Annotated in this window: 225 protein-coding genes and 2 tRNA genes (2 of these 227 only partly in view); 91 read left to right on the top strand and 136 right to left on the bottom strand. The window is 62.8% G+C overall.

Translation table 11 applies throughout. From position 1 onward, the window contains the following. A protein-coding gene (locus tag VT84_RS37350) for an alpha/beta hydrolase (RefSeq protein ID WP_082843127.1) crosses the window boundary here: on the top strand, positions 1-333 show its end. 837 nt of this gene lie to the left of the window's left edge; only the last 333 of its 1,170 coding nucleotides appear in the window; its start codon lies beyond the left edge, outside the window; it ends in the stop codon at positions 331-333. 141 nt (positions 334-474) lie between these two features. On the opposite strand, the gene VT84_RS37345 is transcribed toward VT84_RS37350, so the two are convergent. Continuing rightward, positions 475-2,469 carry a hypothetical protein gene (locus VT84_RS37345; RefSeq protein ID WP_082843126.1) on the bottom strand — a complete coding sequence of 665 codons (1,995 nt, stop codon included), beginning with the start codon at positions 2,467-2,469 and terminating at the stop codon, positions 475-477. A 174-nt stretch (positions 2,470-2,643) separates the two neighbouring features. Between VT84_RS37345 and VT84_RS37340 the strand changes: the two genes are divergently transcribed. After that, positions 2,644-4,431 carry a hypothetical protein gene (locus VT84_RS37340; RefSeq protein WP_052549548.1) on the top strand — a complete coding sequence of 596 codons (1,788 nt, stop codon included), beginning with the start codon at positions 2,644-2,646 and terminating at the stop codon, positions 4,429-4,431. A gap of 450 nt (positions 4,432-4,881) precedes the next feature. Here the strand turns inward: VT84_RS37340 and VT84_RS37335 are convergent, their stop codons facing one another. Then, positions 4,882-5,994 (bottom strand): hypothetical protein, encoded by a 1,113-nt coding sequence (locus tag VT84_RS37335; protein WP_082843125.1) that lies wholly within the window; start codon positions 5,992-5,994, stop codon positions 4,882-4,884. A gap of 480 nt (positions 5,995-6,474) precedes the next feature. Here VT84_RS37335 and VT84_RS37330 point away from each other — a divergent pair, with 480 nt between their 5' ends. Beyond that, positions 6,475-8,352, top strand: coding sequence for an L-lactate permease (locus VT84_RS37330; RefSeq protein ID WP_082843124.1), 1,878 nt, complete (start codon positions 6,475-6,477; stop codon positions 8,350-8,352). Here VT84_RS37330 and VT84_RS37325 read toward each other — a convergent pair. Together VT84_RS37325 and VT84_RS37320 are read right to left on the bottom strand one after the other, a co-directional pair. Next, entirely contained in the window at positions 8,330-8,944 is a 615-nt protein-coding gene (locus VT84_RS37325; protein ID WP_162271970.1) for a dual specificity protein phosphatase family protein, read from the bottom strand. The two genes, VT84_RS37330 and VT84_RS37325, sit on opposite strands and share 23 nt — an antisense overlap. Positions 8,945-9,048: 104 nt before the next feature. Next, positions 9,049-10,071: a PmoA family protein gene (locus tag VT84_RS37320; protein ID WP_082843122.1), complete on the bottom strand. Its 1,023-nt coding sequence runs from the start codon at positions 10,069-10,071 to the stop codon at positions 9,049-9,051. 111 nt (positions 10,072-10,182) lie between these two features. Between VT84_RS37320 and rsgA the strand changes: the two genes are divergently transcribed. Beyond that, entirely contained in the window at positions 10,183-11,418 is a 1,236-nt protein-coding gene (rsgA, locus tag VT84_RS37315) for a ribosome small subunit-dependent GTPase A (RefSeq protein ID WP_082843121.1), read from the top strand. A gap of 203 nt (positions 11,419-11,621) precedes the next feature. Beyond that, positions 11,622-12,053, top strand: a complete 432-nt coding sequence (locus VT84_RS37310) for a hypothetical protein (protein WP_082843120.1) — start codon at positions 11,622-11,624, stop codon at positions 12,051-12,053. Positions 12,054-12,164: 111 nt separating this feature from the next. Here the strand turns inward: VT84_RS37310 and VT84_RS37305 are convergent, their stop codons facing one another. The 6 genes from VT84_RS37305 to VT84_RS37280 all read right to left on the bottom strand — a co-directional run bounded on the left by VT84_RS37305 (position 12,165) and on the right by VT84_RS37280 (position 17,374). After that, a complete protein-coding gene (locus tag VT84_RS37305; protein WP_204249688.1) occupies positions 12,165-12,881 on the bottom strand; it encodes a hypothetical protein in 717 nt (238 codons plus the stop codon). Between the two features lie 63 nt (positions 12,882-12,944). Next, entirely contained in the window at positions 12,945-14,978 is a 2,034-nt protein-coding gene (locus VT84_RS37300; RefSeq protein WP_162271969.1) for a tetratricopeptide repeat protein, read from the bottom strand. A gap of 107 nt (positions 14,979-15,085) precedes the next feature. Further along, on the bottom strand, positions 15,086-15,313 hold the full coding sequence (rpsR, locus tag VT84_RS37295) for a 30S ribosomal protein S18 (RefSeq protein WP_255359587.1): 228 nt from the start codon (positions 15,311-15,313) through the stop codon (positions 15,086-15,088). Positions 15,314-15,565: 252 nt separating this feature from the next. Then, a complete protein-coding gene (locus VT84_RS37290; protein ID WP_052549569.1) occupies positions 15,566-15,994 on the bottom strand; it encodes a hypothetical protein in 429 nt (142 codons plus the stop codon). A 168-nt stretch (positions 15,995-16,162) separates the two neighbouring features. Beyond that, positions 16,163-16,573 carry a helix-turn-helix domain-containing protein gene (locus VT84_RS37285; RefSeq protein WP_052549571.1) on the bottom strand — a complete coding sequence of 137 codons (411 nt, stop codon included), beginning with the start codon at positions 16,571-16,573 and terminating at the stop codon, positions 16,163-16,165. Between the two features lie 129 nt (positions 16,574-16,702). Further along, the gene (locus tag VT84_RS37280; protein ID WP_052549573.1) at positions 16,703-17,374 is read right to left on the bottom strand and encodes a HEAT repeat domain-containing protein; all 672 of its coding nucleotides are present in this window, start codon (positions 17,372-17,374) and stop codon (positions 16,703-16,705) included. 164 nt (positions 17,375-17,538) lie between these two features. Between VT84_RS37280 and VT84_RS37275 the strand changes: the two genes are divergently transcribed. Next, a complete protein-coding gene (locus VT84_RS37275) occupies positions 17,539-18,498 on the top strand; it encodes a hypothetical protein (RefSeq protein ID WP_082843117.1) in 960 nt (319 codons plus the stop codon). Between the two features lie 65 nt (positions 18,499-18,563). Here the strand turns inward: VT84_RS37275 and VT84_RS37270 are convergent, their stop codons facing one another. Next, on the bottom strand, positions 18,564-19,124 hold the full coding sequence (locus tag VT84_RS37270) for a peroxiredoxin (protein ID WP_052549578.1): 561 nt from the start codon (positions 19,122-19,124) through the stop codon (positions 18,564-18,566). 348 nt (positions 19,125-19,472) lie between these two features. Here VT84_RS37270 and infC point away from each other — a divergent pair, with 348 nt between their 5' ends. Beyond that, positions 19,473-20,117, top strand: a complete 645-nt coding sequence (infC, locus tag VT84_RS37265) for a translation initiation factor IF-3 (protein ID WP_052549580.1) — start codon at positions 19,473-19,475, stop codon at positions 20,115-20,117. Between the two features lie 76 nt (positions 20,118-20,193). Here infC and VT84_RS37260 read toward each other — a convergent pair whose 3' ends face one another. Next, positions 20,194-21,660, bottom strand: coding sequence for a WD40 repeat domain-containing protein (locus VT84_RS37260; protein ID WP_052549583.1), 1,467 nt, complete (start codon positions 21,658-21,660; stop codon positions 20,194-20,196). Positions 21,661-21,861: 201 nt separating this feature from the next. Between VT84_RS37260 and VT84_RS37255 the strand changes: the two genes are divergently transcribed. After that, the gene (locus VT84_RS37255; protein ID WP_052549586.1) at positions 21,862-22,833 is read left to right on the top strand and encodes a sodium:calcium antiporter; all 972 of its coding nucleotides are present in this window, start codon (positions 21,862-21,864) and stop codon (positions 22,831-22,833) included. On the opposite strand, the gene VT84_RS37250 is transcribed toward VT84_RS37255, so the two are convergent. The 3 genes from VT84_RS37250 to VT84_RS37240 all read right to left on the bottom strand — a co-directional run bounded on the left by VT84_RS37250 (position 22,820) and on the right by VT84_RS37240 (position 26,433). Continuing rightward, a complete protein-coding gene (locus tag VT84_RS37250) occupies positions 22,820-24,394 on the bottom strand; it encodes a spinster family MFS transporter (protein WP_052549588.1) in 1,575 nt (524 codons plus the stop codon). The two genes, VT84_RS37255 and VT84_RS37250, sit on opposite strands and share 14 nt — an antisense overlap. A gap of 132 nt (positions 24,395-24,526) precedes the next feature. Then, the gene (locus VT84_RS37245; RefSeq protein WP_052549590.1) at positions 24,527-25,303 is read right to left on the bottom strand and encodes a hypothetical protein; all 777 of its coding nucleotides are present in this window, start codon (positions 25,301-25,303) and stop codon (positions 24,527-24,529) included. 194 nt (positions 25,304-25,497) lie between these two features. Continuing rightward, entirely contained in the window at positions 25,498-26,433 is a 936-nt protein-coding gene (locus VT84_RS37240; protein WP_052549591.1) for an MBL fold metallo-hydrolase, read from the bottom strand. A gap of 544 nt (positions 26,434-26,977) precedes the next feature. Between VT84_RS37240 and VT84_RS37235 the strand changes: the two genes are divergently transcribed. From VT84_RS37235 to VT84_RS37205, 7 genes are all read left to right on the top strand, one after another. Next, a complete protein-coding gene (locus VT84_RS37235; RefSeq protein WP_082843116.1) occupies positions 26,978-27,622 on the top strand; it encodes a metallophosphoesterase in 645 nt (214 codons plus the stop codon). A 183-nt stretch (positions 27,623-27,805) separates the two neighbouring features. After that, complete coding sequence (locus VT84_RS37230) at positions 27,806-28,273, top strand: hypothetical protein (protein WP_082843115.1); 468 nt, start codon at positions 27,806-27,808, stop codon at positions 28,271-28,273. A gap of 208 nt (positions 28,274-28,481) precedes the next feature. Continuing rightward, on the top strand, positions 28,482-29,642 hold the full coding sequence (locus tag VT84_RS37225; RefSeq protein WP_082843114.1) for a prenyltransferase/squalene oxidase repeat-containing protein: 1,161 nt from the start codon (positions 28,482-28,484) through the stop codon (positions 29,640-29,642). 164 nt (positions 29,643-29,806) lie between these two features. Then, positions 29,807-30,916: a DUF1559 domain-containing protein gene (locus VT84_RS37220; protein WP_052549596.1), complete on the top strand. Its 1,110-nt coding sequence runs from the start codon at positions 29,807-29,809 to the stop codon at positions 30,914-30,916. Next, entirely contained in the window at positions 30,906-31,325 is a 420-nt protein-coding gene (locus tag VT84_RS37215) for a hypothetical protein (protein WP_082843113.1), read from the top strand. Before VT84_RS37220 ends, VT84_RS37215 begins: the two co-directional genes overlap by 11 nt. A gap of 8 nt (positions 31,326-31,333) precedes the next feature. Next, positions 31,334-31,858: a hypothetical protein gene (locus tag VT84_RS37210; protein ID WP_082843112.1), complete on the top strand. Its 525-nt coding sequence runs from the start codon at positions 31,334-31,336 to the stop codon at positions 31,856-31,858. Between the two features lie 202 nt (positions 31,859-32,060). Continuing rightward, entirely contained in the window at positions 32,061-33,353 is a 1,293-nt protein-coding gene (locus tag VT84_RS37205; RefSeq protein WP_082843111.1) for a DUF1501 domain-containing protein, read from the top strand. A 65-nt stretch (positions 33,354-33,418) separates the two neighbouring features. Here VT84_RS37205 and queA read toward each other — a convergent pair whose 3' ends face one another. The 6 genes from queA to uppP form a co-directional block, all read right to left on the bottom strand. After that, the gene (gene queA / locus VT84_RS37200) at positions 33,419-34,447 is read right to left on the bottom strand and encodes a tRNA preQ1(34) S-adenosylmethionine ribosyltransferase-isomerase QueA (protein WP_204249687.1); all 1,029 of its coding nucleotides are present in this window, start codon (positions 34,445-34,447) and stop codon (positions 33,419-33,421) included. Positions 34,448-34,514: 67 nt separating this feature from the next. Beyond that, positions 34,515-35,048: a hypothetical protein gene (locus tag VT84_RS37195; protein WP_239465600.1), complete on the bottom strand. Its 534-nt coding sequence runs from the start codon at positions 35,046-35,048 to the stop codon at positions 34,515-34,517. 62 nt (positions 35,049-35,110) lie between these two features. Further along, the gene (locus VT84_RS37190) at positions 35,111-35,572 is read right to left on the bottom strand and encodes a hypothetical protein (RefSeq protein ID WP_157470284.1); all 462 of its coding nucleotides are present in this window, start codon (positions 35,570-35,572) and stop codon (positions 35,111-35,113) included. Between the two features lie 68 nt (positions 35,573-35,640). Then, complete coding sequence (locus tag VT84_RS37185; RefSeq protein ID WP_082843108.1) at positions 35,641-36,678, bottom strand: biotin-dependent carboxyltransferase family protein; 1,038 nt, start codon at positions 36,676-36,678, stop codon at positions 35,641-35,643. 78 nt (positions 36,679-36,756) lie between these two features. Continuing rightward, entirely contained in the window at positions 36,757-37,452 is a 696-nt protein-coding gene (locus tag VT84_RS37180; protein ID WP_082843107.1) for a 5-oxoprolinase subunit PxpA, read from the bottom strand. A gap of 12 nt (positions 37,453-37,464) precedes the next feature. Further along, positions 37,465-38,307: an undecaprenyl-diphosphatase UppP gene (gene uppP, locus VT84_RS37175; RefSeq protein ID WP_082843106.1), complete on the bottom strand. Its 843-nt coding sequence runs from the start codon at positions 38,305-38,307 to the stop codon at positions 37,465-37,467. A 133-nt stretch (positions 38,308-38,440) separates the two neighbouring features. On the opposite strand from uppP, the gene VT84_RS37170 reads away from it, so the two are divergent. Together VT84_RS37170 and VT84_RS37165 are read left to right on the top strand one after the other, a co-directional pair. After that, positions 38,441-38,809, top strand: coding sequence for a carboxypeptidase-like regulatory domain-containing protein (locus VT84_RS37170; RefSeq protein ID WP_157470281.1), 369 nt, complete (start codon positions 38,441-38,443; stop codon positions 38,807-38,809). A 30-nt stretch (positions 38,810-38,839) separates the two neighbouring features. Continuing rightward, entirely contained in the window at positions 38,840-42,205 is a 3,366-nt protein-coding gene (locus VT84_RS37165; protein ID WP_082843104.1) for a WD40 repeat domain-containing serine/threonine protein kinase, read from the top strand. A gap of 6 nt (positions 42,206-42,211) precedes the next feature. Here VT84_RS37165 and VT84_RS37160 read toward each other — a convergent pair whose 3' ends face one another. Together VT84_RS37160 and VT84_RS37155 are read right to left on the bottom strand one after the other, a co-directional pair. Continuing rightward, a complete protein-coding gene (locus tag VT84_RS37160; protein ID WP_082843103.1) occupies positions 42,212-42,547 on the bottom strand; it encodes a hypothetical protein in 336 nt (111 codons plus the stop codon). Beyond that, positions 42,544-43,023 carry a GNAT family N-acetyltransferase gene (locus VT84_RS37155; RefSeq protein ID WP_082843102.1) on the bottom strand — a complete coding sequence of 160 codons (480 nt, stop codon included), beginning with the start codon at positions 43,021-43,023 and terminating at the stop codon, positions 42,544-42,546. The genes VT84_RS37160 and VT84_RS37155 overlap by 4 nt, the downstream gene beginning before the upstream one ends. 93 nt (positions 43,024-43,116) lie before the next feature. Between VT84_RS37155 and VT84_RS37150 the strand changes: the two genes are divergently transcribed. The 5 genes from VT84_RS37150 to VT84_RS37125 all read left to right on the top strand — a co-directional run bounded on the left by VT84_RS37150 (position 43,117) and on the right by VT84_RS37125 (position 46,690). Beyond that, positions 43,117-43,629: an adenine phosphoribosyltransferase gene (locus tag VT84_RS37150; protein ID WP_082843101.1), complete on the top strand. Its 513-nt coding sequence runs from the start codon at positions 43,117-43,119 to the stop codon at positions 43,627-43,629. Between the two features lie 23 nt (positions 43,630-43,652). Then, the gene (locus tag VT84_RS37145) at positions 43,653-44,231 is read left to right on the top strand and encodes a DUF1542 domain-containing protein (RefSeq protein ID WP_082843100.1); all 579 of its coding nucleotides are present in this window, start codon (positions 43,653-43,655) and stop codon (positions 44,229-44,231) included. A 19-nt stretch (positions 44,232-44,250) separates the two neighbouring features. Continuing rightward, a complete protein-coding gene (locus VT84_RS39360) occupies positions 44,251-44,916 on the top strand; it encodes a hypothetical protein (protein WP_157470278.1) in 666 nt (221 codons plus the stop codon). A gap of 76 nt (positions 44,917-44,992) precedes the next feature. Further along, positions 44,993-45,373, top strand: a complete 381-nt coding sequence (hisI, locus tag VT84_RS37130; protein ID WP_052549629.1) for a phosphoribosyl-AMP cyclohydrolase — start codon at positions 44,993-44,995, stop codon at positions 45,371-45,373. Between the two features lie 216 nt (positions 45,374-45,589). Further along, complete coding sequence (locus tag VT84_RS37125; protein ID WP_082843098.1) at positions 45,590-46,690, top strand: DUF1571 domain-containing protein; 1,101 nt, start codon at positions 45,590-45,592, stop codon at positions 46,688-46,690. Here the strand turns inward: VT84_RS37125 and VT84_RS37120 are convergent. Continuing rightward, positions 46,662-47,213, bottom strand: coding sequence for a hypothetical protein (locus VT84_RS37120; RefSeq protein ID WP_082843097.1), 552 nt, complete (start codon positions 47,211-47,213; stop codon positions 46,662-46,664). The genes VT84_RS37125 and VT84_RS37120 overlap by 29 nt on opposite strands. A gap of 340 nt (positions 47,214-47,553) precedes the next feature. Between VT84_RS37120 and VT84_RS37115 the strand changes: the two genes are divergently transcribed. From VT84_RS37115 to VT84_RS37090, 6 genes are all read left to right on the top strand, one after another. Beyond that, positions 47,554-48,045, top strand: coding sequence for a response regulator (locus VT84_RS37115; RefSeq protein ID WP_082843096.1), 492 nt, complete (start codon positions 47,554-47,556; stop codon positions 48,043-48,045). A gap of 28 nt (positions 48,046-48,073) precedes the next feature. Next, positions 48,074-48,370, top strand: coding sequence for a co-chaperone GroES (gene groES, locus VT84_RS37110; protein ID WP_204249686.1), 297 nt, complete (start codon positions 48,074-48,076; stop codon positions 48,368-48,370). A 264-nt stretch (positions 48,371-48,634) separates the two neighbouring features. Next, positions 48,635-49,033 (top strand): RNA recognition motif domain-containing protein, encoded by a 399-nt coding sequence (locus tag VT84_RS37105; protein ID WP_082843095.1) that lies wholly within the window; start codon positions 48,635-48,637, stop codon positions 49,031-49,033. 166 nt (positions 49,034-49,199) lie between these two features. Continuing rightward, positions 49,200-49,421, top strand: coding sequence for a translation initiation factor IF-1 (gene infA / locus VT84_RS37100; RefSeq protein WP_052549638.1), 222 nt, complete (start codon positions 49,200-49,202; stop codon positions 49,419-49,421). Positions 49,422-49,590: 169 nt separating this feature from the next. Then, entirely contained in the window at positions 49,591-49,863 is a 273-nt protein-coding gene (locus VT84_RS37095; protein WP_052549640.1) for a hypothetical protein, read from the top strand. 431 nt (positions 49,864-50,294) lie between these two features. Then, positions 50,295-51,041 carry a hypothetical protein gene (locus VT84_RS37090; protein WP_052549642.1) on the top strand — a complete coding sequence of 249 codons (747 nt, stop codon included), beginning with the start codon at positions 50,295-50,297 and terminating at the stop codon, positions 51,039-51,041. A gap of 173 nt (positions 51,042-51,214) precedes the next feature. On the opposite strand, the gene VT84_RS37085 is transcribed toward VT84_RS37090, so the two are convergent. After that, the gene (locus VT84_RS37085) at positions 51,215-51,721 is read right to left on the bottom strand and encodes a hypothetical protein (RefSeq protein ID WP_052549644.1); all 507 of its coding nucleotides are present in this window, start codon (positions 51,719-51,721) and stop codon (positions 51,215-51,217) included. Positions 51,722-51,885: 164 nt separating this feature from the next. On the opposite strand from VT84_RS37085, the gene VT84_RS37080 reads away from it, so the two are divergent. After that, entirely contained in the window at positions 51,886-53,142 is a 1,257-nt protein-coding gene (locus tag VT84_RS37080; protein ID WP_052549645.1) for a pyridoxal phosphate-dependent aminotransferase, read from the top strand. A gap of 2 nt (positions 53,143-53,144) precedes the next feature. Here the strand turns inward: VT84_RS37080 and VT84_RS37075 are convergent, their stop codons facing one another. Further along, a complete protein-coding gene (locus tag VT84_RS37075) occupies positions 53,145-53,846 on the bottom strand; it encodes a DedA family protein (protein ID WP_082843094.1) in 702 nt (233 codons plus the stop codon). A gap of 131 nt (positions 53,847-53,977) precedes the next feature. Between VT84_RS37075 and VT84_RS37070 the strand changes: the two genes are divergently transcribed. Then, positions 53,978-54,475, top strand: coding sequence for a hypothetical protein (locus tag VT84_RS37070; RefSeq protein ID WP_052549649.1), 498 nt, complete (start codon positions 53,978-53,980; stop codon positions 54,473-54,475). A 42-nt stretch (positions 54,476-54,517) separates the two neighbouring features. Here VT84_RS37070 and polX read toward each other — a convergent pair whose 3' ends face one another. The 3 genes from polX to VT84_RS37055 form a co-directional block, all read right to left on the bottom strand. Further along, positions 54,518-56,269, bottom strand: a complete 1,752-nt coding sequence (gene polX, locus VT84_RS37065) for a DNA polymerase/3'-5' exonuclease PolX (protein WP_082843093.1) — start codon at positions 56,267-56,269, stop codon at positions 54,518-54,520. 220 nt (positions 56,270-56,489) lie between these two features. Next, positions 56,490-57,050 carry a hypothetical protein gene (locus tag VT84_RS37060; RefSeq protein ID WP_082843092.1) on the bottom strand — a complete coding sequence of 187 codons (561 nt, stop codon included), beginning with the start codon at positions 57,048-57,050 and terminating at the stop codon, positions 56,490-56,492. Between the two features lie 104 nt (positions 57,051-57,154). After that, entirely contained in the window at positions 57,155-58,258 is a 1,104-nt protein-coding gene (locus VT84_RS37055; protein WP_052549654.1) for a PseG/SpsG family protein, read from the bottom strand. A 631-nt stretch (positions 58,259-58,889) separates the two neighbouring features. Here VT84_RS37055 and VT84_RS37050 point away from each other — a divergent pair. The 9 genes from VT84_RS37050 to VT84_RS37010 all read left to right on the top strand — a co-directional run bounded on the left by VT84_RS37050 (position 58,890) and on the right by VT84_RS37010 (position 65,794). After that, positions 58,890-59,780: a ParB/RepB/Spo0J family partition protein gene (locus VT84_RS37050; protein ID WP_052549656.1), complete on the top strand. Its 891-nt coding sequence runs from the start codon at positions 58,890-58,892 to the stop codon at positions 59,778-59,780. A gap of 212 nt (positions 59,781-59,992) precedes the next feature. Next, on the top strand, positions 59,993-61,096 hold the full coding sequence (locus VT84_RS37045) for a WD40 repeat domain-containing protein (protein ID WP_082843091.1): 1,104 nt from the start codon (positions 59,993-59,995) through the stop codon (positions 61,094-61,096). Between the two features lie 150 nt (positions 61,097-61,246). Then, complete coding sequence (locus tag VT84_RS37040) at positions 61,247-61,768, top strand: hypothetical protein (RefSeq protein ID WP_082843090.1); 522 nt, start codon at positions 61,247-61,249, stop codon at positions 61,766-61,768. Positions 61,769-61,779: 11 nt separating this feature from the next. After that, on the top strand, positions 61,780-62,304 hold the full coding sequence (locus tag VT84_RS37035) for a hypothetical protein (RefSeq protein WP_082843089.1): 525 nt from the start codon (positions 61,780-61,782) through the stop codon (positions 62,302-62,304). Positions 62,305-62,320: 16 nt separating this feature from the next. Continuing rightward, a complete protein-coding gene (locus VT84_RS37030) occupies positions 62,321-62,833 on the top strand; it encodes a hypothetical protein (RefSeq protein ID WP_052549663.1) in 513 nt (170 codons plus the stop codon). Positions 62,834-62,900: 67 nt separating this feature from the next. After that, a tRNA-Pro gene (locus VT84_RS37025) sits at positions 62,901-62,975 on the top strand. A gap of 291 nt (positions 62,976-63,266) precedes the next feature. Continuing rightward, the gene (locus VT84_RS37020; protein ID WP_157470275.1) at positions 63,267-64,196 is read left to right on the top strand and encodes a hypothetical protein; all 930 of its coding nucleotides are present in this window, start codon (positions 63,267-63,269) and stop codon (positions 64,194-64,196) included. Between the two features lie 168 nt (positions 64,197-64,364). Further along, positions 64,365-65,192 carry a metallophosphoesterase gene (locus VT84_RS37015; protein ID WP_082843087.1) on the top strand — a complete coding sequence of 276 codons (828 nt, stop codon included), beginning with the start codon at positions 64,365-64,367 and terminating at the stop codon, positions 65,190-65,192. Positions 65,193-65,362: 170 nt separating this feature from the next. After that, positions 65,363-65,794 carry a TIGR03067 domain-containing protein gene (locus VT84_RS37010; protein WP_082843086.1) on the top strand — a complete coding sequence of 144 codons (432 nt, stop codon included), beginning with the start codon at positions 65,363-65,365 and terminating at the stop codon, positions 65,792-65,794. A gap of 112 nt (positions 65,795-65,906) precedes the next feature. Here the strand turns inward: VT84_RS37010 and VT84_RS37005 are convergent, their stop codons facing one another. From VT84_RS37005 to VT84_RS36990, 3 genes are all read right to left on the bottom strand, one after another. Next, on the bottom strand, positions 65,907-69,374 hold the full coding sequence (locus VT84_RS37005) for a PVC-type heme-binding CxxCH protein (protein ID WP_082843085.1): 3,468 nt from the start codon (positions 69,372-69,374) through the stop codon (positions 65,907-65,909). Positions 69,375-69,922: 548 nt separating this feature from the next. Continuing rightward, a complete protein-coding gene (locus VT84_RS36995; RefSeq protein ID WP_082843516.1) occupies positions 69,923-70,906 on the bottom strand; it encodes a DUF1559 domain-containing protein in 984 nt (327 codons plus the stop codon). Positions 70,907-71,172: 266 nt separating this feature from the next. Next, positions 71,173-72,972: an acyl-CoA dehydrogenase family protein gene (locus tag VT84_RS36990; protein ID WP_082843084.1), complete on the bottom strand. Its 1,800-nt coding sequence runs from the start codon at positions 72,970-72,972 to the stop codon at positions 71,173-71,175. A gap of 235 nt (positions 72,973-73,207) precedes the next feature. On the opposite strand from VT84_RS36990, the gene folE reads away from it, so the two are divergent. From folE to ruvB, 14 genes are all read left to right on the top strand, one after another. Further along, on the top strand, positions 73,208-73,780 hold the full coding sequence (gene folE / locus VT84_RS36985) for a GTP cyclohydrolase I FolE (protein ID WP_082843083.1): 573 nt from the start codon (positions 73,208-73,210) through the stop codon (positions 73,778-73,780). An 84-nt stretch (positions 73,781-73,864) separates the two neighbouring features. Continuing rightward, a complete protein-coding gene (locus VT84_RS36980) occupies positions 73,865-76,981 on the top strand; it encodes an FAD-binding and (Fe-S)-binding domain-containing protein (protein ID WP_082843082.1) in 3,117 nt (1,038 codons plus the stop codon). A 1-nt stretch (position 76,982) separates the two neighbouring features. Beyond that, the gene (gene moaD / locus VT84_RS36975; RefSeq protein ID WP_082843081.1) at positions 76,983-77,228 is read left to right on the top strand and encodes a molybdopterin converting factor subunit 1; all 246 of its coding nucleotides are present in this window, start codon (positions 76,983-76,985) and stop codon (positions 77,226-77,228) included. 16 nt (positions 77,229-77,244) lie between these two features. Further along, positions 77,245-77,673, top strand: coding sequence for a molybdenum cofactor biosynthesis protein MoaE (locus VT84_RS36970; protein ID WP_082843080.1), 429 nt, complete (start codon positions 77,245-77,247; stop codon positions 77,671-77,673). Further along, the gene (locus VT84_RS36965) at positions 77,670-78,242 is read left to right on the top strand and encodes a histidine phosphatase family protein (protein ID WP_052549691.1); all 573 of its coding nucleotides are present in this window, start codon (positions 77,670-77,672) and stop codon (positions 78,240-78,242) included. Before VT84_RS36970 ends, VT84_RS36965 begins: the two co-directional genes overlap by 4 nt. Before the next feature lie 67 nt (positions 78,243-78,309). Continuing rightward, complete coding sequence (moaA, locus tag VT84_RS36960; protein WP_082843515.1) at positions 78,310-79,320, top strand: GTP 3',8-cyclase MoaA; 1,011 nt, start codon at positions 78,310-78,312, stop codon at positions 79,318-79,320. A 19-nt stretch (positions 79,321-79,339) separates the two neighbouring features. Beyond that, positions 79,340-79,648, top strand: coding sequence for a hypothetical protein (locus VT84_RS36955; RefSeq protein WP_082843079.1), 309 nt, complete (start codon positions 79,340-79,342; stop codon positions 79,646-79,648). An 85-nt stretch (positions 79,649-79,733) separates the two neighbouring features. Beyond that, positions 79,734-80,213, top strand: coding sequence for a 2-C-methyl-D-erythritol 2,4-cyclodiphosphate synthase (gene ispF, locus VT84_RS36950; protein ID WP_082843078.1), 480 nt, complete (start codon positions 79,734-79,736; stop codon positions 80,211-80,213). Positions 80,214-80,347: 134 nt separating this feature from the next. Then, positions 80,348-82,051, top strand: coding sequence for a cysteine--tRNA ligase (gene cysS, locus VT84_RS36945; RefSeq protein WP_082843077.1), 1,704 nt, complete (start codon positions 80,348-80,350; stop codon positions 82,049-82,051). Positions 82,052-82,141: 90 nt separating this feature from the next. Next, entirely contained in the window at positions 82,142-82,789 is a 648-nt protein-coding gene (gene ruvC / locus VT84_RS36940; protein ID WP_082843076.1) for a crossover junction endodeoxyribonuclease RuvC, read from the top strand. Beyond that, on the top strand, positions 82,786-83,505 hold the full coding sequence (gene ruvA / locus VT84_RS36935) for a Holliday junction branch migration protein RuvA (RefSeq protein ID WP_082843075.1): 720 nt from the start codon (positions 82,786-82,788) through the stop codon (positions 83,503-83,505). The genes ruvC and ruvA overlap by 4 nt, the downstream gene beginning before the upstream one ends. 4 nt (positions 83,506-83,509) lie before the next feature. Continuing rightward, entirely contained in the window at positions 83,510-83,944 is a 435-nt protein-coding gene (locus VT84_RS36930; protein ID WP_082843074.1) for a hypothetical protein, read from the top strand. A gap of 3 nt (positions 83,945-83,947) precedes the next feature. Beyond that, on the top strand, positions 83,948-84,376 hold the full coding sequence (locus VT84_RS36925) for a TIGR03067 domain-containing protein (protein WP_082843073.1): 429 nt from the start codon (positions 83,948-83,950) through the stop codon (positions 84,374-84,376). Positions 84,377-84,430: 54 nt separating this feature from the next. After that, a complete protein-coding gene (gene ruvB / locus VT84_RS36920) occupies positions 84,431-85,474 on the top strand; it encodes a Holliday junction branch migration DNA helicase RuvB (RefSeq protein ID WP_082843072.1) in 1,044 nt (347 codons plus the stop codon). Between the two features lie 6 nt (positions 85,475-85,480). Here the strand turns inward: ruvB and VT84_RS36915 are convergent, their stop codons facing one another. After that, entirely contained in the window at positions 85,481-86,041 is a 561-nt protein-coding gene (locus tag VT84_RS36915; RefSeq protein ID WP_082843071.1) for a low affinity iron permease family protein, read from the bottom strand. A 572-nt stretch (positions 86,042-86,613) separates the two neighbouring features. On the opposite strand from VT84_RS36915, the gene VT84_RS36910 reads away from it, so the two are divergent. From VT84_RS36910 to VT84_RS36900, 3 genes are all read left to right on the top strand, one after another. Next, entirely contained in the window at positions 86,614-87,645 is a 1,032-nt protein-coding gene (locus VT84_RS36910) for a DUF1559 domain-containing protein (protein WP_082843070.1), read from the top strand. A gap of 245 nt (positions 87,646-87,890) precedes the next feature. Next, entirely contained in the window at positions 87,891-88,760 is an 870-nt protein-coding gene (locus VT84_RS36905; RefSeq protein WP_082843069.1) for an RNA polymerase sigma factor, read from the top strand. An 80-nt stretch (positions 88,761-88,840) separates the two neighbouring features. Then, the gene (locus tag VT84_RS36900; protein WP_082843068.1) at positions 88,841-89,740 is read left to right on the top strand and encodes a TolB family protein; all 900 of its coding nucleotides are present in this window, start codon (positions 88,841-88,843) and stop codon (positions 89,738-89,740) included. A 2-nt stretch (positions 89,741-89,742) separates the two neighbouring features. Here VT84_RS36900 and VT84_RS36895 read toward each other — a convergent pair whose 3' ends face one another. Beyond that, on the bottom strand, positions 89,743-90,150 hold the full coding sequence (locus tag VT84_RS36895; protein WP_239465597.1) for a YbaN family protein: 408 nt from the start codon (positions 90,148-90,150) through the stop codon (positions 89,743-89,745). A 210-nt stretch (positions 90,151-90,360) separates the two neighbouring features. Between VT84_RS36895 and VT84_RS36890 the strand changes: the two genes are divergently transcribed. Then, entirely contained in the window at positions 90,361-92,658 is a 2,298-nt protein-coding gene (locus tag VT84_RS36890; RefSeq protein WP_052549717.1) for a HEAT repeat domain-containing protein, read from the top strand. Positions 92,659-92,833: 175 nt separating this feature from the next. On the opposite strand, the gene VT84_RS36885 is transcribed toward VT84_RS36890, so the two are convergent. Next, positions 92,834-93,481, bottom strand: a complete 648-nt coding sequence (locus tag VT84_RS36885) for a hypothetical protein (RefSeq protein WP_052549719.1) — start codon at positions 93,479-93,481, stop codon at positions 92,834-92,836. A 191-nt stretch (positions 93,482-93,672) separates the two neighbouring features. On the opposite strand from VT84_RS36885, the gene VT84_RS36880 reads away from it, so the two are divergent. From VT84_RS36880 to VT84_RS36865, 4 genes are all read left to right on the top strand, one after another. Beyond that, positions 93,673-94,737, top strand: a complete 1,065-nt coding sequence (locus tag VT84_RS36880) for a tartrate dehydrogenase (RefSeq protein ID WP_082843066.1) — start codon at positions 93,673-93,675, stop codon at positions 94,735-94,737. Between the two features lie 226 nt (positions 94,738-94,963). Next, on the top strand, positions 94,964-95,350 hold the full coding sequence (locus VT84_RS36875) for a hypothetical protein (RefSeq protein ID WP_082843065.1): 387 nt from the start codon (positions 94,964-94,966) through the stop codon (positions 95,348-95,350). Positions 95,351-95,358: 8 nt separating this feature from the next. Beyond that, positions 95,359-96,108: an SMC-Scp complex subunit ScpB gene (scpB, locus tag VT84_RS36870; RefSeq protein ID WP_082843064.1), complete on the top strand. Its 750-nt coding sequence runs from the start codon at positions 95,359-95,361 to the stop codon at positions 96,106-96,108. A gap of 12 nt (positions 96,109-96,120) precedes the next feature. Then, a complete protein-coding gene (locus VT84_RS36865; protein ID WP_315850292.1) occupies positions 96,121-96,969 on the top strand; it encodes a bestrophin family protein in 849 nt (282 codons plus the stop codon). A gap of 3 nt (positions 96,970-96,972) precedes the next feature. Here VT84_RS36865 and VT84_RS36860 read toward each other — a convergent pair whose 3' ends face one another. The 5 genes from VT84_RS36860 to nadA all read right to left on the bottom strand — a co-directional run bounded on the left by VT84_RS36860 (position 96,973) and on the right by nadA (position 100,895). Further along, positions 96,973-97,731: an endonuclease gene (locus VT84_RS36860; protein ID WP_082843062.1), complete on the bottom strand. Its 759-nt coding sequence runs from the start codon at positions 97,729-97,731 to the stop codon at positions 96,973-96,975. A 516-nt stretch (positions 97,732-98,247) separates the two neighbouring features. Then, positions 98,248-98,913, bottom strand: coding sequence for a hypothetical protein (locus VT84_RS36850; protein WP_082843060.1), 666 nt, complete (start codon positions 98,911-98,913; stop codon positions 98,248-98,250). Positions 98,914-99,044: 131 nt separating this feature from the next. Continuing rightward, positions 99,045-99,464: a type II toxin-antitoxin system VapC family toxin gene (locus tag VT84_RS36845; protein WP_082843059.1), complete on the bottom strand. Its 420-nt coding sequence runs from the start codon at positions 99,462-99,464 to the stop codon at positions 99,045-99,047. A gap of 6 nt (positions 99,465-99,470) precedes the next feature. Next, positions 99,471-99,863: a helix-turn-helix domain-containing protein gene (locus VT84_RS36840; RefSeq protein ID WP_157470272.1), complete on the bottom strand. Its 393-nt coding sequence runs from the start codon at positions 99,861-99,863 to the stop codon at positions 99,471-99,473. A gap of 3 nt (positions 99,864-99,866) precedes the next feature. Beyond that, entirely contained in the window at positions 99,867-100,895 is a 1,029-nt protein-coding gene (nadA, locus tag VT84_RS36835) for a quinolinate synthase NadA (protein ID WP_082843057.1), read from the bottom strand. A 171-nt stretch (positions 100,896-101,066) separates the two neighbouring features. Between nadA and VT84_RS36830 the strand changes: the two genes are divergently transcribed. The 6 genes from VT84_RS36830 to VT84_RS36800 all read left to right on the top strand — a co-directional run bounded on the left by VT84_RS36830 (position 101,067) and on the right by VT84_RS36800 (position 109,979). Beyond that, a complete protein-coding gene (locus VT84_RS36830; protein WP_082843056.1) occupies positions 101,067-103,733 on the top strand; it encodes a serine/threonine-protein kinase in 2,667 nt (888 codons plus the stop codon). A 30-nt stretch (positions 103,734-103,763) separates the two neighbouring features. Next, positions 103,764-104,270, top strand: coding sequence for a hypothetical protein (locus tag VT84_RS36825; RefSeq protein ID WP_082843055.1), 507 nt, complete (start codon positions 103,764-103,766; stop codon positions 104,268-104,270). A 414-nt stretch (positions 104,271-104,684) separates the two neighbouring features. Then, on the top strand, positions 104,685-106,127 hold the full coding sequence (sthA, locus tag VT84_RS36820; protein WP_082843054.1) for a Si-specific NAD(P)(+) transhydrogenase: 1,443 nt from the start codon (positions 104,685-104,687) through the stop codon (positions 106,125-106,127). A gap of 113 nt (positions 106,128-106,240) precedes the next feature. Further along, entirely contained in the window at positions 106,241-107,128 is an 888-nt protein-coding gene (gene rsmH / locus VT84_RS36815; RefSeq protein ID WP_082843053.1) for a 16S rRNA (cytosine(1402)-N(4))-methyltransferase RsmH, read from the top strand. A 1,360-nt stretch (positions 107,129-108,488) separates the two neighbouring features. Continuing rightward, a complete protein-coding gene (locus tag VT84_RS39355; protein WP_157470269.1) occupies positions 108,489-109,499 on the top strand; it encodes a hypothetical protein in 1,011 nt (336 codons plus the stop codon). A gap of 117 nt (positions 109,500-109,616) precedes the next feature. Beyond that, positions 109,617-109,979 (top strand): hypothetical protein, encoded by a 363-nt coding sequence (locus tag VT84_RS36800; protein ID WP_082843050.1) that lies wholly within the window; start codon positions 109,617-109,619, stop codon positions 109,977-109,979. A gap of 78 nt (positions 109,980-110,057) precedes the next feature. Here VT84_RS36800 and VT84_RS36795 read toward each other — a convergent pair whose 3' ends face one another. From VT84_RS36795 to VT84_RS36755, 9 genes are all read right to left on the bottom strand, one after another. Further along, a complete protein-coding gene (locus VT84_RS36795; protein WP_082843049.1) occupies positions 110,058-112,529 on the bottom strand; it encodes a DNA gyrase subunit B in 2,472 nt (823 codons plus the stop codon). A gap of 37 nt (positions 112,530-112,566) precedes the next feature. Continuing rightward, complete coding sequence (locus VT84_RS36790; protein WP_052549753.1) at positions 112,567-112,878, bottom strand: DciA family protein; 312 nt, start codon at positions 112,876-112,878, stop codon at positions 112,567-112,569. An 82-nt stretch (positions 112,879-112,960) separates the two neighbouring features. Continuing rightward, entirely contained in the window at positions 112,961-114,088 is a 1,128-nt protein-coding gene (gene dnaN / locus VT84_RS36785) for a DNA polymerase III subunit beta (protein WP_082843048.1), read from the bottom strand. Between the two features lie 331 nt (positions 114,089-114,419). Further along, complete coding sequence (locus VT84_RS36780) at positions 114,420-115,415, bottom strand: helix-turn-helix domain-containing protein (protein WP_162271968.1); 996 nt, start codon at positions 115,413-115,415, stop codon at positions 114,420-114,422. A 307-nt stretch (positions 115,416-115,722) separates the two neighbouring features. Beyond that, positions 115,723-117,312 (bottom strand): prenyltransferase/squalene oxidase repeat-containing protein, encoded by a 1,590-nt coding sequence (locus VT84_RS36775; RefSeq protein WP_082843046.1) that lies wholly within the window; start codon positions 117,310-117,312, stop codon positions 115,723-115,725. Positions 117,313-117,625: 313 nt separating this feature from the next. Next, positions 117,626-119,119: a hypothetical protein gene (locus tag VT84_RS36770; RefSeq protein WP_082843045.1), complete on the bottom strand. Its 1,494-nt coding sequence runs from the start codon at positions 119,117-119,119 to the stop codon at positions 117,626-117,628. A gap of 189 nt (positions 119,120-119,308) precedes the next feature. Beyond that, a complete protein-coding gene (locus tag VT84_RS36765) occupies positions 119,309-119,851 on the bottom strand; it encodes an ExbD/TolR family protein (RefSeq protein ID WP_082843044.1) in 543 nt (180 codons plus the stop codon). 121 nt (positions 119,852-119,972) lie between these two features. Then, positions 119,973-120,467 carry an ExbD/TolR family protein gene (locus VT84_RS36760; protein ID WP_052549768.1) on the bottom strand — a complete coding sequence of 165 codons (495 nt, stop codon included), beginning with the start codon at positions 120,465-120,467 and terminating at the stop codon, positions 119,973-119,975. Positions 120,468-120,578: 111 nt separating this feature from the next. Continuing rightward, positions 120,579-121,415, bottom strand: coding sequence for a MotA/TolQ/ExbB proton channel family protein (locus VT84_RS36755; RefSeq protein WP_052549770.1), 837 nt, complete (start codon positions 121,413-121,415; stop codon positions 120,579-120,581). Positions 121,416-121,764: 349 nt separating this feature from the next. Between VT84_RS36755 and VT84_RS36750 the strand changes: the two genes are divergently transcribed. Continuing rightward, complete coding sequence (locus VT84_RS36750; protein ID WP_082843043.1) at positions 121,765-123,186, top strand: DUF1501 domain-containing protein; 1,422 nt, start codon at positions 121,765-121,767, stop codon at positions 123,184-123,186. A gap of 175 nt (positions 123,187-123,361) precedes the next feature. Here the strand turns inward: VT84_RS36750 and VT84_RS36745 are convergent, their stop codons facing one another. Both VT84_RS36745 and aroF read right to left on the bottom strand, forming a co-directional pair. Beyond that, on the bottom strand, positions 123,362-124,132 hold the full coding sequence (locus VT84_RS36745) for a DUF1080 domain-containing protein (protein ID WP_082843042.1): 771 nt from the start codon (positions 124,130-124,132) through the stop codon (positions 123,362-123,364). Between the two features lie 169 nt (positions 124,133-124,301). Next, complete coding sequence (aroF, locus tag VT84_RS36740) at positions 124,302-125,315, bottom strand: 3-deoxy-7-phosphoheptulonate synthase (protein WP_082843041.1); 1,014 nt, start codon at positions 125,313-125,315, stop codon at positions 124,302-124,304. A gap of 150 nt (positions 125,316-125,465) precedes the next feature. On the opposite strand from aroF, the gene VT84_RS36735 reads away from it, so the two are divergent. From VT84_RS36735 to VT84_RS36725, 3 genes are all read left to right on the top strand, one after another. After that, positions 125,466-126,338: a DUF6585 family protein gene (locus tag VT84_RS36735; protein WP_052549778.1), complete on the top strand. Its 873-nt coding sequence runs from the start codon at positions 125,466-125,468 to the stop codon at positions 126,336-126,338. A 23-nt stretch (positions 126,339-126,361) separates the two neighbouring features. Beyond that, positions 126,362-127,354, top strand: a complete 993-nt coding sequence (locus VT84_RS36730; RefSeq protein ID WP_052549780.1) for an alpha/beta hydrolase family protein — start codon at positions 126,362-126,364, stop codon at positions 127,352-127,354. 91 nt (positions 127,355-127,445) lie between these two features. Next, on the top strand, positions 127,446-127,859 hold the full coding sequence (locus tag VT84_RS36725; RefSeq protein WP_082843040.1) for a hypothetical protein: 414 nt from the start codon (positions 127,446-127,448) through the stop codon (positions 127,857-127,859). Between the two features lie 157 nt (positions 127,860-128,016). Here VT84_RS36725 and VT84_RS36720 read toward each other — a convergent pair whose 3' ends face one another. Next, positions 128,017-129,072 (bottom strand): hypothetical protein, encoded by a 1,056-nt coding sequence (locus tag VT84_RS36720; protein ID WP_082843039.1) that lies wholly within the window; start codon positions 129,070-129,072, stop codon positions 128,017-128,019. Between the two features lie 489 nt (positions 129,073-129,561). On the opposite strand from VT84_RS36720, the gene VT84_RS36715 reads away from it, so the two are divergent. The 3 genes from VT84_RS36715 to VT84_RS36705 all read left to right on the top strand — a co-directional run bounded on the left by VT84_RS36715 (position 129,562) and on the right by VT84_RS36705 (position 131,832). Beyond that, complete coding sequence (locus tag VT84_RS36715) at positions 129,562-130,809, top strand: TIGR02996 domain-containing protein (protein ID WP_082843038.1); 1,248 nt, start codon at positions 129,562-129,564, stop codon at positions 130,807-130,809. Positions 130,810-130,959: 150 nt separating this feature from the next. Continuing rightward, a complete protein-coding gene (locus VT84_RS36710; protein WP_052551729.1) occupies positions 130,960-131,274 on the top strand; it encodes an FKBP-type peptidyl-prolyl cis-trans isomerase in 315 nt (104 codons plus the stop codon). A 198-nt stretch (positions 131,275-131,472) separates the two neighbouring features. After that, a complete protein-coding gene (locus tag VT84_RS36705; RefSeq protein ID WP_052551731.1) occupies positions 131,473-131,832 on the top strand; it encodes an FKBP-type peptidyl-prolyl cis-trans isomerase in 360 nt (119 codons plus the stop codon). A 16-nt stretch (positions 131,833-131,848) separates the two neighbouring features. Here VT84_RS36705 and VT84_RS42050 read toward each other — a convergent pair whose 3' ends face one another. The 4 genes from VT84_RS42050 to VT84_RS36680 all read right to left on the bottom strand — a co-directional run bounded on the left by VT84_RS42050 (position 131,849) and on the right by VT84_RS36680 (position 135,531). Next, positions 131,849-132,274, bottom strand: a complete 426-nt coding sequence (locus VT84_RS42050) for a type II toxin-antitoxin system VapC family toxin (RefSeq protein WP_052549786.1) — start codon at positions 132,272-132,274, stop codon at positions 131,849-131,851. A gap of 251 nt (positions 132,275-132,525) precedes the next feature. After that, positions 132,526-134,049: an Asp-tRNA(Asn)/Glu-tRNA(Gln) amidotransferase subunit GatB gene (gatB, locus tag VT84_RS36690; RefSeq protein WP_082843036.1), complete on the bottom strand. Its 1,524-nt coding sequence runs from the start codon at positions 134,047-134,049 to the stop codon at positions 132,526-132,528. A 174-nt stretch (positions 134,050-134,223) separates the two neighbouring features. Then, positions 134,224-134,580, bottom strand: coding sequence for a hypothetical protein (locus VT84_RS36685; protein WP_082843035.1), 357 nt, complete (start codon positions 134,578-134,580; stop codon positions 134,224-134,226). A gap of 21 nt (positions 134,581-134,601) precedes the next feature. Further along, positions 134,602-135,531, bottom strand: coding sequence for a pseudouridine-5'-phosphate glycosidase (locus tag VT84_RS36680; protein WP_239465596.1), 930 nt, complete (start codon positions 135,529-135,531; stop codon positions 134,602-134,604). 122 nt (positions 135,532-135,653) lie between these two features. On the opposite strand from VT84_RS36680, the gene VT84_RS36675 reads away from it, so the two are divergent. Continuing rightward, positions 135,654-137,303, top strand: coding sequence for a rhomboid family intramembrane serine protease (locus VT84_RS36675; RefSeq protein ID WP_052549791.1), 1,650 nt, complete (start codon positions 135,654-135,656; stop codon positions 137,301-137,303). Positions 137,304-137,343: 40 nt separating this feature from the next. Here VT84_RS36675 and VT84_RS36670 read toward each other — a convergent pair whose 3' ends face one another. The 3 genes from VT84_RS36670 to VT84_RS36660 form a co-directional block, all read right to left on the bottom strand. Next, the gene (locus VT84_RS36670; protein ID WP_162271967.1) at positions 137,344-137,934 is read right to left on the bottom strand and encodes a DUF1559 domain-containing protein; all 591 of its coding nucleotides are present in this window, start codon (positions 137,932-137,934) and stop codon (positions 137,344-137,346) included. Positions 137,935-138,321: 387 nt separating this feature from the next. After that, positions 138,322-139,296, bottom strand: coding sequence for a serine/threonine-protein kinase (locus tag VT84_RS36665; RefSeq protein ID WP_052549794.1), 975 nt, complete (start codon positions 139,294-139,296; stop codon positions 138,322-138,324). Positions 139,297-139,482: 186 nt separating this feature from the next. Beyond that, positions 139,483-141,000, bottom strand: a complete 1,518-nt coding sequence (locus tag VT84_RS36660; RefSeq protein WP_052549796.1) for a carboxypeptidase M32 — start codon at positions 140,998-141,000, stop codon at positions 139,483-139,485. An 81-nt stretch (positions 141,001-141,081) separates the two neighbouring features. On the opposite strand from VT84_RS36660, the gene VT84_RS36655 reads away from it, so the two are divergent. Next, a complete protein-coding gene (locus tag VT84_RS36655; RefSeq protein WP_052549798.1) occupies positions 141,082-141,693 on the top strand; it encodes a putative signal transducing protein in 612 nt (203 codons plus the stop codon). Further along, positions 141,690-143,294 carry a tRNA modification GTPase gene (locus tag VT84_RS41920; protein ID WP_157470263.1) on the top strand — a complete coding sequence of 535 codons (1,605 nt, stop codon included), beginning with the start codon at positions 141,690-141,692 and terminating at the stop codon, positions 143,292-143,294. The genes VT84_RS36655 and VT84_RS41920 overlap by 4 nt, the downstream gene beginning before the upstream one ends. Positions 143,295-143,340: 46 nt before the next feature. Here the strand turns inward: VT84_RS41920 and VT84_RS36645 are convergent, their stop codons facing one another. The 10 genes from VT84_RS36645 to VT84_RS36600 form a co-directional block, all read right to left on the bottom strand. Beyond that, positions 143,341-144,174: an SRPBCC family protein gene (locus VT84_RS36645; protein WP_052549801.1), complete on the bottom strand. Its 834-nt coding sequence runs from the start codon at positions 144,172-144,174 to the stop codon at positions 143,341-143,343. After that, positions 144,171-144,773, bottom strand: coding sequence for a winged helix-turn-helix domain-containing protein (locus VT84_RS36640; protein WP_052549803.1), 603 nt, complete (start codon positions 144,771-144,773; stop codon positions 144,171-144,173). The genes VT84_RS36645 and VT84_RS36640 overlap by 4 nt, the downstream gene beginning before the upstream one ends. 361 nt (positions 144,774-145,134) lie before the next feature. Further along, positions 145,135-145,890, bottom strand: a complete 756-nt coding sequence (locus tag VT84_RS36635) for an SDR family oxidoreductase (protein WP_082843031.1) — start codon at positions 145,888-145,890, stop codon at positions 145,135-145,137. Positions 145,891-146,033: 143 nt separating this feature from the next. Then, positions 146,034-146,477 carry a GNAT family N-acetyltransferase gene (locus VT84_RS36630; protein WP_082843030.1) on the bottom strand — a complete coding sequence of 148 codons (444 nt, stop codon included), beginning with the start codon at positions 146,475-146,477 and terminating at the stop codon, positions 146,034-146,036. Between the two features lie 30 nt (positions 146,478-146,507). Next, the gene (locus VT84_RS36625) at positions 146,508-146,933 is read right to left on the bottom strand and encodes a cupin domain-containing protein (RefSeq protein ID WP_082843029.1); all 426 of its coding nucleotides are present in this window, start codon (positions 146,931-146,933) and stop codon (positions 146,508-146,510) included. 829 nt (positions 146,934-147,762) lie between these two features. Then, complete coding sequence (locus VT84_RS36620; RefSeq protein ID WP_082843028.1) at positions 147,763-149,085, bottom strand: PQQ-binding-like beta-propeller repeat protein; 1,323 nt, start codon at positions 149,083-149,085, stop codon at positions 147,763-147,765. 318 nt (positions 149,086-149,403) lie between these two features. Continuing rightward, on the bottom strand, positions 149,404-150,414 hold the full coding sequence (locus tag VT84_RS36615; RefSeq protein ID WP_162271966.1) for a PQQ-binding-like beta-propeller repeat protein: 1,011 nt from the start codon (positions 150,412-150,414) through the stop codon (positions 149,404-149,406). Between the two features lie 155 nt (positions 150,415-150,569). After that, complete coding sequence (locus VT84_RS36610) at positions 150,570-151,460, bottom strand: PhnD/SsuA/transferrin family substrate-binding protein (protein ID WP_082843026.1); 891 nt, start codon at positions 151,458-151,460, stop codon at positions 150,570-150,572. A gap of 77 nt (positions 151,461-151,537) precedes the next feature. Continuing rightward, positions 151,538-152,785 (bottom strand): hypothetical protein, encoded by a 1,248-nt coding sequence (locus VT84_RS36605; protein WP_082843025.1) that lies wholly within the window; start codon positions 152,783-152,785, stop codon positions 151,538-151,540. Between the two features lie 341 nt (positions 152,786-153,126). Then, positions 153,127-153,717 carry a class I SAM-dependent methyltransferase gene (locus tag VT84_RS36600; protein ID WP_082843024.1) on the bottom strand — a complete coding sequence of 197 codons (591 nt, stop codon included), beginning with the start codon at positions 153,715-153,717 and terminating at the stop codon, positions 153,127-153,129. 558 nt (positions 153,718-154,275) lie between these two features. Here VT84_RS36600 and VT84_RS36595 point away from each other — a divergent pair. Beyond that, positions 154,276-155,295 (top strand): hypothetical protein, encoded by a 1,020-nt coding sequence (locus VT84_RS36595; RefSeq protein WP_082843023.1) that lies wholly within the window; start codon positions 154,276-154,278, stop codon positions 155,293-155,295. A 59-nt stretch (positions 155,296-155,354) separates the two neighbouring features. Here VT84_RS36595 and VT84_RS39350 read toward each other — a convergent pair whose 3' ends face one another. Next, a complete protein-coding gene (locus tag VT84_RS39350) occupies positions 155,355-155,528 on the bottom strand; it encodes a hypothetical protein (RefSeq protein ID WP_204249685.1) in 174 nt (57 codons plus the stop codon). Between the two features lie 88 nt (positions 155,529-155,616). Here VT84_RS39350 and VT84_RS36590 point away from each other — a divergent pair, with 88 nt between their 5' ends. Further along, positions 155,617-156,462, top strand: coding sequence for an IS5 family transposase (locus tag VT84_RS36590; RefSeq protein ID WP_239465478.1), 846 nt, complete (start codon positions 155,617-155,619; stop codon positions 156,460-156,462). Here VT84_RS36590 and VT84_RS41915 read toward each other — a convergent pair. The 3 genes from VT84_RS41915 to VT84_RS36575 are packed head-to-tail and all read right to left on the bottom strand — an operon-like array spanning position 156,427 to position 158,107. Continuing rightward, positions 156,427-156,651 (bottom strand): hypothetical protein, encoded by a 225-nt coding sequence (locus VT84_RS41915; RefSeq protein ID WP_410000413.1) that lies wholly within the window; start codon positions 156,649-156,651, stop codon positions 156,427-156,429. The genes VT84_RS36590 and VT84_RS41915 overlap by 36 nt on opposite strands. A 32-nt stretch (positions 156,652-156,683) precedes the next feature. Then, complete coding sequence (locus VT84_RS36580) at positions 156,684-157,364, bottom strand: MIP/aquaporin family protein (protein ID WP_204249684.1); 681 nt, start codon at positions 157,362-157,364, stop codon at positions 156,684-156,686. Then, positions 157,361-158,107: a hypothetical protein gene (locus VT84_RS36575; protein WP_052549826.1), complete on the bottom strand. Its 747-nt coding sequence runs from the start codon at positions 158,105-158,107 to the stop codon at positions 157,361-157,363. Before VT84_RS36575 ends, VT84_RS36580 begins: the two co-directional genes overlap by 4 nt. Positions 158,108-158,437: 330 nt before the next feature. Here VT84_RS36575 and VT84_RS36570 point away from each other — a divergent pair, with 330 nt between their 5' ends. After that, positions 158,438-159,037, top strand: coding sequence for a hypothetical protein (locus VT84_RS36570; protein ID WP_157470260.1), 600 nt, complete (start codon positions 158,438-158,440; stop codon positions 159,035-159,037). A 73-nt stretch (positions 159,038-159,110) separates the two neighbouring features. Here VT84_RS36570 and VT84_RS36565 read toward each other — a convergent pair whose 3' ends face one another. The 33 genes from VT84_RS36565 to VT84_RS36415 form a co-directional block, all read right to left on the bottom strand. Further along, positions 159,111-159,305, bottom strand: a complete 195-nt coding sequence (locus VT84_RS36565; RefSeq protein ID WP_082843021.1) for a hypothetical protein — start codon at positions 159,303-159,305, stop codon at positions 159,111-159,113. A gap of 104 nt (positions 159,306-159,409) precedes the next feature. Then, positions 159,410-160,420, bottom strand: coding sequence for a serine protease (locus VT84_RS36560; RefSeq protein WP_082843020.1), 1,011 nt, complete (start codon positions 160,418-160,420; stop codon positions 159,410-159,412). Further along, positions 160,414-161,580 carry a hypothetical protein gene (locus tag VT84_RS36555; RefSeq protein ID WP_082843019.1) on the bottom strand — a complete coding sequence of 389 codons (1,167 nt, stop codon included), beginning with the start codon at positions 161,578-161,580 and terminating at the stop codon, positions 160,414-160,416. Before VT84_RS36555 ends, VT84_RS36560 begins: the two co-directional genes overlap by 7 nt. 56 nt (positions 161,581-161,636) lie before the next feature. Further along, positions 161,637-161,765 carry a hypothetical protein gene (locus VT84_RS41910; RefSeq protein WP_255359528.1) on the bottom strand — a complete coding sequence of 43 codons (129 nt, stop codon included), beginning with the start codon at positions 161,763-161,765 and terminating at the stop codon, positions 161,637-161,639. After that, a complete protein-coding gene (locus VT84_RS39345; RefSeq protein ID WP_157470257.1) occupies positions 161,762-161,917 on the bottom strand; it encodes a hypothetical protein in 156 nt (51 codons plus the stop codon). The genes VT84_RS41910 and VT84_RS39345 overlap by 4 nt, the downstream gene beginning before the upstream one ends. Positions 161,918-161,920: 3 nt before the next feature. Continuing rightward, positions 161,921-162,583 carry a hypothetical protein gene (locus VT84_RS36550; RefSeq protein WP_082843018.1) on the bottom strand — a complete coding sequence of 221 codons (663 nt, stop codon included), beginning with the start codon at positions 162,581-162,583 and terminating at the stop codon, positions 161,921-161,923. A 142-nt stretch (positions 162,584-162,725) separates the two neighbouring features. After that, positions 162,726-163,316 (bottom strand): glycosyltransferase family 2 protein, encoded by a 591-nt coding sequence (locus VT84_RS36545; RefSeq protein WP_082843017.1) that lies wholly within the window; start codon positions 163,314-163,316, stop codon positions 162,726-162,728. Positions 163,317-163,326: 10 nt separating this feature from the next. Then, entirely contained in the window at positions 163,327-164,082 is a 756-nt protein-coding gene (locus tag VT84_RS36540) for a DNA-methyltransferase (protein WP_082843016.1), read from the bottom strand. Further along, positions 164,060-164,239, bottom strand: a complete 180-nt coding sequence (locus VT84_RS39340; RefSeq protein WP_157470254.1) for a hypothetical protein — start codon at positions 164,237-164,239, stop codon at positions 164,060-164,062. The genes VT84_RS36540 and VT84_RS39340 overlap by 23 nt, the downstream gene beginning before the upstream one ends. Positions 164,240-164,262: 23 nt before the next feature. Further along, the gene (locus VT84_RS36535) at positions 164,263-165,348 is read right to left on the bottom strand and encodes a hypothetical protein (protein WP_082843015.1); all 1,086 of its coding nucleotides are present in this window, start codon (positions 165,346-165,348) and stop codon (positions 164,263-164,265) included. Further along, positions 165,345-166,769 (bottom strand): hypothetical protein, encoded by a 1,425-nt coding sequence (locus VT84_RS36530; protein ID WP_082843014.1) that lies wholly within the window; start codon positions 166,767-166,769, stop codon positions 165,345-165,347. Before VT84_RS36530 ends, VT84_RS36535 begins: the two co-directional genes overlap by 4 nt. Beyond that, positions 166,769-167,653, bottom strand: a complete 885-nt coding sequence (locus VT84_RS36525; protein ID WP_082843013.1) for a hypothetical protein — start codon at positions 167,651-167,653, stop codon at positions 166,769-166,771. Before VT84_RS36525 ends, VT84_RS36530 begins: the two co-directional genes overlap by 1 nt. A 9-nt stretch (positions 167,654-167,662) precedes the next feature. Beyond that, positions 167,663-168,958 carry a hypothetical protein gene (locus tag VT84_RS36520; RefSeq protein ID WP_082843012.1) on the bottom strand — a complete coding sequence of 432 codons (1,296 nt, stop codon included), beginning with the start codon at positions 168,956-168,958 and terminating at the stop codon, positions 167,663-167,665. 376 nt (positions 168,959-169,334) lie between these two features. After that, positions 169,335-169,862 carry a hypothetical protein gene (locus tag VT84_RS39335; RefSeq protein ID WP_157470251.1) on the bottom strand — a complete coding sequence of 176 codons (528 nt, stop codon included), beginning with the start codon at positions 169,860-169,862 and terminating at the stop codon, positions 169,335-169,337. 1 nt (position 169,863) lies between these two features. After that, positions 169,864-170,088: a hypothetical protein gene (locus VT84_RS36505; protein WP_082843009.1), complete on the bottom strand. Its 225-nt coding sequence runs from the start codon at positions 170,086-170,088 to the stop codon at positions 169,864-169,866. Positions 170,089-170,108: 20 nt separating this feature from the next. After that, positions 170,109-170,594, bottom strand: a complete 486-nt coding sequence (locus VT84_RS36500) for a hypothetical protein (RefSeq protein WP_082843008.1) — start codon at positions 170,592-170,594, stop codon at positions 170,109-170,111. Positions 170,595-170,602: 8 nt separating this feature from the next. Further along, entirely contained in the window at positions 170,603-170,878 is a 276-nt protein-coding gene (locus VT84_RS36495; protein WP_082843007.1) for a hypothetical protein, read from the bottom strand. 61 nt (positions 170,879-170,939) lie between these two features. Further along, positions 170,940-171,551, bottom strand: coding sequence for a hypothetical protein (locus VT84_RS36490; protein WP_082843006.1), 612 nt, complete (start codon positions 171,549-171,551; stop codon positions 170,940-170,942). Positions 171,552-171,555: 4 nt separating this feature from the next. Beyond that, a complete protein-coding gene (locus tag VT84_RS36485) occupies positions 171,556-172,014 on the bottom strand; it encodes a hypothetical protein (RefSeq protein ID WP_082843005.1) in 459 nt (152 codons plus the stop codon). A gap of 3 nt (positions 172,015-172,017) precedes the next feature. Beyond that, on the bottom strand, positions 172,018-173,388 hold the full coding sequence (locus VT84_RS36480) for a hypothetical protein (protein ID WP_082843004.1): 1,371 nt from the start codon (positions 173,386-173,388) through the stop codon (positions 172,018-172,020). Positions 173,389-173,391: 3 nt separating this feature from the next. Beyond that, positions 173,392-173,766 (bottom strand): hypothetical protein, encoded by a 375-nt coding sequence (locus VT84_RS36475; RefSeq protein WP_082843003.1) that lies wholly within the window; start codon positions 173,764-173,766, stop codon positions 173,392-173,394. A gap of 10 nt (positions 173,767-173,776) precedes the next feature. After that, a complete protein-coding gene (locus tag VT84_RS36470; protein ID WP_082843002.1) occupies positions 173,777-174,277 on the bottom strand; it encodes a hypothetical protein in 501 nt (166 codons plus the stop codon). A 10-nt stretch (positions 174,278-174,287) separates the two neighbouring features. After that, positions 174,288-174,773 carry a hypothetical protein gene (locus VT84_RS36465; RefSeq protein ID WP_082843001.1) on the bottom strand — a complete coding sequence of 162 codons (486 nt, stop codon included), beginning with the start codon at positions 174,771-174,773 and terminating at the stop codon, positions 174,288-174,290. Between the two features lies 1 nt (position 174,774). Beyond that, positions 174,775-175,248, bottom strand: coding sequence for a hypothetical protein (locus tag VT84_RS36460; protein ID WP_082843000.1), 474 nt, complete (start codon positions 175,246-175,248; stop codon positions 174,775-174,777). Between the two features lies 1 nt (position 175,249). Further along, positions 175,250-175,627 carry a hypothetical protein gene (locus tag VT84_RS36455; protein WP_082842999.1) on the bottom strand — a complete coding sequence of 126 codons (378 nt, stop codon included), beginning with the start codon at positions 175,625-175,627 and terminating at the stop codon, positions 175,250-175,252. Then, on the bottom strand, positions 175,624-176,058 hold the full coding sequence (locus VT84_RS36450) for a hypothetical protein (RefSeq protein ID WP_082842998.1): 435 nt from the start codon (positions 176,056-176,058) through the stop codon (positions 175,624-175,626). The genes VT84_RS36455 and VT84_RS36450 overlap by 4 nt, the downstream gene beginning before the upstream one ends. Positions 176,059-176,133: 75 nt before the next feature. Further along, on the bottom strand, positions 176,134-176,475 hold the full coding sequence (locus VT84_RS36445; RefSeq protein WP_082842997.1) for a DUF2190 family protein: 342 nt from the start codon (positions 176,473-176,475) through the stop codon (positions 176,134-176,136). 123 nt (positions 176,476-176,598) lie between these two features. Then, positions 176,599-176,835: a hypothetical protein gene (locus VT84_RS36440; RefSeq protein WP_082842996.1), complete on the bottom strand. Its 237-nt coding sequence runs from the start codon at positions 176,833-176,835 to the stop codon at positions 176,599-176,601. A 50-nt stretch (positions 176,836-176,885) separates the two neighbouring features. After that, positions 176,886-179,333: a S49 family peptidase gene (locus VT84_RS36435; RefSeq protein WP_082842995.1), complete on the bottom strand. Its 2,448-nt coding sequence runs from the start codon at positions 179,331-179,333 to the stop codon at positions 176,886-176,888. Further along, complete coding sequence (locus VT84_RS36430) at positions 179,323-180,852, bottom strand: phage portal protein (protein WP_082842994.1); 1,530 nt, start codon at positions 180,850-180,852, stop codon at positions 179,323-179,325. Before VT84_RS36430 ends, VT84_RS36435 begins: the two co-directional genes overlap by 11 nt. After that, positions 180,849-181,085: a hypothetical protein gene (locus tag VT84_RS36425; protein ID WP_082842993.1), complete on the bottom strand. Its 237-nt coding sequence runs from the start codon at positions 181,083-181,085 to the stop codon at positions 180,849-180,851. The genes VT84_RS36430 and VT84_RS36425 overlap by 4 nt, the downstream gene beginning before the upstream one ends. A gap of 218 nt (positions 181,086-181,303) precedes the next feature. After that, positions 181,304-184,621, bottom strand: a complete 3,318-nt coding sequence (locus tag VT84_RS36420) for a protein kinase domain-containing protein (protein WP_162271965.1) — start codon at positions 184,619-184,621, stop codon at positions 181,304-181,306. 647 nt (positions 184,622-185,268) lie between these two features. Then, a complete protein-coding gene (locus tag VT84_RS36415; protein ID WP_082842991.1) occupies positions 185,269-187,608 on the bottom strand; it encodes a terminase gpA endonuclease subunit in 2,340 nt (779 codons plus the stop codon). A gap of 469 nt (positions 187,609-188,077) precedes the next feature. Here VT84_RS36415 and VT84_RS36410 point away from each other — a divergent pair, with 469 nt between their 5' ends. Further along, on the top strand, positions 188,078-188,767 hold the full coding sequence (locus tag VT84_RS36410) for a hypothetical protein (protein WP_082842990.1): 690 nt from the start codon (positions 188,078-188,080) through the stop codon (positions 188,765-188,767). Positions 188,768-189,227: 460 nt separating this feature from the next. Then, positions 189,228-189,680, top strand: a complete 453-nt coding sequence (locus VT84_RS36400) for a hypothetical protein (RefSeq protein ID WP_082842988.1) — start codon at positions 189,228-189,230, stop codon at positions 189,678-189,680. 478 nt (positions 189,681-190,158) lie between these two features. Here the strand turns inward: VT84_RS36400 and VT84_RS36395 are convergent, their stop codons facing one another. The 14 genes from VT84_RS36395 to VT84_RS36340 form a co-directional block, all read right to left on the bottom strand. Then, complete coding sequence (locus tag VT84_RS36395; protein WP_082842987.1) at positions 190,159-192,189, bottom strand: methyl-accepting chemotaxis protein; 2,031 nt, start codon at positions 192,187-192,189, stop codon at positions 190,159-190,161. A gap of 152 nt (positions 192,190-192,341) precedes the next feature. Further along, the gene (locus VT84_RS36390) at positions 192,342-192,749 is read right to left on the bottom strand and encodes a hypothetical protein (RefSeq protein WP_157470247.1); all 408 of its coding nucleotides are present in this window, start codon (positions 192,747-192,749) and stop codon (positions 192,342-192,344) included. Positions 192,750-193,472: 723 nt separating this feature from the next. Next, positions 193,473-193,712 carry a hypothetical protein gene (locus VT84_RS36385; protein ID WP_082842986.1) on the bottom strand — a complete coding sequence of 80 codons (240 nt, stop codon included), beginning with the start codon at positions 193,710-193,712 and terminating at the stop codon, positions 193,473-193,475. Between the two features lie 286 nt (positions 193,713-193,998). After that, positions 193,999-196,089 (bottom strand): phage/plasmid primase, P4 family, encoded by a 2,091-nt coding sequence (locus VT84_RS36380; RefSeq protein WP_239465593.1) that lies wholly within the window; start codon positions 196,087-196,089, stop codon positions 193,999-194,001. Beyond that, positions 196,026-196,718, bottom strand: coding sequence for a hypothetical protein (locus VT84_RS41560; RefSeq protein ID WP_239465592.1), 693 nt, complete (start codon positions 196,716-196,718; stop codon positions 196,026-196,028). The genes VT84_RS36380 and VT84_RS41560 overlap by 64 nt, the downstream gene beginning before the upstream one ends. Further along, positions 196,715-197,020 carry a hypothetical protein gene (locus VT84_RS36375; RefSeq protein WP_082842985.1) on the bottom strand — a complete coding sequence of 102 codons (306 nt, stop codon included), beginning with the start codon at positions 197,018-197,020 and terminating at the stop codon, positions 196,715-196,717. The genes VT84_RS41560 and VT84_RS36375 overlap by 4 nt, the downstream gene beginning before the upstream one ends. A 168-nt stretch (positions 197,021-197,188) precedes the next feature. Continuing rightward, positions 197,189-197,506, bottom strand: a complete 318-nt coding sequence (locus VT84_RS36370) for a hypothetical protein (RefSeq protein WP_082842984.1) — start codon at positions 197,504-197,506, stop codon at positions 197,189-197,191. After that, a complete protein-coding gene (locus VT84_RS36365; protein ID WP_082842983.1) occupies positions 197,506-198,045 on the bottom strand; it encodes a hypothetical protein in 540 nt (179 codons plus the stop codon). Before VT84_RS36365 ends, VT84_RS36370 begins: the two co-directional genes overlap by 1 nt. Further along, positions 198,042-198,848, bottom strand: a complete 807-nt coding sequence (locus VT84_RS36360) for a hypothetical protein (protein WP_082842982.1) — start codon at positions 198,846-198,848, stop codon at positions 198,042-198,044. Before VT84_RS36360 ends, VT84_RS36365 begins: the two co-directional genes overlap by 4 nt. Before the next feature lie 34 nt (positions 198,849-198,882). Continuing rightward, positions 198,883-199,341 (bottom strand): ribonuclease HI family protein, encoded by a 459-nt coding sequence (locus VT84_RS36355; protein ID WP_082842981.1) that lies wholly within the window; start codon positions 199,339-199,341, stop codon positions 198,883-198,885. A gap of 38 nt (positions 199,342-199,379) precedes the next feature. Continuing rightward, the gene (locus tag VT84_RS41905) at positions 199,380-199,511 is read right to left on the bottom strand and encodes a hypothetical protein (protein WP_255359527.1); all 132 of its coding nucleotides are present in this window, start codon (positions 199,509-199,511) and stop codon (positions 199,380-199,382) included. Between the two features lie 210 nt (positions 199,512-199,721). Further along, positions 199,722-200,021, bottom strand: a complete 300-nt coding sequence (locus VT84_RS36350; protein ID WP_082842980.1) for a hypothetical protein — start codon at positions 200,019-200,021, stop codon at positions 199,722-199,724. A gap of 38 nt (positions 200,022-200,059) precedes the next feature. Continuing rightward, positions 200,060-200,386: a DUF1580 domain-containing protein gene (locus VT84_RS36345; protein WP_082842979.1), complete on the bottom strand. Its 327-nt coding sequence runs from the start codon at positions 200,384-200,386 to the stop codon at positions 200,060-200,062. A 3-nt stretch (positions 200,387-200,389) separates the two neighbouring features. Beyond that, positions 200,390-200,620 (bottom strand): hypothetical protein, encoded by a 231-nt coding sequence (locus VT84_RS36340; protein WP_082842978.1) that lies wholly within the window; start codon positions 200,618-200,620, stop codon positions 200,390-200,392. A gap of 185 nt (positions 200,621-200,805) precedes the next feature. On the opposite strand from VT84_RS36340, the gene VT84_RS36335 reads away from it, so the two are divergent. The 3 genes from VT84_RS36335 to VT84_RS36325 all read left to right on the top strand — a co-directional run bounded on the left by VT84_RS36335 (position 200,806) and on the right by VT84_RS36325 (position 202,525). Continuing rightward, positions 200,806-201,060 (top strand): hypothetical protein, encoded by a 255-nt coding sequence (locus VT84_RS36335; RefSeq protein ID WP_157470244.1) that lies wholly within the window; start codon positions 200,806-200,808, stop codon positions 201,058-201,060. Between the two features lie 630 nt (positions 201,061-201,690). Further along, the gene (gene lexA, locus VT84_RS36330; RefSeq protein WP_082842976.1) at positions 201,691-202,281 is read left to right on the top strand and encodes a transcriptional repressor LexA; all 591 of its coding nucleotides are present in this window, start codon (positions 201,691-201,693) and stop codon (positions 202,279-202,281) included. Position 202,282: 1 nt separating this feature from the next. Further along, positions 202,283-202,525: a hypothetical protein gene (locus VT84_RS36325; protein WP_082842975.1), complete on the top strand. Its 243-nt coding sequence runs from the start codon at positions 202,283-202,285 to the stop codon at positions 202,523-202,525. 2 nt (positions 202,526-202,527) lie between these two features. On the opposite strand, the gene VT84_RS36320 is transcribed toward VT84_RS36325, so the two are convergent. Together VT84_RS36320 and VT84_RS36315 are read right to left on the bottom strand one after the other, a co-directional pair. After that, a complete protein-coding gene (locus VT84_RS36320) occupies positions 202,528-203,739 on the bottom strand; it encodes a tyrosine-type recombinase/integrase (RefSeq protein ID WP_082842974.1) in 1,212 nt (403 codons plus the stop codon). 110 nt (positions 203,740-203,849) lie between these two features. Then, positions 203,850-203,923, bottom strand: a tRNA-Arg gene (locus tag VT84_RS36315). A 307-nt stretch (positions 203,924-204,230) separates the two neighbouring features. On the opposite strand from VT84_RS36315, the gene VT84_RS36310 reads away from it, so the two are divergent. The 4 genes from VT84_RS36310 (at position 204,231) to VT84_RS36295 (ending at position 210,164) form a co-directional block, all read left to right on the top strand. After that, entirely contained in the window at positions 204,231-205,304 is a 1,074-nt protein-coding gene (locus VT84_RS36310; RefSeq protein WP_082842973.1) for a hypothetical protein, read from the top strand. A gap of 145 nt (positions 205,305-205,449) precedes the next feature. Further along, a complete protein-coding gene (locus VT84_RS36305; protein ID WP_082842972.1) occupies positions 205,450-208,572 on the top strand; it encodes a PVC-type heme-binding CxxCH protein in 3,123 nt (1,040 codons plus the stop codon). Positions 208,573-208,741: 169 nt separating this feature from the next. Then, on the top strand, positions 208,742-209,674 hold the full coding sequence (locus VT84_RS36300; protein WP_082842971.1) for a DUF1559 domain-containing protein: 933 nt from the start codon (positions 208,742-208,744) through the stop codon (positions 209,672-209,674). Between the two features lie 88 nt (positions 209,675-209,762). After that, positions 209,763-210,164: a hypothetical protein gene (locus VT84_RS36295; RefSeq protein ID WP_052549997.1), complete on the top strand. Its 402-nt coding sequence runs from the start codon at positions 209,763-209,765 to the stop codon at positions 210,162-210,164. Here VT84_RS36295 and VT84_RS36290 read toward each other — a convergent pair. Together VT84_RS36290 and VT84_RS36285 are read right to left on the bottom strand one after the other, a co-directional pair. After that, on the bottom strand, positions 210,157-211,506 hold the full coding sequence (locus VT84_RS36290) for an MFS transporter (protein ID WP_082842970.1): 1,350 nt from the start codon (positions 211,504-211,506) through the stop codon (positions 210,157-210,159). The two genes, VT84_RS36295 and VT84_RS36290, sit on opposite strands and share 8 nt — an antisense overlap. Positions 211,507-211,554: 48 nt before the next feature. Continuing rightward, positions 211,555-212,316 (bottom strand): creatininase family protein, encoded by a 762-nt coding sequence (locus VT84_RS36285; protein WP_052550001.1) that lies wholly within the window; start codon positions 212,314-212,316, stop codon positions 211,555-211,557. Between VT84_RS36285 and VT84_RS41555 the strand changes: the two genes are divergently transcribed. Next, the gene (locus VT84_RS41555) at positions 212,218-212,637 is read left to right on the top strand and encodes a type II toxin-antitoxin system HicB family antitoxin (protein ID WP_239465957.1); all 420 of its coding nucleotides are present in this window, start codon (positions 212,218-212,220) and stop codon (positions 212,635-212,637) included. The genes VT84_RS36285 and VT84_RS41555 overlap by 99 nt on opposite strands. Positions 212,638-212,651: 14 nt before the next feature. Here VT84_RS41555 and VT84_RS36275 read toward each other — a convergent pair whose 3' ends face one another. The 11 genes from VT84_RS36275 to cysK form a co-directional block, all read right to left on the bottom strand. After that, the gene (locus tag VT84_RS36275) at positions 212,652-213,980 is read right to left on the bottom strand and encodes a Gfo/Idh/MocA family protein (protein ID WP_082842969.1); all 1,329 of its coding nucleotides are present in this window, start codon (positions 213,978-213,980) and stop codon (positions 212,652-212,654) included. 79 nt (positions 213,981-214,059) lie between these two features. Beyond that, positions 214,060-214,521, bottom strand: coding sequence for a hypothetical protein (locus VT84_RS36270; RefSeq protein WP_052550003.1), 462 nt, complete (start codon positions 214,519-214,521; stop codon positions 214,060-214,062). A 31-nt stretch (positions 214,522-214,552) separates the two neighbouring features. Next, positions 214,553-215,248, bottom strand: a complete 696-nt coding sequence (locus tag VT84_RS36265; RefSeq protein WP_082842968.1) for a hypothetical protein — start codon at positions 215,246-215,248, stop codon at positions 214,553-214,555. An 11-nt stretch (positions 215,249-215,259) separates the two neighbouring features. Next, on the bottom strand, positions 215,260-215,502 hold the full coding sequence (locus tag VT84_RS36260) for a hypothetical protein (protein WP_052550007.1): 243 nt from the start codon (positions 215,500-215,502) through the stop codon (positions 215,260-215,262). Positions 215,503-215,522: 20 nt separating this feature from the next. Beyond that, complete coding sequence (speA, locus tag VT84_RS36255; protein ID WP_052550009.1) at positions 215,523-217,472, bottom strand: biosynthetic arginine decarboxylase; 1,950 nt, start codon at positions 217,470-217,472, stop codon at positions 215,523-215,525. Positions 217,473-217,620: 148 nt separating this feature from the next. Next, complete coding sequence (locus tag VT84_RS36250; protein WP_082842967.1) at positions 217,621-218,061, bottom strand: hypothetical protein; 441 nt, start codon at positions 218,059-218,061, stop codon at positions 217,621-217,623. Positions 218,062-218,195: 134 nt separating this feature from the next. Then, on the bottom strand, positions 218,196-219,248 hold the full coding sequence (locus tag VT84_RS36245; RefSeq protein ID WP_082843510.1) for a DUF1559 domain-containing protein: 1,053 nt from the start codon (positions 219,246-219,248) through the stop codon (positions 218,196-218,198). Between the two features lie 164 nt (positions 219,249-219,412). Then, complete coding sequence (locus VT84_RS36240; protein ID WP_052550014.1) at positions 219,413-221,659, bottom strand: protein kinase domain-containing protein; 2,247 nt, start codon at positions 221,657-221,659, stop codon at positions 219,413-219,415. Between the two features lie 418 nt (positions 221,660-222,077). Continuing rightward, positions 222,078-222,767 (bottom strand): DUF4058 family protein, encoded by a 690-nt coding sequence (locus VT84_RS36235; RefSeq protein WP_052550016.1) that lies wholly within the window; start codon positions 222,765-222,767, stop codon positions 222,078-222,080. A 147-nt stretch (positions 222,768-222,914) separates the two neighbouring features. After that, a complete protein-coding gene (locus tag VT84_RS36230; protein ID WP_082842965.1) occupies positions 222,915-224,165 on the bottom strand; it encodes a TIGR02996 domain-containing protein in 1,251 nt (416 codons plus the stop codon). Positions 224,166-224,248: 83 nt separating this feature from the next. Beyond that, positions 224,249-225,241 carry a cysteine synthase A gene (gene cysK, locus VT84_RS36225; RefSeq protein WP_052550020.1) on the bottom strand — a complete coding sequence of 331 codons (993 nt, stop codon included), beginning with the start codon at positions 225,239-225,241 and terminating at the stop codon, positions 224,249-224,251. A 226-nt stretch (positions 225,242-225,467) separates the two neighbouring features. Here cysK and VT84_RS36220 point away from each other — a divergent pair, with 226 nt between their 5' ends. Then, positions 225,468-226,223, top strand: a complete 756-nt coding sequence (locus VT84_RS36220) for a TraR/DksA family transcriptional regulator (protein WP_052550021.1) — start codon at positions 225,468-225,470, stop codon at positions 226,221-226,223. Positions 226,224-226,256: 33 nt separating this feature from the next. On the opposite strand, the gene VT84_RS41550 is transcribed toward VT84_RS36220, so the two are convergent. After that, on the bottom strand, positions 226,257-227,783 hold the 3' portion of the coding sequence (locus tag VT84_RS41550; protein WP_082842964.1) for a PAS domain S-box protein. 2,337 nt of this gene lie beyond the right edge of the window; only the last 1,527 of its 3,864 coding nucleotides appear in the window; the start codon falls outside the window, past its right edge; its stop codon occupies positions 226,257-226,259.

Genomic DNA, 227,783 nt, shown 5'->3' with positions numbered 1-227,783 from the left:
CCGATGCTGTTCCTCTACGCCGACAAGGACGCGGCGGGGAAGAAGCAGAGCGAGTTCTTCTACAACGAGGTGCTCGTGGGCGACCCGCGGCGGGCCAAAGCGTTCAACCTCGCCCCGATTTCGGACACGTTCATCAAGGAAGTGAAGGGCGGGAGCACTCTGAACGGCGTAAAGTTGCTCGACAACAACGCCGAGCTGAAGGTACAGGACACCATTATTCAGTTCATGGCAGCGATCCAGAAGGAGCGGGCCAAGTTGCCGTCGAAGAACCGCAACTACAGCACCCCGTACTTCATCAACGCCCAGAGCTTCGGCTTCGCTGCCACCCCGTGACCCCGCCACAGGGGGCGGAAGAGCAGTTCTCAGCCCCGTTAGGGGCGTAGGCGCGTAGCCAGGGGGTGAAGCTTACGCTTCACCCCCTGGCTACGCGCCTACGCCCCTAACGGGGCTTCAGAAGCAATACACCCACCGTGCTCACCCCTCGACGAACTTGCGGAGTTCCTGTTCGAGTGCCGCCATCACCTTGCCGACGCTCTCCGCGGTCTTGGCGAGTTTGCGGTCGGCTTCGCTCGCCGGGTCGAGCGGGGCGACCAGTTCGTTGAGCTTAACGACCGCGCCCTCGAAGACGATGAGCAGTTTGCGGATCGTCAACTTGTCCCCGTGCTTCTTGCACACGTCCACCGCGTTGCGAATGGTCTTGAGGCTCTCGTCGAAGTCCGGGATCGTTGCGATCGTGGGCCACGTTTTGAGCAGGTAGTCGCGGGCCTTCTGGTGGGCCTCGTCCTTCACCTTCCACTCGGCCGCGAGTTCGTTCTTCCGTTTCTTGATTTCGGCATCGTCGGGCACGAGTTCGGACAGTTGGGTGTAGGCCGCGAGTGCCTCGTCCACGTCGCCACGGGCCAGTAAAAGCGCGATCCGCGCGTTGATCGCTTGCGCCTGTACCTCGCGCGCGGCAGCGGCGGGATCGTTCTCGCGCTTCACGATCTCTTCGAGTGACTTGAGGTGCTTGGAGAGCTGCTCGTTGTACGCCTTCAGTAGGGCCACGTTCTGTCCCATTTTGGTGAGGATCCCGTCCACACTTTCGGCCTTTTGCACCGCTTTGCCTTGCTCTTTGAGCCGCGTCAGTTCGTCCGAGAGGGTCTTGTCGGCCGAGTCCGCGGCCGTAAACCCGCTTTGCGCCCGGGCGAGGGCTTCGGCGTTCTTCTGTTTTTTGATGAGGTCCGCGACCGCCTCGAAGCACACCGACTGTGCGAGTCGGGCGTCGGCCGCGGCGTTCGCGGCGGCGAGCACCGAGCGCTCGAACGCGGCCCGCTCTTCCTTCGCCGGGTCGATGTCAAACGGGATCGTGATCGGTTCGTCGTTGAGGATCGGCACCGGAAACTGCTTCGCCTGCGACGGCCCGAGCGCGACCGTGACGCACGCGATGCCCGAAAGCGCGCGGTCCGAGCGGAACTGCGCCGTCTGCGAGTGGAACTTGCACACGTCCTTTTGGTCGCCCGCGCCGGCCACCACGAAGCCGTTGTCACTCGCACGCACGTTCACCGCCGACGCGGTCTTGTACACCGTACCTTCGCTACTCATCAGGCGCACCGCGACGGGCGCCTTCACCGTACCGAGCTTCATGGCGCGGTAGCCGATCACGCCCCCGGTGGTGGGCATCGCGTTCTGGTAGCGCGTCAGGATCGTGCACCGACACGTGCCGTCCGCGCCCACGTCGGTCACTTTCAGCAAGGTGAAGTCGCGCGGGGTCGATGTGAGTCCGGGCGGCGGAACCGAACCCGGCGGCGGGTTGATGATTTTGCCCGTCGCGGTGCGAACCGGCGGCGGGGCCGGGCGGTTCGTCTTGCGGACCGCGGCGACGGCGAATACGTCCCCGGTTTGTACGAGATCCTTCACCGGGCCGAGGCCCGATCCGCGGATCAGCACCTTCGCCTCGTCCGACTTCCCGCCGATGGCTTCGACCGTGCCCACCAGTCCGAAGTCGCGGTCGAGCATCAGCCCGGCGGTGCGGCCTGCGAGTTCCGGTGCCCGTGTCGATTGCGTGCGCACGACCGGGGACGACAGCCCCGTGAACCCGTCGTACTGCCGCGACTCCATGTGGACCTTGCCGTCGCGGTACTCGATTTTGAGGAAGTGCGTTTTCGCGCCGGTGAGGTCGCGCGGGGCGTCCAGGGCCGTGAACCCCTTTTCGCTGAACTGCTGCCACAGCGGTTCCTTGGTCGCGTCGCGCGCGAGGTCGGCGAGATCGATCACCTCGACCGTACCCAGGTTCCCCAACCCGGGCTGGAGCGCGGCCAGGAGGTCGCGCTTCAAGCGGTCGCGGAAGTCCTGCGTGAGCAGCGGGTGCGGCTTGACCGAGATCACGACCCGCCACAGGTACTGCTGCTTCGGTTCGGGGTCGAGTTGGGCGAACGCGGGCGCACCCGCCAAGAGCGCAACGGCAACAACGGCGACCAAGCGGCGGACCATACAGAACCTCCGACGAACGGTGTTGTGAGTGTACCAGATTTCGCGGGCGTCTGCGCGCTCGTGGGAGACCGCACTCTATGCTTTGGCGCCGGGCCGATTGCTCCCCCGTGCGCGCACGGGTACACTGACCAAACTGAAATTCAAATCGAAATTAGTGCTCCGGAGTGACTGCGTATGCGCTTTGTGCCCGTTTTACTCGCGCTCGCGAGTTGCGCCTGGCTCACCTCCAGCGCCCAAGAACCGAAATCCCAGCCGAAACCGGGCGAGAAGGCGGCGAAGGCCGACAAGAACGAACCGGTCGCCGGGCGCAAGACGAAGAAAATCGAGGGCTTCACGTTCCTCCTCAGCGAAGAAGCCCTCAACGCGGACGCCTCGAAGTACGAGCGCCCGCCGCTGGAAGTGCTGGACTACGAGTGCAAGCTGCTCATCAAGATGCTTTCGCCGAAGGCGGTCGACTTGCTCCGCCGGTTGACGGTTTTCGTGGACTGGGACGAGAAGATCACGCTCTCTAACGGCCGGGACGGGGTCGCGCTCGCGTCGTACTACGGCGGCGGGGCGCAACAGATGGTGAAGGAGGGGCGGCACCCGCTCCAGGCGAAAACGGTCACCATCCACACGCTCAAGTCGCTGACCGAGCAGCGCCAGCCGAAAAACGATAGTCGCGTGTCGTGCTTGTTGCTCCACGAGTTCGCGCACGCGGTCCACGACCAGTTATTCGGCTTCGACCACGCGGGCATCAAGGCCGCTTACGAGCAGGCGATGGAGCGGAAGCTCTACGAGAAGGATTTCTACGCCGCGACCAACCCGCGCGAGTTCTTCGCCGAGCTGAGCTGCACGTACCTCGACCGGTTGCACTACTACCCCCACAACCGCGACGAGTTAAAGAAGCACGATCCGGTCACGTTCAAGACGATGGAGTCCGTTTGGACGGGCGCGACCGCGAGCAAGGTGGCGAAAGTCCCTCCGCCCCACGCGGAGAAGGGGAATTTGGATCTGTCCCTCTCCACCGATGTGAAGTTCGGGCCGGTTGTGAACGGCCCCGATGCCGCTGTGGATAAACTCGCCGGGAAAGTCGTTTTGATCGGGTATTGGGGCGGGCTGCACGCGAACGTGCTGGACCGGCTCGACCGGCTCCAGGCCGAACTGGGGACTTACGGGCTGGTAGTCGTGTGCCCGAACACTCTCGTCCGTGAAGACGATCTGATCAAAGCGGACGCGGAGAAGCGCGGCGGGTCGGTTACGATCCTCCGAAACGCCTTCGTGAAAGAGGGGAGCGGACCGGAATTCAAATCCCAACTCGGTGGCCACGCGCTGGTGTTCGATTCGACCGGAAAGTGCGTCCACCGCGGATCGGCCTACGACATCGAGGGGCCGGTTCGTGCGGCCGTTGGCAAACTGCTCCTGACGACCGCGTGCGGACCGGACGAGGCGCCGAAAGCGTTCAAACCGGTCGCGGATGCGTTCGCCGCCGGAGGAAGCCCGGTGTCTGTTGTCTCCAAGGTGGCCCCGCTGACGACGTCTGCGGATGAAGACGTCAAAACCAAGGCCAAGAAGCTTCAAGACCTTATCCTCGCGCCGGGGCAGAAGGCATTGGCCGAGACCCAAGCGAACGTGAAGACCGATCCGGTGAGTGCGTTCATCGGCGCGGAGAAACTTGCAGTGAGCTTCAAAAACACGTCCATCGGCACGAAGGCCGCGACCATCGTGTCGACTTTGCGCATCGATAAGGCCGTTGTCGCGGAACTGAAGGCGCGAACCCAGGCAGCCGAAATCGAGAAGCTCGCTGGCAAACTTCGCGGGCAAGAGGGGAGCATCAAACCCGCGGAGGCGAGCTTCCAGTCCAAGCACCAGCAAGCGCTGGCCCAAATGAAGACGCTGCTCGATCAGTTGCGGAAGCAGCACCCCACCGCGCGAGCGACCGCGGAGGCCGAGAAAGCTGCGCGCGAGTTCTCGGTACCTTGACAGTCGCAGGTCGAAAGGTCGCAAGTCGTAAAGCCGGTTGAAGATCGCAAGCCACGAGTTGATGTGTTGGGGCCTTGCAAACGGCCCAGTGTCAGTCCGCCGGTGCCTTTTAGTCCCGTTCCCGCTTCCTTGTAATGAACCGCAAGGGAGCGGGAGGCGCTCCCGTTGGTGATTACGGTTCAACGCACGGGAAGTCCCGCTCCCTTGCGGTCGCTCCGTGAATCTCGAAACGAGACTGCTATTACCGGCGGGTTGACGTCGCGCCGCTTGCTTGCACCCAGATTTCAACACAGCCGTCAAAAGTCGTAAGGCCGAAGACACCCATTCAGGATGCCTTCGGCCTTACGACTTTTGACAAATAAAAAGCCCCGCCCAGGTGAGGGAGCCTGGGCGGGGGTGACTCAACCGGGCGAACGGGTTGCCCGGTCAGTCGTGCTCGTTGTTAGCGGCTTAGTGGCAGCAGCCGGCGACGGCGCCTTGGGCCACAGGAGCGCACCCGCAGTCGCTGCTCTTCTTGCAAAGCTTGCCCTTCAGCCCGCCGAGGCCGGCCTTGAGGCGGTCCAGCAGCCCGGCGCGGGCCGGGGCGCAGCCGGTGTCGCAACCGGTGTTGCACACCGCGACTTCCTTCTCGACTTCCTTGGCCACCAGCTTCGTGACCTTGACCTTCTCCTGGACCGGTTCGCACACGGTCACTTGGCGGGTTGCTTGGTAGGCCACGCACTTGCGCACGTTGACCGTCTTGGTGACGGTTTCAACGGTCGGGACGCACTTGGTCTTGCACACGGTCGTCGGGACCACCTTGGTCACGCACTCGTAGGTGCAGATGGTCTTCTGGACCGGGCGGCACTCGTAGGTGCAGACCGTCTTCGTCACCGGCACGCACTCGGCGACCTTCTTGCACACGGTGACCGGTTCGCACACGGTTTCGCAGTGCTTTTCGGTCTTGCAGCCCGACACGGTGCGGGGGCACGGCGTGTAGCACGGGTCGCAGATCTTGTGCAGGCGGTCGGACAGCGACGGGGGCAGTTCCTTGCAGTACGGCACCGAGACCTTGTGGGTCACGGTCTTCGACTTCATCTCCGTCACCATCACCGTCTTCCAGCGCGTTTCGTTCACGGTGATCGTCTTCTGCACCGGGACGCGCTCGTTGACGGTGATGGTCTTCTGAACCGGAACGCGCTCGGTAACACAGCGGTTCTCGGTGACGTTCTCGGTGACCAGCTTGTTGACCGTGACCTGGCAGGTCACGGTTTCCGGGACGCACTCCCACTTGTGCGCCGTGTAGGTTTCCGTCTTGGTGACCGGCTTCAGCACCGTCACGGTCTCTTCAACGACCGTGGGCACCCACTCGGTGACCTTGACCTTCTGTGTGACCGGTGCGGGCGCCGGGGCCGGCGTCACGGGGCCGCACGGACTCGGGCACGGGTTCGCGCACGGGTCGGCACAGGGATCCTTCTTGCTGAACAACTTGCCGCAGAACGCGTGTGCGTCCCCGGCCGCCAAACCGATCAGGCCCGCACATGCGGCGGTCATGATCCACGCCTTGATACGCAGAACGCTCATGGTGACCCTCTTTACTGCTCCGGGTTTCAGCACTCGCCACACCGTCGCGACCATCCATTCGCCGCTGATTACGGTTGTGGGTCTCAATGTGCCTGCGATAGATATGACAGCGCCGAGTAATTTGGGAAAGCAAACCAAGGTCGGTAAGGCACGGAAAATCGCGAAACTGCGTGGTAATCTGCCGTCTAATGAGACATGCGCAATTGTACCAATTCTGCCTATCAGCGAATCTCACGCGATCATATGGAATTGAGGCCGTCATGGATGTGGTCGTGGCGGCTAACATTTCTCCCAATTGATACAACCAGTTCCGGTTGAGACTGAGCGGGCGCTTCCGTTCCCGGGGCGCGGTACGGGACAAAATCTGACCCGCCGCTCGCGACCCCCGAACCCGGCCCGTTGGAAACTTGAAACTTGGCACGTCGTGCGAAGGACGGTAGCATCGCGGACTGATTTTCACGCAGCCCAAGGTCTCTCCCAATGCCGTTCGCTTACGTGCAGGATCTCAATCCGTTGCCGGTCGGGGGGTACGCGCTCCTCTCGACCGTCGTCGCGGCTCTCCCCGTATTGGTCCTCTTCTATCTCCTCGTGGCGCGGCGCTGGCTCGCGAGCTGGGCCGGGGCTGCGGGGGCCGTTCTCGCGATCGCACTCGCGTGGCTCGCGTATGGGATGCCGTTGGGCATGGCTTGCGCGTCGTTCGTGTACGGGGCCGCGTTCGGGTTGATGCCGATCGGCTGGACCGTGTTCGCTGCGATGATGCTCTACAACGTGACCGTGGAGACGGGGCAGTTCACGGTCATCCGGCGCTCGATCGGCGGTCTCAGTCAGGACGCCCGCGTGCAGGCGGTGTTGATCGGGTTCGCGTTCGGGGCGTTCATGGAAGGCGCAGCCGGGGCCGGTTCGCCGGTCGCGATTTGCGGTGCGATGTTAGTGGGCCTGGGTGTGCCGCCGTTTCGTGCCGCAGTGATTTGTTTGATCGCCAACACGTCGCCGGTTTGTTATGGCGGCCTGGGTGTGCCGATTATCACACTTGAAACATCAAGCGGAGTGCCCGCCGATAAAATTAGTATCATGTGTGGGCATCAACTCCCGTTCCTATCGTGCTTGATCCCGTTCTACATGGTGAAGTGCATGTGCTCGTGGCGAGAGACGCTCGCCATTTGGCCTGCGCTGGTTGTGGGGGGCGGGTCGTTCGCGGCGTTCCAGTTTTTCTTCGCGACCGCCCACGCTTATGGGCTTCCTCCAATCTGGCAACTCACCGACATCGGCGGCGGATTGTTCTCGCTCGTTACACTCGCGCTATTTCTCAAATTCGTCTGGAAGCCACGCGAAGAGTGGCGGTTCCCCGAAGAATCACAAAAGATGGACCCGAGAGCGAAGAATACGAGTGACCCGCACGACCCGCAGTCCGAGCACGCGAAGGAAGAAGTGGAGCAGCTCCTCGGTTCCGCGCTCCCCGCTTCGGGTTCCCCGCTAACAGAGCCACCGCTGACCTTCGGTTCGGTCTCGCTCGCGTGGATGCCGTGGATCTTGATGGCGCTGTGTTTGGTCGGCAGCGGGTATGTCAAGTATTTGGAAACCGACCCCGTTACGAAGAAATCCCATCCGCTCGATCTGTTCGGCTTACAGACCTATTACGACGTCGAAATTCCCGGGTTGCACAAGCAGGTCGTGCGTGCTGAGAAGTTGATTCCTGAGGGCACGCCGGACGAGAAGAAGCTCGAATCGGCTGTCTTTCGGTTCAACTGGCTGACCGCCCCGGGAACGCCGGTGCTTATCGCCGCGTTGCTTTCAATGGTGTTATTGAGAGTGTCGTTGATGCAGGCCCGAGCGGTGGTGGCGAAAACGGTCTACCAGATGCGGATACCGATCCCCACGATCGCGTTCATGCTTGGATTGAGTTACGTCACCAAGTATGCGGGCATGGACGCGACCCTCGGCGTCGCGTTCGCTGAGACCGGCGTGCTGTACCCATTCTTTGCTGCGATGTTGGGCTGGCTCGGCGTATTCCTGACGGGCACGGACGCGGGAAGTAACGCACTATTCGGCGGGCTTCAGAAAATCACTGCTACGGAAGTGTGGAACGTCCACGGCCTTGAAGGGACGGGGGCGATGGCTCTGACTCTGGATCAGGCGCAAACGCTGATTTGCACTGCCAACAGCACCGGTGGCGTGATGGGTAAAATGATCGACGCCCAAAGTATTTGCGTGGCCACAGCGGGTACGAATCAGGTGGGTCGGGAGGCCGATATCTTCAAGGCCGTTATCGGGCACAGTATCCTGCTCGCGAGCATCGTCGGTGTGCTCACCGCGTTGCAAGCGTTCGTGCCCCCATTCACGTTGATGGTTCCGAAGTGATGCGAATTTCCTCCGCGAACCGGTCCAGTAACTGGCGCTGTGCCCGACTCGGGCGCACGCCGGGTCGGAGTTCGCGGAGCGTTCTCAACGCGGTCCTTACATCTGGTGCCAGACCTGCCGCAAGTAAGTACGCTGCAACGACGGTCGCGCTCCGGCTGTGTCCGAGGGCACAGTGAACGTACACCGGACCGATTGCCGCGAACTGTGCCACCCACGCGACCGAGTCACGAAGTTGAGCGAGGCTCATCGCGGTCGCGTCGAGAACCAACAGCGACCGGTAGTTGCCAAGCGACCGCAGGGGCCACGGTTCAGGCATTTCCGCGACCAGATCCAGTACCGCGTGCCAGTTCACCCGGGTCTGATTTGCCTCGAATCTCGTGAGTCGCCGGCCCAAATACACGTTTGGCGCCACGCAGACGAACGCACTTTCGCGGCCGAATAGCACCGCGAGCCAGTACGAGAACGCGGTGAGAGCAAAGTACGGCCAGTGAACACCCCATACCCATGCGACCCGCCGGCCGTCGGTGCGTTTAAAAAGCAGACGCGGTCCCGCACCGAAGTACGCGACCGCGACGAGCAGGAACGAAAACACGCACGCGATACCGGCTCCGCGAAGTGGCCATGACGGAGCCGATATCGCCACAAGTGCTGCGACTGACGCAAGAACGGTAAACACGAAGCCGTAAGCAATCGACATTACTTCTTGAACGCGGAGTACGCTTCAGCGACCTTACCCGCTTTGACGTCGCCCGTGTGAGCGTACACCGCGTATTTCAGTTTCATCTCGCCGCCTTTTGCGATCTTCAGCAGCTCCGTGTTGTCCTTCTGAGAGGGGAACCCGCTTGCTTTGCGCCCGAACGGATTGGCCGCGTTGAGGCCGTAGGCGCGAACGTGCCAGTTGGACTTCGGATTGGCTGGGTGGTCAAACACCGCGATGCCCACTTCTTTGCCGCCGAGCGTGCCCGAGTAGTCGATCCACTCGGTCGGGTGCCCCCAAATCGGCAAGTTGTCTTTGGCCGGCGGGTTCACCGTCGTGCCCTCGGCGGTGGTCACGACCGCGCCGGTTTTTTCGCTCGGCCGCAGCCCGTCGTGAACCCGGATGCCGAACGACCCCTCCTTTGTGTCGCCGAACGTGATCGGGCACACGCTCGCTTTCAGTGTGATCTCGAACGCGAACGTGCGCCCCTCCTTACCGTCGACCAGGTGAATCACGCGAACTTCGTCCATGATCTTCACGCCGTCCGGGGTGCGCCACTCGTTGTGCGTTTCGACGCTCGCGTGGTTCTTCGCGTGCTGTTTCGGTTCGGCTACCTTCACGCACGCGATCTTCCCGTGCCGCGGACCGGTGCCGTCCTTCGCCTCGCTCCAGAAATCCACGCCTTTACCCCCTTTCTCGGTCGTTTTAATCTTCAGTTCGATACCCTCGGGGATCACGTCGCCGTGACAGAACCACACGGACTTCTGGTGAACGTGGTCTTTGGTCGCCTCGCCCGGCGTGTCCTTTTCAACGGGCCAGGGGCGCGTGACGCCGACCCCGTTCGGCGCGAGTACCGGGTACAGGTAGGGCTTGGCGACCGAATCCGCGATCGCGTACTTCGCGACCACGGTCGACCCCGCTTTGAACTCGATCGCGTCCTTACCAACGGTAATGGAAACGTCGTCGGCCAGTGTAACGGCAGGTGCTACGGCGACGGCAAGAAGGGGGAGCAGGCAGCGCATGAGATCGGCTCCGAACGGCAGGAGAGCAACGCGGGGTGTAGTGTCCGCGGGCGGGCCGCGCGTGTCAAGGATCGCGCCGCCCACCGGCGCCCGAACGGGTAGAATCACCACATGAGCAAGAAGAAGAAAGTCCGCGTCGAGTTGCGGAAGAACCGTGAGAAGCCGCCGCGGGAGAACGACATCACCCGCGACTACCAGGAGGGCGACGGGCGCGCGGACGACGCGCGGTCCAGCGAGCGGGTGCGCGCGAAGGGGAACCTCTCCCGCTACCGCACCGTCGTGCAGGACGAGTCCGCCGACGGTTCAACAATGCCGGCCGTGAACGCGGAAACGTGTATCCGCGGGCGCGTGTTGCGTGTTCACGGCCTCGCGTCGGTCGTGGAAACCGATGACGGCCGCGTCTTCCGCTGTGCCGTCCGTCGGTTGCTCAAAAGCCTCGCCACCGACGAGCGCAGCGTGGTGACCACGGGGGACGTGGTTTGGATTCGCTTGGTGGGGACTGGAAGCCGGGATCAAGGGGCAGGGGGCGGAGAAGAACAACTTCCCGCGGAACCCGCGACCGAGCCGACCGAGGATTCGGCACCAAACCCCGAATCTCGAACACCGACCATTGCTCAAGAGGGCGTCATCGAGCGCGTCGAACCGCGTCACGGTGTTCTTACGCGCGCGAGTCGGCGCCGGGAACACGTGTTGGTTGCGAACGTCGACCAACTCGTCATCGTCATGTCGCTGGTCGAGCCGAATCTGAAACCGCACCTCATCGACCGCTACCTTGCTGCTGCACAACAAGGCGATTTGAAGCCCGTACTGTGCCTGAATAAGTCCGACCTCGCGGACGCAGTCGAACTCCAATCCCTGATCGGGCTGTACGCACAACTCGGGGTGCCGGTGTTCCTGTGTAGCGCCCGCACGGGCGCCGGCGTGGACCGACTGCGCGAACAACTCCGCGGACGCTCGACGGTGTTTTCGGGGCAGTCTGGGGTGGGTAAATCCTCGCTCCTGAACGCGGTCCAACCGGACCTGGCGCTTGCGGTGAAGTCTGTGAGTGAAGTGAACCAGAAGGGGCGCCACACAACGACCTACTCGCAGCTCATCAAACTGGACTTCGGCGGCTGGGTGGTGGACACCCCCGGCGTGAGGCAGCTCTCTCTCTGGCAAGCGCGCCCGGAAGAGATGGAGGGCTACTTCCCGGAGTTCCGACCGTTCGTTCCCCTGTGCGGCTTCCCGGACTGTACCCATACGCATGAAACGAGCTGTGCCGTTAAAGACGCGGTCGCCCGCCGGTTCATCACAAGTCGCCGGTACCACAGCTATTTAGGTCTTTTCAACGGTACGATGGAGGAGTAATTGCATCGCATCTCGCACAATCTGCGCCACCGCTAATTCCGTGCTCTGGGGTGACTTTGCCGGTCTGGAAACGGGGTGAGTTTGCGTGAAGAGGGTAGTCGGCGGGTGCCGAAACAAAGTGAGTCGCTGACACAAGCCAGTCAAAATTTCCCGATTATTCCGGGCGCCTCCCAGCCGCGACCCGGTTTCAGGAGAACTCACTCATGGCGCGTTCACACAAAGTGCTCGGCTTCCTGCTCGTGACGATCCTCGGCGTCTACGGGTGCGCGAAGGCGCCGAGTTCGGCCTCGACCGAAAGCAACGCCGCGAGTGCCAAGGTCCAGAAGCTCGAAGAGGAATACCGCGGCGCGATCGCGGCCCGCGACCAACTTCGCCAGAAGCTCGCCGCGAGTGAGGAACTGGCCGCGAAGACCAAGAAGGAACTGGAGCAAACTCAGGCCGCCGCTGCCACCGAGCGCGACGCACTGAAGACCGAAGTGAAGGCCCGCACCGGCGAACGCGACGCGCTGCAAACGCAGTTCGAGTCGTTCCGCAAGACACTGCGTGACATGCTCGGCAGCGCGGACACTGCCGTGAGCAAACTGAACCTGCCCGCCACGCAACCGGTCATGACCTCGCTCGGCGCCCGAAACTAATAACGAACGGATCTGACGAAACGCGAGTGGGGTGGCGAAGCCAATGTGCTTCGCCACCCCACTCGCGTTTCTGCGACGAACTCACTCAACAAGTGCCAACGAGGGTGGTTCTCACACCGCAGGGTCTTTGCCGTTCAACCAAGGGCCGGCGAGCGATTGGTGCGGGGGCGGTTGCACCACCCCGCCGTCACCGCCGCTCCAACCGAAGACCTGATTCGGCTTTGCGCCTTGTTTGCTGCGCTTCTCCCATCGCTCGGCCCACGTCGAATCTGCGGTCGTAACCGCTCGCTTCTCGCGGTCCCAGAAGAGCGCCTTACCCGTGCGGTAGCTTTGCACCGCCATTGCCGCGGTCGTAACGGCCACGGCCCCCAGGTCCGGCGGGCTGAACGTGCTCTGGCGCTTGGCTCGAACGCATTCCAGGAAGTTTTCCCACAATGCTTCGGTATCGTTTCGCGGTGGTTCCACGCTCTCGAACGAGGCCGGTTCGGGTGCTTGTTCCATCCGGGCCGGGAAGCTCGCGCCGCGAGTTGGGTCGTCGCGGAACAGGTGGAACCCGCCCTTCACGAACTTGATCGCACCCAGGCGCCCGCGAATGACGTCTTCAATCGGGTAGCCGCTCAGGGTCGTTGCGGTCACGACGAGCTGACAGCCCTCTTCGTAGTCTGCGACCACGGTTCCCACGTCGGGCACGTCGCGCCCGTCGTATTCGAGGTACAGCCCGCCGCCGGCCGTCACGCGGGCCGGGAACCGCACCCCCATTGCTGCGCTCATGCGCGTGACGTGGTGCGTGAGCATGTCAGTGAACGGCCCACCGCTGAACGGCCACAAGCACCGCCACTGCGCGAACGCGGCCGCCGCTGAAACGCAAAGTCACGTTCACTAATCGCGGCGTTACGCGCTCTGGTACGCGGCTTCGAGGTGCTTCACGTAAGTCGCAGCGTCCGTAAGCGGCGAGTTCGACACCATGTCCCGGAGGCTGCCGCGGAGGTCGGCGAGGGCGTCGCGCTGGTCGGCCCACGTCGCGGCCAGCGTCACGAGTTGCTCGGGGGTGTCGGCGATGAACTCCGGCAGCCCAAGGGCGTTCAGTAAGCTCATGCCCTGTCGACCGCGTGCGTCGCGCCCCACAGCCGTCAGCACCGGGACGCCCATCCACAGCGAATCGCACGTCGTTACCGCGCCACCGTATGGGAACGGGTCGAGCGTCACGTCGAACGGTTGATATGCCTCGAAGTAATCGTTCCCCGAGAGCCGGTACACGAGTTCCAAGCGGTCCGGAACGACGCCGCGCTGCGTGAACCGGGCGGCGATGTCGGCCGACGAGTTGACCGACTGTCCCACGAGCAGCACCAAACGCGACTTCGGTACGGACTTCAGGATTTCGGCCCACGCATCCACACAGGCATCGGACAACTTTCCGGGGTGGTTCAGGCACCCGAACGTAAACGCGCGCCGGCTCGCGGGCGGCGGGGTCGGAGCGGGGGCGTTGGCCGGCGGGACGTACAGCCAACTGAGATCGGGCAGTCGCAGGAGCTTCTCGGTGTACAGCGTCTCCGCGCCGGGCGGATCAATCTGCGAATCGGTGACGCGGAAGTCCATCGCCCGCATCCCCGTTGTCGCGGGGTAACCGAAGAGGTTGATTTGAACCGGTGCCGGGCCACGTGCGAACACGAGCAGGCGGTTCCCCGGCCCGTGCCCGTTCAGGTCCACGAGAACGTCGATTTCGTCCGAACGAATGAGCGACGCCGCGCGGTCGTCCGGGAGGTGTACGATCGGCTTCCACGAATCCGCGAGCCGGCGCAGGCGGTCGTATTCCTCGCCCTGGCGCCCCGTGTTCGGGTACGCGGTGATGTGGAACTGCGTGCGGTCGTGGTGCGTGAGAAGCGATTCCAGAAACGCGCGCGAGGCACGTGACCGAAACTCACCGAACACGTACCCAATGCGAATCCGACCGGGAGTGTCTTGGTCGCGCTTGTGCGGGCGCTCCGCGAGTGCAAGCGGGTCCGCGAACGCGGTGGCCCAAGCCACGTGCTCGTCGCGCAACTGTTCCGGTGTGAGCGTCGAGGAGTACAGCAGGTTACTGAGCAGCGAGCTTTGTGCGATCGGGTTGGGGGCCAGTTCGAGTGCCCGGCGCAGAGCTTCAACCGCTTCTGTTGTGCGGCCGTGTTCACCGAGGCTCGTCCCCAAATTCGCCCACGCATCCACGAACGCGGGCCGGAGGCGCACGGCATTCTGATATGCGGCCTGAGCGTCGTCCGTGCGACCAGCGGTTTCGTAAGCCACGCCCAGAGCGTTGTGTGCTTCGGGGTAGTCCGCGCGAAGCGCGACGGCGCGCTCCAAGATCTCGATCGCTTCGTCCGTTTGCCCCGCGGCGGCGAGGTGAAGCCCCAAGTTGCAGTACCCGCGCGGCGCGTCCGGGAACCGCGAAACGACCTCCCGGAACGCGGCAATCGCCTCGTCCCGGCGCCCGCACCGGGCGAGCGCGTCGCCGAGCAGGTTCAGCCCGTCGGCCACGTCGGGGGTCACGTTGACGGCGCGCGAAAAGCACTCCACCGCGCGCGGCCAGTCCCCGTCGTCGCTTACCGCCAGCCCCAAGTTAACGAGCACCAGCGGGGCGTTAGGCGATATGCGCAGCGCGTCCTCGTACAGCGGCACCGCACGAGCCGAACGTCCGGTGCGCCGGTACAGGTTCCCGAGATTAAAGAGCGTGTTGAGCTGACTGGGATCGGACGCGATCGATTCGAGGTAGAGGCGCTCGGCCTCTTCGGTTTCGCCGCGGTGGGCGAGGATCGAACCGAGATTGGTCAGGCACGCGGGGTGCCCGGGCAGCGCCTCGAGGAGCTGCCGGTACCCCTGTTCGGCTTCGTCGAGGGCGCCGCTCTGGTGAGCGGCAACGGTGCGCTGGAACAGGTCTTCCGCTGTGGCCACTGCTCCCTCCGGGAGCTGGGAAAAGGGCGAGCGGAGAGCCGCGGGCGCGAATGGTCGCCCCGCCCCGTGCTTGTTCCGCGTCACCCTTCTCTGTCCTTATTTGCCAACTATTCCGCGACGTAAGGCAACAGCCCCATGAACCGCGCCCGCTTCACGGCGGTCCCGACCTCGCGCTGGAACGCGGCGCACACCCCGCTCCGCTTGCGGCCGAGCAATTTACCCTGCCCGCTCAGCATTTTCTTGAGGCCGCTCACGTCCTTATAGTCAACGAACACGGGGCGCGGGCTCCCTTCCTTAGTACAGAACCGGCACTGCCCCTTGCGCGAACAAACCATCTTCTTCCGATTCATTCCACTCCACCCGCCCGTGTGAAACTGTGCCAACAATTCTGGTATTTCGGAAGGAGTCAGGTTAGATGGGAGGCCGGCAACTGTCAACGGAACTCTAAAGAACGTTGCTCACGCTTCGGAGCAAATCAACAACGCTCGTTATCGGACGTGAAAATGCACCCGGGGACGTGAACAGATTATTCACATCCCCGTTATCGTGAGAATCGCGCGGTGCTTAGATTAAGGAAGAGCACTCGATCACACACCCAAATCGCGCTTCAAAGAAGAGTACCAGTCACTGAACCAACCGGTGCGCACCTTGTTGTTCCCGGTGGACTCCATGACCTGCACCACCATCTTCTTCAGCTCGCGGTCGGTCTTCTTGCCTTGGGCCGCGCGCTTGACGTTCCCGAAGATGAGGTCGAATTCCTGCTGGTCGATCTTTCCGTCGTTCGCCGCAGCGGTCGCGAGTTGGTCCTCGATCTGCTTGAGGATGCGCGACTCCAGCACGTAACTGAACTCGTCGCACACCTGCCCCAGCGCGACCAGCGCGCTCTCGACGGTGACGCCCAGCTCGATGGCGATGCGGACGATCTCGCGCTCCTCGTTCCGATCGATGTACTTGTCGTCGTAAGCGCGGGCCTTGATCTCGTTGACGATCCGCTTCTTGGTGTCGTCGGGTGACATGGTGGGTCTCCTGCGTCGGCCGGCCGGGGTTCGGGCGGGGCTACGACCCGCGTACCTGATGTTCGTTGCACCGCGCGCGATCTTGGCGCGTGTGCGTGCCCGAATTTTAGCCGCCCGCGTGCGACCCGCAATCACGGATTTCGCCGAACCAACGCATCCCACGAACCGTCACGACTTCTTCTTTTTCTTCTTCCGTTCCGGCTTGTCGGTACCCCCCGCGACGGTAACTGGTACGTCGGCCGTGGGCGGCTCGCCGTTCTCGGACGCCTCGGTTGTCAAAGCACCCTCAAGAGCCGCTTCCAAGAGTTTCTTTTTCTTCTTGCCCTTCTTCCCCTTCTTGGGCGGGAACGTGCCTTCCGGCGGTGGGGTCAGGTCTTCGATGAGTTGACCGGGCTTCACACCCAGCGCCCCCGCTAGAGCTAGGATCGTGCTCGCACGCGGGTCGGCCTTCCGCCCTTGCTCCATCTTCGTAATCAGCGACAGACTCAGATCGGCCCGGTCCGCGACCTGCTGTTGCGATAAACTCGCTGCCGCCCGCAAGGTTTGCAACCGGTACGCGATATTCTTAGACAACCCCATAACGGAGCCTCTGGAAATTGTGTAGGAATTGTGTAGGCGCAGAAATGATAGCAACATCACAGGTGGCACTCAAGTGCCACTTGTGATTTTTGCCACGCGCGAATTAATCGAACCCAGATACCTAAGTCACTATTCCCCAAGTGATTCGAGCGCCCGGACGGTTTCGTGCAGGTCGAGATTGGGGTTAATTTCGAGCGCTTGGCGGAAGGCACGGAGGGCCGCGCGGGGGCGATTCAGCTTCAAATGGCACTGCCCCATTCCAGCCGCAGCGCCAAAGTGGTGCGGGTTCAAGCGCAGAACTGTTTCACAGTCCTCAATGGCCCGTGCGAACTCCCCACGTTTGAAGAACCAGATCGCGCGCTGGTTGTGGACCTCGGCGAACTTCGGGGCCTCTTGCAGAAGGCTCTCCAGTTCCGCACGGGCCTTCGCCGGGTCGGATTCGCGAACGGCATCTTGGAGGCGCTGAGTTTGTTCTTCGGTCCCCTCGCGGAACCAGAGTTCCCAGAGCGAATCCGTGGCGAAGTGCCGCACGAGCGGGTCTTCGTCCCGCAAGGCGGTCGCCGCTGTCGGGACCGACTCGGACGTGCCGATCAGCCCGATCGCACGCGCCGCGGCCCGGCGCGCGTTCACCGCACCCGTCATCAGAAGGCGCTGGAGCGTGCCCTCGGTGTAGTGCTCGCGGGCGGCATCGCGGAACTCACGCAGCGCCCCCTGAGCACCCGCCGTCCACAAGTCCTCGTCGTCTCCCAGGCGAAATTCCGGCAACCGATCGTACAGTTCCACCAAAAACGGAACGGACACGGCGCAGCCCTCGCACACACGGACCTCAAGCCACTCTAGTGTACGCGGGGTGTGAACCACAACGTCCCCTGCCGTGAATTGCGAGTCGGCGATTGACGGGCTGGCCGTATTACGGTTAACTGACAAAGCGAATATCCCCTCTCCGACCCAACTCGCACCCAACCATGACACCCGACCCCGTCGCACCTAGTCCGCAGCGCAAGAAGCGCAAATGGCTCATCGCGGGTCTCCTGATTCTCGCGCTGAGTGGCTGGGCCGTAGCCCTCTTCGTGTATGTGCGTGCGCCGAGGCCGGCGCCCGAAGGCCCCGGGGCCACGGTCGTGTTCCACATCAGCCGCACTCCACCCGCCGTTCTTCCGGGACAGGTCGTATCCGACCCGAACGAATTCGAGTCCTACCGCCAAGCTCAAGCAGCCATGATCCGCCGGCGCCTGACCCTGAATCAGGTTCTAAAAGACGAAAAGGTCGCGAACCTTTCTGTGGTCAGAAAGCAGAATGACCCCTTGGCTTGGCTCCACGACAACCTCCGCGTGTCGTTCGATTTGTCCCCGGAGTACATGCGCGTAGAACTGGACGGCGAAGACGCAGGCGAACACAGAGTTCTACTCGATGTTCTTGCGAAGGCCTATTTGCAGGACATCGACGAGCGCTACCAGGGAGCGCAGCGAGCGCGCCTGAACAAGCTGGAGGAAGTACACCGGAGCTACAGGAGCGAGACGGAGAAAAATCACCGCCGGCTCGACACAATTGCGTCGGCACTCGGAACAAAGGATGGAGCAACTTTGGCCGTTCTCGATTCCTTGCACCGGGACGAGCTGCGAACCGCGACGCGCGATTTGCAAGTCCTTCAAGAGCAACTCACACTTCTTCCGGCGGACTCCCCCGAAGCCAAGAACGTACACACACGGCTCGAAGTCGCAAAAACGCGATTAGAATCTGTCCGCAATCAAATTAGCAGATCCAACGATTACCGAACGGAATTAGAGATCATCCAGCGCGCGACTCAGAGCGTGGAACGTCTCACGGAAAAGATCGTAGACGAAATCGAAAAGATCAAAATCAACCTTGGTGCCCCCCCGCGCGTTACGCTAACAGAAGAAGCGTTCATTCGCCCGCGCCGGTAGCCGCTTCAAAACACCAGCGGCCGAGGTTCCCCGGCCGCTGGTGCGTTACCTGATGTCTCGCCCGCTTATTTCAGCGTCTTCACGAACTCCAGCACTTCTTGCGGGTGGTCCTTCGGGGTCACCTTCTCGTAGATCTTGGCGATCTTCCCGGCCTTGTCGACCACGAACGTGATCCGCTTCGGGGTCGTTCCGCCGGCCTTACCGAGGACTCCGAGTTCCTTGATGAGCTTCAGGTCGGTGTCGGCCAGGAGCGGCATCGGCAGCTTTTCCTTGTCGATGAACTCCTGCTGCTTCGCCACGGTGTCACCGCTCGCGCCGAGGAGCACCACGTTCTCCGGGAGCTTGTTCTCCTTCATCAGGTCGCGGAACCCGCACGATTCGACCGTGCACCCCGGGGTCAGGGCCTTCGGGTAGAAGAAGACGACGACCGTCTTACCCTTCAGGTCGGCGATGGAAACGGTCTTCGCGTCCTTCTTCACCTTGTCGATCTGGGCCGCGGCCAGCGGCACATCGGGGAACTGGTCTCCGACCTTCACCTTCAGAGTGGTGTCGTCAGCGCTCATAGCGGGTACAGCCATTAGACAGACGATCGCCGCAGCGACGATCTTGGTAGCGAAACGCGACATAGTGCCTCCGGGTCGGATCGAAACGGGGGGACGGGCGTTCGGCGGGACCGCGCCATTCTCGACACCCTCCCAGTTGGCGGCAAGGGGCGGGTTCCGGTTTCGGGTCCGTGGCGCGACAATTCGCCCGAACCCTTTCCCGAACGGGAAGGCTCTATTACCAAAGAGTTATCGCGAAATCGGAAACCCCGTTGACGACGTTAAGACCACGGGTTAAGAGTTATGTGTTAAGGGTTATGCGGAACGGACCGCAAGTGCGGCCCTCGCGGAACCCCGCCACTGGTAACAGGAGTTACGGCAATCCCACCATTCGATCGTAGTAATGCTCCCCGCGGCCCCGCCGGCCCGCGCATGAACGAACAAATCCGCATTACCCCCATTCGCCTCATCGGTGCCGAGGGCGAGGCGCACGGCATCGTGCCCACCGCGCAGGCCCTCGAAATGGCCCGCGAAGCCGGCTTGGACCTCGTCGAAGTGGCCGACAAGGAGCGGCCGCCGGTGTGCAAGATCATGGACTACGGGAAGTTCAAATACGCCCAGTCCAAGAAGAGCCACCAGAAGACGCACCAACAGAAGCTCAAAGAGATTCGCGTTCGCCCCAAGACCGGCGACCACGACATCCAAACGAAGATCAACCAGGCCCGTCAGTTCCTCGAGCACAACGACAAAGTGCAAGTGAACGTGCTGTTCCGCGGGCGCGAGATGCAGCACATCGAGGAAGGTCAGCGGGTAATGAACCAGGTGCTCGAAGCGCTGCAAAACGACTGCAAGCTCGAGACGCCGGCGAAGATGGAAGGCAAGCGCATGGTCGCGCTCCTGGCCCCCAAGAGCAGCGGGCCGGAAAAGGGCGGCAACCAGGGCGCGCCCAAGCCCAAACCGAAGCCCGCACCGGCCCAGGCCGTTGGAGCCGCCGCCCCCGCGCCCAAGCCCCAGGCGCCCGCGGCAGTTACCAGCGCAGCACCCGCCGCGAAGCCGCCGGTCCCGCCTAAAGCATGAATTCGGCCGCCCGCGTCCGATCGCATCGTAAAGCGTAGTTCCGGGTGGTCCCGGCCCCCGGAACTGTGTCCCCAAATCACTTCTGTCCCGCAACACGCAGCGTTTCCGGCCACGGCCAAACCGCGATCGTAGTACCGTGCTCCGAGCGGCCGGTGTTGTACGCTACCGCCAGCGCCTCACCACCGGGCGAGAACTCGATCTGACCGCCGCGCCATGACAGATCTTCCAACACCGCCCGCACGAACCCCAGCGATTTCCCGTTCGAGACGTCCCAGAACCCGATCCACCCGTGTTCCGCCTCGGCCGTGATCGCGTACAGCCCATCCGGACTGTACGCCAGATTCGTCGGTTGGTGCCAGTCAGGGATTTTCAGATCGACCGTCGGCCCGCCCGCCAACGGCACGTGTCGCACCAGGACGCGGGACGGATAGTACGATTGGCGCCGAACCAACACGGCCGTCCCGTCGGGCGTAATCGCGAATTCCGTTGTTGCGTTGAACCCGCTCGGGAACCCGTCAAAGGCATCGCGCCGGACCGCGTCCGAAGTTCCGCGCTCCACGTTCAGAACCTTCAGCTCACCGTTATACTTCATTCCTAACAGGCGCGAGCCGTCCGAGTTGTACCGGAGCGACGCGAAATCCTCGAACGCCGTCCGCCGCGTGTACTGCGGGTGTGCCGCGGTGAGGTCCGCGGTGTACGCTTGCTGATACGCAAGTAGCGTGAGGCGCGCCCCATTGGGGGCGAGAGCCCCGCGCCCCCAAATGTTCCGACTGTTAAGCACGATGTCGAGGTCACGGGCACCGGGCTGCCATCGATATACAGCGCCGTTGTGGAGTACGATCACCGCACCGGTCGCGGTCGTCGCCATCCCGATCACGAGATTGCCGAGCTTCCGCTTCCCGACTTCTTCCGTTCCGTCGGCCCGATTCACGGCGCGGAACGCGCCGGACAGGTGCTGCCCGATCAGTTGGCTCCCGTCCGGGCTGAACCCGAACTGTGACAGGTGCGACGACCACTCGCTGAACTGCCCGAACCCGCCGAGCGCGGTGCCACCGTCCGCGCGCCGGTCGAAGCACGGCCCGCAGGTGTCACCCATCCACCCGAGCGATTCCGGGCTGCCGACCGCACCGCACCGGCACACCGCAATGTACCGCTCCCCGTCGTTCTTTTCGCGCACGCCGAGCACGGCCTCCGGGTACACGTGCCACCACGGGGGCAGCGAGCGCAGTTCGACCTCGCGGCGCATGCGCGCGAACCGGTGCCGCGTGCGCCCGATGACCCGAACGTGCTTGCGCCCGGCCGGGTCGGTCCACCACGCGGCGATCACCTCCGGCACCGCGCGCCCGCCCCGGCACGACCGGCGCCGGCCCTCCGGCCCGCTCCGGAGCACGTCTTGCGCGAACCGACCCCAGAACTGAGCGTCGCGCTCGATCAGGTTGGTTTGGGTTCGGTTCTCGCGATTCGCGGCTTTCATCGCCTTGCCGAGTACACCCGTCAGTGTGTCCTCGTCGGGATCGATGATCCGCTTGTCGAAAATCGCCATCAAACGTCCTCGTTCGCCGCATTCTAACTGCGCCAATGATAGCCGCGCGTGGCAGAATCACTGCGCCGGTTGCTTCACAATGTGGGCTTTTCCAGCCATTTTTGACGCCGTGCGCGAACTGAGAGGTCAAGCGGTGCCCGTGCGAGTGGCACCTTGTAGTTTCAAACTCGTTGAGCGGTTCCGCTTTGGCCGGGGTGACGAATGTCGGCACACGTGGCGTTGTACGCGGTCGGGTTGCTGCTACTCGCGCTGGGCGCGGTGGGGCTTGTGATCGGCGCGGCCCGCCTCGACCGGGCCACCGGGCGCAGCGCGTTTGCGATCGGGATTATCGCGATAGGCTTCGGACCATGTGTTGCGGGACTCGCGTTCGACCTCGCCGCGGTGCTCCACAAACTCCCGCCCCCGGCCAAAGTGATTGGCCTCCCGCGGCTCGCGATGGGTCACGTGATCGGCGGGAACATCGCGAGTATCGGACTCGTGCTCAGTGTCGCGGCGCTCGTGCGCCCCATCGCAGGAACGGCGAAGTTATTCGCGACCGCGATCCCACTTGCCATCGTCGCGGCGCTTCTGTTTTGGTTCTTAGCACGCGACAACACCATCAACCGCGTTGAAGCCGGCGTGCTGTTGGTTGCAGGTTTGGGAGCACTCGCACTGCTTGTTCGCCAAGCGCGACGCGAACCGGACGCAGTTAAAGCGGAATTCGCGGCGTGGGTACCGAATCGACTGCCGATGTGGGCCGCCGTAGGACTGGTGCTGTCTGGCTTGGGTGGTCTGATCGGCGGTGCGATGCTGATCGCAACTCACGCGAACGCGACCGTCCGCGTCGTGCCACTCGATTCGCACCGGCTCGGACTGGTATCGGCCGCTGTCCTTGCACTACCAACACTAGTTGCAGCGATCTGCGCGGCCCGACGCGGTCGGTCGGACCTCGTTCTGGGACTCGTCGTGGGACCGATTCTGTTCAATCTGCTGTTGGTCGTTGGCGTGGTCGCAGTGGTGCGCCCCCTCCTTGTGATCGAGGGGGCAATTCTGCACGAAGTGCCGGTGATGGCTCTGTTTACGCTGTTGCTTGTTCCCCCGTTGGCGAACGGCTTCCGGGTGTCGCGCTGGGAGGGGGCGATTCTCCTCACCGCGTTTGCCGGGTTCTTCGTGTGGCAGATCACGAAGAAGTAGCTGCCCCTTCCGCCTTCGCGGTGTCTTCGTCGAGGTACTTGGCACCCCAAATCCAAAGCACACCGCTGACCGGAATGAACAGCGACACACCCACGAAAGCCGTGTGCAAGCTCGATAGGTCGGACACGAAGCCGATGATGAGCGGCGAGATCGCGTCGCCCAGTGCGTGAATGATGAGAATGTTGATCGCGAACGCCGTGGCGCGGATCTCCGACCGGGTGACGTTGGCCAAAATGGTGTTGGCCGGTCCGGTGTTGAAGAATAGGAAGAAGACGGCCACGAACAAAAGCACCCACGCCAGCGGGAACGAAACGAACAGCATTCCCAAAAAGAACGGGAACGCGATCACCATCCCCCACCCGGCAACCTTGAAGTACGCGCCCTTCACACCGCGGTTCCGCAAATAGTCACCGCATGTGCCGCCCAAGAGTGTCGCGATCAACCCGCCGATCACCACGATGCCACCGATGTAAGTGCCAATGGCTCCGTTCGTCAGGTACCCTTCGGCCGGACTCGCGTCCAGGACATCACCCTGGTAGTTGGTGACTTCCGCCTCGGTCAACAGCCCGGGTGTGCCCGGGGCTCCTTTCAAGCGCGTTTCCACTTGAGCAAGGGTCAGCACGTCCGAACCGGCGGCGGCTTCGAGCTTCTTGATGACCGCTTCCGGCACGAGCAAACTGCCGTCGGAACGGCGGTACCGGTCTTCGGTCCGGAGTCGATCGATGGCCTTCGTATCGAGCGTGAACCGCGCCTCGCGCTCGAACACATAGAGCTGCATAACGGTCGCGACACCACCCAGCACAAACGTGGACGCGGTCATCCCCGCACAGCACAGCACGAACGAGCGGTTCAGCTTCAGTTCTCGCAACACCGCCCAGTAACTCGGAGCATGAACGTCGCTCCCTTCGCGCCGAGCGAGTGCTTCATGCGCCACGTGCCGCGGAGTTTCCTTCATGAAGAAGCACATGATCCCCAGCAGAAGTCCTGGGATCACGGCGAGGTAAAAGGCCCCGCGCCAACCGAGCGAGGTTTCCGCCACCTGCGAACCGATCACGAACCCCAGCGCGCTACCGACGGGAATGGCCACATAGAACCACGCCATCACCCGACCGCGGTGATCCACAGGGTACATGTCGGACAACATCGCGGGCGCGACCGGACCGTAAGCGGCCTCGCCGATCCCGACCAAACATCGTGTAAGGAACAAGATCAAGTATCCGGTCGCCAGGCCGGTGCCACCCGTCGCGAGGCTCCAACCGATCACCGCGACACCGACTAGGAGCCACCGCGACAACTTGTCCCCGAGCCGCCCGAACACCGGCGACAGACACATGTACGCGACCATGAACGCGGTCGTGAGAGCGCCGAGCTTGGTATTCACCCACTGAGAGTCGGGCGGGAAGATCGTCGCGTCCCGTTTGATCTTGGGCAGAGTAGCCGAAAGGATCTGGCGGTCGATGTAGTTGAACAGGTTGATGCCGATGAGCAGTGCAAGTGCCCACCCCGCGCCCGGTAGTGCTTTGCTCGGCCCGGCCGAATTGGTTGCGGTTCCGGTGTGCATCGGTGGGCTTCTCCGAGCCGAGGTCGAGTGTGGATAAAAACGCGAACTCCTCGCGCTTGCGGCGCGAGGAGTTCAAAATAGAAGCTCGTGCGGCGGCCGAACACCGTATCACTTCACGGCGTTCGGCGTCAATTACTTCTGGTTAGACCGGTACCCGGTGGTCATGATCGGCCCTTGTGCGGGCTGCTGAGCAGCCCGGTAATCCGGCTGGGTGTAGCGGTACCCCGCGAGGGCCGGATCACTCGGCGTGGAGACCACACGACCCTGCCACGTCGGTTGAACCGCAGCGCCTTGCGTTCCGCGTGCCGGCATCATGACTGCCCCCGCGCCTGCTCCGGGCTGCATCGGTTGCGGCTGTTGCAGCGGTACGGGCGCGTTGTACGTCGGCTGAACCGGTGAGTTGTAACCGCCCGCGTAAGTCGCACCGCAGCCGGTTGCGCACCCACCACCGGACGTGCAACTGAACAGTCCCTGGATCGGCCCGACATACGGGGCCGGGCGCATCTTGGGCAGTTCGGTCGGCGTGAGTTGGAAGCACAGCCACGACTTCATCCGCTCCCAGCACGGGCGCTCGCGCTCACAACCGACCGGCCCACACGCCACCGGTCCGCAGGCACTGTAGCCCGCACCGACACCCGGCGGGAGCGGCGGTACCGCGTACCCCGGTGCGGCGGAGATAGGAGCACTCGAATAACCCGCGACCACCGGACTGCGGACCGGCGACCACGTGGTGCGCGAGAACATGCGTGATCCGCCACCCCATGCACCGCCCGCCGGCGCGACCAAGTTCCCGTTTTGCAGCGCAGGAGGCGGAACGACCGGGGAGGTAGGCGCGAGCCAGCCGTCTTGGGCGCCCACCGGTGCGACGCAACACACCCCAGCCACCGCCGCGATGTAAAACCGTTTCATAGTTCCGCCTCCGTGCGGACGAGGTGATTCGACACTCCCAAACTCGACCACCCGGAGCCGGAAAGTGCAGTGCGAGAGGTTGTAGGGAAGGTGAACAAGTTGCGCACGATCGGCGCAACCGGCACAGATTACCAAACGGGCCGATTCAGACGAATGGTGGGTGAAAGTCGGAAGGCGCACGCAGTTGGTCGGTATCACCAATCCGAATCGTCGAAGAGAGAGGGTTGAACCGTTCGGCGCTTCGGTGCGGGGCGGTTCACACGAGCAACGGCACGGTTCGCGGAGTTGGGGCGCCGCACGAGGGTGATCGCTTTCGCCGCCACATCTTGCCGAGCGGTAATGACTTCCGTTGCCGGATTCAGAGCAACGAGTGCCTCGCGCCCGGCCACCGCCGCGAGTTCCGGTTTATTACAATCTTTGCTCAAGTGTAGTTGAACGAGGTGCGAAGGGAATCCTTCGCCCGAGCGCCCCGCGATGGTCGCGGTCAGTTCCGCGGCCTGTTTGTTCGAGAGGTGCCCCATATCGCCGAGCACGCGGTCCACGAGGAATTTGGGCCGCGGACTAGCTCGCTCCATGAGTTCGTCGTGGTTGTATTCCAGAGCGAGCACATCCACACCCGCGAACTCGGAAATCAGCTCCGGCGAACTGCACCCGAGGTCGGCCGCGTAGCCGATCGACCACGCGGGCGACGGCTGTTGGTCGTCGAGGCCGTCGATACGGAAGGCGTAAGTGGGTACGGAATCGTGTGACACGCGGATCGGTAGACAGGTGAGACCTTTGGTGAGTTCGACGAGGCGGCCGTCGGAGTATTCCCGCGCCAATCCCGCTGCGTTGAAGGTGGCGAACGACGAAGCGACGCGCTCCATGTGCTCGAAGTGCCTGGGGTGGGCGTACATCGGGATGCGGCGAGAGCGCAGGTCCGCGAGCGTGGCGTCTTTCCAGTGATCAGTGTGCGTGTGCGTGAGGACTACGGCCGACACGCGCTCCCACGACGCACCGATCGACTGGAGCCGCGCGGTGAGGAGTTTTGGGTGCAACCCGCAATCGATGAGTAGGCCGAACCCGTCGAATTCGAGCAAACTGGCGTTCCCGCCGCTACCACTCGCCAGCACTGTGAACCGGGCCGTCATCGGATGGCCTTCCCCCGGTAACTTCAACTACCGCGTCGAGCGGGACATAAGTCGAAGAAAGTATGAAGGTAAGTTTTACCCGCGCGCGAACTGCATTGAAAGGGCGGTAGGTTTTGTGCGTCGTTCCGGCTGCTTCGCTTCTGAGGAACGAATCACTCGCTCGTCACCGTGCACCGGAGACTTGGCGGACCGCGCCCCCGCGGCGCGGGTGAAATTATCGGCACAAAATCGACACGCGATCACTATTTCATGGTATAATGTACAAAAATACAGAATTCCACACTGCAAGCGTTGATGAAATGCGTTCAACGCGAGCACAGAAAGGCCAACACGATGCGAAACGCCATTTCTCCACAAACAACTATTAACAAAGCAATTACGACGAATTACCGGTACTAGCCGGCCCCGGAAAGGTTAGCAAATGTTAGCCGCACTCTGTGCGAGCCGTTGAGAGACTGAAGCACCCACGAAGTGAACCGCGTGCGTGTCTCACGTGTCGCTTCAGCAAAGCGAAACACGACTCGAACGTTGAGGCTCTGAGGTCATGCAATTCTGGTTCACAGCGGACACGCATTTCGGCCACGGCAACATCATCAAATATTGCCAGCGGCCGTTCATGTCGCGTGAGGAAAAAAATGCGACGCGGAACGATTCGCGTGCGAAGCTCCGTCTCTCCGACGAAACGGTCAAGCGCCACGACGACGCGATTCTGGACGCGATCAACTCCCGCGTTGCGCCCGACGACACGCTCTGGATCTTGGGCGACTTCTGTTGGGGCGGGTTCGCCGAAGCCCGGCACTACCGCGACCGCATCCGGTGCGAGAACGTGTTCCTCGTGTGGGGCAACCACGACCGCGGCGATATCGCGCCCGTATTCAGCGACACCATCGAACAGGGAATGATCCGCGCCGAGGGCCAAGAGATTTGGCTGAACCACTACCCGATGCGGAGCTGGAACAAGGCGTTCCACGGGAGCTGGCACCTCTACGGCCACGTCCACGGGCGGCTCCAACGCGAAGACGACGCGAACCTCGCCACGTTGGTCAAAGATGTAGGTGTCGATGCGTGCGAGTACCGGCCGATTAGCCTCGCTGAGCTACGCGACTACATGGCACCGCGAATCGATCGCTTCAACCGCAACAAGGCCGCGTTCGTAGCGGGCCAAGATGATACCGCAATTCCAATGTGAACAAACAAACTGCCGAATTTGATAATTCAAGCTTGTGCCACATCTGCGACCACTTCTGGATACGTTTTAGCCAGAACACCGCATCAAGATTAAATTTTTATGCGAGTATCCATTTTGGCGTATCGCTTGCACTCAATATTCTTTCTGGTAACAATGTAGCCATCGAAGAATTGAGGGTCGGCTATGCTCCGCGTGTTTGGCGCCGTCGCGGCTTTTCTCGTGTGCTTACACACCAACGCGGCTCCTCCCGTCGCGAGCCAAGCGGAAGCGTCCGCGGACAAGGCTCAGGCGATTGACGGCAAGGTTATGCCGCTCGCGGACGCGCTGAAGAAGCTCGGTGTGAAGGCCGACACAGACACTGCGGGCGTGGCACTCGTGACCGCTGATGGTGCCATCTACACACTCGTAAAAGACGAGAAAACACGCCTTTTGTTCCTCGATCCGCAACTCCATAATCGCGACGTGCGCCTCACCGCGAAGGTGCTTCCCGACACGCGCGTTCTGCATGTTGAGCGCGTGCAAACGGTCAAGAACGGGAAAGCTTTCAACGTGGATTATTGGTGCGAACAGTGTCAGCTCGACGCGACCGAACCAGGGCCGTGCAAGTGCTGCGGCGGTGAAACTGCACTACGCGAACTCCCGGCCAAGTAAGCTCCGCGGTCCTTCGATTTCGCATCCCAATCGGCCGTCCGGTTGGGGTCTTTCATTTCCCACGCGCGATCAAATCGCGACCCTATCTGGCTACATTTTGATCGCAACTCATTAAGTTCAGGCTAAACAAGAACCCGGCACGTTCCTTGCTATTGGTCCAACGCTACCCAACTCTTTGCACCCGTTACGTTACCCCAGGAGTGACCCGATGAAGTTCGGGCGACAGGCCGCGCTTGCGGCCATGATGATGGTTATTGGAATGTCCGCCGTTACCATCGGTGGCGCGCAGGAGAAGAAGGAGCAGCCCAAGGAGAAGCAAAAGGGCGGCGCCAAGCAGAAGACTTGGGACGAAGTCGCGGACGCGGGTGTCGCGTACCTCAAGACCACGCAGGCCGAAGACGGGACATGGAGCAAGACGAGTCACCCCGGTATCACCGCCGTCGTGCTGACGGGCCTGTTCAAGAGCGGGAAGGCGACCGCGGACGATGCGTTCGCGGCGAAGGGGCTGAAGTTCGTCGAGACGCTCGTGGACGAGAAAGAGGGCCACATCGCGGCCGGCGAGAACCTGCGCCACAAGTTCTACACGACCAGCGTGAACCTCCAGGCGCTCAAAGCCTCCGGCTCCAAGAAGTACGACAAGGTGATCGCGGATGCGGTCACGTACTTCAAGAAGGGCCAGGTCGGTTCGGCCGACGGTAAGAAGGAAGATGACTCAAACTACGGCGGCTTCGGGTACGGCCCGGGTACGCGCGGCGACATGTCCAACACACACTTTGTTCTCGATTCGCTCGTCGCGGCCGGCGTTCCGAAGGACGACGAGGTTTACAAAAAGACGCTCGTGTTCGTGAGCCGGTCCCAGAACCTCGAAAGCGAAGCCAACAAGTTGCCGTGGGCCGGGAAGATCAACGACGGCAGCTTCATCTACGTCAACGGCTCGGCGCCGGGTGGGACCACCGCCGCGGACGCCGCGCGCCCGGGCTACGGCAGCATGACGTATGCCGGGCTCAAGAGCCTCGCGATCTGCGGTGTGAGCAAGGATGACCCGCGCCACAAGAAGGCGCTGGAATGGGTGGCCAAGAACTACTCCGTGGACCTCAACCCGGGTCGGGCGGAAGGGGCCGGCGGACAGGGCTACTACTACTACCTCGTCGCGATGGCCCGGTGCTTCCACACGCTCGGCGTCGACGAAGTGGTGGACGCGGCCGGAAAGAAGCACGACTGGCGCGCCGAAATCACCCGCGCGCTCACGTTCCGTCAGCGCAAGGACGGGAGCTGGGGTAACGACTTCACCACCTGGATGGAAGGCGACCCGAACCTCGATACGGCCTTCGCGCTGATTGCGCTGAGTTACACCAAGCCCAAAAAGTAACTGCCTCGGTTATCAATCTGTAATGCGGTCGTCTTGTCAGCCAGTACAAACGGTTGGCGGGACGACCGCATCACCCCAAAGCTCTCACGCCCCACAAAGCGCGAACCGTTTATCTGCCAAACTGCTCGCAACGCGCTGCGGATTATCTTTCTTGGAGACGCCCCATGCCCGCGAAGAAGAGGATCGGCTTCACGCTGATCGAATTGCTAGTTGTTATCGCCATCATCGCTATTCTCATCGGCCTGTTGTTGCCCGCGGTTCAGAAGGTGCGAGAAGCTGCCGCGCGCATGAAGTGCCAAAACAACCTCAAACAGATCGGCCTCGCCATTCACATGTACGACCAGACCCAAGGGGTGCTGCCGAACATGAGCTTTTGCGGCGGCGGCTGCGAGGATACCAACCCGGGTATGCAAAACATCTTTTTCCGCTTTCGCCACTACCCGGTGGCCTTCGAGCTACTGCCCTACGTCGAACAGGACAATCTCTACAAGCAGTTCAACCTCAACAAATCCGGGACCGACAACACGACCCCCGGGATCGCCGGTGGCCTGACTAACCTCCAGTTGTCTTCCCAGCCCTTGAGCGTCTTCCTTTGCCCGTCCATGCCGGCCCCGGTCAACCCCGTGTTCGCCGGCTACGCGAGCTACGGATGGAACCGCGGCAACAGCGACGTCCGCTCCCCCGCTCAGTCGGGCGACATCTTCAAAACGGGGCAAGCATACGGGTTCACGCCCTCCGACGGGGTGTTCATCTCGGCGATGGACGCCGGCCTGAGTTACGACGGCGGTGTGGCGCTGGCAGCCAAGCACACCGCCGACCCGACCTGGTGGCAGCCCCCCAACACGTACAAGATCAAGCTCCAGAGCGTCACCGACGGGCTATCCAACACGATCGCCGCGGGCGACATGCACAACATCCTCAAGGGATACACCACGACGACCGTGAACAGCGTGTCCATTGGCACCACGGCTGTGGAGTCGGGCGGCCCGATCGCCTGGGGAGCTAGCGGCGGCGACTACTACAGCGAGGGCCGGACCACGGTGCCGATGAACACGCTCAGCGGCCCGTACTACAGCCGGAGCATCACGGACCCGGCCGCCCTGCACGACATCCTCTTCAGCAGCCCGATCTATTCGTTCCGCAGTACGCACACCGGCGGGTGCAACTTCCTGCTCTGCGACGGCTCAGCGAAGTTCATCCGTCAGTCCATCGACATGACCACCTACAAGGCGCTGGGCAGCCGCAATGGAGGTGAGGTGATCGGTGACTACTAGTCGCACACTGGTCGCCTTGGTCTGCGCGGCGGTGGCCGGGTGCGGCGGGGGGCTATCGGTCCCTGCCACCGCCCCGGTGTCCGGTACGGTGCAGTTTAGGGGCAAGCCGGTTGCCGGGGTGAAGGTGACGTTCCACCCCAAGTTCGACATGGGGGCCGTCAAGTTCACACCGAACGGGCTGACCGACAAGGACGGCCGGTTCGCCCTGAACACCGCCGCCCCGGGCGACGGCGCGCCGCCGGGCGAGTACGCGGTGACGTTCGAGTTGCCCCGCGTGACCGCGGACCAGCGCGGATTGGACACCGAGGTGGACGTGTGGAAGGGGAAGTACTCCGACCCGGGGAAGAGTACCTTCAAGGTGACCGTCCAGAAGGGTGATAACGCCCTCGAAACCTTCAAACTCGACTGACGCCCGCCATGCGCCTCGTCCTGTTGTTTGTCCTCGTAGCTCTCGCCGGGTGCGGTCAACTGACCGCGCCCGCGATCTCCGTGTATCCGGTAGAAGGGCAGTTGATCGTCAGTGGCATTCCGGCAGTAAACGCACAGGTCGCGTTCCACCCGATCGGTGAACCAACATCAAGTTATCACCCGGTCGGCACAACCGGCGCAGACGGGCGGTTCCGCCTCACAACGCGCACGACCGGGGATGGTGCGCCGGCCGGGGAGTACGCTGTCACGGTCATCTGGACCAACCACGAATTGTTCGGCGGTGACTGCCCGTGTGGTGCCGACCCGACACAGCACGACCGCCTCTGTGGGGCTTACGCCGATCCCGCAACTTCGCGACTCCGTGCAACGATTCGAGCGCAACACAACGAGATCACACTCGAAACAACGGTGGGTGGCGGAGGACGCGGGTGGAACTTACCTCGGTTGCAAGACGTAGGGAGGAAAACCGACCGAGTTACACCGACCGAACGTGACCGCGAGCAGCAGAAATGAGATCGTAAACGAAGACTTCGCGCACCGTCCAATCACGTCATTCGCGAACACAATGCTCAATCGGACAGTCGGACCATTCCGAACTTTCCGATTGCGAGCTTCGTGCGCACAAGCTAATATCTTGAGTTAGCTACAAACCACACTGCCTGCATTCTCACACCTGCCTCTCTCCCACCGGTCTGTTCTCCTATCGGAGCCTCTCATGTTGACCTTCTGGGGCGATCGTCAGAGGTACTGCGACAACATCAGCCGGCGCAACTTCCTGCGGATCGGCGCGTTCGGGGCCGGTCTCACACTCGCCGACGTGCTCCGACTCCGAGCGGCACAAAACCCCGTCACCCCAGCGAAGCCCACGCCGCAAAAAGCGGCGATCATGATCTACCTGCCGGGCGGCCCGTCGCACATCGACATGTACGACCTGAAGCCCGAAGCTCCGAAGGAGTTCCGCGGGGAGTTCAAGCCCATCCAGACGAACGTCCCCGGGGTGCAAATCTGCGAGCACATGCCGCTCCAGGCCCGCATGTGGGACAAGCTCGCCTGCGTCCGTTCGCTCATTTCCACTGAGGAACACAGCGACTCGCTCGTGAGCACCGGTTACAGCGAGGTCGCGAACCGTATCTCGTCGCACCCGGCCTTCGGGTCCGTGATCTCGAAGTTGCGCGGGGATAGCGGCAACGACGTTCCGCCGTTCGTCAGTCTTCGTGGAGGCGGGAGCCCGGGCACCGAGCCGGGCTACCTCGGCGTCGGGCACAGACCGTTCACGCCCAGCGGTGCCGGGGTCGAGAACCTCCGGCTCGCTAACGGCGTGAACACGAGCCGGATGGACGACCGCAAAGACCTCCTCGGCAAATTCGACACCGCGCGCCGGGAGATCGACGCGAGCGGCACCATGAAGGGCATGGACTCGTTCGCCGGTCGCGCGTTCGACATGATCGCGTCCGGGATCGTCCGGAAGGCCCTCGATCTGAAGAACGAAGACCCCAAGACACGCGACCGGTACAAGGGCGTTGAACAATTCCTTACCGCGCGACGGCTTGTTGAAGCAGGGGTCGGCTGCGTAACGTTGAGCTACGGCGGGTGGGACACGCACACGAGCAACTTCAAAGAACTGAAGCGGATGCTCCCGGAACTGGACCGCGGGATCGCGAACTTGGTTCAAGACCTGCACGATCGCGGGATGCAGGACGACGTGATCACCGTAGTGTGGGGCGAGTTCGGACGCACCCCGAAGATCAACAGTTCGGACGCGGGCCGCGATCACTGGGCGCCTGTAATGAGCGCACTGATTGCCGGTGGTGGGCTCAAGATGGGCCAGATGATCGGGAGCACTTCTGCGAAGGGCGAGTACCCAAAGGAGCGGCCTTACAAGGTGCCGCACCTGTTGAGCACGATCTACAGCGCGATGGGCATCGACCCGAGCTACACGTTCCCGAACGGGGCCGGCCGACCGATGTACATCCTCGACGACCGCGACAAGGTCGAAGAACTGCTCTGAGCGAACCACCAAGCCAAGTAACGAAACCGGGAGCCACAAAGCTCCCGGTTTTCATTTGATCTGCGTCACAACACCAGCATCGCGTCGCCGTAACTGAAGAACCGGTATTCGTTCGCGACGGCTTCGGCGTAAGCCCGTTGAAGCAACTCGCTGCCAGTGAAGGCGCCAACGAGCAGCAAGAGCGTCGTTCGCGGAAGGTGGAAGTTCGTCACGAGAGCGCTAATCGCGCGGAACTCGAACGGCTCGTGGATGAACAGGTTCGTTTCGCCACAAAATGGCTGAGGCGTTCCGGACCGCGCTGCCGTTTCCAGCGTGCGGGTCGTGGTGGTGCCAACCGCGACTACACGCCCCCCGCGCTCCTTTGTCGCGCGAATGGCATCCACCACATCCTGCGTCACCGCGCACCACTCGCTGTGAATCACGTGCTTCGTCGGGTCTTCTTCTTTCACGGGCGCGAACGTGCCCAAGCCGACGTGCAGGGTAACGCGAGCCGTGCCGATTCCTTTGGCCGCAAGCCGGTCGAATAGTGCCGGGGTGAAATGCAATCCCGCTGTTGGTGCCGCGACCGAGCCGGCCGCGTTCCCACTGGCGTAAACGGTCTGGTAGCGCTCGCGGTCCGCGGTCTCTTCGCGGCCCTTGCGGATGTACGGCGGGAGCGGGATGTGCCCGTAGCGCCCGAGTAATTCCGGCGGCGTGCCCTCTTCGTCGGGTCGCATGAGCCAGTGGCGCTCGGCTGTTCGTCCGCAAAGCACGAGGCGCAAGTTCGTGTCCGTCACGAACGCGGTGCCGATTTCGGGGTACCCGCGTGTCTGTGCGAGCATCTCCCACGAGCCGTCTTCGGTTGTGCGGAGGAACAAGCCCTCCCACTTCCCGCCGGTCTGTTCGCGCCGGCCCACCACGCGCGCGGGAAGTACCCGCGTGTCGTTGAGCACGACGAGATCACCAGGGCTAAGAAGATCGGGTAGATCGCGGAACGTGTGGTGCGTGATCGAATTCTCAGAGCGACGCACGACGAGCAGCCGGGCGGAGTCACGCTCCGCAGCCGGGTGTTGCGCGATCAGATGTTCGGGCAGGTAGTAGTCGAAGAAATGCACGAAATGTTCCGGAGCGGGGTTCCGAGTTTCTGTGGTTGAAGCGAACTCGGAACCCGGCATTGGGGACTTACTTGAAGTTCTTCAGCCACTCGTCGAACTCTTTCTTGTGCTTCTCGACGGTCTTCGCCGGCCCGAGGAGGGTGAGCGAGTACACCGCGTCCTTCCCCTCGAAAATGACGTAGATCTGGCGGTAGTTTTCGACCTTCGTGACCTTCGCGTTCGGATCGAACGGCGGGAACTTCTTCAGGAACGTGCCGCTGATGTCCTGATAAGTGGCGTCTTCTTTACCAATCTTGATCTTGGACACGGCCGGCTTCTTGTCCGCGGCCAGCTCGAACTTCTTCACTTGGCGGTCGAGGTTCGCTTCGACCGTTCCGCCCCCGGGCGAGGCAAAGAGGGCCAGTTCCGCGTCCTCGGGGTCACCCGCTTCCTTGGCCAATTTGAATTGGGCCAATCGCATCTTGTTCGATGGGGTTTCTTCCTTCCACCCGGTTGGCGTGGTGGATTTTAGCCCGCCCCACTCGACCGCGACGCCCTTATCGGCAGCGCCCACGGCGCTCGCGAAGACCGCAGTCAATACGGAAGCGAACAGCATACGCATGGAGATGACCCTTCGGAAGGAACAGACGAGTTCCGACACCGGGGACATTCTACACCCGTCGTTCAGAAGTAGAACCCCATCGCCCGTATCTGCTGATACTGTTGAGTGAGAGCTTCGTTAAGTTGGCGAGGGATGAGTAAAGAACCGTACCACGCGGCCCGGTGTGAGTCGAGAGTGGGGCGAACACCGACTGCTCGCGGCATCGGTGCCACTTCCGCGGTGTCCGGTTCGTTCTCGTCTTCGTCCGCGGCAGGCGGGATGGGCTTCGCCGGGGTGGGAACGGTGAACTCGTTCGGTTCGGTCGTGTCGAATGGAACTCCAGTCACTTTGCTTGGGGCCGGATCGAGTAGCGCATCGGTGTCGGTCACTTCAACGACGTTCGCCAGCACCACCGACTCCGCGGGCGCTTGAACCGTGGTCGTTTCTGGTTCTGTGGCCGGTGTCGGCTTCGCGAAGAACGCAAAGTGAACGATCGCGTACCCCAGGACGGCGCTCGTTGCGCTAATTGCCACGACCATTCGCATGGCGGCTCCTTGATTGCCGGGAAACGACAAGCGCGGAGCAATAGCGGTGCGCGGGAGTTGGGGCAAGCTCAACCGATCACGGGTTGTCGTTCGGTGATACGTAGTCGAGTGACCCACTCGCTCAAGAATGCCGCCCTTGCCCGGGCCGCGTGGTCAGCCTCGTCGGGTGAAACACACACAAATTGCACCCGGTCGTTTGGGCGGAGCTGAGCGAGTAGATCGAGGTCGGCGCGGATGAGGTGTGCGACCTTTGGGTACCCACCAATCGTTTGACCGTCGACCCCGAGAACAATCGGCAGCCCGTCGTTCGTCACCTGCACGGCTCCCGGGGCCACGGCTTCTGACACGAGTTCGCCGGGCACACGCGAAAGTGGCGCCCCTTTCAAGCGAAGCCCCATACGATTGCTCGCGGCCGATACTTCGTAGGTCTGGGTGAAGAATGTGTCGTCGGTGAACCAGTCGCGTTGGGGACCGTTGAGCACGCGGAGTGGGTGGGCAGAACCTACCCCCCCGTCCCCCCTCCCTGAAGGGAAGGGGGAGCAGGTATGCTCACCCGCGGTGTTTGAGGCAATGTTTGCGGACAATTCTTTCTCCCCCTTCCCTTCAGGGAGGGGGGACGGGGGGGTAGGTCTTGCCTCACAGAACGGCAAGCTACGCGACTCTGTGCGGCTTACAGCACACTGGAGCGTGTCCCCGGCCCGAATCGGCTCCAGTGCCGAACGGCTACCGAGTATCTCTTCTGCGTGAAAGCCCCCTGCGACGCACAGATATGCTCGTGCGCCGGTGCGCGTACCGCCCACACGCAGTATGTCACCGGGTTCGAGTGTGAATGTAGTGCCCGTTGGCAGCGGGTTCCCGTTTAGCGTGCTCTGAAACGGCGCACCGAAGATGACGCACGCGACCGGATGATGAGCCTCAAGTGTTGGTCCTGCAAATGCGACTTCCAGCGCGACCGCGTGGGGCGGATTGCCGACAAGTGCGTTGCCCAAAGTGAGTGCGGCGCGGTCGGCGGCGCCGCCAACGGATATGCCGAGCGCCCGGCTGCGCTCACGCCCGAAATCGACGAGTAGCGATTGCAACCCGGGTTCACGAACAGTCAGGCTCATAATCCTGGGATCGCGGGCGTCTCGCCCGCTTTTGGAATGAGGGGGAAGCGGGCAAGATGCCCGCGGTCCCGGGGAAACTCATACGAACGCCTTGAGCGTGAACCCGCGTTCCAGAAGCGACGCACGAACGGCTTTCGTGAACGCGACCGCGTCCGGGTTGTCGCCGTGAACGCAGATCGTCCGCACGCCCTTTTCGCGCACCAGCCATTCGATTTGCTTCACGGCCTCAGCCGGTTCGTGTATGAACGCATCCGGTTCGCTGCGTGGCACCAGTGACCCATCTGGGCGGTAGCGGCGGTCCGCGAACCCTTCCGCAAAGAACGGAACACGGTCCGTAGCCTCGGCTCCGAGCCAGGATTGAGGGAGTCCAATTACAGGTAGTTCAAACACTTTGGCAGCGTCGATGACACCAACGGCGATGTCCTCGTCACGACACGCTTGGTTGTAGAGTGCGCCGTGTGGTTTGATGTACTTCACACCAACACCATACGCTTTGGCTAGCGCTACCAGCGCCCCAACTTGGTACAGGCACTCGTGCGCGATCTCGCGCGGAGTCAGGTTGAGTTCGCGCCGACCGAAGTTCTCGCGATCTGGGTAGCCGGGGTGAGCACCGATCGTAACGCCGAACTGTTTCGTGAGCGCCAGCGTGGACGCGATCTCATTCGGTCCGCCCGCGTGCGCGCCGCAGCACACGTTCGCGGAGGTGATGAACGGCATCAACTCGGCGTCGAAGCCCGCCCCCTCGCCGAGATCCGCGTTCAGATCGATTTCCATCGGGTGGTCTCGTTACTTCAGCAAGCCCTTTGCAATCAGTCCGAAAATGACCCCGGCCAAGAGCAGTCGATACACGACGAACGTGGCCGTGCTGTTCCGCTTGAGGAAGCTCAACAGAAACGCGATTGCCAAGTACCCAACGACTGCCGACACGAGCAACCCGACACCCAGTGCTGCGATCTGATCACTCGCGAACAGCGTGGCTCGCTCGTCGTACATCTCCTTCATCCCGGCACCCAGAATGGCGGGGAGGGAGAGCAAGAATGAAAACCGCGCCGCGACCGGACGCGCGAAGCCTGCGAACAGCCCAGCGGTGATTGTTGTTCCGGACCGTGAGCCGCCCGGCATCAGCGCGAGGGCCTGAAACAACCCGACCCACAGCGCATCGAGCCAGTTGATGTTCCCTTCTTCACGCGGGGGCAGTCCGCGATTCGTCCGCCTCGTGACCCACCATTCGGAGGCCGCCATTAGCAGTGCGAACACAATCGCCACAACAGCGATTGGCGCGGGGTGAAAGAAGTTCGCCTTCAGCCACTTCTTGAGAGTGAACCCGATCACCATCACGGGCACGGTCCCGAGCACAATGAGCCAGCCGATTCGCGAATCGGGTGTGCTCGCGAGTCGTCGGGCGCGGATGTCCGCCCAAAGCCCGTTCAGCATCCGAATAATGTCCGCGCGGAAGTACACAAACACGGCCGCGAGTGTACCGAGCTGGATGACAACGGTGAAAGCGTCTTCGGGGTTCTCGTGCCCGAGTAGTTGTCGCGCAATGAGCAAGTGGGCCGTGCTACTGATCGGGAGGAATTCGGTCAGTCCTTGAATGAGGCCGAGTAACGCGGCTTCCCAGATGGGCATTCGCCCTCCCCAATCGGTATGATGACTCGACTGTTATTCGGAGCGTTCCATGCACGTTTTGCGTTCTACCGTTCTAGCGATCTCGGTAACCGCCGGCGCTCTGTTCGCGCCGAGTTCCGCTCGCGCACACGACATGAACGCGACGGTCAAAGTCGAACCGACATCGGTGCGCGTGGAAGTGTTCTTTGAGGACGATCTGCCCGCCGAATTAGCCAAAGCAACCGTCACTAATTCTGCAGGCGCGGAAGTTGCTGTTGGTACGACCGACGAGCGCGGCGTGTGGACGTTCCCAACACCCGCACCGGGCGAATACACACTCACGGCCAAGTGCATCGGCCACACCGCAACGGTGCAATTTTCGGTTGCGGGTAGCCCAGAGGAGCCTCCCGTTTCTTACACCGGCGAGCGACTGAATAAGACTGTTGGCTTGACTATTGGTGTGGGTGGATTGTTGGGTATCTCCGCGGTGTTTTGGCTGTTACGCCGCCGACACCGCGAGTAAAATGCCCGTGCCCGTCTCCGGAGTGTTTTCATGTCGCCCGAAAACCAGATTTCGACGGATACCCCCAACGAACTCACCATCGGTCACACGGCCGATGTCCCGATGGCGGACGGCGCCACGTCGGGAGCCGAGTCGCTACTCAATCACCTCAAACAAGCCTCCAAGTTTGTTCCTCGACCCGCCCCCGGTGCGCCCCAAATTCCGGACTACGAGATCCTCGAAGAACTCGGGCACGGGGGAATGGGAATCGTTTTTAAGGCGCGGCACCTGCCACTGAATCGCGTTGTTGCGCTCAAAATGGTCCTCACGTCCGATCAGCTCTCGCCCAGCGAGATCGCGCGGTTCCGAGGGGAAGCCGAAGCGGTCGCGGCGATCAAGCATACGAACGTGGTCCGTGTGTATGAACTCAGTCCGTTCGAGTCGGAGCGGCCGTACTTCACAATGGAGTTTGTGGAAAACGGGAGTTTGGCCAAGTTCCTGAAAGAGCACAAGCGACTTGATCCTTACCAGGCGGCCGAACTCATTGCGCGCGTCGCCGACGGTCTGCAAGCCGCACACGACGCGGACGTCGTTCATCGCGATATCAAACCCGCCAACATTCTGCTGAGTGCGGAACCCAAGTCTAACGGCTCGTCTCCGACGTCGCGGTTCCCGTTCCTTCCACAGGTATCCGACTTCGGTCTCGCCAAGCGCCTCGCCACGGACGTCACGCGCACACAAGGGCCGGCCGGAACTCCGGCGTACATGGCCCCGGAACAAGCCGGCGGTAAGGCCAAGTTCGTTGGCCCCGCAGCAGACGTATACGCACTGGGAGTCGTTCTCTACGAGTGCCTCACCGAGAAACCACCGTTCGATGACCAGAACCAGTGGGTCACGGTGCAGCAAGTCCTCGACGCCACGCCTGTTTCACCGCGGGTGGCGGTCCCGAGCCTGCCGCGCGACCTGGAACTGATCTGCCTCAAGTGTCTGGAAAAAGAGCCGCACCATCGCTATCCGAGTGCCGCGGCGCTGGCCGACGATCTGCGGCGATTCCTTGCTGGGTTGCCGGTGAGTGTCCGCCCGATCGGTCCCGTCACGCGCGTTCTGCGATGGGCGCGCCGTCGCCCGACGGCCGCGGCGCTGGTAGCCCTGTGCGCGGGTCTTTTATTCGCGGTGCCACCGCTGGCTGTTTGGGAACAGGGGCGTCTCGATCAGCGCGGTGCCGATGCCGCCGCCGCGCAAGAAGCCGCGCGCCTGGCTAAACTCGCGGAAGACCGAGAAAAAGAGGCGCACGCCGCTACTGCCAAGTCCGTGGTCGCGGCACTGAAACTTGCTGATGCGCAAGAACTGTTCGCGATCCAAAACAAGCTCCGGACTCGCGCCGCGGATCGCCCTCTGTCTTGGACGCTCGCCAATCACGCGGACTTGTCCAAAGCAGTGAAACTGGTCACAAACGACTCGGCCGCGGTGACCGATCTTCGCTCCGCGGCTGCGGTTGCCCTTCTCAATGCGGACCTGCAAGAACTTTCGCCAGTCGTTAAAGGCTTCAGCGCGTCGGCTGCGGCAACCGATCCGAAAACGGGAATGGTTGCCATCGGGCAGTACCTCATTTGGGCTTCGTTACCGGTGAGGGTACACCTGATCGAACCATCCACCGGAACAATTACTCGTGAATTGACTTTCACCGCGGGTTTGGTTCGCGATCCGGCGGCAAACATTAAGAGAGCCCCGGACTACGTGTCTTCCCTCGTTTTCAGTTCCGATGGGAAGCGCCTTTATGTCGGAACGAGAAGTTCCCAGGTGATCCGATTCGACCTGGATAAGCCCGGGAAAGAACCTGCCAAAGTGTGGAAAGCCTCGATAACTGCGCTCGAGCAAATTGCTCTCAGCCCAGACGGTAAAACGCTCTACGGTCTCTGTCGGCCCGAGAAAGCGGTGCATGCGTGGTCGACCGATACCGGTAAGTTGCTCGGCAAACTGGAACCCGCAGGGGAAGCTCCGATCACATCGTTTGCGGTACTCGCGAACGGTGAGGTGCTTACATGCGATGCCGCTCAAATTCGGCGATGGGGACCGAACCGACGTATGACGCAAGCGGTTACGAACCCCGGCGCGTGGCGCCTCGCGGTCACTTCGACGAACTGCTTGCTCGTCGGCGATAGGCGCAACCTCGATACATACGACCGACAGGCACTCACCCCGCTCGAACGATTCGAGACGCCCGAGCTGCGGCGCGGAATTCACGAAGACTACGTCAGAACAATTGTGGAACACCCGTCGGGCGCGTACATCGCAACCTCGTCCGGTGACTCTGACCGCACCGTGCGCGTGTGGGAACTGGCGTCTGGCAAGCTCGTGGGGACCGTTTCAGTAACGGGTACGGGACCGATCGCGCTTGCGTGGTCCGGTGACGGGAAGACGCTGTTTGCGACGGCCTACGACCAACTGGCGCGGTGGTCGTTCCGGGCACCAGATGCACAGCAGTTCGCGTGTGTTGACGGGTCAACGATTGCCGCTGCCGCGTTCGGTTCGAGTGACCGAATCGCGGCGCTCACCGATCAAATTGGTGTCAACCGCGAGTTCCTGATGGGACCGGTTGGTACGACCAAGAATTCAACTCAGATTTCGGACCGTGGCGGGAACGGGCGCGCGGGGGTTGCAGCAGCCCCTGATGGTAAGTTGGCGGTCACTCCCGCGGTGCCGGGGCTCATCGGGTGGTCGTCCGGCACTCCGATTCCTTCTCCCGCGTTCACAACAAAAATCACCTGGTGCCCGCGCTTCGACCCGAGCGGGAATACGCTTTGGGCACTTGTGGATGCCACCGAACTAATGGCATTCGACCCAGCAACGAAAGCGGTGCGCGCGACCTGGAGTAACGCCGCGAGTACCGTCGCGAGCGGCGTGGCGAGTCTGGATGCACTCGCTGTGGGGCGCGCGGTAGTCGCTGTGGGCAGCCGCAACGGTTCGGTTTACTGGTTGAAACCCGAGACGTGTGAACTCGTCACTTCGTTTCCGAACTTCGGTGATCCGGTCCAGTCTGTTGCGATCACCCCGGACGAATCACTTATCGTCGCGGGTACGCAGAATGGGAAACTGCGCGTTATTCGCACCGCGGATCAGAAAGAACAGGCTGCCGCTACTGCTCACACCGGAGGGACGACTGCGATCTCCGTAAGTCGTGACGGATTGCTGCTCGCGACCGGGGGACGCGACCGCGTGGTGCGTTTGTGGAAGCGTGACGGTGATCGGTTCGAGCCACTCTTCGCGGTGTCCGATCTCAGTGGTCCGGTGCGCGAACTTCAGTTCCATTCTGCGGATAACCGCCTGCTGGTGCTGGTAGCTCAGGAACACGCGGTTCGTGTGTGGGACGTGGACGCGCTGAAAGCACAGCTCGGCCAGTTTCAGCTCGCGTGGTGAAGTGCGCTATAATCCCGTAATTTTCCGCACGGCGGGGCGATTGCTCTGTGCGGCAGTGATTCGCACGTCCGAGGGACAAGTGCGCTGTAAGAGCACGTGGCACATCATCGCAGTGCCGAGGTTCTGGTCCGGATCGGCCTCACCCAGCGCATAAGCCGTTCGGCACTCGTCCGATGTGAGCCGCTCGCGTTCCTCGGACCAGTCGCGGAACGCGGCCCAGAGCCAGTGACGCGCCGGATGGTTCGGCGAAGTTTGCGCATATCGCGCGAAATCACTCGCGCTTTCCGGGGTTACGATTCCGGTCGCGAACCAACTGATCGGGAACAGTGTGGGTGGGTTCATCCAACGTGTGTGTCGCGCCCCGGTAGCGGGTACACTTCCATCATACCATATGTGGTGTCACTCATACCGAGTGCACGGTAGGTGGACTGGGCGCGTGAGTTCTCCAGGTCGAAGTAGAGCCGCAGTCCGATTACGTTGGGATCGGCCGCAGCTCGTTGTTCGATCGCACGATAGAGCACACGGAATACCCCCCCGCGGCGCGCGTCTTCGCGCACGTACACGCTCTGTATCCACCAGAACCAGCCGTTCCGCCAGTCACTCCACTCGAATGTGACCATCATCTGCCCGACGACTTCCTCGTCGCGCTCGGCCACGGTGTAGAACCCGCGCGCGGGATCGGCGAGAACCGCGCGGACGCCGGCCGTGAGTACGACAGGGTCGAGTCGCTTGTGTTCTGTCTCCCATGCGATCGCAGTGTTGAACGCGACGAGCACCGCTTCGTCGGCCGGTGTCGCGGGGCGAATGGACAGATTCATATCACGCTCCACTAACAGAGTGCGGTTCTTCCCGTTTCGGCGCGGTACGCTAAGACAAGCCCCCAGAGTCCCGAGTTCCGCCAGGAGCCGACAGTGGATCTCAGATCGTACATTCGCGACGTGCCGGACTTTCCCAAGCCCGGCGTTCTGTTCAAAGACATCATGCCGCTACTCGGCAGCCCAGAGGCGTTCGCGGCCGCGGTCGCTCAACTCGCAGGCCACTATCCGGTTAACAGTATCGATGTTATCGCCGCGGCCGAGGCCCGCGGGTTCCTGTTCGCCGCGCCGATGGCGCTCGCGCTCAAGAAGCCGCTCGTGCCGCTCCGCAAGCCGGGTAAACTGCCGGGGGCGACCCACAGTCTCAAATACAACCTCGAATACGGCTCGGCCGAACTGCACGTCCACGCGGACGCGATCCGTCCCGGCGCACAGGTGTTGGTCGTGGACGATGTGCTGGCGACCGGCGGTACGATGGCCGCTGCGTGCAAGCTCATCGAGCACGCCGGGGGTACGGTTGTTGGGTGCGCGTTCCTCCTCGAACTGGCGTTCCTGAACGGCCGCGCGCCGTTAACCGGTTACGACGTTTTCAGCCTCCTGACCTACTGACCTCTTTCACATCTGAGGCGCTCATGTCCCGCGACCCACGCGACGATTACTACGACAACGATCCGGACCGCGCCGAACGCGAGCGCGATTTCGATGACGATCAAAGTGAGCGCGACGAGGCCGTTATTCAGCGCGCGAAGGGCAAGGTCATGGCGCCCGCGATCGGGCTGATAGTGGTGGCTGCGTTCGGGTTGGTCTCGCTCGTTTGGGGTGCGGTCCGGTATTCGGCACTGGACGCTCAATTTGACGAAAACATTAAGCAAATCGAAGACAATCCAGGTATACCCAAGAATCAAAAACAAGATCAAATTCAACTGGTCAACCAGATCCGCGACGTGACGAAAGCCGCTTGGTTCCCGTGTTACGGCCTGATTGTGGTTCTCTCGGCGGTGATACTTGTTGGTGCGGTGAAGCTGATGACTTTAGGTGGTACCTTCTGGCCAATGACTGCGTCCATTCTTTCGATCATCCCATGTACGAATGGGTGCTGCTTTATCGGCATTGTGTTTGGTATCTGGACACTGGTAGTTCTCGGTCAGCCGGACGTGAAGGCCGGGTTCGCCGCGCGCCGTCGGGCCGCGTATTCCCCCGATCGGTACTAAACGCCGACAGGACACCTGAATGCCCACGGTTAGTTGCCCGTCGTGTGCCCGCGCGCTAGAAGTGGACGACGATTACCGCGACTGGACGGTTCGGTGCCCGCATTGCGCCACCGAGTTCGTTCCGGCCGAAGTCGCCCCGGCCCCGTTCGAGCGCGAGCCGCGTCGTCGGCGCGACGACCGGGGCAGTGACGAGAACGACGACTACGATCGCCCGCGCCGACGGCGGCGCGAGCGCGACGAATGGGAGTTTCAGGAAGCAACCCGCTTGGCCCACGGTCCGGGCACGTGGTTGGAGGTTTGTGGTTGGATCGGTGGGCTTCTGTTGGCTGGGGGTGCGGTCTATTGGTTCATCGTCGCCGCGGACATGGCGAACGGCAACGACGATGGGGCGGGTGCTGTCCTGTTCGGGATGTTCTCGGCCCTGTGTGTGGTGCCGTACACAATTGTGATGGTCGTCGGCGGCCGGAAACTGCGTTCATTGTCCAGTTACGGTTGGGCAATGACCGCGTCCGTTGTGGGGATCGTGTCTTTCTTCCTGCCGTGCTTCATGTGCTTTTGTGCGTTCATCCCTGTCGGGTTTGGCATTTGGGGCATGGTCACGCTGAATAACCCCGTCGTCAGTCGCGCCATCGACAGAAACAGTAACAGGCGCGCTCGTGAGTATTCCCGTGGGTGGGACGATTGATTCTCGCTGATTCAGCGACCGTTCTGTGTAGAATCACAGGAACGTCACCATACGAATTAGCAGAATCAACGAACCGATGAACACCACACTCGATTTTGACAAGGCCGGCGGACTGGTTCCCGCAGTTGCACAGGACGCAGACACGGGCGAAGTGCTGATGCTCGCGTGGATGAACCGCGAAGCGTTCGACGAAACGGTGCGCACCGGTCGCGCCGTGTACTTCAGTCGGAGCCGCAACAAACTGTGGCGCAAGGGGGAAGAGAGCGGGCACTTCCAGGAAGTGCGAGGCGTGTTCGTTGATTGTGACGCCGACACCGTGCTCCTGAAGGTCAAGCAGATCGGTGGTGCGGCGTGTCACGAGGGGTACAAGAGTTGCTTCTTCCGCCAACTCAACGAAGGGGAACTGAAGGTTGTTGCGGAACGCATCTTCGACCCGAAAGCTGTGTACAAGAAATAAGGTCCGCAAATCGTAAAGAACAGAGAGGAAAGGTAACAAGGGCGCTCATCCGCCCTGTTTTCCCACTCTCTCTTCTTGGCTTTCTGTTCAATTCGCCCTGTCTTTCCCAGCTTCCGGCTCGACGCCCAACCCCTCATCTTCTCATCTTGCCTGCGGACACTTGCTCACGGTATTGTGCCGGGTGGAGGTTGCCTCGACTTCGCACGGACGCACATCATGATGATCCGCACGTTGGCGTTCTGTTCGCTCGTCGCTCTTCTCGCGGGCTGTACGCGGTACCACTCGCGTGCTCAGGGACCGTTCGCGAAATCCGAGTCACCGACACTTCCTGGGGCGAACGTACCTAAGCCTCTCGGGAATCAACCCTCGTTGGGGATAGCTGCGGCTGATACCCCGCGTGCGGCTGCGACCGACGAACGACAACTCGTTCCCCCGCGAACCGATAATCTCGCACCGGTTGGTGCGTCGACTCCGTCCGAAGGTGATGCGGACGCGAGTGCGTTCCCGCCGTTCCGCAAGCGACCTGATCCGAAGTCGATGCCTTCACCGTTCGCGCCGAAACAACCCAATACAGAGATAGCGCCTAGTACCCCAACTCCGGCAGCGAAATCTCTTGCTGAACTGAAGGCGGTCGTCACAACGGCGAACACCGCGTGGAAGGCAGTAGACACGTTCGAGGCCACGGTGACGCGCAGGGAGATCAACCCTCAAGGCGCCCAAACCAGTGAACTCGTGCTGTTCCAGTTCCGCCGCGAACCGATGAGCGTGTTCACGCGCACGATCGGTGAGAACGGTAAGGGGCGCGAGATGCTGTACAACCCCAAGAAGCACGACGACAAGCTGTACCTGATGCTCGGCCAAGGGGACCACAAGCTGTTCAAGGCCGGGTTCATTGTGCCGCCCGTTTCGCCCGATGATCCGCGCGTGAAAGAAAAGGCCCGAAACAGTATCCGCGACGCCGGGTTCGAGAAAGCTCTCACTAGGCTCGCGGACACGGTTACGAAGATCGAAGCGGGTAAAGTGCCGGCCGATGCTCTTGTCCTTCACGGACCGGTCAAGCGCGACGAATACCCGTACCCGCTTACAGCCGTCACGCAGCAATTCCGCGCGGGTGACGATCCCTTGTTCCCGAAGGGGGGGAATCGCACGTACTTCTTCGACTTGAAGGAGAAGTCACCCTCGTATGGGCTGCCGGTGCTGATTGTCGCGGCCGACTCGATGGGGAAAGAAGCGGAATACTACCTGCTCGAAAAGGTGAAGCTCCCGGCCAATCTCACGGACGCGGACTTCAACCCGGATCGGTTGGGGAAGAAATAGTCAGAGTTGCTGGAGGTTCGGCCGATACCGTTGGCCGGACTGTTTCGAGCGTGCGGTACGGCGTCTCGATGACGTACCGCCGTGTAAAGACTTTCTCGACTAACTGGGGAAGTTGCAGCGACGGGTCTTGAAACCCGAGCCAAACTGTTGCTGCGTTCTCGTAGAGAAGCGGAATCACTTCACGCGACACCGACGTCCACCCACCTTCGACCGCGGTCATCACGTCTAAGTGCGGTATCGCGAAGATCACGCCCTCGGCTTCCGTCGCGCGAACGGCCCAGCGCATTTGGGCCACGGCCGCGAGCATGACTCCGCCTTCACCGTTCGTGGTCGCGTCCTTGACACGGCCATCTAAATAGCCGCACTTTGCGTTCGCTGCGTGGAGCCGTTCCTTCAAGCCAACGTAAAGCGGAAGCGTCCACCCTTTGTCACACACCACGAGACAACACGATCCGCGGCGCAAGTCCGTCGCGAGGTCGGCGAGTGCCTCGGCGAACGGAGCAATATTCGGAGGAGCGGGCATCGGTCCCTTCGGGTTAAGGGCGCACTACGACGATTTCGCCTGAACCAGCGCGAGACTATTACCGCATACTAAACGAGTGAATGAAGCCGGTCAAATCCAACACCCTGTCATCGTGTCAGCGGGAATGATGGACGTGGCAGCCGAATGGTTCGGAGAATGGTCCGGACCGACTTGACGTGATATCCGCATCTAACGTATCTTGCAGGGGTTAGTGCTGTCCCGCAATCCTCTCAGCGGCCTTCGGCACCCCGTTTGCTCCAACCTGTTTCCCAGACTCCTTCCACGCGATGTTGCCCAGTCGGTCCTTCCCGATAGGTCGCGCGTCCGGGGAGGTTAAACGATGATTCCTGTGCCGCGCCCCGCAGAGGGCGAACCAACAAACGCTGCTCCCGCGAACGCCCCCTGGCGGTTCTCGATTCTCATTGCTGACGACGATCGCGGAACGCGCGAGACGCTCGGTGAGATGCTGGACGCCCGCGGGTTCCGGACCGTGTTGGCCGCGGACGGGAGCGAGGCTGTTGAACTGGTTCAGGTGGACCTCGTTCACCTCGTACTGTTCGACATGCACATGCCCCGGCTCACGGGTCTGGAAGCGTTCGCGGTGATCCGCCAAACGCTCGACCGCATTCTGCCGGCCGTACTCATGACCGCGGACGCGAACAACGACCTGATCCGCCAGGCGTTCGCGGCGCAAGTGTATAGTGTGATTCCGAAGCCGGTGAACGGGAACGTCGTATTACACACCCTGGAACGGGCGCTCGCGAGGGTGTACGGCCCGCGCCCGGAACCACAAGACAAGGTCGAGGCGCCGCGCCCGCCGACCGACGAGTAACTAATTGATTCCCCAGGAGAGTTGACTCATGGCAGCGTTGAAGATCGTCCCGCTGAACGACAAGATCGTGGTCGAGCGCCTCGAGGCCGACGACAAGACGGTGGGCGGGATCATCCTCCCGGACAGCGCGAAGGAAAAGCCGAAGCAGGGCAAAGTGCTCGCGGTCGGTGAGGGCAAGCCGCTGGACGACGGCAAGCGCGCCCCGTTCCAGGTGAAGGTCGGCGACCGCGTGCTGTTCACGAGCTACGCGGGCAGCGAAGTCACCATCGACAACAAGGAATACCTCATCGTGACCGAGGACGACCTCCTCGCCGTTGTAGATTAAGCGCGATTCAAACGCGGAATGCAAAACGCGGCCGTTGAAAGGTTCGGACATTGATCCGAGTCCTCTCAACGGCCGCGTTTCGTATTTCTTCACTGATTGTGCGAAAATTTCTTGCGGTGGGATTTGCGCCGATTATAGTGTGACGAATATTCCGGCATGGGCCGGGTGTTTGCGTGTTGGTCTCCCTCACGACATGTACTCGCTCCGTGTGTGAGCGAGGTCGGAGGTGTCCCCGGCACGGGCGCACGGTGGCTGCGGTTCCGCATGGCTACGAACATTTACGTCGGTAACTTGCCTTGGTCCACTACGGACGAAGAACTGTCCGCAATGTTCCAACAATTCGGCGCGGTAACCCGCGCCCAAGTGGTCATGGATCGCGAAACCGGCCGCTCGCGCGGGTTCGGGTTCGTGGAGATGGCCAATGAAAACGAGGCCCAGGCTGCCATCGCCGCGCTCAATAACCAAGCGATCAACGGCCGCCCGCTTACTGTGAACATCGCGAAGCCGCGTGAGGGTGGCGGCGGGCGCGGTGGGTATGGCGGCGGTGGCGGTGGTGGCCGACGCGGAGGCGGCGGTGGCGGCGGATACGGTGGTGGAGGAGGCGGGTACGGCGGTGGATACGGTGGTGGAGGTGGCGGCGGATACGGCGGCGACCGTTACTAAGCTGCTTTCCTACTCCCGTTTATTTGCATTGCGCGTATATTAACCAACGCGCCCGACTTATGAGGTTACAACAAACCTCAGTCGGGTGCGTATTTGTTTCATTTTATGCTGCGGCCATTCCGGACTGGAAGCCACGAACGACCACAGCCCTTTAACCGGAGTCCCTATGGCAAAAGAAGAAGCCATTGAAGTCGAAGGTCGGGTCAAAGAAGCCCTTGCGAACACGCAGTTCCGCGTGGAACTGGACATCGGCGGCGAAGTTATCGCCCACGTTTCGGGCAAGATGCGCAAGAACTTCATCCGCATCATCCCGGGGGACCGGGTGAAGGTGGAAATCTCTCCTTACGATCTTACCCGCGGGCGAATCACGTTCCGTGTTCGGGGTTGAGCGCCCCCCATTTCACACTCGTCGTATCGCGATTCAGATCTCGGACTTGAGGCAAAGTTTACATATTGAGCACTTTTTCCTTGACCTCAAACCCTCCAATTGTCAAGTTATCTGCACGTCGCTCGATGGATCAGCGACGCCCATCACTCAAGCCAGGGAGGGTCACACCATGCTCATTACCACCGAATCCAAGGCTCAAGGTTGGCGCGCGGTTGCGGTTTTCGATGACCGCGCCGATGCACTCGTTTTCGTTGGTCGTTCGTCTACTCAGGTCCGCCAGCAGTACGCCGAAGCGTTCGCTGAAGTCCTCGACGACGAAGAACGCGAACACGTCACCACCGTCCAACTCCAACAGTGGAGCGGCGCCCCGGACGCGGGCCGCTGGACGCTGAAGGGCACGCTGAAGGTTCCGGCTCCGGTCAAGCTCCGCCTCGTTGCCTGATTGGTGCTCGACGAATTTCGATAGTAGCAGTCAACACAGAATGTGATCCGTACCCGGCCGCTCTCGCCTCGTGGAACCTACCGCGACCCGAGAGCGGCCGAGTTCACTTCCGTCTCGGTTCCGACTCTCACTGTGGTCACGGCACACACCGGGACCGCCCGTCGATCTCGAAGCAGCCGTTCTAATCCGAATGCGTTCTAGTGTTTTGCGACGGCCGATTCGTTTCTCGCGCCCGAACCCCGCTTCTTGTCCCTGCGTCACTTGGGATTGCCCCGTTCGCGCGGTCGGTGCGGTCGACACAATCTGGCTCACTTACCGGGCTTGCAACCGGACATCCCGCGTCGAACAATAGAGCAGTCACCTTGTCGGTTGCGCCCTGATTAACGCAGGAGCCCTCTCCCGCGCGCCGGCCCAGACGAGAGGAACCGTAGATGAACTCTTACGCTTCGCTGTGCGACGACTTCGGTGTCTCGACCTACGTTCACGGCAAACTCGAAATGCCGACGGGTCGCGAAACCGTGTTGCACTTCTTCGAGGCCGTCCAAAAGGTGGCCCCGAAGATGACCGAATTCGAGAAGCGCAGTGATACCGAATACATGCTCGAAGAGGATCGCGAGTCGGGCAGCTACCGCTGGACCTCGCTGGACCACCGCCGGCTGAGTGCCGGCTTCGTGAACCCGCCGACGCTCGAAGACGCGGACCAGCACAACGAGCGCGTCCTCGAAATCGCGCCGTACCACCTCGACCTGAACGGGATGCAAACCGAGTCGATGGACGTGCTGTACTACTTCGACTTCCTCTACCAAGGGAACCACGACGAAGTGGTGGCCGAAGCGCTCACCAGCGGGACGCCGCTCGAAGGGTTGGTCCAGGTGCCCGCCGCCCGAGTGCTCCACTACCAACCGACCATGATGCTGGCCCTTGATGACGCTTGTCAGCTTCAGGCGCGGCTGAGCATCGAGACGCGCACCAACGCTTACCAAGTGCGAACGAACAGTTTCTCGGAATCACCCGTGACCGTGTACTTCACGGTTCGACAGTTCTGGGGGAAGCAGCCGTTCAAGTCGTTCGCGGAGAGTTACCACAACCAGCGCCGCGTGCTCGACGAACTGGTGAGCACCTACGTTGTTCCGCAGGTTATCAACCCGCTCGCAAAGGCCATTAGCGCGAAGCAGTGATCGAGAAGTGTGAAGTCGGAAGGGTGGCGCCCACAAGCTCTGATCCCATCACGGGCGCCATCTTTCAAAGCGTTGTGACGAAACACGCATCTCTGTCAGTTAACCAGCAACAACAAGCAACGCATTTTCTCGAGCTGTCACAGCAGCCCGCGACACCCTTATGTTAAGGGCAGTTACTCACTGCTTGTCGTCCCCTTGAAGATTGCGCCCAACCCGATGACGAACAGGATCGGTGGGTAGAAGTAAAGTGTATCGTTCGCCAGACCAGCAAAGAACCAAATGACCGCGACCACCATCGCGAGAAGGCCACCCCAGAAGCCACTGTTGAACACCCGTCCTTCCAGACTCTGCTCGGTGCCCTCTGCGTTCTCTGATTGTGGTGCACGCTTCTTTTTCTTCTTCGCAAGAGAGTCCGTGTTGTACTCGTCCGGTTTGAGATACTTCGCAGTGGCGAGCACCATCTGACCACCCGACGATGATTCGCTAGTTTCTACTTCCGCGGATGGCTTCGCATCGAACCGACCCGGAAGTGCCGGGATCTTTTTGGGAACTTTGGGTTCGAGCTCGCCCGAGATCGGCTCGCCTGTTTCGAGTTCTTCCTGCACCAGTTGAGACGTCTCACCCGACACGTCCTCGTGCCCCCATTCCCCTTCGTTGGCACGTTCCGTGTCACAATTCATGGCGCACCTGATTTCGAGTGTCGAGCGCAGCTTGGGACGTTGTCTCGAATCTAGTTCACAAATCGAGTCACGGACGGGGTTGAGTGGACGACGAATGGCGGCGTTCGTTTGATGAGCGTATCACCTCTCACCATGATAATTCGACCACAACGAGTACTACCCCGATGAGTACCAGCGCTCCCGCTTTGTCTTCTTTTGCCAGTGGCCTGACCACCGAAACCGCGTTCGACGTGCTTGCAGTTGCGCGGAAACTGATGACCGGCGGGAAAGACGTGATCGCGCTTCAGATCGGTGATTCGCCGTTCCCGACGACAGCCAGTGCGATCAAAGCAGCGCACGCGGCCATTGATGCGGGCCTCACGCGGTACTGCCCGTCAGCCGGGTTACTCGAGTTTCGTGAAACTATCGCTCGCACGGTGAAGGCTGAATTCAACATCCCTGCGACCGCAGACAACGTGGTTGTTGGTCCCGGTGCGAAAGTGTTCGAGACGTACTTCTGCGAAGCGTTCCTCGAACCGGGCGACGCGGTCCTCGTGTTCCAGCCGGCGTTCCCGACCTTCGAGCCGAACATTCTCCGGCGCGGGGCGAAGCCGGTGTACGTCCCGCTCAAACAAGAGAATCAGTTCCGCCCCGATGTGGCGGCTATCGAAAAGTTCGTGAAGACCGAACCGCGTGCCCGCGCGCTGTTCCTCAACTTCCCCCACAACCCGACCGGCGGCGTCGCGACCCCGGAGGACCTGAAAGCGATCGCGAACATCGTCCGCGGAACGAACATCGCGGTGTTCAGCGACGAACCGTATTGCCACATGGTTTGGGGGGGCAAACACAGTAGCATTTTGGCCGAACCGGGAATGCTGGATCAGTGCGTGGGGTCGTACACGTTCTCGAAGAGCTACAGCATGAGTGGGTGGCGCTGCGGGTACATGATCGCGGCACCTTCGATCGCGCAGATCGTGAGCAAGATGATTAACACTTCGCTCTCGTGCGTGCCGCCTATTGTGCAAATGGCGGGTAAGGCGGCGCTCGAACACGATGCGGCCGAGCGCGACGAGGTGATGAAGAAGTTCCACGCGAAGGTCGAGTTGCTCGTCAACGAACTGCGGAAGGTGCCCGACGTAACTGTGCTGATGCCGGAAGGCACGTTCTACGTGTTTCCGCAAGTCGCCCCAATCTGCCAGCGACTTGGGATCACATCACACGGTCTCGCGATGTACCTGCTCGAAGGTGCGGACGACAAGCGCGGGGTCGCGTGCCTCGGTGGGGAATGTTTCGGCGCGGCCGGGCAAGGGTTCCTGCGCTTCAGTTGCGCAGAACCAGATGACCGGCTCGTGCAAGCGGTCGCGTTCTTCGCTGATGCCATCACTCGCACCGACCGCGTGAAGACATACCTGGACGCGAACCCGAAGTACCGCGCCAAGTAACCTCACCCTTCGAGTACGGTTCGCGCTTCTCGTTGCGCGGCTACTGCAGCGGCCGGATTCATTGCTGGCTCACCCGGGGGCACCGATCCTTCTGGTCCTTGAAGGACGGAGATCGGTGCCTCGGACGCGCCTCTCAGTTCGCGGCGTCGCAGCAAGCGGTAATACATGTACAGACCGTAGGCCACCACGAGCAGCGCACCAACAACCAGCGCGGTGCTCTCGAACCGGTGAATGAGAGCGAGAATCCACGTCCCGCAAAAGAAGAACAGTCCCACGCCCACAACCGCATAGACCAAATCGGCGATCAGGAACTTCAGGAACGAGTACCGCGTTGCCCCTGCGATGAGGAACACACCCGTTCTTAAAGGGGGGAGAAAGCGCGCCAGGATGAGCAACTTCATCCCGTGCTGTGTGAAGTGACCTTCAAGTCTCTGGCGCCGTTCGTTGCTTAGAACCTTCTGCACCCAACGATACTCGAACAGCTTCGCTCCCCACCTCCATCCGACGCCGTAAAGCACGCAGTCCGCGGCGATGATCCCGAGACCACACGAAGCCCAAGCTAGCGACCACCACACTTCCGAGTGGAGTGCGTTCACGCTCGCGGCGTATAGGATGCCGGCTTCCTCGGGCGCGGGTGGGATGCCGATGCCGGTGAGAAACAGCCAGAAGAAAATCGAAACGTACCAGTAAATGGCGTCGGTCATGTGCCGGCTCCTGTGCGCGGTGAACCGCTTCGCACAAGGAATGCACTTCCCGTTCCAATTGGTATTCAGCCGGGCTGGAAGCAGACGCTGGTGCGCCAGTAAACTGCGACGCCCACCAATTCGGAGGCGTCATGATGAGCGCGGATACAACCACTGCCAACTCAGACAGCGATGGGAAACTAAGGACCAACGACACTCTTCAATGGAACTGGATGGTCAAGATCCTCGGCGAGCTGCGCGAGTTGTTCGCCGGCCAACAGGTATTCGTTGCCGGTGATTTGTTGTGGTACCCGGTGCAGGGCGATCCCAAGATGCGCCAACAATGGGAAAGCGACGCCTTTGCTCCACAGGTCGTGTTTTGGGTGCGTTCGGCTCTGCGAACAGCAAGCGCACTGCGCGAAGAAACCACTGAGATGGTGAGGTTCTGCGACCAGCAGAAAGTTGAAGAACTTTACTGTGTTGAACCACGTCGGAACCGCGTGGTCGCCCTCGTTCGTAATGACAGCCAACTTAAAGTAGTCTACCCGCTCGAAGGCTACATCAGCCCACGCCTCGGTATCGGTTTTGGAGAAGACTTCTCGCAAAGGCTCTTTGATTGGAAGCCGGACCTTGTGGTTACGATCACGTGATGTGTGCCATCAGCCCCAAAGATCCGGTTCCGGGTGACTACCTCAAGTTATCGGGTTCTGCTTTCGGCGCGCGAGTTCCTTCATCACATCGGCCAACCCGCGTGTGTTGAACACATCGTCCTTTGTAAGCCACCCGCGGCGCGCGACTTGAACTCCGAACGTGTAAAGCGCCAGTTCGCCGGTGCTGTGAGCGTCCGGGTTTATGACGATCGGAATACCCATCGCCTTGGCCTGCTTCACGTACTTCCAGTCGAGATCGAGGCGCGACGGCTGAGCGTTGATCTCGATCATCTTGCCGTGCTTCGCGGCGACCTTCAGCACTTCGTCGAGGTTGATCTTGTACCCCTCGCGCTTGAGCAGCAGGCGCCCGGTCGCGTGGCCCAACATTGTCACCGCAGGGTGTGAAAGCGCCTTACACACGCGGGCTGTCATTTCGGCTTCCGTCATCCCGAAGTGTGAGTGAACGCTCGCGACGACGTACTCAAAACCCGCAAGCAACTCGTCGGTGTAGTCGAGCGATCCGTCTTCGAGGATGTCCACCTCGCTGCCTTTCAGGATGCGCACGCCATCTAGCTTCGCGTTCACGCGATCAATCTCGGCCCACTGCTTTCGCACCACATTCGACGGAAGCCCCCGCGCGATCGTGAGCGACTGCGAGTGGTCACCGACACCGAAATACTCGAAGCCGAGTTTCTTCGCCGCGAGCGCCATCTCTTCGAGGGACGCGGTGCCGTCGCTGTAGGTGGTATGGTTGTGAAACACGCCGCGGATGTCGGAGTCCACAACCAGCGCGGGGAGCTTCTTCAGTTCGCCGGCCTCGATCTCTCCGGTGTCTTCTCGCAATTCGGGCTGAATGTACGGCAGGTCGAGTGCAGCGAAGATGTCCGCTTCATCCTTGCACGGCACCAAGCGCGTTTCGTTCGCGAGTGCATATTCGTTGAGCGAAAGGCCGCGGTCAATGGCGCGCTGGCGCATCCGAATGTTGTGCTCTTTGCTCCCGGTGAAGTAGTGGAGCGCGAACGGGTATTGGGTGTCTTCCACTACACGGAGATCGGCCTGGAGCGTGACCTTCGTGCCGTGAACGTGCAGCCCGGCGATCACGCTCGATTTGGTCGGCCCCTGCCCCAAGACCTGAACCACTTCGGGAATCTTGACGAACGCATCCATGATGGGCTGGGCATTCGCGCTACTCACCAGGATGTCGAGATCCGCGACCGTCTCTTTCCGCCGACGAAGGCTCCCGCACAACTCAGCGCGAATGACTCCCGGGAATGTGCGGATCTGCTCTAACAGCGCCGTACCAAGTGGCAGCGCGAGATCGATCCGCACGCGGTGCCCGACTTGGTCGATGTATGCGATCCCTTCGAGAATCCGAGTCTGCGTCTTCGCGCCGAACCCTTTTTGCTTCGCGACCTCACCCGACTCGCACGCGGCTTTCAGTTTCTCGATCGAGTCGATGTTCAGCAGGTCGTGGAGCGCCTTGACCTTCTTCGGCCCGAGTCCCGGCAGCCGGAGCATCTTCACTAGCCCCGCCGGAATCGAAGCGCGCAGGTCTTCGAGGTACGGTAAATTCCCGGTCGTTACGAGCGTGGTGATCTTCAGCGCGAGCGCTTCACCGATGCCGCGCACCTCGGCCAGTTTCCCGTCCGCGACCATCTGCGCCAGGTCGCCGGGCAACTGCTGAACGAGCCGTGCCGCGTTGTGGTAGGCGTTCGTGCGGAACGTGTTCTCGCCCTTGAGTTCGAGAAGGGTGCCGATCTCGTCGAGGGCGTCGGCAACGTCGTCTTTGGTCACGGTTCGGTTCCTCACTAAAGGTGGTGTGAGGATACCAAAAGAGAGGATCCGAGGGGATGTTGGAGGTGGCAAGGCATACCTACCCCCCAACCCCCTCCCTAAAGGGAAGGGGAGCCGGCGCGCGAAATCTCTGTGATTGGGAACGCACTCGGTGAGTGGTTTTCCTCCCCTTCCCTTTAGGGAGGGGGTTGGGGGGTAGGTATGCCTTGCTCAGTGCGAATTATTCGTAATCCTCGTCGTCATCATCGTCGGGGTACGGAACCATTCGCGCGAGTCGGTCCTGGCGATCCTTGCCGACGTAGGCTTTGATGTAAATGTAAGGCTCTTCCAACCGGCGCGCGGGGAGCCATTTGCACTGAACATCGACGGTCGAGGTGTACGCGACGAGCCGGCCGGTGATCCGCTTCGGGATTCGTAAGGGCCAGCTGTATCCGTACTCCGTTCGCACCACTTGGCCGATGATCCGCTCGTCATCGTCCTCCTCGTCTTCCGTTTCAAACTCGCGGATCTCTTCCGCCAAGTCTTCCAGCACGTCGTCCAAATTCCGGACGTCCTCGACGAGTGTGAACACCACCTGGGCCGGCCAGAAATTGTCCCGCGCGTTTTTCTTGTAGAGGTTGTCGTTGGCGAACACGATCCACGCCTTCACGACGCGGCCCCTCCGTTTCAACTTCTCTTCCCGCGCCGCCTCCTGGCGCATGAACCACACATAGTAGCCGACCGCCAGCCCAACGAGGATCAACGGGATTCCGATACAAAGGCTGCCGAGGAGCCACCACATCGCGCCTTCAGGGGTTATCAGGAAACGAAACGTCCCGGTCCGCTCTCGACAGAGCCTACAGGACCGGGACACGCGGAACAAGTTTCAAGGCACCACACTCGGCGTCACGCGGCGATCTTCAGCCCGTGTGTCGGAGCGAACGAAGCGGCCCGCTTGCGCGTCGGGCCGTGGAGCATGATCTCCAGACCGTTCACGATGCGATCCGGCCCGCGCCCGTCGAACGTGTTCCGCGCGCAGCGGGTCATGCTCTTCCGTTCCATCGAGTCGTCGTGGAACAGGTCGACCGCTTCACGCAGTTGGTCGAAGGTCACGTCCGCCGCGTTGCCCAAGTAAGTCGCGACACCGTCCTCGTCGAGCTTCTTCCCGTTGCCCGCGTGCCGCTTGGTCTGGCTCAGGATCAGTTGCGGGATACCCACCACGCACAACTCCGGCGACCACCCGTCGCCGCTCGTCAGCGCGAAGTGAGCGCGGACGAGGCGCGTCATCAGCTCCTTGGTTTCGGTGATGACTTCGACCTTCCCGCCGCTGTCGTCGGCGAGGGCCAGCAGGTCGTCGTAACGCGGGTGATGCGTGCGGGCCGAGATCGTGATCTTCGCGACCTTCGGCATCTCCATGAGCTGCTGCGTGCGGGTCAGCGCTTCGCCCGCGAGGTCGTCGTCGCCCATCGCGACTAGGGCGCGGAACGGCATCGGCGGCTCGGTCGCGCGGATCGTGCGCTGCCGACGGAACACCCCACGGCAGAGCGCGAAGCGGGTGCCGAGCAGGAGCTGGCAGCCCGGCTCCACGCGGTACGTCTTCCGCGTCGGGAACAGGAGCGGGTTCACCACGAGGTCGGCCGGGAACCGCATGTCCGCGGTCGAGTCAAACACCATCACCAGCGCGCCGGTCTTCTTCAGCTCGCGGAGGTAGTCGGCCGAGTAGCCCTCACCCGCGACGACGATGGCGGCAGCGTTCATCTTCCGTGCGGCGGCGATGGTGGCTTCGAGGTCACCGTCGTCACCGATCTTGCGTTCGGCGGGCACCCAGTCGTTGTTGCCGCGGTTCACGACGGTCGCCAGCGAGAGCGGATCGAGGTAGCTGAGGAAGTTCGTTCCCCGGCGCCGGCGCTGGAGCGCCGCGGCGAGCGAGAGGCACTGGTAGAACGGCTCCCAGCCGTGCTCGCTTGTGCCGTCGCAGCGAAACAGAATCGGGCCACGAGTCGCATCCATGCGCAACGCTCCTGAGCAACCAGCGATTGAAAAGGTGCGCGAACGAGACACCACGAGCGCCCGCGGAGATCCACTCGCGGTCGTTGGGCCATAGCGTTCGCGCGTTCCGGTTGGTGTGGAGTGTGCTTCCGCTGCGGACGAGCGAGCGTCCATGCGCGAGCGAGACGCGCGGCGGGGAGCCAACTTCGACACCTCTTCTCCGGCCGGGTCATTGCTGACCCGAACGACTCACCACTGGGTTCCGGTCCGGTGGTGCGTCGTGCTCGGCCTTCGGGTTCCGGTCCGTTGGCCGAGCGGGGCGGATGGTAATTCAGTTTTCTCACAACCGACAAGGCCACTTTCTTCGCCCTCGATCACAATCCAAATTCCGAGTGTTGCGCGCCGATTTTTCGTGGTCCGGACGGCATCATTTGGGGCAAAAATACCGCTTACGCGGACCGTTCCGATTGCGCAGAACGTTCCACGTGGAACACTGTCAAAGACCCGAATTTCATGGCAGTTGCGATTCGTCCTCACGTTTGCGGCGTTCCACGTGGAACCCCTCTCGGACCACGTCACTTTGATTCCACTTCTCACAACCGCAGAGGTTGCTATGAGTCGGTCCAGATTGATTGACCCCGGAGACCTTCGCATGGAAGCGACCGTCAAAGCCCCGCCCCGTTTGGCCCGCGGACTCAACGCCCTCCTCGGCGACATCTCGGCCCCGCAATCCGCGGACACACCCGTGTCTCGGCTCGCGGTCGAGAAGATCGGGTTCAACCCGTACCAGCCGCGCAAGCAGTTCGACAACGACGAACTCGCCTCGCTCACCGCGAGCGTGAAGAACCACGGCATCCTCCAACCGCTCGTGGTGCGAGCCGTGGGGGACAGCTACCAACTCATCGCCGGCGAGCGCCGGCTCCGCGCGGCCAAGGACGCCGGGCTGATCGAGGTGCCCGTTCACGTGGTGACCTTCGACGACCAACAGGTCTTCGAGGCTGCCCTCGTCGAGAACATCCAGCGCACCGACCTGAACCCCATTGAGAAGGCCCAGGGGTTCAAGGAGTACATGGACAAGTTCCGGATGACGCAGGACCAACTCGGCGGGCGCCTCGGGCTGGACCGTTCGACCGTGAGCAACCTGCTCGGTCTCCTGAACCTGCACCCCGAAGTGCAGACCGCAGTTCGCAACGGTCAGCTCACGATGGGCCACGCAAAGGTGCTGAAGGGTGTAACAGACTTGGAGCAGCAGGTCGCGTTCTCGAAGGACGCGATTATGAAGAACTACTCTGTTCACGCACTGGAGCTGCTCGTCAAGCAACACAAGCTCGCGGCGGCGGGAGCCGAAGTCGCGGCCGAGGCAGTCGCCCGCAAAGAGCCGGTTGAGAAGACGGCCCACGTGAAGGGGCTGGAAGACGATCTCCGCCAGCGGCTCGCGGTGAAGATCGAGATCAAGGTGAAGGCGAAGGATAAGGGCCAAATCGTGATCGGATTCGACTCCAACGACGACTTCGAGCGGATCGTCCAGGCTCTTCAGAAGTGAGCACCTGACCCGAACGCGATCGAAACAAACAGGGGGCTGATGCCCCCTGTTTGCGTTTAAATGCCTCTCGCAAACCACGGAAGCGATTTCATTTCGAGTAACGGCTCACCCCTCCGGTTAAGCTAACATCCGCTGAAATGACCAGGATCGGGTAACGTTGACACCGCGTTCCGCTGTCTACGATTCGTGGAGAAGTCCACGCCGAGGGTCTGATGAAAGTTCGTACCCGCTGGATCTTTCTCCTGATCGCCATCGCCCTCGTAGTGGTGGGTACAGTTGGCGCGACGGCTGTTTGGTGGCACATCGACCGAAACCGGCTCGACCCGCCGAAGGCCACGCTCTTGGCTCCCGAAGGCACCGTCAGCACAATCGCGTTCAGTCCCGATGGTCGCTGCCTGGCTGCTGGTAGCGGCCATGCAATCGTGGTGTGGGACCGGGCGACGCAACAACCCGTCCGGACCCTCAATCACCCCGCGACTGCTGCCGTGGTGTCTGTGGCGTATTCCCCAGACGGGAAACGGCTGGCTTCGGGATGCATAGACGGGCACTTGGCGGTGTGGGGCGTTGAACGAGGCGAGAAGCAACTGACACTTCAGGAAGGCGGATACGGGCCGCCCCCAAACAGAGAAACTGAGAGGTGCGTTGCAGCGGTACGCTTTTCACCGGACGGTCGAAACGTGGCGGCGGCTCACCACCCTTCATCGGGCGACGCCGTACCTAGCGAAGCCCGCGTGTGGGACGCTGTGAATGGGAAGGAAAAGCTGGTCCTGAACGGGCACCGTGGCCGGGTGAAGGCGGTCGCGTACTCACCCGACGGGATGTATCTCGTTTCCGGCGACGACAAGGGCGACGTGAAGCTATGGGATTCTGTAGACGGGAGCCTCCGCCGGAATCTCCCTCAACGGCATAATATTTTGGCCCTGTCGTTCGTCCCCAAGTGCGGGATGGTAGCCTACGGCGGCGGGTGGTCAGAGGCGACGGACGTCGTCACTATGTGCGACACGGTGACTGGGTCGGAAACCCGATTCCCGGGCTTGCCCCCGAACAGTATTGGCACCTACGTGATGTGCCTCGCGTTCTCTCCGGACAGCCGGACAATGGCGACAGGAGAGGTACTCAAAGACGGGAAGCATCCACACTGCGTGCGGCTGTGGGACGTGCCCACCGGCCGACTGATCCGAGTTTTCCGGTGTCCCTACTCGGTGAATGCCGTGGCCTTCTCCCCCGACGGAACCGAACTGGCAGCCGGGTGTACTGACAACGTGTCGGCAGGAGTGAGTGAAATTCGCGTCTGGGACGTTCCCCCGAAGCCCTGAGCGGATACGGCCGATCGCAGTTCGCCTTTGGTGAAAGTCACGTAAACCGAGAGCGCGGGCGCTCCGCACTCTCGAAGCGATCACTTCTCTTGCCTGACTCGACGCGCTTCGGCTACGCTCTCCGTGTTCGATTCCTCACGGAGATCACCCATGCGGGCACGGACGTTCGCGCTGGTTGCGCTTTTAGCAGCTTCACCACTCGTTGCTCACGCGCAGGATTTCAAGCAGTACGCCTCGGCGGACGGGAAGTACAAGGTGCTGTTCCCAGGCGCGGTGAAGACCGAAACGACCGACGTCCAGGCGGGCAAGGACACACTGAAGCTGACGATCGACTCGGTGGAACTGAAGGGCGACACCACATTCGTCGTGAGCTACATCGACGCCTCGGACGAGGTCGCGAAGAAGCCCGCCGGCCCGCGTCTCGAAAAGGTTCGCGACGGGAACAAGGGTGAAAAAGGGACGGTACTCGACGACAAGGAAATCACCATCGCAGTAGGCGACGAGAAGTTCTCCGGGCGCGACGTGTTGATCGAAACCCCCACCGGTTTTATTCGCAATAGAATGGTGATCGTCGGGAAGCGGCTCTACCAGGTGGTGGTGCAGGGGTCGAAGGAAGTCGTGACCTCGTCTTCCGCCGACAAGTTCATCACCTCGTTTGAAATCACCAAGTGACCGGAGGCGGCATGCGCACGGCCGTTATACTCGGGGTGGCGATCCTCTGCGTTACGGCGCCAGCCGCGGCGCAGCGCCAAAAGGACACCTACACCTCGACCGAAGGCAAGTACGCGATCAAGTTCCCGAACCAGCCAAAGACCTCGCGCCAGACCGCGAAGAGCGCGCTGGGCGACCTGGAAGTCAACATCGCGACCTTCGCCACTTCGGACGGGAACGTGTATGTGATGAGCTACACCGACTACCCGGTTGAAGCGACAAAGGCCGAAAACCACAAGACCCTGTTCAGCGGAATTCAGGACGGCGTCAAGGGAAGTAAAGGCGAGATCGTCAGTGAAAAGGCGCTCGAGTTCGGCCCGGAAAAGTTGCCCGGTCGCGAACTCATCGTAGATAGAGACAAGGGGAAGCAGCGAACAAAGTTCCGCGCGATACTCCGCGAGAACCGGCTTTACCAAGTGGCCGTTATTGGGACGGCTGAATTCGTGTCCGGCAAGGACGCGACTGCCTTCCTTGATTCGCTCGAACTGACCAAGTAACGAGGAGACGGTTCACATGCGAACGATGTTCACAGTAGCCGCGTTGATGGTGTTCGTTGGCACGGTTGGCGCCGACGACAAGAAGTTCGAGTCGAAGGAAGGCAAGTTCAGTGTAAAGTTCCCCGGCGATGAGAAGCCGAAGGCACTAACTCCGAAAGCCGGCGGTCTGGACCTGAACATCACGATCGTGGAGAAGGGCAAGAACGGCTTCGCGGTGATCTACTCGGACATGCCCGCGGACGTCATCAAAGGGGCCACGCCGCCCAAGTTGCTCGAAGGTGGTGAGAAGGGCCTCGTCGACATCTTCAAGGCGAAGGTCAACAAGTCGGCCGAAACGAAATTCAAAGCGAACGGGAAAGAGTTCCCGGCGCGCGAAATCTTCGCGGAGAAAGATAGCCTGAACCTGCGCGTGACACTCGTGCTGGTAGAAAACCGGCTGTACCAAGTGTTCGTCGTGTCCGAAGCGAAGGACGTTGTGACGGGGAAAGAAGCGGAGGATTTCGTGAAGTCGTTCGAGCTGGCAAAGTGAACCTGGCCTACCGCGGCCGTGTCCGAATCGATAACATGAGTGCGGGTCGGTTGTCACCCGCACGAATCGGGGCGTAGCGCAGTCTGGCTAGCGCGCCTGCCTTGGGAGCAGGAGGCCGTGGGTTCAAATCCCGCCGCCCCGACTTTTGACCGAGTACGAACGCTGTGAGGCTCGCGCGAACGGATTCACCGATCGCGCGAGCCTCACAGCGTTCTATACTCGCACAATGACCCCGAATCCCACGCCACGGTTCCTACCCCTATTCCTGATTGCGCTCGCGGTCCGAATTTGTACGGTTGCACTTGGTCTAGTGCTCGCGACACTTCCCCCCGATCCCTACTCCCACAACGAAACTCCCACGCACATTCGCGACGCCTGCAGTCTCAGCTCCGCGCGCCACATCGAACCGTGGTACCGGTGGGACGCAGTGTGGATGGCTGAAATCGCGGAGAAGGGGTTCGCCAATAGCACCCGCCCGGATGGTCAAAGTGGGGTCGCGTTTCAGCCCGCGATGCCCGCGAGCATGGCCCTCGCGAACCTGCTCGGCCTGAACATGTTTTGGGCCGGAGTGATAATCGCGAACCTCATTGGGGCAGCGGGTGCGGCGGTATTCGGGCGCGTCGCCTCGCACCTCCTCAACGATCCCGGTACGGCCTGGCGAACACTGGCGCTCCTGCTCACGTTCCCTACCGCGTTCTTTTTTTCCGCGGCCTACAACGAATCGTTTGGCCTGTTCTTCACCGCACTCGCACTTACGGCTTGGCTCCGGCACCGACCCATCACGGCCGGGCTCGCCTCACTCGGTGGATCACTCGCGCGATTAACAGGTGTCGCGCTCGGGGTCGCAGCCGCTTGTGATTGGGTCGCCAAGCGCGACCGAAAAGAACTCCCGCGCACTCTGGCTCTCGTGATCGGTAGCGCTGGCGGCATCGCGCTCTTCTGGGGCTTTCTGTGGTGGATCACGGACGACCCGTTCGCGAGCCTAAAAGCGCACTCGAAATGGGGACGGGCGCCACTATCGTGGAAGAACCCGTTCAGCACTATCGAATCTATCTACGATCCCACTTTGCCACATTGGGGTGAAGCATTTCTCGTGCTGGGTGTAACAGTTCTCGGAATTCGCGCGTGGCACAAGCGCGGAGCATTCTGGGGCGCGCTCACGTTGGTACCCGTGGCCCAGATGTTCGCATCTGGTACACTTCTGAGTGGCCACCGCGTTGTGCTCGCATCGCTACCCGCGTTCATCGAACTCGCCGACCTGCTCCGCTCCCGAAGGTTACTGTTCGCTGTGACATTAATTGGGTTCACCTTCGCGCAACTCGTTTTGCTGAATCGTTTCATCCACTGGCAGTTCGCGGGGTAGGGCGGTGCAATTGCGCTAATTCTGCTTTGCGCTCCAATTGTCGCGCCAGTGATTCGGACAATTCCATTTCGCTTTCCTTGCACTCTCCAGAACACGCACTAGTATTTCGACCCCCTCTTTACCTATCTTGGTCACTGGCGAGTTCGGTTCCTTCATCGAGTGCCCGCGATGAATCGTCGGATCTTTCTGAAAGCGGCTCTTGCTTCGGTCGTGCCGGGGTTGGGGTGTGGTGTTGCGTATGGACTGTTCGAGTCGGGTTGGGTTCAGGTTACGCGGCCCACGATCGCGCTCCCGCACCTGCCAAAAGAATTCGACGGTACGACGGTCGCTCTCCTCACCGACATTCACCACGGCCCGTTCACCTCGCTCGATTACGTCAACGCGGTGGTGCGAACCACTCTCGCCCTGCGCCCCGACCTGATCGTTCTGGGCGGCGACTACTCCCTCAAGGAAGAGAAATACATTCGCCCGTGCTTTCATGCGATGGCCGCACTTGACGCTCCGCTGGGCGTGTTCGGTGTTCTCGGGAATCACGATTACTGGCACGGGCTGGATGCAACTCGGGCCGGCTTTCGAGAAGCGGAAATAGGCGAGTTGACGAACCGCGGTGTCTGGATCGAGCGCAACGGTAGCCGGTTCCGTTTGGCAGGTGTCGATGATTTGTGGATGGGTAAGGTCGACGTGAAGGCCGCACTCGGCGATGCCACGATCGAAGATGCGTGTTTGCTCCTGAGCCACAACCCGGACGTCGCGGAGAAAATGCGCGACCCGCGCGTCGGCCTGATCTTGAGCGGTCACACGCATGGTGGTCAGGTCGTGTTTCCGACCGGTGACGCACCGTTCGTTCCCAGCCACTACGGGACCAAGTACCTGAAGGGACTCGTTCAAGCTCCGAACACGCAGGTATACATCTCGCGCGGCCTCGGTACCACGAGCGCGCCGTTCCGCGTCGGGAGCCGCCCCGAGTTGACGTTCATGACGCTGCGAAGTGCATAGTTCTACCACCGCGCTCGTGTGGCAAAAACAAAGCCACCGAGTACGAACCACGCAAGTAGCCTGAAAGCGCCGCGGCGCGGCAGTTTTCCACCTCCTGCCGCTTTACCAACTCCCGCTATACCATTCCCGGCCCGCGCTTCCGCGGGCGAATAGCACTTAAAGGAGTGACCATGCGCACGCTGCTCGCACTGGGATTAGTGGCCACGGTGTTCGGGGCTTATGCTGTTGCCGACGACAAGAAAGACCCGACGACCGGTAAGTGGGTGATCGAATCCGTCACCCGCGACGGAAAGCCGAACAACGCGCTCAAGGGAGCAACCCGCGAACACACCGACGGCAAGTACACGCTCACACCGGTGAAGGACTCGAAGGCCGCCCCCACGACCGGCACCTACACGCTCGACACCACCAAGTCGCCGGTCACCATCGACATCAAACCAAAAGGCGGCACCTACGACGGCAAGACGCTCCTCGGCATCGCGAAACTCGATGGCGACACTCTGACGGTCGCGTTCGCCGAACCGGGTAAGGACCGGCCGACGAAGTTCGAGAGCGCTGAAGGCAGTGGGATCGTGGTCGCAGTCCACAAGAAGGCGAAGTAGTCGCGTAAATGCAAAGGGCCGGTGTGAGCCGACCGGTGAAACTCCACATCGTACTGTGTGGAAGTCTCACCAGTCGGCTCGCACCGGCCCCTCGCCAAGCGGAGTAAGCAGTTTACTTCTTCAGCGACTCTTTCAAACTCGATAAGAACTCGACCAAGTCTCGCAGTTCGCGCCGCGACAACTTCTTGTGCAAGTCGTCCGGCATCGCGCTCGGCCCGGTCCGACGCGCGACAATGTCTTCCGTCGGGATCGTCAGTTCCTTCGCCTCCGCGGTGACGAGTTTCACCTGCTTCTTGTCCTCGGCCTTAATGATGCCGGTCACGACGCGGTCGTCGGCCAGCGTCAACACCGCAGTCTCGTAACCCTTCGCGATCTTCGCGTTCGGGAGTGCGATCGCTTCGAGCAGGTAGCGCCGGTCTTTTTGCACATCAGCCGCGATCCCGTTCAGCGCGGGACCAACGTCACCACCCTGACCGTCGAGCCGGTGGCACCGCTGACAGTAAACCGCGGAGTTATTCAGGAAGATGTTGCGACCCTTCTCGATGTCGCCGCCTTCGAGCGATTCGAGGAACGGTGCGAGCTTGTTACCGTTCGCCTCGTTCGCAATCTTGTTTTGACCCGAGCGGTACTTCTCCACCTTCGGCTTGAGCTGTGTGTACAGCTTCAGCTTGGATGTGTTAGCCCGCTGTTCGGCTGCATCGAGCACGTCGAGTACCAGTGCGGCGGGAACCTTGCCGCTACCCACCCGATCGAGCCACTCGGACAGCAGTTTATCTGTCTCCTCCGAAGCCTTCTGAGTCGCGAGAATCGCGAAAGCGCCCTGCTTCTCAGCGAGCGAAGTCTTCTCATCTTCAAGTAAGGCGGGCAGTGCTTTCAAAACGGTACTCGCATCAAAGTGCGACTGCACGGTTCGCCCCGCAGCGCGAAGGCGCGGTTCGTCACTCGATAGTGCGTAAGCCGCGAGTTCCTTCATGCCCGCGTCCTTGAGGGCCTCCACCGCAAACAGCGCTTCCACTCGGGTACCAACTGGGTTCTTCGCGTCCTTCACGAGCGCGGCCATCGCCGGACCGAACTCCTTGAGGTTCAACTTCGCAGCGACTTGAGCAGCTTCTTTGCGAACGGTGTCCGAACCCGCGAACACACCGACACCCGCCTTCTTGAGCGCGTTGACGGCAATGCTCGAGTCGCGCGGAGCGATGTCGAGCGTCAGCCCGGTGATCGGATCGCGGCGCAGCGGCTTCGTCCAGTCGCCGAGTAACTTGAGCGCGAACGCGCGAACGTAATCCGGTTCACTTTGACGTGCGGCGAAGGTCGCAACACGACCAGCGGCTTCGGGGGTGCCCAGGCAGTAGTTCGCAGCCAGCGCGCGGAAAGCAATCGCATCCGGCTGACCGGCCTTATCCGCGAACTTCGCCAGTGCCTCGCCATTACCAATGCGCTCGTCGTAGATCGCCCGCGCCGCTTCGGTGACGATCCCGGTATCAGCGTCTGCGAGGAACTCGGCGACCTTGTCACTCTTGTGCTTCCGCAGCGCGAGCACAACGCCCAGGCGCACTGCGGGCACGTCGTACTTATCTTTCGCCTGCTCCTTCGCAACCTTCAACGCATTCACCAGATCCACGGGATTACGAGCCGCGTGAACCAATCCCATTACGGCTGCGTGCCGGAGGTACGGATCTTTGTTGTTGTTTGCCTTGAGCAAATCAAAGAGAGGAGCAAACTGTGTCATCTCCGACGCGGGGTAGGTCGGCAAAGCGAATCCTGGACCAGCACTCTTGCCAAACGCGACTGCAGCGGCGGCCTTCACGCGATCATCCGGGTCGACAAACGTTTTCAGGATCGCTACCCGAATATCATTTATCTCTGACACATTCCTGCCGGAGTGGACTACTACCCGGCCCAGTTGCTCAATTGCCGCACGCTTCACCTCAGTATTTTCGTTCGTCACGAGAGCGAGCAACGCCCCCCAAGCAGACTCGGTCTTCCGAGCAATTTGGCCGAATCCCCACACCGCGTGCAGCCGGGCGAGTTGGCTCTTCGAGTTTTTCAGCACACCGGTGAACGCCATCGTCGCGTCTTCTACCTTCCGCGAAGCTAACTCAAACTGGGCCTCCTGGCGAACTTGCTGGTGCGGGAATTCGAGCAGCTTGGCCAGTTCCGCAACGCTCTTCTTCTCGAAGCCCTCCGCGAGCAACTTCTGGGCCTCGGCCACCTGCGGATTCTTTATCGCCACCGGGTCAGTAACGCGGAAAATGCGCCCACGGTTCTGCGGCGCCCACCCGCCAACCCAGTCGGACCAGTAGAACGCGCCGTCCGGTCCGAACTCGCAGTCGGTCGGAACCAGCCCGCGCACGAACGGTTCAGGCTTACTGATCTCGAAACCCGCGCCCTTCGGCTTCACGGCCAGCGACCAGATCACACTGTTGCTGGCGCTCGAAGTGAAGTCGCACGCGAAGAAGTGGTCCTTGTACTTGTCGTTCAGCCCGAGCCCCGGGTAGTGCGTGATGCCCGCGGGTCCGTTCCCGAAGTTTGCCAGAGGCGGGACGATCCACGCCGGTTGCCCATCGTGCTGCGGCAGCCACAACTTCTCCGTGTTCCATGCGCCACGATTACCCTGTGGCACCGCCGGCGTGTGGTAACCGGTGCTGTACTGGAAGCCCCCGCGCCACCCGCTGTCGCCACCCTCAACAATGTGAACCCACCGCGCCCGGTCGCCGCTGTCACAGTTGTTATCAAAAGTGAACAGGTTGCCGAAGTCATCGAACGCGATCTCCTGCGGGTTCCGCAACCCGGAGTGAACGACTTCGAGGTTCCTCCCGTCCGGGTCGCACCGCAGCACCGCACCGGTGTTCGGGTATTCGAGTTTCTTTCCTTCCTTAGTGGTCACCGTGAACCCGCGGTCGCCGATGCTGAAGTACAGCTTCCCGTCCGGTCCCATACGGAGGCCGTGCAGGTCGTGACCGAGGAACTGCACCGTCGGCCCGAACCCGGTGAACAGCGACTTCTTTTCGTCGGCCTTGTTCGTCCCCTTCGTGTCCTTCAGAACGTACAGGTCGGGGATACACGTGAAGTACACCTGCCCCTTGCGGGCGAGCACGCCGGCCGCGAGTCCGTCCTGGGGCCGGTTGTAACCGCCCGAAAACACTTCACTCTTGTCCGCCTTACCGCTCCCGGTACTGTCCCACACCACCCGCAGTTGGTCCTCGTACTTCTCGTAGCCCTTGAAGTTGTGCTTCCGGTACATCGCGAGCAGGTCGTCGATGCTCCGGTTCGCAAGGTCTTCGTCGAGCCAGTACATGTGCGCGCGAGTGTCGGGCACGCCATGCTCGAAGCGCGTCGTCTCCGCAACGAACGCGCGGCCCTTCTCATCAAAGCAAAAACTCACGGGATTCATCATCAGTGGGGCCGCGGCCCACACGTCTACCTTCAACCCCTTCTCAGCGGGTTGAACCTGGGCCAGTGCGTCCTCGTCGCCGGACTTTCCCTTCGCGGGTTGAGCGCCCGCAGTCGGCGTACTGTTGGGCGAAATTGTGAAAAGTAACGCGACCAACGGCGGTAGCGCAACGAAATAGCGAGACATAGAGGAGATGCTCCGGGGCGGGAATTCAGCGGATGTATTGAGGCTACCGCAGACGGGTAAATGCGGCAACCGCGGGAAGTGGGTCCGGCGGCAATCAATTAAAACACCGACCCGGGTATCGGCGCCAGATTATTCTGACACCAAAACCCGGGTCGGCATATTGTTTCAAATTTAACAAACCACAGAATCAGGGGCCTTTCTTCGGCATTTTGAGGCCTGTGGGGTCACCCGATCCCTTTTGCAAAGGAGTCATCGTCCCGATCGTCTTGTTCGGGTCAGACGTGTCAACAGCGCCGCTCGGGAACTTCTTGTCTTCGCACCCGACAGCCGTCAAGAACACACCGGCAACAAGGAGAGAAAAGCACTTCTTCATCGGAGTTTGGCCTCGATTCGATGGAACGGGTCCGTGCCGGGGAGTTGGCGACAGACCGGAGAGAATTTAACGTGTTTCAACGGAACGGGCCGCGGGGCGACGGGGATGAATCCCGGTCCCGCGGCCCAGCAAACCGGGCCAGTCACCGCCTCATCCGCAGAGGCGGACACGGGCGTCACTCGCTCACGACGGAGCCGTCACCGACACCGTTTACCGCGACCCAAATCGGCCAGGACATACTGGTGCTAATACTGCCGACCGAACCGTCCGCACGGGCCACGTTGACCGAACTCCCGTGCATCGAACTGGCGCCCGGCCACTCACAGTTAATGCCCCACGCGGTCAGGTAGGTCGGCGGGAAGCTATACGGCGCGGTGAGCCCGCTGAGCCATTGTCCGTCCACGCTCGGAGTGGCGGAACCGTCCGGACCCATGAACGGAGGGAACTTCGAGGTGCCAGCGTACCCGGTGAAGACAAACGCCGCGCGGAACACCGATTCGCCGCCACGGGCCCGGCGAATGCCGCCGCCCTGCGCGTTAAACGGACCGTTCTTGAAGCCGTAGCTCGTGACTTCAGCGACGGCCACGACGTTCGACGTACCGTCGGTGACGTCGGCGAACTTGAACGTCCGGTTGACCGTGAACAACCCAGAATAGTCACCCGTCGTGCCCGTGCCCGGGTTAAAAACAGCGGTCGTCCACCAGTGATAACCTTCGCTACCGGCGTAGTTCGTAACGGCGAGGTTGTGCGTTTCGTCAGACTTGCCGAAGCCGCCGTCGGACGGACAACGCAAGAGCCCCACGTCGGTCGCGGTGATCGCTTGCCCCCACGCGGGAGCGTTGATGTTCGTCTGCTTGAACAGATTGTCTTGCTCCACGAACGGTAGCAAGTGCGTCAGCCAGGTGTGGTGATTGGGCGGAGCATTCGTGGCCGGCACCGGCTTGGCCACCGTGAGTACACCAGCCGCCGGGAACTTCCCGTTGGAGTCGTGGAAGTTGTGCAGCGCCAACCCGATCTGCTTGAGGTTGTTCTGACACTTCATCCGGGCCGCGGCCTCACGGACCTTTTGGACCGCGGGAAGCAGCAGCCCAATCAGGATCGCGATGATCGCAATGACGACCAACAACTCGATTAGCGTAAATCCCCTACGCGAACGCATAAAACACCGTTGGGAGAGAGAAAAAATGACAGCGGGAACGGCTCCGAGCAAAGAACGGCTTGAGCAAAAAAGAGAATTGGAAGCAGAAACCACCTCGGTTTCGACTCATCAACTACATGATCCTAAACCGACCTGATAATTATCGCCAGCAAAAAATTCATAAGAGCGGGCGGTGCCTTCTCATAGTTCAGTACAATAGTGCGTCGAAATCCCGGCCGCCCGCTTGCGAGCGCGAATCCACCTCTCATTCGTAACACGTTCCCGTCTCAGAACTTCGCGATCGTGCTTTTCGCACTCTCGAACAAATTAACATCGTCGTTGTCATCAAGGGCCGCGAAGCGGTCACGGATGCGGCGGAACGCAAGCTTCAGGAAGTATTTGCCGGACACGGTGTCTGCGTAAGGATCGGCCCCGATCGATTTGCCGTTACCGCCCTTGCCCGCGAGCAAGTGATCGAGGCGTGCTAGTACACACGAACTCACATACAGGTCAATCGCAATGTCCGCGATGCGTTCGTGAACCAGTTCGGCCTGCGCGAACGTCGCTTCGTCCTTCAGCGCCATGAACACGTGCGGTAACTTCAGCCCGAACTCGCGAACCAGGCGCGCCAGCGTGTAGCCGTCTTCAGTGAGTTCACTCGATTGAACCGGCACGGTCGGCGCGCTGGTCGTCAGCCACGGGGCCGCGAGCTTACCGACCACTCCCAACGACTGACCGATCTTGCGCAGGCTCCAGCGCCCGCCGAGCATGTCGTCTTGCAGGCCTTTCAGGTACATCCCCGGTCCGCGGCACCCCACGACCGCGATGAATGCCTTCAAGACGTCGTTCGCGCCCTCACCGATCGTGTTGATGCGGGCGTCGCGCATCCAGCGCTCGATCGGCTGATCGCAGAAGTACCCCTTCCCGCCGTAGACCTGGAGCGTGTCGTTCACGATCGTCCACAGGTGCTCCGTCGCGAACACCTTCAGAATGGCCGTTTCGAGCATATAGTCCGGCGCACCCCGGTCGATGAATGCGGCGCACTCTGCGGTCGCGGCCTCCATCGCGAAACAGTGCGCCGCGGCGAACGCGATCTTCTTCTGAACGAGGTGGAACTCACTGAGCGGCTGCTGGAACTGCACACGCTTCTTGGCGTGCTCGGTCATCGCTTTAATGCACGCTTTCGCATGACCAGTACACGTCGCACCGAATGTCACCCGCCCGTAGTTGAGTACCGTGAGCGCGGCCTGAAGCCCGCGCCCGATCTGCCCCAGAATGTTTTCTTTTGGCACGCGCATGTTGGTGAACCGCATCTTGCCTGTTGCGGTTCCCCGAATGCCGCACTTCTCCGCGCGTGCCTCAATGACCTCGAACCCCGGCATGTCGGGAGTCACGAGAAACGCCGTCACCTTCCCCTTCGGGTTGGACGGGTCCGGTGTACGGGCCATGACGGTGAGGATGTGCGCGATCCCACCATTCGTGATGTAGTGCTTCGTACCGTTGAGAATGTAAGCCGAACCGTCTTCTGTCGGCGTTGCGACCGACTGCACGTTCCCCGCGTCCGAGCCCGCTTCCGGCTCCGTGAGGGCGAAAGCACACAACTTCGAGCCGTCGTACAACCCCGGCAGCCACTTGGCTTGTTGTTCCTTGCTGCCGAACAGACACAGTGCCCGAACGCCAATGCTGTGGTGCGCGTTCACGAACACAGCGACACTTGCGTCGTGCCCGCCGAGAATCTCCATCGTCTTGAGGTACTGCTGTTGGCCGAAGCCCAGGCCACCGTATTCGGGCGGGATCGTCAGTTTGTACATGCCGATGTCGGCCAGTCCCTGAACCACGCTGTCCGGGATGCGGGCCTCGCGGTCGATCTTCATGTGGTCGATGTGCGCGTCCGCAAAGTTCCTCACCTTCGCGGCCATCTCGTCCGCGGCGGCCTGCTTGTCGGCGGGGAGAGTGGGGTACGGGTAAAGCAGTTCGCCCTTGAACTTGCCGAAGAACAGCGCTTTCGCGAAGCCGACGTCCGGCCCCGCGATGAGTTCTTCGACTTCCTTGCGCTGTTCGTCGATTTGCTGCGCAGTGAGAGCCATTGGCGCACCCCTTAGTGCCGGCACGAGAGAGGAAAAAGCGGCCGAGCTGTAATGCAGTATTATACCGCACTCAGCAAAGGTGAATCGTGTCCGCCCGCGTGCCCCCGGATTTCCGAAACCGCGTACAATATCACAACGAACGCCAGGATTCGCTCTCCCGGAGCCACAGTTGAGTAAGACGACCCATAGCGCCGTTCCCTGCGAAGCCGACGAAGCCCCGCGCCCACCGAACCACATGCCTGCACTGACAGTGGATCACGAACGGTTACGGCACGCGGTGCGCGAAATCCTGATTGCCGTGGGTGAGAACCCGGACCGCGAGGGACTGCTGGAAACACCAGACCGCGTCGCGCGCATGTACGCGGAGATCTTCTCGGGGCTGCGCACCGACCCGGCAATCTACCTCCAGAAGACGTTCACGCAAAAGCACGATGAGATGGTGCTTGTGAAGGACATCGAGTTCTCGTCGTGCTGCGAACACCACCTGCTCCCGTTCCTCGGGAAAGCCCACATCGCGTACCTGCCGAACGGCCAAATCGTCGGCCTCTCAAAGCTCGCTCGTGTGGTGGAAGCCGTTGCGAAGCGCCCCCAAGTTCAGGAGCGCATGACGGAAGAGATCGCCGACCTCATCATGACGCACCTCAAGGCCCGCGGGGTTGGCGTGGTGATCGAAGCGAGCCACTCGTGCATGACCATTCGCGGCGTGCGCAAACCCGGGGCAATGACCATTACGAGTTCCATGCGCGGCGGGTTCCTCGACAACCCCGCCACCCGCGCCGAAATGATGGCGCTCGTTTTCGGGCGCTAGCCAAATGAACGAGTTTCGGGGAGAAACAGCGCTACCCTGCCTGTATTCTGGACGCCTTCGCCCGAATCCCGGACCCCGAATCCCGTGCTAGACGAGAAGCAAATCACCGACGACCTCCGCGGCCAGTTCCGCGGGCGGTTGCACTTCGACCGGCTCACGCGCGGGCTGTTCGCCACCGATGCCAGCCCGTTCCAGATCGATCCCCACGCGGTCGCGGTTCCCGAAGACACCGAAAGTATCGCGGCTCTCGTTCGCTACTGCCACGAACACACCATTCCCCTCACTCCACGCGGCGCGGGAACCGGCCTCGCCGGGGAGTCTCTGAACTCCGGCATCGTGTTGGATCTGAGCGTTCATTTCCGCCGCGTGCTCGCTGTGGGGGCGGATACGGTAACGGTTCAACCCGGTGTAGTGCTAAACGAACTCAATGCGGCGCTCGCAAAAGTGGGCCGGCGCTTCGCACCGAACCCGGCCAGTTCCGCGACCTGCACCATCGGCGGGATGATCGCGACGAACGCCTCTGGCGGAAATTCCTTCCACTATGGCTACACGCGCGATTACGTCGCGGGGCTGGAAGTCGTGTGGGACAACGGAGAAGTAAGAAACGTAGGAAGCGGGAGACCTACCCCCCCGTCCCTAGCAGAGCAGGTGTCCGCTGAGTCTCCTCCCCCTTCCTTCTTAGGGAAGGGGGTTGGGGGGTTAGGTTCTGTCTCTAACCCCTCCCCAACCACGCCCCTAAACGGAGAGGGGCTTAAAACAACACGCCACGACACACTCACCCAAGAAGTCACCAAGCTCCTGAACTTCAACGCCGAACGCATCGCGATCACGCGCACGCGGACGCCGTTTGATCGGTGTGCGTACCAGCTCCACGGCGTCCTCAATGGAGATGTAGTTGACCTCGCAAAGCTGCTCGTCGGGTCCGAAGGCACGCTCGGGGTTATTACCGAGGCCACTCTGCGCGCAATCCCGCTCCCCGGTGGAACGTGTCTCGCGCTGATCGGTTTCCCCACACTCGACGCGGCCGTGCGCGCGGGGCTCGCACTGCGACGATACGGCCCGGTCGCGTGTGATCTGCTCGACCGCCGGCTGCTCTCACTCACACGCGGAACGGGCATTCCGGACGTAGGCGCGGCGCTCATGGTTGTATTCGAGGCCGACACCGAGCGCGAAGCGACCGAGCGCGCATGGGGCGCGATCGAATCGCTGCAACGGGAGCACATTCTGCGCGTGCTCGCCGAACCGACCTGCGACCCCGAGGGCATCGCGCACATTCGCGGTATTCGCGCGGCCGCGGTATCGGGCCTATACGCACAAAACGGTCAGCGCCCGGTCGCGTTCGTCGAAGACATCGGGGTACCGGCCGATTCGCTCCCCGAGTTCCTCACCAAAGCACAGGACATTCTGAAGCAGTTCGAGACGAGCGGCACGTTCCTCGTTCACGCTCTCACCGGCCAAGTTCACACGCGCCCGCTGCTCGACCTCAACGAACCCACTGACCGCGCCAAGCTGTGGCCGCTCGCGGAAGCCATCCACGGACTGGCACTCGCGCTCCACGGAACCGTTAGCACACAGCACGGTACCGGCCTCGCCCGCACACCGTGGGTCGAGCGACAGTACGGTCCGCTCGTTCCCGTCTTCCGCGAGCTAAAGCGGATCTTCGACCCGAAAGGCATTCTGAACCCTGGGAAGATCGTCGGCCCCGATCCGAGTCGCGAAGCGTGGCCCCTGCGCCCAGCGTTCCGAAATCAGGAACCCGAGACAACCGCCACCGAAAAAGAGAATAAAGAGCACGGCAACGAACCAGCCGAGCCGTCCGTTCGACCATCTTCTGCTACCCCGCTACTCGTGTGGTCTTCGTCTTCCCCGGAAGCGGAAGTGCGCCGGTGCAACGGGTGCGGCGACTGCCGAACTCGCACCGCACCAGACCGAATGTGCCCATCTTTCCGAGCGACCGGAAACGAAGCCGCCACTCCGCGTGCGATGGCGAACACGCTCCGCGTGCTGGCCGACCCGACGGCCGCGACCCCAGAAGAAGTGCGCGCGGTGGCCGAGTTGTGTGTGAACTGCAAGATGTGCCGCGACGATTGCAACGCGAAGGTCAACGTCCCCAAACTCATGCTCGAAGCCAAAGCCCAGCGCTTCGCAGAGCACGGCCTGGAGCGCGGCGACTGGATTCTAGCCCGCGCGGAGGGATTGGCGTCGATCGGGAGTAACTTCGCGCCCATCGTGAACGCGATGCTCGGTCGGCGCTCAGTGCGCTGGCTCATGGAGAAATTCGTTGGCATCTCGCGCCAGCGCCGGCTTCCCGCGTTCTCGCTCCGCACCTTCTTCCGGCGCGCACGCGGACTCGGCCTAACGCGCCGAAAACGACGGACCGGAGATCAAAGAACAAACCACGCGCTCCCGTCCCTAGTGCCTCACACATCGGACCGCGTTGCGCTCTTCGTGGATGTGTTCGCGGCGTACAACGACCCGCTCATCGGAATGGCCGCGGTCGCGGTGTTACAGCACCACGGAATCGAAGTGTTCGTTCCACCGCGACAGGTCGGCAGCGGCATCGCACCGTTCGCAAAAGGAGACCTCGAATCCGCCCGCGAATCAGCCCTGCGCAACGTGCGCGTGTTCGCGGACCTCACGCGCGAGGGCTATCGCATCGTCTGCCTCGAACCGACGTCCGCTCTCATGCTGACGCAGGACTACCTGGACATTCTCCCGGACCCCGACACCGCGGCCGTCGCTGCGAACACGGTCGAACTCACCGCGTACCTCAACGAACTTCACACAGCCGGTCGCCTCCGCACGGACTTCCGCAAGCTCGATGTGACCCTCGGGCACCACGTTCCCTGTCACATGAAAGCCCTGCGCCGCACCGCACCGGCCCTCACACTGCTCCAACTCATTCCCGGTCTGCGGGTGCATACAATTGACGCGGGTTGCTCGGGCATGGCGGGCACGTGGGGCTTGAAATCCGAGAACTACGCGACGTCACTCGCGGCCGGTGCGGGAATGCTCGCAGAACTAAATCGCCCGCGCGTGCTGTTCGGTTCAACCGAGTGCAGTGCGTGCCGGATGCAGATGGAAGAAGGCAGTGGGAAGCGCACGCTCCACCCTGTGCAGTACCTCGCTTACGCTTACGGCCTGCTCCCCGAACTCGAACCGCGGTTCCACAAGCCCCTCGGCGACCTCGTGAGCGACTGACATGACCTTTACCGTGAAACTCTTCGCCGCAATGCGCGACCTGGCCGGGTCCGACACGGTCGAAGTCGAACTCCCGGACGGCACAACCGTGGGCGACTTACGACGCGAGATCGCCAAACAAATCCCGCTCGCACGCACGCTGCTACTGCGTTCAAATATTGCAGTGAACCACGAAGCTGCGGAGAACGAGCAACCACTCCAAACCGCCGACGAAGTCGCAGTGATTCCCCCCGTTAGCGGCGGTTAAGCGGTATACTGACGATATGTTCCGGCTCACGCACGACGTCATCGACCACGCGAACCTCCTGGAAACGGCGCGTTCCCCGCATTGTGGGGCAGTCGTGCTGTTCCTCGGCACCGTGCGCGACCTGACCGGCGAACAAGTTACGGTATTCCTCGAATACGAAGCCTACGCGCCGATGGCGGAAAAGAAACTCGCGGAGATCGAAGCCGACGCGCGCCGGCGCTGGCCGATCGGCGAAATCGCGATCGCTCACCGCTTGGGCCGGCTCGAAGTGGGTGAAGTCAGTGTCGCGGTCGCAGTCAGTTGCCCGCACCGCGCTGATGCGTTCGAGGCGTGCCGCTACGTCATCGACACGCTGAAAGAACTCGTGCCAATTTGGAAGAAGGAGAACGCCCCGGACGGAACCGGAGAGTGGGTCCACCAATCCGCGAAACCCGGAGCACCATGAGCGCCCTCCCGACTGTGTACCTCGCGCGTCACGGCGAAACCGAGTGGTCGAAGTCCGGACAACACACCGGACGCACGGACCTCCCGCTCACCCCGGATGGCGAAGATTCGGCCCGAAAACTCGGCGAACGACTCGTCGGGCTGAAGTTCGAGTACCTGTTCACGAGTCCGCTGTCGCGTGCGCGCCGAACGGCGGAACTCGCCGGGTTTTCGCCTGTCGTGGACCCGGATTTGCTCGAATGGAACTACGGTGACTTCGAGGGGCTTAAAAGCGCGGAAATCAAAGTCCGAAAACCGGGCTGGAACCTGTTCCGCGACGGCGCCCCGGGCGGTGAATCACCGGACGAAGTCACGGCGCGAGTGGATCGCCTCGTGGCGAAGCTAAAGGGACTGACCGGAAACGTGATCTGTTTCGCACACGGTCACATCCTCCGCGTCATTGCTGCACGATGGATCGAGCAGCCGGTGACACTCGCAACCTCCATGCTGCTCAGCACCGCGACACTAAGCGTCCTGAGTTTCAACCACCACAACCTCGCCGAACCCGCCATCAAAGTGTGGAACAGCTAAACGAAGACGGAACGAAGGCGTGAGCGCGCGACACCCATTACGATTGGCCTCGGATCGAGTCTCGGTTCTGCATCCCGAGTCCCAGACACCAGGTTCCGCGCTCGTGGATTCCTTTGGTCGGGTTCACAACAACCTGCGCATTTCGGTCACGGATCGGTGTAACCTCCGCTGCACGTACTGCATGCCCGAGGATGTGACGTTCCTCGATCGCGGTGAACTTCTCACGTTCGAGGAAATCGCGTCCTTCGTCCGCGTGGCGGCAAATCTCGGGGTGAACAAGATACGGCTCACCGGCGGCGAGCCGCTGATGCGGCGAGATCTGCACAAGCTCGTGCGCATGATCGTGAGCGTGTCCGGCATCACGGACATCGGCCTCACCACGAACGGCATCCTACTTGCAGAACAGGCCGCCCAGTTATTCGACGCGGGACTGCGGCGCCTAAACGTCTCGCTCGACACACTCGACCCCGACCGCTTTCGTGCTCTTGCACGGCGTGGTGGTGTCGAGAAGGTTCTCGCGGGTTTAAATGCAGCCAAACGTGCGGGGTTCGACCCAATCAAAATTAACGCTGTTGCAATACGCGGGTTCGCGGAGCATGATGTTGTACCGCTCGCACAGTATTGCAAGGATAACAGCTTCGAGTTGCGCTTCATCGAGTACATGCCCATTGGGGCAGATTCGTGGGAGCGCGAGAAGGTCTTCTTCGCGGCGGAAATCCTGGAGCTGATTGGTAACGAAGTCGGGCCACTGGTACCAGCACCCGCGGACCCGTCCGCACCCGCACTCGACTACGCCTACCGGGACGGGAGCGGGACCGTGGGGGTGATTGCGTCCGTGTCGCGGCCGTTCTGTCGGTCGTGTAACCGCATCCGCCTCACCGCGGACGGGAAATTGAGAAACTGCCTGTTCGCTCTCGACGAAACCGATGTGAAAGGATTGCTCCGCTCTCTGCCTATTAATGATGAGACGATCCGAAACGCGCTGAGACAAAGCGTGTGGGCCAAATGGGAAGGCCACGAAATCAACGCCGCGACCTTTGTGAAACCAGACCGTACCATGCACGCCATCGGCGGCTAGCGCCCCGGAGCACACCCCCATGAGCCGGTTCGACGACGAGTACGAGAGCGACCGCGACGACTTCGACAGCCCCGAGAAAACCGACTCCGTCATTCGCGAACTCCGAACCGAAATCATTCGGCTCGAAGCGCAACTGGACCAACTCACCGCCAGCGTCCGCGAACAGTCCGAAGAATCGGCCATCATCGTCGCACGGCTCGCAGAACTGGAACGGGCCGTCGACCGACTCCGAGCACGCCAGCGCCACGACAGCAAACTCCTCGTGATCGCGTGGATGATGGTCGTCGCCTCCCTGCTGATGTCATTTTTCACGTATTTCGCATCGTAACCACGTCACTTCTATTGGCGTTGTCGCACCGGGCGGCCCACAAGTACAATTCCCGCAACTCACTACACTGCGGGAGTTTCACAAGGTGACTGTTCGCGTCGGCAGCGGCCACGATACCCACCGATTGGCGGAAAACCGCCCCCTCATCCTCGGCGGGGTCGAAATCTCGCACACAAAAGGACTCGTCGGCCATTCCGACGCGGATGCGGTGCTGCACGCAGTTACCGACGCCCTTCTTGGCGCTGCGGCACTCGGCGACATTGGCGACGCCTACCCGGACACCGACCCGAAGTGGAAGGACGCGGACTCGCGGCTTTTCCTGCGGGAAGCACTCGCCAACCTGAACCAGATGGGCTGGAAACCGGTCAATCTGGACGTGACCATCTTCGCGCAGGAGCCGAAACTCGGCCCCGTGAAGACCGCGATCAAGAACAACTTGGCAAACTTGCTCGGTTTGGGTACGGACTGCGTGAACGTGAAGGCCAAGACCGGTGAAAAGGTCGGGCACATCGGCCGCAGTGAAGCCATCGGCTGCCACGCGGTCGTTTTAATCGAGAAAGCGTAGATCGGGCGGTGCTCGACACAGACGGCAAAGAGTCGGGTAACAAGAAACCGTAGGTCGGGCTGTGCCCGACGTAAGTAGCTAATTGAGAAGCGAAGAGTCGGGCACAGCCCGACCTACAAGAAGGATTTCCGGTTATGGCGCTTCAGGTGTACTCGACGCTCACTCGCAAGAAGGAGCCGTTCCACAAGAAACCGGGCGACACGGTCACGATGTACGTCTGCGGGCCGACGGTCTACAAGCCGAGCCACATCGGGCACATGGTCGGCCCGGTCATCTTCGACACCGTGAAGCGCTACCTCACGTACCTCGGTTACAAGGTGAAGTGGATCGTCAACATCACGGACGTAGACGACAAGCTCATCAACCGTGCGAAGGAACTGAACACCACGGTGCCGGAACTGTCCGCGAAGATGACGGAAGACTACTTCGCGTGCCTCAAATCGCTGAACGTCACGGGCATCGATCACTTCCCGAAAGCGACCGACCACATCGGCGGGATGATCGAGGTCATTCAGGCGCTCATCAAAAAGGACTATGCCTACGAGGTGGACGACGGCGTTTACTTCGACGTGGCGAAAGACGCCGACTACGGCAAGCTCTCGAACCGCGACCCAGAGCAAATGGAAGCGGGCGCGCGCCTCGAACCGAACCCCAAGAAGCGCAACCCCGGCGACTTCGCGCTCTGGAAGTCGAAGCCTGGCGAGCCGAAGGAAGTGCAGTTCGAGAGCCCGTTCAAGTGCGGTCGCGGGCGCCCGGGATGGCACATCGAGTGCACCTGCATGGCGATCAAGGAACTCGGCGAAACGCTCGACATTCACGGCGGCGGGCTGGACCTCCAGTTCCCGCACCACGAGAACGAACTGGCTCAGAGCGAAAGCTGGACCGACAAACCCTTTGCGCACATCTGGATGCACAATGGACTGCTGAAGCTAAAGGACAAGGACGGCAAAGAAGCAAAAATGGCTGGGTCACTTGGCAACGTACTAAACGTGGCCAAGGCAATCGAACATATGTCCGGCGACGCGCTACGGTACTTCATGCTGAAGACGCACTACCGTTCGCCAATCGACCTCGGCATATGGGATTGGAATAACCCAGCAACACCTCTTCCCGAAGGAATGGTAGAAACGCGAACGGCACATGAAACCTTTCTGAGATTTGCGGAGAGTGTACAACGGGTAACTGGAAAATCTTTCGCCGACTACCCGGCACCAACGAGAGCAGAGCCAGAGCGCAAATTCACGTACACTTTCTTTAACGATTTATACAGTAGATTTAGAGAACATTTAGATAATGATTTTAATACAAGCGGTGCAGTTGGCGTTCTGTTTGATCTTGTAAAAATTCTCAACGGACTCTGCTCCGTAATTGAACAAGGTGACCCGTCCACTTGGAAACGTGAGAACCTTACCCTAGGGATGGAAACTATTCGTCGCCTTGTGGGTGAGAATTCCGACACTCCTGATGCTCCGCTGGAACCTTCTACCACCTTGACTCCTGGCCAAGCGTTCGATGAAGAAATCCGGCGCGGTCAAGCAACAGCAAAAGCTCAACTTGAAGAGGGTATCCCCCTCCTCAAAGAAATTGCTCAAGTTCTTGGCCTCACGTTTACCGCGGAAGCCAAAGCACTAGGTGGGGGTGACGCGCTCGTTTCTGGCCTTATGCAGTTGCTCCTCGATTTGCGGAACAATCTGCGCGCGACCGCGAAGGATGCCGCAAAAGACAATCCGCTGAAGAAGCCGCTGTTCGACCAAACGGACCTGATTCGGAAGCGGCTCGGCGAACTCGGCGTCACCCTCGAAGACCGGCCCGGCGGTACGACGTGGCGCGTCGGATAACGCGACCGCGCGGAAAGGATCGCTCTGACATTCCGGGAAATCGCATTCTCGGCTATTTGCGGGGCATCCTTCCGCGCTAAGGCCGTTCCCATGACCACGCCTTCCACCCCCGTTCCACCCGTCCCGCGCCGTATCCTCGGCCTCGATCCGGGCTTACAAACGACCGGCTACGGCGTCCTCGAAGTGACCGATCGCGGTCCGCGTGTCGTCGATGCCGGTGTTATCCGTTCTGCCGAAGGGCGCGATACTTCCGACATGGCACGGCGCGTCAAAGCCCTTTACGATGGGTTGTGTGAGGTACTCGACGAGTGGAAGCCGTCCGGAATGGCCGTTGAGCAGCTCTACGCCCACTACGAACACCCGCGAACCGCAATCCTCATGGCCCACGCCCGAGGGGTGTACTTCCTCGCAGGCGCCCAGCGAAACATCCCCGTGACGAGCTACGCGGCCACCAAGGTGAAAAAACTCGTGACGGGTAGCGGGCGCGCGAGCAAAGAGCAGATGCAGTACGCGGTCGCACGCGAACTCAACCTCGCCGGTCCGCCCGAACCGCACGACGTGGCCGACGCGCTCGGTATCGCCCTCTGCCACTACTTCGCGACCGGTAGCGGAATCATGGGCGGCGCACGCGGGGCCACCTTCACCGGCGTTAACATGCAAGCTCTACTCGGTAACGACCCCGACGAAGACCTGGAACCGAGCAGCGAAGCCTCACTGATCGAGGACGAACCGCAATGATTACCAAAATGACGGGCGTACTGACGCGCGTTCTCGACGAAGAAGCCCGGCTGCAAATCGGCGCGTTCGAGTATCAGGTAATGGTGTCCGAAGCGGTTCGTCGGCAGATTCAGATGCGGGTCGGTCAGGAGATCACGTTCCACGTCACGGAATACCTGGAAGGCAACTCCGTCGGGAGCCGGTTCGTTCCGCGGCGCATCGGGTTCATCAGCGAAGCGGAACTGGACTTCTTTGACCTGTTTTGCACCGTCGAAAAAATCGGCGTAAAAAAGGCGCTCAAGGCGATGGCGTTCCCCATCAAAACCATCGCCGACGCGATCAGCCGCCAGGACGCAAAATGGCTCTCGTCGCTCCCCGGCATCGGCCCGACGACCGCGGAGCAGATCGTCACCACCCTGAAGCGTAAAGTGACCAAGTTCGCGGTGATGAACTCACCCACTCCGGCCCCTGAAACAGCAGTGCCGGACGCGGTCGTCGAAAAGAAGGGCAAAACAACCAAGAAGGCCAGTGCCCCCGCCGCGGAAGCACCTGTAACGGAACCACTCGTGACCGCGGCCGACGGCCAGCTCATTGAGGACATCTACCTCGCGCTAATGGGCTTGGGGCTCAACCCAATCGAAGCGCGCGCGAAGCTCGACGATCTCCTGATGTCCGGCAAGTCGTTCCGTTCACTGCAAGACGCATTCGCCATCATCTTCGCGCAGCAGAAGGGCTGAAATAATGCGCGACCCTAACCGCATCGACAGGATCACCGAACAACTCCGTGCGGTCTGGCACACTTCGCCGGACATGCGGTTAGGTCAACTGTTGGTAAACGCAATCAAGCCGAGTCAACCGTGCCCGCAGATCTTCTCTGTTGAGGACACAATCACAGAGGCCAAACTCGCAAAATACTCAGACTCAGAAGGCCATCGTTACACCGACAACGAGATCACGCTCAGTCTGACCAAAGCCGAGGCGCTCGTCCTATTCGCGTTCGTCATGCGCTTTCGCGACAAGGAAAAGCTCAAAATCGAGCACGAGGCCGAGGCGCAAATCCTCTGGGATGTGTGTGCGTTGCTCCAGCCGTATTTCGGTGCGGAGCTCCAAGATCGGTTGTGGGTAAAATTGCTCGACGACGCTCGCACAAAAGTTTCTGGTGACGAGAACGAGTAACCCATGCTGCAAACTGCTTCAATGCTGTGCGTTTTGCTCACTTCTGCGTTCATTGAAGAGCCAAAAGGTGATCTGAAGGCGCTTCAGGGAACGTGGCTCATTGAGGACGCAAAGCTCGGCGGGCGCGACCACAAGGAAGACTTCAAGGGGATGAAGCTGATCGTCACGGATGACAAGTACGTCATCGATTTCGGCGAAAATTCGGACAAAGGCACGATCAAGATCGATGCGACCCAGAAGCCAAAACACATCGATCTCACTACGCGCGAGAAGGGACCGTTCAAGGGGCGAACGTTGCCGGGCCTTTACGAACTGAAGGACGACACAGTCGTGCTGTGTCTCAACTCCGAGAAACCCGACCGGCCCACCACGTTCGAGGCGAAGGCGAAGACCCCGCTGATGCTCCTGACGTTCAAGCGCGAAAAGAAATAACAGAGCAGTCTGCCCCAGAGCGGACGCAAAACGAACAGTACAGGAACCCAACCGATGGCGCGCGAGAAAGTAATTGGCTCCGGTTCGAGCGGTGACGATTCGCACAAGCACGACGCCGCACTGCGGCCGAAGCTGCTGAAGGAAGTGATCGGTCAGCGGAAGGTCGCGGAGCGCCTGGAGATCGCGGTTCGCGCGTCCAAGAAACTCAACGAACCGCTCGGGCACATCCTGTTCGACGGCCCGCCCGGTCTGGGTAAGACCACGTTCGCCACCGTACTGCCGAACGAACTCGGCACCTCGATCCAGTTAACCAGCGGCCCCGCGCTCTCGAAGCCCGCGGACTTGCTCCCGTTCCTCACCAACCTCGACGAAGGTTCGGTGCTGTTCATCGACGAAATCCACCGCATGCCGCGCATCGTGGAGGAGTTCATTTACCCCGCGATGGAGGACTTCCGCATCGACATCGTGCTCGGTGAGGGCATGAGCGCACGAACGATCTCGATGAACCTGAAGCGCTTCACACTGATCGGCGCCACGACTCGAAGCGGGATGCTCTCCGGCCCGATGCGCGACCGCTTCAAGATGCACGAGCATCTGGAGTTCTACAGCGTCGAGGAACTTGCCACGATCGTCCGCGTGAACGCGGCAAAACTGAACACCCCCATCACGCCAGAAGCCGCGCACGAACTCGCGCGCCGCAGTCGCGGAACCCCGCGCGTTGCGAACTCGCGGTTACACTGGACGCGCAATTACTCCGCAGCAGAACACGACGGCCCCATCACTGAGCCGATCGCACGAGCCGCGCTCGACATGGCCGAAGTGGACCGCGACGGACTGGACAAAAACGACCGTAAATATTTGGAAACACTGATCGACCTTTACGCCGGCGGGCCGACCGGCGTGGAAGCGCTCGCAGCGACAATCAACCTCGCTTCAGACACTCTCGCCGACGAAATCGAGCCGTACCTGCTCCGCGAACAGTACATTACGCGGTCGCCACGCGGTCGCGTTGCAATGCCCCGTGCCTACATCGCGCTGGGCAAGTTAGCGCCCAAGCCAAAAACCGAAGACAAGCAGGGTGGGTCGTTGTTTGATTGATGCCGTTCACGTCGAGTTCGGCGTCTGTTGACCGTTCAAATTCAGTGGCGCGGGCGAACCACCAGACTTCTTGTGGCGCCTCCGTTTCTTACGCGGCTCGCCACTCGCTTCTCCGGTTGGCTGCCCACTCCGCTCCTGCTTCCGCGCGTGATCGGCTTCCGCGTCCTCAATCGAGTGCGATTGCTTCAGATCAGAATCCCGCTTCGCGAGTTCTACGAGTTTGTGAAAGTGTTCACTCAGTATCCTGACTTCTTCTTCTGACAACTCTTCGGCACTAATGAGCCGGTTACTCGTACACGGCAGCGCCGCAACGATTTCGTTTAATTTCAAGTGAATCGCGTGCGAGTCCTTGTTTTGGGCGCGCTGAATCAGGAACACCATCAGAAAGGTCACGATGGTAGTACCGGTATTGATGACTAATTGCCACGTGTCCGAGAAATTGAACAACGGACCCGTAACAGCCCAGACGAGAATCGTGCCCACAGCAAGACCGAACGCAACGGAGCTACCCGTCCACTTCGTCGCGTACCCGGACGCACGTTCGAGCCACCCGCCCTTCGCGGTCATGTTGCACCTCACACCCCGGAACCAACCGCGGCGTCAGTAAAGCAAACTACGTACCATCGCTCGTGCAGCCGTTAGCCAAGAGGCATACGAGCTTGACCTCCGCACTCTCGGGTGTGTGGAAATCGAGTCCATGTGAGTCTGATTCAGGCGCTGAGATTCGAGCAGCAGATAAGGAACGTGCGAAAGACACCAAATAGAAAGAAACCCGCTATTGGCCCTGGTTCTGTTCGTTCAACACTTCGCCTGCAACCGCAGCAGCATCGTTACGCCTGAATAATAAGGCCAGAACAAAGTCTTCAAATGACGAGGCCCGGTCGGACCATTTCCGACCGGGCCTCGCTGTCTAATTGTGTTGAGTTTTCCTCGATTAATTGGCCTTTCTCAATCTCATTTCCCATTAACTTCTCGCACCCTGTGTACTAAAGCACAAGCATTACAATTCCGTATTTTCAAAATTCCCAACATTTCAGTTGACACTTCAACTGACTAACAGTTTACTGCAAGTTAGTTAGCCCAAGTCATATCGCCCACGCTACGCTACGTTTCATTTATCTTCCGTCAGGAGTGTCGAGATGCTCTCCCCCTCCCGACCCCGGGCCTTGGCCCGTGGGTTCACGCTCATTGAGTTATTGGTGGTGATCGCGATTATTGCGATCCTCATCGGGCTGCTTCTGCCCGCGGTTCAGAAGGTCCGCGAGGCCGCAGCGCGCATGTCGTGCGGCAACAACCTCAAGCAAGCGTCGCTGGCGCTGCACAACGCGCACGATGCGAACGGGCGCTTGCCACCGATGGCGGCGTTCCAGTACGGGGGCGCGTACTACGCGCCGTTCTACTTCCACCTGCTCCCGTTCATCGAACAGGACAACGTGTACAAATCGGCCACCCCGGTGGGCGGCGGTGGGGTCATCCCGCTGTGGAACACCCCCGGCCAAGGCGGAACCCAGTACCTGCGCCAGACTCGCATCAAGGTGTACCAATGCCCGTCGGACGCCACAATCGGCACCAACGCCGCGACCGACTGGACCCCGGGCGACGCGAGCTACGCACCCAACTTCCAGGTGTTCGGGAACCCTAACTTCAACCAGGGCAGCGTGAACCCGGCCGACTGGGACGGGAAGACGACGCTCGTCGGGATCAGTGACGGCACCTCGAACACCATCGCGTTCGCGGAGAAACTGTCATACTGCCCGGGCGTGACGCCCGCGACTCTCGTGGGGCCGAAGAACGGCCCCAACTCGGCCGGCGGCTCGTGGTGGCTGCGCGGCATTTACAACTCCGGCGCGTTCACTGGAACAGGAAGCCCGCCGAACACCGACAGCTACCCGGGTGACCGCGTGTCCCCGGTGTTCGGTGGCGGAGTCAGCGGCGACGGCACCCGGTGGTACATCGGTCTGGACGCCAAGCCGACCATCTTCGGCATCCCCGGGAACAACAACACGAGCGGTATCTGCGACCGCGGCCAAGCGTCGTCGCCACACTCCGGGCTAATCCAAGTTGGTCTGGCCGATGGGAGCGTTCGCACCGTGAGCAGCGGCGTGAGCGCCGCCACATGGTGGGCCGCTTGCACGCGCAACGGCGGGGACATGGTCGGAAGTGACTGGTAAGCGACAGCACAAAGACATAAAGCAACAACGAACCCCGCCACAAATGGCGGGGTTCACTTTTTCCGCGACGGCCATTTCTGCCCAAGTCAAAGAGTTACTTCAAGTTCGGCGTGAAAACAGTGTTCACAGCCAGTCAGTTACTGGCGCGATTCCGGAATTTTTCTCCAACTCACTGATGGTTCCGGGTGGCTCTCACCAAGTAGAGTTGAGCCGGTGGACGCCGGCCACCCTGGGGACTTTCACACATGACTTCGCAAGCCGCACGGGTTTCGGGCCTCCTGGCCCCGACCCGCGACGCGGGCGCCTCGGACGCGGATCTGTTGAACCGGTTCGTCACGGACCGGGACGGCCCCGCGTTCACGGCCCTCGTCGCCCGGCACGGCCCGATGGTGTTCGGTGTGTGCCAGCGCATCGTCCGCGACTGGCACACGGCGGAAGATGCGTTCCAGGCCACATTCCTGGTCCTGGCCCGCAAAGCCGCGTCGATCTCACCACCGGGCGCGGTCGCGGGCTGGCTCCACGGCGTAGCACGCTTGGTAGCCAAAGACGCGCGCCGGGCGGAGCTGCGGCGCACGGCACGAGAGCACACCACAGCGGATCAACTGGAACCGGTCGCGCGCCTCGCGAACACGGACAATGACCTCCGCGGCGCTCTCGACGACGAATTGCGGAAGCTCCCCGGAAAGTACCGCGATCTCCTGGTCGCGTGCGATCTGGAGGACCGCCCGCGGGCGCCGGTCGCCGTGTCGCTCGGAATCCCGGAAGGCACGCTCTCCAGTCGGCTCACGACCGCCCGGAAGATGCTGGCCGAGCGCCTCGCGAAGCGCGGGATCGCGCCTGGAATCGTTGCGGCGATCGCACTGAGCGGCCCGCAACTGGTCGCGTGTGAAGTCCCCCGGATGGTCCTGACATCTACGGCTCGTTTGGGAAGCGACGCGACCGGCGCGGTGCCGATCGCCGTCACCGCCCTCGCTTCAAGAGCGATCCGAGCCATGACCTACAGAATTCTGGTCCCCGTCGCGTTGTTCACATTCGCCGCCATCAGCGCACTTGGCGCTGCACTAGCCGTGGCACACTCGCCCCGATCGACCCACCCGCGGTTAAACCACCTGTAGTCGTCTTCGCGCCGCGGTTCGCGGCCCCACCGCCGGCCAAGCAAGTACCAAAGGGGCCAAACAAATTACTCGTGCAGCGAATGGGGATCTTCACGCTGTGCGACCCGGACGGGAAAGACAGCAAGGCGGTATCCGAGAACCGCGAGATCTACCACCCGGCCGGCGGCGCGATGCTCTCTCCGGACGGGAAAAAAATCGCGGTGCTGGTCCCCGATCCGCTCCCGCCTGATGACGGCACCCGTGGGGCCAAGAAGCGAACCGCGACCCTTCACGTTCGCGGGCTGGAAGAAAAAGACCCCGGTACCAGCCTCGACGTCCAGGGCCAAACTTTGGCGTGGTCGCCGGACGGGACCGAGATCGTGTGTTGTGACTTCATCGACGGGCAGGACAAGAAGTCACCAGAAGCAACACACACCATTGTGAACGTGAAAACGAAAGAAAAAACCACGCTGAAGCTACCCCACGATCACATTCTCTCGGACTGGTCGCGGGACGGGAAGTTCTTCCTCACAATGCGCGTTTCTGGGGGTGAGAAGCCACAAGCACGCCTGTACCTGATGAACCGCGACGGGACCGAACACAAAGTGCTCACCGACGAGGGCCAGATGGCTCTATTCGGCCGCATCTCGCCCGACGGCAAACAGGTGCTCTTCCACCTGTTCGTACCCGGCAATGACGACAAGCTCTCTTCGCTAAAGCGCGACCTGGCTATTCTCGACGTCGCCACCAAAAAGGTAACCAAAGTAAACGACGTCCCGATGAACGGCATGATTATGAACTACTGCTGGGCGCCGGACGGCAAAAAGATCGCGTACATCTGGCGCCAGGTCCACGAAGGGAATCCGGGGGAAGTCGACAAAAAAGAAACCGAGTCGCACGTCATCGTGTGCGACCCGAACGGGAAAAACTCCAAGACCATCATCACAGAAAAAGGCGAGGGGCAGTGGAACGTGACCCTCGGCAGCATCGACTGGCGATAACTTCAACCGAGCGGGGGGCGCGGACCTCCCGTTTCGCGTTTCGTACTCGGAATCGTCGGCACCACAAACAGGATCGTCGAAAGCCCGATCACGGCCAGCCCACCGATGACCCATTTCGCCCAGATCGGGAGCGGGCCGAACGCAATACTCAGGCTCACCACCGTCACCACTAAACACACCGCGAGCACTTTCACCGGGCGCCGGATTCCACGGTGCTCCTCCCAGTCGTGCAACAACCGGCCGAAAAACGGCGACCGCTTCAACCAGCGGTTCAGGCGCTGCGACGAGCGCGAGAAGCAGTAACTCGCGAGCAGCACCCACGGTGTTGTCGGTAGGCCGGGCAGAATCGCACCGAGGTACGCGAGCCCCACACACACCAGCCCCGCACCAATGTACAACCACCGCCGCAATCCGGTCGCGGCCGGTGGTTGCTTGCGCTCGGGCGGTGCGTCTTCTTCCGTTGTGCCGCTAATGGCGAAACCTCGGGCAGTTACCAGTTCCGAATCAAAAGCACGAAAAGCACGGCTTCATTCGGAACGAGACGGTCCGCTAGTTCGTCCCAAATTCACGGAGTACGATGATACGCAACGCGCCGATTTCCCCCAACACACTTCTACACCATGCGCCACTTCACACCGTTCACACTGCTGTTGGGTATCGGCTTGGTTTGCGGGTGCGGCAAAAAAGCCCCTGCGCCAGCACCAGACGAAGGCGACAAAACCAGCGACAAGGCCAAAGGCAGCTCTCCCCCGCCTGTAGAGGAAACCACTGCCTGGCGCAACAAGCAACTCGCGGCTCTGAAAGTCAGTCAGGACGCGCCGCGGCGCTCAGCGATCGACGAACTATCCTACCTCGTTCTCGAAGATCCGGCAGCCGGACCCGCGCTGATAGAGATGCTGAAAGAGAAAGGAACCAGCGGATCGGGTCACACGCGCGCGAACCAAATCAACAGCACGCGCGAAGCCGCCGCGATCGCGTTGCTGAAGGCCGGTCCGAAAGGCGAAGCGCTGCTCAAAGAGAAGGGGTTGGCAATTCTGCGCGAGGGGCTAACCGACCCTTCACCGTCCATCCGTGAACACAGCGCGTACACCATCGGTCAACTCGGCCCCATCACCAAGCCACTCGCGCCCGACCTCCAAAAGCTGTGCAACGACAAGGACGCGAACGTGCGCGGGGCCGCGTTCGATACGCTGCGCGTCACAGGGGTCGCCGATCCCGTTGCCCTTGTGAAGCTCTTGAAGCACGAAAACGACGACGTGAAGCGCCTCGCCGCAGAATTAATCCCGTCCATTACTGATGTGCCCGAAGGAGCGGTTGAGCCACTCGCAGAAGCTCTCACCAGCGATAACGCCAACATCCAAACCGCGGTCGCAACCGGCCTTGCCACAGCCGGGCCGAAAGCCGCTCCCGCGGTTCCGCGCCTCATCGAAGCGATCACGAAATATTACCCCAAGGAGTACGACCCAAAAACTCGGCGCCTCACGAGTGTGGACGCCGCGCTCTGGCTCGCACTCACGCGCATTGGTGAAGCCGCGGTCGCTCCCACCGCGAAGTTACTCGAACACACCAACATGATGGTCCGGTCGTTGGCCGCGCGCACGCTCGGCGAAATCGGGGCACCGGCGAAGTCTGCCAAAGACGCACTCAAAAAGGCACTCACGGACCGAACGATCAACGTTTCGGGCGAAGCCGCAGTCGCGCTCTGTCGTCTCGGCGAATCGCAAAACGATGCGGCCGCCCTCATCAAACAGGCCATCGAAGTACCGACCGAAGGCGTTGCAGCATTCGCGATCGACGCGATCCCACGAATGGGCGAACCCGGCAAGCCGCTGATTCCACTCGCACTCGCGAAAATTACGGACCCGAACCCGTTCACGCGGTTCGCGGTGGTGTCGTTAATCGGAAAACTTCCGCCCGAGGAAGCCAGTAAGTACACGGCCGCTGTGGGTAAACTCGCGACCGACGAAGAGGCGGACATTCGCCGACTCGTGGCCCGCACACTCGAACAGCTCGGAGCAGGCTCTTCCCCCGCTGCCGACGCGCTCGGAAAGGCGATCGCAACGGAAAAAGAACCCGATATCCGCGACCAGTTCATTGAAGCGCTAATCGCAATGCGTGCGGGAGCCAAGCCCGCACTCCCGGCCCTGCTCCCCCTTATGGCAGACAAAGGGCTCCCCGCATCTCTCCGCGTGAAGGTGGTTGCAGCCGTTGCGGTTGCCGATCCCGCTTCACCCGAAGTAGCTGCTGCTCTCGTTAAAGCTGCTTCAGATGATGAAGGCGCGATCCGAGCCGCATCAGCAACCGCGATGGGACAAATCGATCCCCTTCCGCCGAACGCTCTCAGTGCCCTCGTGAAGATGGCCAAGTCCGACCCGAAAAACGATCCGCGGATGGCGGCGGTCCGCGCAATGGCCGCCGCCGGTCCGCGAGCGCAAGTCACACGCGGCGAACTCGAAACGATGTCCAATAGTCCACAACCCGGCTTGGCGATCTGGGCTAAAGTCGCTCTCGCGGCTGTTAATGGAGATGTCAGTAAGTCGGCTTCACTCGTCCGAACCGGGCTAACAGACCGCAACCCGGCCGTCAGAGCCAGCGCCGCGGAAGCGTTGATTGTCATCGGCCCCAAATCCGACGACTTACCCGCGTTGCTCAAGCTGTTCCGAGACGCTGGCAGCACAACACGAATCGCAGCCGCAACCGCAGCGGGGCACCTCGGCGCCGCCGCAAAGGACGCTGTTCCACTACTCGTGCGTCAACTCGATGACCGCGAAGCCGAAGTGCGTCTCGCCGCGGCCGAAGCCCTCGGACGCATTGGCCCGGCCTCCCTCCCGGCCGTTACGAAACTGAAAGAACTACTGTCTGATCCGCTTGTAAAGGCAGCCGCCCAACGAGCTTTGGACAAGATTGGGGCAAAGTGAGGATTAGAAACAGGCAGAGAAAGAGCTGCGGATAACGCAGATCACGCGGATCAGACAGTGAGTGTACTTTTAGCCCCGATAGGGGCGACAGCGAGTAGCCAGGGGTGAAGCGCCAGCGCAACCCCTGGCGGACTTCCCGCGCAACCCCTGGCAGACTGCCACACGTGAGCAGAAGCTACTTCTGGTCCACAGCGATCTGATCGACGACTTGCTTCACGGCGTCATAAGCACTCGCAGCCATTCCGGTGTACTGGCGCCGGGCGCCTTCCGCACTGATTGGCACCGACACGCGACAGACGTACTTCCCGTCTTCGCGTTCGAGGGCGTAGTCCTCGCGCTTCACACCCAATTTCTCAAGCCGCTCGACCAGAACCGAAACGTTATCCGTCGCGCTGGGAGCGCCTTCGAGGATCACACCACCGGCCGGTTGAAGTTTGACACCAGGCGACTCGATCTTCAACTCCTCGCCGTCCCTGATGCGACCGGCGAGAGAAGCCGGTGTGCTCGTTCGATTCGGAATGTACGTTCCCTTAAACCGCTCCGGGTCGTCGTTGTAGCCCACCTTGTCGTTGCGCCCGCCGGTCGGACTCGTCAACGGATCGGGTTTCCCTTTGGAACCGATCCCCCAATTGGCATCGGGCAGCGGTAAATCCTGCTTCGGGATGGACACGAGCGGGTCGCCCTTGCGCCGGCCCACTCCCGAGCCGCCGCCCCGCTCTTCCTTGTCTGTTTTGCAGCCCGCGAGCGCGAGCAGACCGACCACACCCAAGACGTAAACCTTGAGGCGAACGGGGAAACGGACTGAAAGTGTGTTAGCCGTCATCTTGACCCGCCTCCAGAGGCGGCTACATCAGCACAGAGTTCCGGCGATCCACCACGTTTACTCTCCCCCACCGTGTGTCCCCCGTCTACGTCGGTGGGACCAAAACCGGCCACCGGGAAGTCATCTAGGGTCGGCCGGTGACCAGTGGGCAGACTTTGCGGGCTGAATATCCAACACGTGGGACGGGTGCAATGGCGGTTCACAAGATCGCGGTAATCGGCGGCGACGGGATCGGGCCGGAGGTCATCGACCAGGCCGTGCGCGCGGCGGAAGTCGCGGCGCGGAAACACGATGGCGCCGAACTCAAGTGGAACCACCTCCCCTGGAGCACCGCCTACTACAAGCAGCACGGGCGAATGCTGCCCGAAGACGGCTGGGAACAACTTAAACCCCACGACGCCATCCTCTTCGGTGCGGTCGGTGACCCGTCCGTTCCGGACAAGATCACCGTTCACGAACTGCTCCTTCCGATGCGCCGGAAGTTCGACCAGTACGTGAACTTACGCCCGGCGTACCTTTTTGCCGGCGTGCCGTGCCCGCTCGTGGGGAAGAAGCCGGGCGAAATCGACATGCTCGTGTACCGTGAGAACACGGAAGGCGAGTACGCTCCCGTCGGCGGGAACCTGTACCCGGGCACCGAGAATCAGATCGCGATCCAAACCGGTGTATTCACCTGGAAGGGCTGCGAGCGCATCCTCCGGGCCGCGTTCGAGGCGGCTCAAAAGCGCCCGCGGAAGAAACTCACCAGCATCACCAAGTCGAACGCTCAAGTGTACGGTCTGGGCCTCTGGGACGACGTGTTCAACGCGGTGCGCAAGGACTACCCGGACGTTGACAGCAGCTCGCTGCTCGTGGACGCTGCCGCGATGGATTTCGTGCGGAAGCCGGAAGTGTTCGACGTGGTGGTCGCGAGCAACCTGTTCGGGGACATCCTCACCGACCTGAGCGCCGCGGTGACGGGGAGTATCGGGCTGGCGAGTTCCGCGAATATTAACCCGACGAAGAAGTTCCCGAGCATGTTCGAGCCGGTTCACGGCAGCGCCCCGGACATCGCCGGTCAGGGCAAGGCGAACCCGCTCGCCGCGGTGCTGTCGGCAGCGCTAATGCTCGACCACCTCGATCTCGCCAAGAGCGCCGCGGCCGTGCGCAAAGCGGTCTCAACAGTTCTCGCCGAGGGGCGTGTGAAAACCCCGGACCTCGCCGGAACTCACACGACTACTGACATGGGCAACGCGGTGGTTGAAGCGATAGGATAAACAGAATTTCTACAACGATTGCGGGGAAGCGCGAGTACCCCGCGTTGATCGATGTTAGCCGGGGCTTCGCAATTTCGCTTGGAAAACGCGGATTACGAGCCACCAATCCCGAAATGTTAGCAAATGTTAGCCGCGCTCCCTTGAGTAACGAGAAGAGCGCGGCGAGAATTTCTCTCGCGTCGAATCAAATAACAAGCAAATAATTAGAAAAACAGCCGGAGTCAGAATGCCCACCGGGCCTCAGATCATCCTGACGCTGAAGGTGCTCGTCGTCACGGTGACGGTACTCTTGGTCGCATCGCTCGTGGCACTGGCACTGAAGCGCCCGCGGTTGCACGGGCACATCAACACCGCGTTCTTCGTACTGACGATGGCAACGGTCGTGGGGTTCGAGACGCTGTTGCAGTGGGTGGACGTGTCGGCCGCGTTCGACCCGGCCGCGCGCCAGGCTCTTTACACGCACCTGTGGTTCTCGGTGCCGTCCGCGCTGCTCTTGCCCGCAATGATCCTGACTGGCAAGCTGCGCCGGAAACAGCTACACCTCGCACTGGCCTTGGTGTTCTCACTACTGTGGACCGGTACCGTCGTGACCGGCCTCGGGCTCCCGAACTGACGCCTCACATGGCACAACCCGACGACGCCTCCACTCCCGACGACCCGCTCGGACTCGGCCAAGCGGCTGCGTCGCAACTCGGCGGCGAGTGGCAACTGGACGCCGTCGACGACACACTGTTTACCGAAGAAGTTCCACCACTCGTCGAAGAACCCAAAGAAGTCCCACCACCGGTCAGCAAAAGCCAACCGAGTAATCAGGGACTCGGCTTACCCAAAACCGTACCCGTCGCAGAACTTCCGCCGTCTCTCGAACAACTCGTAGAAGCAATGTTGTTCGTCGGCGGTCCTCCGCTTACCGCGACGGTAGCAGGCTCCGTAGTTCGCGGGCTAACCACAGAACGCTTCCTTGATGCGGTTAGCGTGCTCAACAAGCGCTACCGCAATCAGAACCGACCCTATGCGATCGAAGCGCGCGACGACGGATTCGTGCTCGCTGTGCGCCCCGCCTACCGGAACCTGCGCGAGCGCCTGTTCGCGGGACCGCGTGAAGCACGCCTGAGTCAACCAGCCCTGGATGTGCTGTCGGTGGTTGCGTACCGGCAGCCGGTGGGCAAAGCCGAAGTGGACGCGGTCCGCGGAACGGACTCGGGTGCTGTACTTCGACAACTGGTACGACTCGGACTCATCGCGGTCCAGCACCGCGCCGATGCCGCTACGCGCGAAGTGCGTTACGGCACTACCCAGCGGTTCCTCGAAGTGTTCGGACTCGCGTCCCTCGACGAACTCCCGCGCCTCGGCGACGCTTCACAAGTGTGACCGGAGACAGAATTGGAACGCCCCCGCAGTTTTCGATCCTGGATCTGGCCACCACCACCCATCGCGAGCCGGTTGTGGCTGGCAATGGCTGTCTCCACCGCCTACGCCGCTGGCGTGTGGGCCGTCCACCCGAACGAAGTGACCGTGCTACCGGCGTGGACCACGCAGCTCGCGGTCGTGAACACCGCGATCCTCAGCTTGCTCATCAGCTTCCGGACGAAAGTCGCATACGACCGCTGGTGGGAGGGTCGGATGCTGTGGGGGCAGCTTGTCAACAACTTGCGTAACCTGTGTCTGAAGGCCCGGGAACTCGCAGAACCCGACGCGGTCGAACGGCGCATGTTCGCGGCCCTCATCACTGCGTTCCCGGTCGCACTCACGCGCCACTTGCGCGGATCGGTTCAGTTGAACGAAGTCCCGAACTTTGAGAAAGACCCCGCGACCCCCGCTCACGTGCCGGCCTACATCGCAGGGAAAGTGATCGCGGTCATCACGGCGTGGCGCGCGGCCGACCGAATCGACGGGCATGCGCACCAGATTCTCGACACACACACTTCGACGTTCATGGACGTGTGCGGCGCGTGCGAGCGCATCCGCAACACGCCGCTGCCGACCTCGTACCTGTCACTGCTCCGACACGGACTCGTGTTCGGCTTCCTGATCGCGCCCTGGGCAGTTGTGGAAACCATCGGACTGTGGATTCTGCCCGTTCAGGCCATCGTGGTGTACTTCATGTTCGGCATCGAACTGACGGCCGAAGCCGTCGAGCAACCCTTCGGCGCAGACGGCGACGACCTACCACTCGAAACGTACTGCGAAACGATCCGGCGCAGCGCGGAAGACATCCTCACGTCGTCGTGACGGTCACTTCACCTTCTCCGCGAACACGATCTTCCGCGTGCCGCGGTCGATGCCAACGAGCCCGCCGGTCTTCGGATCGGCGGCGATCCCCTGCCCCGGGAACGGGCACTGGAGTGCTTCCACGAACTCCAGTTCCTTACCCTCTTTCGGCACCTTCAGCCGGTACAGCACCTTGTAATGGTGGTGGCTCACGAGGAGCGAGTCACCGTCCCAAATGCCGCCGGACGCACTCATTTTGTCCCAGTCGTCAACGACCTTCTTGGGGAAGGTCCAGCGCTGCACCTCTTTGAACTCGTCGGTCATTTTGATGAGCATCGTCTTCGCGTTGTCCTCCTGGTAGTGCGCGAAGCAGCACCACCAGTTCTTGCCGTCGTGGATGTTCCACACGAGGCTACCGGGCGGGTCTTTGAAATCGTGAAACACGGAGAGCTTGTTCGTCTCCGGATCGTACACACGGATCTCGCTCGTCTCCGGCTTCTTCGGGTAGTTCGAGTGCGCGCAGTAGATTTTCCCCTTCCACACGAACGCGCTGTTGAGGTGCTCCGCTTTTTCCTGACTCGTCGCGAGGATCTTCCCCGTCGCGCGGTCGTACACCGCGACCGTCGTACTCGACACCGCGAACAGGTGCTTCTCCGTCGCGGCCGCGGCTTGCGTCGCGTGCTCGGACTTCAGCCCCTCGCCGACCGCCTTCCAGCCCGGTTCCAGAGTGAGCTTCGACCCGCCCTCCGCGAAGAAGGCTGTCAAGAGCAACAGCGAGAACATGGGTGGTCTCCGAAAACTGGGGTTTACCGGTTCCGAAGAGAAGCTATGAACCCGCCCACGAAGCCGGAAAGGATTTCGGTTTCGAGCAAGGATGCTGTTTCATGCGCAAGGCAGCGCTCTGGGCCGGAGTGCCCGCGGTCGCGGCGGTAACGGGCGTGGTCCTATGGTTCACGCTCGTTCCCGGCCGCTCCGGTGCCGGGTGAACACCCACGGGCTGCGGCCCCATCGGTGGTTCACCGATCACGTTCGAGCCATACGGCGGTTACGGGTTCAGCCCTCCGCCGCCCCAACCGTACTTCGCACCACAACCCCAGCGTCAACCCACTCGGCCAGTCGCAGTCCGACCGCAACCGAAGCCGGTGGAAGTACCTCGAACCGAACCCGTGCGCTCGGTCGTTGTGCCCGCGCCGGAGGAGCTCGGTATCCGCTTGCCCGATGCACCGGTTGTGGTCCCGGCGCCAAAAGAATTGGGAATCGATTTGGACTAACTCGGCGAACGGCCAACCAACTGGCCGTTCACTTCACCAACTCAAGTACCGCCCACAGCGACGGGTCTTCGCCGAACGGGAAATCCCACCCGACACTGAGGAACTGATCGCCAATTTCCTGGTCACGAACGCAGTAATAGACACCGAGCCGGGGGTGTTCCTGCGGGTCGAAGCCGTTGAGTGCTGCGGCCGGTAAGAACGCTTCGAGCCGGTACCCGCCGCGCACGCGATGCGAGCGAAACGGGACGTCCGCGAGGCTCGCCATCGGTGCGTCTTGTAGTGCGCGGTTGATCTTCGACTGTGTGATAAACGGCTCGTCCTTGTCCACTCCGCCGCCAACCGGGAAGAACGAGAACTGGTGACAGTACCGGCTCCCGCGGTGGCTGGCGCGGGCGTCGCGTGTGTCGATCCACAACCGCAGGCCGTCGGACCCGCTCGGCTTGTCCGAATCCCCCACCGCGGGTTGCGACTTCCCCTTCACTTCTACCTGAACCGCCAAGCCGAAGTCGTTCCACCCGAGACGCACGTCCGCGAAGTTCTCCTTTTCGTCGAGCGCCGCGAAGTTATCGATCCGCGCACTTTCGGGCAGCTCTACGAGGTGCTCGTCGTCATCGGTGTCGCGCGGCGCGTCCTTCACGAGCGGACACGGGTGACTCACCCGAACGAGAAACCGGTTCGGTACGATCGGCGGCATGAGTTGGTTCCTTCCCCATAAACGGGACTCGGTTACGATACCCCAATCATGAACACGCGACCACACCGAGTGACGATGAGGGCGGGCACGAACGACAAGAGGTGGCGAAGTGAACCAACGAAGTGAGAGCGCTAATCGGCCCAATTCTCGAGCTTCAAACCGGGAACACTCGCATAGTCCTTGATGTTCCGCGTAACGAGTGTGGCACCGGTCGCGAGTGCAATAGCCGCTTGAAGTGTATCACCCGGACCAATTTTCTTGAGCTTCTTGTTCGCGCGAAGTTGCACAAACTGTTCGGCAGCGGATTCACTGATCTGAACGATTCGGTAGGCCCCAATGAACTCTTCAGAAGTCGCTAAACCGAGACAGGCGCGAAGCAGTTCCTCGGCGCTCGCGGCTTTAATGACCGCGTCGATCCGGCCGCGCAGCATTTCCAACCGGGTTATCAACGTGAGGGCGACTAACTCTGGATCGGTCGCTGCGAGTCGTGCGGACACCCGCTCGTGTTCGCGCATCGCAAGTGTGGCAATGTCCGAATCGAGCAGGAACATATTTCGCTACGCCCCCGCGCTGTCAGCTTTGCGAGCGGCGTACATCTTTGCAATGAATGCTTCTGCTTCTTCCGGTGTCTCTTTAAAGCCGGATCGCTGGTTAATTTCCCGGATGCGCTCCACCAACTCGGCCCCGGTTTTGGGACGATTCGACGGTAGTTCTGGCTGACTCAGCCAAGCCACCAGCGCCGCTTTGTTGAACCGCCATTCACCGGCAACGAACCGAGCCGGCACGCGCCCCGCGATCGTATCAGCCTTCAACCCACTTTCAGAAACGCGCAACCACATTGCAGCTTCCGCCAGAGTCATCACCTCGGACGTTACGGCCACAGCCCCGTTCACATCTGGCGCCGACTTGATAGCGGGTGGCTTTGGCTTCTTGGAAGTTCTCGTCGACATACTTCAGTCCCCCGCGGGTTGGACGGGTGCTGTTGCGGGCGGGTTCAGGAGGCTGCGTGCCAGCACTTCCTTCGCCTTATCGAACTCCGGCTGCCACGTGATCTCCGGCTGACCGGTCTTCATGCAGTCGCGGACCTTCTCCAGCGTGTTCAGCGCCATGTGCGGACACTTGTTGCACGAGCACGTGATTCCCGGCACACCGAGGTACGTGTGCTGCGGGTACCGCCGTTGCAGTTCCCACATCATGTTCGCTTCGGTCGCGACCAGGAACTCTGTGGATTCCTTGAACGTCGCCACGTGCTTAATCATCGCCTCCGTTCCGCCGGCGAAGTCCGCGAGGTCGAGGATGTTTTTCGGGCACTCGGGGTGCGCGATCGTGATCGCCTTTGGGTGCTCGCGTTTCTGCTTCAGCAAGTCGTGGATGCTGAAGATCTCGTGGACCATACATGACCCGTCCCAAAGGATCATGTCCCGGCCAGTGATTTCCGCCATGTAGCGCCCGAGGTGCTTGTCGGGTACGAACAGGATCTCGTAGCCCTGCGGCACCTTGTTCCGCACCACGTCTTCCGCGTTCCCGCTCGTCACCACCCAGTCCGAGAGCGCCTTCACCTTCGCGGACGAGTTGATGTAACACACGGTCTGGAACTTACGACCGTTCTCGCGAAGCCGCTCCTGGTAGCGCTCCAGTTTGTCCGCCGGGCACGCATCGACAAGGCTGCACCCGGCCCGAAGATCGGGCAACAGCACCTTCTTCGACGGGTTCAGCATCTTGGCGGTTTCGGCCATGAACAGCACACCGCAGAACACGATCACCGGCGAATCGACCTTCGTGGCCTCACGTGCGAGCTTCAGGCTGTCGCCCGTTACGTCGGCGAGCGCCTGAATTTCGCCTTCCTGGTAATAGTGGGCCAGGATCGTGGCACCGAGCTTCTTTTTGAGATCGAGGATTTCGGCAGAAACGTCGTCGAGAATGGAATCGGCCGCGAAACCCGATTTTGCAGGGGACTGTTCGCGAGATTGAATAGCCGGCATCTGAGGCTCCTTGTTTTTACTGTGGCGGAGGGCCAACCCACTGAACTCAGTTTGGTATACCCCCATGATACGCACGCCCGACACAGAAACGACGGGAAATTACTGCTCCGTCCGTTGGCAGGAGGCGCGCGCACGGGTTATTCTGATACCAACTTCGCCCCGCAATGAGCCATGTCCGAGCCAACGCTGACGCATCCCCCCGACCCGGACCCGAACCACCCCACCGCGACAATCGCGCCTGGGGACATCGCTGCTATCAATAACAGCCCGCCCGAATCCCCCCCCGGCTACGAGTTGCACGCGCTCATCGGGAGCGGGGGAATGGGTGCGGTCTATCGCGCACGCGACCTCGAACTGATGCGCGAAGTCGCGATCAAAATCCTCCTGCCGCAATACACCCCCGATTCCGCGACCGCGCGCCGATTCGTGGACGAAGCCCACATCACCGGGCGCCTCCAGCACCCCAGCATTCCGGCCGTCTATCGCGTGGGCGCCCTCGCAGACGGGCGCCCGTTCCTGGCGATGAAACTCATCGACGGCCAAACACTAGAGGAAATGCTCCAGGAACGGGCCAAACCCAAAGCCAAAAATGACCAGCGCCTGACCGCGTTCGAGCAAATCATGCACGAGCGCCTCGACCGGCTAGAAGCGGTACTCCAGAGCGGTCGCTTTTTGGCGATCTTCGAGCAAGTCGCTCAGGCCGTCGGATACGCGCACCAACAGAACGTGATTCACCGCGACCTGAAGCCGTCGAACATCATGGTCGGGGCGTTCGGCGAAGTGCAGGTCATGGATTGGGGCATCGCCCGCTCCAGTGATCGGCGCCCGGACGCATTCAGTAGCGATGACAAAGAAGTTGACAGCACCGCAGATTACTCTCCCTCCCCGTTCCGAACCCCGCACTCCGACCTCACACAAGCCGGCGCGATTCTGGGCACCCCTGCGTTCATGCCGCCCGAACAAGCGATCGGCGCGATCGACCAAATCGGCAAGCGCTCAGACGTGTTCGGCCTCGGAGCGATTCTCTGCGTGATCCTGACCGACCAACCGCCGTTCCTCGCGGAAACTGCCGAATCCGCGCGGCAAATTGCGGCTCGCGGAAAACTCGAAGAGGCCTTCGCGCGACTCGATTCCTGCGAAGCCGAACCGGAGCTAATTGCCCTCACGAAACGGTGCCTCAGCCCGGAAGTGATGGATCGCCCCGCGGACGCCGGGGAAGTAGCGAGTGCGGTCGCGGTTCTCCGTGCGGACGCCGAGCGCCGCGCCCGGCAAGCCGAACTGGAGTGCGCGACCACCGCAATCAAAATGACCGAGGAGCGCAAGCGTCGGCGCGTTCAGCGTGCGCTCGCCCTGTCGATGCTGGTGCTCCTCGCGGTCGTCGGGTACGCGGTCCGTTACATCGATAACGAGCAAACGCAACACCGACTGGACCAGGAAGCGCAACAACGGCACGCGGAAGCGGATCAAAAAGAGAGCGCCGCCGCTCTGAGAATGCGCCAACTGATGACTGAGCGCGATGTCAGGGCGGCACTTAACGAAGCTCAGGTGCTACGCGCACAAGGATCGAAACAAATCGACGACCCGGAACGCTGGGCCTTCACGCTCGGAGCCGCGCGTTCCGCTCTCAAACGCGCGGAAGTGGCGCTGAGTTCCGGGGAACCAACTGACGAATTGCGTGCCCGCGTTTGGACCGCGCTAACTGATCTCGACCGCGATGACCGGAACCGCGCGTTGGTCGCCGAACTCGATCGCATCGGAGAGGAAAACGACATTCGATTTCTGATCCCGATCCCGATCAACCGCAAGCCGTCCGAGCGCTACGCGGCCGCGTTCCGAACACACGGAATCGACCTAGTCGACGTACCAACATCACAAGCCACAGAGTGGCTAAAAGAGCACCCGTTTCGAGCCCGATTAACGGCCGCCGTCCGCAACTGGTCCCACGCCCTTTCGCCTCACGAAATAGCCCCTGAACTCGTTCAACCCGAAATGGCACGGAGTGTGGCTGCGGTTGGTGGGCAAATGGCCGCGATCGCCGTGCTGCGGCACCAGTCCCGGCGCGATCGACTCAACACCATTTTGGATGTGGTTACCGACGATCCGTTCGTTCGCGAGTGGTGGGGGGCCGTCCACCGGCACGACTCAGCGACTCTCAAACAGCTCCTCACGAGGCCAGAAATTGGGCGTATGTCGTCCCACGAATTGTCGTCCCTTGCGGACGGATTGGCCGACCTGCGATTTGAGAACCAAGAAATACTGGCCGACCTCCTCCGCGCGACCTACCACCGGTTTCCGGGTGAGTTTTGGGTCAATTTTCGGCTCGCATCACTAGAATCGAACTCCAAAAATCCCAAGAACGACGCCCTGAGATATTTGAGCGCCGCCGTTGCCGCGCGACCCAAAAGTGCGATCGCCCTGGTCGCGCTCGGGGCCGGTTTATTGGAGCGACACGACCACGACCCCACCGGCCTTCGACTGGTCCACAGCGCTGCCGAACTCGACCCGACCTCGCCGTGGCCCTACTTCTTGCTCGGCATGCGCGCGGTGGATAGCGAAAACTTCACCGACGCCTTCCAAGCCTTCGAGCGGCTCGCTCGACTCGATCCGGACACAGGGTTCTTCCTGATCCACTCCGCCTTCATCTCCAACCACCGTCCCCGATCTCGAACAACCGGCAAGGGGCCGTCCGAATCCGAAATCGCGCGGTTCATCGACACACTGATTGTCGCGTGCCCCGACCACCCGGGCGGGTACGACTTGCGTGCGGAATCACGACTCAAAAAGGACAACGGCCGCGGTGCGCTCGCGGACTACCGCAAGGCCAAGAATCTTATGTAACCCGATTACGCCCGGCGCGTTTTCGTCGAAATGCAAATCGAAACACTCGAACCAATGGAGTTATGGGAAAAGAGACTGCCTCAAGTTCTGAGTGGCAGAATTCACCCGACCACGCCCGAACTCATCGATCTGGCCGGGTTCTGCGCGAAATTCGACCGAAAGTACGCCCTCGCGACTCGATTCGCGACCGAAGCGATGACGGATAACCCCGGACTTTACACGCACTGGAGCAAAGTCTGCGAGTTCGCGGGATGGGCCGTTCAAGCCGCGGCCGGCAACGGAACCGATGCCGCCCAACTCTCTCCGACAGAGCGCACCCGGCTCCGCCGGCAAGCTCTCACGTGGTTACGCGAAGTTGTAACTCGCAAGGCAAAAGACAAGGACTTCCCGTTGGGCATTTACCTGAACAGCCTCTCCGATTTGGCCCCGGTACGCGACGCGCGCGAGTTAGCCAAACTGCCGCTCGATGAGTGTGCGGAGTGGGAAAAACTCTGGGACGACACCCGACCTGCGGGAACGCCGCAAAAGCCCAAGTAACTCCAGGCGCATTTACGTGCCGGAGCACTTGTAAAATTTTGTCCACTAGTATACAATCTGGCGTGCGATTCAAGCTGAGAGTCGAAGTGTGCCTCTCGTTCCAAACAACAAGGGCCACATTGATCGAATAAGAACCCTCGTTCATCCCAATTGTTAGCAGTCGTTAGCATCGGGCACGGGACAGCATGGATGAGTATTCATGCCGAAGGTCTTGAAATATCAGCAGTTAGTTCGTGTCTTGACGAGTAATTCGCCGGACGCGCCTCGCCCGGGGCCAAAAGGTTAGCAATTGTTACCCGGCCGATCATGCGGCGCGAATCGGCTCCGGATCTTGGCGCGGCCGCTACGATCACATGACCGCTCCGCCAACGGCGGGTATCATGTCGGCGGCACATTCACCCGGAGTTTCTCGCTATGCCCCCCGCGATCGAATACGACCTCATCGTGATCGGCGCCGGCCCGGGCGGGGTCGCAGCCGCCGACACCGCCGCCCTGCTCGGCAAGCGCGTGGCCATCGTCGAACGAAACGCGGCCGTCGGCGGCGCGGCCGTCAACACCGGCACCATTCCGAGTAAGACGCTCCGTGAAACAGCGCTGGCCATTGCCGGTGTCAAGGCCCGCGCACTGATCGGTGTCGACGTGTCGGTCCGGCGCGAGGCCAAGATCGAAGACCTCGTGCGCCATGAGCGCGTCGTGACCGCGTCGGAAGCGCACCAGATGCGCACGCTGCTCGACCGGTACGGCGTCACCGTCCACCGGGGAACCGGGAAGTTCATTGACCCGTACACGGTCCGCGTCACACGCCCGAGCCCGATCGGTGGAACGGAGGATTTGCGCGCGAACAAGATCATCATCGCCATCGGGTCGTGCCCGATGCGCCCGGCCGTGTTCCCGTTCGAGCACCCCCGTATCCACGACTCGGACGAACTACTTTACATCACGACCATTCCGCGCTCGCTCGCGGTCATCGGCGGCGGCGTTATCGGTAGCGAGTACGCCTGCATGTTCTCGGCGCTGGGGGTTCGCGTTCACCTGATCGATGGACGCGACGTGCTACTGCCGTTCCTCGATCCGGACCTGTCGCACACCCTTGCCCAGACGATGGAGCGCCAGGGGATCGTGTTCCACTGGAAGGAACAGGTCGAATCGTGCAAGGCGCCGCGGTCCGGCGAGATCGAACTGCGCTTGAAGTCCGGGAAGGAACTCGCGGTGGGTCACGTGCTCGTGTGCGCCGGCCGCACGAGTTACGCGGACCGCTTGGCTCCCGAAACTGCGGGTTTCGGACTCACCCCGCGCGGCCTCATCCCCGTGGACGAGCACTTCCGCACCACCGTGCAGCACATCTACGCGGTCGGGGACGTGATCGGATTCCCGGCGCTGGCCAGCACGAGTTCCGAGCAGGGCCGCGTCGCCGCGTGTCACGCATTCGGATCGAACGCAAAGCAGGCACTCGCGCAGTACCTCCCCGCGGGCATTTACACGATTCCCGAAGTGAGTTCCGTCGGGCTTACCGAACAGCAAGCGCGCGAAAAGAACATCCCCATCGTGGTGGGGCGTGCCGACTACGATCAGAACCCGCGCGGCAAGATCATCGGCGACAAGACGGGGTTCTTGAAGCTCATCTTCGAGCGCGACGAGATGAAGCTGATCGGCGTTCACGTGATCGGCGAACAGGCCACGGAGCTGATCCACATCGGTCTCACGGTGATGATGACCGGAGGTGGGGCGAACCTGTTCCTGGCCACCTGCTTCAACTACCCAACGCTCGGCGACCTGTACAAGTTAGCGACGCACGACGCGATTCTGAAGCGGTCCGAGTTGCTCGGCCGGGTACAAGCCTCACTGAGCCGCTGGTAACAGGAATCGACCAGCGAACAACGCTCGATCCGCCACTAATCCGGCCCTCGTCCCGGATCGGGCGTCTGTAACGGCTCGTTTTCTTCACCTTGACCCAATTCCCAAAGGCGCCTATGTCCACCGACCGCGCCCCGGTTCACGTCAGCGTGTTACCGGCCGAAACGCTCACCCTGCTCGATCCACAAGCGGGCCAAACGTGGATTGACTGCACCGTCGGTGGGGGCGGGCATACGCGCCTGCTGGCCGAACGTGTCGGCCCGACCGGGCGCGTCATCGGGTTGGACCAAGACCCGACCATGCTCGAACTGGCCCGTTCGCGCCTGGCGGGGTTACCTGTTGAACTGGTCCATGCGAACTTCGACCAGCTCGGCGAAGTGTTGACCGCACGAGGTCTTGAGCGCGTCGACGGCGTGCTTGCGGACCTGGGCTTTAGCTCGGACCAATTGGGCGAAAAAGCACGCGGACTGAGTTTCCGCGAGGACGGGCCGCTCGACATGCGACTGGATCCGACCGCGGGCGCGACGGCGGCCGACATGGTGAACACGATGAGCGAGGCGGGGCTCGCGGACACGTTCTGGGAGTTCGGTGAAGAACGGCACAGTCGAAGGGTCGCAAAGCGCATCGTTGAGCGCCGGGCACACCAACCCTTCACTACCACCGCGGATTTCGCGAACGTCGTGCGGAGTTGCGTACCGCGATCGGGGAGCATCGATCCGGCCACGCGCGTGTTCCAGGCTCTGCGGATCGCGGTGAACGACGAACTCGGTGCGCTCGACCGCTTGCTCGCCATGTTGCCGCGTGTGGTGAAAGTCGGTGGTGCAGCAGGAATTATCAGCTTCCACTCGCTCGAAGATCGGCGCGTGAAGCAAGTGTTCCGCGAACCGACCGTGTGGCAACAAGTGACGAAAAAACCGGTCGAAGCCGGTGACGAAGAAACGGCCCGCAACCCCCGCGCACGAAGTGCCAAGTTGCGAGTCGCTCGGAGAGTCGGGGATCGATGATTTTCAGATTGGCGCCCGATGTGCTGGGTGATTCCCAATCGCCGGGTGCCAATCTCGGATCGCACATACTACGAGGTCACGGATGACCGAACCCATTGCCGTTGACGTGCCAGCCAAGCCGTCGTTTTCCCGTACCACTCCAATCCCCGCGGCGGCAGCGCCTTTGGTCGCGGCGCTCATCTCAACGACCGCTCCGAGCGCGGCTCCCAAAGCCGAAACGCCAACTCCTGCGCCTGTGCCCACACCAAACCCGGCCCCCAAAGCCGAAACTCCGGCTCCGGCATCTACTCCCGCAGCCGCACCAACGAAGGCCGAAACACCCAGCGCACCAAAAGCGGAAGCGCCTGCTCCGGCCGCGCCGAAGGCCGAAGCTCCGGCTAAACCTGCGACACCGGCGGCTCCAAGTGTGGCTGCACCGGTTCCTAACGCGCCCGCACCGACTTCACCCGCAGCAACTGCGGCAACGATCGCCGCAACTGTCGCGGCCGTGGCTGCAACCACAACCACCGGAGTGCCTCCAGAACCGCTCGCCGAGGCCGCGGTCGATGCGACTCCGACAACCATCAGCAATCTGCTCGCGCGCTTCAACAAGAAGCAACTGACGATCAGCGTGGCGGTTCTCAGCTTGTTCGCAGGCATCGGTGCAGTGAAAGTGATGTTCCCCGCGAAAGGCGCCGCAGAACCTTCAGCACCCGTTGCTGTCGCGAATGATGACAAGGCGCTCCGCAAAGAGAACACACCCTCGGCAGCAATTACTCCGCCATCCAAAACTGATTCAGAGCCGGGCGGGAGTCACTCGTCGCATGAGCTGGATTTCAAACTACCACCAGTGCAAACAGGCCCGCTTGAACCTACTCTTCCACCAGGTTTGAAATCCAGTAGCTCTGCGCTACCTCCACCAGCAGTCCTAGACCCACGACAGCCACCAACTCCACCGAAGAATGCACCTGCGCCACCTTACATAGAGCTTACCGGAGCTTCGGCGCCAGCACCCTCTGAACCAACCGCACCGCCCAGCATCCCTGCGCTTCCACCCTCAACAAACAGCGGCCCACTGCCTGTGCCGTCCGTGGCACCCGGAGGGGGGCCGATTGCGCCTCCGTTACCTGGTTCGGGTGGTGGAGCCACACCACCAGCCATTCCCACCGTGCCAAGCGCACCCGTTGCGCCAACGACACCAACCACGCCGAGTACGTCAACTCCGGTTGCCCCGCCTGTAATTCCGAGCCCCGTTCCCACCAAACCTGATGCGGCAGCCGTTCCATTGCCGGGCAGCGTCGTCCCACTATCCGGTGATTCCGTTCCCAAAGTGCCAGACACCAAATCAGCACCTAAGCCCAATGGCGGCGGAGAAGGTGGAGTGACGACCCCGCCCACTTTCCCACCACCAACGGATGCGGCTAAGAGCACACCAACCGCGCTTCCTAAGCCCCCCGAACTCGACCTTCCCGCACTTCCTGGAGTTACACCACCGACTCCAGGCGGCTCGAATACACCGACGAAACAGACCGAATCGGCGTTTCCAACAGTGGCATCTGGCTCCACCAATGCTAAAAACGGCGGTGCGCCTTCGATTCCGCAACCACCAGAAACATTAATTCCGACGCCTTCGGGATTTGGCACTCCGGCAAGTACACCCACAACACCAATGAAACCGCAAGGCAGTGTTCCTGCACCAGACTCACTGTTCCCCGGTGTCGGTCCCGAGAGCACAAAACCAATGGGCGGGATCGCTGAGCCACCAAAATTGCCGCTCTCCCCGAACACGAATCAACCCGGCGCACCTGAGTTCAAGCCGTCTGCGCCGGCACTTGAGCATCCCGGTGTGGCCATTCCCACGGTAATCAAACCCACTGCGGGCAACGAGTCGAGACCCGCCGCACCCGAGTTCGCGCCAAAGACGACCTTCGATGTGGACATCCACACGGTGATGTCCAACGAAGACTACAAGAGCATCAGCCGGGAGTTCTACAACGAAGACCGATTCGCTGCGGCCCTGAGCGCGTACAACCAGAACCGGGCCATCCGAGCCGGTGACCGCGTCGACGTGCCCCCCATTCACGTGTTGAAGCGCAAGTTCCCCCAAATGGTTGGTGGCGGTGCAGTGCAACCGGCGAGTGGGTCCAGAAGCACAGCACCTTCGCAGCCAGAATGGAACAACGCCGCACCGCGCCCGGTAACGAACGGACGCTCGGTGTTCACTGTTCCAAATGGCAACGGCATGACGCTGCAACAAATCGCGCGACAAACGATGGGCTCCGAGCAACGCTGGCGAGACATCTACGATCTGAACCGGCAAATCACGAGGCCAGACGAAGTGCAAACTCCGGGTACTGAATTGAAGCTCCCAACAGACGCACGACTTCAGTAACCATGTACCGCGTTTTCCCGCGCCCGAATGGTCCCGGCGCGGGATTCGCAGTATAGTGTCGCGAACACGGTGCCGAGGTCCGTTCCGGCCCCGGAGCACACCGATGGAGATCGCGACATGAAGCGCTTCGTTACACTGGGGGCCGTCGGGTTTCTGCTGCTCACCGTGACCGGGTGCGGCGGCCCCGACGCTCTTATGAGAGAGTTCATCGTTCATCTCAATGGGTACGCCGAAACCCTTGAGAAGAAAGAATCGCGCGACAAACAAGCCGGCGCTCTTGAGCGTGTTAAAAGCACCATCGAAAAGATTGACAAACTCAAGCTGAGCAAGGAAGAACAGGAAAAGCTGATCGCGAAGTACGACGGGGAGTTCAAGAAGGCCAAAGAGCGCGTCGAAACAGCGCAGAAAACGTACCTGATGGACGGTGGTGCTGCGACGGACTTCCCGGACCTCTTCGGCGGCTTCGTTAAGCCCAAGTAACTCGCACGAATCAACAAGCCGAAACGCACACGCGGCCGGGAAGACATCCCGGCCGCGTGTGCGTTTCGCGCTCCCAGCTTACGCCCCGTAGTCGATGTCCTCGACGCTCTTGAGCGTGTTGTTGAAGATGAACGCGCGGCGGTCCTGCACCTCTTTGCCCATCAGCGTGCGGAACATATCTTCCGCCTTGAACGCATCATTCAGCGTCACCTGCAACAGCGTGCGGTGTCCCGGGTTCAGAGTCGTTTCCCACAACTCCTCGGGGTCCATTTCACCCAACCCTTTGAACCGCGTGACCGCCATGCCCTTCTCACCGAGGCGACGAATTTCGGCCACCAGCTCGCGCATACTTACGAGATTCTTGGTGTGCCCGTCGTGTTCGAGCGTGTACCGCACCGGTGGCTCGCGCCCGGCGACTCGTTGCAACGGAACGAGGTCGCTCGCATCAAGCCCGGTACTCTTCATCTTCGCAAGAGCACGATTTAGGGCCTTGAGATCGTGCCACTCGTCGAGCGTGTAGTCCTCTTCAATAACCGGCTCGCGCTGCAACTGTTCCGTGAGCGTGGCCTTGAACGCGGTCACATCTTCAGATGTGCGCAACCAGTGTTCCTTGTTCTTGGCGCGCTCGTAGATGTGGTACACGGGGAACGTGCCGTCCACGAGGCGCGGAAGGAGTTCGTCCAGCGAGCGCCCGCGGCGTTCCAGGCCCACAACAGCGGTTTCGGCCTCTGCGAGTGCCGGGAGCAGCTTCGTGAGATCGTCGCTCGTCACGGTTCGCGCCGGCTGGTCCGGCTTTGTGACGTTGAGCGTAGTTGCTTTCAGCCCCCGGTTGGTTAACTCGACGACCATCTCTTCGCGCGTTTGCACGAACCGCGTTTCTTTCTTCTGCGTGACCTTGAACAGCGGCGGGCGGGCGACGAACACGTGTCCCGCTTCGATCAACTTCCGCATTTGACGGAAGAAGAACGTGAGCAACAGCGTGCGGATGTGCTGACCGTCCACATCGGCGTCGGTGAGGATGATGATCTTCCCGTACCGCACCTTGCTCACGTCTTCGACGTTGTCAATATCGATGCCCACGGCCCCGATGAGGGCCGCGATTTCGTTGTTCTCCAGCAGCTTCTCGAACTTCGCCTTCTCGACGTTGAGCACCTTACCCTTTAGCGGGAGAATCGCCTGATAGTGCCGGTCGCGCCCGCTCTCGGCACTGCCACCAGCGGAATCACCTTCGACGAGGAATAGTTCGTTCTTCAGGTGCTCGCGCGAGCTGCAATCGTACAGCTTGCCCGGAAGCCCACCGCTCAGTGCGTTCTTCCGATTCTTGAGAGCATCGCGGGCCTTCTTCGCAGCAAGCCGCAGTTCGGCGGTGAGTGCCACCTTGTCGCAAATCCGCTTCGCGTCCTTCGGGTTCTTCTCCAGGTATTCCGAGAGGCACTCGTACACGATGCTACCGACGATCCCTTCCACTTCGGGGTTGTTGAGTTTGATCTTCGTCTGCGACTCGAACAGCGGGTCCGGGTGAGAGATACTGACAATTGCGGTCAACCCAGCACGGAAATCGTCCCCGCGCACTTCCAGTTCCGGCTTGAAGTGCCCTTCCTTCTTTCCGTAGGCGTTGATCGCCTTCGTTAAGCCCCCGCGAAACCCACTGAGGTGAGTACCGCCAACGGGGTTGTATGCGTTGTTCGTGTAGCACCGAACCCGTTCGTCTTCGCCACCGGTGTACTGGATCGCGACTTCCACCGCGACCTTCAGCCCCATTCCACTCGTCTCGGGGGTCGTGTGCTCGACCTCTCGTTGCATGTAGATCGGTGGATGTTCAAGCGTTTCGCCCTGATTCAGCCAAACGACGTACTCAGCGATACCACCCTCGAACTGGAAATGCACGGACTTGCTGGTACGCTCGTCGGTGAGCGTAATCGCCAGCCCCTTGCACAAGTAAGCAATCTCGCGGAACCGTTCTTCGAGCGTCTCGTAGTCGAATTGGAGGGTGCCGAAAAACTCGGGCAGCGGGTCCGGGCGGAACGTGATCGTGGTTCCGCGCTGACCGGCGGGTGCGGGGCCAAGATCCTGGAGCTTGCTGGTTGCGTATCCGCGTTCAAACTCCATCTTGTGAACGCGGTTGTCTCGCCGAACCTCGACCTCGCACCACTCGGACAGGGCGTTCATCGCCTTCGCGCCCATCCCGTGCAGACCGAGTGACACGCGATACGCGGCGTTGTCGAACTTCCCGCTGTTACCAGCAACAGTTAGAGCTTCTTCAAGCGCCGATTTACCGGTGTCCTTCTTGATCCCAACGGGAATCCCGCGCCCGTCGTCGGCAACGGTGATCGCCCCGTTGTCGTGGATGGTCACGCGGATGTGGGTGCCGTGGCCGGCGAGCCACTCGTCCACGGAGTTGTACACGATCTCGTAAACGAGGTGGTGCAGCCCGGACGACTGCGTGTTGCCGACGTACATGCCCGGGTTCTGGCGAATGTGCGCCGCATCCTTGAGGCTCTTCATGTGAGCCTCGGTGTATTCCCCGGCCGGTGGCGTTTCGGTGCTCATCGTATTGGTTCCCTTCCGGTTCAGAGATTCAACGTTATTACCACGAGGCCGCACGGAACTTCAGGTCGGTCAGCGTGACGCCGGGCATCGCGGTACGGAGCCTGGTGAGTAGCCCGCGTTTGTGGAACTGCGTCAACTCCGACAACAGAACCGCGTTCCGCACCGCGATCTCCAACACCCCGCGCCGCATCCCCAGCACCTGCGTGTCCTTCAACAGCTCATTGCCCGCGGCGGTGCTCCACGCGGATTCCAATCGCAGCCGGTCGTTCTTCCGCCCCCATCCACGGGACGTAAACAACTTGCCGAGGATGTCAGCGATATTCTCCGGACCGCGGTTGTCGGTACCCATACTGGCCCCTGACGAACGACCGGTTCGAGCCGGCTAACGGAACGCCCACGAATAACCACACGAAGTTATTAACACCGCTGACTCACCCGGTCAGCGGCATCACCAAGTACGAATACTGATCGCCGCACGTAAACAGGGCAGGTCGAAGTCCGGTGGACACTTCAAGTAGCACCGTTGGCTCGCCGTCCAGGGACCGCAGGAACTCGACCAGATACGACGGGTCGAACGCGATCTCCGTCTTGGGTCCGTCGTACTCCGGTAATTCGAGCGTCACCTCGCTCGCGCCGGTCTTCGCTCCGCGGGCCTTCATCGTGACCGCGCCCGCGTCGAAGGTCATGTCCACGCGCATGCTCTCGTCGTCGGTCATGATGGCCGCTTGGCGAACGCGCGAGAGGAAGCTGTCCACGGGCAACGAGATCTTCTGGGTCGAATCCTTCTGTGTCTTCGAGATGATCTCGCGGTACGGCGGGAACTTACCCTGCACGAGCGAGGTGTAAATCATCGCCCGCTCGGTCTGGAACAGGGCGTCGTTCGCACGCAGGCCGATCCGAATGAGTTCCTGATCGCCGGCCAAGTTCCGTTCCAGAAGCGCGATGGCCTTCAGTGGTACGAGGTGAAGTGTCTTCACGCCGTCACTAACGCCGAACACATTGGCCTGACCGTGGCACACCGCGAGCCGCTTAGTGTCGGTCGCGACGAGGTGAGCGCCCTTCTCTTCTGCCACCCACAGTACGCCCGTCAGTGAGAACCGCCCGCTGGTGTCCTTCTTGTCCGCAGAGAACGCGGTGCGGCGAATCATCGTCCGCAGCGTGCCGGCGGTGATCTCGTGGTAGTGCCCGCCGTCGTCGAAAGACGGGATGTCGGGGAACTCGTTCACGTCGAGACTCGGCATCTCGAAGCGCCCGCCGGTGGTCTTCACGAGGATCGCTTCGCTGCCCGCGTCCAGGGAGATATCCGGATCGCCACTCTCACGAAGGATCTTCTCCAACTCGGTGATCGGCAGAATGCACGATCCCGCTCGGGCCACTATGATGCCGGGCAGCTCGTAGCGGATACCGACTTCCATGTCGTAAGCGACAAGTGTCAGTGTGTCGTCCTGTGCTGAAGCCTTGATGTTGCTCAGCACGGGCTTCGTAGTTCGGGCCGCGACTGCCGCTTTGACGAGTTGGCACGCAGTGAGCAAACTGTCACGCTGACACGTTATCTTCATCGCGATCCTCCATGCCTTCCGTGGGTGTTTTGGGGTCTTGCATCGTGCGTTCCCAGTTACTTGTTATCCTTTATTTTAAACATCCAGTAGCAGTAGTAAGGTGAGCGGTGTTTTTGGCGCGCACTTCCTCACACTGCCCCGACGTCCTCACTTTTCAAGCACTTCGTCTCTGAATCGTCCTGTGGAAAACTTGGCGCGCGAGTGGCGCGCTCGTGTTGTTCTGTGCCGCGCCAATTGTGGGCGCTGTTCGTTGTTCGGAATACGCATCACCGCGCGCCAGTTGATAAAGCTCGCGCGCCAGTCGCGCGCCAAGTTTTCCACAGGGTTACCGTCACGCCAGCACCGCGCGCAGGTCGCGCACGCGCTTCGCCAGTTCCGTGTCTTCCGTGAGTGCCGTTTCCACTTTGCGACAGGCGTGCAGAACCGTTGTGTGGTCGCGCCCGAAGGCGGCTCCGAGTCGCGGGAGCGACAGCTCCATGAGTTCGCGCGCGAGGTACATCGCGACTTGACGCGATTGCAGCACGCTGCGGAGTCGGCTCGGTCCGAGCAATTCCTTCTCGCTGACCCCGAAAGCTGCGGCCACACGCTCCACGATCCTCGAAATGTCGTTCGGGGCGGATGTCGGTTGTCCCGTTTCCGCCAACGTTTGTTGCACGTCCGCGCGCGTCAGCGGTCCCGGAAACGCCGACGCGACTTGTGCCAGGTTCTGGAGCAAACCGAGAGTGGCTCGAACCCCGCCGCCGGTCACTTGTTCGCTGAGCCAGTCGAGCGCTTCGTCGGTCAGGCGAACTTTCTTCGCGGTAGCGGCTTCGGCCAGTATTGAGCGGCGGCTCGAAGGAGTGAGCGGGCCGAGTTGAACCACCAGCCCGGCCGAAAGCCGCGAGGTCAACCGGTGGGGCAAGTTAGCCAGTTGTGATGGCCCTGCATGTGCGGTGACTACCGTTGCACGCCGGCGCGCGGTCCGTCGGTCGAGCAGGTCGCACGCGGCATCCGTTTTGTGTTCTGAGAGTTGCTGGACGTCTTCGAGCGCGAGCAGGTCGCAGTCGGTTAGTTCGTCGTCAGTGAGGCTTTCTTCCGGGGAGCGGCTTACGTCTCCTGCGGACACAACGCGCACCGTGACACCGTTCGGGGACGTGGACAAGCGACGCGCGAGCGACGCACTGAGGTGCGATTTGCCCGTTCCCGGCGGGCCGTGCAGCACGAGAGGGGTCGCACCCGGTCGTTTGCCCGCGACAACGCTGCGATACACCGACCGCACCGCACGGACCGCGACGCGGTTCTCCGGCAGCACGAGGAATCCGCTCCAGCGCGGGGCCGGCGTACTCAAAAGTGCCTCGTTTTGTGTAAATCGCGCTGCAAACAGAGCGGTGTTCATTCAGTCAGTATTTTACCGATTTTCGAGTATTCGGTAAAGAGCAATGACCGCTCGCTAAGGTGTGAAACTGCAATACGTTGTGCGCTGCTAAACGGGCCGCTCGCGGGACTCGTTGGAAGTGCTTTGGGACGCGCCAGTTCCGATGATCTGGAACCGGTAGGAAATCACAAAAATATCCCAATCGCACTCGCAGTTCCGGCTCAAAACCGGCACCGCGGGCGCGATTGGGATGGTATTGGAACTGTGCTACACGATTACGTTATTCGATGATCTGGAACGCCTGACCGTCCGCGCCGCGCTTGTAAAGCGGCAAATGGCGGTAATACACTTCGAGCGTTAGCAGGCACATCGCTGTGGTGCCCAGGCGCCCGCACTCGCGCCCGAACCAGTTGTTCGGTCCGGTTTCGGGGTCCCAACTGCCGGAGTTCAGATCCTTTTTACTCTGTTGACCGATGAGCCAGTCGCGCATCCCACCTTTGCGGGTGCCATCGGCCTGTTTCGGACCCTCGTTCCACGTCTTCCACTCTTCGCCCTCGAAGAAGTGAACGACCTGCGTGGCGTAATAGTAGTAGTACAGGTCTTTGATACCGCCGTTCCCGACTGGTGGGGTCTTCATCAATCCGCGGACACCCTCGATCATGTTGTCTTTACCGGGGTGCCATTCGGAAACGTAATAGCGACACAAGAGCCCGACCGCGGTGAGTGCGGTGCCCGGTTTGGCATCGGAGTTGTTGTTGTACCCGTATTTGTCTTTCTTGGGCCCCGCGGCAACAAAGTCCAGAAACTTGTTAGCTTTTTGAATCACGCGGTCATCGACTACAAGATCCTTGCTCAGCTTCGCGGCCTTGAGTACCTGGATCTGCCAGCCGACGATCGAAGTGTCACCGGGAATGTTGGGTTCGTACCCCCAACTCCCGTTCGTCGCTTGTGTCTTTTGGATGTAGTTGACGGCGGCCTGGGCGAAGGGCTTTAGTGTGGGGTCTTTGGTCATTCCGTAGGCTTCGCACAGCGGTAGCGTCGCGATGGCTTGGGCGTAAACGTTGGTGCTCATCCGCCCGGCATTGGCGCCGACCGGCGGGCACAGCTTAATCAGGAACCCGATGCCCTTGGAAACGACCTGCTCGTAGCCCCGGAAATCCTTGTCCCCATTTTTTTTGTGAGTGATCCCCGCGGCGAGGAACGGGAGCAGCGCCATTCCGGTTGCCGCGGCGCGTTCCTCGGCCCGGCCCATATCGTACTTCCAACCGCCGTCGGCCATTTGCTGTTTCGCGAGCCACGCGAGGCCCGATGCGACCGCGCGCTCGGAGTCCGCGTTCCCGCCCCCTTCCTTAAGTAGCCGCGTTTTGGTCGCTCCCGAGCGCCCGGCAACCATCTGTGACACGAGACTGCTCCCGCCCCCGTTCCCGGCTACAAACGTGCCCTTGTCGGGTTGAATACCGGACGTGACGTCGATCCCGATCCCCGGGAGCATGGCCGCGTTCGTATTGTCCTGGGTGGCGCTGGGCTGGCCGATTAAGTCCTGGGTGACCGCGAAATCGATGGTTTTTTGGTCGATCCGATCGAGCTCGGGTAGCGCGGCTTGCACATTGGAATCGACGCCGAGTTCTTCGTTGGACAGGTTCTTGTCTTCTTTTTCCTGCGCCGTTTCTGCCGTGGTGTTAACGACAGTTTCCGACTGCTTGGTTTCGACCTGCGGAACCTCAAAAAATATTACCAAGATGATAAGAATAACGTGGAGAAAGCCGCTCCCGAGTAGTGCCGGGACGTATTTGTTGACGAACCGTTCTTGGGTGGTTTCCTCGGACGTTTTCAGTCGGCGGATCACCGGTGCGTTGGGTTTCTCGCTCACGGCTATCTCCCCAATTTCTTGTAGTATCGGCGAATTCACTTAAGCCGGCGGACCGGCCTTATCTGGCTAACATTTGCTAACTTTTTGGCCCGGAGCCTCGCGAAACCTCGATTTCCCAGGCAATTGACCGGCGCCTTGCTAACATCTACTGACACTTCCCCTGCTCCACGAACCAGTCTCGTTTCGAGACCCCCGTAGCGGCCGAACGAGCCGCGACCGCAGGGGAGCGGGGCTTCCGGTGCGTGAAACCGCGACGATAAACGGGAATCACTCCCACTCCCTTGCGGTCGTGGCTCGTTACAAGGGAACGGGACTAAGCCCGCGGAGCGACGCTCGAATCGAACGGGTTCCGGTTTCGTGCCGCGGTTATTTGCGCTTTTGCTTTTCGATCCCCACTGCGGTACCACAGTGCCAGCACGCCGGCGCCGAGAAGCAGCAGCGTGATGGCGATGATTACGCCCCGAATGAACACCTCCCATGATCCGGCGGTGGGGGCACTGGGGTCGGGCCGGATGATTGGCCCGCGCCCGATCAGGAGCGGGGCGTATTTCTCGAGGTTCTTGCCGGGATTCTTTTCGTCCGGTTCGCCGGACTCGTACCGCATGCGCTTGAACGAGAACCCGGCAAATGACACCCACACGTTTACCGTCCCGGTCGGTTCGACGTCCGGGAGCGGTTCACTGAACACGATGCAAATGGGGTTCCCGCGCGGTTCGGTGGCGGGGATCATCCACCCCTCGAACACCTGTGTCACACCCGCCGCGTTGAGCCAGTCGTTCCCCTCGATTCGCCGCAGCGACAGTAACCGGCCCTCGAACTTCACGCACGCGAGCCGGTACGCGAGCCGCGATTCTTTGAACAGGTCCGCGAACTTCAGGTCCGCGTTGGCGCTAGCTTCCAGATCCGCTGCTGGGAACCGCGAAGCGTGCAGGATCACCCGGTTGTAAGCCGCGACCTCGGGCCACGTGGCTTCGGTCGGACTGGTGCGGATCATCTTCGTGTCGTCTTTGATGAACTCATAGAGCCGCTTTTTGTCCAATGCGACCGGATTCCCGCTCGGGGTCGGCGGCCCGGCGAGCACCGTCAGGCCCTTCCCGATGAGAACGGGCACCGATGTGACCGCGTTCGTGCCGTCCCCGGGCACGTTCATGGCCTTGAAGAAGTACCCGCTCGCGGTCACCCGATGGTCCGCGTCGAGCCATTCTTCGGGTTTCTTGTCGCGCACCGCGGCGAGTGGTTCCGGCAGCTCGAGGAACACGATCGACACGGGAGTCGCCGGCGATTCGTCGATCGGGACGAACCGGGCCTCGAACAGTTCCGCGACGCCTTGGTGTTGGAGTTGTGGGGGCGCTACCAATCGGCGAACCGCGTTTAATTTGCCGTCGAACCGGATCAGGTCCGTGCGGTAGGCCCCGCGCATCGGCTTTGTGAGATCGAGCGGAACCAGATCGCGGATCGCAAACTCGTCGAGTTCGCGGGTGCTCTGATTCTTCGCGTGGAGCAGGAAGTTGATCCACGCATCGTACTCGCGCGGGTTCTTGTCCTGGCTGGCGACTGGCTTGTAGTCCTCGATCGCGGCGTAGATCGCGAGTTCGTGCCCGCCCGGGATCTGGAGCCGCTCGCGCGCTTTGCGCCGCGGACTGTCGGCCGGAAGTGGTGCGCGGGTATCGGCCTTATTGTCTCCGGTCGCGTCCTTGGGGGTCGTAGTCGGTTGTGCAAGCGCTGACCCACACACAATAGCACCGAAAACCGCGAGCGCGGCGAACCGGTGCTTCGAGTGCGTGGTGCGAACAAACCGACCGGACATGAACGTCCCTCCGACACCTTTTTTGATGGGCGTTTGTGTCTAAAAGTTCCCGCTTCGGGGTCGGTTTCTTCCCCAGATCCGCACGAATTGTGCTTCGGTGGCACGGGAGCTATAAGGTCGATCGCAAATGAAAGTAACGACTCAGGGCGATGTGAAATTCGGTCGTTCTGAGCGGTTCGGGGTCCGCGATCAGTTCTTGTTCTTTTTGTTCTCTTTGTTCTCTTTGTCGTCTTTGCTCTCGAGCAGAACCGGCGAGATGTCCGCGAAACCCGCGCGGAGGCCGATGTCCACCAATTGAACGACGTAATCTTGGAGCAGCTTGGGGTGGATCTCGAGTGTCAGTTTACCCACTTTTTGCTCTTGTTTCAGCCGTTCGGCCACTCCGATCAGTTCCTTCTGGTACACCTTCGCGTCGCCGGTCAGGTCTTTGGGGGCGGCCGAAGCACTGTCTTCTTCGATCAGAGTCATCTTTTCAATCGTGCCACCGTCGGTCGCCACGACGCGGACGGTGAAGTGGGGCGGTTTGTCGGTCTTGAGCGGGTCGGCGATGACCGTGAGCCCCCCCCCGTCCTGTTTGGGGAGCGCGAGCATGATTTGCCCCTCGGTCGGGGCCGGTTTGAAGGTCATGATGAAGAACGCGAGCAACTGGAACGACATATCGAGCATCGGGGTGATGGGCAGGTCCGGCTCGACGTGATCGGTTTGGGTGCGCTTGCGCTTGTGGATCAACATGGCGTCGCTCGTCGTTTTGTTCGTGGCACAGGCCTCTGGCCTGTGCGGATCGTAAACACGGGCCAGAGGCCTGTGCCACGAAACCAAAGCTAATCCCACCTTCAACGGGGCGAGACGGCGCTCAGCCCTCGGGGTTGTTGTAAATGACCGCCCGCAATTGAATGCGCGTGTAGCCCGCCGCGCGGCACGCGCGCATGATGGCTGAGGTTTTTTCAAACGGGCACTGCTTGTGCACCCGCAGGATGATGAGCGTGCGGAGCTGCTTGTCCCCGTTACCCTCACCGGCCGCGCGCTTGTCCTCTTCCGCCCGGCGCTTCAGGATGATCTCGAGTTCTTTGGGCTTGTCGGTCGCGGTCAGCTTGTTGCCGAGCGAGTCGATGGGTGTATCGCCCGGTGGGAAGAGGACCGTTCCCTGTTCGTTCACGTTGATGTAGTAGGAGTAATTCTCGTTCGACTCGATCGCCTTTGCCGAGAGCGCTTCCGGGAGCTTGATCTCGACGTTCGTCTGGTCCATGACGAAGTTGGCGCAGAGCATGAAGAACATCACCAACTGCAACACGAGGTCGAGCAGCGGGGTGAAGTTCGGCTCGCACTTGTCGCTACTTCCGTGGCTCATCGGTCCGCCAGGGGGTGAGGGTCAGTAGGCCGTTACCCGGTTGCGATTCTCTGCCGCGAAGGGCGCCACCGGTGGGAGCAAAATGCTTCACGACCCGGTGGCTTCTGGTACTCAGCGGGCCGGGGGCGCCGGCGGGGTCGGGGCCGCACCTGGTGCGGGGGCCGGGGCCGCGGGTGCGCCGGCGGCTTTCTTCGAGTTGTGGTACATCTGCGTGAGCAGGTCGTCGGCGATGTGGCCCACGTCCATCGTTACGCGGGTGATGCGGTTGCGGTAGAAGGCGTTGAAGAAGATCGCGGGGACCGAAACGGCCACCCCGAACAGCGTCACCACGAGCGCGTGCGAGATCCCGTCGGCCAGTTGGGACGGGTTCACGCCCCCCTTCGCCTTCGCGAGCACGGAGAACGATTCGATCATCCCGTACACGGTACCGACCAGCCCGAGCATCGGCCCGACGGTCGCGATGACCGCGTTGTAGTTGTTCTTTTGCTCTTTATCGCTCTTGATGCTTTCCAGGGTGTTCATCGCGGCTTCGCGCGCGTCTTCCAGTCCGTACTGGAGTCGGCTCATACCGGCGGTGAGTACTTGCCCGAGGAACGACGGGTCGCTCCGGGCCATATCGAACGCTTCCTTGAATTTCCGCTTGTTCACGGTGTCGGTAAACTCGTCCACGAACCCCGGCGGAATGGCCGAACTCATCCGCAGGTCGAGAAACAGCAACACGACGAGCGCCATCATCGCGACGGAGATGGCGAGCAGGAGCGGGCCGAACACGAACCCGAGCGACCTAATCATGAACCAAATCAGTTCGCCGCCGCTGAGCTTCTCGGCCGGAGGGGGACTCTCTTGTGCGTGCGCGACGTTCGAGAACATCATCAACACGACGACCGCGAGCGCGGCCGTGCACAGGAACCGGCCGGCGGAGTGGAACCGAGAGGACGAGCGGATCATTCTGCGAATCCTGGGAGGTCGGGCGTTCGCTGAGGATTGCCATCTGAACAACACTAGAGCGCGACGTGCGTTCGTTGGACGCGATTCGCTGCGGAAGAGTTCCACAGAAAATCCGCCCAGGTGTGCTGGAACTGACACGCGGGCCAAGTGTTGGGGCGAGGGTTCTGCTTATTAGGAAGGGAGACCGCCGCCGTCGTCAAGAAGTATAAGATAAAAAACGACCACGCGCGGTCATTTGAGGACCAGCGGTTTCAGGGGCGAAGTGGTGCGGGTAATTTGAGTTGCGATTGCGGTTCGATTTCGGGATAGTTGAGCGATCCCTCCCGCCTGCCTGCCCGCGAGTGCTGCCATGCCCGCACTTTTCCACCCACATTTCACTCGTCGCGACGCGATCCAAGCCGGCGCCGTTGGGCTCCTCGGGCTCGGTCTCGGTGAACTCAATGTGCTGCGTGCTGCGGAAAAGCATGCCGCGAAGTCTGTGATTTATGTCTTCCTTTCTGGGGGACTGGCACAGCACGAGAGCTTCGACCCGAAACCAGACGCCCCCGACGCGATCCGCGGGGAGTTCGGCAGCATCGCGACGAAAACGCCCGGATTGCGCGTTACGGAACACCTGCCGAAGCTCGCCGCGTGCAGTGACAAGTGGTGCGTGGTGCGGTCGCTGACGCACAAGTCGAACGACCACTCGCTCGCGCACCACATCATGCTCACGGGGCGCAGTGACACGCCGGTGGGTTTCAACCCCAACGCACCGAAGCCCACCGATCACCCGAGTTTGGCCGCCATCGCGGGGGCGGTCACCAAGGCGCGCAACAACCTACCGCCGGCACTCGTGCTGCCGGACAAGATCGTTCACAACACTGGGCGTGTGTTGCCGGGTCAGTTCGCGGGGGTAATGGGACGCGCACGCGATCCGTGGTTTCTCGAAGCCAGTGCGTTCGAGCCGAAGGCTTACGGCGCGTACCCGGAGTACGAGTTCGACCACCAGCACCGCGCGTTCGATGCGAAGCGAAAGGCGTTCACGATCCCCGATCTAAGCTTACCGCAAGGCGTGACCGGCGAGCGTTTCGGTAGCCGGTTGGATGTACTCAAACACCTCGATGCCCAGCGCAAGGCGCTCGAAAGCAATGCCAACACGGGCGCGTTCAGTCGCTCGCGCGCGGACGCGGTGAGTTTGTTGACGGACGCTCGCGTTCGGGCCGCGTTCGATTTGAACCGCGCACCGGCACGCGACCTGGAACGGTACGGCAACAACGCTTTCGGCTGGTCGCTCCTGATGAGCGCCCGGTTGGTTGAAGCTGGCGTAAATCTCGTTCAAGTGAATTTGGGCAACAACGAGAGCTGGGACACACACGGTAATGCGTTCCCGAACTTGAAGGACAAACTGCTTCCGCCTACGGACAGAGCGCTCTCGGCACTTCTCGGTGATTTGGAGCAACGCGGGCTACTCGATTCCACGCTGATTGTGATGGCCGGGGAGTTCGGGCGCACGCCGCGTATCAGCACACTCACCCAACACTACAAGGGACCGGGGCGCGATCACTGGGGCGCTGTGCAGTCGGTGTGGTTGGCGGGTGGCGGTGTGAAAGGGGGAACGGTGGTCGGCTCGTCCGATAAGACAGGCGCTTATCCCGCAACCGATCCGCAGTCGCCGGAGAACTTCGCCGCGACGATCTACAGCGCGCTCGGCTTGCCGAAAACGGTTGCGTGGTACGACGCGGAGACTCGCCCGCACCACCTCTACCACGCCGATCCGATGCCTGTGGTGTAGAAGTGGGGGATCATCGGAACGGGCAAAACGAGCCGCGATCGCGAGGGAGCGGGCCGCGGCTTCCTGAATAACGAACATCTAATCAGCGTGTCAGTGCGACCTCAATGTCGCATTAGGAATGGGTTGTGCTTCCCGCTCCCTCGCGGTCGCGGCTCGTCTTTTGTGATTGGCGGAATCACTTCTTGGACAAATCTTTGACGCGGATGTTGCGGTAGCGAACGAACTGCTTGGTGTAGTCGCCGCCGCCGTGGACTTGGAGCGCGATCCCACCCTTATCCGCGAGCCGCTTCTCGGTGTCCTGGAACTCCATGAACTTCACGCCCTTGATCCAGGTCGTGATTTTCGGTGGGTTGCTTTCGATTCGGGCACGCACCTCGTTCCACTCGCCGTGCTTCCAGAATTTCGGCCAGTCCGCGGCGCTCACCGGACTCGGGAACGGCTTGTATTCCTTGATCTCGATGTCGGTGACTTCCTTCTTGAAGTTGAAGTTCAGGACGTGCGGCTTGCCACCGATCCCCTCACCGTAGACCCCCATCAGGTTGCCGCCGGAGTGGTAGTCGATCATGGTTTGGTAGCACTTACCCGTGTCCGTGCTGCGAAGGAAGAGACCGCTATCGGGGCCGTAGTCGTTGTTCATTTCCAGCGCCACCTCGAAGTCACCGTACTCCTTCTCGGTGATGACGATGCCACCGTTACCGGGCACGTCCTGGCTGCCGACGATGGCGCCGTTCTCGACCACCCACTTACCGCCACTCTTGTTCTTGGTCGTGCCGCTGTGACCGGTCTTCGCGGACACCTTCCACCCGTTGAGCGTCTTGCCGTCGAAGAGGGGAACGAAGCCGGTTTCGTCGAACTTTTCCGGTTTCGGTGGTTCGGCGCGAGCCGGTATCAGGGCGACGATCGGAACGAGTAACAGGGACGTGAGGGCGAGCGCAGCGGATCGCATCGGAGGGCCTCGGGGGAGGGGTGGAGGGCGATCGGGTCAGTATCCGCGCGGGGAACTGCGCTGTCCAGCGGTGAAGTGAGATGCGAATTGCTAAACGCACTCGCGCGCTGATGCTCCCGTTCATCGGATATCTGTGTGAAACGGGGGTTTCAGCGCGCGGTTAGAACAACTACACCGCCCGGCCGAACGCGGGCGCGAGCGCCTTGAGGCGAGTGAGCAGCGCGTCGAGAGCGGCGAAGTCGAGCGACTGGGCGCCGTCCGACATTGCGCGATCCGGTTCGGGGTGGACCTCGATCAGCAACCCGTCCGCGCCCGCGGCCAGCGACGCGAGCGACATTGCCGGGACGTAAGCGCGCTTGCCGGTGCCGTGGCTCGGGTCCACGAAGATCGGCAGGTGGCACAGCGCCTTCGCGGGCGGGATCACCGAGAGGTCGAGCGTGTTGCGACTGTGGTCGGAGAACGTCCGGACGCCGCGCTCGCACAGGATGACCTGGTAGTTCCCGCCGGCCATGATGTACTCGGCCGCCATCAGCCACTCTTCGAGCGTCGCGCTCATCCCGCGCTTCAGCAGCACCGGCTTGCGGCACTTGCCCACGCGCTTGAGCAGCGAGAAGTTCTGCATGTTCCGCGTGCCGATCTGGATGATGTCCGCGGACTCTTCAACGGCGCTCGCGTTCTCCGTGTCCATCAGCTCGGTGACGATACCGATACCGGTCTCGGCGCGGGCCTTTTCGAGAATGCGCAGCCCTTCGATCCCCAGCCCCTGGAAGCTGTACGGGCTGCTCCGCGGCTTGAACGCTCCGGCACGCAGGAACTTGACGCCGCGCGAAACGAGGTGCTCCGCGGTCTTGATCGTCATCACCTCGGACTCGACCGAACACGGCCCCGCAATGATCGTGAAGTTCTTGGGGCCGATCGTATCTTGCGCGAGTTGAATCGTGGTGTCGTCGCGCTTCATCTCGCGGCTGGCGAGCTTGTACGGCTTGGTAACGCGGATCGCCTCTTCAACGCCGGGCAGCACTTCAAACAGCGACTTATCGACCGCCCCCGTGTTCCCGGTGATCCCGATCGCGGTTCGCGTGGCGCCGGGCATGACGTGCGGGGTCAATCCCTGGCCCTCGATCACTTGCACCACTTTGTCGATTTGCGACTGAGCGGCGTGAGACTGCATGACAACGAGCATCGAAGACCTCGAAGACGGGAAGCGGAGGGGAGAGGGCAAACCGGGCGGTCCGGGTGGTGCGGTTTTCCCCGCCTTCCGCCTTCCACCTTCCGCCTTCTCTCCGACCTCGGCTATTATACGATTCACGGGTTTATCCTTCGCGAGTACCGCATGGACCTGCCGGACGACGAGCACCTTCAGTGGGCGCACACCGAACTCGGTGAGCCGGATGCGTTCTTCCGCATCAGTCGGGCGCGGTTCCTGACCAAACTTTTACTCGGCGTCCTCCTGCTCCTGTACGGCGTCGTAGCGAACTATTTGTGGTGGGTCCACGGTCCCGCCACGTTCGGGCACTTCGAGCTACTGCTGCTGGTGTTTCTGCCACTCTCGGGCGCGACACTGCTCCTGCACATGTACCGCAACCGCGGGCTGTACGTTCTCATCTACCCCACGGGCCTTTTGCGCTTACGGCGCGGGGAAGTGGACTCGTTCCCGTGGGCCGAGATCGCTCACATTCAACTGAAAGTGCAGCGCGCGACCGGCGCGGAGCTCACCTACGACAGCGACGGGGCGCCGACCGCGTGCTGGATTCCCGTTGATGTGCCCACGTTCAAGTTGTGGGACGCGGGACTTACGGTGCTGCGCGAGGACGGCGTGGAAGCGAACTTCGGTTCCGCACTCACCGACTACGATCAACTCGCCGAGCAGATCCAGTTACGAACGTTCACGGCCCTCTGGCCCCGCATTCGGGAGCAGTTCTTTGCCGGTGAGCGCCTCGCGTTCGGCGAACTCGAAATCGGCTTTGCGGGCGTGCGGCACAACGGCAAGTTGCTCGCGTGGCGCGAGGTGAAAGAGTTCGTCATCTCGCAGGGCAAGCTCTCGATCAAGCAGACCGGTAAATGGCTCCCGTGGGTACTGGTGGACATGGCCAGCGTGCCGAACCCGCACGTGCTGTTCGCGCTCGTCGCGGAGATTCAGCACCTGTTTGCCCCCTCACAGCAGAAACCGAAACCGAGTCCGGTTAAGCAACAGGACGAAGAGTGAGAACCTCTCGCCGGGAACCAATCATGTCGCGCCTTTCCTTCGCACTGCTATTCGCACTGATTCCCACTTCGTTCTGTGTGGCCGAGGAACCGGACCGCGTCGCGTTGCGCAAGAAGATGGAACGCGCGATGGGACCGTTCCCCAGCGCCGACCGCAAGGTTCCGCTCGACCCGAAGGTCGTCAGCGAAGAGAAGCTCGATGGCTACGTGCGATTGAAGATCACGTTCGCAGTAGAAAAGGGCGATCGCGTTCCCGCGTGGTTACTCGTTCCGAACACCGCCACGCGCGACAAAAAAGCCCCCGCGATGCTCTGCTTGCACCAGACAATTGCCATCGGAAAGGACGAACCGATTGGGTTGGGCAAGCAAGACAGCAAAGCCCAGGCGCTGCACCTCGTGAAGCGCGGGTTCGTGTGTCTCGCCCCCGATTACCCGAGTTTCGGTGAGTACAAGTACGACTTCCAAGCCGCGTTCAAGCGCGGCGATTATCAGTCGGGCACGATGAAAGCTATCTGGAACAACATGCGCGCGGTGGACTACCTGCAATCGCTGCCGGAAGTGGACGGCGAGCGCATCGGCGTGATCGGGCACTCGCTCGGCGGGCACAACTCCATGTTCACGGCCGCGTTCGACGAGCGGTTGAAGGTGATCGTTTCGAGCTGCGGCTTTTGCAGCTTCGCGAAGTATTACAAAGGCAACCTGAAGGGCTGGACGAGCGAGAGGTACATGCCGGTCATCGCGCGGGAGTTCGGCAACGACCCGAAGAAAATGCCGTTCGACTTCTCGGACGTGGTGACCAGTTTCGCGCCGCGTGCATTTCTCGCGGTCGCCCCGGAGAAGGACGACAACTTTGAAGTGAGCGGCGTGAGGGACGTGATTGTGGCCGCCGAACCTGCGTACAAGGCGCTCAAAGCAACCGACAAACTGAAAGCACTCTATCCAGACGCGGGCCACGACTTCCCCGCCGACGCTCGCAAGACCGCGTATGAGTTCATTGAGGCGGAATTAAAGAAGTAGCTAAATAGCTCCCACGAATGGCGGAAGTGATGCTCAGGCGAAAGTCGTGTACCATTACCCTGAACCGAACAGCTTGGAGGGAGGGGACAGCGTGGCCGAAGACTTCACACGGCTGCACGATGCTATTCGGCGGTTTTTCCCGACCGCCCGACTCACTCCGTTGGGGGAAGCAGAACTCTCCGCCATCCGCAGCGAGTTCCCCCAAGTCCCAGACCACTACCTGAACTTCCTTCGGCACGTCGGCTGGGGAAGTCTCGGTGACAACTTCATGCTTTACAGTGGTTTGGTCGAGGCGAATGAAATCTTCGACTCACGGACATCAGCAGACTTGGCAGGAATCCTTTTTCTGGGAGACGACTTCGCCGGTTGGATGCTCGGATTCGATACCCGCAACTGCTGGCGCCTAGTGGGGGTAGATAGTTCCTCGCTGACAGCCGAACCTGAGCAAGCACAGACGATGGGGGATTTCTTCGCTCAACGGGCATCAGAATGGGAATCGGCTTAGCTGAGGATGCCCATCACATGCCTCGCCTGCATCACTTCCGCATTTGGCGGGAGGTTTTAGTCGAAAGTCACAGGGTCGAAAGTCATAAAGCCGAAGGCCTCCAAAATTGAGGGCCTTCGGCTTTATGACTTTCGACCCTGTGACTTTCGACTACCCGTTACGGGAGCGGAACGGTCTTCAGGTCGTGCAGCGTGCCGTTCTTGACGAGCAGCAGCGCGTGGCCGTCGTCGAGCTTGTCGAGCTGCATCACGTTCGCCAGTTCCTTGATGCTCTCGTACTTGAGCCCGGCTGTGTCACCCGCGGGGCGCGCGGTGATCGCTTCGGCCTTGTCCACGCCTTCCGTCGGAACCTTCATGACGCCGCGGGCGGAGTTCGCCATCAGGATGTAGTCCTTGCCGTCCTTCGTGTAGACGATCATGTCGAGCGGGCGGTTGCGGTTCCCGAGTTCCGCGATCGTGGTGCCGTTCACCTTCGCACCGGCCTTCAGGTCGGACACCGGGATCTTGACGAGCGGGGTGCAGGTGTACGCGGCCAGGATGTTGTCGTCCTGCCCGATCTTGTACGTGACGAACGTGCGGATCGGGGCGTTCGTTTCCAGCTTCCCGTGCGCGCCGTGGAAGATCTTGATCCCGGCGCCCTTGTCGGCGTCCTTGAACGGGAACGGGATCACGCGCAGCGTGCTGGCGAATTCTTCGTTCGAGAGGCCGGCCACGATCACCTTACCGTTCACGAAGGCGATGCTGGTGATGGACTCGGTGCGTTGCTTGTCGTTCGCGTTGGGGATCGCCACCTTGGAGAAGGCCAGATCCTTGAGGGCAACCGCGCTCACGGTGCCGTCGCGGGCGACCTTGAGGAGCGCGGGTTCGCCGGCGCCGGTCCCGCGGGTCGCGCTGATGTACACGTTCCCCGAGGCCGGGTTCACCTTCACGTCGGTGATCTTCACTTCCTTGTCGGTCACGCCCAGCGCGGCCGCGATCTTGGCGTCGATCTTCTCGACGTTCAGCGGCTTGTCGCCCGTGGGTTTGGCGTCCCCGGTGTCGAAAGCGAAGATAGCGCCGCCCGTCGGGTCACCCGCGAATAGCAGTCCCTTCGGGCCGAACGCCAGTGCGGTGACCGACTTCAGATCCGGGGTGCCCTTGGTCAGCCCGTCGTCGGCCCGGCCCACGGCGGCCGACGCCAGAACAAGCGCGGTCACGAGCAGCTTGGTGCGCATGACAGTCCTCGATTGGTGGCGCTCCGCCGAGTTGCGTTCAGCGGAGCCAAAGTTGGAGAGGCGAACTCGGGGCCGATCGACCCCGTTGAGGGTGTATCATCCGGCGCGGTCATGAAGATGCAAGGAGAAAGGCGAAGGGGCGCTCGTGATTTGGCCTACTCCATCAAATGCCTTCTCATCGTTCGTTCACAATCGCGACCGCGATACAATGCGGAATCTGACTGACGGAATGCGCTTCGGAGAGCACTGCTCCGAGGGTAAAAATGGTGACGCGGTCGGCGGGGATGTTAGCAAATGTTAGCCACCGGCCGCGGGCTCTTTGAATGTTTTTCGATGCAAATTGCCTTGAAAATGAGCTTTTGGTGCGATTTGCGTTCGGCACGCACTCCTGAAGGCCCAATTTGTTAGCAGATGTTAGTGGGGCACGGTGTCCTAATGGATGGTGATTCGATCGCAGTGTCTATTCACAAGGTGCAAAGATAAACACGAATGTCGAGCACGCTTGACGCACTGTACGCAGCCATCATCGATAACCCCGCCGACCGCACGGTGCGGTTGGTGTTCGCGGACGCGCTCGACGAGAGCGATGACCCGGCCGATGCGACCCGGGCGGAATTTATCCGCGCACAAATCGACCTCGAAGGAATGTTCGACGACGATCCCCGGCGCCCCGCGCTCGCGTCGCGGTGTGAAGGTTTGTTCGCGGCGAACTGGATCGAGTGGTGGCGCCCGGTGTGTGCGGCGCTCGGGTTACCAGAACCGTATGTGCCCAGCAGAAGACTCGGGGCGCGGTTCAAGCGTCTCGTTGGTAGTGATAAGCGCGTGCCGGGTGAGCCGTACATCGCGAACCCCGCCGCATACTCGATTCGGTCCGACGAGCACGAGTTCACCGCGCAGTTCTACGCGGGTTTCCCGGAGATGCTCGCGATCCACCGGTTCACCATTGACACACTCACCGGGCAGTTCGGACAGTGGCTGAGCCGGGCGCCGTTCTGCCGGTTGCGGTTCACTGACGTTCTGAGCGAGTTCGAGTGGAACAGTTTGGACGGCCCGCACCTCGCGAAAGTTACCGAGCTGGTGCTCGATCGGTTGCCCGGGGACGTCGCGAATTTTTTGATTCGCACGCCTCTGACCGGATTGATCTCACTCAAGGTCATGCCGCTCGGACTACCGAGCATCGTTCGTGGACTGGTTCACAACCCGGCGTGGGCCGGGCTGCGGTCGCTCACGCTCAGCGGAATCAGCACGCCCGATTCGTTGTGCGAACTGGCGGAATCCTGCACCCTGGAGCACCTCGAAGAACTGACGTTCGGTGTTCACGAGGTCGAAGAGTCGCAACCAATCGGTGGTCTGTGGAGCGTGCTCAGTAGCGCCATCGCCGGGATTCTCGCGCAGATGGCTCACCTGTACCCGCGCCCGGTCGGGCCGATTCGCGGACCGGACTATTGGCCCGCGTTCATGGTTCTTTCGCGCTCGCCGGTGCTCCCGCGATTGCGCCGGCTACGAGTGCTCGACGCGGACCCGAACTGGATTTCGCGCGTGGCGGACATGTTGGTTAACGCGGGGGAGCGAACAGAGAATGCCGAGCCGTTCCTGTCCGATGCGTGTGTGCGTGCGGTGGCCGACGCGCTCGACCCGGATAAGCTGGAAAGGCTGGAACTGCCGGCAGCGCGGATCAGCCCCGTGTGCCGCGACGAACTGACCCGTCGGTTTGGCCCGCGCGTGGTTCTGGCGTGACCCTCACATCAGGAGATCTGTCAAATGCGTTTGATGTCCATCTGCGCCCTGGCCGCTGCGTTCGCGTTTGCCCCGTTTGCCCCGGGCGAAGACAAGAAGCTCGAGCGCCCGAAGCTCGACGCGAAGGAATGGAAGAAGACGAAGTCCGGTTTGGAAATCTGGGACGTGAAAGAAGGCAAGGGCGATGCGGTGAAGGAAGGCGCCACGGTCGTCATCCACTACACCGGCTGGCTCACCGACGATGAAGCGACGAAGTTCGACAGCAGCGTGGACCGCGGCAAGAAGGCCGAGTTCCCGCTGGACAACCTCATCAAGGGCTGGCAGGAAGGCATCCCGGGCATGAAGCCGGGTGGCGTGCGTCGGCTCAAGATCCCCTCGGACCTGGCCTACGGCCCGAAGGGGCGCGGGAAGATCCCCGGCGGCGCGACGCTGGTGTTCGAGATCGAGCTGTTCGAGTCGAAGTAACGGGAACCGTTTGCGGATCGAAGACCGAATGTATTGAGTCTTCGATCCGCAGTTGAGATACTGGATCGATCCGAAGTCGCATGGGTTTCGTGTTACCACACCGAGGGAACACCAATGCGTCCGATGACGATCTGCACATTGACCGCCGCGCTCGTGTTTGCGCCGTTCGTCGCAGCCGCACCAGTGCCGAAGCACCTGATGCCGAAGCTCGACGCGACGGAGTGGAAGAAAACGAAGTCCGGTCTGGAAATCTGGGACGTGAAAGAAGGTAAGGGCGAAGCGGTGAAAGAAGGCGCGACCGTGGTGGTTCACTACACCGGTTGGCTCACCGACGAGAAGGGGACAAAGTTTGACAGCAGCCTGGACCGCGGTGAGCCGGTCCAGTTCCCGCTGGGCAGCCTCATCAAGGGCTGGCAGGAGGGCATCCCGGGCATGAAGCCGGGCGGTGTTCGTCGGCTCAAGGTACCCGCCGAACTCGGGTACGGTGCTCGCGGCGCTGGCCCGATCCCGCCTAACGCGACACTGGTGTTCGAGATCGAACTGTTTGAGTCGAAGTGACGGATCGAAAACCGGACTACTGCGTCCAGTCTTCGATCCGCAAACCGGGCACTTGGCCGAAGTCGCGCACGTTCCGCGTTACGACGACGAGGTTCCGTGAAAGAGCGATCGCGGCGATGCGCAGGTCCATCGTTCCAATGCGGATACTGCGTGGTAACCCTGCCAGCATCGTTGCCGCACTGTCGTCGAACGGAACAAGTGGTAGGGCGGCGTACATTTCGAGCAGGTCGCTCATCAATTGATACCAGCGAACCAACTGAGCCGGTTTGCGTGCTTGGTTCAGTTGGTTATGGCAGCCGAGAATCTGTTCGTGAAAGCTCACAACAGATGCGGCCACGTTCTCCTGGCCGTGCGTGTTGATGTGGGCCACGATTGAGGCCCACTCCCGTCCATCTTGTTGGGCCAAAAGTGTCAGGTGATCCGTATCGAGTAAGTGGCTCACGGCGCTTCCTTTGGTGCCGGTGGATCATCCGGAAGCCGTCCCGTCTCGCGCATTTGCTGACCGACACGGGCGACTTCCGCGAAATCGGCGTTACCCTTGAATCGCCCGAGAACGGCCGACAACCAATTCTTTTTCGAGTTGGAATTTTCTCTGTTGTGTTTCAGCGCTGCGACTTCTTGCTCTAAAGTCGCAACGCGCTGTTCCAGTGTTCGTTCTGCCATTGGTTGTCCTCCGAATTCGTACCGCGGGCATTATACTTTCGTCAATTCCTCGTCTACGAGGCGCCGAACCAGCTCGTTCGACACGCCCTTGTTCGCTTTCATCACCTCGCCCACGATCTTCATTTTGGCCGCGTCCTTGCCGCTCTTGAAGTCCGCGACGGCCTTCGGGTTGGCCGCGACCGCCGTAACCACCGCTGCACGCAGCGACGTTTCGTCCACGTCCTTGATTCCGGCTTCCGACTTCGCTTGTTCCAACGTCACGCCCTTATCGAGCATGATTTTGAACACGTCGCGGCGGTCCTGCGAGTTGGTCGGACCGGTACAAATGAAGTCCGCGAACTTGGCCGCGTCGAACGGGAACGCGGTGATCTCTTCCTTGCGCTCGGTGAGCGCGGGGTAGATCAAGTCGCTCATGCGGTTCGCGGCGGCTTTGCCGTCGCTGAGTGTCTTCGCGACCGCCTCGAAGTACGCGACCGTGGGTCGGCCCTTTGCGGTGAGCACCTGGGCGTCGTAGGGCGGCAGCCCGTACTGATCGGCGAGACGCTTGCGCTGGGCTTGCGGGAGTTCGCCCATCGCGGCCCGCGCTTCGGCGATTTGAGCTTCGCTCACCACAACGGGAACGAGGTCGGGCTCCGGGAAGTACCGATAGTCCGCGGCCTCTTCTTTGTGGCGCTGAACAACGGTGACGCCCTTCGCGTCGTCCCAGCCCGCGGTGGTCTTCAGCATCTTGCCGAAGCGGAACGCCCCCTGCGTGTCCTTCTTGTACTCTTCGTAGTGCCGCTTCGCTTCGTATTCGATGGCCTTACCCACGGCCCGGAAGCTGTTCAGGTTCTTGATCTCGACGAGCGGTGTCGCGTGGTAGTCCTGGCCGGTTTCTGCGTGTTCCTTGCCGATTACGGGAACGTGGATGTTCACGTTCGCGTCGCATCGCAGCGAGCCTTCTTGCATCTCGCAGTCGGACACGCCGATTTCGCGGAGCATGAGCCGGATCTCTTCCAGGTACGCGATCGCTTCGGCGGCCGAAGTCATGTCGGGGTGCGACACGATTTCGAGCAGCGGTGTACCGGTGCGGTTGAGGTCCACGAGCGTGTCCGCGCCCTTTCCGCTCTCGTCGTGCAGGTTTTTCCCCGCGTCCTCTTCGAGGTGCGCCCGGATGATGCCGATCTTCTTCGCAACAAACTCCTTCTTGGTATCCTTCGCGATGTTGATTTCGAGCCACCCATCATGGCTGAACGGCAGGTCGTATTGCGAGATCTGGTAGTTCTTCGGCAAGTCGGGGTAGTAGTAATTCTTGCGGTCCCACTTGGTGAATCCGCGTATTTGTCCCGGGTGTTCGGCGATCTGGCAGTTGAGCGCGAGTGCCGCGCGGAGTGCGAGTTTGAAGGCGTGCTCGTTCATGACCGGCAGCGAACCCGGCAGCCCGAGGCAGACCGGGCACGTCGCGGTGTTCGGCGCCTGCCCGAACTTGTTGAGACACCCGCAAAACAGCTTGGTTTTGGTGAGGAGCTGGACGTGAACTTCCAACCCGATAACGATCTTGTACGGCTCGGCCATGAACGGCTCCAACGGTCTCGATTGGCGGCAACTCGCAGTTAAGCGCGAGGCGCATGCGAGGAGAATACCAATTCTACTGGGGTGCTACGAATAGGAGAACAGACCGAACTTGTGGGTTCGCGGCAGACCGAGCGGCGAAAACGAGGACCGTGCTTCATTCACGGGTGACGCAGTTCACTCGTTCTCGCGGTCACGGAGTTTCTGACCGAGCCAGTTGAGCGCCCGTTCGCCGAAGATTGCCCCCGCGCCCAAGCCGATTAGCGTTGCGAAGATGACCGGTGTGAAGTCGCGGGCGAAAAACGGCAGTCGCGTAACGAGCACGAACGACAACCCGAACGCGAACACCGCACACGCACCGCCGTAAATGAGCGTTTCGAGTAACCAATCCGTCAGCGAGCGCGTTTTACTCGAGCGGTTCGAGCGGTACGGCACTTTCGCTCGGCGACCGCACCCGCACTCGAACCGTTGACCCGCCTGATCGCCCGGCTTCCAGTAGCCGCGATTGCAAAACCAGCAACGAAACTGAATCATGACGTCGTTGTAGAACTGGCTCTACGCACGCGCGAGAGCCACCGCTACCTCCGCGGCGAGTCGCGCGTTCGCGACGATCAGAGCGCGATTCGCTACGAGCGTGCGCCCCGCACTCAGTGCCGCGATTCGAGCGAGCAGGAACGGTGTCACTTTTGCGCCGGTTACGTTCGCAGCAATTGCTGCCTTTTCTGCTTCGCTCCGCCATGTATCGAATTCCGCCGCCGGTATCGCGACATCGGCCGGGCACGGTTGCGCGAGTACGGCCCCTGCACCGCCCATTTGCACGTGTGCCGCGAACAGCGCGGCAGCTTCGTGTGCAGATTCGACTCGCGCGGAGATCGGGAGCGGCGGAACGTGATCTCGCACGTAGAAGGTTGGGAACGCATCCGTGCGGTAGCCCACAACCGGTACGGCGAACGTTTCGAGGATTTCCAGCGTTCGCGGAAGGTGCAGGATGCTCTTGGCTCCCGCGCATACGACCAGGACTGGCGTGCGCGCGAGTTCGGCAAGGTCGGCGGAGATGTCGAACGGCTCACCTTCTCGGTGGGCGCCGCCGAGCCCCCCCGTGGCGAAAACGCGAATACCGGCCGCGTGCGCGAGGACCATCGTCGCCGAAACGGTCGTCGCGGCATGTTGCTTCAACGCGATTGCCGCTCCGAGATCGCGCCGGCTCGCTTTGCGCACGTTGGGTAAACGTGCAAGTTCTTCGAGCTGGGCGTCGGTGAGGCCAACGCGGGGCACGCCGTTTAGCACCGCGATCGTTGCAGGAACCGCACCGCCAGCGCGCACCGCGGTTTCCGATTCGCGTGCGGTTTCCACGTTCACCGGCCACGGTAACCCGTGCGCGATGAGTGTCGATTCCAGCGCCACAACGGGTCGCCCCGCGACGAGTGCGGACCGGACCTCATCGGAGATCGTTAACCATTCGGGTCGTTCTTGTGTCGCGTTCAACTTTTGTTCACCTGAACGAAAACAAAACGTCCGCATCGACAGGTCGCACGCAGACATCCATAATGCCAGTTATGGAACCGGGACACGACACTGAATCCCCCGCGCCCGCGGACGAGACTCCCATGCCCATTTCGGTCAAGGGTTTGGAGCTTTCGTCCGCACCCGCGGCACCTCCCGTTGGTCCCGTCGTTTCGGGGCCGCCAACGGCGGCGTCGGTGTTGTTTTGGATCGCAGCATCGGAAGGGCTCTGGTTCCCCTCTCGTTTCGCGGCCGAAAACGGCATCTCTCGTGACAGTTTAGATGATCCGCTCACCGATTTGCGCCTCGCGGGTCTCATAACTACGGCCGATTGGGTACGTGGTTTGGGACAGGGGTACACACTAACGCCGACGGGTAAGACCGCAACCACGACGGCCGCCCTGGTCGAATTACTCAAACAGAACCGCTCCGCTGCCTACATCGCGACCCTTATCGCAGCCCCGGATCGAAATACTTCGTCTAGCGCGGGGTCGCGCGGAAATGAAGACGAAGACGAACGTGACGATGGCGGCGAGGCCGATCGCGCGCTCCGCCCGCCGCTCGTGATTCCCGTTCTTTTGATGGCGAACGCGCTCTGGTTCTTCATCTGCACCGTTTGGGGCATTCGTTGGGGCCTACCGCTCTCGCGGAGCCTCTGGTCCGGGCACACGGAGATCCTCCACCGGCTCGGCGCGGTAACCGGTCTCGATCTGATTCACGGCGAGTGGTGGCGCCTGATTACGTGCTGCTTCGTTCACATCGGGGCGCTTCACCTGATCCTGAACATGTTCGCGCTGGCCATGATGGGGCCGCTCGCGGAACTGCTCTGGGGGCGCCGGCGGTTACTCATCATTTACTTCGTTTCGGGATTGGGTGGCAGCGCCCTGGCGATGGCCCTGCGCCCCGAAGCGCTCCTGGCTGGTGCGTCGGGCGCGATCTGGGGCATTCAGATGTCACTGTTCGCGTGGTTGTTCACCTTCCGCCGGCAACTCCCGCCGCACATTGCGGCCGACTGGTTCCGGCGGCTCACCATTGTGTTCTTGCTGAACGCGGGTGGGAGCTTCTTGCCGAACGTAAGTTGGGAAGGTCACCTCGGGGGCGGTTTGGCCGGTTTCGCGGCCGCGGGGCTGTTGAACGTGGTGCGATTTGGCGATCGTCCGCGCCGGTTGATGGCCCGGGTGCTTCTCGTGCTGCTGCCTTTTTTCTGTTTGGCCGGGCTTGCCAGTGCGATGGACGTCCGAGGCGTACCCAAGTGGAGGCAGATCCACCAGCGCCTCGCGACGGATCGCGCGGTCCGCGAAGCATTCGAGCAACAAAATCGGGTACGCGCGGCACTGGACGAGTTCGAGGTCGCGGTTGGTTCTCGACTTATCACTCTCGCGGGCAGAACAACCACGGGCAGAACAACGAGAGATGCGCTTATCAACGTGACGCCGGGAGAACTGAATGCCTTGTTGGTTCTCCAGGGTCACACACGAGCGCCAGCAAGCCGTGAGCGGTCGCAAGAGCGGATTAAGGCACTCAAGAAAACGGCTGAAGAGGTGGCCGAACTGACGACAGGGCCGACCGGCGTGACCGCGCTCGACCAAAGCCGCGAGCGCGTTCACCGTTTCGCGCTCGCGCGGGCGAAGTCGTTCGAGTTGCTGTTGGGGTTGCTCGATTCCCCGGCCCCGCCGACGGGCGCTGCGTGGGCTGCTTGGCACGCCTCTCGGCTTGATGCCGATCGGCTCTGGGAAGAAACCAAAATCCGCTGAGCCACGGTCGAGCGCGTTGTAGTGCGCTCGACCCGAGAATTCAGTTGTCGAGATCGAGGATTTGGCCGTCGTTGATCTGAATCGCCAGCGCGAGTTTCTGCGGGCTGATGTTACTGGGAAGGAACCGGGTCGAGCCATCAGCCATCCCCACGGTGATTCCGCTCTCGAACACCCCACCGAGTTTCGGCACATTGTTCGGTGCAAATAGCATTTCATCCGGCTTGGTCCAGATTACCGCGTGGCCCGCATCGGCCACCAGGATCGTGTTACTCGTGCCGTCGCGGATATCGATCATCCGCGCGCCCAAAAGTGCTTGCCCCGGTGTACCCGCTTGCTGCTGTGGCGGGAGCCATGTGTTTGGCCCGGTGAACCCGCGCGCGAACGTATACCCATTCGTGCTCGTGTTCGGTGGAGCGAACATTTTGGGCATTTTGTCGATGAGTTTCTTGTTGTTTTCGCTGTCCCACGGTTCGTCGAGTTTGAACTGTCGGAACAGTGCTTCTTGCTCGATGAACGGCAAAATCGCCACGCGCCAGCTCAGCCCCGGCTTACCGGTTTTGTCCGCGTACCCGGCGGGAAATGCGCCATAGGCGTTCTCGAAATTGTGCATTCCGAGGAGAATTTGCTTCATATGTTGCTCGGCTGCGCCCCGCACAGTTCGGGTCAATGGATTCTGCGTGCGGAAGACGGGAGTTTGTGGAGCTTGTGAGTACGAATCTCCCGTGTTCCAACCGGACCCAGGCGTCACGGCGCTCGGTCCGGGATTCGGAGTCGGTGCGGACGAGTCGGGTGCGGTGGGCTTGTTCTTCTTGCACGCGGGGAGTGCAACGAGGCCGACCGACAGCGCGAGCGCAACGGTCGTCACCGAACGGGTGAGATGAAGGGGCATCCGTGTTCGCTCCTGTTTGCGAGAACGTGACCCCGACAAGGTACGCATTCACTGAAGAAGTGAACAGCAAAAGCGAAGTGGTCGGGAGTAAGTTCCCGACCACTTCGTGTGTTTGGTTTATGGTTTCGTTTAGCGCGCGCCGCCGGTCACGGTGTCGAGTGCCTGGCGCAGTTCCTGATAGTTTTGGGGCCGATCGTCAGGGTTTTTGGAAAGCATCCATAAACACAAATCGGACACGAGCGGCGGCAACCCTTCGACGCGCTCTGCCGGTGGTACGGGCGCGTTGTTCAGGTGTTGGAAGATCACCTGCACGCGGTTCCGCCCCTCGAACGGGAGCCGGCCGGTCAGGGCTTCGTAAAGCGTGACGCCGAGCGAATAGATGTCTGCCCGATGGTCGACCGTGCTCGCGTCCTTCGCTTGTTCCGGGGCGAGGTACGCCGCGGTGCCGGCCAGTTCCGGTCCGGTGCGCTCGCGTGCGGCCAGCACGTCGGCTTTTGCCAAACCGAAATCGATCAGCTTCGCGTTCCCGTTCGGACCCACCAGGATGTTGTCCGGTTTGATATCGCGGTGAACGACCCCGGCTTGCCAGACCGCGCCCAGTGCGTCGACCATCTGCGAAACGAGGAACACGCACCACCCCGGCGGGAGCGCGCCACCAGCGCGGAGCAGTTCACCCAACCCGCGACCTTCAAAGAACTCGGTAACCAGGTACGGCCAGCGCGGATCGAAGCCGAAATCGATGAACCGAACGACCTTCGGGTGCTTCACACGGGCCAGCGTCGCGGCTTCCATGCGGAGTTGCTTCATCGCCGCGGTGCGGTCGTACACGTTGGACCAATTGAGGATCTTCAGTGCGACCGGGGCCGAGCGCGTCTGGTCCCATCCCCGGAACACGTGACACGATACCCCCTCGCCGAGTTTCTCCTTGAGCACGAACGGCCCAACGATGGTGCCCGGTTCCGGGGGCAGTGTGGACTGCTCGCCCACGCCCGCGGGGAGTGCGCGGTGCGGGTAGGGGTGTGCGTGTGTGTCCCCGGCACTCGTGGCCGCTGTTTCGGTCACGGACGCGGGGGACAGTTGCTCGGTACTGTTCGAGGGAGGCATTTCGCGGGCGCTTCGACGTTCGAGTTAGGGCGAACGGGTGTCGGTTGAATCCGACATCCGGTTTACAGAGGCACATCTCATGCCACTGCTATGGCCCGACAATGAGGCGCAAGCCGAAGCTTCGCGCGATAGTAAAGCGGGTGCATCAGAGTCGCCGGCGAGGGCCGGCGATTGGGTTAAAGAACCCTAGCACACCCCATACAGCGCACTGAACTTTTCATTCAGGTACGACAGGAATGGTTTGGGCGAGAGCGGAGCGCCGGTCGCGCGCTGGCACAATTCACCGGCCCGGTAGCGCTGACCGTGTCGGTGGACGTGCTGGTTCAGCCACCCTTTGAGTCGTGTGAAGTCCCCGCGCCGGAAATCCTCTTCGATGCCGTCTCCAAATTCGCGCCGAACCGCATCCATCAATTGGGCCGCGTACAGATTGCCGAGCGTGTACGTCGGGAAATATCCGATGCCACCAAAACTCCAGTGAATGTCCTGGAGGCACCCGCGAGCGTCATCAGGAACTTTTAATCCCAACAGTGCTTCAAACCGCTCGGCCCACGCGCCCGGAAGGTCGCCAGTTGTCAGATCGCCGGACAGGAGCGCGAGTTCCAACTCGAACCGCAGCGCGATGTGGAGGTTGTAAGTCGCCTCGTCCGCTTCGACGCGAATGAGCGACGGCCGGACGTCGTTGATCGCGAAGTAGAAGGCGTCTTTCGACACATCCGTCAGTGCAGAGGGGAACGTCTGTTGGAGCCGCGGGTAGAAGTGATCCCAGAAGGGGCGCCCGCGCCCGACCTGGTTCTCCCACAAGCGCGACTGCGATTCGTGAATGCCGAACGAGCACGCGACCCCGAGCGGCGTGCCGAAGTGGTCGGCCGGGAGGTTCTGCTCGTACATCGCGTGCCCGGTTTCGTGGAGCACGCCGAAGAACGCTTCGTTGAAGAACCGCGGGTTGTATCGCGTGGTAATGCGGCAATCGCCGGGGCCGAACCCGGAGCAGAACGGGTGCGCGGTGGTGTCGAGGCGCCCGGAGTGGAAGTCGAACCCGATCGCGACCGCGGCGGCTTCGGCGAATACCTTTTGTCGGTCGATGGGGAACTCGCGCTCCAACACGCTCTTGTCGGGCTGTTTCGGGGACGCGACGATCTTTCGCACGAGCGGCGCGAGTTCGGCCGTTAGCCCCGCGAACAGGGTTTTCAATTCCGCGACGGTGGTTCCCGGTTCGTATTCCTCAATGAGCGCGTTGTACGGGTGCTCTTTGAAGCCGACCGCATTCGCCTCTTCGCGCTTGAGTTTGACGACCTGCTCCAGCAGTGGGCGGAAGCTGGGGTAATCGTTTTTCTTCTTGGCCTGTTCCCAGACCTGTTGCGCTTGTGTGGTGACGCGGGCGAGTTCCTCGACGAGCGCTTGCGGGATCTTGGTCGCGCGGTCGTACCCGCGGCGCAACTCGCGCACATTAGCCCCGGCATCGGACTCGGGATCGCGCACGAGGTCAGACGCTTCGACCGCGCTGAGCAGTTCGCCGACTTTGGGGTCTGTAAACTTCTGGTGCGAGAGGCTGGCGAGGAACGCCATCTGCTCACCGCGGAGCGCGCCGCCGTTGCGCGGCATGTAGGTCTGGTGGTCCCAGTTCAGTACCCCGGCACACGAGTTGAGAACGCCGAGTTCTTTGGACCGGCGCACCAGTTCGGCATAGGCTTCAGAGGCAGTCATCTATCGGCTCCTGTACGAACCTCGATCGTTCGGCTATTGTCGGTGTACGAAGCGAAACGAGAAGAACACCGAGGGCGCACAATGGCGGGACGACTCGTCACGATTGCCAGGTTCGATCTAGCCGGTCAGGCGCACATCGCGAGAAATGCACTGGATGCTGCCGGAATCAAGGCGGTCATTACCGACGAAGCGATCGTCGCGATGGATTGGCTGCTGTCAAACGCGGTTGGTGGAATCAAGGTGCAAGTTCTCGAAGAGGACGCGGACCGCGCGCTCGCAGTGCTGGAACAGGCACTCGGGAGCGACGAACCGGACGAACCAGTGGACGAGGAGGCTTTGGCCGCTGAAGCGGAAGCGGCCGGCGCGGAAGAGCAGGACGAGTTGCCAAAACCGAAAGCCTTACCCATGCCAGAGTCGCTGGTCCTACCAGTCGCATCCCCGACTTCGACCGAGGAACGGGCGCCGCGCTCGCGAGAGGATTATGCTCGTAGCCTGCTTTTCATTGCATGGATCGGCTTGGCGTTCCCGCCGGTTTGGTTTGTTGCACTGTACTTCTTCTTCAACGCCGCATTCGGCAGCGGTCCGCTCAGCCCACGCGGGCGCTACAATTTGCTTGTCGGTTCCCTCGTGATTTGCCCGGGGGCGGTGCTGGCGTGGATGCTCTGCGCCGGATTTAGTGGAGCGTTCGGATGAGCCTCACCGCGACCGTCGCGCCTCACCCCGAAGACACCATCGTGGCCGTATCGTCGGCGAATGGACCCGCCGCGCGAGCGATTGTTCGTGTCAGCGGGCCGGCCACGCGCGCGGTGATTGGAGCGGTGTTTGCGGCGGAACCTAACCCCCTAACCCCCTTCCCTAGGAAGGAAGGGGGAACAGAACCAAATACAGCAGACACGAAACAATCCGCGCTGGTTTTAAGCCCCTCTCCGCTTAGGGGAGGGGTTGGGGAGGGGTTGTCTGAACCTACCCCCCCGTCCCCCCTCCCTGAAGGGAAGGGGGAGCAGGTGCTGGACGTCTCTGGGCGAACCGCGAGTGTTAACGAGCGGGTGGTTTCCGCCCCCTTCCCTTCAGGGAGGGGGGACGGGGGGGTAGGTTTCCCCCGGCGCGTTGTTCCCGGCGCCCTTCAACTCAGTGGTGTACATTCCCCACTTCCTGCATCGCTGTATTTCTTCGCCGGTCCCAAGTCGTACACCGGGCAAGACCTCGCGGAACTGCATACGGTTGGTTCCCCGCCACTTGTTGAGCGCCTCGTTGCGGACTTGCTCGCGGCCGGCGCTCGACCAGCGCGCGCGGGTGAGTTCACGATGCGGGCATTCCTCGCGGGCAAGAAGGATCTTCCTCAAGCCGAAGCAGTGCAAGCTGTAATCGAGGCCGGTACCGACGCGGACCTGACCGCCGCTCTCGCGCAACTCGCTGGTGGGGTATCACAACCTCTCAATGTGCTTCGCGACGATCTGCTGAACCTCCTCGCCGACATCGAAGCCGCGCTCGATTTCGCGGACGAAGACATCGAGTTCGTTGGTCGGACGGAACTGCTCGCGCGCGTTCAAGGTGCGATTGATCTGCTCGAAACGGTGCAAAAGCAGCTCGACGACCGAACCGTATCCGGGCGCCCGGTTCGCGTGGCCCTTGTGGGGTTACCGAACGCGGGAAAGAGCAGTTTGTTCAACGCTCTCACGGGCGCGGTGGCTCTCGTCAGCCCGACTCCGGGAACTACGCGCGACTACCTCACGCAGCTCGTTACTGTTGGGGGCGTGACAATTGAACTGATCGACACGGCGGGCTGGCAAGGAGCCTCCGACACGATCGAAGACCAGGCCCAGAAACTCGGTAGCGAGCAAACGAACCGCGCGGACGTGATCGTTTGGTGCGATGAGAGCGGTACCTTCGACACTGCCGACGAGAGGCGCTTACTCGCGACCGGGGCGAGCATTCTCAAAGTGCGAACGAAGAGTGATTTGCTACCCGGATCACTCTCAAAGGGCATCAACGCGATTAGTGTTTCCGTTCTTGCTTTCGGTGGTCTTAACGATCTTCACTCGGCGCTACACGATACCGTCACATCGCTTACGCGACCGGCTCTGGCGCCGAGTCAGAGCCGGTGCCGACATCACGTGATTGCGTGCCTCGAACACTTGCGCGAGGCACATGCACTAGCCGCAAACAACGACACTCCGGAACTGCTCGCGCTCGCACTGCGTGGGGCTATTGAGCCCCTCAGTGAGATGACCGGGGCAGTCTACACCAACGATCTGCTCGACCGTATCTTTTCGCGCTTCTGCATCGGGAAATAGCCTGCGCGGAATCGACAAGAAGGCGCGGTAACTCGCGCGAACAGCGCTACGCGGTCATTCGCTCTTGCTCGACTTCGTTGGGCATCGGGAAGTGTTTCTGGAACCACGCATCCCAGAGTGCTGTCTCGTGGGCGACGGTTCCGGCCGCCCGATCCCCGTAAAGGTAGACGTTCAGCGCGACCATGCTCGGGCCGCCGAAGTTGACGGCGCCAAGGGCGGCGACGCCCGGTCCTGGTTTGTCGAGCCGCAGCAGGGCGTCGTATGGATTCTGCGTGACGTACTCCACTACGCCGCCGAGCGCCGGGACACCCGCGGGCGCCGTCCCGCGCTGCCCGACACTCATGCCTTGCAGCCCCAGTGCCGCCGTCAGCGCTTCCCAAGCCTCCGCTTCTGTACCCGCGGCGGAAACCATCCACTTCATCATCGCCGAGCGCTGGCCGCGGAAGTGTGTGAGATAGATCCGCAGGATGCTCAAGAAACTGGCCAATCCGGATTTCGCGCCTTCCAGTTGGTCGTCCCAATCGTCCGTACTGGCGAAAAGGCTTTGGACAATGCGGAGGGTGCAGGTGCCTCCCCCGCGTGCTTCGACGGTCCACTCGTTCGCGATCGGTGGCGAGCCGGGGACCAATCCGTTGGCTTCCGTGGCGAACACCCGGGGCGGATCCCAGGCCGTTACTGCGGAACTGATCTCCATGCCCGGACCGAAGTTCAACTTCACCGCGACGGGTTTACCGTCGAGCTCCTCGAACTCGGCCGGCAAGAACCAGGACGAAATACCCGGCCCGGTGGCGATGGCCTGCCAGACTTCCTCCGGCGTGCCGGGAAGCTCGATTTCGACCTGGACCGAACGGCGCCCGGAGGCTTCTTTCTTCACGCTCATGACGGTTCCTTGGGATCGGATTTCTGTGGCAGAGGGTGCGCTACGACCACCAGGCGATGCGCGCGGCCGCCGGGGGCGGATTCATCGTGATACTTCGCAACGAGTTTCGTGATGGCTTCGGCAAGTTCGCTTGTGAACGCGGCCCGGTCCGTCGGTGACCGGAAGCGAATTTCGGTGTCCATCGCCAGGGTCGCCAAGCGTTTCTCTGCCTCGTTCGCGCGACGAACAAGGTCGCCCACCTCGCGGACGACCCGCGCGCCCAGGGCGATGAGATAGCTCGCGGACAGTCGATCGATTTTCCGGTTCGGATCAGCGGCGACCGGGCCGAGGGCGCTGGGCGAAACAACGTAGGAAGCCGCCGTCGCTACGAGCAACCGTTCCGTCAGCCCGCCCCACTTGCGTTCTTGGGCCAGCCGTACCAGCCCGTGCGCCTCCAGCGCGTGCAGGTGGTAGTTGACCTTCTGCCGAGCCAGACCGACCCGCGTGGCCAGTGTCGCCGCCGAAGCGGGCGCGACTAGCTCAGACAGGAGCCGACTCCGCATGGGCTCCAGGGCCACCGTCGCGGCCGCCGGATCATCAATAACTTGGACGTCGAGCATGAGGAGGATGGTAGCCTTGACAAATTTTGTTGTCAATCACGGTTGAAGGCATTTTTCTGCCGAGGCGCACGTCGCAGAATTGTGGAGTTGTGGTGGCTCCTGAGCCGCGCCGACTTAGCAGATGCCCTGGAGTTGCCTGTTCGGGAACAGGCCGATTCGTCGTGCTAACGAAGCTGGTCGCTGATGAGTATTCGGGGGGAACTCGGCCGACCGTAAATCACGGAAGAATGGTGCCGCAAAGCTTAGAGGGGAAGTGGAAGGGAAATCTCTGCGTGGTGTGCAAAAAGGGCACGTGGGGCGCATCTCTTTTGCACACCGCAGCCGCTTCTACATCAGGAAGTAACTCCGAAAGCAGTGTCGCTCACTTCTTCAACTCAGCGCGATTGAGCCAGTCCGCGAACCGCGTTGGTCCGGTGCGCGGGTTCGCTCCGGGGGCGAGCCCGCGGTTATCCAGTGCGGCACCAAAGTAGCGCGCGTTCGGGTCGGCGACCACGGTCCGCTTGTCCCCGGTCGCGGTCAGGTATCGTCCCACGAAATCGGCAATGGACAACGCCTCGGGACCGGCCAGTTCAATCATCACGTTTGCCGGCGTTGTCACGGTGACATCGGCCAAGGCGGTGGCCACATCGTCGGCCGCGAGTGGCTGCATCGGGGCCGTCGGAAGACGGACAACATCATCCGCTGAACCCGCCCCGGCGATCCCACCGAGGAACTCGAAGAACTGCGTGGCCCGGACGATCGTGTACGGCACTCGACCCGCTTCGATTAGTTGTTCCTGGGCGAGCTTTGCTCGCATGTAACCGCTATCGGGCAGACGGTCGGCACCTACGACAGAAAGGGCGACGTGGTGCTTCACACCGGCCGCAGCTTCCGCCGCGAGCAGGTTCCGCGTCGAAGTGACGAAGAACTCCATCACCGCGGCGTCCGCGAACGACGGCGAGTTCGAGACGTCCACAACGACGTCTGCACCTGTCAGTGCTTCGGCCAACCCTTCGCCGGTGAGGGTATTGACACCGGACGACGGGGACGCGGACACGGCGTTGTGCCCGCGCTCGCGGAGGAGGACCGCCAGCTTTTTCCCGATCAGCCCGCTCCCGCCGATAATTACGACTTTCATTGTTGAGTTCCTTGTGTGTTGTTTGTCACCACGATCACTTGTTTGATATGTCTCAACTGTGGCAATCAATCAGCCCGCACAGGCTGGTGGTGGCACATCAACGTCGGGGGCGTAACGACATTATTCACGACGGCAAAGGAGTATCAGATCGCCGGTGCCGACGCGCTCGGAAGCAAAGACTTGGACAGGAAGTACCGCTCGTGACCAACTGGGTAGTCGGGCAGGGTGCCGAAAACGCGATACCCGAGTCGTTCGTAGAACGGGCGCGCTTGAAAGCTGAACGTGTCCACCCAGGCGTGATGACACTCGCGCTCCATCGCTAATCGTTCCAATTCACGAATTAGACGACTGCCCCAATCCTGGCCTCGAAGTGCTTCCGAAACGGCGAGAATCCGGATGTGCAGCCAGCCCCAATTCGTCTCCCCGATCGCTCCCCCGGCGATGCGCCCCTCGTCGTCACGAAGGGCGAGCGCCAATGGTTCCGGTTGCCAAACGAACCCTCGCTCGCGGCTGAAAGTGTCGAGCGGCGCAGTAATCGCTTCGCGCACTTCTGGATCGAGTTCGGCAATTCGTTCGATCACCGGCATGGCGCTAGTTCACAGCGGGTGGGGCTCGGATTATTTCTTGGATTCGGGGACGACGAGATCCTTGGCGTCCCGCGGGTGCAGTACCCAGGCCAGCACGCGGGTCTTCACCTTGCCGGGGTTCTTCGACACCCGGTGCAGGCACCCGACCGGTTCGTAAAACGTCTCGCCCGCTTTCAAAATCTTGGCCGGTTGGTCGTCAATGGCCCACTCGTATTCGCCTTCCAGCACGTAGCCGAACGCGGGGCCGGGGTGCCGGTGCGGGGCGCTGCCCTGACCCGGTTCCAGTGTTACCTCCACCGCCGTCGCTTTCGCTTCCTTACCGTCGAGTTTTTCGGTGATGTCCCGCGCCGCCAGCACTTTGACCGACGTGTGTTTCGGCTCGTCGTGCCGTGCGGCGTTGATACCGCCGGTTCCCAAAACGATTCCCGCTCCCAGAACCAGAGCTGTGCGAAGCATGTCTTTACCTCCGTCGCGTGTTTTTGAACGGGTGGCTTTCCACTATCCGGCACCAAGGACGAACGATCGGGACGTTTTGTGACAACGCAGGTATTTTCACAGAAATCAGTATTTGGCTGCGAAAGGTAGCGACGTGGACCGACGAGTTACGGTTCCGTGAAGGGTAAATCGCGAGGCGTGGCTTGTGTGGTTGAGTGCTGTTCGGCAACCAAGTGTCCGCTCACTGGTTAAGTGCCACGAAATCCCGATCCGCGAAGAGAAGAAGTGAAAGCTCAGTACACCCGGCGGGACTTGAACCCACAACCACCCGCTTAGAAGAGAGACCGAAAATTTCCTTAAAAGCGCTCCGAACGACTACGTTTTCTAGAGTTTGAAGGATATCGCCCCGCATTGCACGGGTCAACATTCGTTGCGAGGAAGTGCTTGGATTTGTGGAGTTTCCAAAACGTTCTGCGGAATACTGTGGAACAACGCAATCATGGTCTGGTGTTGTGGCCAAGCGCCGAAGGCAAACGTGTTGGCTAGGCGAATGGATGGGCACTGACCAGGAAGTTAAACTCCTGAAACCCACTGTGAGGAGGCGACGGGTTGTGGATCGAAGGGCGTCGAGGCTGGGGGGATATGCTCGGGACACAAAAAGTACTGCGGCCCAGGGCCGTTCCCAGGTCGCAGTGCTTTTCTCCCGGTGCCCACTGTGGATACTTCGCGTGTTACTCTCAGAACTCGGTGAACAGGAAAGGCGAGACTCAATTGAGCAGTGGACGCCTACCCGAAGTACGGCAAGGCGCTGGATGAGTACCAGCGCCAGCAGCCCCATTTCGACCTGTCCCTACTTTGCAGCCAAGTCGACGCAAATGATTTCTTTGTCGTTGCGGACGAACATCCTCTTGTCGGCGAACGCCGGGGCACACCACACGACCTTGCGCCCGAACGCGGCGCCGGTCTGCTCGATCACCTTCGCGCGGTCTACCTCTTCGTACTCTTTCGGCGTGAGCTTCCCGATCACCAGCTCGCCGCTCTCGTTGAAGAAGAAGAAGCGGTCCCCGTTCTTCACGATGAAGGACGTGTCGGAACCCTTGGGATCGCTGGCGAGCGGGCCGGGTGAGTCCCAGAGCCGCTTCCCACTGGGCACCTCGACGGCCCGGAGCGCGCCGCCCTCGTCGTGCCCGTAGACGACGCCGTCCTGCACGAACGGTTGCACGTTCACGGGGGACAGCCCGGCGCCCTTCTTGTCCTTGAACACCACTTCCACGCCCGGCTTGTCCGCGGTCAACTTGAGCATCAGGTTCTTGGTCTGGTAGCCGCCAACGAACACGTGGTCCCCGCTCCGCACGGGCGTCATAATGATGGACGTGCTGGTCGCGTTGTACGGTGTGGTCCACAGTTGTTTGCCCGTCTCCGGATCGACCGCGTACACGGACTTCGGGGCCGCGACGATCATCTGCCGCACCCCGCCGGCCTCGGTGAACAGCGGCGGAGCGTACCCGATCTCCTTGTCGTCTCCGGCCTTCCACAGTTCCTTACCCGTGTCCTTGTCGAACGCGACCACGTGGGCGCCCTCTCCACCCACCAGCGTGATGAGCTTCTTGCCGTCGAGGATCGGGTGCGCGGCGAACCCCCAGATCGCGGGCTTGGACTTGTACGCGGCCTTGAAGTCGCACTTCCACAGTTCCTTGCCGGAAGCGGCGTCCAGGCAGTAGAGGTCGCCCATCGCGCCGAGCGTGTAGACCTTACCGTCGCTCACCAGCGGCGTACACCGCGGCCCGGCGGGGTAGCTGATCTGGTAGGCGCACGGGTACTCGTGCTTCCACAGTTCCTTGCCGGTCTTCTCGTCCAGGCACAGCACGCGCTCGGTGCTGTCGATCTTTTTCTTGGTATCGAACGGGTCGGCGGGGTTTTCAGACCCCTTCGCGAGCACCCGATCGGTGACGTACACCTTCCCGCCCGCGACCGCCGGGCCGCTGTACCCGGCCGCGACGGGCGCGCGCCAGAGAACCTTCGGCCCGCCCGCCGGGAATTTCTCGATGATCCCGGTTTCGCGCCACACGTTGTCGCGCTTCGGTCCCATCCACTGGGGCCAGTCGTCGCCGTTCGCAAGCGGAGCAAGGGCGAGCAGCGCCCCCGAAGCGAGTAGCAGATTACGCGAGTTCATTGCGATCTCCTTAACGAGTGAACCGGGGGTGTTTTCTCTGTTGTGGAACCGAGCACGGTTCGTGGCGCGAGTGCCACGATGCGCGATAGGTCGATGGTATATTACCGTCCGCGCCTCGGCGCTCTTAAAGCACGGCCCGCCCAATTGAGAGCGGAACACCCGTCGGCCTGAAGAAACGGGAACCGCTGCGGTTCACTTCCCGCCGCGAGCCCGCAAACGCACGAACCAAGGGGCGCCGGCAAATCCGGTAGAAACTCGAAACGGTACGGGTTCAGCCGTGAATCCACGACGCAGGGAATTCCCCGCGATTGCGAAGCGTCACCCCAACTCCAGACACCGTACCGAATTGTTCCCGCGCACGTACACGCGGGTACCAACGAACGCGGGATGCGCGTACACACCCTTTTCGTCTTTTCCGAACGCGGCGAGGCGACCGAGTTCCGTGTACTCGTCGGTCGTTGCGTCGAGCAGGATCAGTTCACCCGAGCGCGGCACCACGAGAACCCGTGAGTCGGTCGCCACCGCAGCGCAGTATCCGGAGAACGCCGTGGTGCTCTCGTCGTAAAGCTCCTTGAGCCCGTCCTTAAGGCTCAAGCAGTACAGCCGGTTCCACACGCCGAACACGCGGGAGCCCGCGATGACCGGCGTGTGCGTGTCCGGCGCGAGTTTCTTGCTTGTTGCGACGGGCTTCGGGTCGATCACCCCGTCCGCTTTGAACGCGAACAACCGCGCCCCATTGTTCTCGGTGGTCACGAACAACTTGTCACCGATCACGATGGGCGTGGGCACGTTGAAGTCCCCGCGGCGCTCCGGTTTCACGGTCCACAGGCGCGTGCCGGTCTTCGCGTCCCACCCCCCGAGCGTCTCGGCGTCGTGACCGACGATCTGGAGCACCCCGCCGAGCCTTGCGGCGATAAACGAGCCGTAGCCCGCGGGCTTCCCGGGCGCCTTCCACACGGGCTTGCCGGTTTTGGGATCGAGCGCGACGAGGGCCGCGTCCTTACCCCCGGGGGCGACGATCAGTTTGCCGTCGACGATGAGCGGCGAATCGCACACGCCCCACTTGCGCTCGTCGGTCGCGTCGAACTCGTCGCGCACGTTGAGCGCCCAAACCGATTTACCGCTCCCCATCTCGACACACGCGAGGTCGCCGAACGCACCCAGGAGGTACGCGCGATCGTTGGAAATGAGGGGCGTGGCGCGCGGGGAGTTACCGTAATCCAGATTCCCGATCGCCGGGGTGCGGTGTGCCCACGCTTCCTTGCCGTCCGCGGCTTTGAGGCAGCGGAACACGTCCACGGTGTCGTTGAGTTCGCGGTCAGAAACCAAAACGTATTCGGAAGTGGCCGCGACGCCCCCCAATCCGGGGGCGGTTAGAACGGATTCCCAGACGGGTTCGGATTTGTTGGAGAGTTTGTCGGGAAGCCACGCGAGCCGACCGTCACGGTCCGGCCCGCGCCACTGAGCCCAATCCGGGTTACCGGTTACTTTTTTTTAGCCGGCTCGATGAACCCCTCTTTCGTCTCGATCGCCGTGCAGAGATCCTTGTTCTTCCCGACTTCCAACAGTGCGGCCTTTACCGCGTCGCGATCGGCGGGGGCGAGGCTGTCCGTCGCGAACGCGGCGATAAACGGCACCGGTTCCGTTTCGGCGATCACCCGCAGCTCGCCTTTCTTGATGGTCCCGCACCCTTCGAGTAGCGGGTGCGCGTAGGACGAGATCACGGCCGCGGCCTTCTTACCCGCCTTCGTCTCCTCGACGACCTTGGTGGCGCCCTCGGAGCAGGTCGCGCACGTGTCGAGCTTGGCGGGAACTTCGAGGCCGAAATCCTTGAGCGCCTTCACTGCCGCGGCGCTCTTCTCCTCGGCTGCGGGGTTCCCGAAATAGATCGTGTGTTCCTTCAGATCGACCGCTGTAACCGCTTTGTCGGTCGCCGCAACGCAGACGAGCCCGGTCTGGGTGATCTTTCCGTCCTTGCCCGTGAGAGCCGCGAGGTACGTGACCGCGAGTTTGTTACCGGGCGCGGTGGTGCGCACGACGGAATCTTTGCCGATCACGAGGTGCGCCTTGCCCGAGGACTTCTTCAGTGCCCCGGCCAGGCTCTCGCCGTACACCACGGCAACCGCGCGCCCGATCTTGTCCGCCAGGAACTTGCCGAGCTTGTCGTAATCGCGCTGACCGTACCCGTTCACGCACGGGCACGACAGTTGAGCGGACAGCGGGTCCATCACGAGCGCGACCAGCGCGTGCTCGGGGATCGCCACCGGCTTCTCGGCGGGCTTTTCTCCGGGCTTGTCGACCGCGAGCACCGGAAAAACGGTCAGTGAAAGTGCGGCCGCGGCGAGCGCCTCACGGCGGTTCAGGTTCTCGGCCATCGGTTCGCCCCCAAAGAGGTGTCGTCGGGAAATAAAAGAACCCCGCGCGTCGAGTGACGCGCGGGGAACGGGCGAAGTTACTTCGCCTTCTTTTCGAGAATGTGGAACTTGGACCCCGGTAGGTCGCAGAAGAACAATTTCTTGCCGTCCTCGGAAACGGCCACCGCGACATTCTTGCACCCGCCGGTGAGCTTGACCACGCCCGCCGTCTCGATGAACTCGCCGCTCGGCCCGAAGCGCTTGATGACGCCCTCGCTCTCGGCCGTGTAGATGTCCCCCACGCCGTTGGCGCGGATGTTCATCGGGTTGCAGCACCCGCCGAAGCACTTCGGGTCGGTGTCCTCCCCGCGCTTGCCGAACGACCCGATCTTCTTCCCGTCGCGGTCGTAGCGGGCGAACTGGTGCTTGGTGTTCTCCGCGACCAGCACGTCCGGGCCGTGGCACTGGATGTCCATCTGCCCGCAGCACCCGCCGATCTCGCTGAGCACCTGCTTCGGTTCCTTCAGTTCCTTGGTGAAGCGCCACACGGCGTACCCGTAACCCACGTCGCCGCACGCCACGAACACGTCCTTCTCGGACACGGCCATGCCGTTGGCGACCCGCATCCGCCCGGTCATCTCCTCGATGACCTGGTCCACGGTGCGGTTCTTGTACTGGGTCTCGATCTGGTCGTACTGCTTGATGATGCTCTTGAACTGCTCGATCTGGCGCACCTCGGTTTTGGTGCGGTCCTCTTCCTTCTTCTCTTCGAGCTTCTTGAGCTGCTCGGTGATGGACTTCTTGGCGTTGGCATACGCCTGGACCATCTGCTCCTTTTCCTTCTTCAGTTGCACGTCGGCCTTCTTCTTGAGGGCGTCAGCGTCTTTGAGGATGGCCGCGAGGTGCGGTAACTCGACGGTCTCGCCGACCTGTTTACCGTCCGCGTCGAACTTCGCGAGTTTGCTGTCGCCGGCAACGTAGATCATCCCGTCCGGACCGCAGTTCACCGCGGTCGCGTGGAACGGCACCTTCCAGTTCTTCGCCGGTTTGCCGTCCGCGTCGAACAGGTGGATCTCGGCCGTTTGGCCCTTCGGGGGCGCGCCGTAGGGCTTGGGTGGCGCGACCAGCCCGACCACGCGGCCCTTGCTGTCGAGGCAGATCGTTTGGAGGGTGTGCCCCTTCTCGCCCTTCACATCGATCGAGGCGATGACCTTGTGCGTGGTCTCGAACTTCTCGGCCGGATTCGGTGGGACGATCGGGGTAGCCGGGACGGGCTTATCATCCGCCGCACGCGCGTTGCCCACGGCAAGCAGCACTGCGGCGACCCCAAGGCGAAACACCTTCATGCCAGCAACTCCGGAAGTGGGAAGAAATCCTCAGTTGGGAGGTGACGAATACAGTAAGCGAACCTAACTGTCGAATCAACGGGAAATCGCGACTGGCACGCAGGCGTCGAAATGAATAATGCCATGTTGTTTAGTCATCAGACATATTGAGTTGCCATTCGTCTGGAGCACCGGAGTTTTTCGATGTGACGCACTGGCCGAAACTTAGAAAGCGCGACTCGGTTCCGCTCAGCGGGCAGAGGCAAAGAAGCCGAGTTCGCCCGTAGTGCTCGGATGCGAAGCGCCGTTCGTGACATTTCTCCCAAGTGGTGCGTCAGCCGAAACGCTGCGAGGTATTGCTTTTAACCCGACGTCTGCTCAAGGGGCCGCTTCACGACTAATCCCCAGTGCCACGAGCAACAGCACAAGTCTTCGTCTCGAACGAACTCGAATCCCACATCTTCCGCCCATGCCCGGCACTGTTTGGCGGTCGGGCGGATCTCGAGCGAAGGGCCACGTGGTGTTGCCGGGTCGTGCTTCCAGTGGATGATCCCGAGCGTCCCGCCCGGGGCCAGCACGCGGCGCGCTTCGCGGAGCAAACGCAGCGGCTCCTCAATGTGCAGGATGTTGTACAGCATCACGTGCCCCGCGCTGGCGTCGGGGCGCCCGCACCCGTCCGCTAAAAAATCCCGCAGGTACGCGACCACGTTTTTTTGCCCGGCTTCGTCGGCGCGTGTGGATGTAGCCGCGACCATTTCCGGGTCGATGTCAATCGCGTACACAACACCCAGGGCCGCGGCCGCGGCCGGGATGGTGAACAACCCATACCCACACCCGAACTCGATCACGTCCCCGGTCCCGCCACAGTCGAGCTTGGACACAATGCAGGCCGGGTTGAAGAACGTGGCCCAATATTCCGCGTCCGGCATCCCGCTCTCACGTCCCTTTGCCATGTCCCTCACTCCGCGAATTCGGCCGGGTCGGGGGAGGCGCCGACTGGGCGCCTTCCCCGGGTGCATGTGGCAGCGACACACCACGACGAGCTTGCACGGGAGGCAAAATGTGCCATCGAATTCGAGCGAATGAGTCAGCGCGGACTTGGGAGTGCTCCGACCGATCTTCACCTCACTCCGTCCCGGCCAGCGGGAACCCGTTTTTGGCGGCACACATTGGCTCGGTCATCGTCAATCACGTCGCGAGCCGCTTCTAACAGTGCGTGAGAACTAAAACCGTTTCTGCCACCTTTTGCAACGTGCCGGCCGTTGGTGAATTTGGTGTGACCGCCAGTAAAAGCCCGGTGTATTAAACCGTAACCATAACCCAGATCTGTGCGGTGTGCCGCGAGCCATTTTATTCGAGATGCGCCGCATTCGCGGCCAGGTGAAAGTATTTTATTGCAGGTCGCGCGCACCATAGACCGTGGATCGAGCGACCCGAATTCAGTTGTAACGCGCACGTTGGTGCGTCCAATATGGGTCAAGGTTACAGTTCGTTTATCATGGAGACCCGGCATGTTCGGCCCGTGCTTCGGTCTGGTTGTCGCGATCCACTTGTTTCCGGTCACTTACTCAGCGGCTCGACACGAACAACCCAAACCCGCGCCCAAGACCGGTAACGCCGTCGCAACGGCACTGTCGTTCGCGCACCAGTTCGCCTCGCCGGAATCGTTGCACCCCGGCCGGGACCGCCAACTGAAGGCGGCGCTCATTTCGGCTCTGGGTAAGTCCCCGCAGTTGTCCTGGGAGGTCGCGGGGGATTTCTTCGATCGAGCCACGTTTCGTGCGCTCGCTGGCGACGGAACCGCGATCTCGGTGGAAAAGATGGAACAACTCGTGCGCGACAAAATCCCCCAGTCGCGCAAAGACATGAACGCAAAGACCCGGGGGCACGCGGAACTACTCGCGACGCAGTTCGACATGATCGAAGAGGCCCACGGGAAGGCCGGGGGCGAACTGGTCGATTGGGTGGTGAAGAACTACCGGACCGACAAGCCACTGGGCGTCGTCGTTATCTGTACTGGGAACACCCGGCGCAGCATGTTGGGCGCGACGATGGGAAACGTTGCGGCCGCGTACTACGGGTTCCCCAACGTTCGCTTCTACAGTGGGGGAACGACCCCGGACGCGATCAACCCGCGGACTATTGCGACCCTCAAGGAGATCGGCGTCGAGATCGAGCCGACCGGGAAAGAGGCTCCGCGCGGCAAGGGAGGTGCAGTGAATCCGGTGTATCGCGTGCAATGGGGAAAGGGATTGGAGACGACCGAATTCTCGAAGGTCTACACCGACGCGCATAACCCAAAGGACGGGTTCGCGGCGCTCTTAGTCTGCAGTGAGGCAGAAACGGCGTGCCCACGGGTGACGGGGGCCGGTACCCGTATCCCCGTGTTGTACCTCGATCCGAAGGCGTTCGATGGCGCGCCGTTCGAGTCCGCGAAATACGCCGAGCGCCGGGACGACATCGGGCGCTTCATGCTCAGCGCCTTCATGCAGGCCCGGCGCCGATTGGAACTGGCCGAGAAGTTGAGGTAGGCGCTCTCACGGCGTACCTCAGAACACGAGTACCCACGCATTCGGCGCTCGAACGGGTTTCATCTGATCGGTTGCGCGAGAAGGCTCGTCACCTTTTGTTCGATCAGGTCGCGGACCTTGCGAAAATCGTCATCGGGGAGTTCCTTGGGATCAGGGATGTTCCATTCCTCGCGCACCTTCGCGCGGACCAGCGGGCACGAGTCCCCGCAGCCCATCGTCACCGCCACGTCCACGTCGGTTCCGTCGAATTGATCGAGGGGCTTAAAGGCCGTCTAGAAAGCGGTCCCGGGAGCCGTTTGGGGTGGTCGTTACCATTCGGGTATGAGCACTCGCGAGCGCTACCCGAGCGACCTGACGGACCTTCAGTGGGACAACATCGGGCACCTGTTCCCGCAGGGTAATGGGAAGACCGGTCGTCCGCGCACGTACCCGGTACGTGAGGTGGTGAACGCGGCCCTGTACCTGGCCCGGGGCGGGTGTACGTGGCGCATGCTGCCGCACGACTTCCCGCCGTGGAAGACGGTCAGCTACTACTTCTACACGTGGCGCGATGCGGGGGTGTGGGAGCAGGTACATAACGCCCTGCGGTCCGAGATCCGGGTGTGCGGCGGAAGGGAACCAACTCCGAGTGCCGGGATCATCGACAGCCAGTCGGTGAAGACGACCGAGGCCGGCGGCCCGAAGGGGTACGACGCGGGCAAGAAGGTGTCCGGGCGCAAGCGCCACGTGCTCGTGGACACGCTCGGGCTGATCTGGGGTTTGGTCGTTCTTCCCGCGGCCCCGACCGACTGGGACGGGGCGGTGAAGGTGTTCGAGAAGGTCGGGAAGACGATGCCCCGGTTGGCCAAGGTGTGGGCCGACGCGAACTACCGGGCGAGCGCCCTGGGCGAGTGGATCAAGGGGCACGCGCGGTGGGTACTGGAGGTGGTCACCGGGCGCCCCGGTCAGACCACATTCGAGGTCCACAAGTGGCGATGGATCGTGGAGCGCACGTTCGGCTGGTTCGGCCGGTACCGGCGCCTGTCCAAGGATTATGAGCACAACACCAAGAGCAGCGAGGCATGGATCTACATCGCCATGATCCATCGCATGTCGCGGTTCGGCTTGCCCGACAAGAACAAGGACGATGACCTACTGAGGAGACCGCCCAAGGCGGTGAAATCCTAGCTTTCTAGACGGCCTTTTAGATTCGTGCTTGGTGAGATCGTACCCGCGCTCGGCCATGAACTGAATCGCACGCGGATTCACTCGGCCGGAGGGACGGCTTCCGGCGGAATGCGCCTCGACCGTGTCGCCACCGTGCATTCGAGCGAACGCCTCGGCCATTTGGCTCCTGTTCGAGTTCTCGACGCACACGAACAGGACGCGCTTTTTCGGGATTGGTTCGCTCACAACTTACACTCCTCGTTCGCGCGGGTACAGCACCCCGCGCCGTGAATACACCGACACACGACCACTGCCGAACACGCTCCAAGCACGGGCGCGGTGAGGTACACCCAAAGGTGCCCGAGGTGCCCGGATATTAGGGCCGGGGCCAGGGACCGAGCCGGATTCATACTCGCACCACACACCGGTCCGGCGAACAGAGCTTCGAGGGCTACCACCGCCCCGACCGCGACCCCAGCGAGAAGCCCGCGCTCTTTCGCGCCGGTCGCAACCGACAGGGCAACGAACATGAGCAAGAGCGTCAGGATCACCTCGAAAACGAACGACTGAAGGGCGGTGCCCGCCGGAACGGTGGTGCCCAAATTCGTGTTCTCGGGGAACAGGAACCGCAGTGCGCTGCTTGCCAGGAGCGCCCCGGCACACTGGGCAAGGACGTAGGGCAGTACCTCCCGCGCCGGGAAGCGCCCCGCAACTGTGAACCCGACCGTTACCGCCGGGTTCAAGTGCGCGCCCGACACATCACCCACCGCGTACACCATCGCCAACACGATCAGCCCGAACGTCAGCGCGACACCGACGTGGGTGACCTGCCCGCCACTCATCGCGTTGACTACGATTGCTCCGGTGCCCGCGAACACCAGTGCGAACGTGCCAAACAATTCGGCCACCAGTCGCCGCATCATGCGCTGCCCTGCCCCTTGACCGCGTAAACGCGGACGCTCGCTGCGAACTCGTTCACATCGTACTTGTGGAGTAGGGCGGCCAGGTCGGTGTGAACGTCCGAACCGGGTTGGGCGGGCTCGTGCTCGTTTATCACTAACAAACTGGTAGAGGATGTTGCCGGCACAGCACAACACCCCGACTGGTTTTCGACTTTTGCTTCGGTGCGCCCGCGGCGCAAGCCCGAAAGTGTGCGAAGTGCCTCGTGGATGGTTACTGGAATAAGTTCCTCGCTCGCGGCCCACTTCATTGCGCGGCGGATGCGGTTGATCTGGTGATTCACGAGCGAGCGGCACCAGCCCGAATCGACCATGCGTTGCCGAGCAGCCGCGAGTGTCCGTGGCCCGAATTCTGCTGCGGGAAGATCGGCGTACAGTTCGCGCACGGGCCTGATTGCGGTTTTCATGTTGCCGAGTTCCTTCGTCGACTTACCTTCGGCATCAACGTAGTAGCGCGTTGCGCACACGAGGTACGCGGCCATCAGCTCGGCTACGGTGATGTCGTTAGAATCGACGGCGTTGCGCGTCGGGCTGGTCGCGAGTACCAGTTCCAAACGCGCTTTTGCTGCGAGTGACTCTTCGCTGCCGTACTCGCCGGGCAGCAACTTTTCGTGACGAACACCAGCCGTGTCGGTCCAGATGAGCCGCCCTTGGCCGGATTGTTTGTGCGGGGCGTAGGTGGGAGTCAGGTTGCGTGGTCGTGCCATTGGACGGTTCCTCAATCGTTTTGTGGAGCGGTTCCACAAAACCATCGTTCGGAAGCCGCACCCGGCACAGACCGGGGTAAGCAGAAACTGCTTCGGCGAAAGGGTTTTCGGTCAGTACACCCGGCGGGACTTGAACCCACAACCACCCGCTTAGAAGGCGAACAGATGAATAGGTGTTTTCAAGCCAATTTGCCTGATTTTCAAGCGTTTTCGCACACTTCGGCCACCCCTGACGGTCGGGTAGTTTGGGGGTAATTCTACGGCCATATTGCGTACTCGGGAGGGGTTTCGGGGTAGGATTACCACGAAACTTTTCTCCGGGATTTGGCCATGCTGCGTGCCGCATTCCTTGTTGCTTCTTTCTGTCTCTCGTCGTCAGCAAAGGCCGATGATGAACTTCCCCCGGACCTCTCCCCCAAGAAACGCGAGGAATGGGTCACGCAGTGGCAGCCAGCTTACGCAAAGGAACGGGGCAGGTTGGTGAACGTGGTCGATGATGCAAAAACGAAATCGAAGATCGCGGCCACAGCAAAGGAAGGGCGAGAGGAATTAGCGAGGGCGCAGAAGGCGCTGGATGAGCTCAAGAAGGAACCGTGGCGATTCGGTCGAACGCCCTTCAAGGTTGTCACCGATACGGCACCAATTGGCACAGTCGGTTGGGTTGCGCCGGGCAGTTACATAGCGAGTTCAACCCTTCCCAACGGAGTCATGGTCGAAGGCACTTTTATCCGGAACCCGCAGAACGGCGGGAAACAAAACGGTGCTGCAAGGTACCTGGTCGCCTCCCCTCTGAAGGTCGCAAAGGACAAGAAGAACCCACCCGTGGCTCTTCCCGGGCTTTGGTACGTTGCGGGGACGACCAAGGTGGACGGCAAAGAGATCAAAGTCCTGTACCGATTCGAGATCGATAAAGACGACTTCCCGAAATAACCCCGCCAACGAACACGGCCCGTGACATCAATGTCACGGGCCGCTCTATTTGAACTCGACCTGGTGGCCGAGGTTACTGAGGGATCAGCGTTTGGAACAATTCGAGGGCCAAATCATCGAGCGGCGTCGGGGTGAGCTTCACAACGAACGCCAGCGCGGGGCCGTGGACAATTCGCCGGATGAACGCGGCACCGTCCCCAGCGGTCAGGTTGCCGGCCTTCACCCGCGCCGCCACCTTCTCGACCAGGTCCAAAACTGCACTGTTCATGTCGTGATCCTTTGAAGGGGTGAAACGGCCCGACCGGGACCGCCGCGCCGCCCGTCATGCAGCCCCCCGACTGCACAGCGCACGTGTCCCGGTCGGGTGTACGGTTACCGGAAGAGCCCGCGCCGGGTTGTCGGCGCCGGGCAGCTCCCGTTCGAGCACCCGCCGCTCGGACATCCGCCGAGGGACGGGTAGTAGTACGCCGGGGCCGCGCTCACCGGCGCGGCCGGGATCGTCGCCGGCAGCGAGACCGGTGCGGTCGCGACCGGGATCACTTTCGAGCCGTCGCGCCGGAGCACGCGCGCGAGCAGGGTGCGCACGGGCCGGGTGCCGGTTCCGTAGGGCGTGCGCTCCTGGGACACTTTGCCGCAGTGGACCGCGACCAACTCGCCGCGCACGAACACCCCGGCTCCCGAGTCCCCGCTGTCCGAGTAGTCGTCGGCCCCGGTGTCGCACCCGAACAGGAAGCACTCGTTCCCGTTGAACGTGTCCAGGCCCACGATGCGGCCCTTCGACCACAGGCTCGTCACCCCCACCATGAGCACGTCGTCGCCCGCGCGCGGGTCCGCCTCCGCGACCCGGACCGCGGGGAGCTCGACCGCGACCAGGAGCACGGCCAGGTCCGCCGCGTCGTCGCGCCCGAGTACCTCGGCCTTGTGCCAGCGCCCGTTCCCGCGCACGCGCGGGTCGGTCCCGGTCCCGAGCACGTGGGCCGCGGTCAGCACGGCCGAGCGCCCGCCCTCGGACCACACCACGGTGCCGCTCCCGGACCCGTTCCCGCAGCTCACCCGAACCACCGCGTCCCGGACCTTACCGAGATCGCTCGTCGGGCTCTTGCTCTCGCACGGGCACGGCCCGCGCCCGCCGTTCCCGGGGCACTGGTAACGACCGCACGTCCCGACCCCGCCCGGGGCGGTTACGCATCCGCACCCGGTCTTCGGGGACTTCTCCTTGGGCGCCGGGGCCGCGATCGGCTTGGGCTTCGACTGGCCGGCCAGGGCCAGCGCGACGCGCACCTTACGCTCGCGGTCGAGATCGGCGTCGCCGGCGAACAACGGGCCGGCGACCGAAACGAGCACCGCGAGTGCCGCGGCGCGTAACAGGAGTGTCTTCACCACGACAGTGGCACCTCGTGTTTGAGTGCGGACAGGTCGAGCCGGTCACGCGCCGGCTTCCGCTCCACGAACCAGTCCACGGGCAACTTCTTCCGCGGGAACCCGACGGCCCCGCTGTACGCCCACGAGTCCCCCTCGCGGAGCATCCGGTCGATCACTTCAGAGTCGGCCCAGAACCCCGCGGTGGTCGGATCGCCCCAACCGACCGGGCCGATGTGGTAATTCGTCTTGGACCAACTGTTCTCGATGTGCCCGTACTCGTGGGCGCTGTCGGTCTGGTACCCGTCCAGGCACATGCAGTGCCCCCAGCGCGGGCCGGGGGTCGCGACCCCGTTCGCGTCGCGCTGGCGTCCGAACCCTTGGGTCGAGCAGATCGCGATCCCGTACCCGTTGGCCAGGGCCTTCTTCGCGTCCGCCCAGTTCGTGATCCGGGTCGCGTCCTTCACCGGGAACTTGCGCGCGACCGGTTCGAGCTCGTCGGGCACCCCGGTGTAGTTCCACGAGCGCGCCCGGGCCGCGCTGTACTCGGTCAGGTCCAGGTTCCCGTACTTGCCCTTGGGGACCATGCCCCATTTCGTGGCCCACTTCGCGGCCCACGACCCGTTGCTCCCGTCCCCGCTCGGGTCCTGGCGCGTCGGGCGGATCGGGCACTTCCCCCCGTTGACCTCGACCCGAGAGCCCGCGTAAGTCACTTCCTCGCTGAACAGGGTGAACTCGGACGGGTCGCCGTTGCGCTGAGCGATATCGGCCGCGAGGGTGCGCTCGATCGCGGTCGTGGTGCCGAACCCGACGCACGACCCGGTCGGGTTCTGGTCCTTCATGGGCGTCGGTTTGCCCGTGACCCTCTTTTGCGCTTGCCAGAGGTACACGGCCGCGGGCAGCTCGCGCGTCTGCCCGGCCGGGGTCTGGGAGAATCGCAGCGTCGGCATGTCCTCGGCCGCTTGCCGCACCGCCTCGGGGTCGTTGATCCACCCGTTGCGGTGGACGCCCTCGAACTCGTCGAGGGTTCCGACGTTGACCGGCACCTCGACCCGCTTCTCGACCTCGACCGTTTTGGGCGGGGTCAACTGGTTCCCGCCGATCATCCCGAGGACGATCGGGATCAGGGTGGCGAGCGCCCGCAGGCCCCACGTCTTCAACTTCTGTTTGGTCTCATCACTCATCGGGCGCCCTTTCGTGTCACGCTTCCGCGTATATGGGACTGAGAGCCGGTGCGTCGTTACCGGAAGTGCCAGAACCCGCCCCGGTCGAACCAGCGATCAAGGATCAAGAACAGTCCGAGGGCCGGGAGCACGATCCACACGAAGAACGACAGAAGCGCGAGCGAGATCTTGTCGGTGGTCTTCATGGCTGCTTCCTCAGCACGAGCATCAGCAACGTCCAAACGAAACCAATTGCGAAGCCGGTGAACAGACCGATCCGGAATCCCCACTTCGCGGCCTGTCGCTCTTCCTCGCTGGGGAACAGGTACGCATCTTCAGCTTCGGATGGATCATTCACGGCTCACATCCCTTCGAGGATCGTGGCCAGTTTCACGAACAGGGCGGCAGCCGCGTCGCGGTTCGCGTCGGTGAGCTGGTCGCCGGTGAACAGCGCGGCCAACTCGCCGGCGACGACCTGCCGCACCTCTTTGAGCGGCTCGTCCCCGTCGAGGAGCGCGGTCGCGGCCTCTCGGAGCTTGGCCTTGAGTTGGTCGGTGGTCGTGAGGGACTTGTCGGCGCACGTCTTCTTGGCCGCGCGGTACAGGGCCGCGAGATCTTTGACCCATACCGCCTTCTCCTCGGGCGTTCCGGTCGCGCCCTTCAGCGCGTCGAGGATCTTGGTCCTGATCGCATTGACCGGAACCGGCGTCCCGTCCCCGATCGTGACCGTGGTGCGCGCGGGCTCGCTCGGCACGTCGCCGGCGGCGGTGTAAGCGACCAGCTCGTAAGTGCCCGGGAGCCCGGAGTAGTACAGCGTGCGCCCGTTGTCCGTCGGATCAATGTCGAGCCCGGGCGGTGCGATCCACCGCACGTACTTGCTCGTGGTCTCGACTTTCAGCTTCCCGAGCTTGCCCGCCGGGGTCTTCTGCGGCGGGGGCAGTTTGATCGTGGGAACCGCGGGCGGGTCTTGTGCGGCGGCGAACGTGGGGGCGAGCAGCAGAAACGACGCGAGCACCAGTCGCATGGCGGGCATCTCCTCGGGGAACCGAACCGTCGGCTCGAAGGCGCGTGAGCCTTCAATGTGGCCGTGGGGTGACGGTTGGAACAGCGAGGAATGAGGCCCGGACGTGGAATCCGCGGGAAACGTCCAGCATGCTGTAACGCGATCAGGCGCGCCCGGGCCGGACCCGGCAGATCACCTCCTCGCGCCACACCGGACCGTCCGGGTACTGCGCGCACGTGGTCGCCGCGAAATCACAGTCCCCGGGGTAGCGCATCCCGTAGCGCCCGAGCCGCTCGGGATCGTTCGGGAAGACGAGGCATGGGGTTCCGAGGTTCCCCACCGTCAACACCGGTTGCCCGGGGCGCCAAATGAGCGGGGCCGTCGGGTGCCCCGACATGCGGAAGATGTGGGGCCGGTCGGGCGCGAGCCGCAGGGCCGCGCGCACCGTGGCGATCGCGTCCGGGGTGTACTCGTCGTCGTCGTCGAGGGCCATCACGTGCGTCCCGGTGGCCCGTCGGCTGTCGAACACCCAATTCCGCGCGTGGTGCCCCCACGTGCCCGTTTTGCCCGTGTGCTCGATGTAGCGCCCGGGGAGCCCGAACTGCCCGAACAGCTCGGCCGCGACCGGTTGCGGGCCGTCGCCCACCAGGAGCACTTCGTCCCCCGGCTCCCACGCCTGACCCCGCAACGAGCGCAAGGTCCGCGCGAGCGTGGGCCGGGAGATCGTCGCGATCACGAGCGATATGGTCACCATGCGGCACCGGTCAGTTCGCGGGAGCAATCACCTGCGCCGCGCGCTCGCGGCACATTTGGGCGTAAGGGGCCTCGCGCTCGATCAACAGGCACCGGCGCCCCTCCAGGGCCGCGGCCACGCCCGTGGTCCCGCTCCCCGCGAAGCAGTCCAGGACCAGGCCCCCGGGCGGGCACACCCTCACCAGCGCGCGCATCAGGTCCGTGGGCTTGCCCGTGAGGTGGTGCTTGTCGCGCTGGCGCACGGGCACCGAGTAGAACCCGGGGAACGGGGAACCCGACAGGGCGCGCGGCCCGTTGGTGCCCCACACCAGGTACTCGCACTCGGAGCAGAACCGGCCCTGGATCGGGCGCGCCCCGGGCTTGTGCCACACCACGATCCCCCGGTACACCCACCCGCCCGCCTGGAGCGCGTTCGTCGTCTCGCCGAGCTGGCGCCAGTCGGTGAACACCCCGCACACGGCCCCGGGCTTGCTCGCGCGCAGGCACTCGCTCAACCACAGCGCGCACCAGTACCCGAACGCGCGCTGGTCCCGGGCGTCTCCGGAGAACGTCGGGTACTGCCGGCGCGTGCCGGTCTGCTGGTACTTGGTGGCCACATCGCGCTGGCGGTCCGCGCGCGTGAACCCGCCGCTCGAATACGGCGGGTCCGTGAGGACCGCGTCCACGCACCCGCTCGGAACCTCCCGGAGCGCGGCCAAGCTCTCACCCTCGATCACCCGGACCGGTTCCTCGGCCGTCGGCAACTCACCCGTAGCTGTAGATCGCATCGCGGTACTCGCCCTCCCGGGCCGCGGCGCCCGCGCCGCGGCCCGGGAGGGCCATACGAACGGCCCTTGGACCTGTGTTCGTCGAGAGCGCGGGCCAGGGCCGGTACGCGCCGCCGAGTTGGAAATGGATCGGTTCGAGAACCTCGGGTCGTAGCACGGCTCACGAGCGGGAACCGAACCTCAGCCGTGCTTGTACAGCCCTTTGGCGTAGTCGTCTTCCCAGCCCGCGCACGTGAAATCGTCCGCGAGCGTCACCCCGAAGCGCTGAGCGAGTCGGCGGTAGTCGTCCGGTGTGCTGGAGTGGTGCCAGAGGAAGGCCCCGGATTGCTCGCGCGCCGTTGGCACCAACTCCCAGGGCCAGTACGCCCCACCGAGGTGCTCGCGGATCAGCTCCGCAATGAGCATCTCGGCGTCGTACCCCTTCTCGCGCTCGAAGTAGAACGGGCGGGGCCGGTAGAACTCCCGCGCGCGCGGTTCGGTCCACTCCTGCACGCGCATCAAGACGCACTCGGTGCGGACCGGCCAGCGCGGGTTGTCGCACGTCCGGGCCGCGGTCGCCAGGCCCGCCAGGGCCAGCGCCTTGGCCCCGTCTTGAAGCCAGAACGGGGCCAAGGGGATGAACCGTTGCGACAGCTTGCACACGTACTCCAGCCCGCGCTCGCGGCCCCACAGCGCGCCCTTGTGGAACGCGGCAATATCGCCCCCGCCGTGCCCGATGCGCTCCGGGTTCGTGCTCAGCTCCGCGCCCGGGTACCGGGCACAGATGCGCTCCAGGTCCGCGTGAATCCGCGGGTCGTCGTTGGAGATCAGCACCGGGACCGGGCCGCACGTCTCGCGCACGGCTCGGATCTGCACCTCGGCGAGCGCGGCCCACTTGTACACCCCGACCACGATTCCGCACGCGGGGTCACCGGCGCGGGGAATATTCGTTGGAACAATTGCGGCCGCTTTTGCCCGGGGCGCGTCCGGGTGATGGTCGCACGTGGCGCACGTCCACAGCCCGGACAGCGGGTTCCCGCGCGTACAGCGCCCGTCGGTGTTGCCCTCGTGGTCGCACCAGTACGTCCGGCGCGCCTCGTTCGGGCCGGCGCACGTGCTGCACTCGGCCACCAGGTCGCCCTGGAGCGGGCACACGGACCGGAGCACCGGCAACGACACCCCCACCGCGCCGCCCCGGACGCGCCCCGCGTGCTCCGGGTACCGCTGGTTCACGCCCCGGGCCTTGCGGTCCGCGGTGCGTGTCTTGACCTCCTCGAACTTGGTCACGGGATGTCCTCCGGGCACATTTGCTCCTCGTTGAAGCAGTTGCAGATCCCGGTGGACCACGTCGGGTCACCCGTTACCGGACCGTCCACCGTGGCTGTGAACTGGATGTAAATGATCCGGTTCACCAGGAAGTCAAAAGGCGGTATCGAGACGCACGTGCGCGGGCTGTTGAACACGAACTGCGTCATTTCCGTGCAGCCCTTGGACGGGCCGTACCAGACGTTAACCGTCCCGGTGCCGTTGATCGTCAGACAGTTCGTCACGCTCGGGGGCGAGCTGCTCGCGATCCGATCGTACACGTGCCACGCCACGTCCCCGGCTTTCATGTCCCACGGGAGCGCCCAGCTCGTGCAGCACGGTAATCCCATGTTCGGGGGGCACGCGCTACAGTGCTCCTCGGCCTCCTCCTCGCTCTCCCACGGCCCGCCCGATTGCACGTCGAGGTCGCCCGAACACGCCTCACCCGCTTCCAGTTCCAGGGGGGTGTACGGCGTCCCCGGGTCCGAGTCCTTCGGGCGCGTGCAGTACCACCCGGCCGGGCAGCTCGCGCACACCTTCACGTAGAGCACCCGCGCGCACACGTCGTCCGGGTCTTCCACGAAGTCCGGGTAGAAGTCCTTGCGCTTGAACGCGAACGTCACGCACGGGCACACCGAGCAGTCCTTGCGCCCGACCTTCGCGACCGCCGAGGGCAGGTCCGGTGTGAGCGACAGGGACGGAGTGGCCGGGTCGAACGCGACCGTGTACTCGACCTCGTTAATGGTGATCTTCTGCGTGGTCGCGATCGGCGCGTTCCCGCTCCCGATCTCCTGAACGACCCAATAGTCCTCGGGCTTGGCCGCGACGAGCCACCCGTCCCCGTCACAGTCCGTGTCGCGCGAGCTGGTACCCCCGCCCCCGAGCAGCACATACGCCATCTGCGTCCCGGTCGCGCTCGGCGGGACGAGCAGGCGCACCGGCCCGGACGCGGCCGAGACCAGGTGCGACGTGGTCCCCGGGATCGGGCGCGCGAACCGGTGGCCCGTGCTCGACACGCTCACCTGGGCGACGGTCACACCCGCAACGACCGCGCGGCCCACCGTGCCGGCCTCGATCCCGTCGAGCACAACGAGCACGGGATCGGTGGCACTGCTCGGGGCCGCGGCGGACAGCGCCGGGCGCCGGCGCCCGAGGACGGGTTCGTCCTCGGGGTCAATGACAACACCGGTGGGGCTCAGGATCGCGTGGACCGGGTACGTGTCGTCGCTCAAATTCTCGACGTCGACGATCAGCGCCGGGCGCCACGCACCGGACGGATCTGATCCCGAGGGCGCGCGCGCGATGCGACCCCGGCGCACCGCGTCGAGGACGGCCTGGACCGTTGTGTAACTGGTGACGAACGGAGACACTTCCCCGGCCGCGACTTGGGGAAACGGTTCCATTAGGTTCCGATCTCCAGGATCGAGAAGTTACCGCTTTCGAGCACCCGTTCCACGTATGCGGCGCGGGGCCGCGGGAGCACCCGATTCGAGACGTTAACGTCTTCGTACCGGATCCAGAGGTACTCGAACCCCTTCTTGCTCGGCACGGTGATGTCCGGGCCAATACTGATGTTGATCTTGTTCTCCTCGCCACCGAAGCTGTGAGTCAGGCTCCACCCCTCGGCCTGGCTGAACGTGGCATCGCACCCCATGTAGAGAACTTCGCCCGCGGCCTGCTCGTAGAACTGTGCGTTGCTCACCTTCCCGCACAGGTTCTTGATCGCGCGCAGGTACGCCGGGGTCACGTTCGCGCGGGCCACGGTGCGCTTGAATAGGAAGCTCGGGTCCGGGGGGATGTCCACGCCCTCGGGCTTGCCGTCCTTGTCTACGTTGATCGCGCCGTGGAAGTCTTCCTCCAGCGCACCGAGCCGGGTCGTGATCGAGATCGTTTCGAGCGAGTGTGTGATGTGGAGCTTGTGCGGGGTGTACGAGAAACTGAACCCGCCCGTGAGCGGGGTCGTGTCGCTCCCCGGGCCGCTCGGATTGGTGGGTGGGCTGCCGTCACTGCCCGCGCCGCCGAGCGGCTGATCCCCACCGCCGACCCCCGTGGTCCCGTAGCTGATCTCGACTTTCCACAGGTGCGCGGCCCCGTTCGGGGCGATCTTGATGTCGTTACGGATGAACCCGTTGAAGTAAGGGAACGACCCGGTCAGCGCGGCCAGGTAGATCTGGGCCTCGGTCTCGCCGGCGGTGGTCCGGACGTTGTACTTGAGAACCTCGCCGCCCCCGTTCGAGCCGTGGTTGACTTCACGGGAGTCAGGCGACTCGTTGACGAAGATCGCCATGCCTTAACCTCACTTCATCTGTAGAGCTTTGACGATCCCTTCGGCCGCTTTCGCGGTCGCAGCGGTATTGTCCGCGGTGTTCTCGGCCGCTTTGACCTGGCGCTTGAACAGTGGATCGGTGCCGAACCGCTGCCCGGCGGCCGCGGCGGTGAATGACCCCGACGAGCCCGCGATCACCGCGGCCACGCCCGCGCCGGCCTTGAGGTCCGGCGCCTTGGCCCCGGCGCCGGGGCGCTGCAGCGCGCGGGCTTGGGCGTTCAGGGCGTCCACCCGGGCCTGGAGTTGCGCCACCTCGTTTTTGGCGTTCTCGGCGTCCGCGGCCCGGGCCTCGTCGCGGGCCTTTTGTGCCTTCTCGCGCTGCTCCCGGAGGGACTCGATGGCCTTGTCCCGGTCCGCGTTGATCTTGTCGAGTTTGGCCTGGGTCTCGGCCGCGGTGACGTCGACGAGCCCGCCCCGGAGCCCGCGGAGCTCGTCCAGGCGCCCCTTGAGCGAGTCCGTCGGGTCCACCTTGTCGAGGATCTCGGTGATCTTGATCGCCGCGTCGAGCACGGTCCGGGCCACGGCATTGAACGTGTTCGTGAACTTGTCGCTGATCTGCACGTCCATCCGGTCGATCCACGAGACCAGGTTGATCAGGTTCTCCATCACGTTCGAGGATATCCCGTCCCAGATCTGGCGGATCAGGTCGGCCGCGACCGCGAACGGGGCGACGATCGGGGCGACGAGCATGGTAAGGGCGTCGGCCACGTCGCTGAACTCGTCCCGGAGCGCCTGGATCGAGTCCTGAACCCAGGTGATCCCTTCGGTGATCTGCTCCCCGATCGCGTGGAACGCGCTCACGACCTCGTCGGCGCCGCGGTTCAGATCCTCCCACAGCGCGTCGAGGATCGGCCCGAGACCGTCGGTCACCTCGTGCCACCCGTCCACCACGGCGTTCGTGAACGAGTTCCATTTCCCGGTCATCGCGTCCGTCGCCTGCGCCCAGAGCAGTTCGAGCGTGGTGAGCGCGATTTCCATTGCCAGGTTCATGTCGCCGGCCCCGATCGCGGCGACGACCCCGCCCCACGATTCCTTGAGCTGGTCCGCGACCCGGCTCAGGTCGTCGAGGATCTCGCGCACCTTGTCGAGCGCGGCCTGGGCGTACTCCGCGAGCTCGTCCCGGAACAGGTACGCGAGCCCGCCGATCGCCGCGGCCACCGCCGCGACCGCCAGGAGCGGGCCGGCCCCGATCGCCGAGATCGCCGCGACCACGATCTTGATCCCGGCGACGAGCGGCCCGATGGCCCCGATGATCGAGACCAGCACCCGAGCCCGGCCCCGGCCCCGGACATCACGGTCCCGATGCTCACGAGCGCGGTCCCGAGCGCGACGGCCCCGGTCGCGACCTTGAAGATCGTCGCCACGAGCTCCCGGTTGCCCTTGATGAACTGGGCGATCGGCCGGGCCACCTCGACCACGCGCTCGGCGATCTCCTTGACGACCGGGGCGATCGCGACCCCGATCTCGCGCCACACCTTCCCGAGCGTGACCGTGGCGAGGGCCTGCGCCCGGGTCGCCTCGCGCGCCTCCTGCACGTCGGCCGAGCTGGTCTCGAACGCATCGCCCAGGTTCCGCACCTGGTCCGCGGTCATGTTGAGCACCCCGCCCAGGTTCTTCCCCGTGTCCTCGCCCACGGCCTTCATCAACAGCCCGAGCTTCCCGATCGGCGCGTTCGAGGCCTTGATCGCGTCGAGGAGCTTGTAAAAGCGCTCGGCCGTGTCCAGGCCCGCGAACTCCTGCGCCCCGACCCCGAGCTGCTTGAACAGGTCCGCGGCTTCCTCGCCCTTCCCGGTGAGCGCGTCGTTGATGCGCTGGTTGAAGGTGGCGAGCCCCTCCTGGGCGTCGCGCAGGTCCGAGCCCCCGCGGCCATGATCCCGAACAGCCGGGACGCCTTCTCCGCGGGCAACTGGAACAGGTCCGCGAGGTCCCCGATCTTCCCGGTGTCGGCGAGCGCGTCGAGGGCCGGCTTGAACCCGGCCGTGACCGCGGCCCCGAGCCCGCCCACCGCGGCCCCGGACTTGATGAGCGTGGACCCGAGCGCCTGGAACTTGGACTTCACCCGCTCCAGCGCGCGGAGCACGCCCGAGTCCCGGGCGAACAACTCGACGTAGGCGCGCCCGGCCCGGACGTTGGCCGCACCGCCCCCGCTCGCGTTACTCAACCCGGGCATGTCACTTCCCCCCGAACACGTGATCGAGGACGACCCACGCGAACCGGCTCTCCTCGGCGATTTCTTCCGCGGTCCTCTTCCGCACCGGCTCGCGCGGCGGGCGGAACGCCGGCGGGATGACCTGCACCGGGTCGATCGGGGTCCGGGTCCACCCGTTGCGGTTCACGACCAGGCACGCGAGGGCCGCGTCCCGGACCCAGTCCGCCTGCAGGCGCGCGTCGGCCATCTGGGTCAGTTCCCGGAGCGTCAGCCCGCGGGGATCGACGCCGGCGATTCCGGCGGTGCGGTAGCAGAGCGCGAGGAGGTCGAAGCGCTCGGCTCCTCCCCCAGCGGGTCGAGCGTCTCGATCTTCCGGAGCATCCGTTCCGTCGCCGCGTGTTGTGCCACCTTCGCCTTCTCGGTCGCCGCGTTCAGGATCTTGCGAAGGTGGCTCGGGGAGAAATCCGCGAAGGCCCCCCGGAACGCCTCGTATGCGGCTTCGAGGGGGTCGCCGGCGAGCCCGCGGAAGAACTGCTCCTCGGTGATGCCGTACCGGGTCACCTGATCCGTCAGGAGCACGAACAGCACGTCCACGAACTTCACGGGGTCTTTGACCAGCGCCCCGAACCCGGCCATGTTGTCGTCGAGCAGGGTGCCGATCTGGAACCCGGTCCGGGCCGCGACCTGTTTGATGCCCCAGGCATCAATGGACACGTCCCAGTTGCGCGCGGCGCGGTCCTTAAACGACCTCATCTGTTACCTCACTCGGAATCGAAATCGGGGGTCACCACGAGCTTGCACGGGACCACGGGCTTGCCCCCGCCCGAGGCCGCGACCCGGACCGCGAAGTTGTAGACCGTGTTCGCGGTCCCGCCGTCGATGAAGAACTTCACGCCCCGGCCGATCGGGACGCGGTCGAACTCGGCGTCGAGCACGACCAGGCCCGAGATCGTGAGCCCGGTCGGGCCGCCCGGGGGAGCAACTCCGGGCCGAGAGCGTTTCGCCGGCGACCACTTCGGGGTCTCGGCCAGGGACACGGCGAACCACCGGGGCTCGCTCGCGGGCTTGGCCAGGGGCGCGGGCGGATGCGGGTCGCGCTCACGGTCGGTACCTCCACACCCGGCACCAGCTCGCGGCCGGGCGCCGGAACACGCGCGCCCAGGACCACCCGGGGCGGCGCCACGTGCCACCCGGCGTTCCGGGTTCGGGCTCGGGCGAAACCACGAACCGGAGCGCTCCCGGGATCGGTCCCGTGCGAACGACGAACGGCCGGGCAAACGCGACCCGGGCCACGAGCGCCGGGAGCGGGCGCCGCGCGGCGGGCGGTGCGGTCGCCGGGACCGGCCCGCGGAGCACCAGGCCCCGGCCCGGAACCGGTACCGTGCGGGGCGCGCGGGCGATCAGGACGCCCGGGACGCGCTTCGCCGGCGGGACCGCGATCGCTCGCACGGGACGGCCCACAACGGCTCGTCCGAGAACGGGCGCGATGCGCCGGGGTGCGGCCACGAGCACCGCGGGCGGGCGCTTTGCTATGATCTGTACCGCGATCTTCGCGGGCCGGCCGACGGTCCCGCGGCCGACGAGCGGCCGGCGGACCTGTGCCACGACGATCGGGCGCACCGGTGGGCGGGCCGAAACGACCGCGGCCGCGCGCTGGGGCGACCCAACGAACGGTTTGCGGCGCCGGGTTCCGGTCAGCACGGCCGGCACGCGATCACTCCTCGTAAGTCGCCTGCACCGCGACGGTCGGCGTGCCCGTCGAGGTGCACTCGATGTTCAGCGCCGAACCACCCGGCACCCGGATCTCCATCCCCGGCGGGAGGAACTCGATCACGCCCGACTGGTCCGGCACCTCCCACAGGAGCCCGGTGTCGGTCGGCGTGGTCGGCTCGACGGTCGCGTTCGCGCCCGCGGTCGCCTGGAGCGTCTCGCTGTCGCTCGAATCGTTCTTTCCCGGTGTGGCCGCGGAGAGCGTCCCGAAGTTCGCGGTCGAGCGCGTCGCGCGCACTTTGACCGGTACCCCGGTTCCCCCGGCCGCGGCCTTCCCGAACAGCCTCAGCGACTTGATGAGCACGCGCTGGTTCGCGGGCGCCTTGATTTGGAGAACGGTTTTCGGCGTGGCCGCGACCAACGCGACCTCACCGCTGTTCACGTGCGCGACGATTCCCGCCATCGGTTACCCCACTAAGGACCATGTGTTGGGCTGAAGAACGCGAACGGGGCCGCCCGAATTCCCGCCGCCACTGTCTTGGTGCTGAAGCGGTCCGATGTCCCGATAGTTCGCCCCACCCCCGCCCGGGAAGGTCGCGGGCAGTGCCAGCGCGCGCAACAACGCGCCCCCGCCCGCCGTCGCGTTGAGCCGGAAGTCACCGCCCGCCGCGTTCACGAACGCCGACGCGCTCAGGTTGATCGGGTCCAGGTCGCGGATGTTCCCGCCGCTGCGCCCGGACGAATTCCCGAAGTCTGCGCAGTTGACCACGAACGGGAGCGCGGAGTTGCCCACGTACCCGCTCACCAGATTCGCTTCGGAGATGCAGTTGTAAGCCGCGCTCTCGGCCGCGCTCGATAGGTTGAACCCGTTCCGCGCGTTCCCGTAGGCGATACAGTTCCAGAACTTCCGGCTCGCCGAGAACCCGTCCGTGTTCACACCCGTGTTGCCGAACGAGATGCAGTCCCGCGCGCTCGCTACGAACTGAAACGGGGTCGCGCTGTTGTTCCACGCCACGCACCCGATCCCGTGGTACACCTGCGCCGCCGCGGCCCCCGAGTTGCCCGTGAACTCACAGAACGCGGCCTCGGTGATGCCCGTCGCCGCGCCGTCCGTCACCCCACCGTTCGTGAAGTTCTGGAACCGGCACCGCCACGTCGAGCCGCGGTGCGCGCACCCGGTTCCGAGCGTGATGTTGTTCCCGTCAAAAATCACGCTCTCGATCAGGGCGTAACTCGTACTCGACACGATGTTCGTGGTGGACAGGCTCGCGTCGAGTTGGATCGTCGGGCGGTTCGCGTCCCAATTCCGCAACCGGCGCGTGGTGTCGTAGCCCGAATAGGACACGCCGTTTGTGGGCGAGATGCGCCCGCCCGTCGCCCCTTGCGTGGTTGAGGTGATGACGAACGGGAGCGCGTTGTACTTGTAAAAGACGACGTTCCCGGACACGAGCAAGCTGTTGAACGCGCCGCCCGGGGACGCCAGCGCGCCGCCCATTTTCAGGGTCGCACCGGTCCCGGGCGTCAGCCCCGTAGCCGCGTCTACCACGACGGTTGTGGCGTTGGTGCGCGAGAGGATCTGCACGTATCGGCGGGTGATGGCTCCTGTTCCGCCCTCAATGCAAATCCCGTTGCCGACGCAGTTCGCGGGGAAGTTGGCCGTTGCGCTCGTAATGGTCGTCGTGGCGTTGGTCACGGCATCGGTCACCGAGATCTGCGCCGCCGCCTGCTGGGAATAGTCCGTGTTACCGGTTCCCAGAGCGTTCGTGTTGAAGCTCCCGCCGTTGCTGTCGTCCCCGTCGACGCGCACTTCCCATACCGTGTTCGCGTTGAACGCCATGACTCACCCCACCAGGTACGCACGGGGGTTCACCGCGAGCTTCCGAACCAGGGGGCCGAGCTGGTCGTTCGCGGCAATCATCCCCTTGACCACCACCAACACGCGGAGGAGCGCGATCACATCGTGGTTCGTCAACTGCGCCCGCGCGTTGTCGTCGCTCCCCGCGATCAACTGCGGGGCCACCGCCTGGTAGTCGCCGGGCTCCCACGGCTCGGCCCGTAGGAGCGCCGCGTCCGTGGTCCCGAGCGCCGCGGCGAGCCCCTGGCCCACCACCGCGTCGAGGACCGCGGGCGGCACGGTGAGCAGCCCCGCGAGCAGGTCCGCGGTGGTGCGGATGCTCTCGTTGACGAATTTCAGCAGTACCGGGTGATCGATCACGTCAGTGCCCTCACCGGATCGCGTCCTTGAACATCTGCGGGGCCTTGGGCAACTCGGCTTGATAGGCCGGCCCCATGTACGGGCGCGGGCGGTACACCAGGTTCCCGTCGAGCACCACGCGCGTCTTGCCCTTCGAGACGAACTGGCCCTGGGCGTTGCGGCCCGGGGTGTTCGTGACCCAGATCTCGCGCCCGTTGCCCGGGACGATCCCGCCCTTCTCCAGGAGCTCCGGGACGCCGTTCGGCTTGGTCATCGGGACCGGGCCGATCACGACCGACTTCGCGTTCGACCCGAGTGCGAACAGGATGCCCTTGCGGAGCAGCCCGAGGTGCGAGTTCGGGGGCTTCCCCGGCTCGCTGATCCCCTTCTTCTTCTTGATCGAGGTCCGGGCGCGCCGGCGCACGAACGCTCCGAACTTCGAGAGCGCCCGGCGCGTGCCCCGATCGACCGCGTTTTTGACGTCGTCGCGGTCGAAGAAGAACCGGGAGTACGCCTTGATGTCGAGCGCCACGGCCCCTCCGTTAGCTGAACGTGGCCCCGCTCGCGCCCGGGATCGAGTACGTGAGCGCCGGGCCGGGGCCGACCTTGACCGCCTTGGGCGCGTTGTCGCTCGACGTCGGCATGAACGTGATTTCCGGGTACAGCGCGTTCGCCAGATCCTGGTTCTCGTTCGCGCTGAACACCTGGCAGTCCACGCGCCACCCGCGCACCCCGACCTGCTCCTTCGGCCCGTCGAGGACCAACAGGTCGATCACGTCGTCGGTCAACAGCGCGTTCATGAACGCCTCGTAACTGGCGTTCCCGGGCTTCTTCTCCATGCGCCCGCTGAACTCCAGCCCGAGCAGCGATTTGGCCTGGAGCTTGATCCGGCTCGCGCGCGAGTTCGTCTCGGCCTGGTCCCAGGCCGGGTTGACCGCGAAGTTCTCGATGATCGCGGCCTCGGTCCAGGTCGGCCCGCCATACGAGCCGCCCGACCGCCAGTACACTTTCGCGTTGATCGCTAGCACGTCACGCCTCCACTTGTTCCCGGTACAGCACGGTCAGGACGCTCAGGAAGAGCTTGCGCTCGGCCAATTCTTCGAGGTCGTACACGGTGGTGCATTCCGCGGTCTCGGGCCACAGCCCGGAGTCCGGTTGTCCCTCGACCGCCAGGAGCCGCGCGGCCCGCACGCTCCCGATCTCGTTGAGTAACTGCTCGCACCACCCCACCAGCCCGTCGATCCAGCGCGCCCCGATCGGCCCGTCGTCCGGGTACAGCTCGGCGACCACGATCACGATCGCGTAATCGTTCTGGTCCGAGAGCCGGCTCACCGGGCCGCCCGCGTAGGTGCTCGGGAACACTTGCACCCGGCGCCCCTTCAGTTCCCGCGTGTCGAGGTCGATTTCCCACGGGCCGATCACCTCGTCCGGGGCCGCGGGCTGCCACCACGCTCTGATGCGCTCGACCACCGCGTCCCGGACCTCGACGATTCGTGCGGCCATGTCACGCCGGTCCCTTGTGCTTGCAGTGGACCCGGAACAACGTTTCGCCCGGGTCGCTGTAGCGCCAGTCGGGTTCGCCCGTCGCCGGGGGGAGCACCTCGAACTTCTGCGCGGTCCCGTTGACCACTTCCTCGACCACGTCGCCCTTCTTCGGCTCCCACGGCAACTCGGTTTTCGGGATCAGATAATCGCGGTCCCCGAACACGACCGCGGCCCCGCCCGCGTTGGCGATCCGGCTGAACACCGTGCGCCCGAACCAGGCCCGACCCGTCAGGTCGATGCGCTCGGCCCCGCGCACGTAGGTGAGCGCGCCGTCCGGGGCGTGCGCGGCCCGCAGGCGCGCGATCAGGGCGCTCTGCCCGCGGCTGGCCCGGCTCACGAGGTCACGTCCTCCAGGATGCGGATCTGCACGTTCGCCGCGGTCGTCGAACTCGCGTTGGTCAGGTAGATCGAGCTCGACACGTCCACGGTGATCGGGTTCACGAGCCCGCACCCGAGGTACCACACGTAGGGCTTGCCCGCGGCGATGGTGAGCGTGTTCCCGGGGACCGTGCCCGAGTTCGTTTCGATCGTGACGGCCAGGTCGCTGAGGATGTAGATCGACTGGATCTTGTCCGCGTCCAGGTCGATGTCGACCCGCATGTCCGTGGTGTTCGCGGGCACGGTGACGTCCCGGTTCGTTTCCCCGTTCGCGTCGACCGTCACGACCTTGGTGATCGCGTCCCCGTTACGGCTCCACGAGAGCGTCAACTGGTGGCTGATGCCGGGTGCGAGCGCCAGGAGCGCCAGGGCGATCAGGAGTACGGTCATGGGTCTCACCGGTTCGGGGTTGAGGGGACGGGCCGGCGGGGGAGCGAGCGAATCTCCCCCGCCGGCGGAGTGTTGTTACGCGCTCGGGTCGTGGCGCACGAGGCACGTGGCGTTGTTCCCGCTGCACGCGGTCACGGTGACCCCGAAGATCTTGAACGTGCTCGCGGTCAGGGTGATTTTTTTGTTGGTCGAGTCCCAGTACACGCGCTTGTCCGCGGCGATGATCCCGTCCCCGGTCATCAGGTACACCCCGCCCTCGGCCGCGAGCGCGCCCAGGGCGCCGTCGGCGATGTCCCGGTGGCACACGCGCGGGGTGTCGTTGGTGACCACGACGGCGCCCGCGGGGACCGCGGCCCCGGACGGGGTGTGGTCCACCGTGAGCGGGTTGCCCGAGGAGAACTGTGCGTCGTAAGGCATCGGTCGGTCCCCTGAACGGTTTCAAAAGTCGAGCTGTCACGGCGGGAGTCGAACCCGCTCCTCCGGGGCGAGTCCCCCGGCGTGCTCCCCACACACCACGCGCCAGTGCCCACATGTGCGGGGCTATTCGGCGGGCCGAGAGGCCAGGTCGATGAGCTTGTCGAGGTGCTCACCGGGCACCCGGATGGTCGCCCCGGGGCGCTCGGCCGGGAGCGCGAGCTTCAGGCACGCGGACACGACCTGTTCCTTCGGGTCCAGGGGCGCGGCCACGTCCTGTAGGTCGCCGGCGAACACGGCGACGGCCGCGGCCCGGGGGTTGCCGCCCCGCGCGTCGCGGAGCCTCGAAAGCGGAGTCAGCATCGGAACCTCTCGGTGGAACGAGCAGTAAGGGGAACGGGCGCGCCGGGCGCTTACGCGGCGCCCTTGGACTTCACCCCGGCCAGGTACTCGGCCTGGTCGCACCCGAAGTCGTGGTACCCGCGGAACCGGACCCCGAGCTCGTCGAAGTCCGCGTCCGCGCTCTCGACCGTCGGGCTCATGTTCCCGTTGAGGAACGAGACCACCATCGCGGCCAGGTACGCGGGGTTGTTGAGCAGGTGCCACGCGGTCGCCGAGTACCCCGTGTACGCCGGGTCCGAGAGCTGCCACGCGACCACCGGGCGGTACTTGTTCTGGTAGATGTTGGCGCTCGCGTTCGCGACCGCGCCCAGGTTCTGGTTCCGGTAGATGACCTCGGCGTTGCCCTCCAGTTCGGGGGGCACGAGCAGGATCTCGGGGCGCCCGCCCGGGGCCGACCCGACCGGGTTCTGGGTGTCCGCGTTGACCGCCTTGGTGCCGTCGGCCGCGGGCGACTTCATCTTGCGGAACGCCTGCACCCCGAGCCCGAGGCCCACGCCGTCGGTGCCCAGGTTCGTGGTGGCCCCGCTGATGTAGTTGGTCCGGCCCGCGGTGAAGAACGAGGCGTTGTTGATGAACTTGGCCCAGAAGATCTTGTTGAACTTCTTGGACGAGCCGCGCCCGAGCCGGGTGCGCAGGTCGTCGAACGCGCCCAGGTCGTCGTTGACGATGTCGGTGCGCGACAGGCTGAACATCTTCGCGTAGGTCTTGGCCTGGCGCGTGTAGCTCTCCTGCCCGGCCGTCGCGTGCTTGATCTTCCCGTCCGGCCCGAGCTCCTCGTACTCCATGTCGTCGAGCATCCGGTAGCTCGTGACCTGCTGGAAGTTCGACACGCTCTTAACCGCGGCGATCTCCTTCCACGTCATGTCCTCTTCCACGTACCCGGACAGGAGCTCCTTGTTCGCCACGTTCCCGAGGATGCCGCTCATGGAAATGTTCGACACGCCCGCGGCGCGCAGGTCGACGCTCCCGTCGCTGTTCGTGAACGCGGCCTTGAGGACCGCGCGCAGGTTCCCCGCGGTGATGCGCTCGCCCGGGCTCCCCGGGTACCCGTTCTGGATCGCGGCCAGCATCAATACTTGCTGGAGCCCGAAGTTGCGGAAGCTCTCGTGCGCGGCCTGGCACACCTCGGCCCGGTACTCGCGCTCGACGGTGCGCCCGAGCGACATCCGGAGCGCCGCTTCGAGGGCCTCGGACACGCCCACGCCGGGAGCGGCTTCGGCCCCCATGCGCCAGCGCCCGCGCCCGAAGTTCAGGGCCGGACCCGCGTGCGGGTTCGCGGCCGAAACGCCACTCGCGAGGGACGCGCGCAGGGCGCTCAGTTCGGCCCGCTCGACCGCCCACCCGCCGCGGATCGCTTCCGCCGCGAGCGTGGTGTTCGTGCCGCACACGCGGTTGATCCCACTGATCCGCTCGACCTCGGCCGCGGCCTGTTGCCGCATCAGCGCGATCGGATCGGCCGCGTTCGGTGCGGGGATCTGGGTCACGACGACCGTGGGCACGGTGCCGACCGCGGTCTGGGTGGGGACGACGTTCTCTTCCACGGCTGCACTCCGGTCAGTGATCGGGCCGGCGGCCCGGGTGGTACTCGATCGGTTGGCCCGGCGCGCCTCCGCGGCGAGCCCGGCGACGGTCTGGTCGAACGACTGGATGCCGTCGATGAGCTTGCGCTCGAGGGCCTCGGGCGCCCCGAACACCCCGCCCGTCTTCGCGGCGGCGAGTTGCTTGTCGGTGAGCCCGCGCGCCTTCTGCACGGCCGCGTCGAAGCTCTTCTGGCTGTTCTCGACCAGGTCGCGGAAGTACGCCTGCTGTTCCTCGGTGACCGGCGCGCCCGGGGTGCCGGCGCCCTTGATCGGCCCGGTCCCGAACACGAGCGCCTTGATCCCCTGCTGCTCGGCCGCGCCCGAGAGGTCGTAAACCACGGCGAGCGTGCCGATGGACCCGATCATCGCGGTCGCGGTGTTCGCGAAGATCTGGTCCGCCTGACTCGCGATCCAGTACGCGGCGGACGCGCACAGGTCCTCGGCGAACGCCCACACGGGCTTCTGTTTCGTGGCGGCCTTGATGTCGGCCGCGAGGTCCGCGGTGCCGCTCACCGTGCCCCCGGGGCTGTCGACGTGGAGCAGGATCGCGGACACGTCGGGATCGGCTGCCGCTTTGCGGATCGCGCGCCGGGCCGCGACCGTGCTGGTCGCGCTCGACATCGACCCCTGGGCCTTCATCAGTGCCCCGGCGATCGGGATCACCGCGATCTGCTGGCCCCCGCCCGCCTTGATCGTCTGGTACGGCTCGGCCGCGGCCAGCTTGGGCGATTCGGCCGAGGCGACGTGGACCGCGAGGTCCGTGCGCTGGGCGAGGGACCAGAGCGCGGCCCCGGCCGACGGCTCGATCGCCCACACGCCCGCGTAGTCGGTGGCGCGCGGGAACGTCGGGACGGTGAGTGTGTTCCGTTCAGGCCGCACGGGTGCCCTCCTGCGCGGGCGCCGGCTCGTCCGTTGTGGTCCGGACCGGAGCCGCGCCCCCGCCCGCGAGCCACGCCGGGAGCGGGAGCCCGTGCTTCTGGTACAGGTCCATCGTGCGCTTGCGCGCGAGGACCAGTTCTTCCTCGGTGACCCCGTCCCGGGCCGCGATCGCGGCGAGCGTGTCGGCCCCGTTGGTCAGGTTGATTTCGTCGGCCGAGGCGTCCTTGACCGGATCGGTGACGGGGCGCGCGTCGTACTGCCACCGGTGCCGCAGCTTCCACCACTGGCCCTCGTACCCGATGAGCTTGGGGAGCGCGAACTTCGCGAACTCGAACCACCGGTACAGGGCCGGGTCGAACACCTTCGCTTCGAGCCCCTGGCGGTGGATGTCGCGCCCGTGCCAGTACGGGGCGTCGTCCATCCGACCCGACGAGTAGTTGTAGCGCGAGTGGTCCCCGGCCACCTTCCCGAACGGCATGTCGATGGCCCGGCCGATCTCGCGCAACTTGGTCGCGACGAACATGTCGTGGTTCGTGGTCGGCTGTTCGGGCTTGAACTGCGTGACCTTCCCGCCACCGGGCACGGTCAGGAGCATCCCACGCACGAGCGGGATCGTGTCCATCGTGTCGATCTGATCGGGCTCGTCGCCGGTCGTCCCGAGCGTGCCGTCGGGCAGCTCGATGACGCCCGCGAGCAGTGACGCGACCTCGGCCGCGGTGAGCGTGGCGGTCGTGAACCGGCGGAGCTGGCCCAGGACCGGGAGCGCGGGCGTGAGCATCGATACCCCGCGGAGCTGGCCCGGGCGCTCGGGCCGGAGCCAGTGGAGCACGTTCCGCGCGTCCACCCGGTCCGCCTGCCCGGTCACCCACAACGACCGCGGATCGCCCGGGTGGCGCTTGAGGATCAGGTACGCGGTCGGGTCGCCGTCCTCGTCGCACTCGATCCCGTCGTCGCCGGTGGTGTTGGCGAGCGGGTAATAGCCCGCCGGGTGTGCGACCTGGTCCGGCTCGATGAGCCGCACGTCGAGCGTGACGGGGAGCCCGAGCCGTTCGAGGCGCTTGGAGTCGCGGAAGACGCCGAAGCACTCGCCGGCGACGATCTCGACCCCGCACAGGACGCGCGACGTGAGGGGCCAGTCGGCCGCGGCGGCCCACACGCGCCACAGGTCCTCGACGGACCGGTTCAGCGCGTCGTCGTCGGTGAGCATCTGGAGCCGCGCCCCGGTGCCGACCGTGTCGGTGACGAGCGTGCGGACGATGCCCGCGGCGTAGCAGTTGTTGAGCACCTCGTGCCGGGTGCGCTTGCGGAGCACGCGCCGGACCTCGGGCGTGAGCTGCCCGACCGCCGCCAGGTCGTCGGCCGGCGCCCAGTGCTTGCGGTTCTCGTTGTCGGTGCGCGCGGCATCGTAGCTCGCGCGCCTCGTGACGGTACGCTCGGAGCGGAACGGCCGGCCGGTGTGGTCGACGATCGTGATTTTGCCGGGCGTGGGTTCGCCGGCGCGCATGAGTGCGTTACTCACCCCGGACCTCCCCCGGGCAATTCCGGGCGCGCGGCCCGGAGCCCGCGCCACGCGGATTTGGCCCCGCCCCTGGCGTTGGTCCCGGACAGCGCGGCCTTGGTCGCGAGGTGCTTGTCGGCCGCGACGAGCTTGTCGAGCGGTTGGCCGGTGGCGGATTGCCCGTCACTGGTCGAGGACGCGGGGAGCTGGGCTTCGGACGCGATCGTGTCGGTGAGATCGGTAGGATCGGCCACGGCGAGCCCCCGGCGGCAACGTCAGCGAACGGGTGATACGTCCACTGTGTTGCGGCCGGGGCGCGGCTTCAATCGCGGGATGGGCGGGGCCGAAGGGAATTGGCGGGATGAGTACAACAGGTGGACTCTGCGATTCTACGACACGGTTTGGAACTCCTCACGCGGGGTGATGCGTGAGGCCGGCGCGGGCGTTTTCGGTGATTAAGTCTAAGCTCCGGCTATTTCACTGGCTTGCTGGCGTCCCACACCCGGATCGTGCGATCGTGGCTCGCGGTCGCGATCCGGAATCCGTCCGAGCTGAATGCCACGGAGAGCACTAAGTCTGTGTGCCCTTTGAGGACGCACACCTCGGCCCCCGTTCGCGCGTCCCACACCCGGGCCGTGTGATCCCTGCTCGCAGTCGCGACCCGGGAGCCGTCCGGACTAAACGCCGCGGAAAGCACTCGATCAGTGTGTCCCTTAAGGACGCACATCTCGGCTCCCGTTCGCGCGTCCCACACTCGGGCCGTGTGATCCCAACTGGCAGTCACGACCCGAGATCCGTCCGAACTGAACGCAACGGAAAGCACTCGATCGGTGTGCCCCTTAAGAACGCACATCTCGGCCCCTGTTCGCGCGTCCCACACCCGGGCTGTGCGGTCGTGGCTCGCGGTCACGACCTGGGCTCCGTCGGGGCTGAACGATGCGGAAAGCACCCGATCCGCGTGCCCCTTGAGGGCACTCACTTCGGCCCCGGCCTTCGCGTCCCACACCCGGGCCGTATGGTCCCAACTGGCGGTCACGATCCGAGATCCATCGGGGTTGAATGCCGCGGAAAGCACCGGACCCGCGTGCCCCTTGAGGGCACTCACTTCGGCCCCGGTCTTCGCGTCCCATACCCGGGCCGTGTGGTCCTCACTGGCGGTCACGACCCGAGATCCATCGGGGCTGAACGCCGCGGAAAGCACCCGATCCACATGCCCCTTGAGGGCACTCACTTCGGCTCCGGTCTTCGCGTCCCATACCCGGGCTGTTTTGTCGTCGCTGGCGGTCGCAACCCGGGTTCCGTCAGAGCTGAACACCACGGAAAGCACTCGATCGGTGTGCCCCTTGAGGGCACTCACTTCGGCCCCGGTCTTCGCGTCCCATACCCGGGCTGTTTTGTCGTCGCTAGCGGTCGCAACCCGGGTTCCGTCAGAGCTGAACACCACGGAAAGCACTCGATCGGTGTGCCCCTTGAGGGCACTCACCTCGGCCCCGGCCTTCGCGTCCCACACCCGGGCCGTGTGGTCCCAACTGGCGGTCGCGATCCGATTTCCGTCCGGGCTGAACGCCACGGACACCACCGGACCTGCGTGCCCCTTGAGGGCACGTAGCTCGGCCCCGGTCTTCGCATCCCACACTCGGGCCGTATGGTCCCTGCTTGCGGTCACGACCCGAGATCCATTGGGGCTGAATGCTACGGACAGTACCCGATCCACATGCCCCTTGAGGGCACGTAGCTCGGCCCCGGTCCGCGCGTCCCACACCCGGGCTGTGTGGTCCCAACTGGCGGTCACGACCCGAGATCCATCGGGGCTAAACGCCGCGGAAAGCACCCGATCCACATGCCCCTTGAGGGCACTCACTTCGGCCCCGGTCTTCGCGTCCCATACCCGGGCCGTATTGTCTTCGCTGGCGGTCACGACCCGAGATCCATCGGGGCTGAACGCCGCGGAAAGCACGGGGTCCGTGTGCCCCTTGAGGGCACTCACTTCGGCCCCGGTCTTCGCATCCCACACCCGAGCCGTGTGGTCCCAACTGGCGGTCGCGATCCGGGTTCCGTCCAGGCGGAATGCCACGGAAAGCACTCGATCGGTGTGCCCCTTGAGGACACACACCTCGGCCCCAGTCTTCGCATCCCACACCCGAGCCGTGTGGTCCCTGCTCGCGGTCGCAACCCGGGCTCCGTCGGGGCTGAACGCCACGAAAACCACCGGGTTCACGTGCCCCTTGAGGGCACTCACTTCGGCCCCGGTCTTCGCGTCCCACACCCGGGCCGTGTGGTCCCAACTGGCAGTCGTGACCCGGGTTCCGTCGGGGCTGAACGTCGCGAAAAGCACCAAGCCCGTATGCCCCTTGAGGACGCACACTTCGGCCCCGGTCTTCGCGTCCCACACCCGGGCCGTATGGTCCTCACTGGCGGTCACGATCCGAGATCCGTCAGGGCTGAACGCCACGGATACCATCCGACCCGTGTGCCCCTTGAGGGCGAGCTGCGCGCCGCAAATGCGATTCAAGTAGTGCCACTCCCATCTTCGCAATTCGGGCTCTGTACTGTCGAGTAAGGCGCGGGCGCTCAAGAGATTGTTCTCCCGCCACTCCTGGTGGGCGAACTGCATCGTCCGCCCATATTCAAATGCCGCGAGTCTTTTCCGTTCACGTTCTAGTTTCTGGCGTGCTTCGGCTTCGTTCGCCTGTGCGCGTTCCGCAATTTCTTTGAGCCCAACGGCTTCATCTCTCGCACCTTCCGCGATCCGCTTGTTATTCTCGGCGGTGCTCCAAAGTGATGCAATAATGGCACCGAACGCGCCAGATCCCAGGAGCAGTAGAACTGCAACGGCCAAAATCCACTGGATCAGCCTCTGTTTCCGGCGCTCCTCTGCTTTGGCATCGGCGACGGCCCGCTCGCGCTCGGATCGGCGCAACCGCTCTTCCAGGCCGGTCCGGAAGGTTGCGACCGAGGTCGCAATGGCCGCACCATTTGTTGGCCGATCGTCCCCGCGCGCCCTGAGACATTGTTTCGCCAGTTCTATCAACTCAGGATCGGCCCCGCTCGCGTCCAACTCGGCGTAAATGGTTCCCAGTTCTGCACCCGCGGCTCGGATGATGGTGTCCATCGCGCTGTTGCCGACAAACGGTGGCCGACCCGTCAGAACCGCGGCCAAAATGCCCCCGAGGGCGAACACGTCGGCTCGAGCATCGACCGGCTCCCCACGCGCTTGTTCGGGAGCCATGTATGACGGCGTTCCTTTCACTGCGCCGGCCACCGTCGCCGCCGTTTCCGTGGTGAATAACGCGCCCGTGTCCGTCGCGGTCGTTTCGGGCTCCGAGCCGCCGATCTGTTTGGCCAGCCCCCAGTCCATGACCTGGACCTCGCCGAACGCCCCCACCATAATGTTCGAGGGCTTTAGGTCTCGGTGTACGATGCCCTGGATGTGCGCATAACCGACGGCCTGGCACACGTGCTCGAACACCGCGAGAAGCCGCCCGTGTTCACTCGCCGCGTCGGATCGGGTTTTGAGGAGCGTGTCGAGGGTGTTTCCCTGGATCAACTTCATGGCCAGGAAGGGGCGCCCGTCAGGGAGTGTTCCCAGTGCGTACACAGGGGGGATGCCCGGGTGCGTCAACCGGGCGGTGATCTGGGACTCGCGCAGGAACTCCTCGACGCGCATGCCCGGAAGCATCACCTTGACCGCGACTTCGCGCCCGAATGTCATGTCGTGGGCTGCATACACGATGCCCATTCCGCCCGTAGCGAGTTTGTGGGTCAACTGGTAGCCAGAGACCACAGGCATTTCGGCTGAAGATGCCGTTTGGGTTTTCGAGGGAGTGAGCCGCGTTTCGTCCCCGGAAACGCTGGACACGGGCTGCGCACTAGGGGCCGTCAGCGTTGCCCCATCCGTCGAACTCGGAGGTGGTACGTTCGGACGGCTCAACGTATCCCTTTCCGCGCCCGACGGAGGCTCGGGAACTGCCGGGAGTTGAGCTTGCTTCTGCGTTGCGTCGATCGGGTCGTTCATGAGAACCGTCGCAAGATGCGAGTTCGCAGCAATGAGGGAATAGTAGCCACAAACACGCTCCAATCAACGACATGTCAATAACGCGCACGGCCGCCTCCGAATGAACTCGATCACGTGTCACGTGGATGAGGATTCGATACTCTCGCGTGTCCGGATTCGGTGCCCACACCCGCGACATGATTTTACCCGAACGGTCGTTCCGCCGCGGTGCCGGGTATATTCGGTCTTGAACCGCACATCCCCGCACTTCGGACAGCACAGCCCGAGCCGCGTCACGGCCTCGCACGCGGAACACACCATATCTCTCGTGACGACGCCGTTCGGCGAGCGACATAACCGGATCGTGTGCAGCCGGTGCCCGCGGCAGTCGGCACAGTGTGCCCCCTTGGTCCGCGGCTTCTTGCGCGCATCACCTGTGCTCATCAGTAGATCGCTCCGTGCTTCTCGCGGAACTTGTCGGACAGGCGAACCTTCTTGCGCGTGACCGTGACGGGCGGTGCCCCGGCCGCGGTACCGGCGTCCCAGCGCAGGCCCAGGACGCTCGCCGCGACGGTGGCCCCGACCACGCAGTCCCACCAGTGATTGTCCCGGTTCAATCGCGCCACCCACTCATCGACCTCGTACCCGGCGGCCCCCGGGTCGCGGGGCTTCGGGTATTCGGCCGCGCAGTGGTCCGCGAACAGTTGGTGCTCGGCCTGGCTCGCGGCGAACAACTGGAGGCACCCGGGCGCCCCGGGCGGGGTCCGGAACCGCTCGGCCACGAACGACTTGAACTTGTTCGTGTCGAACACGACCTTCCGCCCGCGCTTCCCCGTTTCGGCGGTGGAGATGCGCCACCCAGGTCCGATCTGCTCCCCGTCCAGGCGCCGCCAGTTCGCGATCGGGGTCGCCTTCGGGCTGATGTACTTCCCGTGCGAGGGGAGCAGCACGGCCGCGTGTTTGGAGCGCCGGCAGAAGTCGTACACGAGGTCCGTGAGCGGCCCGTAGTTCGCGTCGATCGGGCACCGCTCGACGTGGAGCTCGGTCCCGGTCTCCTCCTGCACGTACTTGCGGCCCAAGATTCGATCGGTGACCGCCGTGAGCCCGGCGTAGATCACGGCCTCCTGTGGGATCTTGTCCATCCCGGTCAGCGTCGAGAGGGTCGGGCGCGCGTCGGCCGCGGCGAAGTACAGCCGGGTCTGGTCCGGGTACGGGCCGTAGTCGATCACCGAGCCCCCGAAGCGCTCGTCCCACGCGACCACCGCGTACCAGAGCACGTGTTCCCCGACGTCCACGAACGCCGTGAGCCGGGTACACGAGCGCGGGACCGCGAGCCGGGGCAGGTTCGTGACCTTTTTCGCCAACACGTCGGGATCGAGCACGGACGCCGCGACCGCGTGGAGCGGCTTGGGGTCGTTCATGTACTCGGCCGCGAACGCGAACGGGTCGCGGAACCGCAGGTGCATCGCGTGCTGGATCGCGCTGATGTCCTCGGGATCTTTGCGCTCGTCCCAACTCGCCTCGGCTCCCGCTTCGAGCTCGACCTGGTGGGCGACGTAGTAGGCGTTCGATTCGGTGAAGTCGGGAGGTTCGAGCTGCGCGCACCGGGCGTACTCCTCGAAGTACCCGTCCCACGCGGCGAGGTTCCGCGGGAGCGAGCGCAGGATGCCCGTGCGCTCCCCGCGCCAGAGCGGGTGCTTCTTGCGGTCGAGCAGGTGGTCCACCATGTCGCCGGGCTCGATCACGGTACACGGCATCACGGCCGCGATCTTCTTCCCGGGTCCGGCCATCCCGAGCACGTCGGCGCTCACGAGCTGCTCGCGCACCACGTTCTGGGTCTTGGACCGCGCGCTCTCGGGCGTCTGGGGGTCGTCGAGGAGCACGAAGTCGGGGCGCACCATCTCGCCGGTGGTGAGGGCCTTGAGCGACCCGCGGAGCCCGTCCCCGGTGAGCCCGCTGGTCGCGATCACGATACCCGACGTGGGCACCATGCCGTCGGCACGCAGCGGCCAGTGCGGTGGCCAGTTCTCCGGGGGCGGCACGGTCGGGAACACGATCCCGTCGCTCGACCACTCGATGAGCGTGGACACCCCGTCGCACGTCTGCCCGCTGGCCCGGTTCGCGATCCCGCCCAGCGCGCGGGCATAGTGCGACACCTCGGGGTAATCGAGCGCGAGCGCGTCGGAGAACCGGATCAGGGTCTTGATCGCGGTGAGCGAGTCCCCGGCCTTCTCCGCGGTGGCCCCGATCACGAAGGCGTACCGGCACACCGCGTTGAGCGTGGCCCACAGCGCGCCCATGCGGCTGATCGTGGTCTTGCCCGAGCCGCGCGGCATCGCGAACGCGAACAGGGCGCCCCGAGTGGCGGCCTCCTCGATCCGGGCGATCGCGCGCAGGTGCGATTCGGACCACCCCATCGAGAACGCTTGCGGGGCGTAGGTCTCGCAGAACAGCCGGAGCGACTTCGAGCACGCCTCCCGGCGCTCCGGGTCCAGGATGTCCGGGCACGGCCCGGCTTCGCGCTTGGTGTCGGCCCGTAGACGGGACGCATTCGCGAGCCGGTCGCGCTCGGCAGTGCTCGCCGGCGTGCGGGTGGGAGCTGGGGGCGCTGGTGCGGCCGTCGGCTTCGCACGGGATGTGGGCTTCGCGGCAAATTTGGGAGTGGGTTTCGATTTGGTGCGCGGCGCAGCCGCCGCCTTGACCGCAGTCTTCTTGACCGCGACCGACTTCTTCTTGACCGCGCCAGTCCCTTGAGGCTTGGGCTCGCCCTTCCGCTTCGGCATGTACTCTCGCAAGGAGTGTACACCTTAGCATGAGAAGCGGGGCTGAGGAAATGCCGGTGCTCGATCGGTATGGTTCTGAAACTTGCGCCACACGTTCGGATCTGCTCTAATCGCTCGTATGAACACCATCATTCTTAGCGTCCTACTAATCGCACAGCCCGTTCCCCGCCCCTGGAAATCCGACACGCTCGTGTTTACCGCGAGCCCTGTGCCGGTTCGGTGGGAGTAGAATTGGGGTGGAAGATGACAACTAGATTCGGGCAGAATACGGCCCGTGCTGCCAGACGCGGCCTGCGCAGTCGCCACAGTCGGATGAGGCGCCCTACCCGAACCCATCCGAATCAGAGTGCGTCCTTGTAACGGAGGGGGGGCCTCCGTACCCTAAAAACTTGCCCTACGCGACTTGACAATCATCGGACGCCCTCTGCAACGGGCGTGTGCATTGGGTCGCGCGTAACGGTTTCCGGACATGGCTCACTGGCTATTTCTACCTGACGACGCCCTGCACGACCTCGTGATCCTCGCGGCGTTGACCCCGGATCAGTTCGAGAAGCTGCGCGGACACCTCGACTCCCACGAGTTCCGCCTCCAGTACCGCTTCTACATCAAGGTCGCTGATCTACTACAGATTTCTGACGAGGCGGCTGCAAAGCTCTCCGTCTTCCTCAATCACGTTCATACTCAGCGCGTGCGAGCAAAGAGGGAAGCCGAGTCGATTCCCACCGAGTTGGAGCATTTTCTCGGGCGCATTCAAACAGGAGAGAACGGGCAACTCGCAAAGGGATTAATTGGGCAGATAAGATCCAAAAAAGACTATATCGTTAAGCTGTTTTCCGATCTTCCGAAACGCGATTTCTCGGATAAGGTGCGAGACCTCGAGACCGGCCCCATCCCGCACCTGCACAGCTTCCGAACCGTATGCGATGTGCGTCCAGTCTTCAACAAAGAGGCCACCGAGATAACATCGCACCTGCTTGTGATCACCCTGAATATGGTGACGCACACAACGGTATCGAATGATTACGAGGAAGTAGTCGTCCAGTTGGCAGAAGAGGACCTCAAAGAAATTCGGACCGCGTTCGAGCGACTTGAGAAAAAAATGGTGTTGCTCAAGCAGCACCATCGTATCGGTTCCGAATTGCGGAAGAGGGAGGGCTAGACGTGGCGGACTTCTGCCTGAGCGCGAACGGAGGACAGGAGTACGCCGAAGCGCGGTACGCGCGGGAGGACGGATACGCGCGAGCTGAGGAGAAATACAAGGAGGATCGTTGGGCCGAACCGTACAAGCAATTACCACCCGCCGAACTTGCTGATGAGTCGTGCGAGAACGATCGGCTGACAAGTTCTTCCTCACCTAGTCGGATTCACACTCCGGTTGCCACGCCCATCGCCTCATCGCTGCGGCGTGTAGCGGTCCCGAAGTGGGTGTCCGTTGTCGGGGATTCCTTGATTCGATTTACCGCAGGAGTCGCCATTCTGTCGGCCGCGGCGTGCGCGGCCAGCTTGATTGAGAGTCAGTGGCTCATCGGTTTTGCTTGCGGCTTCACTGCGCACCTGTTTGCAATCGTCTGGCTAGCGATTCGAAGCAGACCGTGGGTTCCCCGAGTGGCCAGTGCAGCATGAGTCGCAATCGCTCTCTCGCAATCACGCTCGCGTTTGGAGTGACGGCGCTCTGTGCGGCCGCAGCAGTAGCTATTTTCAGTTGGCCCGAAGAGGCGATGAAGCGGTTTGATACAGTTTGGTTCAGAATCGTTTTGCTGCTTGTGTGTACTCTGCTTGCGGCGCTCATCGGGGTAGAGTTGTACTCTCTCTGGCATGATCCCCCAGCAAAGCGGATGATACGCCACCTTGTAGTGTATGTGATGGGGGTAGGTGGTCTGAGTTCGGTCAGCCCATTTGGGCTACTTGGGCTTCAAAAATTCCAAGGATTTGGCATCGAGGTTACTGCCCAAGACGCCACTTCCGCAACGGCCCTTTCCATCGGCATGACCTTCCTAGCTCTGATTATTCTTGGAGTTGTTTACGTGCTTTGTTGCGTCTTCATTCCCGACACAGAAAGCCCATCCAAGTAACCCCGGCTGAACCTATTTTGGCCGTTCCTTTTGCTCCCACTGCTTCTCCTCGCCCTACCTTGGACTCTTGCACTTCGGACACACGAGCGGGCGATCGCAGATAAAAAGACTGCGTCGCCAAGATGGTTTCGGAGATTGCAGGCCACCTCTCGGTGGTGAGGGCAAGAAGGGTAAGTGAACAACACGGAACTCGGGCACGTCTCCCTCGCTTTAAAATGCCTCTTCGTTCCACTGAAGGCAGGGCACTTTGGGCGCTGTGTGCGCGTACCGTTACTGTGTCTATAACCCCGACTGTTCCCGATGGGGCACTTTTCGACCAACCCGCCGGAAGGACCCGTGAAACTCAAGCCGTTTTCAGATAATAGGGAGGGTCCGGATTTTGTTAGGCTTGCCTAACTAGCCTGGCGAATCGGTCCCGCCCGGCACGCGGGGCACAAGAGCCTTCACGTGTCGGGCGGAGCGTTAAGCCACAGATGAGTTAGAACTCTGTGAATCCTCCATCCCCGCTACCGAGGTGATCGAGTTCGTGCACGTGTCCGTTGCCGTTGGTTGTCCCGTTCTTGAGGGCACGGGTGACCGCGGGTCTGGGCTTTGGGATCGCCCCATTCTTCCGGGGCGACTTAGCCGGGGTGCTGCGCGCGGGACGCGCTCCGGTGTCACCGAGCTTGAACCGGGCGACGAGGTCGCGCAGTTGTGCGGCCTGATCGGTAAGTGTTTGGGCTGTGGCGGACATCTCTTCGGTCTGCGAGGCGTTCTTCTGAGTGACGGTGTCCATCTGGGTCACGGCTTTGTTCACTTGCTCGATACCCGCGGACTGCTCCTTACCAGCCGCGGCGATCTCGGTGATGATGTCAGTCACGCGCTTCACGCTGGTCACGATCTCGCCCAGCGTGGAGCCGGACTGGTTCACGAGTTCGGTGCCCGCGTCCACCTTCTTGACCGAGTCCTCGATCAGCGACTTGATCTCCTTCGCGGACGTGGCCGACCGTTGGGCCAGGTTCCGAACCTCACTCGCGACGACGGCAAACCCGCGGCCTTGTTCGCCGGCACGGGCCGCTTCGACCGCAGCGTTGAGTGCGAGCAGGTTGGTCTGGAACGCGATCTCGTCGATCGTCGTGATGATGTCCGCGATCTTCTTCGACGACTGGTTGATCTCGCCCATCGCCTCGACCGCGTTACCGACCACCTGACCGCCTTTCTCGGCCACGTCCCGGGAACCGCTCGCGAGTTGTCGGGCTTGTTGGGCGCTATCGGCGTTCTGACGCACGGTCGCGGTGATCTCTTCCAGCGTGCTGGCCGTTTCTTCGAGGCTCGAGGCCTGCTCCTGGGCGCCGGTCGAGATCTCTTCACTGGCCGCGGACAGTTGACCCGAGGCGTCGGCCAGTTGCTCGGACACCTCACGCACGCCCTCGAGGGCAGCACGCACGGACACGATCGCTTTGTTCAGGGCGGATGCCATTTGGCCGACCGCGTCCGTGCCCAAATCGGGTACCTGTTGGGTAAAGTCGCCCGCGGCCATTGCGTTAACTGTGGTCACTACGGTGTTCATTTTCTTCTGGAGTTCGGCCGCTCGGGCGCTGTCCTGTTCGGCCTGGGCTCGGGTGGCCGCGGCCTCGCGCTCGGTGCGCTCGCGCGCTTCGGTGGCCTCGCGCTCGGCCCGCAGGCGGTCCTTCTCGACCTGTTGGCGCTCCGCTTCTTGGGCGGCCACGAGGGCGCCGATCGCCGTGTTCAGGGCGATTGCCATGCGTCCGACCTCGTCCTGCGACTGGACATCGGCCCGCTGGCTCAGATCCCCCTTCGCTACGGCCTCGAGCACGCTTACCGTTCGCGAGAGCGGGCCGGTCACCGACGCCGCGATCACGATCCCGAGCCCGAGGGCGGCGAGCACGGCCCCGATGATGGTGGCCCAGAGCGTGGAGGACGCGGACGCATAAGTTCGGTTGGCCTGATCGTCCTCGCTCCGAGCGATCTCCTCTTGGATCCCCATGAGATCCTGCAGCAACTCGTTCATCCGCGCGGCCGTCTTCAGTTCCCGCAACGCGGCGTCCCCGGCCTTTTCAAACTCGCGCTTCTCGACGTGCGCCATGACCTCCTCGTAGTCGCGTTTCCACTCGGGCAACGCGGCCTGAAGCTGCTTCCACACTGCGGCCTCTTTGTCGCTCATGGACAGGGCCGAGTACACCTTGAACCCCTCCTCAAGCTGTTTCCACCCGGTCGCGATGTTCCCGCGGCCGGTACGGATCCCGGCCTCGTCGCTGCGTAGCCCCGAAGTGATTATGGTGCGCTCGGCCCGCTGGACCTGGAGCACCCCGGCCCGGGCCTTGTCCAGGCCGATCAAGCTCGGGACCAGGTTGGCGGTCGCGTTCACTTGTGCGGCGCGGATCTCGCCGAGCGCGCGGATGGCCGTGTACCCCAGAAAGCCGCACCCGAACGCGACTAACAGGAACCCCCCGATGAGCCGAGGGCCGATACGAACCTTCAAGAGTGGTGCAATGAACGGAGCGTGCATGAGACGAATCCTTGATCGTGTTTGGAACCGGGACCGTACCACCGTGGCACGGCCGTGTCAGCGGACTATGGGCCGTTGCGGGTGCGCCCGCGTAACTCCCACGTGCGGAACCCGGGGCGCGAGGGTCACGTGCTGGGGGCATCCTGGTGCCGTTAGCGACGGGAACGGAGCTGTCGCAGCTCCGCAATTTGGGCCGTCAGCCGTTCGGCGAGTAGCTCCAGTTCGTGCGCCCAAACCATGACTTGCGTGGGCGTCCGGGTGACCCGCGGGCCGGTCGGCAATTCGCCGTGAACTTGTGACAGCGCCGCTTGGACGAACTCCGCGCGCCAGTTCAGCAGTCGGACCCGCCCTGGGGCGCTCAGGCAGAATCGCACGAGGGACGCGAGTGCCGGGAACTCGAAACCGGTGACCCCTTCGCATTCGAGGAGCATCGTGCTGCCCGGGTGCGCCGCGAGCCACTGCTCGTACCCGGGCAACCGGTCCTCCCAATCAAGGGCCGTCACGAGGCCCGCTAGTTGCCCACAAACAGTGCCTGGTCGAGAAACGGTGCCGTATCCCATTGCGCGCCTCGTGGGCCGTGGTGTGGTTGGCGATTCAATCACCGGCAAGCGCGCGGCGTCGTTTTGAATCACCAGGTTGTTTGATTAGCTATTTCGATTTATCGCAGAAAGTACGCGCGATTTGCCTGTAGCGCGATGAAATATGTCTTTTCCGAGATTGATTGAAATATATCCAGTAATAATTTTGATAGTTATATCAATAATTACTTAGGAAATAAGATAAGTAATTTTATAAATTTGTTGATAATTAATAAAATTATCATGAATAATGTTGGCGGTTTCTATTACGTGAAATGTTCGCTAGATTTTAGCTGGCCGATATTTGGTCTTGACGTGCGGCGTGTTGCCTAAAGAAAATGGCATCATTAAACAGGCCGGTGCCGCCTCGGTACCGGCTACGCGATTGAACACGGCCTCTGTCCAGACGCCGTCGCGTCGATCGTGTTCATTCAGAAGCGTGGGCAATGCGGTCTGACCCGCGTGTGGAGCTCGTTGCGTCGACGGTGGTCGCGGCTCGTTCGCCACCTTGATGACATCCGCGATCTAACACTCGGTACGGGATCGGGTCGGGAGTGCGACACATACATTCCGACTCGTCCCGGTGACACGCGCACTGATCGCGCACGGGCACCACGGCCTCGCAAGGCACTGTGGCTAGAACCTGATTGGAGACCCGACTAAATCCACCGATCTTTTGCAAGATCACTTCAGCCTGTTCCGTCGTTACCCCTGCTGCTCCTCGTCGGTGTCGATCGGTTCGCCCTGGCCCTCCCGCACGCTCGTGCATTCGAGCCCGTAATCACGCAGGAATCGCTTCAGGGCCAGTTTCAGGCGGTAGTTCGGGTCGCGAGCTGGATACCCCAGCCGTCGCTGCGGATCGGCCACGGGTTTCAGTTCCAGGATGAACGTCGTCCCACGCTGATTGCGAACCAGGTCACCGGCTCGCTCGTCTTTCGGTTTCATGTCCGGTCGTCCGTCGTTGGGCGTTTTGGTCACCCTGGTCACCATGCCGAAGCATAGGGTGACCAGCGTAAGTCCTTGTCCTGTAAGCTCTGGTCACCCCGGTCATAGTGGTCACCCTGTTTTGGAAATCCCATCTCAGCAACAAGAGCCGAGGTCGTATGGAGTGGTCCGGAGTTATTCGGGGATAAGGACAGGGTGACCGGGGTGACCGGGGTGACCAACCCTTGTGCCGCAAGGACTTGCGGCGGTCACAGCGATTCGGGTGAGGGTGACCAGGGTGACCAGATCACATCGGGATGTCGCTCTCCGGGCTCCAACCGGACGAGTCGCGCCGGCGCCGGTCGTACTCGACCAGCAGTCCGTCGGGCCGGCCCTCCGCCCACGTGACCCCGGCGTAAGCATGGGTGCGCTCGCGCCCGTCCCGCGGACGAGTCTTCTTCACACCGCGATGGACCTTCCGCAGCTCGGCCCCGAAGTTCCCGTCGTTGAGCGGCTTGTACCCCTTCAACCGGCACCACGATTGGTACGCGGCGAACAGCTCGCCCACGCGCAGGTACGAGTCCTCGTCTTCCTTCACGTGCTCGTCGAGGAACTGCTTGTGGGGGTTGCACAACTCCCGGTGCTCGGCCTTCGCCGCGGTACACACGGCCGAGCTGGTGAACCCGCCCTGGGCGTGGAGCCGGTGCAGGCCCGCGAGCGCCCAGTTGAGCACGCCCGGCATCTCCCCCGACGCGACCCACCACTCGGGCGAATCCATCCCGCGGACCCGCTCGGCGACCGCGATGACCACGTTGAACGGGACGACCGTGTACCGGCGCCACACGCCCTCGGTGCGGTCCGCGAACCGGGGCAGGATGTTCGTCGAGAGCAGCAACCGGGCGGTCGGGCGCGTGTTGAGGGCCGATTTGTTCTTGCGGTCGAAGTTCATGAGGTCGCCCGAGACGAAGCTCTTGAGCTTGGCCTCGGCCACCTTGTCCATCTCCCCGACCTCGGCCACCGCGTTCACGAGCTTCCCGAGCGTGCTCGCCAGTGCGAACCGCTCCCCGAACTCCTCCAGCGGGACCGAGGCGTAGTTGTAATCCCCGATCAGCGCCCGGAGCACGGCCAGGAACGTGCTCTTCCCGTTGCCCCCTTCGCCGGTCATGACGAAGAACGACTGGAACCCAGTGTCGAACCGGAGCAGGTACCCGGCCATCTCCTGGAGCACGAGCTGACGCTCGCGGTCCCCGTCGGTGACGCGCGCCAGGAACGCCTCGAACTTGGGGCACACGGCCCCGGCCTCGAACTTCACGGGCAGTGCGGCCGGGGTGAAGTACAGCGGGGTCGGAGGCGCGAGCACGGCCCGCCCGGTCGCGAGCAGCTCGGGCACATCGATGAGCCCGTTGGCGCACGCGATGTACTCGCGCGCGTCAGGATCGGGCCGGAGCTTGGGGATGTGCCCGGGGCGCAGGGCATCGGCCCGAAGCATGACGGGCCAGGTCGTGTCCCCGTCCAGGTGGCACATCGAGGCCGCGGCCTGGACCGCGTTGGTGACCTTGCGCCCGTCGAGCTTCACGATCGTCGGACGGGCCGACTTCCGGCCGTCCTGGTCCCACGCGAGCACCGCGGACCGGTGATCCGCCTCGCACTCCTCGCGCAACGTGGCCCACGCGCGCTTCTCGAAGTCGTCGTCGGCCACGGTCACGTACCGCCCGTTCCGCCACTCCCACCACTCGGCCCGGTGGTACACGAGTGTGGGTAAGCCGTCGGCCCGGGGTACGAGCAGCCGGCCGAGCCGATGCGGGTCCAGGAACTCCTCGTTCACCGCCTCTTCGGTCACGGGGTCAACGGGCCGGTCCTCGGACGCTGGAACGGAGCGGGTGTGCTCCCGCAGTGCCGTCGGCACGGGGCGCTGTGACCGGACCGGGCCGTACCCCTCGCGCCGGAGCTGCTCGGCGAGCCGGGCGAACTGGCTCGGGTACTCGAGCGCCGCGCGCAGGTTGCTCGGGTTGAGCCCCTTGTGGTCCGGAATCCCGGCCGCGTCGGTGAACCCGTAGAAGATCGGCACGCCGGACACGAGCATCAGGTTCCCGCTCTTGTCCCCGTTCTTGTCGGGCCGGCGGAAGTCCCAGCGCGGGCCGCGGTGCCCGACCGGTTCCCACCGGTGCCGCTGGAGCAACTCCCCGACCGATTCCATCGTCTGCGCGCGGTTGTACGCGGCGAACACGTCGGTCTCGGGATCGGTCGAGCCGCCCGGCGTGAGGGGCACGTGCGGGTGCGGGGCCGACGGCACGGGGCGCGGGTTCGGGTCGAACGTGCGGGCCTCGTCCGGGATCAGCTCGACCGGGTCGCCCCGATCCCGAGCACGTACTCGACCGCCGCGTCCCCGTCGAGCCATTCGCTCCCGCTCCACACGCGCCCCCAATAATCGCGCCCGTGGTGACGGCCGATGAGCCGGAGCCAGTTCCCGTACTTCGTGTCCCCGTCGATTACGGCTTGCTTGGGGAACACCTCGGGCGGTTTGGCGAACCCGTACCCGGCCGCGTCGCGCACGAGCCAGCGCCCGAACGCGAACAGGACCGGCCCCTCGACCGCGCTGTCGAACAGCGCGCGGACGTGGAACCCACCCTTACCGTTGGACTCGCTCAACAGCGGGGTGAACCCGAGCACCGCGAGCCGGTCATAAATCGCCAGCGCGAACCGCTCGTTCGCGTCGGGATCGGCGGTAGTGCCCGGGTGCGCGTCGATATCCACCCCGACCCACTTGCCGAACCCGTCGGCCCCGAGCGCGTGGAGCCCGATCACGTCCTCGGTCGCGCTGGCCCGGAAGTGGCGCGCGAGCAGCCGCAGGTCCACGTACCCGGGCTTCGCGCCCCCGGCCGGGCGCGTCGTGCGCCGGACATCGCCCGTTACAGGATCTCCGTAGCACCCGCCGCACCGGTCGGTCCGGTTCACGAGGCGGGTCAGCGCCCAGCGCGCGAGGTCTTCGGCGCGGGCGCCCCACGGGTTGGCAAGTGCCGTCGTCACGAACGGGCCTCCGGGCGGTCGTCGATTGGGTGCGAGGTCAGGTAGTCATCCGGCACATTCCAGAAATGGCCGCGTTCGTCCCGCACGACGGACCCGCCCGGGCGGTCCCAGCGCCGGCACACGAACGTGAACGACTCGCGGGGCGATAGCCACGTGCCTCGGGCGACCTGGGCACTGAGCGCTTGGGCGCGCTGGTTAGGAGTCACGGCGCTGCCCGGGTCGCCGGGCCAGGCCAGGAACACCACCAACAGGCGCACGGCACGGCCGGCGCGGAACTCATCTGAGTGCATCAGGGCTACCATCACGTTGCTCCTTCAAAGGTGTCGAGGTCTGGTGGGATTGGGGCTGCGCCGGAGGCGGCTCGGTGATCCGCATTTCGGGCGGTCCCGATCGGCACCCGTGACACAAGCCTGCCGCGATGCTCTCGGTGCTGTGCAGGAACGCAGGACAACGGGAACACGTAGGCTGACTCACGATCGGCCCCCCAACACGGTTTGGATCTCGTCCCACGAGTCCGGGCGCCAGAGGTAGCACCCGACCGCGCCGCCCGTTGCTTCGGCCACCGCGCTCAGGGCCTCCAGCCACTCGCGCTGAGCGGTCGACGTGGTGTTGCTCCCGACCTTCAACTCGGCGAACACCAATCGGCCGTTGCGCACGAGCACCAGGTCGGGGAACCCTTCCTCCGAGCGGCGCGAGTCCGCGGTGTGGTAGACGCGCCACCGGTTCAGGCGCGCGAACTGGAGCACCGCGGACTGGAACGAGGCCTCGGTTTCGCGCCGGATGCCCATCACGCCTCGTCCTTCGGCGTGAAGATCGCCCAACACTTCGGGCACTGCTGGCGCTTCACGGTCACGCGCACGAGGTACGGCTCGAACGGACCGGCCGGGATCTCGTCACCGGCCCGGACGCCGAACGGGTTGGCCCCGGCGACGAACGTGTACCCGCTGTCGGCCCCGGACCCGAGCGGCGCCCGGCCGATGTACTCCGTCAGCACCGCACCTTCGGGCACGCGCCCGTCGCGGTTCCACTGCGCGAAGATCCCGGCCAGATCCTCACCGGCCGGCAGGGTGATGTGCGCGTCGAGGGTCAACCCCTTTGGCCGCGTTCGCGGGGGCGGTGTGTGCTCGTCGAACTGGTCGGGTCGAGGCGCGAGTTGCGGAGCCGGAGCGGGGTTCGGCTTCTTGACCGGGCGCGATTCGGCCATCACCTCGGCACGGGCGACGCGCTGGGAGCACGTTTCGTTGCGGTGCTTTCCGCCCTTGGTCCGGCACACGTCGCCGGCGGGGGATTTGCAGTTCGGACACGGGATGTTGATCGGGTCGATCATTGGGCCACCGCCTTCGACTTCCGCACGCGCTTCGGCTTGGGCAGATTGAGCACGTCGATGACCTTGACCGTCTTGTCCAGCTTCGGCGCGAAGTGGTCGACCAGTTTGTCGGCGGCGAGCACCAAGGCCTCACCGAGCCCAAGGGACCGCAGCGCCGAGTACCGAGTCGCCTCGCGGTGGGCCGATTTGGTCCGCATCTCGGCCACCTTCGCGTCGAGATCCTCGACCGTGCGAACGCCCTCGTCCGCGAGCGGACCGAGCGCCGCCACGGGGAACCCGGGGACGGAGGCGAGATGCGTTCCGACTGGCGCGTTCTTCGGTTCGAGGTGAGCCGCGATCGCGTCCGCGGCGTTCTCGGCCGGTTTGATCTTCACCTTCAGCTTGACCAGGTACGTGACGACACGGTTGCGGAGTGGGAGGGCGATTCCCTTGGTCGCTTCGTCGACCCGCTCGATGAGCGTGGGCACCGTGCTCACGCCCTGCGCGAAGAGCGTATCGAACACCACGTCGGGGAAGTTCGGGACGTGCATCAAGCGAACAACGGGCTCCGGCGTCGTATCCTCGAGCGCGGGTGATTGCGGTACCGGAATCGCCGGGGCGGGTTCGGCGAGGTCGAACAATCCCGGCTGACGGTTCTCGTCGAGGGCCTCGTCGATCGCGGTCAGGTACCGCTTGTTCGCGGCCTTGAGTTTGTCTGTCGCGGCCCGAAGCGCCTTGCGGGCCTCGGCCTCTTCGCGCTCCGCGTCCCGGAGTTGGGTGCGAGCCTTGGAAATGGCCGCGAGCAAATCGGCGGGCGTTGGCATGACGGAGATCCTTTGGCGGGGATGTGGGTGATCGTTACGCCTTGACGCGCTCCGGGAGCAGGCGCCCGATACGCCCGACGTAAGCGGCCCGGGCCAGGTGGTCGGCCTCGACGTTCTGCTCGCGCGGAATCCAGTGCGCCTTCCACACGCACGCGAGCTCGGTCAGGTGTTCGAGGCACCGGTCCCGGTACTCGCGCAGGCGCTCGTTGTTGCACTCGAAGTCGCCGATGAGCTGATTGATGACGAGCTGCGAATCGCCGTAAATGGTGACCGTGTCGGGCCGGAGCTTCTCGGCTCGGACCAGCGCGAGGGCCTTCCCGAGCGCGATCCACTCGGCCACGTTGTTGGTCATCCCCGCGCCGGCCTTGAACACCCCGCACCCGGGCACGGCCTTACCGACCGGTCCGATGCCGTAGATCGCGTACCCGTAGCACGCGGTGCCGCCCGGGTTGATCGGTTCGCACAAGCCGTCAAAGAAGATGCCGAGGTCCATTGATGCGTCTCGTGGGCAGTGGGGCCGCGGGGCTGGCCTCAGTCTTTGCGTGGGGTCGAAGGCTCCTCGTCGGGTTCGAGCCACTCGAACAGGCGCCCGAACGCGAGGCACACCGCGATCCAGAACAGGAGCCAGCCCATCCCGATCGCGAAGAATTTCTCGAAGCTCATGGCGGGCCTCCGTGTGTTCGCGCGTCGGACCCGGGCAGAGCGATGTGCCCGGGTCTCGGACTCTCCCACGGGCCGTGCCGCCGCTCGCCCGTCGCTCCCTTGCCGACCCCCGACCGGAACACCCGGCCGCGGGCACCGCGTGGATCACCGACCGGGGGAGTCAACGGCCGTCGCCCTTCGGCGCGCGTCCTCAACCCCGGTCGGCTTGCTTCAGGCCGCGACTGTGGCCGGTGTGTTGTTGGGGTCCGGGTCGAAGTCGAGATCGATCGGTAGGTCGAACTCGATCGGGGCGACATCGACGCTGGCGTCGAAAGCTTGAATGAACCGCGTGACGTACCAGGGAAGCGGGTACGCGATCCACTCAGCGTCGTGGCGGATGTGGATCGCGATGGTCCCGACCTCGAACTCCACGCCCGGCAGCGCGTCCCGGAGCGCGTGCCCGATCGGGCAATCAAGGCACGAACCGATCTCACCCGCGCGGACGTGGTCCGCCGAGACAACGATCTTCATCGGTGTCACCTGTTAGTGATCGAGTTGCTGGGTTGCGGTTAGCGTGTGTTCGCGAAATCGGTCAACAGCTTCGAGACCTTCCGGTCCGAGTCTTTGCGGTTCTCGGAAGGTGTCAGTTCCACGGCGGGGCGGACTGTCTCTCCCGCGATGGCCGCGAAGAAGCGGTCGAGAGCCTCACGGCTCGTGACGCGCCTAACACCAACCCTTGCGGATTCGAGCTTCACGCGGTCGCTGTTTACCCTCACGCCGACTTCGACCCAGGAGAGCACCGTCTCGCGGGTAGGCTTCTTGCCGCTGACGGCGGGACAGGATGCCGCTGCTTCCGCGAATGTGAGCACGGTCTCAGTGAGCACTTGCGGGCGCATGAGTTAGGCTCCTTTTTTGAGCCCGTCGATTAGCGCTTCGGAGCGCAGGCGTAATTCTTCGGTGATCGAATCGCCAGCGTGGCGCTCGAACACGTCGCCGATGTCCTCGCCGGTCATCTGCGCGATCTGAGCGGCAAATTGCTTGAGCCATCGCGGGAGTTTGACGCCAACGAGGGTCCGATCCTTGTTGGCCACTTCAGGGGCGACACCCGCGACCACTTTCTTCGTACTCATTGTTAGCACTCTGGTCGCCTAGGTTTCTGGTCGACTGGAATACTAGATACCCGGTCGACTGATAAATGTCAAGCGACGTGGGGCGAATAAAGTTGCTGAGCATCTTGGGAGACTGGTAAACTGATCCACCAGTAGACGGGGCGGCGGTGCCCCTAAACGGAGTTGAAATGGTCGGGGTAAAGAGCGTGTCGAAGTCCAAAAATGATAGTCCGCCCAATAGTTTGGACGAGCTCCGCGAAGTTGATATCGGAGAAGACAAAGGCGCGAAGAGCCAAGTGAAGTTGCGCCCTGAATTCAAAATGGCGCTTCACCGCGTAGCTCTTCACGCAGATATCGACATGGGTATCTTGATCGAAAAGTACATGACCCGCTTTATCATGCGGGAGGATCGTCGCATCGCTCAGGAGAATCTTGCGAAGGATTCGGGCGACGAGGTTTAGGAAGAACGAGGAGCGTCTCTTCCATCATCTCACCCAGAGGGCCGACGCGAACTGCGATCTCAGCGCATTCCCATCCGGGCAGGTTCGCATCGGCGTACACCCTCACCGCTTCCTTGACAGCTTCAACAGTCACGCTGCACCGCCCTTCTTTGATCCCGTCTTGACTCCGTTAATCGCTCGCATTGCTGCGGCAAGGTATTGGGTCTGGAATCGATCCACCGCGGCCGAACTGGACACCCACCCGATACCTGGCCTGTGATAAGCGTCCAAATGGACCCCACGCTTCCCTTGAGTGATCCATCGGATCATCGCATTGACAACCGGCCTGGGCCTGGTCGCGGAGCTGCTCGATCGGTACCACGCGCTCGTTGTGGAGGCGCAGCACGGCCCGCGCGATCTCCACGCGCGGGCGTGTATCAGTTGGCATGACGAACCCACAGAGAGGGTCAGTGATCGGGGCGGGACGCGCCCGGTGGGAACAGGGCGGCCGGGGACGGCACCGCCCGTTGGAAAGAAGACAACCGGGTTGCTGCACCCCATCCGCTTGTCTAGAATGCAAATGTATGCTAGCTTTCCCAGGCGGTCAAGACAGAAAAATACATTTGTATTATCTCGCAACAGGCGGACCAAATGGATGAACTGACGGACCGCGAAGCTCAAGCGTTCGATTTCATTCGAGAGTACATCACCCACAACGGGCGTGCGCCTTCAGTGCGCGATGTGGGGCGCGAGCTCGGGTACGACTACCCGGGCAATGCACAACCTGTGGTCGACGCGCTCGTCGCGAAGGGGCGTCTGGTCAACAAGGGCGGGCACCGCGGGCTCGCACTCGCCCACGGCCCGAAGGGGTTCGCGGTCCCGATCGACGGGCGGGTTGCGGCCGGTGTGCCCCAGCCACCAGCGAGCGAGCCCGAGGGGTGGCTCGAAATCGAGAAGCTGTTCACCGGGGTGCGCATGCTGCGCGTTCAGGGGGAGAGCATGATCGAGGCGCACATCATGCCGGGGGACTTCGTGGCCGTGCGCCCGTGCTCCCGGGCCGATGAGGGGCAGGTAGTGCTCGCCCAGGTCGACGGACAGCACACGTTGAAGGTGTACCGCGTGATTCGCGGTAAGCCGTGGCTTTACCCGCGGAATAAAGCTCTCGAACCGATCCGGCTCGATGCGGAGAGTGATCCGCGGCTTTGTGGTGTGTTCGTGGGTCTCGTGCGAACGGCGGTGTAGGGTGGACGAAGACGATGACATTGATGGCGAAGTGGCACTGGTGCTCGCCCGGGGGATGGTGCGGGCCGAGCTGACCCAGCCCAAGCGAGAGGTGCTGAGGCGGCTCCGGACTCACATGGACCGCGGGTGCCCGGCTTGGAGGGCACGGCTCCTCGACCCAGAACGAGTCACAAAGGTCGAGGTCGAGATTTACGGGCGCAACGAGCAAAGGGTGGAGTTGGTGCTCTGCGCCCTGAGCGAGTAACCTTAGCCCATTTGCTCCGCCACCCGAATGGCCAGAGAAGCGTCGCGCTCGGCGTACACCTGCGTGACGTTAGCTTGTTGGTGCCCGAGGAGCACCTGGGCGGCTTCCAACCCGAACCGCGCGCGTACCTCCGTGCCGAACTTGTGCCGGAGCTGGTTCGGGTGCCAGTTCGGGATACCGGCCTTCTCGCACGCCAGTTCGACCGCATGGGCGTACCCACCGATCGTGAACATTTCCGGCACCTTGCGCTTCCGTGCGGCCGTCGGTTTCGCCCGACTCACTTGAGACGGTTGAACCTTCGACTTGCGCTGCGCACGCATCAGCGCGTACCGCTCGGCTAGTGCGCGCGCCGGCGCGAACACCACCTCTTCAGGCTGACGCCCGTCGAGGAACGGTGCAAGGATCTCGGCCGCGGCACCCCCGATGTAGACCGTTCGCGACGAACCCCGGTACGCGGTCTTGTGCTGCGGGGGCTGATACACCCACGGGTGCAGCTCGCGGTTGACCTGGCCGACGCGCACACGGCGTACATCCTGGGGCCGGCACCCCGTGAGCCGTTGCACGAGGACCATCGCCCGAAGCGTCGGTGTCATGTAGGGGAGCGTGGCCGCGACATACAGATCACAAACCGAGGTGACGGGCCTTGATTCGCGCGCCTCGGTGCGTCCCTTCTTGAGCCCGGCGACCGTGGTGAGCGCGGTGTGAACCGCGACCGGCACCAGCTCCTCGGACGCGGCCCACTTGAACACGCGCCGCACGCGGTTAACCCGCGCGTTGATCGTGGTGCGCGCGAGCCCGGCGACGATCCACTGTTGGCGGATCGTCTTGAGCGCTACTGGCCCGAACTCGGTCGCGAGAGTGTGCCCGTACAACTTGGCGACGTCCGTGAGCGATTCCTTGAGCCACGGGATCTCGCTCGTGTGCTTGCCGTCGGCATCCCGGTAGTGGCCCTTGGCCCACTCCCAGAATGCGGCCAACACGTCAATCACTTTGGACACGCGGGATCGTGGCCGTGGTCCGGTGCCCGTTTTGGCCGGTTCCGCCGCGGCCGGGGCCTTGCTCGCAAGCTCAGCCCGGATGCGGTCGTATTCCTTCTTCGATTCCTCCGACCCGTAAGGGCCGAGGTAGATGTCTTTCCCGGCCACGCGAATGCGAGCCTGGCCGCTCGCCTTGTGGTGGAGGTACTTCGGGACCGGGTTTCGAGGGCGCCCCATAACGGCTCCAGGGTTTCGGGGTATGGTACCACGAAACTACCCGGATCAGGGGCCGATCGGCAATGAAGGTAGGTGGGGCGAAGTGCTTGAAAATCAGGTCTTTTTCTCAGTACACCCGGCGGGACTTGAACCCACAACCACCCGCTTAGAAGGCGGGTGCTCTATCCAGTTGAGCTACGGGTGCATAATGCTTATTTTCGAGCCATTCTTAAATATTTCTCCGAACAGTTTATCGTGACACTACATCCGATAAGTCGGAACTATCACCAAAACCAAAAGTCGTAGTGAAGCTGGGACACGGCTTCTGCTCTTTTTACACCAGACGGGCCAAGGGGCAAAGGAGGTTCGCGGTAAGCGGTATGACTTTGACACTCATTGGCTTCGGGGAAGCACTTTGTCGGCGTTGTGGTGAGCGGTAGCGTTTAGTCACGGCGCTGGAACAAGGCACATCAGCGCGGTAACCTGTGGCTCCATTCTTACTGGAGTCACACGTGTCCAACTTTTTGCAGTATTTCAACATCGAGAAAATGGGCCGGTTCCCTAACGGAGCTGACGCGCTGCTGACCACGCGCATGGGCGTGTACTCCAAACTCGCGGCCGTGCAGCAGGCTCAGGGCGGCACGGTGTTCGTGATTAGCGGGTTCGGTAAGCCCAAAACGTATGTGCTGTGGGAAGCGTTCACCATCGAGGACATCGTTAAGCAGGACGATCAGTTCGTTGTCTCCGGGGCTGGTCGCGTGTTACTCCCGCCGGCGGTGCTCTCGGGCAAGGACTTCGAGAAGTTCAAATCCGCGTGCGCCAACTTCGTCGGGTTCCGCAAGATCGACGACCAGAAGTACACCGAGACGCTCCAGCAACTCGCCGACGCCAATGCGAAAGCCCGGCTCGCGCCCGCGTGCGAACAGTTCTGCGACGAACTGGTGAAGGCGTTCCCCAAGATGGGCGATGCGTACTACTACCGCGCGCACACGCGCCAACACCTCGGCAACGCGGCCGGCGCCAAAACCGACTACGAGCAAGCGATCAAACTGGGTACCAACTTCCCCGACGAAGCACGAGCGGGTATCGCCGGTCCACCTCCGGTCAGTCAGAGCGGCGACGACCAGAAGCAGACTTCTGGGAAATCAACGGGCGGCATCGCGGCGCAGGTCGTCGCAAAGGGCGTGTTTGCGGCCAAAGCCCCGACAGGCGTGTCCGAAGTCGCCTGGCGCGGGGTGCTCCAGCGTCGTGGGGCGGAGGATTTCCGCCAGAAGGTATTAACTGCTTACGACAACAAGTGCGCAGTCAGCAGCGCGGATGCCGAAGCCGTTATCGAAGTCGCGCTCATCGACCCCGAGGGGCCGAACGAACTCAAAAATGCAATTCCGCTTCGCGCAGACCTTCGCACGCTGTTCGATTTGAACCTGCTCCGCGTTCACCCGAAGACGCGCAAAGTGTTCCTCGCTGACGCGGTGCAAAACGGGAGCTACGCCCGCTTGTGGGCACGCACGCTTCGCGCGCCTGCGAGCAAAGATGCTGCCCCTGATTTCACCACGCTCCAGAAGCGCTGGAACAGTGCGAAGTAGTCGAAACGCGCAACTAGCAACGTTTGCGGTAGTGTGTGGCAAACGGTCCTTCAGCCCCAATCACGCGACCACTTCCCGTCAAAGCAGGTGATTGGGGGAACTGTTCTTCACGGCTATACTGTCCCGCACCCCGCGGAGACACGTCATGCACCGCTTCTGCCTTGCCGTATTTTTTGCTGTTCTGGCTGCGGCTTCAGCGGCCGCACAACCACAAACGTCTACCCACCAAGTGAAGCTGAACGGGCACACGTTCACGCTGCCGGAGGGCTTCACGATCGAACTCGCGGCCGGCGCGGACCTAGTCCCGCGACCCATCGTCGCGGCGCTCGACGAGAAGGGGCGACTTTATGTGTGCGATTCGAGCGGCTCCAACGACAAGGTCGCGGAGCAACTTAAGAACAAGCCCCACCGCATCGTGCGACTCGAATCGACGAAGAACGACGGCAAGTTCGACAAGCAGACCGTGTTCGTGAAGAACGTGATGTTCCCCGAAGGCGCGATGTGGTTGAACGGTTCGCTGTTTGTGGCCGCTCCCCCACACATTTTGAAGTTCACCGACACCAACGATGACGGCGTCGCGGACAAAGAGGAGGTCTGGTTCGACGGGAAGACGCTCACCGGGTGCGCGAACGACTTGCACGGCCCGTACCGCGGACCGGACGGCTACGTTTACTGGTGCAAGGGGGCGTTCGCGCATCAGGAACACGTCGTCAACGGTAAGAAGTTCTCCACACGCGCAGCCCACGTCTTCCGTGCGACCGCGGACGGTAAAAACATCGAACCGGTTATGACCGGCGGCATGGACAACCCGGTTGATGTCGTCTTCACGCCGGGCGGCGATCTCATCTTCAACACCACGTTTTTTCAGCACCCCGGCGGAGGAAAGCGCGACGGTCTCGTTCACGCGATCTACGGCGGTGTGTACGGGAAGGACCACGACGTAGTGTACGAGCACCCGTGGACGAGTCCCCAACTCATGCCGGTGCTCACGCACATGGGACCGGCGGCCCCGTGCGGGCTTCACCGGTACGAGAGCGATCAGTTCGGAAAGGACTACGCGAATAACATTTTTTGTTGTCAGTTCAACTTGCGCAAAGTGAGCCGGCACGTCCTGGTTCCGAAGGGCTCGACCTACGAGACGCGGGACTCGAATTTCGTGGTGTCGGACAACATCGATTTCCACCCCACGGACGTGATCGAAGACGCCGACGGCTCGCTGCTCGTCGTGGATACGGGCGGCTGGTACAAGCTGTGCTGCCCCACTTCGCAACTCGTAAAGCCGGACGTGACGGGTGCGATCTACCGCGTAAAGAAGGTCGGCGCCCACGCGGTAGAAGATCCGCGCGGGCTGGCGATCGATTTGGCAAAGGCCGATACCGAAACCCTGGAGAAGCTGTTCCGCGATCCGCGGCCGGTGGTGCGCCAGCGCGTGACCGATTTCCTCGCAACGCGATCGGGCGCAGACAATTCGAGTAAGAGCCTTCTCGATCGGGCTTGTGTCTTGGGCAATTCGGAGGAAACACGCCTCAACGCAGTGTGGGCCATGTCGCGCCTTCGCGAGCCGAATTTTGCACTTCTAGCGCGCATGGTGACCAGGGACGGCCCGGTTTCGACCGCTGCCGCGAACGTTCTTGGTTTGCACCGGTATAAGCCCGCGGTGGACACCTTGTGTCAGTTCGTGAAGGAAGGTTCGCTTCCCGTTCGTCGGGCATGCGCAACGGCTCTTGGGCGCATCGGAGATCCAGCCGCAATCCCGGCTATCCTCGCCGCGCTGAGTGAACCGACGAATGATCGCGCGCTCGACCACGCGCTCACCTATGCGCTCATCGAAATTGCCGACGCTCAGGCGACCGCGAAACTCCTGACCAGCTCTAACCCCGCCGTTCGGCGCGCGGCACTCGCGGCCCTCGAACACATCCCCAGTAGCAACCTCGAAGCAAAAGCGGTACTGGCTGAACTCGATTCGCCGAACGCGGCGCTGCGTGAAACGGCGTGGTGGATCGCCGGGCGGCACCCGCAATGGGGCGGCCAGCTCGCGGGCTACTTTAAGGACAAACTAAAGGCCGCCGATCAACTCGCCCCCATCGAGCGCGACGAGCTCACAGCGCGGCTCATCAAGTTCGCGTCGAACACTGCGATTCAGAAAGTGTTGGGGGAATCGCTAACCGGTGCGACACCAGAATCGGCCCGAATCGCACTCGGTGTGATGGCTCGTTCCGGATCGAAGGTCTTCCCTGTGGTGTGGCGTGATGCGCTGCTCGCAGAGGCAAAGCACTTCGATAACGACGCGGTGCTACGCGACGCACTGATGGCCCTTCGCGTGCTCCCCACGGAGGCCAAAGATTACGACACGTTCGTGGCGCAGTTGCCGCGTGTGAAGCTCTGGCCCAGTGGAGTCGTCCCAACGGAGTTTCGGCTTGCGCTTCTTGCGGCACGCCCCGCAGGGCAGGCTCTCGATGTCGCGGCTACAAATTATTTGCTCCACCAAATCACGCGCGACGAACCCGCGACCGATCGCGCTGCGGCCGCGGACGTGTTGCTACGCGCCAAACTGACGACGGAGCAACTCGGTGCAATCGTCGAAGCGCTTCACACGACATCGCCGCTCGACCTCGCGAAACTGCTGAACGTCTTCACAAAAACGACGGACGAGAAGGTCGGGTTGGCTCTGGTGAAGGCACTTCGTGATAAGACCGTGCGCCCGGCGCTCCGCACGGAACTCGTGAAGCCGGTGCTCGACAAGTACCCCCAGGCGGTGAAGGACGAAGCCGAAAAGCTCTACGCGGAACTCGCGGACGCGCGCAAGGACGAAACCGCGCGCCTGGAGAAGTTACTCTCGGACCTGAAACCGGGCGACGTGCGCCGCGGCCAACTCGTGTTCAACAGCGCGAAGACGAACTGCGTCGCGTGCCACAAGGTCGGGTACGTGGGCGGCACCGCCGGCCCGGACCTCACGCGGATCGGGAGCATCCGCACCGAGCGCGACTTGCTCGAATCCGTTATTTTTCCCAGCGCAAGTTTCGTGCGCAGCTACGAACCGGTTCGCGTCGTCACCACCGACGACCGCACACTTAACGGCGTACTGAAAAAAGATGCCCCGGACGAAATCGTCATCGTGGTCGCGGCGGACAAAGAGGAGCGCGTCGCCCGGGCCGATATTGGAAGCATCGCTCCGAGCACCGTGTCTCTCATGCCCGCCGGAATGGAGCAACTTCTTACCCCGCAAGAACTAGCGGACCTAATTGCGTTTCTAAAGGCCTGCAAGTAACCGATTCTGAGATGGTACGTGTAAGTATGATAAAGTTTTTCGGTATTGCCTGTTGGCCCGGGACACCTGGAGTACCGATAATACGGGAAACTTCCGCCCAATTGCGCCCGCGCCCGTGGCACCAATCGTATTGCCCCGGGCGCGTTCCGTTTTCATCTCCGGAGCGTTTATGATCTCTCCTGTCTTTTCCTTCGGTTACACACAGTCACTAAAACGACGAAGCGCCTTTACTCTCATCGAGTTGCTCGTCGTGATCGCGATTATCGCGATCCTGATCGGCCTGCTCCTCCCCGCGGTCCAGAAAGTTCGAGCGGCCGCCGCGCGCATGCAGTCCGCGAACAATTTGAAGCAGATCAGCCTCGCGAACCACAGCTACCACGACGCGAACTCCAAGCTCCCGCCCCTCGCCGGCCCGCTCCCCCCGGGGAACGGTTGGGTTTCGGTTCACTTCTTCCTGCTCCCGTACATCGAGCAGGACAACGTGTACAGCTTAGGTGTAGCTAACGGCGGGGCGTGGAACGGGGGCGCGGCCTCGGCCGGCTCGAAGAAGATCAAGACGTACCTGTCGCCGCGCGACACGTCGAACCCGCCGGAAGCGTGGCGGGAGAGCAACGGCGGGACGTGGGGCATTTGCAACTACGCCGCGAACCACGCCATCTTCGGCGTCCCGGGCGGTGGCGACACGAACTCGCGCATGACGCTCCAGGGCATCGGCGACGGCACCTCGAACACGGTCGGGTTCGGTGAGCAGTACGGCGTGTGCGGGACCGGCGAAACGGACACCACGATGGGATCGCAGTACTACAACAAGCTCTGGGCCTACAACGTGACGTGGCGCTGGGAGCGCGGGCCGTACTTCGACACGCGCATCATGAGTAACAACACGATCAACCCGGACGCCAACTCCACCGCGGCCACGCCGCAAATTCAGCCCACGATCGCGAACTGCAACCCGTACCTGCTCCAGGCAATGGACGCGGCGGGGTGCCAGGTCGGGCTGATGGACGGCAGCGTGCGCCAGGTGTCGTCGGGCGTTTCCGGTTCTACGTGGGTTCGGGCGATCTGGCCGCGGGACGGCCTGGTGCTCGGGGGCGACTGGTAAGCACACGTCTTCGTAACGAAGTTCTGCCGGCGCGGTTCGATCTCGCGCCGGTCCTCTTTCACACAACACAGTGAGACACACAACTCAGATGAAACCACTGATCCGCGCGTTCGCTTTCGGGGTGCTCGTGGCCTGTCTTGCGGCGGGTTGCTCGAAGGGCGGCGTGAAAAAACTGACGGTTACTGGCACGGTTTCGTACAAGGGCGAGCGATTGACCTCGGGCATCCTGCGCGTGGTGGGGACCGACGGGGCGTTCGCGACGGCTCGGGTCGGGGCGGACGGGACGTTTACGCTCACGGACGTGGTGCCCGGAGAGGTCCGCGTCGGCATCACAGAAGCGCCGCAATCGTCCTCGTCCTCGGACGGCAAGGGCGGGCCGGCCGCGAAACCTCCGGTCAAGCTCCCCGCGAAGTACCAAGACCCGGACAAGTCGGACCTGAAGTACACGATCGGGGACAACACGAAATCTCTGGACATTGAGCTCAAATGACCTCGTCGCGCCGCTCGTGCTGTGGCGCCGATTTCCACAGCACGAGCAGCGCAACGAGTCCCGCTATGGGCGCCAGTCCCGCGATGTAGAAGCCGATGTTGTAGTTCCCCGTCGCTTTGATGCGCGCCCCCATTGTCTCTTGCAACTCCCCGACCGCGAACCACCCGGCCGCCGCGAGAATTCCCGAGAGCAGGGCCATGTGCTTCGCGGGCAGCTCTTGCGCGAGTGCGTAGTAGTACGGGTGCAGCCCGAGAATTCCCGCGCCGGCCAGAACAATCAGCCCCACACCGACCCACCCGCCAATGAGTGGCGCGAGCGCCGCGGACGCTGTTACGAGCGCGAACACCGCGTAGCCCGTGACGCGCGCGGAATGGACCTCGCGCCCGCGGGTAACCAACCACCGCACCAACAACCCGGCCGCGAAGCACCCGAGTTCGGCCGCGATGTAGTAAACCGGAACGATCACGTCGGCCGCGTCCGCGGAGAATCCCTGCGATTCCTTCAGGAACTTCGGGAGCCACTCGCGAATGAACTGCCAGCTCGCACTGATCCCCAGGATGACCGCGAACAGCGTGAGATAGATGCGAATGAACGGTCCCCATTGAAACGGCGCTTCTGGGATGGAGACAGGGGCGGGTGGGAGGTACTCGCCTTCGTTTTCGCTTGTTTCGACCGGCTGGGCTTGATCGAGCGATCCGCGGCGCACGAGTGCGAGCCAAACCGGAACCCACAGCAGCCCGGCGGCGCCGATCGTCCAGAACGCGACTTCCCATCCGCCGCCGAGGTTTCGCACCGCCATCACGTACAGCGGAACCAGAATCGCACCGAGTGACGCCCCACTCTGGAGCAAGCCGTTACCGAGCGGCCGGTCCCGCGCCGTCAGGATCTGGCGCGCCGTCAGCAACGCGCAGGGCCAGTGCCCGGCCTCGAAGAACCCGAGGAGCGTGCGACAGTACAGCAACCAGTAATAAGACCCACTTCCCGGCTCGTCCGGTCGCGCGAACTGAGCGGTCAGGGCTTCATCGCGCATCATCGGGGTCGCGAGCCCCGCTATCGACCACCCGATGAGCACGATCGGGTACAGCAAACGCGGGCCGATGCGGTCGGCGACGAAGCCGAAGAAAATGGACCCGAGCGCGAACGCCCGAGCGAAGTTTCCGGCAATCTGACCGTACCGGGCGTCGTCGAGGCCGTAGGCGCTTTTCAGCTCCGTGGCGATTTGCGGCAGAACCTGCCGGTCCATGTAGTTCAGGAGCGTGGCGAACATCATCGCTCCGCACACCCACCACCTCCAGGGCGACGAAGAGTGGGGGGAGCTGAGTGCGGAATCAGGGGTACGCATGAATCGTTTCCGTGCTTCGAGTCTCGCGGTTGTGATTGGTGGTGAGCTTTACCGGTCCCAGCTCCCGTCCCACTCCACAACACGCTCCAGATACGCGGCTACGCCCGATGCGAAGTGCGCGAACAGCGCTTCGCCCTTCTCGGCAGTCGCGGCGGCCGGTGAACCGATGTGCCCGGGTTCACTGCGGTCGGGCATCACCCACGCGCGGTAGCCGGGGGCGAACTCGCGCCCGAACGGAACCTCGGGCACTTGAGCAACGTCGCCGACAACGAGCTTCGGGTTCAGGCGCAGCACCATCGACGTTTCCCATTCGCAGGCGTGCCCCATTCGCTGCTGCACCAGGCCCGGGATCTTCTCAGCGGGGTTACCGGCCGAGTCCCAGTAAGTGAGCGACAGGAGGAGCAGGTCGCGCCGGTCGCGGTGGTCTTGCTTCAACTCGAAGAGTGCCTGCTGGCTCGGTGTGATGTTACCGCCGTGACCGTTCACGAAGACGATGCGCGTGAACCCGTGCGCCATGAAGCACGTCGCGAGGTCTTTGAGTGTGTCGAGGTACGCGCGCGGCGAGCCGGACAGCGTGCCCGGGAAATCGAGGTGGTGGTGCGAGTTGCCGAGCCACTGGAGTGGGCTGAACAGGCACTTCTCGGCCACGAGAGCGAGCTTCACTCGGCGAATCACCTCGCCCAAAAGCAGCGAATCGGTGAACACCGGCATGTGCTTTCCGTGCTGTTCAAGAGCCGCGATGGGGAAGATGATGGGAGTGGTTTTCGGCAGCGCAGCGACAGCGGGCCACGCGAGATCAGCAAGTTCCATTATGCGGGTTCCGGCGGGATCAAAGGCGGGGTGCGAGTTTCGTCGTTCTTTACGCTATTACTCCAGACAAACGGGGAGAACAACGTGGCAAAGAAATCGATGCGCTACACGGCGACGGACGGGAAAATGGTCCTTGTGCTCGAAGTCGCTGAGGAGGGAGGATTCACGGTTACTGCTCCGTTCATTCCAGGGCTCGACACAGAAGCCGAAACACTTGAGGAAGCCTTCGCGATGGCGAAAGACTGCGCCGCGGCGCTCAAATCGGCGCGGGCACAAATGGCCCGCCGGCGAAAACGGATATCCCGCTCGGATACCCGTTAACCGTGCGACCTCGGCTACACTTCCCAGCCCTTGCGATAGTTGCGCTTCACGAGTGCGTTTGCTTCCGGCAAGTCGGCGGACATTTTCTCCACGTCCCACGTGATCCGCTTACCCGCACCGACGCGGCTCGCCATCACGCCCGTGAGTACGAACTCGGTGAACGGGCCGGCGTAGTCGAAGCTCGAACTCGGCTCCTCCCCACCTTTGCACGCCGCGAGCAGATCGCCTTTTACTCCGTGCTTCGAGCGCGGAATCGTCTTCGCTGGGGGCGGGAACTTGTCGTGCTTGTCCTTCGGCAACAGGCGCGGGTTGCCGCCGTAGGTATCAGTGACCATCACGCCCTTCGTGCCGACGTACACGGTCCCGCCGTCCTGTCGGTCCTTCAGGTCGTAGAGCAGCGCCTTAATGTCTTTGGGCCAGTCGGCGTCGTAAGTGTTGACCGTCAGTGCCGGCATCGCACCGCGCGGACCGAATTGCCACCGCAAGTGGTTGTACTGGGCGAACATTTCACTGCTTCCGCCGGTCTGCGACACACATTCGACGGTGAATTTCTTCGCCTCGGCAAGTTTGAGTGCCCAGAACACGCCATCGAGTACGTGGCAACCCATGTCGCCCATGACCCCGGTGCCGAACTCGGACCAGTTCCGCCAGCCGAACTGGTGTAACCCGCCGTGGTAGTCGCGCTCGTTCGCGGGGCCGAGCCATTCGTCCCAGTGCAACCCGTCGGGCACGTTCTCGCCCTTCGGTCGGCCGCCTTTTCCACCGAAGTTCCGGCTCAACATGCTGTGCGTTTCAGTCACGTCCCCGATTGCCCCGGCCCAAATATACTCACACAGCCGGCGATACCCTTCGCCCGCGTGCCCCTGGTTCCCCATCGACGTGTGGACTTTGTACTTCTTTGCTTCGGTCGCCAGCGTGCGGGCCTCGTAGATGCACCACGTCAGCGGCTTCTCGCAGAACACGCTTTTGCCGAGCCGAATAGCCCGAATCGCCGCCGGTGCGTGGTGATGATCGGGCGTGGCGATCAGAACGGCGTCGATGTCCCGCGCGTGCTTGTCGAACATCTTCCGGTAATCGAAGAACACCGGCGGGTCTTTGGCCTTGTCGCCGAGTCCTTTGATCGTGTTCGCGATGATCTTTTCGTCCACGTCCACGAGTGCGACGAGGCGCTCGCTCGCAGCGATGCCGGGATTCCCACCACCCTGACCGCCGCACCCGATGACCGCGATCCCGAGCTTCTCGTTGGGCGCGCGGGCAGACAGAACCATCGGCGCGCTAAACGCGGTGGTTGTGGCGAGCGCGGACCGTTTGAGGAAATCGCGGCGCGAGGATTTGCGGGCCATTGCAGCACCGTTGGGGAGGGAAGGAGCGGCGGGTGAAGGCGAGAGTACCCCGCTCGGCGCGTCGGTGCAAGCGCCGCGTTCAGCTTTGCGATTCGACACGGGCAGATGCCGCGCGCTGGGCGAACGATCTCAGATAATCGATTTGCTCGCGAGTGACGGCGTTCGCGGGAATGGTCAGTACGGAACCGTCGAGGTGCAGCACGGTCCAGGTTTCACCGGCCTTAAAGACTTGGAAAATCCCAGCAAGCGCGAACGTGCGCCGCGAACCGCGGGTGGCTATTTCGCAGTGTGCTTCGTCCACCGACACTTCGACTGGTAGCCCGCCGCGGACGACCAAATCAAAGACGAACGCGATCAACCCGCGGTACACAACGGGCGGAATCAACAACAGGAGAAGGAACCGGGGAGAAGCGTTCGTGGCGAGAAACGCGGCCCCGATCGTGAAGCCGAGAGACGCAGCAATCGCCGGCAGCCACGGCATGAGTTCGACCGCGAGCCGCTGCCGGCGCGACAACGTGAATGTGAGACGAAACGGTACCACGCGAGCCTCCAGTGGCCCTCCAGGATACCGTTTACGGCACCTTCGCAACTGCGGCGTTTGCGATATCGGTAACCAACTTCGCCACGAGCACCCACGCCGCCCGGTGGTACGGTTTCGGAATATCGACCCGTTGACCGGATGCGAATCGCGCCAGTGCTCCGGCCTTGAAGAGATACCCGGCATCGACTGCTCCGCGGTTGTGAACGATGACGTCCCGCGTCGCCTTGGCCTCCGCAAGTTGATCGATCTCCGCCGGTGTCGGGAGCGGTAACCCGATCCGGCGCTCGAGGTACTGGAAGACTGTCCGGGGCGACTTGTAAGTCACTTCTGCAACTTCGTGGTCGACGAGCCGCGCAATAAGGGTTGCCAAGTCGCCCGCGTCCAGGGCGTCTTTGAGTTCCACCGTTTTGCCACCGATCGCACGCGGGTGCGCGGTGAGCCAGAGTCGGAGCAGATCGCCGATAAACACCTCAAATGTGGAAAGAAATTGCTGGAACGTGGCTTCCAGCAGTTGTTTACCGGTGTAGTCCGCCGCAAGCGCGACCAACTGCGCCCCGGATACCGTCGTTCCTGTCGCGGAGTTCTGGTACGACTGTGCCGGATTGGTCGCGAACTCGCGCCCGGCTAACCCCCAGGCGAGTTCGCTGTAATAGAAGTAGTCGAAGACCGCGTTCAGTTCGGCGAGTGTTTGATCGCGAAGAGCGTGGATGTGGGCGACGAGCGACACGGCCGACTCCGTCAGGGCGTGGCATCGAGCAGTGCTTGTACCCGGTTCGGGTCTTCGTTGAGACTGAGGCTAATGCTCGTAACCGGGTTCTTCCCCTCGGTGCCGTAAACCCATTCGTTCCACCAGTAGGCGACCTTGTGTAGGTCCAAGAGCGCCCGAACCTGGTCGAGTTGCGCGTAAGGCAGCCACAACAGAGTACCGCCCTTGGGACCGACGAGTATCCGCAACGGTTCGTTCTTCACTACGTCGGTCATTTCACTGCCCCCGTCGGCCGTTACGCGCTCGGCTCTTCGAGGTAAGTATACCCCTCCAGCCCGTTCTCATAGAAGCGCAGGAAGTGCCGGGCTTCGGCCGCGGTAATGCGCGAGTGCTTCACCGCCTTCTCGACGTCCTTGCGCATTCGATCGGTCAGTTTCTCGGCGCTGTACTGCACGTAGTTCAGCACCTCCGTCACGGTGTCGCCTTTCACCACCGAGTCGATGCTCGGCGTGCCGTCGTCCTCCATCGACACGTGGACCGCGTTCGTGTCGCCGAGCAGGTTGTGGAGGTCGCCCAGGATCTCCTGGTACGCACCGAGCAGGAACGCGCCCAGATAGTACGGCTCGTTCGGGCTGTGTGTGTGCAGTTCGAGGGTGCTGCGCACGTCACGCAGGTCGATGAACTGGTCGATCTTGCCGTCACTGTCGCAGGTGATGTCGCCCAGCACCGCACGCCGCGTCGGGGCTTCCGTGAGCCGGTGGATCGGCATCAGCGGGAAGAGTTGCTTGATCGCCCACGAGTCGGGCATGCTCTGGAACACCGAGAAGTTGCAGAAGTAGGTGTCCGAGAGCATGTTGTCCAAACCGTTCAGCTCCTCCGGCACGTAGTCGAGGTCGCGCACGATGCGCTGGAGCTTGCGCCCGAACGCCCAGAACAGCCGCTCCGCGAGCGCACGCAGTTCGATCGTGAGGTGGCCCAAGTTGAAGAGCGAGAGCGTCTTCTCCATCTGGTCCACGGCGTCGTGGTAGAACTCCAGGAAGTTCTTCTTGTTCAGCTCGCGGAAGTTGGAATACAGGTCGCGGATCGGCTCTGGGGCGTCGTCCGGCAGCGAATCTGGGGCGGTGCATTTATCAAAGTCGGACGTGCCGAGCACGTCGAACACGAGCACCGAGTGGTACGCGACCACCGCCCGCCCGCTCTCGGAGATGATTGCTGGGTGCGGTACCCCCGCCTCATCGCACACTGACTTGATCCGGTACACCACGTCGTTCGCGTATTCTTGCAGCGTGTAGTTCGTGCTGCTCTCGAACGCGGTCTGCGACCCGTCGTAGTCGATCCCCAGGCCGCCGCCCACGTCGATGTACTTCAGCCCGGCTCCCAGGCGGTACAGTTCGACATACACGCGGGCCGCTTCGGACAGCGCGTCCTTCACCTTGCGGATGTCCGACACCTGTGACCCCATGTGGAAGTGGGTCATTTGCAGGCAATCGCCCAATTCCTTCGACTTCAGGTATTCGTAGGCTTCGAGAACTTCCGTGAGCGTCAGCCCGAACTTCGAGCGGTACCCGGCGCTCCCGCGCCACCGGCCCGACCCCCGCGACGCGAGTTTCACGCGCACGCCGATCGGCTGCCGCACGCCCAGCTCTTCCATGTACTTGACGAGCAACTCGAGTTCCGTGAACTTCTCGACCACCGGGATGATGTTCTTCCCGATCTTGCGCGAGAGCACCACCATCTTGATGAACTCGTCGTCCTTGAACCCGTTGCAGATGATGGGCGTGTCCACGCCGTTGGTGAGCGCGAGCACCGCGAGCAGTTCGGGCTTGCTACCGGCTTCCAGACCGAAATTGTGCCCCTTACCGAAGCCCAGCACCTCTTCGACGACGTGCCGCTGTTGGTTCACCTTGATCGGGTACACGCAGTGGTAATCGCCCGTGTACCCGTACTCGGTACGGGACTTCTCGAACGCACCCGCGATCTCGCCGATGCGGTGCTGGAGGATGTCGGTGAAGCGGAGCAGGAGGGGCGGCTGGATGCCGCGTGTGCGGATCTGGTCGACGAGGTCTTTGAGGTCGATGCTGCGCTCGGAGTTCTTGTCCGGGTGAACGGTGACGTGCCCTTGCTTGTTGATCCCGAAGTAACCCTTACCCCAGTTCTTGACCCCGTAGGTCTCGAAAGCGTCGTGGAGCTTCCAGGCGGGGTTGATGTCGGACGTGTCGGGTGCGCGGCGGTCGAGTTTGGCCATCAAAGTGCCTTTCCCGCGAAACGGGAAGCGAGGGAAACAGAGGCGCGGGCGGAGCGCGATTGTTCCATCTTACGTTGCGCGCGACTCGGTGCAACGCCGATCGAAAGATTGGACCGCGGCGGCGCCGAGTCGCGCGCGAACGGGGCACTCAGTCCACGTCGAACGAGAACTGATTGGTGTCGCCCTTCTTCACCGTCACCTTGATAAACGGCTGCTGCGGGTTCCCATATTTCGGTTTGAGTTTGGCTGGGCCGGCCGAGCCCTCGGTAAGCGAGAACCCCGCCTTGTTCTCCTTCGCGGGCGGGCGCCAATCGATGGTCACGCCGTACTCGCCCTCGGGGGCGCCATCACCCTCGGCGAAGGTCGTCAGCGCGAAGGTGCCGTCGTCCTTCACTTTCCCAAACGGTTTGCCGCCGATCCGTTTCTCGAACGCGGGGTCCACGGGGTGGAACACCACCAGCGCCCCAACGGGCGGCGTGGTCTTGTTGAACGTCACTTTCCCGCCCGACGGGAGCGCGTCCGGCTTCCCCGTGCCGCCGCACCCGGCGAGAGCGAAGAGACAAATCCCGGCGCAAAAAAGGCGCGTCATGATGATTGTTGAATTTGATGTGTTGAGTGCGGAAGTACCACCGCACCGATCCTGATGGGACCGGCGCAGAACGCGCTCGTTTTCGGTGAAGCGCGAGCAAGGCGCTCGCGCTCCCGGGAATCCCCATGCTGGTATCAGTCGGTGCCGGGGCTGACTTCGGCCGTGGTCATCCCGCCACCCTGGGCGGTGATGAGCGCCGCGTAGGTCTGCGGATTGATCGAGTCCTTGACGAAACGCACACTCCCATCGGCGAAGACGTGGTTCGCACCGCCAGTGTGGAACGCATACGTTTCGTTGTCGTTGTGGCAGTTGATGACACAGTTACCGGGGCTGGAGGTGTCCGTCTTGGATACAGCCCCGTCCAGGCCGTAGTCGTTCTCGTGGTGCCCCCAGCCGCCGTCGTTGAGCGTCTTCGAGGAGTTGAGCACGCCGCCGACGAAGAACTGCGGGCGCCCGGCGCTCTCGCACAGCAGAATGGTGTTGCTCGTGCCGTCGGTGACCGCGACGATCGTGAACGGTTCCATTGCCGGGTAGGAGATCAGCGGCAGCCCGGCCCCTCGCAGTTGCGGCCGCATCGCGCTGAACAACTGCGTCTGCGACGTTCCCGCGGGGTACCCGAAGAACGTGATCGAGCCGGGGTTGATCGAGCTATTCGTGGCGTAGTCGGTGACCGCGAGGTTCTGGTACGGGAACGTGGCGACGAACTTGTACGTGCCGCTCACCGTGCGCGTGTTCCCGCCCGGAGCGGACGGACAGAGGAACGTCTTGATCTGGTTCCGCAGTGCACCCACGTTGTCCGGGGTGCCCGGCACAACCGAGGGGCTAGAGAACCACGGGTAGCTCATGTTGTAGAGCTGGCTCACGTTCCCCTGCTCGATGTACGGCAGGAAGTTCGCCGCCCACGAGTGAACGATGCCGGGGTACGGGTAGCCGGCGTTTCCGGGGCTGCCCGGGGCCGCGCCCAGTTCCACAATCAGGCTCGGCGGTAGCTTCCCGTAGCTGCTCTCGTAGTTCATGGCGGCCAAGCCGAGTTGCTTCATGTTGTTCGAGCAACTCATGCGGGCCGCGGCCTCGCGCACTTTTTGCACCGCGGGCAGTAACAAACCAATGAGAATCGCGATGATCGCGATCACGACGAGCAGTTCGATTAGAGTAAATGCCGAACGACCCGAGCGCGGGTGGGGCATGGACGTACTCCTGGCGCGGGAGGCAATAAAAGATGACGGAAGGCGTGGCTATGGAACCTAATTGATACCGCTCGTCGAAGTTGAAATAGCCGCGAACACCGTGAAATCGGTGTGAAGGTGCACGCGACTCTGAGCAGCACAGATGTGAAAACGAACCCGGTCGACTACTCGCCAAACTCGCGGAAAATGCGGTCGAACTGCGGGGCAATTCGCACGAACACGTCCAGCAGGCTGGGGTCGAAGTGGCCGGGTGATCCTTCGGTCATCGTCAGCACCGTCGTGTGGTGCGACAGGCCCGGCTTGTACACGCGCCGGCTCCGCAGAGCGTCGTACACGTCGGCGATCGCGAGGAGCCGCGCGACGAGCGGGATGCTCTCGCCCACGAGCCGGTCCGGGTACCCGGTCCCGTCCCAGCGCTCGTGGTGGCACCGGGCGATGTCGATGGCGACGTGTAGAAACGCGGTCGCGAACGAGTGCTGGCGCGCCACCTCGCGGAGCGTGTCCGCACCGATCGTGGTGTGGGCCTGCATGATGAGCCGCTCGCCCGAATCGAGCGGACCCGGCTTGTTCAAAATGTGGTCCGGCAGCGCGGCCTTGCCGATGTCGTGGAGCGGGGCCGCGTCTTCCAGCATTCGGATAAAGTTCGCGTCCACCGTGCTCGTGTACGCGGGGACGCTGGCCACGGCTTCGGCGAGCACGCGGCAGTAGCGCTGGAGCCGGAGCAGGTGCTTGCCGGTTTCTGTGGACCGGTGCTCGATCAGTTTCGCGAGCGCCAGAACCAACCCGTTGCGGGCACGGATCAGTTCGCCGTCGCGCGCTTCCACGGCTTGCTCCAGTTCCGCGTTCACGGTGAGCAGCTCACGGTTCAGAACGTCGGAGCGATCCTGGGCTTCCTTCAACCGCAGCGCGGCCTTCACGCGGGCGCGGAGCTGAACGACGCTGAAGGGCTTGGTGAGGAAGTCGTCCGCCCCGGCGAGCATGATGCGGGACAGTTCGTCCCCGCTCGCCGCACCGGAGAACATGAGAACTTTGAGGTTTCGCGTGGGCGGGCGCTGGCGCAGGCGCCGGAGCACCTCTTCCCCGCTGAAGCCCGGCAGGTCCACGTCGAGGAGCACGAGGTCGTAAGCGGTCGCGGAGCCGAGCGCGACGGCGTCCGGCCCGTTCCCCACTTCGTCGCACACCAGCCCGTCGGCCCCGAGCGCGACGCGGCACAGGCGGCGAATGTCCTGCTGGTCGTCCACAATGAGAATGCGCCCGGGGGCCGTGTGCGTGGTCGCCGATTTGCTGTCGATGGAGGCGGCCGGGCGCACGAACGGAGCGGCAGTGACGGGTAGCGCGACCGCGGTGTTCGGGAGGAACGGGAGCAAGGCCCGCATCGCGGCTTCGGCCGTCGGGTACCGCTGGTCCACTTCGGCAACCATCATCCGACTGAGCACCGCGTCCAGACCGGCGGGAATTTCCGATCGCTGCGTGCGGGCGGACGGCGGTGGTCCGAACGTCGCGATCACGTCGGTGAACGGGGCCTGTCCCGTGAGCGCGTAATAGAGCGTGCAGCCGAGGCCGAACACGTCCGCGCGTGCGTCTACCGCGTGCGCGTTGCGGGTCTGTTCGGGGGCCATGTAACCCACGGTGCCGAGCTGCGCGCCGGTGCGCGTGATCCGTTCTTCGCCCGGGAGCCGCGCCAGCCCGAAGTCGAGCAGCTTGGCCTGCCCGTCCGCGGTGATTAGCACGTTACTCGGTTTGATGTCGCGGTGAACGAGTCCGAGCCGGTGCGCTTCGATGAGCGCGTCCGCGACCTGGTGCGCGATCTGACATGCGAGGCCAACAGGAAGCGGCGCGGCAGACGCAGCCCGTTCCAGGTCCACGCCCTGGAGGTACTCCATCACGAAATACGGTTGCGCCGGGCTGTCCGGGCCGGAAGCCGGTTCCTCGCCCGCGTCGATGGCCGCAACGATGTTCGGGTGCTTCAGTTTCCCCACGGAGCGCGCTTCTTGATAGAACCGCGCCAGCGTGCGAGGGGTCACGTCCGCAGAGGGGGGCAGCGCCTTCACCGCGACGACCGTGCGCAGTTGCCGGTGCTCGGCGCGGTACACGATGCCCATACCGCCCGTTGCAATGTGATCGAGCAGCCGGTAGTTGCCCAGGACGAGCGCGTGGAGCCGACCCGAGCGAATCTTGAGGGCCTGGAATTCGGTTAAGAGGCGCGTGCGGACGAGGGCATCGATCAGCAGATCGTCGGTCGCGGCGCGGTCCACGGCCTGCCGGTCGTCGGGCTTCAGCCCTTCGTAATCCTCGCTCGCGATCACGCCCCGGGTGAGTAACCGCTGCAAGAGCGGTAGGGGCACGGGCGCGGCGAACGGGGGCTGGTACGAAGCCGTCATCGGGAGCGAATGATACGCGGAAGTTTCCACGGCTAACGAACTCCGTGTAAGCCGGCTGGCGATCCTTCGCGCGGAGCGATCCATTCTCGCGCCTCGACGTCCTGTCACCGCGAGTCGTGTGGGTGGGCGTCGAGCCAGCGCGTCTCGGGTTCAGTTATCGCACGATTTTAATCCGGATTTGCCCGGATAACAGATACTAGCCACAAAAGCCGACCGCCCGTCAACCACAAAGCGATAAAATTATGCTAGACAGCGCAGAATTCGCGCGTTAGCCGAGAGTTTTTTTGGTGAGGGATGTGGCGGGGCTCGGGAGCGCGTCAGGGTATTCCCGACGCAAGCCGCTTCGTTTAACGCGGAGCGAGAAATTTGAGGTGCGTGTCGGCGGTGCCCGGTGCCGTGTTAGGGTTCGCTGAAGTCGTGAGACTTTAGAACACGCCCGTCTCAACAATCAGCGCAATTTCATCTGTTTCAGCAACTCATCGGACCACGTGCGGTGCGCATCGGTAAAAGGCACGTCGGGCGGCGGGGCATTCTTGTAATCGATCTGGCTGCCGAACGTGCCGAGATCGTAGGCGCGCGCGAACGCGGCCTGTAGGTCCAGGAGCGCGTCGCGGTCATCGGCCGCGAGCGGGAGCTTGAATTTTGGCAGCTTCTTCTGGAGTGTGGACGTGTAGATCTCGTAGCGGTCGGGCGCGTTGGAGCGCGTTACGGTGACCGCGTAGTCGTACTCCGGCAGCCCGTCGCGCGAGTACGTGAGCATCGGCTTGCCCTGCATGATGAGATCGATCTCAACGATGCCGGCCCGCTGTGCCACGGCCTGCTGGCGCGCGTCGAGGTACGCCTGCCGCCCGGCCGGGGTGGTCTTGTTCGCGGGGCCGACCACTTCGAGCAGCGTGACGAGCTTCCCGTCGGTGCGGTTCCGGATCTCGATGTACTCCTCCGCGAACTGCTCCCGGATGATCGAGGTGAACAGCGGCATTTCGGAAACGTAGGTGCGCGTGCCGACGCGGGCGCGGTACCGGTCCACAAGCCCCGGGAGGAGGATCTGGTAGAGGCACGCGAGCAACTGGTGCTGGAACGCGGGCCACAATTTCGGCGTTTCGAGGTACGGGTCCATTCCCGGGAACGGACTGGGCATTTGAGAGGTCTCCGTGGTCGGCACCGGTTCCTGGGCCGGGACAGGTTCGCGTCCCGACCGGCTCAACGGCACCCGCGAGGTGTGATGGTGAGCATTGTAGCGGATCGGCGGCCGCCGCGCGAAGTACCGAAGTGGCAAGAAGGGCGCTTAGAGCTCAAGGTGGTAGAGCTGTCCGCGCCAGGTGGCCCAAGTCTCCCGGCTGTTGTCAATGACGAAGTTTCGGTACTCCAGCCACCCCCGTGCTTCCCCGCCCCGGTTCTGCCAATCGAACTCGGACCCGGTCGTGGTCGCCTCGCGGTGCGGGCTCGGATCACCGATGTACTCGCGGATGTGTCGCGGCCACAGCGCCACTCGCAGGTCCGACTCGTCGAACTCACGGACCCAAATGAGACCGGGCTTCAACCGGAGGTCTTCCTGCACCCACTCTTGAAACGCCGCGTCGCGTTCCAGCCAGAACTCTCGGGTCCCAGCGCGAAAGAGGTAACGAACGTCATTCAATCGAGAACTGAAGCCCCGACAGTTCCCACCCTCCGTGAACGTGGCAAGAAACCAGTGGTGGGCGCCCCCGCTCGCGAGTACCGGGGTTCCGTCCGGAAGGTGACCGGCACAGCAGCTCCCGCTCAACGTGCCGTCGAGCGGAAACAAGCGTTCAAACGGGCGCACCACGCGAACCAGTTCGCGCGCGCACGCTTCGTTGGCTTCACCCGCGATGGAATCGGCTTCCGCGTCGCGCTCACGGGCTCGTGTCACCTCGTAGCGCGTGAAGCACCCGGTGCCCCCACAGACCTGTACCAAGTCGATCGCGCGCGGCCACGTCGCGCCGGCTTGTTTCACCAGTTCGCGCAGAAAGTACGGCTCGCCGCCGATCCACAATTTGAAGCGCGCGATCCGATCGAGGTGCGGGGAAACCGAGAGCGAAATCGCGTCGTCTTCTGTTAGCCAGTCGGCGATTTCGAGGGCGTCGAGCTTCGCGAGGAGCGGGCACAACGTTAACTCGGAGCACCTGTTCGCGAGGCCGTACAGCGCGACCTCGCGGAGCGTGGGAAACGCCGTAAGAAGCGCGTCACCGTGCGTCAAAAACGTATCGAGCGCCAGACACGCATAGTCGGGAAGCCCGCGCCGAAACACCGGGCCGAAGTCCGTCGGGTTGGGGAAGTGCGCCGCCGCGCCGATCCACTCGTCTCCGTACCTGCGAAGTAGCTCGTCTTCGCGCGCGTGAAGTTCGACCGCGCGCGGGTTACCGATACTAAAGCGGATCGGTTCCAGTTCGATCTGAACGCGAATGAACTCTCCGAGCGGATCGGCACGTTCGCTGAGCCAATCCGCGAACACGAGCCGAACGGTGTCGTCGTCCGGGTTAGCGCGGATCGCGTGCAGAAATGCGAGGCGCTCGTTCATACTCCGATCATATCAAGAGCAACAACACGTTTGGAAGCGCGAGCGGCAAAAGATGTGGTGCGCTCGCGCTTCGGTGCTCGCCGTTACTCTTGCGGGTACAGCGCGGTGCTGAGGTAGCGCTCGCCGAGGTCCGGCAGGATCACCACGATCACCTTGCCCGCGCTCTCGGGCCGTTGGGCGACCTTCACCGCGGCCGCGGCCGCCGCGCCGCAGGAGATGCCGCACAGCATCCCCTCTTCGCGCGCCAGGCGCCGGCTCATCTCGAAGGCCTCGTCGTCGGTGACTTGAACGACCTCGTCAATGATTGCGGTGTTCAGCACGTCCGGGATGAACCCGGCGCCGATGCCCTGGATCTTGTGCGGGCCGATCGGCTTCACCTGGTCCTTCGGAACGCCGTCGACGATGTGCTGGGTCAGCACCGGGCTTTGCGTCGGCTCGACCGCGATGCACTTCACCGACGACTTCCGCGCCTTCAGCACTTCGCCGCACCCGGTGATCGTACCCCCCGTGCCCACGCCGCTCACCAGGATGTCGATCGTACCGCCGGTCGCGCGCCAGATTTCTTCGGCGGTCGTTTTGCGGTGAATCTCGGGGTTCGCCGGGTTCTTGAACTGCTGCGGGATGAACGCTTTCGGTTCGCCGCCCGCCTCTTGGAACAACTCCATCGCGCGCGAAACCGCGCCCTTCATACCGAACTCGCGCGGCGTTAGGATGAGCTTCGCGCCCAGCGCCTTCAGAATGCGCTGGCGCTCGAGCGACATGCTTTCGGGCATCGTCACCGCGAGCTTGTACCCGCGTGCGGCGCAGGTGAACGCCAACCCGATCCCGGTATTTCCGCTCGTCGGCTCGATGATGAGCGTTTCCGGCTTGATCTTCCCGGCTTTTTCCGCCGCGTCGATCATCGCGACCCCGATGCGGTCCTTCACGGACCACAACGGGTTGAAGTTTTCGAGCTTCCCGATGACGGTCGCTTTCGCGTCGCCCACAACGCGGTTGAGTCGGATGAGCGGCGTGTTGCCGAACGTCTGCGTGATGTTGTCGTAAACGTGCCCGCGGAAGGTGGTGTCCGTGGCCATTTGAGAGGTTCTCCGCGAAGCATGAGTATTTGGAGTTGGGTTCTGTACTATCTGGAAGTCTAAGCAGACGATACGTGCGGGACAAGTTGAAGTACGCGACGTTCGTACCGAGTTCACTCGACCGAAGGGAACTCGGGTTCGCACTCTGCACCGCTATTATTCTCGGAACGAGGCACGATTACTGCTTCACCACAAGCGCTCTGATAGACAACTGGTGGAGTGCTCCATGAACAAGCAACAACTTGATCGATATCGGAAGCTCTTGGGCGAGTTGGTGGATCGCGTTGGAGCTACGGCGGCTTCCCTGGAAGCCGAAGTCCGCGTGCCGTTGGGTGGGGAAAGCGGGGGCGGGGTGTCGAACGCCCCGATGCACTTGGCCGACCTCGGCACCGGGACGTTCTCACAGGAACTCGACGCGACACTCCTGGAAAACGAAACGTACATCCGCGACGAAGCCGTCGCCGCTCTGGACCGCATCGAACAAGGCACCTACGGCCGGTGCCAGGAGTGTAAGCGCGACATCGGGGCCGCCCGACTCGGCGCGCTACCCTATGCTCGCCACTGTGTCGCGTGTGCTGAGATGCTACAGTCCGGGCGCGCTGTGAACGTTAATGACGGGCGCCCCGCGGAGTGGCTCGGGGAACCGGGGCACGAATCCCGGACAGAAAAGCCCCAGCGCGTTGTCGGTCGCGATCTGGGTGCGGATTCGAGCGACACTCACGCGGCAGGTACCCCGGGCGGTGGGGCCGCGGTCGGTGGGCTGGCCGGGACGACCGTGGGCAGCGGCGCGATAAACAACGCGGCCCTCCAGGGAGCGATGGGAAGTGGTCCTCTCGACGAGGACGAAACTCCGGACGAAGAGGAACTGCCGGCCGAAGCCGGCGCAGCGGTTGGAGGAACGCCGGCTAACAAGCGCTTGGCGGCCAAAACGAGTAAGCGAACTCCCCCGAAGCCCCCGGCTCGGCGCGCGAAACGCGGGTAACCTCATCGCTCGCGCTAATTGGCGCGAGCGATTTCATTTCCGCTTCGCGTCCAGCGTGTTCAGCAGTTTATCGAGTTCGGAAAAGTTCATTGGCTTCACCAAGTGCCCGTCACATCCCGCCTCGCGCGACCGCTCCCGGTCGTTCTCTTGTCCCCAACCGGTGAGCGCGATGATAATCATCTCTCGCCCCCACGAGTGCGACCGAATGTGCCGGGTGGCGTCGAGGCCATTGAGCTTCGGCATCCCCACGTCCATCAGAATCAATTCGGGCCGGAACTCCTCGGCCGCGGTCACCGCTTCCAGGCCGTCGTGAGCGGTTTGTACTTCGTCTCCCGACAATCCGAGCATCTCGGCCATCGACTCGGCTCCGTCGCGGTTGTCGTCCACAACGAGCACGCGCCGCCGGTGCTTGACCGATGCCGGAGCATTTGTGGGCGCTTCCGGAGGTAGTTCCGACTGGCCGACCGGGACCGGCAATCGAACGGTGAACGTGCTACCCTTCCCCGGTCCCTCACTCGCGGCCGTCACCGTGCCGCCGTGCATCTCGACCAGGCCCTTAACGAGCGCCAAACCGATGCCGAGTCCACCCGAACTGCGCTCGATCGACCGATCCACTTGGGAGAACATGTCAAAGACGCTTGGGAGTGAACGGGCGGGAATACCGATTCCCGTGTCCCGGACTACCACCACCACTTCCCCGCCGTTGCGCTCGGCGGACACGGTAATCTGTCCGCCCCGTGGGGTGTATTTGGCGCTGTTCGTCAGCAAGTTGCTGAAGACTTGCGCGAGCCGCGTCAAATCGGCATCGAGGGGGATTGATTCGGCCGGGAGCGAGACGCTTAATTCCTGTCCCGTGCTGTCGATGAGCGGGCGCGCCGTTTCGATCGCGCTCGCGAGCACTTCGGACAGTGAGACGCGCCCGCAGCGCAGCTCCAGCTTGTTGCGGCCGATTCGGGACGCATCGAGCAGGTCGTCGACTAGGCGCACCATGTGCGAGAGCTGCCGGTCCATCATGACTCGGGTGCGCTCCTGGGCGTTCGCGTCGTTCCCCGCCAAGCGCAAGACTTGTAGCCCGTTACGGATCGGGGCCAGCGGGTTGCGCAGTTCGTGCGCCAGGAGCGCAATGAACTCGTCCTTGCGCTTGTCGGTTTCTCGTAACTCTTGCTCCATCGCTTGCCGATCGGTCACGTCGCGGGTGGTGCCGGCGACCGCCTCGACCTCGCCCTGCGCGCCGATGACGGGGACGAAGATGTAATCGTAGATCCGGCGCCCGTTCGTTCCCGTAAACGGCACCTCTCCGCGGATCGGGCGCTTCGTGGCAACCACTTGCTCGATTTCCTGATCGTGCATGGCGGCGTGCCAGGGTTCGTACCCGAGTTGCAGGCAGGTCAGACCGATTGCCTCGTCCCAGGTTTTGCCCCACATCGCGAGCAGGGCTTCGTTCGCGTAGGTGAACCGGTGCTCCAGGTCGAACACGTACACGAGGTCCGGGGTGGTCGACAGGGCCGTTTCGTAGAGGCGCCGGCGCCGCTCGGACGCGGCCGTCACCCGGGCGAGTTC

This window comes from Gemmata sp. SH-PL17, assembly GCF_001610855.1.
Taxonomy (GTDB): domain Bacteria; phylum Planctomycetota; class Planctomycetia; order Gemmatales; family Gemmataceae; genus Gemmata; species Gemmata massiliana.
Note: the sequence above shows the minus strand (reverse complement) of the source record. Positions and strands in the feature narration are given on the sequence as shown.

What these genes read in the sequence shown, in the direction of transcription:
- VT84_RS36295 (WP_052549997.1), top strand. Translation starts at nt 209,763, where the DNA reads ATGAAACCACTGATCCGCGCGTTCGCTTTCGGGGTGCTCGTGGCCTGT.
- VT84_RS36440 (WP_082842996.1), bottom strand. Translation starts at nt 176,835, where the DNA reads ATGCTGACTCCGCTTTCGAGGCTCCGCGACGCGCGGGGCGGCAACCCC.
- sthA (WP_082843054.1), top strand. Translation starts at nt 104,685, where the DNA reads ATGCCCCCCGCGATCGAATACGACCTCATCGTGATCGGCGCCGGCCCG.
- VT84_RS36605 (WP_082843025.1), bottom strand. Translation starts at nt 152,785, where the DNA reads ATGAAGGTGTTTCGCCTTGGGGTCGCCGCAGTGCTGCTTGCCGTGGGC.
- VT84_RS36905 (WP_082843069.1), top strand. Translation starts at nt 87,891, where the DNA reads ATGACTTCGCAAGCCGCACGGGTTTCGGGCCTCCTGGCCCCGACCCGC.
- VT84_RS37225 (WP_082843114.1), top strand. Translation starts at nt 28,482, where the DNA reads ATGAAGTTCGGGCGACAGGCCGCGCTTGCGGCCATGATGATGGTTATT.
- dnaN (WP_082843048.1), bottom strand. Translation starts at nt 114,088, where the DNA reads ATGAAGATAACGTGTCAGCGTGACAGTTTGCTCACTGCGTGCCAACTC.
- VT84_RS37055 (WP_052549654.1), bottom strand. Translation starts at nt 58,258, where the DNA reads ATGGATGCGACTCGTGGCCCGATTCTGTTTCGCTGCGACGGCACAAGC.
- folE (WP_082843083.1), top strand. Translation starts at nt 73,208, where the DNA reads ATGCCTGCACTGACAGTGGATCACGAACGGTTACGGCACGCGGTGCGC.
- VT84_RS36645 (WP_052549801.1), bottom strand. Translation starts at nt 144,174, where the DNA reads ATGAGCGTGAAGAAAGAAGCCTCCGGGCGCCGTTCGGTCCAGGTCGAA.
- VT84_RS36620 (WP_082843028.1), bottom strand. Translation starts at nt 149,085, where the DNA reads ATGAACTCGCGTAATCTGCTACTCGCTTCGGGGGCGCTGCTCGCCCTT.
- VT84_RS36245 (WP_082843510.1), bottom strand. Translation starts at nt 219,248, where the DNA reads ATGCCCCACCCGCGCTCGGGTCGTTCGGCATTTACTCTAATCGAACTG.
- VT84_RS36840 (WP_157470272.1), bottom strand. Translation starts at nt 99,863, where the DNA reads ATGTCGACGAGAACTTCCAAGAAGCCAAAGCCACCCGCTATCAAGTCG.
- VT84_RS36305 (WP_082842972.1), top strand. Translation starts at nt 205,450, where the DNA reads ATGCACCGCTTCTGCCTTGCCGTATTTTTTGCTGTTCTGGCTGCGGCT.
- VT84_RS36655 (WP_052549798.1), top strand. Translation starts at nt 141,082, where the DNA reads ATGGCGGGACGACTCGTCACGATTGCCAGGTTCGATCTAGCCGGTCAG.
- cysS (WP_082843077.1), top strand. Translation starts at nt 80,348, where the DNA reads ATGGCGCTTCAGGTGTACTCGACGCTCACTCGCAAGAAGGAGCCGTTC.
- VT84_RS37015 (WP_082843087.1), top strand. Translation starts at nt 64,365, where the DNA reads ATGAATCGTCGGATCTTTCTGAAAGCGGCTCTTGCTTCGGTCGTGCCG.
- VT84_RS37090 (WP_052549642.1), top strand. Translation starts at nt 50,295, where the DNA reads ATGAACTCTTACGCTTCGCTGTGCGACGACTTCGGTGTCTCGACCTAC.
- VT84_RS37335 (WP_082843125.1), bottom strand. Translation starts at nt 5,994, where the DNA reads ATGAGCGTTCTGCGTATCAAGGCGTGGATCATGACCGCCGCATGTGCG.
- VT84_RS36460 (WP_082843000.1), bottom strand. Translation starts at nt 175,248, where the DNA reads ATGGCCGCACGAATCGTCGAGGTCCGGGACGCGGTGGTCGAGCGCATC.
- VT84_RS36630 (WP_082843030.1), bottom strand. Translation starts at nt 146,477, where the DNA reads ATGCCGGTGATCGAACGAATTGCCGAACTCGATCCAGAAGTGCGCGAA.
- ruvA (WP_082843075.1), top strand. Translation starts at nt 82,786, where the DNA reads ATGATTACCAAAATGACGGGCGTACTGACGCGCGTTCTCGACGAAGAA.
- VT84_RS37115 (WP_082843096.1), top strand. Translation starts at nt 47,554, where the DNA reads ATGATTCCTGTGCCGCGCCCCGCAGAGGGCGAACCAACAAACGCTGCT.
- VT84_RS37190 (WP_157470284.1), bottom strand. Translation starts at nt 35,572, where the DNA reads ATGCGAATGGTCGTGGCAATTAGCGCAACGAGCGCCGTCCTGGGGTAC.
- VT84_RS36995 (WP_082843516.1), bottom strand. Translation starts at nt 70,906, where the DNA reads ATGCGTTCGCGTAGGGGATTTACGCTAATCGAGTTGTTGGTCGTCATT.
- VT84_RS36220 (WP_052550021.1), top strand. Translation starts at nt 225,468, where the DNA reads ATGAACAAGCAACAACTTGATCGATATCGGAAGCTCTTGGGCGAGTTG.
- VT84_RS39335 (WP_157470251.1), bottom strand. Translation starts at nt 169,862, where the DNA reads ATGCCCGGGTTGAGTAACGCGAGCGGGGGCGGTGCGGCCAACGTCCGG.
- VT84_RS36845 (WP_082843059.1), bottom strand. Translation starts at nt 99,464, where the DNA reads ATGTTCCTGCTCGATTCGGACATTGCCACACTTGCGATGCGCGAACAC.
- VT84_RS37285 (WP_052549571.1), bottom strand. Translation starts at nt 16,573, where the DNA reads ATGGGGTTGTCTAAGAATATCGCGTACCGGTTGCAAACCTTGCGGGCG.
- VT84_RS37120 (WP_082843097.1), bottom strand. Translation starts at nt 47,213, where the DNA reads ATGCCCGCTCCTCCGAATATTGCTCCGTTCGCCGAGGCACTCGCCGAC.
- VT84_RS36765 (WP_082843044.1), bottom strand. Translation starts at nt 119,851, where the DNA reads ATGTTGATCCACAAGCGCAAGCGCACCCAAACCGATCACGTCGAGCCG.
- VT84_RS36730 (WP_052549780.1), top strand. Translation starts at nt 126,362, where the DNA reads ATGTCGCGCCTTTCCTTCGCACTGCTATTCGCACTGATTCCCACTTCG.
- VT84_RS36555 (WP_082843019.1), bottom strand. Translation starts at nt 161,580, where the DNA reads ATGAGTGATGAGACCAAACAGAAGTTGAAGACGTGGGGCCTGCGGGCG.
- VT84_RS37125 (WP_082843098.1), top strand. Translation starts at nt 45,590, where the DNA reads ATGATGATCCGCACGTTGGCGTTCTGTTCGCTCGTCGCTCTTCTCGCG.
- VT84_RS36955 (WP_082843079.1), top strand. Translation starts at nt 79,340, where the DNA reads ATGAGCCGGTTCGACGACGAGTACGAGAGCGACCGCGACGACTTCGAC.
- lexA (WP_082842976.1), top strand. Translation starts at nt 201,691, where the DNA reads ATGGATGAACTGACGGACCGCGAAGCTCAAGCGTTCGATTTCATTCGA.
- ruvB (WP_082843072.1), top strand. Translation starts at nt 84,431, where the DNA reads ATGGCGCGCGAGAAAGTAATTGGCTCCGGTTCGAGCGGTGACGATTCG.
- VT84_RS36640 (WP_052549803.1), bottom strand. Translation starts at nt 144,773, where the DNA reads ATGCTCGACGTCCAAGTTATTGATGATCCGGCGGCCGCGACGGTGGCC.
- scpB (WP_082843064.1), top strand. Translation starts at nt 95,359, where the DNA reads ATGGCACAACCCGACGACGCCTCCACTCCCGACGACCCGCTCGGACTC.
- VT84_RS36415 (WP_082842991.1), bottom strand. Translation starts at nt 187,608, where the DNA reads ATGCCGAAGCGGAAGGGCGAGCCCAAGCCTCAAGGGACTGGCGCGGTC.
- VT84_RS36450 (WP_082842998.1), bottom strand. Translation starts at nt 176,058, where the DNA reads ATGACCGTACTCCTGATCGCCCTGGCGCTCCTGGCGCTCGCACCCGGC.
- aroF (WP_082843041.1), bottom strand. Translation starts at nt 125,315, where the DNA reads ATGCTCGTTGTCATGCAGTCTCACGCCGCTCAGTCGCAAATCGACAAA.
- VT84_RS36390 (WP_157470247.1), bottom strand. Translation starts at nt 192,749, where the DNA reads ATGGGATACGGCACCGTTTCTCGACCAGGCACTGTTTGTGGGCAACTA.
- VT84_RS36250 (WP_082842967.1), bottom strand. Translation starts at nt 218,061, where the DNA reads ATGACGCGCCTTTTTTGCGCCGGGATTTGTCTCTTCGCTCTCGCCGGG.
- VT84_RS36230 (WP_082842965.1), bottom strand. Translation starts at nt 224,165, where the DNA reads ATGAACGAGCGCCTCGCATTTCTGCACGCGATCCGCGCTAACCCGGAC.
- VT84_RS36860 (WP_082843062.1), bottom strand. Translation starts at nt 97,731, where the DNA reads ATGTTCTCGCTGTTGCTCTTGACAGCCTTCTTCGCGGAGGGCGGGTCG.
- VT84_RS37340 (WP_052549548.1), top strand. Translation starts at nt 2,644, where the DNA reads ATGCGCTTTGTGCCCGTTTTACTCGCGCTCGCGAGTTGCGCCTGGCTC.
- VT84_RS36635 (WP_082843031.1), bottom strand. Translation starts at nt 145,890, where the DNA reads ATGAAAGTCGTAATTATCGGCGGGAGCGGGCTGATCGGGAAAAAGCTG.
- VT84_RS36625 (WP_082843029.1), bottom strand. Translation starts at nt 146,933, where the DNA reads ATGCTTCGCACAGCTCTGGTTCTGGGAGCGGGAATCGTTTTGGGAACC.
- VT84_RS37060 (WP_082843092.1), bottom strand. Translation starts at nt 57,050, where the DNA reads ATGTGGTGGCTCCTCGGCAGCCTTTGTATCGGAATCCCGTTGATCCTC.
- VT84_RS36875 (WP_082843065.1), top strand. Translation starts at nt 94,964, where the DNA reads ATGCCCACCGGGCCTCAGATCATCCTGACGCTGAAGGTGCTCGTCGTC.
- VT84_RS36665 (WP_052549794.1), bottom strand. Translation starts at nt 139,296, where the DNA reads ATGCCTCCCTCGAACAGTACCGAGCAACTGTCCCCCGCGTCCGTGACC.
- VT84_RS36890 (WP_052549717.1), top strand. Translation starts at nt 90,361, where the DNA reads ATGCGCCACTTCACACCGTTCACACTGCTGTTGGGTATCGGCTTGGTT.
- VT84_RS36570 (WP_157470260.1), top strand. Translation starts at nt 158,438, where the DNA reads ATGCTGCGTGCCGCATTCCTTGTTGCTTCTTTCTGTCTCTCGTCGTCA.
- gatB (WP_082843036.1), bottom strand. Translation starts at nt 134,049, where the DNA reads ATGGCCGAGCCGTACAAGATCGTTATCGGGTTGGAAGTTCACGTCCAG.
- VT84_RS36755 (WP_052549770.1), bottom strand. Translation starts at nt 121,415, where the DNA reads ATGATCCGCTCGTCCTCTCGGTTCCACTCCGCCGGCCGGTTCCTGTGC.
- VT84_RS36830 (WP_082843056.1), top strand. Translation starts at nt 101,067, where the DNA reads ATGTCCGAGCCAACGCTGACGCATCCCCCCGACCCGGACCCGAACCAC.
- VT84_RS37185 (WP_082843108.1), bottom strand. Translation starts at nt 36,678, where the DNA reads ATGAGCCTGACTGTTCGTGAACCCGGGTTGCAATCGCTACTCGTCGAT.
- VT84_RS37170 (WP_157470281.1), top strand. Translation starts at nt 38,441, where the DNA reads ATGAACGCGACGGTCAAAGTCGAACCGACATCGGTGCGCGTGGAAGTG.
- VT84_RS36590 (WP_239465478.1), top strand. Translation starts at nt 155,617, where the DNA reads ATGAGCACTCGCGAGCGCTACCCGAGCGACCTGACGGACCTTCAGTGG.
- VT84_RS36525 (WP_082843013.1), bottom strand. Translation starts at nt 167,653, where the DNA reads ATGGCGATCTTCGTCAACGAGTCGCCTGACTCCCGTGAAGTCAACCAC.
- VT84_RS37010 (WP_082843086.1), top strand. Translation starts at nt 65,363, where the DNA reads ATGCGCACGCTGCTCGCACTGGGATTAGTGGCCACGGTGTTCGGGGCT.
- VT84_RS37310 (WP_082843120.1), top strand. Translation starts at nt 11,622, where the DNA reads ATGGCGCGTTCACACAAAGTGCTCGGCTTCCTGCTCGTGACGATCCTC.
- VT84_RS36355 (WP_082842981.1), bottom strand. Translation starts at nt 199,341, where the DNA reads ATGGACCTCGGCATCTTCTTTGACGGCTTGTGCGAACCGATCAACCCG.
- VT84_RS36715 (WP_082843038.1), top strand. Translation starts at nt 129,562, where the DNA reads ATGTCGAGCACGCTTGACGCACTGTACGCAGCCATCATCGATAACCCC.
- VT84_RS36610 (WP_082843026.1), bottom strand. Translation starts at nt 151,460, where the DNA reads ATGGCCGAGAACCTGAACCGCCGTGAGGCGCTCGCCGCGGCCGCACTT.
- hisI (WP_052549629.1), top strand. Translation starts at nt 44,993, where the DNA reads ATGAACACCACACTCGATTTTGACAAGGCCGGCGGACTGGTTCCCGCA.
- VT84_RS37250 (WP_052549588.1), bottom strand. Translation starts at nt 24,394, where the DNA reads ATGCACACCGGAACCGCAACCAATTCGGCCGGGCCGAGCAAAGCACTA.
- VT84_RS37085 (WP_052549644.1), bottom strand. Translation starts at nt 51,721, where the DNA reads ATGAATTGTGACACGGAACGTGCCAACGAAGGGGAATGGGGGCACGAG.
- VT84_RS36360 (WP_082842982.1), bottom strand. Translation starts at nt 198,848, where the DNA reads ATGCCAACGCCCGCCGATTTGCTCGCGGCCATTTCCAAGGCTCGCACC.
- VT84_RS37035 (WP_082843089.1), top strand. Translation starts at nt 61,780, where the DNA reads ATGCGCACGGCCGTTATACTCGGGGTGGCGATCCTCTGCGTTACGGCG.
- VT84_RS36990 (WP_082843084.1), bottom strand. Translation starts at nt 72,972, where the DNA reads ATGGCTCTCACTGCGCAGCAAATCGACGAACAGCGCAAGGAAGTCGAA.
- VT84_RS36885 (WP_052549719.1), bottom strand. Translation starts at nt 93,481, where the DNA reads ATGACGGCTAACACACTTTCAGTCCGTTTCCCCGTTCGCCTCAAGGTT.
- VT84_RS36505 (WP_082843009.1), bottom strand. Translation starts at nt 170,088, where the DNA reads ATGGCCGACGCGCGCCTGCAGGCGGACTGGGTCCGGGACGCGGCCCTC.
- VT84_RS36750 (WP_082843043.1), top strand. Translation starts at nt 121,765, where the DNA reads ATGCCCGCACTTTTCCACCCACATTTCACTCGTCGCGACGCGATCCAA.
- VT84_RS36540 (WP_082843016.1), bottom strand. Translation starts at nt 164,082, where the DNA reads ATGCGATCTACAGCTACGGGTGAGTTGCCGACGGCCGAGGAACCGGTC.
- VT84_RS36275 (WP_082842969.1), bottom strand. Translation starts at nt 213,980, where the DNA reads ATGGCCCGCAAATCCTCGCGCCGCGATTTCCTCAAACGGTCCGCGCTC.
- VT84_RS36485 (WP_082843005.1), bottom strand. Translation starts at nt 172,014, where the DNA reads ATGGCGGGAATCGTCGCGCACGTGAACAGCGGTGAGGTCGCGTTGGTC.
- VT84_RS36735 (WP_052549778.1), top strand. Translation starts at nt 125,466, where the DNA reads ATGGACCTGCCGGACGACGAGCACCTTCAGTGGGCGCACACCGAACTC.
- VT84_RS36580 (WP_204249684.1), bottom strand. Translation starts at nt 157,364, where the DNA reads ATGATGCGGCGACTGGTGGCCGAATTGTTTGGCACGTTCGCACTGGTG.
- nadA (WP_082843057.1), bottom strand. Translation starts at nt 100,895, where the DNA reads ATGCCGGCTATTCAATCTCGCGAACAGTCCCCTGCAAAATCGGGTTTC.
- VT84_RS37040 (WP_082843090.1), top strand. Translation starts at nt 61,247, where the DNA reads ATGCGGGCACGGACGTTCGCGCTGGTTGCGCTTTTAGCAGCTTCACCA.
- rsmH (WP_082843053.1), top strand. Translation starts at nt 106,241, where the DNA reads ATGTCCACCGACCGCGCCCCGGTTCACGTCAGCGTGTTACCGGCCGAA.
- infA (WP_052549638.1), top strand. Translation starts at nt 49,200, where the DNA reads ATGGCAAAAGAAGAAGCCATTGAAGTCGAAGGTCGGGTCAAAGAAGCC.
- VT84_RS37230 (WP_082843115.1), top strand. Translation starts at nt 27,806, where the DNA reads ATGCTCCGCGTGTTTGGCGCCGTCGCGGCTTTTCTCGTGTGCTTACAC.
- VT84_RS36575 (WP_052549826.1), bottom strand. Translation starts at nt 158,107, where the DNA reads ATGGCACGACCACGCAACCTGACTCCCACCTACGCCCCGCACAAACAA.
- cysK (WP_052550020.1), bottom strand. Translation starts at nt 225,241, where the DNA reads ATGGCCACGGACACCACCTTCCGCGGGCACGTTTACGACAACATCACG.
- VT84_RS36925 (WP_082843073.1), top strand. Translation starts at nt 83,948, where the DNA reads ATGCTGCAAACTGCTTCAATGCTGTGCGTTTTGCTCACTTCTGCGTTC.
- VT84_RS36930 (WP_082843074.1), top strand. Translation starts at nt 83,510, where the DNA reads ATGCGCGACCCTAACCGCATCGACAGGATCACCGAACAACTCCGTGCG.
- VT84_RS37105 (WP_082843095.1), top strand. Translation starts at nt 48,635, where the DNA reads ATGGCTACGAACATTTACGTCGGTAACTTGCCTTGGTCCACTACGGAC.
- VT84_RS37050 (WP_052549656.1), top strand. Translation starts at nt 58,890, where the DNA reads ATGGAAGCGACCGTCAAAGCCCCGCCCCGTTTGGCCCGCGGACTCAAC.
- uppP (WP_082843106.1), bottom strand. Translation starts at nt 38,307, where the DNA reads ATGCCCATCTGGGAAGCCGCGTTACTCGGCCTCATTCAAGGACTGACC.
- VT84_RS37075 (WP_082843094.1), bottom strand. Translation starts at nt 53,846, where the DNA reads ATGACCGACGCCATTTACTGGTACGTTTCGATTTTCTTCTGGCTGTTT.
- VT84_RS36375 (WP_082842985.1), bottom strand. Translation starts at nt 197,020, where the DNA reads ATGGTAGCCCTGATGCACTCAGATGAGTTCCGCGCCGGCCGTGCCGTG.
- VT84_RS36900 (WP_082843068.1), top strand. Translation starts at nt 88,841, where the DNA reads ATGGGGATCTTCACGCTGTGCGACCCGGACGGGAAAGACAGCAAGGCG.
- VT84_RS36370 (WP_082842984.1), bottom strand. Translation starts at nt 197,506, where the DNA reads ATGGGCATCCGGCGCGAAACCGAGGCCTCGTTCCAGTCCGCGGTGCTC.
- VT84_RS37345 (WP_082843126.1), bottom strand. Translation starts at nt 2,469, where the DNA reads ATGGTCCGCCGCTTGGTCGCCGTTGTTGCCGTTGCGCTCTTGGCGGGT.
- VT84_RS36395 (WP_082842987.1), bottom strand. Translation starts at nt 192,189, where the DNA reads ATGCACGCTCCGTTCATTGCACCACTCTTGAAGGTTCGTATCGGCCCT.
- VT84_RS37320 (WP_082843122.1), bottom strand. Translation starts at nt 10,071, where the DNA reads ATGCGCTGCCTGCTCCCCCTTCTTGCCGTCGCCGTAGCACCTGCCGTT.
- VT84_RS36670 (WP_162271967.1), bottom strand. Translation starts at nt 137,934, where the DNA reads ATGAAGCAAATTCTCCTCGGAATGCACAATTTCGAGAACGCCTATGGC.
- VT84_RS36550 (WP_082843018.1), bottom strand. Translation starts at nt 162,583, where the DNA reads ATGCGACTGGTGCTCGCGTCGTTTCTGCTGCTCGCCCCCACGTTCGCC.
- VT84_RS37240 (WP_052549591.1), bottom strand. Translation starts at nt 26,433, where the DNA reads ATGACGGCCCGGTTCACAGTGCTGGCGAGTGGTAGCGGCGGGAACGCC.
- VT84_RS36825 (WP_082843055.1), top strand. Translation starts at nt 103,764, where the DNA reads ATGCAAATCGAAACACTCGAACCAATGGAGTTATGGGAAAAGAGACTG.
- VT84_RS37045 (WP_082843091.1), top strand. Translation starts at nt 59,993, where the DNA reads ATGAAAGTTCGTACCCGCTGGATCTTTCTCCTGATCGCCATCGCCCTC.
- VT84_RS36970 (WP_082843080.1), top strand. Translation starts at nt 77,245, where the DNA reads ATGTTCCGGCTCACGCACGACGTCATCGACCACGCGAACCTCCTGGAA.
- VT84_RS37290 (WP_052549569.1), bottom strand. Translation starts at nt 15,994, where the DNA reads ATGTCACCCGACGACACCAAGAAGCGGATCGTCAACGAGATCAAGGCC.
- VT84_RS37245 (WP_052549590.1), bottom strand. Translation starts at nt 25,303, where the DNA reads ATGAAACGGTTTTACATCGCGGCGGTGGCTGGGGTGTGTTGCGTCGCA.
- VT84_RS37020 (WP_157470275.1), top strand. Translation starts at nt 63,267, where the DNA reads ATGGCTGAAATCGCGGAGAAGGGGTTCGCCAATAGCACCCGCCCGGAT.
- VT84_RS36910 (WP_082843070.1), top strand. Translation starts at nt 86,614, where the DNA reads ATGCTCTCCCCCTCCCGACCCCGGGCCTTGGCCCGTGGGTTCACGCTC.
- rpsR (WP_255359587.1), bottom strand. Translation starts at nt 15,313, where the DNA reads ATGGTTTGTTCGCGCAAGGGGCAGTGCCGGTTCTGTACTAAGGAAGGG.
- VT84_RS36675 (WP_052549791.1), top strand. Translation starts at nt 135,654, where the DNA reads ATGCCCATTTCGGTCAAGGGTTTGGAGCTTTCGTCCGCACCCGCGGCA.
- VT84_RS36565 (WP_082843021.1), bottom strand. Translation starts at nt 159,305, where the DNA reads ATGAACAGTGCAGTTTTGGACCTGGTCGAGAAGGTGGCGGCGCGGGTG.
- VT84_RS36320 (WP_082842974.1), bottom strand. Translation starts at nt 203,739, where the DNA reads ATGGGGCGCCCTCGAAACCCGGTCCCGAAGTACCTCCACCACAAGGCG.
- VT84_RS36595 (WP_082843023.1), top strand. Translation starts at nt 154,276, where the DNA reads ATGTTCGGCCCGTGCTTCGGTCTGGTTGTCGCGATCCACTTGTTTCCG.
- VT84_RS36745 (WP_082843042.1), bottom strand. Translation starts at nt 124,132, where the DNA reads ATGCGATCCGCTGCGCTCGCCCTCACGTCCCTGTTACTCGTTCCGATC.
- VT84_RS36530 (WP_082843014.1), bottom strand. Translation starts at nt 166,769, where the DNA reads ATGGAACCGTTTCCCCAAGTCGCGGCCGGGGAAGTGTCTCCGTTCGTC.
- VT84_RS37165 (WP_082843104.1), top strand. Translation starts at nt 38,840, where the DNA reads ATGTCGCCCGAAAACCAGATTTCGACGGATACCCCCAACGAACTCACC.
- VT84_RS36420 (WP_162271965.1), bottom strand. Translation starts at nt 184,621, where the DNA reads ATGCCTGTGGTCTCTGGCTACCAGTTGACCCACAAACTCGCTACGGGC.
- VT84_RS37155 (WP_082843102.1), bottom strand. Translation starts at nt 43,023, where the DNA reads ATGAATCTGTCCATTCGCCCCGCGACACCGGCCGACGAAGCGGTGCTC.
- VT84_RS36260 (WP_052550007.1), bottom strand. Translation starts at nt 215,502, where the DNA reads ATGACCGACGTAGTGAAGAACGAACCGTTGCGGATACTCGTCGGTCCC.
- VT84_RS37220 (WP_052549596.1), top strand. Translation starts at nt 29,807, where the DNA reads ATGCCCGCGAAGAAGAGGATCGGCTTCACGCTGATCGAATTGCTAGTT.
- VT84_RS36400 (WP_082842988.1), top strand. Translation starts at nt 189,228, where the DNA reads ATGAGTCGCAATCGCTCTCTCGCAATCACGCTCGCGTTTGGAGTGACG.
- VT84_RS37070 (WP_052549649.1), top strand. Translation starts at nt 53,978, where the DNA reads ATGATGAGCGCGGATACAACCACTGCCAACTCAGACAGCGATGGGAAA.
- VT84_RS36600 (WP_082843024.1), bottom strand. Translation starts at nt 153,717, where the DNA reads ATGGCAAAGGGACGTGAGAGCGGGATGCCGGACGCGGAATATTGGGCC.
- VT84_RS36800 (WP_082843050.1), top strand. Translation starts at nt 109,617, where the DNA reads ATGAAGCGCTTCGTTACACTGGGGGCCGTCGGGTTTCTGCTGCTCACC.
- VT84_RS37080 (WP_052549645.1), top strand. Translation starts at nt 51,886, where the DNA reads ATGAGTACCAGCGCTCCCGCTTTGTCTTCTTTTGCCAGTGGCCTGACC.
- VT84_RS36340 (WP_082842978.1), bottom strand. Translation starts at nt 200,620, where the DNA reads ATGAGTACGAAGAAAGTGGTCGCGGGTGTCGCCCCTGAAGTGGCCAAC.
- VT84_RS41910 (WP_255359528.1), bottom strand. Translation starts at nt 161,765, where the DNA reads ATGAAGACCACCGACAAGATCTCGCTCGCGCTTCTGTCGTTCTTCGTG.
- VT84_RS39360 (WP_157470278.1), top strand. Translation starts at nt 44,251, where the DNA reads ATGCCCACGGTTAGTTGCCCGTCGTGTGCCCGCGCGCTAGAAGTGGAC.
- VT84_RS37330 (WP_082843124.1), top strand. Translation starts at nt 6,475, where the DNA reads ATGCCGTTCGCTTACGTGCAGGATCTCAATCCGTTGCCGGTCGGGGGG.
- VT84_RS37260 (WP_052549583.1), bottom strand. Translation starts at nt 21,660, where the DNA reads ATGGCGATTTTCGACAAGCGGATCATCGATCCCGACGAGGACACACTG.
- VT84_RS36235 (WP_052550016.1), bottom strand. Translation starts at nt 222,767, where the DNA reads ATGCCCAGTCCGTTCCCGGGAATGGACCCGTACCTCGAAACGCCGAAA.
- VT84_RS37180 (WP_082843107.1), bottom strand. Translation starts at nt 37,452, where the DNA reads ATGGAAATCGATCTGAACGCGGATCTCGGCGAGGGGGCGGGCTTCGAC.
- VT84_RS36790 (WP_052549753.1), bottom strand. Translation starts at nt 112,878, where the DNA reads ATGGGTACCGACAACCGCGGTCCGGAGAATATCGCTGACATCCTCGGC.
- VT84_RS37195 (WP_239465600.1), bottom strand. Translation starts at nt 35,048, where the DNA reads ATGCGTATGCTGTTCGCTTCCGTATTGACTGCGGTCTTCGCGAGCGCC.
- VT84_RS36915 (WP_082843071.1), bottom strand. Translation starts at nt 86,041, where the DNA reads ATGACCGCGAAGGGCGGGTGGCTCGAACGTGCGTCCGGGTACGCGACG.
- moaD (WP_082843081.1), top strand. Translation starts at nt 76,983, where the DNA reads ATGACCTTTACCGTGAAACTCTTCGCCGCAATGCGCGACCTGGCCGGG.
- VT84_RS37235 (WP_082843116.1), top strand. Translation starts at nt 26,978, where the DNA reads ATGCAATTCTGGTTCACAGCGGACACGCATTTCGGCCACGGCAACATC.
- VT84_RS37160 (WP_082843103.1), bottom strand. Translation starts at nt 42,547, where the DNA reads ATGAACCCACCCACACTGTTCCCGATCAGTTGGTTCGCGACCGGAATC.
- groES (WP_204249686.1), top strand. Translation starts at nt 48,074, where the DNA reads ATGGCAGCGTTGAAGATCGTCCCGCTGAACGACAAGATCGTGGTCGAG.
- VT84_RS37270 (WP_052549578.1), bottom strand. Translation starts at nt 19,124, where the DNA reads ATGTCGCGTTTCGCTACCAAGATCGTCGCTGCGGCGATCGTCTGTCTA.
- VT84_RS36705 (WP_052551731.1), top strand. Translation starts at nt 131,473, where the DNA reads ATGCCGAAGCTCGACGCGACGGAGTGGAAGAAAACGAAGTCCGGTCTG.
- VT84_RS36545 (WP_082843017.1), bottom strand. Translation starts at nt 163,316, where the DNA reads ATGGTGACCATATCGCTCGTGATCGCGACGATCTCCCGGCCCACGCTC.
- VT84_RS36760 (WP_052549768.1), bottom strand. Translation starts at nt 120,467, where the DNA reads ATGAGCCACGGAAGTAGCGACAAGTGCGAGCCGAACTTCACCCCGCTG.
- VT84_RS41920 (WP_157470263.1), top strand. Translation starts at nt 141,690, where the DNA reads ATGAGCCTCACCGCGACCGTCGCGCCTCACCCCGAAGACACCATCGTG.
- VT84_RS37210 (WP_082843112.1), top strand. Translation starts at nt 31,334, where the DNA reads ATGCGCCTCGTCCTGTTGTTTGTCCTCGTAGCTCTCGCCGGGTGCGGT.
- VT84_RS36770 (WP_082843045.1), bottom strand. Translation starts at nt 119,119, where the DNA reads ATGTCCGGTCGGTTTGTTCGCACCACGCACTCGAAGCACCGGTTCGCC.
- VT84_RS36480 (WP_082843004.1), bottom strand. Translation starts at nt 173,388, where the DNA reads ATGGCGTTCAACGCGAACACGGTATGGGAAGTGCGCGTCGACGGGGAC.
- VT84_RS36720 (WP_082843039.1), bottom strand. Translation starts at nt 129,072, where the DNA reads ATGCGCACCAAGCTGCTCGTGACCGCGCTTGTTCTGGCGTCGGCCGCC.
- VT84_RS36300 (WP_082842971.1), top strand. Translation starts at nt 208,742, where the DNA reads ATGATCTCTCCTGTCTTTTCCTTCGGTTACACACAGTCACTAAAACGA.
- VT84_RS36685 (WP_082843035.1), bottom strand. Translation starts at nt 134,580, where the DNA reads ATGATTCAGTTTCGTTGCTGGTTTTGCAATCGCGGCTACTGGAAGCCG.
- VT84_RS36410 (WP_082842990.1), top strand. Translation starts at nt 188,078, where the DNA reads ATGGCTCACTGGCTATTTCTACCTGACGACGCCCTGCACGACCTCGTG.
- VT84_RS37095 (WP_052549640.1), top strand. Translation starts at nt 49,591, where the DNA reads ATGCTCATTACCACCGAATCCAAGGCTCAAGGTTGGCGCGCGGTTGCG.
- VT84_RS36380 (WP_239465593.1), bottom strand. Translation starts at nt 196,089, where the DNA reads ATGGCTCGACGGGGACGCGGCGGTCGAGTACGTGCTCGGGATCGGGGC.
- VT84_RS36345 (WP_082842979.1), bottom strand. Translation starts at nt 200,386, where the DNA reads ATGCGCCCGCAAGTGCTCACTGAGACCGTGCTCACATTCGCGGAAGCA.
- VT84_RS37255 (WP_052549586.1), top strand. Translation starts at nt 21,862, where the DNA reads ATGTCGGCACACGTGGCGTTGTACGCGGTCGGGTTGCTGCTACTCGCG.
- VT84_RS36350 (WP_082842980.1), bottom strand. Translation starts at nt 200,021, where the DNA reads ATGAAGATCGTTGTCTCGGCGGACCACGTCCGCGCGGGTGAGATCGGT.
- VT84_RS37005 (WP_082843085.1), bottom strand. Translation starts at nt 69,374, where the DNA reads ATGTCTCGCTATTTCGTTGCGCTACCGCCGTTGGTCGCGTTACTTTTC.
- VT84_RS36660 (WP_052549796.1), bottom strand. Translation starts at nt 141,000, where the DNA reads ATGACTGCCTCTGAAGCCTATGCCGAACTGGTGCGCCGGTCCAAAGAA.
- VT84_RS36795 (WP_082843049.1), bottom strand. Translation starts at nt 112,529, where the DNA reads ATGAGCACCGAAACGCCACCGGCCGGGGAATACACCGAGGCTCACATG.
- VT84_RS37205 (WP_082843111.1), top strand. Translation starts at nt 32,061, where the DNA reads ATGTTGACCTTCTGGGGCGATCGTCAGAGGTACTGCGACAACATCAGC.
- VT84_RS37145 (WP_082843100.1), top strand. Translation starts at nt 43,653, where the DNA reads ATGTCCCGCGACCCACGCGACGATTACTACGACAACGATCCGGACCGC.
- VT84_RS36445 (WP_082842997.1), bottom strand. Translation starts at nt 176,475, where the DNA reads ATGCCTTACGACGCACAGTTCTCCTCGGGCAACCCGCTCACGGTGGAC.
- VT84_RS37030 (WP_052549663.1), top strand. Translation starts at nt 62,321, where the DNA reads ATGCGAACGATGTTCACAGTAGCCGCGTTGATGGTGTTCGTTGGCACG.
- VT84_RS36385 (WP_082842986.1), bottom strand. Translation starts at nt 193,712, where the DNA reads ATGAAACCGAAAGACGAGCGAGCCGGTGACCTGGTTCGCAATCAGCGT.
- VT84_RS36365 (WP_082842983.1), bottom strand. Translation starts at nt 198,045, where the DNA reads ATGATCGACCCGATCAACATCCCGTGTCCGAACTGCAAATCCCCCGCC.
- VT84_RS37275 (WP_082843117.1), top strand. Translation starts at nt 17,539, where the DNA reads ATGACACCCGACCCCGTCGCACCTAGTCCGCAGCGCAAGAAGCGCAAA.
- infC (WP_052549580.1), top strand. Translation starts at nt 19,473, where the DNA reads ATGAACGAACAAATCCGCATTACCCCCATTCGCCTCATCGGTGCCGAG.
- VT84_RS41905 (WP_255359527.1), bottom strand. Translation starts at nt 199,511, where the DNA reads ATGAGCTTCGAGAAATTCTTCGCGATCGGGATGGGCTGGCTCCTGTTC.
- VT84_RS36290 (WP_082842970.1), bottom strand. Translation starts at nt 211,506, where the DNA reads ATGCGTACCCCTGATTCCGCACTCAGCTCCCCCCACTCTTCGTCGCCC.
- VT84_RS36850 (WP_082843060.1), bottom strand. Translation starts at nt 98,913, where the DNA reads ATGCCGCCGATCGTACCGAACCGGTTTCTCGTTCGGGTGAGTCACCCG.
- VT84_RS36285 (WP_052550001.1), bottom strand. Translation starts at nt 212,316, where the DNA reads ATGGAACTTGCTGATCTCGCGTGGCCCGCTGTCGCTGCGCTGCCGAAA.
- VT84_RS36500 (WP_082843008.1), bottom strand. Translation starts at nt 170,594, where the DNA reads ATGAGGTCGTTTAAGGACCGCGCCGCGCGCAACTGGGACGTGTCCATT.
- ruvC (WP_082843076.1), top strand. Translation starts at nt 82,142, where the DNA reads ATGACCACGCCTTCCACCCCCGTTCCACCCGTCCCGCGCCGTATCCTC.
- VT84_RS36965 (WP_052549691.1), top strand. Translation starts at nt 77,670, where the DNA reads ATGAGCGCCCTCCCGACTGTGTACCTCGCGCGTCACGGCGAAACCGAG.
- rsgA (WP_082843121.1), top strand. Translation starts at nt 10,183, where the DNA reads ATGAGCAAGAAGAAGAAAGTCCGCGTCGAGTTGCGGAAGAACCGTGAG.
- VT84_RS36880 (WP_082843066.1), top strand. Translation starts at nt 93,673, where the DNA reads ATGGCGGTTCACAAGATCGCGGTAATCGGCGGCGACGGGATCGGGCCG.
- speA (WP_052550009.1), bottom strand. Translation starts at nt 217,472, where the DNA reads ATGGCCAAACTCGACCGCCGCGCACCCGACACGTCCGACATCAACCCC.